The organism is Pseudomonas sp. SCPG-7, assembly GCF_002156405.1.
GTDB lineage: Bacteria > Pseudomonadota > Gammaproteobacteria > Pseudomonadales > Pseudomonadaceae > Aquipseudomonas > Aquipseudomonas parakoreensis.
Genome location: NZ_MVOO01000002.1, coordinates 1 through 229,231, shown reverse-complemented (window position 1 = coordinate 229,231; position 229,231 = coordinate 1). Strand labels below are relative to the sequence as shown.

At 59.5% G+C, this 229,231-nt stretch carries 212 protein-coding genes, 3 tRNA genes, 1 other RNA gene, 6 pseudogenes and 1 riboswitch (1 of these 223 cut by a window edge); of the genes and pseudogenes, 96 read left to right on the top strand and 126 right to left on the bottom strand.

Translation table 11 applies throughout. From position 1 onward, the window contains the following. On the bottom strand, nt 1-1,210 hold the 5' portion of the coding sequence (locus tag B1722_RS05440) for a multicopper oxidase family protein (RefSeq protein WP_047296321.1). Its footprint begins 167 nt before the window's first position; 1,210 of the gene's 1,377 nt are visible here — the first part of the coding sequence; it begins with the start codon at nt 1,208-1,210; the stop codon falls past the left edge of the window. Between the two features lie 192 nt (nt 1,211-1,402). Between B1722_RS05440 and B1722_RS05435 the strand changes: the two genes are divergently transcribed. Next, nucleotides 1,403-6,124, top strand: coding sequence for a membrane-targeted effector domain-containing toxin (locus B1722_RS05435; RefSeq protein ID WP_086791723.1), 4,722 nt, complete (start codon nt 1,403-1,405; stop codon nt 6,122-6,124). Between the two features lie 82 nt (nt 6,125-6,206). Here the strand turns inward: B1722_RS05435 and guaA are convergent, their stop codons facing one another. The 4 genes from guaA to B1722_RS05415 all read right to left on the bottom strand — a co-directional run bounded on the left by guaA (nt 6,207) and on the right by B1722_RS05415 (nt 10,921). After that, nucleotides 6,207-7,784: a glutamine-hydrolyzing GMP synthase gene (guaA, locus tag B1722_RS05430; protein WP_041071851.1), complete on the bottom strand. Its 1,578-nt coding sequence runs from the start codon at nt 7,782-7,784 to the stop codon at nt 6,207-6,209. Nucleotides 7,785-7,884: 100 nt separating this feature from the next. Beyond that, entirely contained in the window at nt 7,885-9,354 is a 1,470-nt protein-coding gene (guaB, locus tag B1722_RS05425; protein ID WP_041071849.1) for an IMP dehydrogenase, read from the bottom strand. Nucleotides 9,355-9,470: 116 nt separating this feature from the next. Next, nucleotides 9,471-10,019, bottom strand: a complete 549-nt coding sequence (locus B1722_RS05420) for a hypothetical protein (RefSeq protein ID WP_041071848.1) — start codon at nt 10,017-10,019, stop codon at nt 9,471-9,473. A gap of 134 nt (nt 10,020-10,153) precedes the next feature. Next, a complete protein-coding gene (locus tag B1722_RS05415; RefSeq protein WP_041071846.1) occupies nt 10,154-10,921 on the bottom strand; it encodes a sulfite exporter TauE/SafE family protein in 768 nt (255 codons plus the stop codon). A 100-nt stretch (nt 10,922-11,021) separates the two neighbouring features. Between B1722_RS05415 and B1722_RS05410 the strand changes: the two genes are divergently transcribed. From B1722_RS05410 to leuA, 4 genes are all read left to right on the top strand, one after another. Then, the gene (locus tag B1722_RS05410) at nt 11,022-11,909 is read left to right on the top strand and encodes a LysR family transcriptional regulator (protein ID WP_086791721.1); all 888 of its coding nucleotides are present in this window, start codon (nt 11,022-11,024) and stop codon (nt 11,907-11,909) included. A gap of 130 nt (nt 11,910-12,039) precedes the next feature. Further along, complete coding sequence (gene xseA / locus B1722_RS05405) at nt 12,040-13,419, top strand: exodeoxyribonuclease VII large subunit (protein WP_086791719.1); 1,380 nt, start codon at nt 12,040-12,042, stop codon at nt 13,417-13,419. Between the two features lie 3 nt (nt 13,420-13,422). Then, nucleotides 13,423-14,247, top strand: a complete 825-nt coding sequence (locus B1722_RS05400; RefSeq protein ID WP_007964447.1) for a peptidoglycan DD-metalloendopeptidase family protein — start codon at nt 13,423-13,425, stop codon at nt 14,245-14,247. A 478-nt stretch (nt 14,248-14,725) separates the two neighbouring features. Next, nucleotides 14,726-16,405 carry a 2-isopropylmalate synthase gene (gene leuA / locus B1722_RS05390; protein ID WP_086791717.1) on the top strand — a complete coding sequence of 560 codons (1,680 nt, stop codon included), beginning with the start codon at nt 14,726-14,728 and terminating at the stop codon, nt 16,403-16,405. A gap of 144 nt (nt 16,406-16,549) precedes the next feature. On the opposite strand, the gene B1722_RS05385 is transcribed toward leuA, so the two are convergent. The 21 genes from B1722_RS05385 to trmJ form a co-directional block, all read right to left on the bottom strand. Then, nucleotides 16,550-17,341, bottom strand: a complete 792-nt coding sequence (locus tag B1722_RS05385) for an amidohydrolase (protein WP_041071873.1) — start codon at nt 17,339-17,341, stop codon at nt 16,550-16,552. Beyond that, nucleotides 17,329-18,477 carry a pyridoxal phosphate-dependent aminotransferase gene (locus tag B1722_RS05380; protein ID WP_086791715.1) on the bottom strand — a complete coding sequence of 383 codons (1,149 nt, stop codon included), beginning with the start codon at nt 18,475-18,477 and terminating at the stop codon, nt 17,329-17,331. Before B1722_RS05380 ends, B1722_RS05385 begins: the two co-directional genes overlap by 13 nt. 247 nt (nt 18,478-18,724) lie before the next feature. Continuing rightward, nucleotides 18,725-20,197, bottom strand: a complete 1,473-nt coding sequence (gene der, locus B1722_RS05375) for a ribosome biogenesis GTPase Der (RefSeq protein WP_041071834.1) — start codon at nt 20,195-20,197, stop codon at nt 18,725-18,727. 135 nt (nt 20,198-20,332) lie between these two features. Next, a complete protein-coding gene (gene bamB, locus B1722_RS05370) occupies nt 20,333-21,484 on the bottom strand; it encodes an outer membrane protein assembly factor BamB (protein WP_047296334.1) in 1,152 nt (383 codons plus the stop codon). Further along, nucleotides 21,477-22,118: a tetratricopeptide repeat protein gene (locus B1722_RS05365; protein WP_007964436.1), complete on the bottom strand. Its 642-nt coding sequence runs from the start codon at nt 22,116-22,118 to the stop codon at nt 21,477-21,479. Before B1722_RS05365 ends, bamB begins: the two co-directional genes overlap by 8 nt. Before the next feature lie 41 nt (nt 22,119-22,159). Further along, a complete protein-coding gene (hisS, locus tag B1722_RS05360) occupies nt 22,160-23,449 on the bottom strand; it encodes a histidine--tRNA ligase (RefSeq protein ID WP_086791713.1) in 1,290 nt (429 codons plus the stop codon). A gap of 36 nt (nt 23,450-23,485) precedes the next feature. Further along, nucleotides 23,486-24,595: a flavodoxin-dependent (E)-4-hydroxy-3-methylbut-2-enyl-diphosphate synthase gene (ispG, locus tag B1722_RS05355; RefSeq protein WP_025109215.1), complete on the bottom strand. Its 1,110-nt coding sequence runs from the start codon at nt 24,593-24,595 to the stop codon at nt 23,486-23,488. 3 nt (nt 24,596-24,598) lie between these two features. Next, nucleotides 24,599-25,633, bottom strand: coding sequence for a RodZ family helix-turn-helix domain-containing protein (locus B1722_RS05350; protein WP_086791711.1), 1,035 nt, complete (start codon nt 25,631-25,633; stop codon nt 24,599-24,601). Further along, the gene (gene pilW / locus B1722_RS05345) at nt 25,633-26,391 is read right to left on the bottom strand and encodes a type IV pilus biogenesis/stability protein PilW (protein ID WP_086791709.1); all 759 of its coding nucleotides are present in this window, start codon (nt 26,389-26,391) and stop codon (nt 25,633-25,635) included. Before pilW ends, B1722_RS05350 begins: the two co-directional genes overlap by 1 nt. A gap of 12 nt (nt 26,392-26,403) precedes the next feature. After that, nucleotides 26,404-27,552, bottom strand: coding sequence for a 23S rRNA (adenine(2503)-C(2))-methyltransferase RlmN (gene rlmN / locus B1722_RS05340; RefSeq protein ID WP_086791708.1), 1,149 nt, complete (start codon nt 27,550-27,552; stop codon nt 26,404-26,406). Nucleotides 27,553-27,580: 28 nt separating this feature from the next. Beyond that, nucleotides 27,581-28,006, bottom strand: a complete 426-nt coding sequence (gene ndk / locus B1722_RS05335; RefSeq protein ID WP_003227894.1) for a nucleoside-diphosphate kinase — start codon at nt 28,004-28,006, stop codon at nt 27,581-27,583. Between the two features lie 88 nt (nt 28,007-28,094). Then, complete coding sequence (iscX, locus tag B1722_RS05330; protein WP_008084655.1) at nt 28,095-28,295, bottom strand: Fe-S cluster assembly protein IscX; 201 nt, start codon at nt 28,293-28,295, stop codon at nt 28,095-28,097. Nucleotides 28,296-28,309: 14 nt separating this feature from the next. Continuing rightward, nucleotides 28,310-28,651 (bottom strand): ISC system 2Fe-2S type ferredoxin, encoded by a 342-nt coding sequence (fdx, locus tag B1722_RS05325; protein WP_041071821.1) that lies wholly within the window; start codon nt 28,649-28,651, stop codon nt 28,310-28,312. Continuing rightward, complete coding sequence (gene hscA, locus B1722_RS05320) at nt 28,651-30,516, bottom strand: Fe-S protein assembly chaperone HscA (RefSeq protein WP_086791706.1); 1,866 nt, start codon at nt 30,514-30,516, stop codon at nt 28,651-28,653. The genes fdx and hscA overlap by 1 nt, the downstream gene beginning before the upstream one ends. A gap of 51 nt (nt 30,517-30,567) precedes the next feature. Then, entirely contained in the window at nt 30,568-31,089 is a 522-nt protein-coding gene (hscB, locus tag B1722_RS05315; protein ID WP_003227901.1) for a co-chaperone HscB, read from the bottom strand. 8 nt (nt 31,090-31,097) lie between these two features. Continuing rightward, nucleotides 31,098-31,421: an iron-sulfur cluster assembly protein IscA gene (gene iscA / locus B1722_RS05310; RefSeq protein ID WP_003227904.1), complete on the bottom strand. Its 324-nt coding sequence runs from the start codon at nt 31,419-31,421 to the stop codon at nt 31,098-31,100. 28 nt (nt 31,422-31,449) lie between these two features. Then, on the bottom strand, nt 31,450-31,836 hold the full coding sequence (gene iscU, locus B1722_RS05305; RefSeq protein WP_003227907.1) for a Fe-S cluster assembly scaffold IscU: 387 nt from the start codon (nt 31,834-31,836) through the stop codon (nt 31,450-31,452). Between the two features lie 83 nt (nt 31,837-31,919). Next, on the bottom strand, nt 31,920-33,134 hold the full coding sequence (locus B1722_RS05300) for an IscS subfamily cysteine desulfurase (RefSeq protein WP_041071812.1): 1,215 nt from the start codon (nt 33,132-33,134) through the stop codon (nt 31,920-31,922). A 47-nt stretch (nt 33,135-33,181) separates the two neighbouring features. After that, on the bottom strand, nt 33,182-33,673 hold the full coding sequence (gene iscR / locus B1722_RS05295) for a Fe-S cluster assembly transcriptional regulator IscR (RefSeq protein WP_003227911.1): 492 nt from the start codon (nt 33,671-33,673) through the stop codon (nt 33,182-33,184). 249 nt (nt 33,674-33,922) lie between these two features. Further along, a complete protein-coding gene (gene cysE / locus B1722_RS05290; RefSeq protein WP_041071871.1) occupies nt 33,923-34,699 on the bottom strand; it encodes a serine O-acetyltransferase in 777 nt (258 codons plus the stop codon). A gap of 3 nt (nt 34,700-34,702) precedes the next feature. After that, complete coding sequence (gene trmJ / locus B1722_RS05285; RefSeq protein WP_041071810.1) at nt 34,703-35,473, bottom strand: tRNA (cytosine(32)/uridine(32)-2'-O)-methyltransferase TrmJ; 771 nt, start codon at nt 35,471-35,473, stop codon at nt 34,703-34,705. Nucleotides 35,474-35,618: 145 nt separating this feature from the next. Between trmJ and suhB the strand changes: the two genes are divergently transcribed. Beyond that, entirely contained in the window at nt 35,619-36,437 is an 819-nt protein-coding gene (suhB, locus tag B1722_RS05280) for an inositol-phosphate phosphatase (RefSeq protein ID WP_007964419.1), read from the top strand. Between the two features lie 248 nt (nt 36,438-36,685). Here the strand turns inward: suhB and B1722_RS05275 are convergent, their stop codons facing one another. The 6 genes from B1722_RS05275 to queA form a co-directional block, all read right to left on the bottom strand. Further along, the gene (locus tag B1722_RS05275; protein WP_041071808.1) at nt 36,686-37,234 is read right to left on the bottom strand and encodes a glycine zipper 2TM domain-containing protein; all 549 of its coding nucleotides are present in this window, start codon (nt 37,232-37,234) and stop codon (nt 36,686-36,688) included. A gap of 121 nt (nt 37,235-37,355) precedes the next feature. Then, entirely contained in the window at nt 37,356-38,270 is a 915-nt protein-coding gene (secF, locus tag B1722_RS05270) for a protein translocase subunit SecF (RefSeq protein ID WP_086791704.1), read from the bottom strand. A 9-nt stretch (nt 38,271-38,279) separates the two neighbouring features. Beyond that, complete coding sequence (secD, locus tag B1722_RS05265; RefSeq protein ID WP_041071804.1) at nt 38,280-40,148, bottom strand: protein translocase subunit SecD; 1,869 nt, start codon at nt 40,146-40,148, stop codon at nt 38,280-38,282. 64 nt (nt 40,149-40,212) lie between these two features. Continuing rightward, entirely contained in the window at nt 40,213-40,548 is a 336-nt protein-coding gene (yajC, locus tag B1722_RS05260; RefSeq protein ID WP_041071802.1) for a preprotein translocase subunit YajC, read from the bottom strand. Between the two features lie 43 nt (nt 40,549-40,591). Continuing rightward, the gene (gene tgt, locus B1722_RS05255; protein WP_161794909.1) at nt 40,592-41,707 is read right to left on the bottom strand and encodes a tRNA guanosine(34) transglycosylase Tgt; all 1,116 of its coding nucleotides are present in this window, start codon (nt 41,705-41,707) and stop codon (nt 40,592-40,594) included. 14 nt (nt 41,708-41,721) lie between these two features. Continuing rightward, nucleotides 41,722-42,786, bottom strand: a complete 1,065-nt coding sequence (gene queA / locus B1722_RS05250; protein WP_086791702.1) for a tRNA preQ1(34) S-adenosylmethionine ribosyltransferase-isomerase QueA — start codon at nt 42,784-42,786, stop codon at nt 41,722-41,724. A gap of 108 nt (nt 42,787-42,894) precedes the next feature. Here queA and B1722_RS05245 point away from each other — a divergent pair. The 4 genes from B1722_RS05245 (at nt 42,895) to nadS (ending at nt 45,860) form a co-directional block, all read left to right on the top strand. Further along, nucleotides 42,895-42,979: transfer RNA gene (locus B1722_RS05245), tRNA-Leu, on the top strand. Between the two features lie 98 nt (nt 42,980-43,077). Continuing rightward, entirely contained in the window at nt 43,078-44,157 is a 1,080-nt protein-coding gene (locus B1722_RS05240) for a GTP pyrophosphokinase family protein (RefSeq protein WP_086791700.1), read from the top strand. Nucleotides 44,158-45,255: 1,098 nt separating this feature from the next. Beyond that, nucleotides 45,256-45,570, top strand: a complete 315-nt coding sequence (locus B1722_RS05235; RefSeq protein WP_086791699.1) for a type II toxin-antitoxin system RelE/ParE family toxin — start codon at nt 45,256-45,258, stop codon at nt 45,568-45,570. Further along, nucleotides 45,570-45,860 carry a NadS family protein gene (gene nadS / locus B1722_RS05230; RefSeq protein ID WP_086791936.1) on the top strand — a complete coding sequence of 97 codons (291 nt, stop codon included), beginning with the start codon at nt 45,570-45,572 and terminating at the stop codon, nt 45,858-45,860. Before B1722_RS05235 ends, nadS begins: the two co-directional genes overlap by 1 nt. A gap of 405 nt (nt 45,861-46,265) precedes the next feature. Here the strand turns inward: nadS and B1722_RS05220 are convergent, their stop codons facing one another. From B1722_RS05220 to B1722_RS29750, 4 genes and pseudogenes are all read right to left on the bottom strand, one after another. Beyond that, entirely contained in the window at nt 46,266-46,820 is a 555-nt protein-coding gene (locus B1722_RS05220; RefSeq protein WP_140395985.1) for a hypothetical protein, read from the bottom strand. Nucleotides 46,821-47,126: 306 nt separating this feature from the next. Beyond that, nucleotides 47,127-47,789: pseudogene (locus B1722_RS05215) on the bottom strand (hypothetical protein); the annotation flags it as partial. Between the two features lie 169 nt (nt 47,790-47,958). After that, the gene (locus B1722_RS05210) at nt 47,959-48,315 is read right to left on the bottom strand and encodes a hypothetical protein (protein ID WP_086791692.1); all 357 of its coding nucleotides are present in this window, start codon (nt 48,313-48,315) and stop codon (nt 47,959-47,961) included. Next, nucleotides 48,300-48,515, bottom strand: a pseudogene (locus tag B1722_RS29750) (hypothetical protein); the annotation flags it as partial. The pseudogene B1722_RS29750 and the gene B1722_RS05210, both read right to left, overlap by 16 nt. Between B1722_RS29750 and B1722_RS05200 the strand changes: the two are divergent. Continuing rightward, a complete protein-coding gene (locus B1722_RS05200) occupies nt 48,472-48,759 on the top strand; it encodes a hypothetical protein (protein WP_174376916.1) in 288 nt (95 codons plus the stop codon). The pseudogene B1722_RS29750 and the gene B1722_RS05200 sit on opposite strands and share 44 nt — an antisense overlap. Nucleotides 48,760-49,216: 457 nt before the next feature. Here the strand turns inward: B1722_RS05200 and B1722_RS05195 are convergent, their stop codons facing one another. The 3 genes from B1722_RS05195 to B1722_RS05185 all read right to left on the bottom strand — a co-directional run bounded on the left by B1722_RS05195 (nt 49,217) and on the right by B1722_RS05185 (nt 53,861). Beyond that, nucleotides 49,217-53,038 (bottom strand): hypothetical protein, encoded by a 3,822-nt coding sequence (locus tag B1722_RS05195; RefSeq protein ID WP_086791688.1) that lies wholly within the window; start codon nt 53,036-53,038, stop codon nt 49,217-49,219. A gap of 147 nt (nt 53,039-53,185) precedes the next feature. After that, nucleotides 53,186-53,533 (bottom strand): TIR domain-containing protein, encoded by a 348-nt coding sequence (locus B1722_RS05190; protein ID WP_086791686.1) that lies wholly within the window; start codon nt 53,531-53,533, stop codon nt 53,186-53,188. 67 nt (nt 53,534-53,600) lie between these two features. After that, the gene (locus B1722_RS05185) at nt 53,601-53,861 is read right to left on the bottom strand and encodes a DUF6429 family protein (RefSeq protein WP_086791934.1); all 261 of its coding nucleotides are present in this window, start codon (nt 53,859-53,861) and stop codon (nt 53,601-53,603) included. Nucleotides 53,862-54,126: 265 nt separating this feature from the next. Here B1722_RS05185 and B1722_RS05180 point away from each other — a divergent pair, with 265 nt between their 5' ends. Further along, nucleotides 54,127-54,456, top strand: a complete 330-nt coding sequence (locus B1722_RS05180) for a hypothetical protein (protein ID WP_086791684.1) — start codon at nt 54,127-54,129, stop codon at nt 54,454-54,456. Nucleotides 54,457-54,490: 34 nt separating this feature from the next. Here B1722_RS05180 and B1722_RS05175 read toward each other — a convergent pair whose 3' ends face one another. Beyond that, nucleotides 54,491-55,246 (bottom strand): hypothetical protein, encoded by a 756-nt coding sequence (locus B1722_RS05175; RefSeq protein ID WP_086791682.1) that lies wholly within the window; start codon nt 55,244-55,246, stop codon nt 54,491-54,493. A 119-nt stretch (nt 55,247-55,365) separates the two neighbouring features. Here B1722_RS05175 and B1722_RS05170 point away from each other — a divergent pair, with 119 nt between their 5' ends. From B1722_RS05170 to B1722_RS05150, 5 genes are all read left to right on the top strand, one after another. Beyond that, entirely contained in the window at nt 55,366-55,740 is a 375-nt protein-coding gene (locus B1722_RS05170; RefSeq protein ID WP_047296361.1) for a hypothetical protein, read from the top strand. Between the two features lie 110 nt (nt 55,741-55,850). Further along, a complete protein-coding gene (locus B1722_RS05165) occupies nt 55,851-56,582 on the top strand; it encodes a hypothetical protein (protein ID WP_086791680.1) in 732 nt (243 codons plus the stop codon). Nucleotides 56,583-56,654: 72 nt separating this feature from the next. Further along, the gene (locus tag B1722_RS05160) at nt 56,655-58,574 is read left to right on the top strand and encodes an alkaline phosphatase D family protein (protein ID WP_086791678.1); all 1,920 of its coding nucleotides are present in this window, start codon (nt 56,655-56,657) and stop codon (nt 58,572-58,574) included. 231 nt (nt 58,575-58,805) lie between these two features. Then, nucleotides 58,806-59,060 (top strand): type II toxin-antitoxin system prevent-host-death family antitoxin, encoded by a 255-nt coding sequence (locus B1722_RS05155; RefSeq protein ID WP_086791676.1) that lies wholly within the window; start codon nt 58,806-58,808, stop codon nt 59,058-59,060. After that, a complete protein-coding gene (locus tag B1722_RS05150) occupies nt 59,057-59,311 on the top strand; it encodes a Txe/YoeB family addiction module toxin (RefSeq protein ID WP_086791674.1) in 255 nt (84 codons plus the stop codon). Before B1722_RS05155 ends, B1722_RS05150 begins: the two co-directional genes overlap by 4 nt. Here the strand turns inward: B1722_RS05150 and B1722_RS05145 are convergent. Continuing rightward, nucleotides 59,305-60,471 carry an aspartate aminotransferase family protein gene (locus B1722_RS05145; RefSeq protein ID WP_086791672.1) on the bottom strand — a complete coding sequence of 389 codons (1,167 nt, stop codon included), beginning with the start codon at nt 60,469-60,471 and terminating at the stop codon, nt 59,305-59,307. The genes B1722_RS05150 and B1722_RS05145 overlap by 7 nt on opposite strands. Nucleotides 60,472-60,573: 102 nt before the next feature. On the opposite strand from B1722_RS05145, the gene B1722_RS05140 reads away from it, so the two are divergent. Both B1722_RS05140 and B1722_RS05135 read left to right on the top strand, forming a co-directional pair. Continuing rightward, nucleotides 60,574-61,479: a LysR family transcriptional regulator gene (locus B1722_RS05140; protein ID WP_086791670.1), complete on the top strand. Its 906-nt coding sequence runs from the start codon at nt 60,574-60,576 to the stop codon at nt 61,477-61,479. Nucleotides 61,480-61,533: 54 nt separating this feature from the next. Next, a complete protein-coding gene (locus B1722_RS05135; RefSeq protein ID WP_086791669.1) occupies nt 61,534-61,947 on the top strand; it encodes a GNAT family N-acetyltransferase in 414 nt (137 codons plus the stop codon). A gap of 1 nt (nt 61,948) precedes the next feature. Here the strand turns inward: B1722_RS05135 and msrA are convergent, their stop codons facing one another. The 3 genes from msrA to msrB are packed head-to-tail and all read right to left on the bottom strand — an operon-like array spanning nt 61,949 to nt 65,006. Further along, complete coding sequence (gene msrA, locus B1722_RS05130; protein WP_086791667.1) at nt 61,949-62,653, bottom strand: peptide-methionine (S)-S-oxide reductase MsrA; 705 nt, start codon at nt 62,651-62,653, stop codon at nt 61,949-61,951. 15 nt (nt 62,654-62,668) lie between these two features. After that, a complete protein-coding gene (locus tag B1722_RS05125; RefSeq protein ID WP_086791666.1) occupies nt 62,669-64,444 on the bottom strand; it encodes a cytochrome c biogenesis protein DipZ in 1,776 nt (591 codons plus the stop codon). A 43-nt stretch (nt 64,445-64,487) separates the two neighbouring features. Next, complete coding sequence (msrB, locus tag B1722_RS05120) at nt 64,488-65,006, bottom strand: peptide-methionine (R)-S-oxide reductase MsrB (RefSeq protein WP_086791664.1); 519 nt, start codon at nt 65,004-65,006, stop codon at nt 64,488-64,490. A 151-nt stretch (nt 65,007-65,157) separates the two neighbouring features. Between msrB and B1722_RS05115 the strand changes: the two genes are divergently transcribed. From B1722_RS05115 to B1722_RS05105, 3 genes are all read left to right on the top strand, one after another. Then, nucleotides 65,158-65,868: a response regulator transcription factor gene (locus B1722_RS05115; protein ID WP_041071765.1), complete on the top strand. Its 711-nt coding sequence runs from the start codon at nt 65,158-65,160 to the stop codon at nt 65,866-65,868. Continuing rightward, nucleotides 65,865-67,385 carry a HAMP domain-containing sensor histidine kinase gene (locus tag B1722_RS05110; protein ID WP_086791662.1) on the top strand — a complete coding sequence of 507 codons (1,521 nt, stop codon included), beginning with the start codon at nt 65,865-65,867 and terminating at the stop codon, nt 67,383-67,385. The genes B1722_RS05115 and B1722_RS05110 overlap by 4 nt, the downstream gene beginning before the upstream one ends. Nucleotides 67,386-67,504: 119 nt before the next feature. Beyond that, nucleotides 67,505-68,209 carry a hypothetical protein gene (locus tag B1722_RS05105; RefSeq protein ID WP_086791660.1) on the top strand — a complete coding sequence of 235 codons (705 nt, stop codon included), beginning with the start codon at nt 67,505-67,507 and terminating at the stop codon, nt 68,207-68,209. Nucleotides 68,210-68,275: 66 nt separating this feature from the next. On the opposite strand, the gene B1722_RS05100 is transcribed toward B1722_RS05105, so the two are convergent. The 9 genes from B1722_RS05100 to hmpA all read right to left on the bottom strand — a co-directional run bounded on the left by B1722_RS05100 (nt 68,276) and on the right by hmpA (nt 77,268). Then, nucleotides 68,276-68,767, bottom strand: a complete 492-nt coding sequence (locus B1722_RS05100) for a RidA family protein (RefSeq protein WP_041071759.1) — start codon at nt 68,765-68,767, stop codon at nt 68,276-68,278. A gap of 331 nt (nt 68,768-69,098) precedes the next feature. Further along, the gene (gene cyoE, locus B1722_RS05095; protein WP_003227980.1) at nt 69,099-69,986 is read right to left on the bottom strand and encodes a heme o synthase; all 888 of its coding nucleotides are present in this window, start codon (nt 69,984-69,986) and stop codon (nt 69,099-69,101) included. A 10-nt stretch (nt 69,987-69,996) separates the two neighbouring features. After that, nucleotides 69,997-70,332, bottom strand: coding sequence for a cytochrome o ubiquinol oxidase subunit IV (gene cyoD, locus B1722_RS05090; protein ID WP_041071757.1), 336 nt, complete (start codon nt 70,330-70,332; stop codon nt 69,997-69,999). Next, nucleotides 70,332-70,955, bottom strand: a complete 624-nt coding sequence (cyoC, locus tag B1722_RS05085; RefSeq protein WP_003227982.1) for a cytochrome o ubiquinol oxidase subunit III — start codon at nt 70,953-70,955, stop codon at nt 70,332-70,334. Before cyoC ends, cyoD begins: the two co-directional genes overlap by 1 nt. A 3-nt stretch (nt 70,956-70,958) precedes the next feature. Beyond that, a complete protein-coding gene (cyoB, locus tag B1722_RS05080) occupies nt 70,959-72,986 on the bottom strand; it encodes a cytochrome o ubiquinol oxidase subunit I (protein ID WP_003227984.1) in 2,028 nt (675 codons plus the stop codon). 3 nt (nt 72,987-72,989) lie between these two features. Then, nucleotides 72,990-73,931, bottom strand: coding sequence for a ubiquinol oxidase subunit II (cyoA, locus tag B1722_RS05075; protein WP_027612162.1), 942 nt, complete (start codon nt 73,929-73,931; stop codon nt 72,990-72,992). Nucleotides 73,932-74,756: 825 nt separating this feature from the next. Continuing rightward, complete coding sequence (locus B1722_RS05065) at nt 74,757-75,266, bottom strand: disulfide bond formation protein B (protein ID WP_025109264.1); 510 nt, start codon at nt 75,264-75,266, stop codon at nt 74,757-74,759. 25 nt (nt 75,267-75,291) lie between these two features. After that, nucleotides 75,292-75,852, bottom strand: coding sequence for an ester cyclase (locus B1722_RS05060; RefSeq protein WP_086791658.1), 561 nt, complete (start codon nt 75,850-75,852; stop codon nt 75,292-75,294). Nucleotides 75,853-76,086: 234 nt separating this feature from the next. Continuing rightward, on the bottom strand, nt 76,087-77,268 hold the full coding sequence (gene hmpA, locus B1722_RS05055) for an NO-inducible flavohemoprotein (protein ID WP_041071751.1): 1,182 nt from the start codon (nt 77,266-77,268) through the stop codon (nt 76,087-76,089). A 161-nt stretch (nt 77,269-77,429) separates the two neighbouring features. Between hmpA and norR the strand changes: the two genes are divergently transcribed. The 5 genes from norR to B1722_RS05030 all read left to right on the top strand — a co-directional run bounded on the left by norR (nt 77,430) and on the right by B1722_RS05030 (nt 81,950). Continuing rightward, the gene (gene norR / locus B1722_RS05050; RefSeq protein ID WP_086791656.1) at nt 77,430-78,983 is read left to right on the top strand and encodes a nitric oxide reductase transcriptional regulator NorR; all 1,554 of its coding nucleotides are present in this window, start codon (nt 77,430-77,432) and stop codon (nt 78,981-78,983) included. A gap of 261 nt (nt 78,984-79,244) precedes the next feature. After that, entirely contained in the window at nt 79,245-80,147 is a 903-nt protein-coding gene (locus B1722_RS05045; RefSeq protein WP_007968390.1) for a chemotaxis protein CheV, read from the top strand. Nucleotides 80,148-80,174: 27 nt separating this feature from the next. Then, nucleotides 80,175-80,633 (top strand): GNAT family N-acetyltransferase, encoded by a 459-nt coding sequence (locus B1722_RS05040; protein WP_086791654.1) that lies wholly within the window; start codon nt 80,175-80,177, stop codon nt 80,631-80,633. A 157-nt stretch (nt 80,634-80,790) separates the two neighbouring features. Beyond that, a complete protein-coding gene (locus tag B1722_RS05035; RefSeq protein ID WP_041071745.1) occupies nt 80,791-81,114 on the top strand; it encodes a hypothetical protein in 324 nt (107 codons plus the stop codon). A gap of 86 nt (nt 81,115-81,200) precedes the next feature. Beyond that, complete coding sequence (locus B1722_RS05030; RefSeq protein ID WP_086791652.1) at nt 81,201-81,950, top strand: YkgJ family cysteine cluster protein; 750 nt, start codon at nt 81,201-81,203, stop codon at nt 81,948-81,950. A 140-nt stretch (nt 81,951-82,090) separates the two neighbouring features. Here B1722_RS05030 and B1722_RS05025 read toward each other — a convergent pair whose 3' ends face one another. The 4 genes and pseudogenes from B1722_RS05025 to B1722_RS05015 all read right to left on the bottom strand — a co-directional run bounded on the left by B1722_RS05025 (nt 82,091) and on the right by B1722_RS05015 (nt 84,742). After that, nucleotides 82,091-83,197 carry a methyl-accepting chemotaxis protein gene (locus B1722_RS05025; RefSeq protein ID WP_371851366.1) on the bottom strand — a complete coding sequence of 369 codons (1,107 nt, stop codon included), beginning with the start codon at nt 83,195-83,197 and terminating at the stop codon, nt 82,091-82,093. A gap of 201 nt (nt 83,198-83,398) precedes the next feature. After that, nucleotides 83,399-83,680 (bottom strand): annotated as a pseudogene (locus tag B1722_RS30050) (PAS domain-containing protein); the annotation flags it as partial. A 149-nt stretch (nt 83,681-83,829) separates the two neighbouring features. Then, nucleotides 83,830-84,069 carry a hypothetical protein gene (locus B1722_RS05020; protein WP_086791647.1) on the bottom strand — a complete coding sequence of 80 codons (240 nt, stop codon included), beginning with the start codon at nt 84,067-84,069 and terminating at the stop codon, nt 83,830-83,832. Nucleotides 84,070-84,379: 310 nt separating this feature from the next. After that, complete coding sequence (locus tag B1722_RS05015) at nt 84,380-84,742, bottom strand: DUF6124 family protein (protein WP_086791645.1); 363 nt, start codon at nt 84,740-84,742, stop codon at nt 84,380-84,382. Between the two features lie 903 nt (nt 84,743-85,645). Between B1722_RS05015 and B1722_RS05010 the strand changes: the two genes are divergently transcribed. From B1722_RS05010 to B1722_RS04980, 7 genes are all read left to right on the top strand, one after another. Next, complete coding sequence (locus tag B1722_RS05010; RefSeq protein ID WP_041073130.1) at nt 85,646-86,806, top strand: efflux RND transporter periplasmic adaptor subunit; 1,161 nt, start codon at nt 85,646-85,648, stop codon at nt 86,804-86,806. Beyond that, on the top strand, nt 86,803-89,904 hold the full coding sequence (locus B1722_RS05005; RefSeq protein ID WP_086791643.1) for a multidrug efflux RND transporter permease subunit: 3,102 nt from the start codon (nt 86,803-86,805) through the stop codon (nt 89,902-89,904). The genes B1722_RS05010 and B1722_RS05005 overlap by 4 nt, the downstream gene beginning before the upstream one ends. Before the next feature lie 7 nt (nt 89,905-89,911). Beyond that, on the top strand, nt 89,912-90,589 hold the full coding sequence (locus tag B1722_RS05000; protein ID WP_007916978.1) for a heavy metal response regulator transcription factor: 678 nt from the start codon (nt 89,912-89,914) through the stop codon (nt 90,587-90,589). Next, nucleotides 90,579-91,943 carry a heavy metal sensor histidine kinase gene (locus B1722_RS04995; protein WP_086791641.1) on the top strand — a complete coding sequence of 455 codons (1,365 nt, stop codon included), beginning with the start codon at nt 90,579-90,581 and terminating at the stop codon, nt 91,941-91,943. The genes B1722_RS05000 and B1722_RS04995 overlap by 11 nt, the downstream gene beginning before the upstream one ends. Nucleotides 91,944-92,230: 287 nt before the next feature. Continuing rightward, the gene (locus tag B1722_RS04990) at nt 92,231-92,452 is read left to right on the top strand and encodes a hypothetical protein (protein ID WP_027612176.1); all 222 of its coding nucleotides are present in this window, start codon (nt 92,231-92,233) and stop codon (nt 92,450-92,452) included. A 196-nt stretch (nt 92,453-92,648) separates the two neighbouring features. Beyond that, nucleotides 92,649-93,965, top strand: coding sequence for an OprD family porin (locus tag B1722_RS04985; protein WP_086791639.1), 1,317 nt, complete (start codon nt 92,649-92,651; stop codon nt 93,963-93,965). Between the two features lie 195 nt (nt 93,966-94,160). Then, nucleotides 94,161-95,669 carry a sensor domain-containing diguanylate cyclase gene (locus tag B1722_RS04980; protein ID WP_041073141.1) on the top strand — a complete coding sequence of 503 codons (1,509 nt, stop codon included), beginning with the start codon at nt 94,161-94,163 and terminating at the stop codon, nt 95,667-95,669. A gap of 176 nt (nt 95,670-95,845) precedes the next feature. Here B1722_RS04980 and lpxC read toward each other — a convergent pair whose 3' ends face one another. The 18 genes from lpxC to rsmI form a co-directional block, all read right to left on the bottom strand. Then, the gene (gene lpxC / locus B1722_RS04975; protein WP_007961638.1) at nt 95,846-96,757 is read right to left on the bottom strand and encodes a UDP-3-O-acyl-N-acetylglucosamine deacetylase; all 912 of its coding nucleotides are present in this window, start codon (nt 96,755-96,757) and stop codon (nt 95,846-95,848) included. A 112-nt stretch (nt 96,758-96,869) separates the two neighbouring features. After that, the gene (gene ftsZ, locus B1722_RS04970; RefSeq protein ID WP_003228013.1) at nt 96,870-98,066 is read right to left on the bottom strand and encodes a cell division protein FtsZ; all 1,197 of its coding nucleotides are present in this window, start codon (nt 98,064-98,066) and stop codon (nt 96,870-96,872) included. Nucleotides 98,067-98,134: 68 nt separating this feature from the next. Next, nucleotides 98,135-99,394, bottom strand: a complete 1,260-nt coding sequence (gene ftsA, locus B1722_RS04965) for a cell division protein FtsA (RefSeq protein ID WP_003228014.1) — start codon at nt 99,392-99,394, stop codon at nt 98,135-98,137. Between the two features lie 15 nt (nt 99,395-99,409). Next, nucleotides 99,410-100,276 (bottom strand): cell division protein FtsQ/DivIB, encoded by an 867-nt coding sequence (locus B1722_RS04960; protein ID WP_041073143.1) that lies wholly within the window; start codon nt 100,274-100,276, stop codon nt 99,410-99,412. A gap of 4 nt (nt 100,277-100,280) precedes the next feature. Further along, complete coding sequence (locus B1722_RS04955; RefSeq protein ID WP_086791637.1) at nt 100,281-101,255, bottom strand: D-alanine--D-alanine ligase; 975 nt, start codon at nt 101,253-101,255, stop codon at nt 100,281-100,283. Beyond that, the gene (gene murC, locus B1722_RS04950) at nt 101,252-102,712 is read right to left on the bottom strand and encodes a UDP-N-acetylmuramate--L-alanine ligase (protein ID WP_007961634.1); all 1,461 of its coding nucleotides are present in this window, start codon (nt 102,710-102,712) and stop codon (nt 101,252-101,254) included. The genes B1722_RS04955 and murC overlap by 4 nt, the downstream gene beginning before the upstream one ends. Further along, a complete protein-coding gene (murG, locus tag B1722_RS04945; RefSeq protein ID WP_027612180.1) occupies nt 102,705-103,775 on the bottom strand; it encodes an undecaprenyldiphospho-muramoylpentapeptide beta-N-acetylglucosaminyltransferase in 1,071 nt (356 codons plus the stop codon). Before murG ends, murC begins: the two co-directional genes overlap by 8 nt. After that, on the bottom strand, nt 103,765-104,982 hold the full coding sequence (ftsW, locus tag B1722_RS04940; protein WP_003228018.1) for a putative lipid II flippase FtsW: 1,218 nt from the start codon (nt 104,980-104,982) through the stop codon (nt 103,765-103,767). Before ftsW ends, murG begins: the two co-directional genes overlap by 11 nt. Beyond that, complete coding sequence (gene murD / locus B1722_RS04935; protein ID WP_007961632.1) at nt 104,979-106,325, bottom strand: UDP-N-acetylmuramoyl-L-alanine--D-glutamate ligase; 1,347 nt, start codon at nt 106,323-106,325, stop codon at nt 104,979-104,981. Before murD ends, ftsW begins: the two co-directional genes overlap by 4 nt. A gap of 5 nt (nt 106,326-106,330) precedes the next feature. Next, the gene (gene mraY, locus B1722_RS04930) at nt 106,331-107,413 is read right to left on the bottom strand and encodes a phospho-N-acetylmuramoyl-pentapeptide-transferase (protein WP_025109289.1); all 1,083 of its coding nucleotides are present in this window, start codon (nt 107,411-107,413) and stop codon (nt 106,331-106,333) included. Continuing rightward, nucleotides 107,413-108,780 carry a UDP-N-acetylmuramoyl-tripeptide--D-alanyl-D-alanine ligase gene (murF, locus tag B1722_RS04925; protein ID WP_086791635.1) on the bottom strand — a complete coding sequence of 456 codons (1,368 nt, stop codon included), beginning with the start codon at nt 108,778-108,780 and terminating at the stop codon, nt 107,413-107,415. The genes mraY and murF overlap by 1 nt, the downstream gene beginning before the upstream one ends. Next, nucleotides 108,773-110,236, bottom strand: coding sequence for a UDP-N-acetylmuramoyl-L-alanyl-D-glutamate--2,6-diaminopimelate ligase (locus B1722_RS04920; protein ID WP_047296423.1), 1,464 nt, complete (start codon nt 110,234-110,236; stop codon nt 108,773-108,775). Before B1722_RS04920 ends, murF begins: the two co-directional genes overlap by 8 nt. Then, nucleotides 110,236-111,975 (bottom strand): penicillin-binding protein 2, encoded by a 1,740-nt coding sequence (locus tag B1722_RS04915; protein WP_174376919.1) that lies wholly within the window; start codon nt 111,973-111,975, stop codon nt 110,236-110,238. The genes B1722_RS04920 and B1722_RS04915 overlap by 1 nt, the downstream gene beginning before the upstream one ends. Further along, nucleotides 111,975-112,268: a cell division protein FtsL gene (gene ftsL, locus B1722_RS04910; RefSeq protein ID WP_041073157.1), complete on the bottom strand. Its 294-nt coding sequence runs from the start codon at nt 112,266-112,268 to the stop codon at nt 111,975-111,977. Before ftsL ends, B1722_RS04915 begins: the two co-directional genes overlap by 1 nt. Next, nucleotides 112,265-113,212 (bottom strand): 16S rRNA (cytosine(1402)-N(4))-methyltransferase RsmH, encoded by a 948-nt coding sequence (rsmH, locus tag B1722_RS04905; protein ID WP_041073160.1) that lies wholly within the window; start codon nt 113,210-113,212, stop codon nt 112,265-112,267. The genes ftsL and rsmH overlap by 4 nt, the downstream gene beginning before the upstream one ends. Then, nucleotides 113,209-113,664: a division/cell wall cluster transcriptional repressor MraZ gene (gene mraZ / locus B1722_RS04900; RefSeq protein WP_003228026.1), complete on the bottom strand. Its 456-nt coding sequence runs from the start codon at nt 113,662-113,664 to the stop codon at nt 113,209-113,211. Before mraZ ends, rsmH begins: the two co-directional genes overlap by 4 nt. Nucleotides 113,665-114,065: 401 nt before the next feature. After that, nucleotides 114,066-114,419, bottom strand: an RNA gene (gene rnpB, locus B1722_RS04895) — RNase P RNA component class A. Nucleotides 114,420-114,492: 73 nt separating this feature from the next. Further along, complete coding sequence (rsmI, locus tag B1722_RS04890; RefSeq protein WP_086791633.1) at nt 114,493-115,398, bottom strand: 16S rRNA (cytidine(1402)-2'-O)-methyltransferase; 906 nt, start codon at nt 115,396-115,398, stop codon at nt 114,493-114,495. Nucleotides 115,399-115,575: 177 nt separating this feature from the next. Between rsmI and B1722_RS04885 the strand changes: the two genes are divergently transcribed. From B1722_RS04885 to B1722_RS04870, 4 genes are all read left to right on the top strand, one after another. Next, on the top strand, nt 115,576-117,387 hold the full coding sequence (locus B1722_RS04885; RefSeq protein WP_041073162.1) for a penicillin-binding protein activator: 1,812 nt from the start codon (nt 115,576-115,578) through the stop codon (nt 117,385-117,387). Continuing rightward, on the top strand, nt 117,387-117,749 hold the full coding sequence (locus B1722_RS04880; RefSeq protein ID WP_041073170.1) for a YraN family protein: 363 nt from the start codon (nt 117,387-117,389) through the stop codon (nt 117,747-117,749). Before B1722_RS04885 ends, B1722_RS04880 begins: the two co-directional genes overlap by 1 nt. A 104-nt stretch (nt 117,750-117,853) precedes the next feature. Continuing rightward, entirely contained in the window at nt 117,854-118,447 is a 594-nt protein-coding gene (locus B1722_RS04875; protein WP_025109297.1) for a phosphoheptose isomerase, read from the top strand. After that, nucleotides 118,444-119,022: a BON domain-containing protein gene (locus tag B1722_RS04870; RefSeq protein WP_041073173.1), complete on the top strand. Its 579-nt coding sequence runs from the start codon at nt 118,444-118,446 to the stop codon at nt 119,020-119,022. The genes B1722_RS04875 and B1722_RS04870 overlap by 4 nt, the downstream gene beginning before the upstream one ends. Nucleotides 119,023-119,073: 51 nt before the next feature. On the opposite strand, the gene B1722_RS04865 is transcribed toward B1722_RS04870, so the two are convergent. From B1722_RS04865 to rplM, 7 genes are all read right to left on the bottom strand, one after another. Beyond that, on the bottom strand, nt 119,074-119,487 hold the full coding sequence (locus B1722_RS04865; RefSeq protein ID WP_027612189.1) for a ClpXP protease specificity-enhancing factor: 414 nt from the start codon (nt 119,485-119,487) through the stop codon (nt 119,074-119,076). 16 nt (nt 119,488-119,503) lie between these two features. Continuing rightward, nucleotides 119,504-120,121, bottom strand: a complete 618-nt coding sequence (locus B1722_RS04860; RefSeq protein WP_003228048.1) for a glutathione S-transferase N-terminal domain-containing protein — start codon at nt 120,119-120,121, stop codon at nt 119,504-119,506. 146 nt (nt 120,122-120,267) lie between these two features. Next, the gene (locus tag B1722_RS04855; RefSeq protein ID WP_007961619.1) at nt 120,268-121,050 is read right to left on the bottom strand and encodes a cytochrome c1; all 783 of its coding nucleotides are present in this window, start codon (nt 121,048-121,050) and stop codon (nt 120,268-120,270) included. Continuing rightward, nucleotides 121,050-122,261 carry a cytochrome bc complex cytochrome b subunit gene (locus B1722_RS04850; RefSeq protein ID WP_086791631.1) on the bottom strand — a complete coding sequence of 404 codons (1,212 nt, stop codon included), beginning with the start codon at nt 122,259-122,261 and terminating at the stop codon, nt 121,050-121,052. Before B1722_RS04850 ends, B1722_RS04855 begins: the two co-directional genes overlap by 1 nt. After that, nucleotides 122,261-122,854, bottom strand: a complete 594-nt coding sequence (gene petA / locus B1722_RS04845; protein ID WP_003228055.1) for a ubiquinol-cytochrome c reductase iron-sulfur subunit — start codon at nt 122,852-122,854, stop codon at nt 122,261-122,263. The genes B1722_RS04850 and petA overlap by 1 nt, the downstream gene beginning before the upstream one ends. A 269-nt stretch (nt 122,855-123,123) precedes the next feature. Then, entirely contained in the window at nt 123,124-123,516 is a 393-nt protein-coding gene (gene rpsI / locus B1722_RS04840; protein WP_007961615.1) for a 30S ribosomal protein S9, read from the bottom strand. 14 nt (nt 123,517-123,530) lie between these two features. Beyond that, nucleotides 123,531-123,959, bottom strand: a complete 429-nt coding sequence (rplM, locus tag B1722_RS04835) for a 50S ribosomal protein L13 (RefSeq protein ID WP_003228062.1) — start codon at nt 123,957-123,959, stop codon at nt 123,531-123,533. A 244-nt stretch (nt 123,960-124,203) separates the two neighbouring features. Between rplM and B1722_RS04830 the strand changes: the two genes are divergently transcribed. Then, a complete protein-coding gene (locus B1722_RS04830; RefSeq protein WP_086791629.1) occupies nt 124,204-125,244 on the top strand; it encodes an NADP(H)-dependent aldo-keto reductase in 1,041 nt (346 codons plus the stop codon). Nucleotides 125,245-125,348: 104 nt separating this feature from the next. Here the strand turns inward: B1722_RS04830 and B1722_RS04825 are convergent, their stop codons facing one another. Beyond that, the gene (locus tag B1722_RS04825; RefSeq protein WP_007961611.1) at nt 125,349-126,485 is read right to left on the bottom strand and encodes an acyl-CoA dehydrogenase family protein; all 1,137 of its coding nucleotides are present in this window, start codon (nt 126,483-126,485) and stop codon (nt 125,349-125,351) included. 250 nt (nt 126,486-126,735) lie between these two features. Here B1722_RS04825 and B1722_RS04820 point away from each other — a divergent pair, with 250 nt between their 5' ends. Beyond that, nucleotides 126,736-127,632: a GlxA family transcriptional regulator gene (locus B1722_RS04820; protein ID WP_174376918.1), complete on the top strand. Its 897-nt coding sequence runs from the start codon at nt 126,736-126,738 to the stop codon at nt 127,630-127,632. Between the two features lie 192 nt (nt 127,633-127,824). Here the strand turns inward: B1722_RS04820 and zapE are convergent, their stop codons facing one another. The 3 genes from zapE to B1722_RS04800 all read right to left on the bottom strand — a co-directional run bounded on the left by zapE (nt 127,825) and on the right by B1722_RS04800 (nt 131,019). Then, a complete protein-coding gene (gene zapE, locus B1722_RS04810; protein WP_041074841.1) occupies nt 127,825-128,919 on the bottom strand; it encodes a cell division protein ZapE in 1,095 nt (364 codons plus the stop codon). A 90-nt stretch (nt 128,920-129,009) separates the two neighbouring features. Next, nucleotides 129,010-130,365, bottom strand: a complete 1,356-nt coding sequence (locus B1722_RS04805) for a tryptophan--tRNA ligase (RefSeq protein ID WP_041074843.1) — start codon at nt 130,363-130,365, stop codon at nt 129,010-129,012. Nucleotides 130,366-130,389: 24 nt separating this feature from the next. Continuing rightward, entirely contained in the window at nt 130,390-131,019 is a 630-nt protein-coding gene (locus tag B1722_RS04800) for an alpha/beta hydrolase (RefSeq protein WP_041074847.1), read from the bottom strand. Nucleotides 131,020-131,163: 144 nt separating this feature from the next. Here B1722_RS04800 and B1722_RS04795 point away from each other — a divergent pair, with 144 nt between their 5' ends. After that, the gene (locus tag B1722_RS04795; protein ID WP_007961596.1) at nt 131,164-131,598 is read left to right on the top strand and encodes a YhcB family protein; all 435 of its coding nucleotides are present in this window, start codon (nt 131,164-131,166) and stop codon (nt 131,596-131,598) included. Nucleotides 131,599-131,855: 257 nt separating this feature from the next. On the opposite strand, the gene B1722_RS04790 is transcribed toward B1722_RS04795, so the two are convergent. Both B1722_RS04790 and B1722_RS04785 read right to left on the bottom strand, forming a co-directional pair. Next, nucleotides 131,856-132,590 carry an OmpA family protein gene (locus B1722_RS04790; protein ID WP_007961595.1) on the bottom strand — a complete coding sequence of 245 codons (735 nt, stop codon included), beginning with the start codon at nt 132,588-132,590 and terminating at the stop codon, nt 131,856-131,858. Between the two features lie 114 nt (nt 132,591-132,704). After that, nucleotides 132,705-133,349, bottom strand: coding sequence for an MBL fold metallo-hydrolase (locus B1722_RS04785; protein ID WP_041074845.1), 645 nt, complete (start codon nt 133,347-133,349; stop codon nt 132,705-132,707). A 217-nt stretch (nt 133,350-133,566) separates the two neighbouring features. Here B1722_RS04785 and B1722_RS29745 point away from each other — a divergent pair, with 217 nt between their 5' ends. After that, on the top strand, nt 133,567-136,389 hold the full coding sequence (locus tag B1722_RS29745; RefSeq protein ID WP_256578838.1) for a M10 family metallopeptidase: 2,823 nt from the start codon (nt 133,567-133,569) through the stop codon (nt 136,387-136,389). A gap of 31 nt (nt 136,390-136,420) precedes the next feature. Continuing rightward, nucleotides 136,421-138,391 carry a hypothetical protein gene (locus B1722_RS29740; RefSeq protein WP_256578839.1) on the top strand — a complete coding sequence of 657 codons (1,971 nt, stop codon included), beginning with the start codon at nt 136,421-136,423 and terminating at the stop codon, nt 138,389-138,391. 68 nt (nt 138,392-138,459) lie between these two features. Here B1722_RS29740 and B1722_RS04775 read toward each other — a convergent pair whose 3' ends face one another. From B1722_RS04775 to B1722_RS04755, 5 genes are all read right to left on the bottom strand, one after another. After that, nucleotides 138,460-141,192, bottom strand: coding sequence for a LuxR C-terminal-related transcriptional regulator (locus tag B1722_RS04775; protein WP_041072393.1), 2,733 nt, complete (start codon nt 141,190-141,192; stop codon nt 138,460-138,462). Nucleotides 141,193-141,395: 203 nt separating this feature from the next. Continuing rightward, nucleotides 141,396-142,760 carry a DUF1329 domain-containing protein gene (locus B1722_RS04770; RefSeq protein ID WP_041072394.1) on the bottom strand — a complete coding sequence of 455 codons (1,365 nt, stop codon included), beginning with the start codon at nt 142,758-142,760 and terminating at the stop codon, nt 141,396-141,398. Between the two features lie 28 nt (nt 142,761-142,788). Next, entirely contained in the window at nt 142,789-144,678 is a 1,890-nt protein-coding gene (locus B1722_RS04765; protein WP_041072397.1) for a DUF1302 domain-containing protein, read from the bottom strand. Nucleotides 144,679-145,016: 338 nt separating this feature from the next. Further along, a complete protein-coding gene (locus tag B1722_RS04760) occupies nt 145,017-146,699 on the bottom strand; it encodes a fatty acid--CoA ligase (RefSeq protein WP_086791625.1) in 1,683 nt (560 codons plus the stop codon). A 147-nt stretch (nt 146,700-146,846) separates the two neighbouring features. Further along, nucleotides 146,847-148,031, bottom strand: a complete 1,185-nt coding sequence (locus B1722_RS04755) for an MFS transporter (RefSeq protein ID WP_041072401.1) — start codon at nt 148,029-148,031, stop codon at nt 146,847-146,849. A gap of 100 nt (nt 148,032-148,131) precedes the next feature. On the opposite strand from B1722_RS04755, the gene B1722_RS04750 reads away from it, so the two are divergent. Further along, the gene (locus B1722_RS04750; RefSeq protein WP_086791623.1) at nt 148,132-148,896 is read left to right on the top strand and encodes a helix-turn-helix domain-containing protein; all 765 of its coding nucleotides are present in this window, start codon (nt 148,132-148,134) and stop codon (nt 148,894-148,896) included. Between the two features lie 127 nt (nt 148,897-149,023). On the opposite strand, the gene B1722_RS04745 is transcribed toward B1722_RS04750, so the two are convergent. Further along, complete coding sequence (locus tag B1722_RS04745) at nt 149,024-149,653, bottom strand: LysE family translocator (RefSeq protein ID WP_041072405.1); 630 nt, start codon at nt 149,651-149,653, stop codon at nt 149,024-149,026. Between the two features lie 241 nt (nt 149,654-149,894). On the opposite strand from B1722_RS04745, the gene B1722_RS04740 reads away from it, so the two are divergent. From B1722_RS04740 to B1722_RS04730, 3 genes are all read left to right on the top strand, one after another. After that, nucleotides 149,895-150,860, top strand: a complete 966-nt coding sequence (locus B1722_RS04740; RefSeq protein ID WP_086791621.1) for a 2-hydroxyacid dehydrogenase — start codon at nt 149,895-149,897, stop codon at nt 150,858-150,860. A 33-nt stretch (nt 150,861-150,893) separates the two neighbouring features. Then, the gene (locus B1722_RS04735; RefSeq protein WP_003228088.1) at nt 150,894-151,892 is read left to right on the top strand and encodes a class I SAM-dependent methyltransferase; all 999 of its coding nucleotides are present in this window, start codon (nt 150,894-150,896) and stop codon (nt 151,890-151,892) included. 40 nt (nt 151,893-151,932) lie between these two features. Then, nucleotides 151,933-152,055, top strand: a riboswitch (yybP-ykoY riboswitch). Between the two features lie 89 nt (nt 152,056-152,144). Next, complete coding sequence (locus tag B1722_RS04730) at nt 152,145-152,729, top strand: TMEM165/GDT1 family protein (RefSeq protein WP_047296462.1); 585 nt, start codon at nt 152,145-152,147, stop codon at nt 152,727-152,729. 171 nt (nt 152,730-152,900) lie between these two features. On the opposite strand, the gene B1722_RS04725 is transcribed toward B1722_RS04730, so the two are convergent. After that, the gene (locus tag B1722_RS04725; RefSeq protein ID WP_025109318.1) at nt 152,901-153,719 is read right to left on the bottom strand and encodes a M48 family metallopeptidase; all 819 of its coding nucleotides are present in this window, start codon (nt 153,717-153,719) and stop codon (nt 152,901-152,903) included. A gap of 185 nt (nt 153,720-153,904) precedes the next feature. Here B1722_RS04725 and B1722_RS30045 point away from each other — a divergent pair. Further along, nucleotides 153,905-155,269 (top strand): annotated as a pseudogene (locus B1722_RS30045) (HAMP domain-containing protein); the annotation flags it as partial. 12 nt (nt 155,270-155,281) lie between these two features. Further along, nucleotides 155,282-156,124, top strand: coding sequence for a methyl-accepting chemotaxis protein (locus tag B1722_RS30040; RefSeq protein ID WP_371851365.1), 843 nt, complete (start codon nt 155,282-155,284; stop codon nt 156,122-156,124). Between the two features lie 87 nt (nt 156,125-156,211). Here the strand turns inward: B1722_RS30040 and B1722_RS04715 are convergent, their stop codons facing one another. From B1722_RS04715 to B1722_RS04705, 3 genes are read right to left on the bottom strand one after another with little or no spacing between them, the layout of a single operon-like run. Continuing rightward, nucleotides 156,212-156,835, bottom strand: a complete 624-nt coding sequence (locus tag B1722_RS04715; protein WP_086791613.1) for an SOS response-associated peptidase — start codon at nt 156,833-156,835, stop codon at nt 156,212-156,214. A 36-nt stretch (nt 156,836-156,871) separates the two neighbouring features. Continuing rightward, nucleotides 156,872-157,132: a putative signal transducing protein gene (locus B1722_RS04710; RefSeq protein ID WP_003228093.1), complete on the bottom strand. Its 261-nt coding sequence runs from the start codon at nt 157,130-157,132 to the stop codon at nt 156,872-156,874. 9 nt (nt 157,133-157,141) lie between these two features. Beyond that, on the bottom strand, nt 157,142-157,324 hold the full coding sequence (locus B1722_RS04705) for a CPXCG motif-containing cysteine-rich protein (RefSeq protein WP_020799766.1): 183 nt from the start codon (nt 157,322-157,324) through the stop codon (nt 157,142-157,144). 142 nt (nt 157,325-157,466) lie between these two features. On the opposite strand from B1722_RS04705, the gene B1722_RS04700 reads away from it, so the two are divergent. Beyond that, nucleotides 157,467-158,630 (top strand): 1-acyl-sn-glycerol-3-phosphate acyltransferase, encoded by a 1,164-nt coding sequence (locus tag B1722_RS04700; protein WP_174376906.1) that lies wholly within the window; start codon nt 157,467-157,469, stop codon nt 158,628-158,630. An 88-nt stretch (nt 158,631-158,718) separates the two neighbouring features. Here B1722_RS04700 and B1722_RS04695 read toward each other — a convergent pair whose 3' ends face one another. Continuing rightward, on the bottom strand, nt 158,719-158,997 hold the full coding sequence (locus B1722_RS04695) for a hypothetical protein (RefSeq protein ID WP_007967709.1): 279 nt from the start codon (nt 158,995-158,997) through the stop codon (nt 158,719-158,721). A 194-nt stretch (nt 158,998-159,191) separates the two neighbouring features. Between B1722_RS04695 and B1722_RS04690 the strand changes: the two genes are divergently transcribed. Next, nucleotides 159,192-159,398, top strand: coding sequence for a hypothetical protein (locus tag B1722_RS04690; RefSeq protein ID WP_027612213.1), 207 nt, complete (start codon nt 159,192-159,194; stop codon nt 159,396-159,398). Between the two features lie 89 nt (nt 159,399-159,487). On the opposite strand, the gene B1722_RS04685 is transcribed toward B1722_RS04690, so the two are convergent. Beyond that, nucleotides 159,488-160,072, bottom strand: a complete 585-nt coding sequence (locus tag B1722_RS04685) for a YajG family lipoprotein (protein WP_025109324.1) — start codon at nt 160,070-160,072, stop codon at nt 159,488-159,490. A 203-nt stretch (nt 160,073-160,275) separates the two neighbouring features. On the opposite strand from B1722_RS04685, the gene B1722_RS04680 reads away from it, so the two are divergent. Together B1722_RS04680 and mqo are read left to right on the top strand one after the other, a co-directional pair. Beyond that, complete coding sequence (locus B1722_RS04680; RefSeq protein ID WP_041072422.1) at nt 160,276-160,509, top strand: hypothetical protein; 234 nt, start codon at nt 160,276-160,278, stop codon at nt 160,507-160,509. Nucleotides 160,510-161,217: 708 nt separating this feature from the next. Then, a complete protein-coding gene (gene mqo, locus B1722_RS04675) occupies nt 161,218-162,726 on the top strand; it encodes a malate dehydrogenase (quinone) (protein ID WP_041072424.1) in 1,509 nt (502 codons plus the stop codon). A gap of 180 nt (nt 162,727-162,906) precedes the next feature. Here mqo and B1722_RS04670 read toward each other — a convergent pair whose 3' ends face one another. From B1722_RS04670 to B1722_RS04660, 3 genes are all read right to left on the bottom strand, one after another. Next, complete coding sequence (locus tag B1722_RS04670) at nt 162,907-163,194, bottom strand: PA4642 family protein (protein ID WP_041072426.1); 288 nt, start codon at nt 163,192-163,194, stop codon at nt 162,907-162,909. A gap of 63 nt (nt 163,195-163,257) precedes the next feature. Further along, nucleotides 163,258-163,743, bottom strand: coding sequence for a hypothetical protein (locus B1722_RS04665; RefSeq protein ID WP_041072428.1), 486 nt, complete (start codon nt 163,741-163,743; stop codon nt 163,258-163,260). Nucleotides 163,744-163,878: 135 nt separating this feature from the next. Then, the gene (locus B1722_RS04660; RefSeq protein ID WP_041072430.1) at nt 163,879-164,436 is read right to left on the bottom strand and encodes a hypoxanthine-guanine phosphoribosyltransferase; all 558 of its coding nucleotides are present in this window, start codon (nt 164,434-164,436) and stop codon (nt 163,879-163,881) included. Between the two features lie 162 nt (nt 164,437-164,598). Between B1722_RS04660 and upp the strand changes: the two genes are divergently transcribed. Together upp and B1722_RS04650 are read left to right on the top strand one after the other, a co-directional pair. Further along, nucleotides 164,599-165,237 (top strand): uracil phosphoribosyltransferase, encoded by a 639-nt coding sequence (gene upp, locus B1722_RS04655; protein WP_041072432.1) that lies wholly within the window; start codon nt 164,599-164,601, stop codon nt 165,235-165,237. Between the two features lie 2 nt (nt 165,238-165,239). After that, on the top strand, nt 165,240-166,514 hold the full coding sequence (locus B1722_RS04650; protein ID WP_007951684.1) for a uracil-xanthine permease family protein: 1,275 nt from the start codon (nt 165,240-165,242) through the stop codon (nt 166,512-166,514). A gap of 139 nt (nt 166,515-166,653) precedes the next feature. Here B1722_RS04650 and hemH read toward each other — a convergent pair whose 3' ends face one another. Both hemH and B1722_RS04640 read right to left on the bottom strand, forming a co-directional pair. Beyond that, a complete protein-coding gene (gene hemH / locus B1722_RS04645) occupies nt 166,654-167,679 on the bottom strand; it encodes a ferrochelatase (protein ID WP_086791609.1) in 1,026 nt (341 codons plus the stop codon). A 13-nt stretch (nt 167,680-167,692) separates the two neighbouring features. Continuing rightward, a complete protein-coding gene (locus B1722_RS04640; protein ID WP_086791607.1) occupies nt 167,693-168,595 on the bottom strand; it encodes a TIGR01777 family oxidoreductase in 903 nt (300 codons plus the stop codon). A 197-nt stretch (nt 168,596-168,792) separates the two neighbouring features. Between B1722_RS04640 and B1722_RS04635 the strand changes: the two genes are divergently transcribed. The 12 genes from B1722_RS04635 (at nt 168,793) to B1722_RS04580 (ending at nt 178,823) form a co-directional block, all read left to right on the top strand. Next, entirely contained in the window at nt 168,793-169,779 is a 987-nt protein-coding gene (locus B1722_RS04635; RefSeq protein ID WP_047296478.1) for an NAD(P)/FAD-dependent oxidoreductase, read from the top strand. After that, entirely contained in the window at nt 169,776-169,991 is a 216-nt protein-coding gene (locus B1722_RS04630) for a TIGR02450 family Trp-rich protein (RefSeq protein WP_041072442.1), read from the top strand. Before B1722_RS04635 ends, B1722_RS04630 begins: the two co-directional genes overlap by 4 nt. Before the next feature lie 126 nt (nt 169,992-170,117). Then, nucleotides 170,118-171,080 carry a DUF523 and DUF1722 domain-containing protein gene (locus B1722_RS04625; protein WP_041072444.1) on the top strand — a complete coding sequence of 321 codons (963 nt, stop codon included), beginning with the start codon at nt 170,118-170,120 and terminating at the stop codon, nt 171,078-171,080. After that, entirely contained in the window at nt 171,080-172,021 is a 942-nt protein-coding gene (locus B1722_RS04620) for a MerR family transcriptional regulator (RefSeq protein ID WP_041072446.1), read from the top strand. The genes B1722_RS04625 and B1722_RS04620 overlap by 1 nt, the downstream gene beginning before the upstream one ends. Nucleotides 172,022-172,032: 11 nt before the next feature. After that, nucleotides 172,033-173,478: a deoxyribodipyrimidine photo-lyase gene (gene phrB / locus B1722_RS04615; protein ID WP_086791605.1), complete on the top strand. Its 1,446-nt coding sequence runs from the start codon at nt 172,033-172,035 to the stop codon at nt 173,476-173,478. After that, nucleotides 173,471-173,893 (top strand): nuclear transport factor 2 family protein, encoded by a 423-nt coding sequence (locus B1722_RS04610; protein ID WP_041072450.1) that lies wholly within the window; start codon nt 173,471-173,473, stop codon nt 173,891-173,893. The genes phrB and B1722_RS04610 overlap by 8 nt, the downstream gene beginning before the upstream one ends. Next, entirely contained in the window at nt 173,890-174,672 is a 783-nt protein-coding gene (locus B1722_RS04605; RefSeq protein ID WP_041072452.1) for an SDR family oxidoreductase, read from the top strand. The genes B1722_RS04610 and B1722_RS04605 overlap by 4 nt, the downstream gene beginning before the upstream one ends. Further along, complete coding sequence (locus B1722_RS04600; protein ID WP_086791603.1) at nt 174,669-175,916, top strand: NAD(P)/FAD-dependent oxidoreductase; 1,248 nt, start codon at nt 174,669-174,671, stop codon at nt 175,914-175,916. Before B1722_RS04605 ends, B1722_RS04600 begins: the two co-directional genes overlap by 4 nt. Then, entirely contained in the window at nt 175,913-176,728 is an 816-nt protein-coding gene (locus B1722_RS04595) for a DUF1365 domain-containing protein (protein ID WP_041072456.1), read from the top strand. Before B1722_RS04600 ends, B1722_RS04595 begins: the two co-directional genes overlap by 4 nt. Further along, the gene (locus tag B1722_RS04590) at nt 176,715-177,980 is read left to right on the top strand and encodes a cyclopropane-fatty-acyl-phospholipid synthase family protein (RefSeq protein WP_041072458.1); all 1,266 of its coding nucleotides are present in this window, start codon (nt 176,715-176,717) and stop codon (nt 177,978-177,980) included. The genes B1722_RS04595 and B1722_RS04590 overlap by 14 nt, the downstream gene beginning before the upstream one ends. Continuing rightward, nucleotides 177,973-178,464 (top strand): DUF2878 domain-containing protein, encoded by a 492-nt coding sequence (locus B1722_RS04585; protein WP_086791601.1) that lies wholly within the window; start codon nt 177,973-177,975, stop codon nt 178,462-178,464. The genes B1722_RS04590 and B1722_RS04585 overlap by 8 nt, the downstream gene beginning before the upstream one ends. A 53-nt stretch (nt 178,465-178,517) precedes the next feature. Continuing rightward, nucleotides 178,518-178,823 carry a YkgJ family cysteine cluster protein gene (locus tag B1722_RS04580; protein ID WP_041072462.1) on the top strand — a complete coding sequence of 102 codons (306 nt, stop codon included), beginning with the start codon at nt 178,518-178,520 and terminating at the stop codon, nt 178,821-178,823. Nucleotides 178,824-178,916: 93 nt separating this feature from the next. Here the strand turns inward: B1722_RS04580 and B1722_RS04575 are convergent, their stop codons facing one another. From B1722_RS04575 to hemA, 6 genes are all read right to left on the bottom strand, one after another. Continuing rightward, nucleotides 178,917-179,435 (bottom strand): acyloxyacyl hydrolase, encoded by a 519-nt coding sequence (locus B1722_RS04575; protein ID WP_027612230.1) that lies wholly within the window; start codon nt 179,433-179,435, stop codon nt 178,917-178,919. 112 nt (nt 179,436-179,547) lie between these two features. Beyond that, complete coding sequence (gene murI / locus B1722_RS04570) at nt 179,548-180,339, bottom strand: glutamate racemase (RefSeq protein WP_086791599.1); 792 nt, start codon at nt 180,337-180,339, stop codon at nt 179,548-179,550. After that, the gene (locus B1722_RS04565; protein ID WP_086791597.1) at nt 180,332-181,087 is read right to left on the bottom strand and encodes a molybdopterin-synthase adenylyltransferase MoeB; all 756 of its coding nucleotides are present in this window, start codon (nt 181,085-181,087) and stop codon (nt 180,332-180,334) included. Before B1722_RS04565 ends, murI begins: the two co-directional genes overlap by 8 nt. Beyond that, complete coding sequence (gene prmC, locus B1722_RS04560; protein ID WP_041072468.1) at nt 181,081-181,911, bottom strand: peptide chain release factor N(5)-glutamine methyltransferase; 831 nt, start codon at nt 181,909-181,911, stop codon at nt 181,081-181,083. The genes B1722_RS04565 and prmC overlap by 7 nt, the downstream gene beginning before the upstream one ends. Further along, nucleotides 181,912-182,994 (bottom strand): peptide chain release factor 1, encoded by a 1,083-nt coding sequence (gene prfA / locus B1722_RS04555; protein WP_027612234.1) that lies wholly within the window; start codon nt 182,992-182,994, stop codon nt 181,912-181,914. Further along, nucleotides 182,991-184,277 carry a glutamyl-tRNA reductase gene (gene hemA, locus B1722_RS04550; RefSeq protein ID WP_041072472.1) on the bottom strand — a complete coding sequence of 429 codons (1,287 nt, stop codon included), beginning with the start codon at nt 184,275-184,277 and terminating at the stop codon, nt 182,991-182,993. The genes prfA and hemA overlap by 4 nt, the downstream gene beginning before the upstream one ends. A gap of 182 nt (nt 184,278-184,459) precedes the next feature. Here hemA and B1722_RS04545 point away from each other — a divergent pair, with 182 nt between their 5' ends. From B1722_RS04545 to ychF, 8 genes are all read left to right on the top strand, one after another. Further along, the gene (locus B1722_RS04545; RefSeq protein WP_041072474.1) at nt 184,460-186,184 is read left to right on the top strand and encodes a tetratricopeptide repeat protein; all 1,725 of its coding nucleotides are present in this window, start codon (nt 184,460-184,462) and stop codon (nt 186,182-186,184) included. 3 nt (nt 186,185-186,187) lie between these two features. After that, nucleotides 186,188-186,805, top strand: a complete 618-nt coding sequence (gene lolB, locus B1722_RS04540; protein WP_041072477.1) for a lipoprotein insertase outer membrane protein LolB — start codon at nt 186,188-186,190, stop codon at nt 186,803-186,805. A 3-nt stretch (nt 186,806-186,808) separates the two neighbouring features. Continuing rightward, nucleotides 186,809-187,660 (top strand): 4-(cytidine 5'-diphospho)-2-C-methyl-D-erythritol kinase, encoded by an 852-nt coding sequence (gene ispE / locus B1722_RS04535; protein ID WP_041072479.1) that lies wholly within the window; start codon nt 186,809-186,811, stop codon nt 187,658-187,660. A gap of 37 nt (nt 187,661-187,697) precedes the next feature. Further along, a tRNA-Gln gene (locus tag B1722_RS04530) sits at nt 187,698-187,772 on the top strand. A 45-nt stretch (nt 187,773-187,817) separates the two neighbouring features. Continuing rightward, nucleotides 187,818-188,759, top strand: coding sequence for a ribose-phosphate pyrophosphokinase (locus B1722_RS04525; RefSeq protein WP_003171603.1), 942 nt, complete (start codon nt 187,818-187,820; stop codon nt 188,757-188,759). Nucleotides 188,760-188,900: 141 nt separating this feature from the next. Then, nucleotides 188,901-189,503, top strand: coding sequence for a 50S ribosomal protein L25/general stress protein Ctc (locus B1722_RS04520; RefSeq protein ID WP_007967646.1), 603 nt, complete (start codon nt 188,901-188,903; stop codon nt 189,501-189,503). A 169-nt stretch (nt 189,504-189,672) separates the two neighbouring features. After that, the gene (gene pth / locus B1722_RS04515; RefSeq protein WP_003228164.1) at nt 189,673-190,257 is read left to right on the top strand and encodes an aminoacyl-tRNA hydrolase; all 585 of its coding nucleotides are present in this window, start codon (nt 189,673-189,675) and stop codon (nt 190,255-190,257) included. A gap of 22 nt (nt 190,258-190,279) precedes the next feature. Further along, nucleotides 190,280-191,380 carry a redox-regulated ATPase YchF gene (gene ychF, locus B1722_RS04510; protein ID WP_041072487.1) on the top strand — a complete coding sequence of 367 codons (1,101 nt, stop codon included), beginning with the start codon at nt 190,280-190,282 and terminating at the stop codon, nt 191,378-191,380. Nucleotides 191,381-191,563: 183 nt separating this feature from the next. Here the strand turns inward: ychF and B1722_RS04505 are convergent, their stop codons facing one another. Then, nucleotides 191,564-192,781: an MFS transporter gene (locus B1722_RS04505; protein ID WP_086791595.1), complete on the bottom strand. Its 1,218-nt coding sequence runs from the start codon at nt 192,779-192,781 to the stop codon at nt 191,564-191,566. Between the two features lie 434 nt (nt 192,782-193,215). On the opposite strand from B1722_RS04505, the gene B1722_RS04500 reads away from it, so the two are divergent. Further along, a complete protein-coding gene (locus B1722_RS04500) occupies nt 193,216-195,273 on the top strand; it encodes a methyl-accepting chemotaxis protein (protein ID WP_086791593.1) in 2,058 nt (685 codons plus the stop codon). On the opposite strand, the gene B1722_RS04495 is transcribed toward B1722_RS04500, so the two are convergent. Then, nucleotides 195,266-196,168 carry a LysR substrate-binding domain-containing protein gene (locus B1722_RS04495; RefSeq protein WP_041072493.1) on the bottom strand — a complete coding sequence of 301 codons (903 nt, stop codon included), beginning with the start codon at nt 196,166-196,168 and terminating at the stop codon, nt 195,266-195,268. The genes B1722_RS04500 and B1722_RS04495 overlap by 8 nt on opposite strands. 227 nt (nt 196,169-196,395) lie before the next feature. Here B1722_RS04495 and B1722_RS04490 point away from each other — a divergent pair, with 227 nt between their 5' ends. From B1722_RS04490 to B1722_RS04445, 11 genes are all read left to right on the top strand, one after another. After that, a complete protein-coding gene (locus tag B1722_RS04490; protein WP_086791592.1) occupies nt 196,396-197,514 on the top strand; it encodes an ABC transporter ATP-binding protein in 1,119 nt (372 codons plus the stop codon). Between the two features lie 15 nt (nt 197,515-197,529). Beyond that, nucleotides 197,530-198,450: an ABC transporter permease gene (locus B1722_RS04485; protein ID WP_086791590.1), complete on the top strand. Its 921-nt coding sequence runs from the start codon at nt 197,530-197,532 to the stop codon at nt 198,448-198,450. Next, nucleotides 198,450-199,256, top strand: coding sequence for an ABC transporter permease (locus tag B1722_RS04480; protein ID WP_041072499.1), 807 nt, complete (start codon nt 198,450-198,452; stop codon nt 199,254-199,256). Before B1722_RS04485 ends, B1722_RS04480 begins: the two co-directional genes overlap by 1 nt. 27 nt (nt 199,257-199,283) lie before the next feature. Further along, the gene (locus tag B1722_RS04475; protein WP_086791588.1) at nt 199,284-200,330 is read left to right on the top strand and encodes an extracellular solute-binding protein; all 1,047 of its coding nucleotides are present in this window, start codon (nt 199,284-199,286) and stop codon (nt 200,328-200,330) included. A 61-nt stretch (nt 200,331-200,391) separates the two neighbouring features. After that, nucleotides 200,392-201,846 carry an amidase gene (locus B1722_RS04470; protein WP_086791930.1) on the top strand — a complete coding sequence of 485 codons (1,455 nt, stop codon included), beginning with the start codon at nt 200,392-200,394 and terminating at the stop codon, nt 201,844-201,846. A gap of 86 nt (nt 201,847-201,932) precedes the next feature. Then, nucleotides 201,933-202,009: transfer RNA gene (locus B1722_RS04465), tRNA-Met, on the top strand. Nucleotides 202,010-202,341: 332 nt separating this feature from the next. Then, nucleotides 202,342-203,589, top strand: coding sequence for an S-type pyocin domain-containing protein (locus B1722_RS04460; protein ID WP_086791586.1), 1,248 nt, complete (start codon nt 202,342-202,344; stop codon nt 203,587-203,589). Nucleotides 203,590-203,598: 9 nt separating this feature from the next. After that, the gene (locus B1722_RS04455; protein WP_086791584.1) at nt 203,599-203,850 is read left to right on the top strand and encodes a bacteriocin immunity protein; all 252 of its coding nucleotides are present in this window, start codon (nt 203,599-203,601) and stop codon (nt 203,848-203,850) included. 17 nt (nt 203,851-203,867) lie between these two features. Further along, nucleotides 203,868-204,128 carry a bacteriocin immunity protein gene (locus B1722_RS04450; RefSeq protein ID WP_086791583.1) on the top strand — a complete coding sequence of 87 codons (261 nt, stop codon included), beginning with the start codon at nt 203,868-203,870 and terminating at the stop codon, nt 204,126-204,128. Nucleotides 204,129-204,329: 201 nt separating this feature from the next. Beyond that, nucleotides 204,330-204,455 (top strand): HNH endonuclease signature motif containing protein, encoded by a 126-nt coding sequence (locus B1722_RS30035; protein ID WP_368040838.1) that lies wholly within the window; start codon nt 204,330-204,332, stop codon nt 204,453-204,455. Between the two features lie 2 nt (nt 204,456-204,457). Further along, nucleotides 204,458-204,712 (top strand): bacteriocin immunity protein, encoded by a 255-nt coding sequence (locus B1722_RS04445; RefSeq protein WP_086791582.1) that lies wholly within the window; start codon nt 204,458-204,460, stop codon nt 204,710-204,712. A gap of 41 nt (nt 204,713-204,753) precedes the next feature. On the opposite strand, the gene B1722_RS04440 is transcribed toward B1722_RS04445, so the two are convergent. Beyond that, nucleotides 204,754-205,866 carry a M14 family metallopeptidase gene (locus B1722_RS04440; RefSeq protein ID WP_086791580.1) on the bottom strand — a complete coding sequence of 371 codons (1,113 nt, stop codon included), beginning with the start codon at nt 205,864-205,866 and terminating at the stop codon, nt 204,754-204,756. A 264-nt stretch (nt 205,867-206,130) separates the two neighbouring features. Here B1722_RS04440 and ggt point away from each other — a divergent pair, with 264 nt between their 5' ends. Further along, a complete protein-coding gene (gene ggt / locus B1722_RS04435; protein ID WP_086791928.1) occupies nt 206,131-207,963 on the top strand; it encodes a gamma-glutamyltransferase in 1,833 nt (610 codons plus the stop codon). Between the two features lie 91 nt (nt 207,964-208,054). Here ggt and B1722_RS04430 read toward each other — a convergent pair whose 3' ends face one another. From B1722_RS04430 to B1722_RS04420, 4 genes and pseudogenes are all read right to left on the bottom strand, one after another. Next, entirely contained in the window at nt 208,055-208,654 is a 600-nt protein-coding gene (locus B1722_RS04430) for a flavin reductase family protein (protein ID WP_086791577.1), read from the bottom strand. 174 nt (nt 208,655-208,828) lie between these two features. Beyond that, a pseudogene (locus B1722_RS30030) lies at nt 208,829-209,266 on the bottom strand (methyl-accepting chemotaxis protein); the annotation flags it as partial. Between the two features lie 150 nt (nt 209,267-209,416). Then, nucleotides 209,417-210,055: pseudogene (locus B1722_RS30025) on the bottom strand (PAS domain-containing protein); the annotation flags it as partial. 201 nt (nt 210,056-210,256) lie between these two features. Next, complete coding sequence (locus tag B1722_RS04420; protein WP_086791575.1) at nt 210,257-211,570, bottom strand: MFS transporter; 1,314 nt, start codon at nt 211,568-211,570, stop codon at nt 210,257-210,259. Nucleotides 211,571-211,910: 340 nt separating this feature from the next. Between B1722_RS04420 and B1722_RS04415 the strand changes: the two genes are divergently transcribed. Continuing rightward, the gene (locus B1722_RS04415; protein ID WP_086791573.1) at nt 211,911-213,329 is read left to right on the top strand and encodes a short-chain fatty acid transporter; all 1,419 of its coding nucleotides are present in this window, start codon (nt 211,911-211,913) and stop codon (nt 213,327-213,329) included. A gap of 36 nt (nt 213,330-213,365) precedes the next feature. On the opposite strand, the gene B1722_RS04410 is transcribed toward B1722_RS04415, so the two are convergent. Next, nucleotides 213,366-213,710 (bottom strand): DUF86 domain-containing protein, encoded by a 345-nt coding sequence (locus tag B1722_RS04410; protein WP_086791571.1) that lies wholly within the window; start codon nt 213,708-213,710, stop codon nt 213,366-213,368. Then, a complete protein-coding gene (locus B1722_RS04405) occupies nt 213,707-213,997 on the bottom strand; it encodes a nucleotidyltransferase family protein (protein ID WP_041074825.1) in 291 nt (96 codons plus the stop codon). Before B1722_RS04405 ends, B1722_RS04410 begins: the two co-directional genes overlap by 4 nt. Before the next feature lie 148 nt (nt 213,998-214,145). Between B1722_RS04405 and B1722_RS04400 the strand changes: the two genes are divergently transcribed. The 3 genes from B1722_RS04400 to B1722_RS04390 all read left to right on the top strand — a co-directional run bounded on the left by B1722_RS04400 (nt 214,146) and on the right by B1722_RS04390 (nt 217,831). Then, nucleotides 214,146-215,840 carry an acid phosphatase gene (locus B1722_RS04400; protein WP_086791569.1) on the top strand — a complete coding sequence of 565 codons (1,695 nt, stop codon included), beginning with the start codon at nt 214,146-214,148 and terminating at the stop codon, nt 215,838-215,840. 117 nt (nt 215,841-215,957) lie between these two features. Next, nucleotides 215,958-217,139, top strand: coding sequence for a hypothetical protein (locus tag B1722_RS04395; RefSeq protein WP_086791566.1), 1,182 nt, complete (start codon nt 215,958-215,960; stop codon nt 217,137-217,139). 176 nt (nt 217,140-217,315) lie between these two features. Beyond that, nucleotides 217,316-217,831 carry an SET domain-containing protein gene (locus tag B1722_RS04390; RefSeq protein WP_086791564.1) on the top strand — a complete coding sequence of 172 codons (516 nt, stop codon included), beginning with the start codon at nt 217,316-217,318 and terminating at the stop codon, nt 217,829-217,831. 1 nt (nt 217,832) lies between these two features. Here the strand turns inward: B1722_RS04390 and can are convergent, their stop codons facing one another. Next, nucleotides 217,833-218,477, bottom strand: a complete 645-nt coding sequence (gene can / locus B1722_RS04385) for a carbonate dehydratase (protein WP_041074817.1) — start codon at nt 218,475-218,477, stop codon at nt 217,833-217,835. 139 nt (nt 218,478-218,616) lie between these two features. Here can and B1722_RS04380 point away from each other — a divergent pair, with 139 nt between their 5' ends. Further along, nucleotides 218,617-219,021 carry a serine kinase/phosphatase gene (locus B1722_RS04380; protein WP_086791562.1) on the top strand — a complete coding sequence of 135 codons (405 nt, stop codon included), beginning with the start codon at nt 218,617-218,619 and terminating at the stop codon, nt 219,019-219,021. Nucleotides 219,022-219,078: 57 nt separating this feature from the next. Here B1722_RS04380 and rimI read toward each other — a convergent pair whose 3' ends face one another. Next, nucleotides 219,079-219,531, bottom strand: a complete 453-nt coding sequence (gene rimI, locus B1722_RS04375) for a ribosomal protein S18-alanine N-acetyltransferase (protein WP_041074813.1) — start codon at nt 219,529-219,531, stop codon at nt 219,079-219,081. Beyond that, entirely contained in the window at nt 219,524-220,270 is a 747-nt protein-coding gene (locus B1722_RS04370; RefSeq protein ID WP_086791560.1) for an energy transducer TonB, read from the bottom strand. The genes rimI and B1722_RS04370 overlap by 8 nt, the downstream gene beginning before the upstream one ends. A gap of 233 nt (nt 220,271-220,503) precedes the next feature. Here B1722_RS04370 and mksB point away from each other — a divergent pair, with 233 nt between their 5' ends. From mksB to mksF, 3 genes are read left to right on the top strand one after another with little or no spacing between them, the layout of a single operon-like run. Further along, nucleotides 220,504-221,787 (top strand): Mks condensin complex protein MksB, encoded by a 1,284-nt coding sequence (gene mksB / locus B1722_RS04365; RefSeq protein WP_047296550.1) that lies wholly within the window; start codon nt 220,504-220,506, stop codon nt 221,785-221,787. Continuing rightward, the gene (mksE, locus tag B1722_RS04360; RefSeq protein ID WP_047296552.1) at nt 221,777-222,478 is read left to right on the top strand and encodes an Mks condensin complex protein MksE; all 702 of its coding nucleotides are present in this window, start codon (nt 221,777-221,779) and stop codon (nt 222,476-222,478) included. Before mksB ends, mksE begins: the two co-directional genes overlap by 11 nt. Further along, nucleotides 222,475-225,315: an Mks condensin complex protein MksF gene (gene mksF, locus B1722_RS04355; protein ID WP_086791558.1), complete on the top strand. Its 2,841-nt coding sequence runs from the start codon at nt 222,475-222,477 to the stop codon at nt 225,313-225,315. The genes mksE and mksF overlap by 4 nt, the downstream gene beginning before the upstream one ends. Nucleotides 225,316-225,531: 216 nt before the next feature. Here mksF and B1722_RS04350 read toward each other — a convergent pair whose 3' ends face one another. Genes B1722_RS04350 through B1722_RS04340 form a run of 3 tightly spaced genes read right to left on the bottom strand, consistent with a single transcriptional unit; the run spans nt 225,532 to nt 229,097 of the window. After that, nucleotides 225,532-227,835, bottom strand: coding sequence for a PqiB family protein (locus B1722_RS04350; protein WP_086791556.1), 2,304 nt, complete (start codon nt 227,833-227,835; stop codon nt 225,532-225,534). Beyond that, entirely contained in the window at nt 227,828-228,451 is a 624-nt protein-coding gene (locus B1722_RS04345) for a paraquat-inducible protein A (protein ID WP_086791554.1), read from the bottom strand. The genes B1722_RS04350 and B1722_RS04345 overlap by 8 nt, the downstream gene beginning before the upstream one ends. Further along, nucleotides 228,438-229,097, bottom strand: coding sequence for a paraquat-inducible protein A (locus B1722_RS04340; RefSeq protein ID WP_041074803.1), 660 nt, complete (start codon nt 229,095-229,097; stop codon nt 228,438-228,440). Before B1722_RS04340 ends, B1722_RS04345 begins: the two co-directional genes overlap by 14 nt. Between the last annotated feature and the right edge of the window lie 134 nt (nt 229,098-229,231).

Genomic DNA, 229,231 nt, shown 5'->3' with positions numbered 1-229,231 from the left:
ACGCAATCACCTTGAAGCTCATGCCGTGCAGGTGGATCGGGTGCTGATACTGGGTCATGTTCTTCAGTTCGAAGATGTAGCTCTGGCCCAGCTTCAGGCTGGCAATCGGCCGATCGGCGCAGGTCTTGTCGGTGATGTCCCAGGCCTTACCGTTGATCTGCCACAGGCTCGGCGGCTTGCCATTGTCGACATTCACCGACACCGAACCGACCCATTCGAAATTGAAGTTGAGTTTCTCGGCATTCGCCAGATCCGGCTCGGCCACCGGGTTGGCGGGCAAGGCTTTCGGCCACGCGGTCGGCGCATCGTTATTGGCCACCGAGCGCAAGGTTCCCAGACGCACCGGGCCGTTGCGCAGCGACAATTCTTCACCGGCCGGCGGCGCCTTGATCGCCAGGCAGATACGCATGCCCGGCCCCAGCCAGTATTCCTTGCCCAGCGGCCGCGGCTCGATCGGGTTGCCATCCAGCGCATAGATCTGCGCTTCGACGCCGGGAATGTTGATGCGATACGTCAGGGTGTTGTCGAGGTTGAGCAAGCGCACCCGGGTGATCTGCCCGGCCGGCAACTCGATCACCGGCGTTGGCACGCCGTTGATGGTCGACAAGCGTCCCGCCGTACCGCCACGCGCCGCTTCCCGGGGGATGCTGAATTCGACGAAATTGCCTTGCTCGTCGATGTGCCAGTTCTTCAGGCTCAAGGTCTTTTCGTACTTGAAACCGGTCGGCTCGCGCTCTTCGACGATCAACGGTCCGACCAGCCCGCGCCCCAGCTCTTCGCTACTGCTGACATGCGGGTGATACCAGTAGCTGCCGGCATCCGGCACGCGGAATTTGTAATCGAAGTATTCACCGGGCAGCACCGGCAATTGCGAGACGTACGGCACACCGTCCATCTCCAGCGGCAGGCGGATGCCGTGCCAGTGAATGGTGGTCGCCACCGGCAGGTGGTTGATAAACCGTACCCGCAGCCACTCGCCCTGACGCACGCGCAACTCGGTGCCCGGTGCCGACGGGCCGAACGCCCACGCCTCAGTCTTGTGCCCCGGCACCAGCTCAACGTCCAGCGGCGCCGCGATCAGCTCATAGTCATGCCCCGCGTCGGCGTCGGCCATCTTGCCCAGCCAGTAACGCGACGCGCCTCCCGCTCCGACACCAACGACAACAAGACCGGCCAGGCCACCGAGGATTTGGCGACGGGTAAAGGACATGAACTCAACTACCTCACAAGTCAACGACAGGCCAGCGGCCTGGAAAAGGCGAATACGATACACCTGCAACTGCGAAACAGTAAGGGCGACGCAGAGACGCACGCCGGATCGCTCATGCATATAACTATGTAGTGCACCTCCCCCGAGCGAACGGCTCATGCTCAATGCCCGTTTCTCAAGGAGTGAGAGTGTATGAATCCGAACCAACGCCGCCCGCAGCCCAATGCCGCCGACAAGGCTGCCCTCAAAGCCATCGCCACTCGCCTTATCCAGACGTGCCCCAGCCTGCAAGACACCGCTCATGACGTTGCGTCTGACTTGCTGAAAAAATACGGCATCACCGGCCTTGATCCGGACCAAGTGTATTTCCATCGCTTCGATGAGGCCCAAAGCAGTTCGAAAGCCTTTACGGGATGGGAGCATGTCCATGCAACGCCAACGTCCTCCATGACGCTGACCCAGTTGGTCATTCACCGCTTTCGCGTCGCCGATCAGGACAATGCCGATCTGCTCGACGTGTATGCCGGTTTCTATACCGCAGGTCCCAATCCAGGCACGTTCGACGAACGCAACGAAGTACGCCTGCACGGTAACGAGGTGTTGCGGGACTTCTGGAGCATTGACTTCAGCTCGCTGTACAACGAACGGCTGACGACGTTCTGGGACAATTCCGGCACTGACTTCCGTACCCTGGCCAAGTGCAACTTCCTCATCAGCGCCCTTCGGGCAAGGGACAAGCGCCAGTTGAGCGATGAGGATTTCCAGTTCGTCACCGAAGCGGCCATTGGCCCGCTCACCTGGCCGGTCAGTCTGCAATTGTTGCAAACACAGTGCCCGGGCACAGACTGTGTTCGTACCCTGGATGTCGCCGGCTACGTGGCCACCAACGTCCTTCGTTTTATCGCGCCCAAAGGCCGGCAAATCGTCTATCTGCCCGGCGAAACCGATGCCTTCCAGACGTTGGAAACGGCCACCGACATGCACTTCTGGATGTTGCAGCGGATGAACAAGGACGCAACGCGTCAGGTGTTCATGTCGCATTTCTGCCTGGCTGATCGACAACGTATTGCAGAGGACATTACCGATCTGATGAATCGCCTGGTCAGCACCTGGGGCAAATACGACCATCATTTGATCAACCAGGAAAACCGGATCATTCGCGGCGACGTTTTCAGCTGGTTGCGAGACTCGACCCAAAGCGCGATGTTCGCCGAGGCCGCACTGTCACTGACCTCCAATGGCGATCTACGGAAAAAGCTGTGGATCGGTTACCTCAGCGCCGGTGTGAAAGTACTTGGCCCGATGGCAGTCGTCGGCTGGCCCATTGCACTGCCGGTGATCGGCGCCAGCATCGCCAATCTGGGGTTGAACATTGATCAGGCCGTCAACGCCAGGACCGCCGAAGAGCGCAAGGCGGGCATCCTCGGCGCGGTACTGAGCGGTATCGACATGCTGTTCAACTTGCTCGTCCTCAAAGGCCCCGGTTCGCTCGAAGAAGTCGGCCCCGAAATCGATGCCGCCGAAGCGAAAGAAATGTCTGATCTGAAGGAGACGACACATCCGGCCAAAGCTTCCGGGCCGACACTGAGCGAAGTCAGCGTTGAAACGCCGGCCAGTCCCGAATCGACGGTGAAGGTGCCGCAAACCTTCAAAATCGATGTGCCACTGAGCGAAGACACACTGATTCGCGAACCAGGAAAATTTCAGGGTACCTACCGGCTTCCTTCCAACCCTTCATCTGCGATCAAGCTCAACGACAGTGCGTACTACGTGCGTTACGAAGCCAATTTAAATGGCCGAGGTCATTGGGCGATCATCGATCCGGCCAATCCCGATGCGTTTTCCGGCTCCATTCCAGTGCGATTGAGCCCTGCGGGCCAATGGGAAATCGTTCCGCGACTTGGGCTGAAGGGCGGCATGATCCTGCCGTCCGCTGCCGGTGCGGCTGCAACCAGTGAGCCCGCCGTCGAAGAATGGGCACGAATACCGGGTATTCATGTGCCCGGCCTCGAAGACCCGCAAATGAGGTCTTGGGCACTCGGCGGCCCCGATGTGCGCAATCTGTACAGGCGCATGTGGACCCTCGGCGACATCGACGTACGCAGTGTCGTCGGTATCGATGAAAATGCCGTTGGCAACCGCAGTGTGATGATGTCCCCGACCGACGAGCTCACGGAGTCCTTGAGCGAATTCGAACTGGATCAGGAAGAGCCCCGCAACACGCTAATCAGCGATGCGCGAGCCTACTACGAGCTCAATCCACCGACGCCTCGCCTCGCGGCACCGGCACGGGTGATCAATACGACAACCGACCTGCTCGACATTGCCTTTGCGGAAAAACCGGGACTGATCGTTGGCGAGAATCGCGGCAGTATCGGCAGCAAACAGTTCCTGATCGAAAACATGCCCGCCCTGGCTCACCGTGGCGTGAAGACACTGTACTTGCAGGAACTGCTGGCCAACGTCAATCAGCTCGACCTCGACACCTTTGCCAGAACCGGCGAAATGCCCGAAGAGCTGGAAAACTATCTGAGAAAACTCGACATCAAGGCCGGTAACGATCCCGAGGGCAAATTCAATCTGCTGGCCTTGGTCAAGTCTGCCAATGCCCAGCGCATCCGCGTTCAAGCCATCGACATGACAACGACCTACAACATCAATGAAGACCTCCTTACCCGAAATCCAGACAGCTTGATGATGAGGAAGTTTTTTGCCAGCGAAGTCATCCGGTTCAATGAAGAATCAAAAGGGCCGGCCAAATGGATTGCCTTGGTTGATCAGGAACACATGACAAGTTTCAGAGGCTATCAGGGTATCAGCGAACAGACCGACGCCATGAGCGTACGCATCAATGACGTGACACCCGGTCAGGCACAGCCCATCGGCGCCGATCCCGGATTAGCGGTGGAATACGCAGACTATCCGGACTCGCCTGTCGAGGAAGAAGGGTCGGATATCACTGGCTTCGACTCTATCCGAGACAGCATCAAAGGCGACTGGCGTGTACAAATGCAAACCCCGTGGGCCTACCGAACGCCACAAGATCTTCGCGCGCTGTTGCCGGAACCGGGAATGTTCACCTTTCAACGGTACAGAAGCAGCATCCTCGTGGTTTATCGCAACGCCAACCATCAAATGGCGGACAGCGTGATCAGAATGACTCCGGGCGGCAGGATGAATCTGGACACTCCGCTCGGGCCAATCCACGATTCCATGACGGTGGATAACCTCGCTGAACTGAAACAGGCATTGATCGAAAAAGACCTGCAGCCGATGGGCTGGCCTGAAGTCGCTGGCGAAGCACAAGGCGTGACATCGCTGCTGGAGGACCTTGCGCAAGTGCGTCCCGAGATTCAACGACCGACTCCACCCGAACACTGGCAAGCCAATGAACTGCTGGAAGGGAATACGCCCGGCAGCGAACCCGGAAAGTTTCAGGGTATCTATCGCCTCAATGCCAACCCGTCCGCTGCCATCATGCTCAATGACACCGCGTATTACGTACGTTACGAAGCCGATATCAACGGCGGTGGGCATTGGTCGATTATCGACCCGGCGAATCCCGAGCGCTTTTCAAATTCGATCCCGGTGCGTCTGAACGCCGAGGGAGAATGGGAAACGATGCCTCGCGGCGGACTCAGGGGCGGTGGCAAGACATTCCCGACTCAGGGGGCCAGCTCGACCGGCATGGCCGAGCGTGGCATGACGCCGCTACCGGTATCGCAATACGATATGCCGCCGCAACTGAAGTCGGCGTTGAAAAAAGGCGCCGCCGGAACTGACACCGACGCACTGCGTGATGCATACGACAGCCTGAGAGAGTCCGATCCTTACCGGGACTTCAAAGCCGTCAGAAAACGCCTCTATCGAGATGCCTTGCGCTTCTATCGCGAACTCGAGCTTCCCCGACGCCCGCCCACACCCGCACTGAATCACGATGCCAGCGCCGGAGAGATCGTCGAAAAGCTTCTCGAACATGCCCGAGGACTGGTTATCGGTGAGTCTCACAGTGAGATCGGCGCTAAACAATGGCTGATCGAAAACATGGAGGTGCTGGCCAGCCACAACGTGAAGACGCTCTACATGGAACACTTGTTGACCGACTTCCATCAGGCCGCGCTGGACTCCTACCTGCAGACCGGACTCATGCCAAAGTCGCTGGAAAGCTATCTGAAGGTGCTTGATATCGGACAAATGACCGATCCCCTTGAACGTTATACGTTTCTTGAAGTGGTCAAGGCGGCAGCAAAACAGCGAATCCATGTGCAGGCGATCGATTGCATGGCGAGCTATAGGCTCAACGGCATGACGCCCATCGCGGGCGAAGAACACTTCGTTGACGAAAACGCGCGGCAAAAAATGATGAACTACTTTGCCAGGACGATCATTCGTACCGACCAGACCGCGCGAGGTGCACACAAATGGGTGGCACTGATGGGTAATTCTCACTCCAATACCTTCGAAGGCGTGGCCGGGGTGAGCGAGCTGGAGGAAGCCATCGGTATTCGCGTTGAAGATGTCGCCGAAGGCACCTCTGGCGGAATCGAAATCGACCCTGGAAAAATCCTGCTGGCCGGCGATAGCCTGAAGGGCCGTAGCGCACTGGTTCGGGGAGACTTTCGCCTGCAGATGGAAACTCCGTGGTCTGCCCAGACCATGGCAGAGTTCGAAACGCTGTTGCCTCGTTACGGCATGTACTCATTAAAACAACAACCGCGCATGATTTTTCTGGTACATCGCAGCCGCAGCAAAGAACTGGTCCGCACGCTGATCGAGACCGATGGAGACCGTTTTTATATCGAACGCCCGAACTGGCCCTCGGTGAGCGGGAAACGCTACGGCAGTATCAGAGAACTGTTACAGGGACTGAACAATATGGGGCTGAGGTTAGCGGGTTGGTCGAAACCGCTTTAATCGGCAAACAAAAAAGCCGTGTGAAATGATTTCACACGGCTTTTGAAGTGCCAGCGTTCAAGCCATCAGACTTGGTGCGGGATCACTCCCACTCAATGGTCGCCGGCGGCTTGCTCGACACGTCGTAGGTAACGCGCGAAATGCCTTCGATTTCATTGATGATGCGGCCGGAGACGGTTTCCAGCAGTTCGTAAGGCAGGTGTGCCCAACGTGCGGTCATGAAGTCGATGGTTTCCACGGCACGCAGGGCCACGACCCAGGCGTAACGACGGCCATCGCCAACCACGCCAACCGATTTCACTGGCTGGAACACCACGAAAGCCTGGCTGACCTTGTGGTACCAGTCGGCCTTGCGCAGTTCTTCGATGAAGATGTGGTCGGCGCGACGCAGCAGGTCGGCGTATTCCTTCTTCACTTCACCGAGGATGCGTACGCCCAGGCCCGGGCCCGGGAACGGGTGACGGTAGACCATGTCGTACGGCAGGCCCAGTTCCAGACCCAGACGACGGACTTCGTCCTTGAACAGTTCGCGCAGTGGCTCGACCAGTTTCAGGTTCATCTCTTCCGGCAGGCCGCCCACGTTGTGGTGCGACTTGATCACGTGCGCCTTGCCGCTTTTCGCGCCAGCCGACTCGATCACGTCCGGGTAGATGGTGCCCTGCGCCAGGTACTTGATGTTGTCCAGCTTGCAGGATTCGGCATCGAACACGTCGATGAAGGTACGGCCGATGATCTTGCGCTTCTTCTCTGGATCGGCTTCGCCGGCCAGGTTGTTGAGGAACTGCTCTTCGGCGTTGGCGCGGATCACCTTGACGCCCATGTTCTCGGCGAACATGGCCATCACTTGCTCGCCTTCGTGCAGACGCAGCAGGCCGTTGTCGACGAAGACGCAGGTCAACTGGTCGCCGATGGCTTTGTGCAGCAGCGCCGCAACCACCGAGGAGTCAACGCCGCCGGACAGACCCAGCAACACGTTGTCGGTACCGACTTGCGCGCGGATGTTGGCGATGGCGTCTTCAGCGATCTTCGACGGCGTCCACAGGGCTTCACAGCCGCAGATGTCCAGTACGAAGCGCGACAGGATGCGACCGCCCTGCTTGGTGTGGGTCACTTCCGGGTGGAACTGCACGCCGTAGTAAGCGCGCTCGTCGTTGAACATGCCGGCGATCGGGCAGCTCGGGGTGCTGGCCAGGATGTGGAAGTCTTCCGGCATCTTGGTGACCTTGTCACCGTGGCTCATCCATACATCGAGGCCGAACAGGCCGTCGGCGTCGATGTGGTCTTCGATGCCGTCGAGCAGGCGGCTCTTGCCGACCACGTCAACGCGGGCGTAACCGAACTCACGCAGTTCGGAGCCTTCAACCTTGCCGCCCAGTTGCTCGGCCATGGTCTGCATGCCGTAGCAGATACCGAAGACCGGCACGCCCAGGTCAAACACCGCCTGCGGGCAGCGCGGGCTGTTGGCTTCGTGTACGGACTCGGGGCCGCCGGCGAGGATGACGCCTTTAGGTGCGAATTCGCGGATCGCATCTTCGTCCATGTCGAACGGGTGCAGCTCGCAGTACACGCCGATCTCGCGCACGCGGCGGGCGATCAGTTGGGTGTATTGCGAACCGAAGTCGAGGATCAGGATGCGGTGAGCGTGAATGTCGAGGGCCATGATTCAGTCTCGTCTTAAGTAATTCAGAAACAGTCGTGATTCAGAAACAACTCGGGGCTGAATAAAACAGCCCCGGTTGCTTGATGATTTGCTTGAAGCCTCAACCTACGCGGTAGTTTGGCGCTTCTTTGGTGATCTGCACATCGTGAACGTGGGATTCGGCCATACCGGCACCGGTGATCCGCACAAACTCCGGCTTGGTGCGCATCTCTTCGATGTTGGCGCTGCCGGTGTAACCCATCGAGGAACGCAGACCGCCCATCAACTGGTGGATGATCGCCGTCAGGGTGCCTTTGTACGGCACGCGGCCTTCGATCCCTTCCGGAACCAGTTTCTCGGCGCCTGCCGAGGAGTCCTGGAAGTAACGGTCGGAAGAACCTTGCGCCTGGGACATGGCGCCCAGCGAACCCATGCCGCGATAAGCCTTGTACGAACGGCCCTGGAACAGTTCGATCTCGCCCGGGGCTTCTTCAGTACCGGCGAACATCGAACCCATCATCACGCAGGAAGCACCAGCGACGATGGCCTTGGACAGGTCACCGGAGAACCGGATGCCGCCGTCGGCGATCAACGGCACGCCAGTGCCTTCAAGGGCAGCGGCGACGTTGGCGATGGCACTGATTTGCGGCACGCCGACACCGGCGACGATACGGGTGGTGCAGATCGAGCCAGGGCCGATACCGACCTTGACCGCATCGGCGCCCGCTTCGGCCAGGGCCTTGGCAGCGGCGCCGGTGGCGATGTTGCCGCCGATCACCTGCACTTCAGGGAAATTCTCTTTGACCCAGCGAACGCGGTCGATCACGCCCTTGGAGTGACCGTGCGCGGTGTCGACCACCACCACGTCCACACCGGCGTTGACCAGCGCAGCAACGCGGTCACCGGTGTCTTTACCGGTACCGACGGCAGCGCCAACGCGCAGACGACCTTGATCGTCCTTGCTGGCCAGCGGGTAAGCCTTGGCTTTTTCGATGTCTTTGACGGTCATCATGCCTTTGAGGGCAAACTTGTCGTCGACGATCAGGACTTTTTCCAGGCGGTGCTTGTGCAGCAACTCGCGGACTTCGTTCTTGTCGGCGCCTTCACGCACGGTGACCAGACGCTCTTTAGGCGTCATCACTTCGCGGACGGTGGCTTCCAGACGGGTTTCGAAGCGTACATCACGGGAAGTGACGATGCCGACCAGGTCGCCATCGTGCAGCACCGGAACGCCGGAAATGTTGTGCAGACGGGTCAGTTCGAACAGGTCACGCACCGTGGCATCAGCCTCGATGGTGATCGGATCTTTCACGACGCCGGCTTCGAACTTCTTGACCTTGCGCACTTCGGCAGCTTGCTGCTCGATGGTCATGTTCTTGTGGATGATACCGATACCACCTTCCTGAGCCATGGCGATTGCCAGACGGGCTTCAGTGACGGTGTCCATGGCGGCAGAAACCAGAGGAATATTCAGCTCGATGCCACGGGTAAGGCGGGTCTTGAGACTGACTTCGTTAGGAAGCACCTCGGAATAACCGGGCACTAGGAGAATGTCGTCGAATGTCAGAGCTTCTTGGCTGATACGCAGCATCGCGGGGGCTCCCGAGCGGGAAAATGGAAGCGCGCCATTATAGTCAGACACCCCCTGCTGTTCAATGTAAAACTCAGCTTAATATCAATGTTGCTGATATACGGAGACCCCCGCCGCTACAGCTCCACCTTGACCCAAGAGACAGGTTGATCGAGCCAATCGGCGAACTCATCGATAAAGCTCTGCTTGAACCCCGCTTCCAGCCAGTTGTTGAAGATGAACCCCAGGTTGGAAAACGCGCATTCCTGCAAGTACAGAAAGCCGTTGATGTCGTCTTCATGCCCGCATTCCGGGCAGGTGAAGTTGTCGGTACGGCCTGGAAACCAGTCTTCGAGGCTTTCGAACAGCGCTTCGCCGACTTCGCGGCGGCATTCGGCGCAACCGGCTTCTTCGAGAAAGCCCTTGGCCGGCGTGTAGATGCAACGTTTGACGATGATCTCCAGACCATTGATCGGCTCGCCAAAAGGCAATGCCTCGGGGTGCAGCACCACCGCACGTGCGCCGTCGGCAATCGCGTACGCCATGCGATTGCCGGTGCGACCGCAGGTGCTCAGCTCTTCCTTGACAATATTCTTGCGTACCAGCCAGCGCAGAATCGCCCGGGCCCGGGGTTCGTGAACCGGCAGGGTGGAGATTTTCGGGACGATGATGCTTTGCGAATTCATGGAAAGTCCTGCGGTATGGCTTCTGACGCCTTCGCGGGCAGGCCCACACACAGGGATATGCATTCCAATGTGGGAGCGGGCTTGCCCGCGAAGGGGCCCTAAAGGCCGGCAGCTTAATCCCTGACGAAATCCGGTCAAGTACTGAAATAGCGTCCGATCAACGCAATCCCGCTGGCCAGCACCAGCCACGTCACCAATCGCACAAACGCTTCACGCGACAACCGCATGGTCAAGCGCCGCCCGATCCACAGGCCCAGCGCCATGGCCGGCAACAGACAAACCGCCAGCATCAACAAGGGTAGCTCGGCATACACCCCGGCGAGGGCAAACAGGCTCAAACGCACCACGGTGCTGCAGCTGATCAGCGCACTTTGCGTGGCCCGCGCCGCGTCTTTCGGCAGGCGACTGTTGAGATAGATCGCATATAAAAAGCCACCACTGCCAAACAACGCCCCAAACAATCCGCCGACCGTGCCCATCGGCAGTGCCCACGCGGCGGACAACTGCGTCGGCCGGGTTTTCACCCACAGGCTGTAAACCGCATAAGTGCTGATGAACAGCCCCATCAACAGCAGCAACAGGTCGGATTTGAGGTTGAGCAGGAAAATCACCCCCAACGTGCACCCCACCGCCATGCACGGCAGCAGCCGCACAAACTCGGGTTTCGCCACCTCCCGGCGCGAGGGCAGCAGATTGCCGAACGCCGCGACAAAATCCAGCAGCACCAGCAGCGGCACGATTTTCGACAACGGCATGAACAGAATCAGAATCGGCCCCGCGACCAGCGCCGTACCGAACCCGGCAATCCCGAACACGATATAGGCCAGCGCGATTCCCAGTCCGATCACCACCCAGCCGCCCGCGCCCCATGTCCATTCGCTCAACAACCCAACCACACTCATCGATCCACTTCCTTTATAAGCCTGAGATGACTTTAGCCAGCGCCAAGCCTTGCGACTAATATGATCAAAGTCGCTCACCCATCTCGAAAAGGCATACCTGGTGCTTTCAACCCGTCAACTGCGCTACTTCGTGGAAATCGCTGACTGTGGCAGCTTCAGTGCAGCGGCTGAACGCTTGTTCGTCGCGCAATCGGCGCTGAGCCGGCAAATCAAGGACATGGAAAGTCGCCTGCAAACGCCGCTGTTCGAACGCACCGCGCGTCAGCCAAGACTCACCGCGGCGGGCGAGGCGTTTCTGCCACGGGCGAGAAATCTGCTCAATGAGCTGAGCAAAGCCAGCGCAATGGCAACCGAAGTCGGCAACGGGCAAGTGGGCACTGTGCGCCTGAGTCATTCCAGCACCGTGTCGATCAGCGGACATTTATTACGTCGGATCAGCACTTATCTCGATCAGCAGAATGGCGTGTCGCTGGACATCGGCAAGCTGTCCTCCGAGGCGCAGCTTGAGGAACTCGCCGAAGGACGTCTGGACATTGGTTTGTTGCGCTTGCCGGTGTTGCGTCAGCGTGAGGGCATTCACATGCTGCCTTTATTCACCGAACGCCTGCTATTGGCGGTACCGAATGAACATCGATTGGCTGACTCACCCGCTGTCGAACTGGCGCAACTGAAAGACGAGCCGTTTATCTCGATCCCGCATCCGCAACGTGGCGGACTCAGTTATCTATGCGCCGACCTGTGCATGCGTCAGGGCTTTTTTCCCAAAGCGGCGCGGGTGATGTCACGCAAGACGACGCAGTTGCAGTTGATCCAGGCTGGATTCGGCGTCGCTCTGCTGCCCGAATCGATGCAGGACATTGCTCCAGTCGGCGTACGATTTCTGCCGCTGAGCGATCCCGATTGCCAAAGCACCGTCGCCCTCGCCTATCGCCAGAACCCTGCGCCGCTGGTCCAACACTTCATCCAGACCTTCACAAATCCCCTGTAGGAGCTGACGAGTGAAACGAGGCTGCGATCTTTCGATCTTGCCCTCCAAAAAAAGATCAAAAGATCGCAGCCTTCGGCAGCTCCTACAGGGATCGTGCAATGACGGCGACAATGCCTTTAAACTGCGGCCCATGATTAAAGATCCCTTTGCAAGACTTGGCCTGGACCGAGAAGTCCTGACCGTCAGCCAGCTCAACGGCCGCGCGCGGGTGTTGCTCGAAGACGTGTTCAGCAACATCTGGGTCGAAGGCGAAATCTCCAACCTCGCCCGCCCGGCGTCCGGCCACGTGTACTTCACCCTCAAGGACAGCGGTGCGCAGGTGCGTTGCGCGCTGTTTCGCAATAACGCGGCGCGGGTGCGTCAGGCGCTGAAGGACGGTCTGGCCGTGAAGGTGCGCGGCAAGGTCTCGCTGTTCGAAGGGCGTGGCGACTATCAGCTGATTCTCGACACCGTGGAGCCGGCCGGTGACGGCGCGCTGCGCCTGGCCTTCGATGCGCTGAAGGAAAAGCTCAGCGCCGAAGGCCTGTTCAGTGCCGAACGCAAAGTGCCGCTGCCGGCGCATCCGCGACGCATCGGCATCATCAGTTCGCCGACCGGCGCGGTGATTCGCGACATCATCAGCGTGTTCCGCCGCCGGGCGCCGCAGGTGCAACTGACGTTGATCCCCACCGCCGTGCAGGGCCGCGAAGCCACTGCACAAATCGTCCGCGCGCTGAAAATGGCGGATGCCCGGGGTTTCGACGCGCTGATCCTCGCCCGTGGCGGTGGCTCGCTGGAAGACCTCTGGTGTTTCAACGAAGAAGCTGTGGCGCGCGCGGTCGATGCCTGCGTGACGCCGATTGTCAGCGCCGTCGGGCATGAAACCGACGTGTCGATCAGTGACTTCGTAGCCGACGTGCGCGCTCCAACGCCCTCCGCTGCCGCCGAATTGCTGGCACCGGATTCGAGTCACCTGATCCGTCAGGTGGAAAGCCTGCACCGGCGTCTGGTGATGCGCATGCGCGACCGCTTGATGCGCGATCGCCTGCGCCTTGAAGGCATGGCCCGTCGCTTGCGTCATCCCGGCGAACGTCTGCGTCAGCAAGCGCAACGCCTGGATGACCTGGACATGCGCATGCGCCGCGCCTTCGAGCGCCAGCTCAATACTCGCCGCGAACGCCTGATCCGTCTGGAAACCCGCCTCGCCGGGCAACATCCGGGACGCCAACTGGCAATGCTGCGCCAGCGCCTCGACAGCCTCGCCGAACGCCTGCCGCGAGCCATGCGCGAAGGTCTGAAAAACCGTCGCCTGCAACTGCACAGTCAGATGCAGACGCTGCACGTGGTCAGTCCGCTGGCGACTCTGGGCCGTGGCTACAGCATTCTGCTGGATGAACGCGGCCACGCGATTCGCAACGCCGCGCAAACCCACACCGGCCAGCGTCTGAAAGCCAGACTGGGCGAAGGCGAACTGCAAGTGCGCGTCGAGGACAATCACCTGACGCCTGTCACCCTCTCTTTACTGGACTGATCCATGCCGCGCTTTTTCGCTCCGTTATTGCTGCTGTGCCTGACCACCTTCAACGCCCACGCTGACAGCTACATCACCCGCCTGCTGAACAAACCGGTGCCGGGCGGCGTGGCGGTGGTTGATCTGGGCAGCGCCGCGCAGGCACCGAAAGCCACCTATCAAGGCAAACCGGTGCTGGTGGTCAAGGAACAGAACAACTGGCTGGCGATTGTCGGCGTGCCACTGACGGTCAAACCCGGCAGCCAGCAGATCAGCAGTGGCGGGCGCAATCTGCCGTTCACCGTCGGCAACAAGAAATACCCGGAACAGCACATCACCCTGAAGAACACTCAGCAGGTCAATCCGAATCCGGCCAACCTCAAGCGCATCGAGGGTGAGCTGGCCGAGCAGATCAAGGCTTACCGCAGTTTCAGCCCGAACACCCCGAGCAACCTGTTGCTGGACAAACCGGTCAACGGGCCGCTGTCGAGCAAGTTCGGCGTGCGCCGCTTCTTCAATGGCGAAGAACGCAACCCGCATGCAGGCCTCGACTTCGCGGTGCCGGCAGGCACGCCGATCAAGACCCCGGCGGCGGGCAAAGTGATCCTCACCGGCAACTACTTCTTCAACGGCAACACAGTATTTGTCGATCACGGGCAGGGCTTTATCAGCATGTTCTGCCACATGTCGAAAATCGATGTGAAGGTCGGCGATCAACTGGCCCGTGGTGCAGTGGTTGGCAAGGTCGGCTCGACCGGGCGGGCGACCGGGCCGCACATGCACTGGAACATCAGCCTGAACGATGCGCGGGTGGATCCGGCGATTTTCATTGGTGCATTCCAGCCCTGAATTATGTATTGAGGCCAATGGCCTCTTCGCGGGCAAGCCCGCTCCCACAGGTTTCTCGGGTGTACATAATATTCGTGTACGACACGGACACTGTGGGAGCGGGCTTGCCCGCGAATGCGGTCTATCCAATCCGAAAATACTACTGACACCCGCCCAACATCAATTGCGCCCCAATCTGACCTTACGCAAACATCAACAAGAACCACCGAATTACACGCAATAAAATTCTGCAAAATCCAGTATTTCGAGTATTCCTCTCAATTTTTTTCGACTGCTTGCCATCCTCTCCCCTCGCGGTTAGGGTTGAAGGCATGAAAACCTCTCACACCCTTATTCAGCTTCGCCAGCACCGCAGTCTGTGCCTCGTCAGCGCACGACTGCCGGGCTGAATCGCTGCGCCTCGTCCCAAGCGTTTTCCCGAACATTCGTTCCACCGGCAGGCCGCCTCTTTTCGGCCCAGACAATAAGGAATTTCCCGATGAGCATGCTCAAAGACCCGTCTTCGAAATACCGCGCGTTCCCCGTCATCAATCTGCCGGATCGCACCTGGCCGTCGAAAACCATCGACGCCGCGCCGATCTGGTGCAGCTCCGACCTGCGTGACGGCAACCAGTCGCTGATCGAGCCGATGGACGCGGTGAAGAAGCTGCGCTTCTGGAAAACCCTCGTGCAGGTCGGCGTGAAGGAAATCGAAGCCTCGTTCCCGGCCGCTTCGCAGACCGACTTCGACTTCGTGCGTACCTTGATCGAAGAAGGCCACATCCCGGACGACACCACCATTCAGGTGCTGACCCAGGGCCGTGAAGACTTGATCGAGCGCACCTTCGAATCCCTGCGCGGGGCGAAGAAAGCCATCGTTCACCTGTACAACGCCACCTCGCCGTCTTTCCGTCGCATCGTCTTCAACCAGGACAAGGACGGCATCAAGGCCATCGCAGTGAACGCCGCCAAGCTGTTCGTCAAATACGCGGCGATGCAGCCGGACACCGAGTGGACGTTCGAATACTCGCCGGAAACCTTCAGCGCCACCGAGCTGGAGTTTGCCAAGGAAGTCTGTGACGCGGTGATCGAGGTCTGGAACCCGACGCCTGAGCACAAGATGATCCTCAACCTGCCAGCCACTGTTGAATGCGCGACGCCGAACATCTATGCCGACCAGATCGAATGGTTCGGCCGCAACATCAACCGTCGTGACAGCGTGATCATCAGCCTGCACACCCACAACGACCGTGGCACCGGCGTCGCCGCCACCGAGCTGGGCCTGATGGCCGGCGCGGATCGCGTCGAAGGCTGCCTGTTCGGCAACGGCGAGCGCACCGGTAACGTCGACCTCGTTACTGTCGCACTGAACATGTACACCCAGGGCGTTGACCCTGAGCTGGACTTCTCCGACATCGACGGCGTGCGCAAAGTCGTCGAAGAGTGCAACCAGATTCAGGTGCACCCGCGTCACCCATACGTCGGCGACCTGGTTCACACCGCATTCTCCGGCTCGCACCAGGACGCGATCCGCAAGGGCTTCGCCCAGCAGAAACCGGATACCCTGTGGGAAGTGCCGTACCTGCCGATCGACCCGGCCGACATTGGCCGCAGCTACGAGGCGGTGATCCGCGTCAACAGTCAGTCGGGCAAGGGCGGCATCGCCTACTTGCTGGAGCAGGAATACGGCATCAGCCTGCCACGTCGCATGCAGATCGAGTTCAGCCAGGTGGTGCAGCGTGAAACCGACCGCCTCGGCCTGGAGATGACCGCCAAGCAGATCCACTCGCTGTTGATCAGCGAATACCTGCAAGCCAACACGCCTTACGCGCTGGTCAGCCACCGCCTGCAGGAAGAAAACGGCAACAGTGCCGTTGAAGTGGAAGTGGCGAGCAAGGGTCAGGGCGAAACCAACCTGCACTGGCGCGGCAAGGGCAACGGTGCGCTGGAAGCCCTGGTGGCCGGCCTGCCGGTCCCGGTGGAGATCATGGACTACAACGAACACGCCATCGGCGCAGGCACCAACGCCAAGGCAGCGGCTTACATCGAGCTGCGCGTGAACGGTGAACGTGCGGTGCACGGTGTGGGCATTGATGAAAACATCACCACCGCCAGCTTCAAGGCGCTGTTCAGTGCCCTGAACCGCTCGCTGAGCCAGCCTGAGGCGAAAGCAGCTTAAGCCTTCGCTGACATGCAAAAGGCCCCGGAATGCAAACGCCGGGGCCTTTTTGTTGAGGATCAAAAGATCGCAGCCTTCGGCAGCTCCTACATCGGGACAGCGTACATCCTATAGGAGCTGCCGCAGGCTGCGATCTTTGGCTTTTCAGGTGAACTCGAAGGTATCCGCATCCAGATTCGCCGGAAAGCGCTCGCGATACGCCGCCAGTGGTGCCGCTTCCAGTACTGCTTTGAACACGCCGTCGGCCTCCCCCGCCGCCAGCAACGTCTCGCCCTGGAAATCCAGCACCTGACTGTCGCCGGTATAGGCAAAGCCCTTGCCGTCGGTGCCAATCCGGTTCACCGCCGCCACGTAGCACAGGTTTTCAATCGCCCGCGCCGGCAGCAAGCGGTTCCAGTGCAGACGCCGTGCGCCCGGCCAATTGGCGGTGTACAGCAGCAGATCGGTGTCCTGAGCATCGCGACTCCACACCGGGAAACGCAGGTCGTAGCAAATCAGCGGCCGAATCCGCCAGCCCTTGAGTTCGAACTGCACCTGACGCTCGCCGGGCGTGTAGTGATTGTGCTCGCCAGCCATACGGAACAGGTGGCGCTTGTCGTAATGCCAGACTTCACCGTCCGGGCGCGCCCACAGCAGGCGATTGCGATGGCTGCCATCCGCCGCCTGAATGATCACGCTGCCAGTGATCACTGCATTGAGCTTCGCGGCCTGCGCCTTCATCCATTTGCGGGTCGGGCCATGCTCGGCTTCGGCGAGGGTCTCCGATTCCATAGAGAAACCGGTGGTGAACATCTCCGGCAGGATGATCAGGTCGGCGCCTCGGGCCTGTTCCAGCAGCACGTCGAAGTGCTCAAGGTTGGCCTGACGGTCATGCCAGGCGAGGCTGGTCTGGATCAGCGCCAGATTGAGATCGGGCAACGCACTCAGATCACGCATAGTTTTGCCGCTGCCTCGCGCAGCGTCTCCTCGCGTTTGGCGAAGCACAGGCGCACCAGGCGCTGGCCTTGCGGTGGATTCTGATAGAACACCGACACCGGAATGCTCGCCACGCCATGTTCGCGGGTCATCCAGATCGCCATGTCGACGTCGTTCAAATCAGGGCGAATCTGCGAGTAGTCGACCAGCTGGAAATACGTGCCGGTAACGCGGGTGAAGGTGAAACGCGACGGCGCCAGCAGATCGCAAAACAGGTCGCGCTTGGCCTGATAGAAACCCGGCAGCTCTTCAACGTGTTCCGGGTGCTCGGCCATGTAATCGGCCAGGGCGTATTGCAGCGGTGTCACGCCGCAGAAACTCACGTACTGGTGCACCTTGCGCAGCTCGGCGGTCAGCGCCGGGGGCGCAACCACGTAGCCGGTTTTCCAGCCGGTGACGTGGTAGGTCTTGCCGAACGAACTGACCACAAACGCACGCTGATACAGCTCTTCGTGAGCCAGCACGCTGACATGCGGCACGCCGTCAAACACCAGGTGTTCGTAGACTTCATCGCTGATCAGGTAGATGTCGCGCCCACGGATCAACGCTGCCAGTTGATCCAGTTCGGCACGGCTGATCAGCGCTCCGCTCGGGTTGTGCGGAGTATTGATGACGATCATTTTCGTGCGCGGGCTGAGGGCCGCGGCGAGCTTGTCGAAATCGATGGAGAAATCATCCGGGTTCAGTTGCACATGCACGCAGCGACCACCCGCCAACTGCGTCGCCGGTTCGTAGCTGTCGTAGCACGGGTCGAACACGATGACTTCGTCGCCGCTGTGGATAACCGCCTGAATCGCACAGAAGATCGCCTGGGTTGCGCCCGGCGTGACGGTCACTTCGCTGTCGGCATCGACTTTCACGCCGTAACTGCGCGCGATCTTCGCCGCGATCTGCTCGCGCAGCGCCGGCAGGCCGGTCATCGGTGAATACTGGTTGTGGCCGCTGGCGATATGCCGACCGACCGCGTCACGCAGGGATTGCGGGCCGTCGAAGTCAGGGAAACCCTGGGACAGGTTGATCGCTCCGGTCTGCGCCGCGAGCTGAGACATCTGCGTGAAAATAGTGATGCCGACGTTCGGCAACTTACTGGTGATCATCGAGGGGTTCCCTGCTCTACACCCGGCTCTGACGGCGGCGCGGGAGAGCCCGAGAATAGCCCATCCGGCGCCCATAAAAAAAGGGCGCTCAACTGAGCACCCTCTTTATCGCCGGACCTGTAGGAGCTGCCGCAGGCTGCGATCTTTTGATCTTGCCTTCAAAGCAAAGTCAAAAGATCGCAGGCTTCGCCAGCTCCTACACAAGCGGTTGAGCATTCCCACGAAATTGTGGGAACAATCAAATTGATCACTTCTTGTCGCGACGTTTCTTGCTGGCTTTCTTGTTGTGCGACATCAAGCGGCGCTTCTTGTTGACCTGACGGTCGGTCAGCGTGTTCTTGTTGCCTTCGTACGGGTTCTCGCCGCCCTTGAACTCGATGCGGATCGGCGTACCGACCAGCTTCAGCACTCGGCGGTAAGTGTTTTCCAGATAGCGCACATACGACTTCGGCACTTTCTCGATCTGGTTACCGTGGATCACGATGATCGGCGGGTTCGCGCCACCCAGGTGAGCGTAACGCAGCTTGATCCGGCGGCTGTTGACCATCGGCGGCTGGTGCTCGCTGACCGCGTCTTCGAGAATCTGCGTCAGGCGGCTGGTCGGCCAGCGGGTCACCGCGGACTTGAACGAGTTTTGCACCGAGGCGTAGAGGTTGCCCACGCCTGTACCGTGCAATGCCGAAATGAAGTGGATGTCGGCGAAGTCGACGAAGAACAGACGACGTTGCAGCTCGACCTTGACGAAGTCGCGCTCGCTCGGGGTCATGCCGTCCCATTTGTTGATCGCGATCACCAGCGCACGACCGGCTTCAAGGGCAAAGCCCAGCAGGTTGAGGTCGTGATCGACCACACCTTCGCGGGCGTCCATCACGAAGATCACCACGTTGGCGTCTTTGATCGCCTGCAGGGTTTTGACCACGGAGAATTTTTCGACTTCTTCGTGGATCTTGCCGCGCTTGCGCACACCGGCGGTGTCGATCAGCGTGTACTTCTCGTCGTTACGCTCAAACGGAATGTAGATACTGTCGCGGGTGGTGCCGGGCTGGTCATAGACGATGACCCGGTCTTCACCGAGCATGCGGTTGACCAGGGTCGACTTGCCGACGTTCGGACGGCCGATGATGGCGATCTTGATCCCGTCTTTTTCGCTCGGGCCAGGAATGCGCTTGGCTTCCTCACCTTCGGCGACGATCTCTTCTTCTTCGCCTTCCTGCGGCTCGTCTTCGTCACGCGGGAAATCGCTCAGTGCCGCTTCCAGCAGTTGAGTGATACCACGGCCATGAGCACCGGCGATCGGGATCGCGTGGCCCATGCCCAGCGGGGCGAATTCAGCGCGGGCCATTTCCGGGTCGATGTTGTCGACCTTGTTGGCGACCACGTGGGAACGCTTGTTACGCTTGCGCAAGTGTTCGGCGATCATCTGGTCGGCGGCGGTAAAACCGGCCTTGGCATCTACCAGGAACAGCACAACATCCGCTTCTTCAATGGCCAGCAGCGACTGCTCGGCCATTTTTTCGTCCATACCATGTTCGTCACCGGAGATACCGCCGGTGTCGATCAGAATGTAGGAACGCCCTTGCCACTTGGCCTCACCGTACTGGCGATCACGGGTCAGACCGGACAAGTCGCCGACGATGGCGTCGCGAGTCCTGGTCAGGCGGTTGAACAAGGTGGATTTGCCGACGTTCGGTCGGCCCACCAGGGCGATTACGGGAACCATGCGGCTCTCCACTTCGTTATTTCAGAAAATACAAAAGCCGCTGCGAGGCAGCGGCTGGTGCTCGGGGCAACGCCGGTTAGCGCTGCAAGCCCCGGAAATCCGGGGCCGCTTGGGGGTTAACCCCAAGCATAGTTGTTACTTGATGGTCAGGGCTTCCAGTTTGCCGCTGTTGCCATACACATAGATCGTGTTGCCCACCACCAGCGGACGGGCACGAAGGCCGTCACTGTCGATACGCTCACGACCCACAAAACGACCGTCCACCTGGCTCAACAGGTGCAGGTAACCTTCCAGGTCACCGACGGCTACGTAACTGGAGAACACTTCCGGCGCCGACAGCTGGCGGCGAGCCAGCGAGTCGTTGCTCCACAGCGCAGTGGTCGAACGCTCGTCAACGCCTTCAACGGTGCCCGAAGACAGGCTCACGTAAACGTTGCCGAAACCCTGGGCAACACCGGCATAGCTCGACGCATCGCGCTGCCAGAGTTGACGGCCGCTTTGCAGATCGAGTGCCGCGACGCGGCCCTGATAGCTGGCGACGTAAAGGGTTTCACCGGACAGCAGCAGACCGCCGTCAATGTCGACCACGCGCTCCAGTTCGGAACGACCGGTTGGAATCGCAACGCGCTGCTCCCAGACCGGCACGCCGTTGGAAATGTCCAGGGCAACCACTTTACCAGTCGACAGGCCAGCCACCGCGAGGCGGTTGGTCACGACGGGGGCGCTGGTGCCGCGCAGGGTCAGGACCGCAGGGGTACTGTCGTAAGTCCAGCGACGGTCGCCAGTGGCAGCGTCCAGACCGATCAGACGATCGTCCTGAGTCTGCACCACGACAACGTCACCGTTGTTGGCCGGCGGCGCGAGGACTTCGCTGGAAACCCTGGCGCGCCACTTCTCTTCGCCGTTGATGGCGTCGAGGGCAACGATTTCACCCTTGAGGGTACCGATCGTGACCAGACCGTAACCCACGCCAACGGCGCCGGAAACAGGCAGTTCAAGATCCTTTTTCCACTTCACGTCGCCATTGCCGCGATCCATGGCCATAACAATGCCGGTCACATCGGCCGCGTAGATGGTGTCACCATCAATCGCCGGAACCAGCATGTTATAGGTTTCGCCCTGACCGTCACCGATCGAACGGCTCCACTGCTTTTGCAGAACCACTTCTTCTTTGAAGTCGGTCAGCTCGGCCGGTGGCAGTTCTTTTTTGCTGTTGCTGCTGCAACCCGCGGCCAGAATGGCCAGAGCCAGCAATGCTGCATGCTTCCAACGGATCACGTCACGCATCCCCTTTGGCCAGGTCGTCGAGCTTGATTTGAAGGCCACCGACTGCCGCTTCATCCGACAGTGCCGCCTTGGCTTTTTGATACGCGGTGTTCGCCTCGTCGGTACGACCCAACTGAACCAGCAAGTCACCCTTGAGTTCTTCGCGAGTGGCCAGGAACGCCTTATCGGCATCGCCGTCGAGCAGCTTCAGGGCTTCATCAGCCTTGTTCTGCGCACCCAGCACCTGAGCCAGACGCTGACGGGCGATTTCGCCCAGCGCCGGGTTGGCCGGTTTGGCAACGATGGCCTTGAGTTCGGTGGCGGCGTCGTCCAGCTTGCCGCTGTCAACCGCTACCTTGGCCACGAACAAGCTGCCGTACTGCGCGTACGCGGTGCCGCCGAATTCGCTGTTGAGCTTGCCGGCCAGGTCCGCAACGCGGGCAGCGTCAGGCTTGCCATCCGGAGTCAGCGTGGTTTCCAGCAGTTGCTGATAGAGCACCGAGGCGCCTTGCGACTGGTTGCTCTGATACTTGTGAAAAGCCTGCCAGCCGAACACGATGACCAGCGCCAACAGGCCGCCGGTGACCAGAGGTTTGCCGTTGCGTGTCCACCAGTCCTTCAAATCCGCCAACTGTTCGTCTTCGGTACTCGACACCCCAATACTCCTTAATCGCTAAATCGGCTGTTTGGACAGCTTCAACCCTGCACGACGCAGGTGGCCAGGTGAGCGGCAAGCGCATCCCAGGCAATGCTTTGTTGTTCGCCCTGGCCACGCAGGGGTTTGAAACCTACCACTTGCTGGGCCATTTCGTCGTCACCCAGGATCAGTGCATAAAGCGCACCGCTCTTGTCGGCTTTCTTGAACTGGCTTTTGAAGCTGCCGGCGCCGGCATTGACTTGCAGACGCAGGTTTGGAAGCTGGTCACGTACACGCTCGGCCAGGGCCAGACCGGCCAGTTCGGCCTGCTCGCCAAAGGCGCAGAGGTAGACGTCGACCTGACGGGAGATTTCTTCCGGGATCTGCTCCAGGGTTTCGAGCATCAACACCAGACGCTCGATGCCCATGGCGAAACCGACGCCAGCGGTCGGCTTGCCGCCCATCTGCTCGACCAGACCGTCGTAACGACCGCCCGCGCAGACAGTGCCCTGGGCGCCGAGCTTGTCGGTGACCCATTCGAATACGGTTTTGCTGTAGTAATCGAGGCCGCGTACCAGTTTCGGGTTGAGCACGTACGGGATGCCAACCGCGTCCAGACGCGCCTTCAGACCTTCGAAGTGCGCACGGGACTCGTCGTCCAGGTAGTCGGCCATTTTCGGCGCATCGACCAATACCGCCTGAGTGTCGGTATTTTTGGTGTCGAGCACGCGCAGCGGGTTGGTTTTCAGGCGACGCTGGCTGTCCTCGTCGAGCTTGTCGTGGTGCGCCGAGAGGTACTCGACCAGCGCTTCACGATAGCGACCACGGGACTCGCTGGTGCCCAGACTGTTGAGTTCGAGCTTGACCGCATCACGGATACCCAGTTCGCCCCACAGGCGCCAGGTCATGATGATCAGCTCGGCATCGATGTCCGGACCGTCGAGGTTGAACACCTCCAGACCGATCTGGTGGAACTGGCGATAACGGCCTTTCTGCGGACGCTCGTGACGGAACATCGGGCCGATGTACCAAAGCTTCTGCACCTGGCCACCACCGGTGATGCCGTGCTCGAGCACCGCACGCACACACGCTGCAGTGCCTTCCGGACGCAGGGTCAGGGAGTCGCCGTTGCGATCTTCGAAGGTGTACATCTCTTTTTCGACGATGTCGGTCACTTCACCGATCGAGCGCTTGAACAGCTCGGTGAATTCGACAATCGGCATGCGGATCTGCTTGTAACCGTAGTTATCCAGCAAACGCGCGACTGTACCCTCGAAATAACGCCACAGCGGGGTCTGTTCGGGCAGGATGTCGTTCATGCCACGAATGGCTTGCAGAGACTTGCTCACTTTAAATCCTTAAATTCGTTCGGCTTTCAGTCAGGCTCAGCCGCGCGCGATGACCGCTGCGTCAGCTTCGACCTTCTCGGCCGCTTTCTCGCGGATCAGCTTTTCCAGCTCGTCCACCAGATTGTCATTCGTCAGTTTCTGCGACGGCTTGCCGTCGATGTAAATCAGGTTTGGCGTACCGCCGGTCAAGCCGATATGGGCTTCCTTGGCTTCGCCGGGGCCGTTGACCACGCAACCGATCACCGCGACATCCAGCGGCACCAGCAGGTCTTCAAGGCGCCCTTCCAGCTCGTTCATGGTCTTGACCACATCGAAGTTCTGCCGCGAGCAACTCGGGCAGGCGATGAAGTTGATGCCACGGGAACGCAGATGCAAAGACTTGAGAATGTCGTAACCGACCTTCACTTCCTCGACCGGATCGGCCGCCAGCGAGATGCGGATAGTATCGCCAATCCCCTCGGCGAGCAGCATACCTAGGCCCACGGCGGATTTCACTGTGCCCGAACGCAAACCACCGGCTTCAGTGATGCCCAGGTGCAGCGGCTGGACGATTTCCTTGGCCAGCAGACGGTAGGCTTCAACGGCCATGAACACATCGGAGGCTTTCACACTGACCTTGAAGTCCTGGAAATTCAGGCGTTCGAGGTGCTCGACGTGACGCAGCGCGGACTCGACCAGTGCAGCCGGAGTCGGTTCGCCGTATTTCTTCTGCAGGTCTTTTTCCAGGGAGCCGGCGTTGACGCCGATACGGATCGGAATCCCGCGGTCACGGGCGGCATCGACCACCGCGCGCACCCGGTCTTCACGACCGATGTTGCCCGGGTTGATGCGCAAGCAGTCCACACCCAGTTCGGCGACGCGCAGCGCGATCTTGTAGTCGAAGTGGATGTCGGCAACCAGCGGCACCTTGACCAGTTGCTTGATCTTGCCAAACGCCTCGGCGGCGTCCATGTCCGGCACCGAAACGCGGACGATGTCGACGCCGGCCGCTTCCAGACGATTGATCTGGGCAACGGTGGCCGCCACATCATTGGTGTCGCTGTTGGTCATGCTCTGCACAGCGATGGGCGCATCGCCGCCAACAGGCACGTTACCGACCCAGATCTTGCGCGAAACGCGACGTTTGATTGGAGATTCGCCGTGCATGACTTATTGACCCAACTTCAGGCGAGCAGTCTCGCCACTGGTGAACGGAGCGATATCGACCGGTTGGCCGTTGTAGCTGACCTGTGCGGCACGAGCCACACCCAGGCGTACCGCCAGTGGCGGCTTGCCGGAAACCGAGACGCTGTCGCCTTTGTGTTTCAGACCGCTGAACAATACCTTGCCGCGACCGTCGGTGACCTGTGCCCAGCAATCGGCGGTGAACTGCAATTGTACCTGGCCATCGCCGGCCGCCGGAGCAGCCGCTTCTGCGGTTGGCGCTGGAGTGGCCGCAACCACTGGCGCAGTCACGGCCGGCGCCGGAACAGCCGGAACGTTCGGTGCAGGTGTAGCCGGAGTGGCGACCACCGGGGCCGGGACATGAGCCGGGGCGGCTGGCGTTACGGCCGGTGCCGCTGGAGCCGCGGCCGGAGCGGCAGGCTCGGCACCGGTCGACTCAGCGGTGGTTTCCGACTGTGGCAGCGCCAGAGCAGTCGCGCCCTCAGCCTGACCTTCGGCCACGGCCTGGTCTTCCGGCTCGTCGATCGGGTGAATCTGCGTGGTGCCGTCGGCGCCTTCGACTTCAACGTGCTCCGGGGCGAGGCTGGTCAAGTCTTTGGTGCGCAGCGAGGTCTGATCCTGCCACCAGACGAAACCGCCGCCGATGACCGCAATCAGCAACAGCAGGCTGACGATCCGCAAAATGGTGTGGGATACCCGCACCGGCTCTTCAATACGACCCAGTGCATGCACATTGCTGCCCTGTGAGTCGGTGCCGGTGGACTGGTCGAACTGCTGGACCAGAACGGTCTGGTCCATGCCGAGCAATTTGGCATAAGCGCGAATGTAGCCACGAGCGAAAGTATGCCCCGGCAGCTTGTCGAAAGCGCCAGCCTCAAGATTGCTCAGGGAAGTCACGGTGAGGTTGAGCTTGAGGGCCACTTCGGCCAGCGACCAGCCATTGCTTTCGCGTGCCTGGCGCAAGGTCTCACCGGGATTAACGCGAGTCGCTGCTACAACTTCGGGATGCGCCGCTTTCATCATTGCTCCGACAGGTATTGCTGATATTCCGGCGTACCGGGATAGAGTCGTTTTAATTGCAGGCCGTAACTGGCGGCCTTGTCGCGATCTTCAAACACTTTTGCCAGCCGAACGCCGAGCAATAGACTACGTGCATTTTGCTCGGTTAGCAGGCTGAAACGGTCGTAATAGTCACGCGCGGGCACATAATGCCTGTCTTCGAAGGACAACTCAGCCATTTCCAGCAAAGCACGCGGTTGTTGACGGTTCAGCCGCAGGGCTTTTTCCAGTTGCTGCTGCGCCAGATCCCGCTGCCCGAGCTTCGAGGCGGTCATGCCGAGGTTCTCGAACACCCGCGAACGCTCAGGATACAGGGTATCGGCGGCTGCCTGCTCAAAACGCTCGTAGGCTTCCTTGTAACGCTGTTCTTCGTAGAGAAAACTGCCGTAGTTATTGAGGATTCGTGCATCGGCGGGACGCGAGGACAGGGCTTTGCGGAAATGCTCATCGGCCAGTTTCGGCTCCATTTCGGCCTGAAACACCAGCCCGAGGGCAGCATTGGCATCAGGATCGGAGCCGTCCAGCTCCAGCGCCTTCTTCAGCGGCACCTTGGCGCGCTCGGTCATCCCTTGCTGCAAGTATCCCAGTCCCAGCTGCACGTAGGCGGCACGCGCTTCGTCGCGGCCCTTGCTGGTCTTCATCGGGTTGTAGTCACCCGACAGGACACAACCAGCACACAGGCTGGCCATCAGCAACAGCAGCGCAAAGCGCAGGGACATAGAGATCCTCTCTTAGTTAGTGTTCGCGGCGTTCTGTGCCATATCGCTGTCGGCGCTCAACTCGCGCACGGCGATGTAACGTTCGCTGCGACGGGTGCGATCCAGCACCTGCCCTACCAATTGACCACATGCGGCGTCGATGTCTTCACCACGGGTGGTGCGGACAGTGACGTTAAAGCCGGCCTGATGCAACTGATCCTGGAACCGACGAATGGCATTATTGCTCGGCCGCTCATAACCGGAATGCGGGAACGGGTTGAACGGAATCAGGTTGATCTTGCACGGAATGTCTTTGAGCAACTCGATCATTTCCACCGCGTGCTCAAGCTTGTCGTTGACGTCCTTGAGCAAGGTGTACTCGATGGTCAGCACACGTTTCTCGCCCAGGGCGGACATGTAGCGCTGGCACGACTCGAGCAGCATCTTAAGCGGATATTTCTTGTTGATCGGCACCAATTGGTTACGCAATGCGTCATTCGGTGCGTGCAGGGACAACGCCAGGGAGACGTCGATGTGCTTGGCCAGCTCATCGATCATCGGCACCACACCCGAAGTGGACAGGGTCACGCGGCGCTTGGAGATCCCGTAGCCCAGGTCATCCATCATCAGATGCATGGCGGCCACGACGTTGTCGAAGTTCAGCAGCGGTTCGCCCATGCCCATCATCACCACGTTGGTGATGGCGCGGTCGATGGTAGCCGGAACACTGCCGAAGGATTTGTTGGCAATCCACACCTGACCGATGACTTCGGCGGCGGTGAGGTTGCTGTTGAAGCCTTGCTTGCCGGTGGAGCAGAAACTGCAGTCCAGGGCACAGCCTGCCTGGGACGAAACGCACAGAGTGCCGCGTTTGCCCTGGGGAATGTACACGGTCTCGACACAGCTGCCGGACGCCACGCGCACCACCCACTTGCGGGTGCCGTCGCTGGAAATGTCCTCGCTGACCACTTCGGGACCACGGACCTCAGCAACAGCCTTGAGCTTTTCGCGCAAGGCCTTGCTGACGTTCGTCATGGCGTCGAAATCATCGACGCCAAAGTGGTGAATCCATTTCATTACCTGACCGGCACGGAAACGCTTCTCCCCGATTGAGTCGAAGAATTTTTCCATTTCCGGCTGGGTCAGACCCAGCAGGTTTGTTTTAACAGTCGATGTCGTCATGGATTCACCTTCACTCTTTAAGCAATGCTTAGCGAGTGGTTACTTCAGTAGCTGCGAAGAAGTACGAGATTTCGCGAGCAGCAGCGGCTTCGGAGTCCGAACCGTGAACGGCGTTGGCGTCGATCGACTCGGCGAAGTCAGCACGGATGGTGCCGGCAGCAGCTTCTTTAGGGTTGGTAGCGCCCATCAGCTCACGGTTGCGAGCGATAGCGTTTTCGCCTTCCAGAACCTGGACAACCACTGGACCGGAGATCATGAAAGCAACCAGGTCACCGAAGAAACCGCGCTCTTTGTGCTCAGCGTAGAAGCCTTCAGCTTCGGCTTTGGACAGCTGCTTCATTTTCGAAGCAACCACTTTCAGACCAGCCTTTTCGAAACGGGTAACGATTTCGCCGGCAGCGCCTTTAGCAACGGCGTCAGGCTTGATGATGGAGAAAGTACGTTGAACAGCCATGGTGTAACTCCAGAAACAGTAATTTGCGAAAAATTAAACCCGCGAATTATACGCGGGTTCTTGGGTATTGCCTAACCTGCGAGGACGATCAGTCCAATTCTTCAGCCCAGAGCGTCTGAACCGCTTCCAACACTTTCTCGCCGACCCGGCCAGAGGTGTTGTCAAAATCCGGCAGCTCTTTGATCCATTGCTGCAGATCGACGAAATTGACAGAAAACGGGTCTACGCCCGGCTTGGCTTCGGCCAATTCTTCTGCAATACGTTGAACATCATTCCAACCGTAGCTCATGACAGTCTTACCAGTCAGTGCGGCGCTTCGGCCGCATGATTAAGCGAATATTTCGGGATCTCGACGGTGAGGTCTTCTTCACCAACGATAGCCTGACAGGCCAGGCGCGATTGCGCTTCCAGACCCCAGGCGCGATCGAGGAAGTCTTCTTCCAGTTCGTCGGCCTCTTCCAGCGAGTCGAAACCCTCGCGGATGATGCAGTGGCAAGTGGTGCAGGCGCAGACGCCGCCGCAGGCACTTTCCATCTCGATATGGTGTTCATGGGCCAGCTCGAGAATCGAAGTGCCAGGCTCAGCCTCGACGACCATCCCTTCAGGGCAGAACTTCTCGTGGGGCAGAAAAATGACCTGCGGCATCAGATATCCTCGATTTCATTCAGATTGCGCCCCGACAGAGCGGCTTTCACCGTCAGATCCATGCGGCGGGCAGCAAAAGCATCGGTCACTTGCGACAGACGCTTGGTCTGTTGCTCGATGGCGTAACCATCGGTGCCTTTCATCAATTCGGCCAGTTCCTGCATCTGCAACTCGATGACCATGCGCTCTTCGGCGTCGAGCAAGCGCTCGCCATCGGCCTCCAGAGCGCCCTGCACCGCCTCGATCAGACGCTGGGCATCGACTTGCTGCTCGCGCAGGACGCGGGCGACCTTGTCGTCGTTGGCGTGCTGGAACGAGTCCTTGAGCATCTTGGCGATTTCACCGTCGGTCAGACCGTAGGACGGCTTGACCTGAATGCTCGCCTCAACGCCCGAACCCAGTTCACGGGCAGACACGCTAAGCAGACCGTCGGCATCGACCTGGAAGGTCACGCGAATCTTCGCCGCGCCGGCTACCATCGCCGGAATGCCGCGCAGTTCGAAGCGTGCCAGGGAGCGGCAGTCGCTGATCAGCTCGCGCTCACCCTGCAGCACATGGATCGCCATGGCCGACTGGCCGTCTTTATAAGTAGTGAAATCCTGCGCGCGGGCAACCGGGATGGTGGTGTTGCGCGGAATCACCTTTTCCATCAGCCCGCCCATGGTTTCCAGCCCAAGGGACAGTGGAATCACGTCGAGCAGCAGCAGTTCACCGCCATCACGCTTGTTGCCAGCCAGCGTATCCGCCTGGATCGCAGCCCCGATGGCCACCACTTGATCCGGGTCGATTTCCGTCAATGGCTGACGACCGAAGGCTTCGGCGACCGCTTCGCGAACGCGCGGCACACGGGTCGATCCGCCGACCATGACCACAGCATGCACGTCTTCCAGCTCAATACCGGAATCACGCACGGCGCGACGGCAGGCTTTCAGGCTGCGGGCGACCATTGGCTCGATCAGCGCATCGAAGGCTTCGCGGCTCAGCTGCGCTTTCCAGTTACCGTAGGCGACTTCGACGCTGGGCGCATCGGTCAGGGCCTCTTTGGCCGCGCAGGCGGTTTGCAGCAGATTGCGTTGCGCACCCGGGTCGAGATCGGCGGACAAGCCGGCGCTCTCGATGATCCAGCCAGCAATCGCGTGATCGAAGTCATCGCCGCCCAGCGCGCTGTCGCCGCCGGTGGCCAGCACTTCGAATACGCCGCCAGTCAGACGCAGAATCGAAATATCGAAGGTGCCGCCGCCCAGGTCATAGATTGCGACCAGACCTTCGGCGTGTTGATCCAGACCATACGCCACCGCGGCAGCAGTCGGCTCGTTGAGCAAGCGCAGCACGTTCAGACCGGCGAGTTTCGCCGCATCCTTGGTGGCCTGACGCTGAGCATCATCGAAATACGCCGGAACAGTAATCACCGCACCGACCAGTTCGCCACCCAGGGTCGCTTCAGCACGCTGACGCAGCACCTTGAGGATGTCGGCGGAGACTTCGACCGGGCTTTTCGGGCCTTGCACGGTGTCGATGAACGGCATGTGCGATTCGCCACCGACAAAGCGGTACGGCAGTTGCTCGCCCAATTGCTTGACGTCGGACAGACCACGGCCCATCAGGCGCTTGACCGACAGTACAGTGTTCAAGGGATCGGAGGACGCGGCCAGCTTGGCCGACTCGCCAACCTCGACGCGGTCGGCGTGATAACGCACGGCGGACGGCAGGATGACCTGCCCGTCAGCGTCGGCCAGTGGTTCGGAAAGACCACTGCGCAACGCAGCGACCAGCGAATTGGTAGTGCCCAAGTCGATCCCCACAGCCAGACGACGCTGGTGTGGTTGAGGACTTTGGCCGGGTTCGGCGATCTGCAGTAGGGCCATCGTGATCAGGACTTATCTGTATATCAGGCGTGCGACCGGAGCGGCACTGGGTTAATCGTCGAGGCGCTCTTCTAACTGGCGCACTTCGTAGGTGAGCTTGTCGAGGAACTGCATGCGCCGCATCAGGCGTTCGGCCTGCTCGCGTTGCGCCGCATCATCCCAACAGGCTGCGAAGCTTTCGTTCAACTGTTCCTGAGCGACTTTCAAGCGACGCTTGAATACCGCGACACCGTCGAGGTCGGCGCTGTCCTGGAGGTCTTCGAGCTCTTCGCGCCACTGCATCTGCTGCAAGAGAAACTCGGGATCATGCACCGTGACTTCCATCGGCACTTCATGCCCGCTGATGGTCAGCAGGTAGCGTGCGCGCTGGGCAGGACTCTTGAGCGTCTGGTAGGCATCGTTGAGCCGCGCAGACTGCTCGAGCGCCGACCGCTGCTCGCGCTCGGAAGCGTCGGCAAAGCGGTCAGGATGAACACCGCGCGCCAACTCACGATAGCGCGTGGCCAACTGCTCGAGATCCAGGCGGAAGCTCGGTTGCAGCTCGAATAAAGCGAAATGACAAGGAATACCCACGACAAGCCTCAGATGTTGAAGCTTTCGCCGCAGCCACATTCACCGCGTACGTTGGGGTTGTTGAACTTGAAGCCTTCGTTCAACCCTTCCTTGACGAAATCGAGCTCGGTGCCGTCCAGGTAGGCCAGGCTTTTCGGGTCGATGATCACTTTCTCGCCGTGACTTTCGAACACCTGATCCTCGGCAACCACCTCGTCGACAAACTCCAGCACGTAGGCAAGGCCGGAACAGCCTGTGGTGCGAACACCCAGACGAATCCCTTCACCTTTGCCGCGCCCGTCGAGGGAGCGTCGCACGTGTCGAGCAGCCGCTTCTGTCATGCTGATAGCCATCGTTGACTCCTTACTCGTCGCGCAATGCTTAGATCAAGCCTTTCTTCTGCTTGTAGTCGCGAACAGCCGCTTTGATAGCGTCTTCAGCGAGTACCGAGCAGTGGATTTTCACTGGCGGCAGGGCCAGTTCTTCGGCCAGCTGAGTGTTCTTGATGGTCTCGGCTTCGTCCAGCGTCTTGCCCTTCATCCACTCGGTGGCCAGGGAGCTGGAAGCGATTGCCGAACCGCAGCCGTAGGTCTTGAACTTGGCGTCTTCGATAACGCCCTGATCGTTGACCTTGATCTGCAGACGCATCACGTCGCCGCACGCCGGAGCGCCAACCATGCCGGTGCCGACATCCGGATCTTCCGCGTTCATCTTGCCGACGTTGCGCGGGTTTTCGTAGTGGTCGATGACCTTTTCACTGTAAGCCATGGTGCTTAATCCTCACTCATCAGAGAGTCGCTCTTTAAACCCTGCAACCTTGGGTCGCAGGGTCGGTTCGCGGCGACTTGAAATCAGTGTGCCGCCCACTCGATTTTCGAAATGTCGACACCGTCTTTGTACATGTCCCACAGCGGCGACAGGGCGCGCAGCTTGGTAACAGCCTCGCAGACCTTCTGCGCGGCGTAGTCGATTTCTTCTTCGGTGGTAAAACGGCCGAAGGTGAAACGGATCGAGCTGTGTGCCAGTTCGTCGTTGCGGCCCAGGGCGCGCAGTACGTACGAAGGCTCCAGGGACGCCGAGGTGCAGGCCGAACCGGACGATACCGCCAGATCCTTGAGCGCCATGATCAGCGATTCGCCTTCAACGTAGTTGAAGCTCAGGTTCAGGTTGTGCGGAACGCGGGCGGTCAGGCTGCCGTTGACGTACAGCTCTTCCAGATGCTCGACCTGCTTGTAGAAGCGGTCGCTCAGGGCTTTGATGCGCACGTTTTCGGCAGCCATGTCTTCCTTGGCTACACGGAACGCTTCGCCCATGCCGACGATCTGGTGGGTCGCCAGGGTGCCGGAACGCATGCCACGTTCGTGACCACCGCCGTGCATGGTCGCTTCGATGCGCACACGCGGCTTGCGGCTGACGTACAGCGCGCCGATGCCTTTAGGGCCGTAGGTTTTGTGGGCGGAGAACGACATCATGTCGACTTTCAGCTTCTGCAGGTCGATCTCGACCTTGCCGGTGGACTGAGCCGCGTCGACGTGGAACAGGACGCCCTTCGAACGAAGCAGTTCGCCAATGGCAGCGATGTCGTTGATGGTGCCGATTTCGTTGTTCACATGCATCACCGACACCAGAATGGTGTCCTCGCGCAGTGCCGCTTCGATCATCGCCGGAGTGATCAGACCGTCTTCGGTCGGCTCGAGGTAGGTGACTTCGAAACCTTCACGCTCCAGTTGGCGCATGGTGTCGAGGACAGCCTTGTGCTCGATCTTGGAGGTGATCAGGTGCTTGCCTTTGGAAGCGTAGAAATGTGCCGCACCCTTGATAGCCAGGTTGTCGGACTCGGTAGCGCCCGAGGTCCAGACGATTTCACGCGGGTCGGCGTTGACCAGATCGGCCACCTGACGACGGGCGTTTTCGACGGACTCTTCAGCTTTCCAGCCGAACACGTGGGAACGGGACGCCGGGTTACCGAAGTTTCCGTCGACCAGCAGGCATTCACTCATCTTTTGCGCAACGCGCGGATCGACCGGGGTGGTCGCAGAGTAATCAAGGTAAATCGGCAATTTCATGGACTATCTCCTAAATCAGGGCTGGCGTTCCGCTAGCTCTTCGGCTGTCATTCGACGGCGGACGCTTCAATCTTGTCCAGGCGTGGCGCCTTGCTGTTGCAACGGCGCTGGTCCTGACGCTGGGCTACTTCTTGCACCTCACGGCGAGTTACAAGATCAGCCAAGCTGATACCACTTAGAAATTCGTGAATCTGCAGGCTCAGGTCGCACCACAGGTGATGGGTCAGGCAGGTGTCGCCGGAATGGCAATCGCCCTGGCCCTGGCACTTGGTAGCATCAACCGATTCGTTGACCGCATCGATCACCTGCGCCACCTGGATACCCTGCATGTCGCGCGACAGCTGATAACCACCGCCAGGACCGCGAACACTGGAAACCAGGTTACTGCGGCGCAGCTTGGCGAAAAGCTGTTCGAGATAGGACAGGGAGATGCCTTGGCGCTCGGAGATATCGGCCAGGGACACCGGCCCGTGCTGCGCGTGCAACGCCAGGTCAAGCATGGCGGTCACGGCGTATCGGCCTTTTGTAGTCAGTCGCATGGACAATTACCACGGAGTTCGGAATGGGCGGGAGTATGCAATTCCCGAGCATTTAAGTCAACTATAAGACCTAGTGCTTTAGTCGGGTTTACCCGCAAAAGAGCGCGCGCATGATAGCAGGGTCTGCGGCTTAATGGCACACCGGTTGCCGCATGCCTGTGCAGGAGCTGCCGAAGGCTGCGATCTTTTGCTTTTGCTGCCAATCAAGATCAAAAGATCGCAGCCTTCGGCAGCTCCTGCATAGACGTGTCAGCCCGCTTTGGATTCGTCTTTGCCTTTGACGCAGGCGAAGTCTTCTTCGCGCAGCTCAGGCAGATCTTTCGCACAGTAATTACTGCCCAGATCCTTCAGCGCGCCGCACATCCCCTCCAGCCGCCCGTCCACCGCCTGCAGGTGATCGAGCAACTGACCGATGGCACGCGCCACCGGGTCAGGCATGTCTTCGCTGACGCCATAGGCATCGAAACCGATCTTCTCGGCCATGGCTTTGCGCTTGGCGTCCTGTTCTTCATCAGACTTGACGATGATCCGACCCGGAATCCCCACCACTGTGGCGCCCGGCGGCACTTCCTTGGTGACCACTGCGTTGGAGCCGACTTTGGCACCCGCCCCCACCGTGAATGGCCCGAGTACTTTGGCACCAGCCCCCACGACAACCCCATCACCCAGCGTCGGGTGGCGCTTGCCCTTGTTCCAACTGGTGCCGCCGAGGGTGACGCCCTGATAAATGGTCACGTCATCGCCGATCTCGGCGGTTTCACCGATGACGATGCCCATGCCGTGATCAATAAAGAAGCGCCGACCGACCTTGGCCCCCGGATGAATCTCGATCCCGGTCAACCAGCGCCCGAAGTTCGACACCAGCCGCGCCAGCCATTTCAGCTCGTGGCGCCACAGCATCCCGGCCAACCGATGAATCCAGATCGCGTGCATACCGGGGTAGCAGGTCAGGACTTCAAAAGCGTTACGCGCCGCCGGGTCTCGATGGAATACGCTCTGGATATCTTCACGCAAACGCTCAAACATCATTCAGTCCTTCCGCTTAAGAAGCTCACCACGGGCCGCTTTCTGGGTTTCCGTGAGGATGCCACGCAAAATATTCATTTCCGCCCGGCTGACCGAGCTGCGTCCATACAACCGGCGCAGGCGCGCCATCAAGTGCCGTGGCTTTTCCGGATCAAGAAACTCGATGGCGACCAGCGTCTGCTCCAGATGCTCATAAAAGCGCTCCAGCTCATCCATCGTCGCGAGCTCGGCACTTTTCACCGAGGCCACTTCTTCTTTCTCGATCTTGGTCGGCTGCCCTTGAGCGGCCAGCCAGGCCATGCGCACTTCATAGCTCAACACCTGCACCGCCGCCCCGAGGTTCAACGAACTGAACTCAGGATCGGAGGGGATGTGCACGTGAAAGTGACATCGCTGCAACTCCTCATTGGTCAGGCCGGAGTCCTCACGACCGAACACCAGCGCGATCTCCGCGCCCTGCCCGGCCTCCTCGACCACTTTGCTCCCGCATTCGCGGGGATCGAGCAGCGGCCAGGGAATGCGCCGGTCACGGGCGCTGGTGCCGAGCACCAGATTGCAGCCGACCAAAGCGTCTTCCAAGGTGGCGACGACTTGTGCGTTTTCAAGAATGTCCCCGGCACCGGAAGCACGGGCATCGGCTTCGTGGTGCGGAAACAGACGCGGCTCGACCAGCACCAGCCGCGACAGCCCCATGTTTTTCATGGCGCGTGCGGCCCCGCCGATATTGCCGGGGTGGCTGGTATTGACCAGGACGACACGAATGTTCTGCAACAAGGGAGGCGCTCTCGGACACAGGAAAGGGGTGCAAATCTTACAGAACAGCCTACCGTTAAGCTATGAAAGCGAACAGCGACCTTCACCTGAAGAAAAGTTCTGATAGAATGCGCGGCTTTCTTTAACAACCTTAGGTGACACATCCATGCAGCCCATGCTGAATATCGCGCTGCGCGCCGCCCGCAGCGCCAGTGAACTGATCTTCCGCTCCATCGAGCGCCTGGATACCATCAAGGTCGACGAAAAAGACGCCAAGGATTATGTATCCGAGGTCGATCGCGCCGCCGAACAGAAAATCATCGATGCGCTGCGCAAGGCTTACCCGAATCACTCGATCCAGGGTGAAGAGACCGGCATGCACGTCGGTAACGGCATCGAAGGCGAAGAGTACCTGTGGATCATCGATCCGCTGGACGGCACCACCAACTTCCTGCGCGGCATTCCTCACTTTGCGGTCAGCATTGCCTGCAAATACCGTGGCCGCCTGGAACACGCAGTGGTTCTGGATCCGGTTCGCCAGGAAGAATTCACCGCCAGCCGTGGTCGCGGTGCGCAATTGAATGGTCGCCGCCTGCGCGTCAGCGGTCGCACCAGCCTCGAAGGCGCCCTGCTGGGTACCGGCTTCCCGTTCCGTGACGACCAGATGGACAACCTCGACAACTACCTGGGCATGTTCCGCGCCCTGGTTGGCCAGACTGCCGGCATCCGCCGCGCCGGTTCCGCCAGCCTGGACCTGGCCTATGTGGCCGCCGGTCGTTTCGACGCGTTCTGGGAGTCGGGCCTGTCCGAGTGGGACATGGCGGCTGGCGCCCTGTTGATCCAGGAAGCAGGCGGCTTGGTGAGCGACTTCACCGGCGGCCACGATTTCCTTGAAAAAGGCCATATCGTTGCCGGCAACACCAAATGCTTCAAGGCAGTGCTGACGGCGATCCAGCCGCACCTGCCGGCCTCGCTGAAGCGCTAAGCTTCCCGCGAAACGCAAAAAGCACCCTTCGGGGTGCTTTTTTTATGCCTGTAACTTGATCTTCAGATCACCAAAATCTTCATGTGGGAGCGAGCCTGCTCGCGAATGCGGTGTTTCAACCGACATCAACGCTGATTGTCTGAATGCATTCGCGAGCAGGCTCGCTCCCACAAGGGGTCATAGCGCGGCCAAAAATTGCGAGCACAAAAAAGCACCCTGCAGGGTGCTTCTTGTTAAACAGTCAGCGCTTACTGACCCGGCTGATTCTGCGACAGAATCAACTTGCCTTCCTTGTCGACCGGAATCTGGTTGCCCGGATCACGATCCATCCGCACTTTGCCTTCCTTGCCATCCAGCGAATAACGCACGTCGTAACCGACGACCTTGTCGCTGATGTCATTCACCGTGTTACAGCGAGTCTGGGTGGTGGTGTAGGTGTCACGGTTCTGCATGCCTTCCTGCACCTTGTTACCGGCATAACCACCACCGACCGCGCCAGCAACTGTCGCAATCTTCTTGCCGGTACCGCCGCCGATCTGGTTACCCAGCAAACCACCCGCTACCGCACCAATCGCGGTACCGAGGATCTGGTGTTGATCCTTGACCGGTGCCTGGCGGGTTACAGCAACATCCTTGCACACTTCACGTGGAGTCTTGATCTGTGTTTTGACCGGTTCTACGGCCAGTACTTGCGCATACTCAGGGCCGCTTTTAACCAGGCTGTAGGTGGCAACAGCACCCCCGGCAGTCACACCGACAGCACCCAATACCGCACCAACCAGCAACGACTTGTTCACATGAACCTCCTGACCATCACATGCGGGACGCGCCCGCGCTTCTCCCAGCCTTGGAGCATAAAAAAAGGCGCGAGTTCAACTCGCGCCTTTTCTGGGCTGACAACCGGTGAAGCGATGGCCGTTATGGACGGTCGTCGACTTCCTTCTCGGTGTTGGCCGGAGGAATCAGATCCTCGGTGCTCAGGTTCAGCCAGATCAGCACCACGTTCGCGATGTAGATCGACGAGTAGGTACCCGCCAGCACACCGATGAACAGGGCGATGGAGAAGCCGAACAGGTTATCGCCACCGAAGAACAGCAGCGCAGCGATCGCCAGCAAGGTGGAGATCGACGTTGCCATGGTCCGCAGCAGGGTCTGAGTGGTCGAGATGTTGATGTTCTCGATCAGCGAAGCCTTGCGCAGCACACGGAAGTTCTCGCGAACCCGGTCGAATACCACAATGGTGTCGTTCAGCGAGTAGCCGATGATCGCCAGTACCGCCGCCAGCACCGTCAGGTCGAAGGTAATCTGGAAGAACGACAGGATACCGATGGTCACGATCACGTCGTGAATCAGCGAAACGATGGCGCCGACCGCGAATTTCCACTGAAAGCGGAAAGCCAGGTAGATCAGGATGCCGCCGAGCGCCAGCAGCATGCCGAGACCGCCCTGGTCGCGCAGCTCTTCACCGACCTGCGGGCCGACGAACTCGACGCGCTTGACCGTCGCCGGGTTGTCGCCGCCGACTTTCTGCAACGCGTCTGCTACCTGATGGCCCAGCTGCGGGTCTTCACCCGGCATGCGCACCAGCAGGTCGGTGGTCGCACCGAAGTTCTGCACGATGGCTTCGTGGTAACCCGAAGTCGCCAACTGCTCACGCACTTTGGTGACATCAGCCGGACGCTCGTAGGTCAGCTCGATGAGCGTACCGCCGGTGAAGTCCAGGCCCCAGTTCATGCCCTTGTGGACGACGCTGAAAATAGCCAGCAACGTGAGAAACACTGTGACGCCGAACGCGAAGTTGCGAACGCCCATGAAGTTGATTGTACGTAACATGGCAGCCCCTTAAATCCACAACTTCTTGAAGTCACGTCCGCCAAAGATCAGGTTGACCATTGCGCGGGTCACCATGATGGCCGTGAACATCGAGGTAAAGATCCCGAGGGACATGGTCACTGCGAAACCCTTCACCGGGCCGGTGCCCATGGCGAAGAGGATGCCGCCGACCAGCAGAGTGGTCAGGTTGGCGTCGAGAATCGCAGTGAATGCCCGGCCGAAGCCTTCGTTGATTGCACGCTGCACGGTCATGCCGGCGGCGATCTCTTCACGGATCCGCGAGAAGATCAGCACGTTGGCGTCGACCGCCATACCCATGGTCAAGACGATACCGGCGATACCCGGCAGGGTCAGCGTTGCCCCCAGCAGCGACATCAGCGCCAGCAGCAGCACCATGTTCACCGCCAGCGCAACGGTGGCGATCAGGCCGAAGAAGCGGTAGATGGCGATGATGAACAGCGAGACGAACAGCATGCCCCACAGCGACGCATCAATACCTTTGGTGATGTTGTCAGCACCCAGGCTCGGGCCGATTGTGCGCTCTTCAGCGAAGTACATCGGAGCGGCCAGACCACCGGCACGCAGCAGCAGCGCCAGTTCGGACGATTCGCCCTGGCCGTTCAGGCCGGTGATACGGAACTGCGCACCCAGCGGCGACTGAATGGTCGCCAGGCTGATGATCTTCTTCTCTTCCTTGAAGGTCTGCACCGGCACGTCTTTCTCGACGCCGTCGACAACCTGCTTGGTGTAAGTGGTCACCGGACGCTGTTCGATGAAGATCACCGCCATGCTGCGACCGACGTTCGAACGGGTCGCGCGGCTCATCAGCTCGCCACCGTGCCCATCCAGACGGATGTTCACTTCTGGTGTGCCGTGCTCGCCGAAACCAGCCTTGGCGTCAGTCACCTGGTCACCAGTAATGATCAGGCCACGCTCGATCTGCGCAGGTGGACGCTTGCCTTCACGGAACTCGAAGGTTTCGGAAGTGGCTTTCGAAGCCCCCGGCTCTGCAGCCAGACGGAACTCGAGGTTGGCGGTCTTGCCGAGAATACGCTTGGCTTCGGCAGTGTCCTGCACGCCCGGCAGCTCAACCACGATGCGGTTGGCGCCCTGACGCTGAACGATCGGTTCGGCAACACCCAGCTCGTTGACGCGGTTACGTACCGTGGTCAAGTTCTGCTTGATGGAGTATTCACGGATTTCCGCCAGCTTGGCCGGGGTCATCGCCAGACGCAGCACCGGTTGACCGTTGAGGTCGGCCGGAACAATGTCGAAATCGTTGAAGTTCTTGCGGATCAGCGCACGGGCCTGTTCGCGGGAGTCAGCATCGCTGAAGCCCAGCTGAATGGCGCCGCCCAGTTGCGGCAGGCTGCGATAGCGCAGTTTTTCTTTGCGCAGCAGGCTCTTGACGTCGCCTTCGTAGACTTTCAGGCGGGCGTCGAGGGCTTTGTCCATGTCCACTTCCAGCAGGAAGTGCACACCACCGGACAAGTCCAGACCCAGCTTCATCGGGTGCGCGCCGAGGTTGCGCAGCCATTGCGGGGTGGTCTGTGCCAGGTTCAGTGCGACGACGTAGTCATCACCCAATGCCTTGCGCACAACGTCTTTGGCCGGCAGCTGGTCTTCAGCCTTGGTCAGACGGATCAGGCCGCCCTTGCCGTTGGCGGCCAGCGAAGCTGCCTTGACGTTGATCCCGGATTCACGCAGCGCGGTGCTGACGCGATCCAGATCGGCCTGATTGACCTGCAGAGCCGTGCTGGCGCCGCTGATCTGAATGGCCGGGTCATCGGGGTATAGATTGGGAGCGGAATAAATCAGACCGATCGCCAGCACCGCCAGGATCAGAATGTATTTCCACAGAGGATATTTGTTCAGCATCACGCCGCCCGTTATGAACGCGGGGCGCCTTGCGCGCCCCGTCGATTGAGTAGAAGTTGGAACCTTAGATCGCTTTCAGCGTGCCTTTTGGCAGCGTGGCGGCGATGGCGCCCTTCTGGAACTTCATTTCCACGGTGTCGGAAACTTCCAGAACCACGAAGTCATCGGCCACTTTGGTGATCTTGCCGGCGATGCCGCCGGTGGTGACCACTTCGTCGCCCTTCGCAAGGCTGCTCAGCAGGTTCTTCTGCTCTTTGGCGCGCTTGGCCTGTGGACGCCAGATCATCAGGTAGAAGATGACCAGGAAACCGACCAGGAAAATCCACTCGAAGCCGCCGCCCATAGGCGCAGCAGCCGGTGCAGCCGCGTCAGCCATGGCATTAGAGATAAAAAAGCTCATTTAGCACTCCAGTTGCAAATGTTGAATCTTGGGGTCAGAAAACTCAGTCCAAAGGCGGAACGGGGAGCCCGCGTTTGGCGTAGAAGGCATCGACAAAGGCGGCCAATGTACCCTGTTGAATAGCCTCGCGCAAACCAGCCATCAGCACCTGATAATGGCGCAAGTTATGGATGGTATTGAGCATGCTGCCGAGCATTTCGCCGCACTTGTCCAGGTGATGCAGATAAGCGCGGGAGAAGTTCTGGCAGGTATAGCAATCGCAGGTCGGATCCAGCGGCGAATCATCATGGCGATGGAACGCGTTACGGATCTTCAGCACGCCTGTATCAATGAACAGATGCCCATTGCGGGCATTACGGGTTGGCATCACGCAATCGAACATGTCCACACCGCGGCGCACACCCTCAACCAGATCTTCCGGTTTGCCAACGCCCATAAGGTAACGAGGTTTGTCAGCGGGCATCATGCCCGGCAGATAATCCAGCACCTTGATCATCTCGTGCTTGGGCTCGCCCACCGACAGACCGCCGATGGCCAGGCCATCGAAGCCGATCTTGTCCAGACCTTCCAGCGAGCGCATGCGCAGATCCTGGTGCATGCCGCCCTGAACGATACCGAACAGCGCCGCGGTGTTGTCGCCATGCGCGTTTTTCGAGCGCTGGGCCCAACGCAGCGACAGCTCCATCGAAACGCGAGCGACATCTTCGTCAGCCGGGTACGGCGTGCATTCGTCGAAGATCATCACGATGTCGGAACCGAGATCGCGCTGCACCTGCATCGATTCTTCCGGCCCCATGAACACTTTCGAGCCGTCGACCGGGGAAGCGAAGGTCACGCCCTCTTCCTTGATCTTGCGCATCGCGCCCAGGCTGAACACCTGGAAACCACCGGAGTCGGTGAGGATCGGGCCCTTCCACTGCATGAAATCGTGCAGGTCGCCGTGCTCCTTGATCACCTCGGTGCCCGGGCGCAGCCACAGGTGGAAGGTGTTGCCCAGAATGATTTCCGCGCCGGTGGCCACGATGTCACGCGGCAACATGCCCTTGACCGTGCCGTAGGTGCCCACCGGCATGAAGGCCGGGGTCTCGACGGTGCCACGCGGGAAGGTCAGCCGACCACGACGAGCCTTGCCATCGGTGGCAAGCAGTTCAAAGGACATGCGACATTCACGACTCATTCTGTTTCCTCTGGGCCTGTGTGTTCAGGGGCAGTCGGGGCGGGATTACGGGTGATGAACATCGCATCACCGTAGCTGAAAAAGCGGTACCCGTTGTCGACGGCGGCTTTATAAGCGGCCATGGTTTCGGGATAACCGGCGAACGCCGAAACCAGCATCAACAGCGTCGATTCCGGCAAATGGAAGTTGGTGACCAAGGCGTCGACCACATGGAACGGCCGGCCCGGGTAGATAAAGATGTCGGTCTCACCGCTGAACGGCTTGAGCACACCATCGCGCGCGGCGCTTTCCAGCGAACGCACGCTGGTGGTGCCCACGGCAATCACCCGCCCGCCACGCGCGCGGCACGCGGCAACGGCGTCGACCACATCCTGGCCGACTTCCAGCCACTCGCTGTGCATGTGGTGATCTTCGATCTTGTCGACGCGTACCGGCTGGAACGTCCCCGCACCGACGTGCAGCGTGACGAACGCGGTCTCGACGCCCTTGGCGGCAATCGCCTCCATCAGCGGCTGATCGAAATGCAGCCCCGCCGTCGGCGCCGCCACCGCACCGAGACGCTGGGCGTAAACGGTCTGATAGCGCTCGCGATCCGAACCTTCGTCCGGGCGGTCTATATAAGGAGGCAACGGCATGTGCCCGACGCGATCGAGCAACGGCAGCACTTCTTCAGCGAAGCCCAGCTCGAACAGCGCATCGTGACGCGCGAGCATCTCGGCTTCACCACCGCCGTCGATGAGGATCTTCGAACCCGGCTTCGGCGACTTGCTGGAGCGCACATGGGCCAGCACGCGATGCGTATCGAGCACGCGTTCGATGAGAATTTCCAGCTTGCCGCCCGAGGCTTTCTGCCCGAACAACCGCGCCGGAATCACCCGGGTATTGTTGAATACCATCAAATCGCCCGGGCGCAAATGCTCAAGCAAATCAGTGAATTGACGGTGTGCAAGGGCGCCGCTCGGCCCATCAAGGGTCAGCAGGCGACTACCGCGACGCTCGGCCAGAGGGTGGCGGGCGATCAGCGAATCAGGAAGCTCGAAGGTAAAGTCAGCAACGCGCATGATGGGGTTCGTCTAGCAGGGCCGGAAAGTCTAGCGGAATTATCAAAAATTGACCATGAAACGTGATTGACCAACGGTAATCACCTCTCTATACTTCGCCGCCATTGAGCCCTGATGGCGGAATTGGTAGACGCGGCGGATTCAAAATCCGTTTTCGAAAGGAGTGGGAGTTCGAGTCTCCCTCGGGGCACCAAAATTGAGAAAGGTCTTGCTTAGCAAGGCCTTTTTTTTCGTCTGGCGTAAAAGTGGCGTATCCACGCCCATCTGCGTCATTTGTTTAGGAGAAAGGTGATGACAAGGAAGGCCGGCCCTAGCGCCATAGCGGAAAAACCAATTTTGTCAACGATTTCGAACCACACCGACGACATGTGGACAAAAAATCCGGCCCTTATCAAAAATTTTCTGGATGCGAAGCCTGAGTTCGAACAACTCTGCGCGGAAGTTGAATACATCTTGAAAAAGAAGGTGACTCAAGCTTCCATAGAAACTTCGTTTCTAGGATCGAGAGCCAAGACGCTTAACAGCTTTCTTGAAAAGCTGACTCGAAAAAGTTATTCAGATCCTTTCACTCAGATTGATGACTTTGCTGGCGCAAGAGTAGTTTGCCTCTATAATAACGACATCACCAAAGTTATCGACATTATACGAAATGAGTTTGATATAGCCGAAGAAATCAACAAGCGCGATGAACTGGAAACGAACAAGTTTGGTTACATTGGACACCACTTCATAGTACAGCTCAGCGAAAAATATTCCGGCGCAAGGTACGACGACCTGCGCAACTTAAGATGCGAAATCCAAGTCCGCACAGTAGTTCAGGACGCTTGGTCTATCATTCAGCACCACATGGTGTACAAAAAAGAATCACAAGTCCCCTCTAACTTGATTCGAAAACTCAATGGTCTAGCAGGCTTATTTGAAACTGTCGATGATCAGTTCGAATTCATCAGACTGCAGCGAGACATGTATCTAGAAGATGTCCGGGAAAGCAAAAACACTCCAAATAATTTTCTAGAAAACGAGCTGAACTACGACAGCCTAGTTGAATTCATTCAGTGGCGCTACGAGCAGGAACTTAGTAACAATGACAGAGCTAACATCCCTAAGATACTGGATGTGCTGAAAGACATTGGGATCTCCACTCTGAAAGAACTAGAAGCTCTGATCGAAAGCAATGAAAATTTTTGTAAATTAGCGATCGAGAACTATCAGAGACATTCCGCGAAAGATGATCCGAGCGGCCCACCAGCTACAATATTTCCAGTACTAAACGTAGCTATCGCGGCATCTGCAAACCCTGAGTGGCGCGCTATGTTTCCTTGGGGCCCCATCTGGAACATGGCACTAACTGATACCGACGCTCAGCTTTGAAGCTATCTATGTAGCCGCATCTCCGTCGGATGCCAGCTCTGTGAAGAAAGGCCTTGATTTTCAGGGCCCCTTTTGCGCCAACAGTTATGCGTATCGCTCAAGGCACTGTGATAGCGGTTGTCGGATGCTATCGACCAAGAAGAGCAAGCCTCTTTTGAGAGGCCGGATTATCCAAGTTAGCAAGGTGTGGCCGTGCGTGAGACACCCACCCTATGCCACGAAAAATTTTTCCCTACCCTATGCTCAAAATCACGTAAGAAGTGTAAGTGAGAGATGTAAATCCTATGTATCCCTTATAGATAGAGGGATAGAGGTCTCTCTATTACTGTAAGTGGACTGTCGGAAAGCTATTTCCCCTAACAGTCGGCGACTGTAAGTTGAAATTCTCCCAAACCATTGATTTTCATGGCTTTCTCCGCAGTCGAAATACTCCACAAAGTTTCCTACATTCACAGTGTAAGTGGCGACACCCAATGAATCTGGGGTGTTGAACCGCTTTCTGAGACGCCCAACACCACTTACACATTTGGAAGGAACTACCCAAGAAAGTTTTTTCGGCGATCGCTCAAAGCCTAGCCGTGATCGGCTCCTGAACTCCCACACGGTGTGCGAGAGTTTGCAACGCAGCCAATTACCCGAAACCCCTGCCCCGTGCGGGCTACAGCGAGTCTTCGCGTTCCCCGAAGTAAGTCAGGTGTGGCGCGAAAAAGACCCATGCCCGCCGTTAAAACCTCATGAAAACCGAGTTTTCAAAGTCTTTGACCAATCAAACCGGGGACTTCATCTCCCCCCCCGCTACCGCTACTTGCGCCTTTTTGCAACCGCACTGCATTTCTCTTCAAAACTTTGCACATTGTGAAACGCACTCCGTACTGCGAAGCCCCATGGCCTGCCTGGGCTGCCGGATCATTTGCACAACATCCCGATTTGCACAAAAAAAGGACGCAGAGCCCGTCGGAGGGAGGGGGATAAGTGATTTCCGCCTCGTTTTTTTTTGCCCGAGCTATTTTTCCGTGCGCTCGAAACGACTTGATGATGAGCGCGTGCTGGCCTATAGTGGTCATACGCCAATGACGCATATCCAGCGCAAGGGAAGCAATGATTTTCATAGAAACGCCGATCTTCACGGAAGATCTGCACGACCTGTTGGATGACGACGAATACAAGGCTTTCCAGCAGCATTTGGCTAAGCATCCAACTGCCGGTGATGTGATTCAGAATACCGGTGGACTTCGAAAGGTTCGCTGGGCTGCGAACGGGAAAGGAAAGCGTGGCGGTGTTCGGGTGATCTACTACTACATCACTGCAGCGTCACAGATTCGGCTATTGGTGATTTACCAGAAAGGCGTGAAAGACGACCTGACTGAAGATGAGAAGAAAGAACTGCGCAAACTGAATGAAAGGTGGCAATGATGGATAAAGGTCTATTCAACCGTCTGAAAGAGAGCATGGCGCAGATGAATGAAATTGATCAGGGCGAGCGTCAGCCGTCCCGGGAGTTTCATGTCGATGCTGTGCAAGTTAAAAATATTCGCAAAAGTACAGGGCTGTCCCAGACTGCATTCGCCGAAACGATCGACGTAGCTGTCGGCACGTTACGCAATTGGGAGCAAGGACGCCGAGATCCTGAGGGCCCAGCACGCGCGCTGCTGCGAGCGATCCATAACGACCCTGTACACGTTCTGGCTGCACTCAAGCCGTAATAAAAAGCCCGCCAATTGGCGGGCTCGTTATATCTTACGACTGATCCTCTCCGTCTTGTGTAAACGCTCTGAAAGCAGCTATCTCCTCGGAGATCAACATCCCTACTCGGCCTGTCTTTGCATTAAACCCTAAGTATCCCTGATCAATGATATGGTTAACTTCATCATCTACATTGTTCTCCAGCTGATCTATGATGAATGAAATAAACCTCTCAACGGTTTTATGGTCATCATGAATCGATTCGAATCGAATCGAACTGACTTCATTGAAGCACCAATAGATATGTTCCAAAAATCCTCATACTCAACAAAGAGCTGAACTTTTCCTCTGAAAAATATCTCTCCGGTTTAAAGTTTACCTACCTCGACATTGCCGTAGAGCAAGTCATTTCTTTCGCTCATTAGTTAGTGAAAGTCTTTGCATTCTCGAGACAAATAGTCAACTCCTCGAACAAACCCAAAACAATTCAAATGCAAAGATTGGACGCAGATATCTATCGGCTGTCGTATTGTATTTTGAAACAACCTATCGTTATTTTTTATTTCTGGCTTAATCAGCAAAAACAGCAAAAGATTGATAAAGGATTCGGCGAGTACAGGAAGCATAGATCTTAATCCGAACACCAAACCAACGGCCGCACTGTACCTCGTGTTTAGCGCCTGCCAGCGCTCGTTAAAATTCATCATGTCTACTTTGGTTTTAGGATGCAAAACCTGATCGGCTACTGGATTGAGGTTCAGCGCGTTTAGCTGGTTGAAGTTCTCTGCAACTGCCCGTTTTATGCGCTTAAATGGGTTAACAAATTGAGTCCAATTTTCCAGCTCCTTTCTAAATTCGCTAATCTTTTCTCCATAGTTCCCAATATCACCTTTCACCTGATTAATGAACATTTCAAGCGATAGGCCCTTACCTTTGAAATCCCCGATCAAGTGAACCTCTGACCTGAAATTCATACCCATGACAGATATCAATCCGTCATCATTCGCAAAAGTCCACTCCAAATGAATCAAATTGTTAGAGTCGTCCTTCCTGAATAGGTTTTGCAACCCATTAGGCTCGCCGTATTTTGCATAAAGATAACAATAGAGATCCAAAGGTTTTATTTCATTCGAGAATTCCCATCGCATCCCATTTTTCGGCAAGAGGCCGCCTGTTAGTATTTTTTGCGATACACCCCGTATGGATGACTTGCAGATCTAAGAAATAATTCCCTTGCATATGACCATCCATATTTTTGTGCTGAACGTTTAGCTTAGGCAGTATCGCTAAAGCGTGATCGACTTTAGCTTAGCAGCCATCAAGCCGGCAGTTGTGGCTTTGGCTGAGAAATTTGTTACATCTGACGGACTGGGCGTTGGGCCCGATATATGGGTATGCGCTGCCAACTGGAAATTCATTTCTTGTAGCAACGAAAGAGTGTCACAAACGATTTTGAACAGATTTACGTCCGAAGACCCAACCCAGTTCTTCGGCGCCTGCATACGCTGACTAATTCCCGCAACACTTTCACGCAAGCCCTCGATCCGCTCCTGCATATCACCACCTACCGCGGCGTTGTGCTTCTGACCCACAACCAGATTCAGATCTTCCTCGGTCGCCTGGTACAGATCATCCACGGCCGCCAAGCTCGTAGATCCGCCCGACAGCAGCCTGAGCGCTCCCAGCGCTTCGATCTTTTTCATACCACCCACAGTCTCGGTCGAGTGGTCATCGACGGCCCGTGTGTGGCTCTGGAACTGCTCGCGGTTGTCCAGCGCCTCAACCTCACGCTCGATCGCTTTATCCCGGATCTTGCCGTCGGTCTGGCGTAACCAATTGCCGTCCGCGTCGACGCGCTGCTGTACCGTGCCGCTGTGCTGCCACACCTGGTCATCCTTCGGCACCTTCGGCATGCTCAGCCCGTGAGGCAAGATCGATTGAATGTAGGGTTACCGTCGCATTCAGACCGTTGCCCCCTCGGGGCACCAAAATTGAGAAAGGTCTTGCTTAGCAAGGCCTTTTTTTTCGTTTGCAGAAAAGTGAACGCGTGGCGCTGGCCTCGCGCGCCCTGCACCTCCCCGCGATTTGTTTTTGATCAGAAATCCGGTACGTGAACGCTCACAACCTGCGGGCAATTTCCTTCCAGATATAGCCATAGTTGTATTTGAGCCAGAGAACCAGCGCTTTATCGAATTGCCTGCGAAACCAACTGCGCTCTCTCTCCGCCAGCCTTTCGTTGATCATGCTATTGAGCGACTCGGGGTCGAAACCCGTCCAGACAGAGGGCACGGCAGCCGCAATATTGGTGAAACACACCGGTGCGACTTCTGAATAAAGGATCTCGTACAGCACACCCGGATCGATGTTCTTTACCTGACTGGCTATGTAGTCGTAATCCACAGGGAAATCTTTGAACGGATCAGAGAGTGCGACCCTTACATCTTTCAGTTCCGGCTCACTCAGAAAATGTCCCAATGCGAAAACTCCTCCAGTTCTTCATCCAGTGAGTCAGCGACCACTCCACCTGCGACGCCACCGGCAACCGATCCAACCAAAACAACAGCTATTGCACAAATGGGAGCCCCTGGGCCACAGAGTGCGCTAACGCCCATACCCGCAAGAATACCGCCCATGGCACCACCGCCAACGATGGTGCCTTGGCGTGCCGCTCTTCTTTCGATTTGTTTGCAGCTACGTGCAGCATGGTTCATGTGGGCCGACCGCCTAGACAAGGCAGCTCAAGAGTTCGCCGCCATCGCAGCACACCTGCACGCCACGGAAAAGGCGATGGGACGTTCAAGCTCTCTCATTGACCTTTACGTTCCACTGCATGTGCCGTTCGGACCGATGTCCATCAATGAAGATACGGTCGCTGCGAAGGCATGTGCAATTTCCATTGAGCAACTGATCGCCGCTTGATTGCCCGCGTCTCGACTATCAGTCGTGACGTCCCCCCCTAAACCGGAGCATCATTCGCGGAACACCAAACGTGTTCCGCGTAACTGGTGTTCCGGTTGTTCGCATTTGGTGTTCCTCCTCTGAAAGCCTTTAAGTACTTGGCCTATAGCGTTTCTGGAACACATGGAACACATGGAACACCGTGTTTTCGCTACCTATGGATAAGCGTTCCCCTCGCCCCTTTTCACGGCGTGAACCTTCAGCGCAAGCGGACGCGACGGATCGCTCCAGATCCGCCGATCTGCTGTGTCCGATTCTTCCCAGACGAAGGAGTAGCAGCGTCAGATTTTACGGGTCCTCCCTAAGGGGGGCCCCTACACGGGTTATCAGACTCGCAGGCTTCCTCTAGCTGAGACTTTCGTAGAGATGTCCGTCTTTATAAAGGAGTTACTGCCACGCTGGCATGAGGTGTACCAAATCACTCAAAACGCTGCTCGCGTGTTAAATCTTGACTAGCCTCTTTTTCTCGCTGAGCCTTAATTAACTTCCCTGCAAGAATATTTTTCTCTTCCACTACAGCACGCACTTCTACCATTGGAAAATCCAAAAGTGCTGAAAAAGCTTTCGCCCTCAACTCTAAAACATCAGCCAATGAATTCGTCCATGATCCAGGGTAAATCTTTTCAAAAAACACTTCTATAATACCGGCTTTATTAGCAGCTGCTGCCAATACCGCTAGCGCTTGCTCACCAATTAAAAATCCTTTGGGCGAATCAATATTATGGGGACTATCAGCAACTGGCAAATACACAGTTAACGCAGAAGCGATAAACTGAAGTTTTTGTTCATCCTTGTCACACCAATCTATTAGCCGATGGACAGGCACAGAATTTAATGGAGAAGCCTCTCTAGTAATCCTATCTTTAAAAAACACATGAACTGCTTGTTCAACAGGCTTATCTTGCCGAAAAATTCTATCCAGCAACAATTCTGGAAAATTTTTAACAACAGTTTCGATTATATTTAAAATTTCAAAACTATATAAACGATACGACGTCAACCCCTCATATAGCACATCTATGATCTCGACAACTTTAGTAGTTACCACAGAGACTGAAAGACATACAGGCAACACTAAATCAATGTCATGACTGGATAGACCTCTGATATCATTCCGATGCATCGTCAATAAGATATAGAGCGAGTCAGTGCCTATAGCTACCAACTCATCCGTTGGAGAGTAACTATTACCTTTCTCCGCAAAAAACCTCATACCTAAGATATACAACGAAGTCAGAGCGCCAGATTCCAGTCTGTTTATAGATATTAATATGCGACACAAATCAGAATCAGATATATTACTGTGAGCTTGGCCATGTCCAAGCTGTCGAAAGTGCCACGCATCTACTTTTGTGCTGCCGGCCAACAAAATAAGCTTCTGTATACCCCAGTCGTCTATAGGGCTGGCACAAAGCAAAAATATGAAATAAGAAAGGAGTTCAGGTTCCTGAAGGACACATTGCAGAATTAATTGAGCACACTCTGTATCTGTGGAGTACACCTCGTTGATAAAGCCTGCAAACAAACCTAGCTCTATAGGTTCTTGTTTTTGATCTCTCATCAATTGCCAAAGATACTCAAACATTTCAAACGGATCACTACTCCCTCGCGCCAACCCTTTGCCAAACAAACGAAGTGAATCTATTTGCTTACACCACAACTTGTCTCCGATTGATTCGAGCAGCTTGTAGTCCGAGGCGACTCGGAAACCTAATGAAACAACCCTCTCATGAATCGAATCCACTCGCGCGCTATAACTACCTGAGAAACTTTCCGACTGATCCCAAGTATTGGTTAGTGCATAAGCTTCTATTTCAGCCTTGACACCTACAGGAGCCGTCAACTTTTCCAGCGTTCTTAGACGGACTAAAATCTCACCGCCAAAATTTTCACCACAAAACTTAATAGTCCGTTGTATAGACCTCCAAATTTCAGTCCATTTTCCTTTAGCACCATATTTTGCAATCACCTCCTCCAACTCTTCAATACATCCCGCAAAGGACCACAATCCCATAAAATGCCTTGCAATAAGAGTTTTCGCAAGTGACTGTAATTTTTTATCCGCAGCCGCCAAACAAGGATATAGTTGCTTTATAAACCCTCTATACCAGGCCTGACCATCACCATTAGTTACTGGAATCCAACCATATGTTCTAGTCCTCGCACCAAAATCAAAATTAGCTGAAGATGTCCAATTAGAAACTTTAAAAGCAGAGTCAAATAATTTTTCCGCAATTTCCCGATGACGAGGATCACTTGAAACAATTAGCCTCCCGGCAACTCCCTGCCGCAGCGAAGGCGATGCATTAGTTCCTGATAAATAAAGAGAAAACAGCTGCTCGAGCCTACCGACGACACTGTTATTATTCTCGCTTGCCTTCTCAGACTCAGCAAATTTCAATATAACCTGCACAGCCCTATCAAACAGATCTTCATCATAAGCAATTTTACATAACAAACTTACAAACCGACTAAAAGACTTATTATCTCTAGATGCAAAACACTTCTCACACGACGCCAATTCAATGGCATTGAGAACCACAGCAGGGAATACAGGAGCTACATATTCTAAAGCCTGCAACTGTTCATCATTACAAGCTGCTACATCCTGCAAAGGCCCTCCAGGACTAACCCAAGAGACCGCCAAATTATGAGCAAGGTCAATATCATGCAAATAACCAATTCTATGCGCACATGACACAAACAGTCGTAAATTCTCGGACCTGAATAATTCAGAATTTATCTCGCCTACTGAAACATTCTCTAATGCTCGCTTTGCCAATCGATTGGCAAGTGCATGTGGAAGCACGGCACGCCAACCCCCACGCTTTTGTGACAGTTGCCGCCTCAACAACTCTGCGTGAGATTTATAAAGTTCGCGTCGACTCGCCCCACCAATTGCAGCCAAAACTGTCAGCTCGTCATTCAACAACGCCGAATCTACATTAAATGAATACACAAGCGACAAAATCGCAGCATGCTCCATCAAGTATTCATTGCTTTGCTTTCGCTGGGTGAACAAACGATAAAAAAGCTCTTCATCAGTAAAATTTGAAAGTGTTTCACCCGCCTTTACCCGATCAGCCAACGCTAATGCGATGCGGGCGTTACCTCCGGCGAACTCTGATATCTTATGGGCATTAGGCGACCCCAGATTTGGAAATCTTTTTTGCACCAACTTTGAAACATTTTCCTCACTAGACGGCTCTATATGGAACACCATAGTTTCTTCAGGGTGATCATCAGAAATATCATACTCGATAGTTAATAAACTTAATTTAATACCCCGTTTAGAGATCAGCTTCTGCAGCCTTCGATGAACATCAGGAGGACAGTTATCCAACACAACATAGGCGCAAAAGTTATTAGCAATCAGATAGGAAACCAACTCCGAGGCAGAAGGATAGAGTTCATCACCCAAATCTGCATATATGACATCAGTAGATGGAATCACATCTTTTCCAACACCTGACTCAAATAGCGCCTGAGCAAAACGTGTTTTTCCCACTCCTGACAGGCCAGTAATACGCACTACGCTCCCAGCGTCGCGAAGCTTTTTACGCACTAAATTTATGCCATCTAATAAAGACACAGGATCGGCCATACTGGTGCTTTTATCCAGTATGCAGGGATGTTCATCCTGTAGGAATTCATCAGAGTCAACAGGAGCGGATGTCCATCGACCAAATGGAAACCAGCCTGATAATTGCTTACCTAATTTTGATCGCACCCATAATCCAACACCTGGATGTTGCCTTAGCCAAGCTGCTAAGCGATCCCTACCGTAAAAATCGACAACTAGATTATCTTTATCCGCCAAATCAACAAGTGCTGCTTTCATGCCGGCCACACGTTCAGAAAGCATTTTATTGGTGCAGTCATCTTTCCCACTTACAATTATGTAAGCGCCATTCTTGCCTACCAAGCTCTTAATAATATCCTTTTGCTGGCCCTTGTATAGCATTTCCTTCTTACATGCAGCCTTGCTCATGCTGTTTTTCTTTACTTGAAAACCAGTATTACCGCGAACTACAAAACCTGGCTTTGTGAGACTTCCTGCCTCCCTAACGTATACATCCAATCCACCATCCGGAGCCTCTTGAGCACCTCCCCAAAAAACACAGGATGGTTGAATTTCTTGTCGAGACAACTCTGCCTCACACAATCTCGCCACCAACTCTCTTAGATCGCTGTCAGTAAGACTAGATATATCTGCCGGATCAAGTTCAAAAAACTTCATGAAAGCACTCTTTTAAAGATTATTTTCGTACCCGCTACCCATGCGTCCTGCGTGCAGGCCAGATTACGGATGCAGTCAGTTTTTGAGCAAGTCTACAGGTTCAATTAGTAGCCTTAATAAAAGTAGACTAGCAATCGATATCGACCATTATGATTTCATTACCTTGTTCCAATCAATATAGTATCCAGCTTCTTGAAGTTCTCGGCCCAAAGCGTGTTTCCAATTGCCCTCCATCGATTCATAAACCACTCCGGCGTAATCAGTAGGCATTTCCAATGTCCCTCGCTTGAGCGCGCAGACTTTCCCTCGACCAAGTCGACCAATGAAATATCCGAGCTCTAGGATCACATTTTGCCGAGCACGCGGCCGGGTTTCAGGGGTGACGCCTCTTACCTGATTCGCCACATAGTCATATTCGACGGGAGAATCGTTGAATGGCTCAGAAAGAGCAGCTCTCACTTTTGTCAGTTGTGGCTCAGTCAGAAAATGCTCCAACGGAAAAACTCCTCCAGTTGCGTTGCACTGGTGTGGCCCAAATATATTGATTAGCCAAACCAGAACCTCAGATATCCGGGTCAGGTGCACGCTGGGCTTGAACACCTCCCCCAAACAAACGCTCAGCTATCTGACGACCTCGTTCCTGGCCCTCCTCCGTCAACCAGATCGATTTGTTCTTGTTTACCGGATTACTGATGAGACCCTGCTCATGCAATCGGTTCATGACTTCAAAATCGAAGCCTTTCCATGCATTGCCGTCGTCGGAACTGAACGCGGCCAGCAGGGCAAGCACAGCCTCTTCAATCAACTTTTCATCGTATTCCATGATCGTTGCTCCGCTCATGTGTCTGAATCAATGTCGAGTTTGTGTGGCACCTCAAACTCATCGATCATCCTGAGATACTCGTTCTGTTACTTAGGTCATTGAATATCCCGGCGCTGCCCGTGCAACCTGTTTTGCCAAGGGACTGCACCTGTTGCGTCCACTCAGTATAATCACGCCCGCCCGCAGCCGGTCTTCCGCCCCGTTGCGGCTATCGCTGGTCGTACAGAATTTCAAGATTCAAGCTCAAGAACCTCCAAGGCCAACCATGGAAACGTCACTGGAAACCGTCGCCCTGCTCTCCCTCAAACTCGCTTACGAGGAGGAAGGCCTGAGCCCGATTCTGCGGGATGACATGGTCATGGGTGACTATCAGAAAGACGTATTCGAACTGCTGGTGCGTCGCAGGGATGTCGAGACCATCCAGTTCAAGATGAACGAGTGCCTGGGCTTGGCGTTGGATTCGCTGGGCGGTGTCGAGAAACCGCTGGGGCGGGAGTTGCACAAGCTGTCAGCCGATTTCCGTCAGGCGCAGTCGCTGGAGCAGCTTGATCAGCCGCTTCTCGCACTCAAGGGTTATTTGAAGGACATTCTGTAATCAGACGCGCAATCTGTAGAAACAGCCCTTCGGATTAGTGCCGCACTTTTACTACTCGAATGTCGACGGGAAACCCACCTGGCCCTTCCAGCGTCTTCCAGCCCACGTATTGAAAAATCGCGTCCTGATCGATGGTCTCGCCCCTCTCCACCCTCTCTGCGCCAAGCACCGCGACCTCTTTATAGACGGCGCAGTTGCCCTCATCGGGATGGGCGGTGTAGATCACATAGGGTTTGACGTATCTCACGGCGCGGAAATGTCGGCCGCAGCCCCAATCGACCGTGATCATCAACGTCTTCAGATACGCTTCGCCATCCGTTTCCGATTCCTCGGCGAGTTCCTTGAGCTTGCCAATTCCGCCGACGTCGCTAAAGCCCAGATCGAGGGCGCGCTTGTATTCCGGGGACTTCTCGTGCTCGGCCTGAGCCTTGAAGTATTGCTGTTGAAGCTCCGCGACCAGTACCTCCTCTTCCTTGTTCCGGATCACGAACGCTTGAGCAATGACGTTTTCACAACGGGCATATTCGGGAGAGGTAAGGCTTTCCTGGGAGAGGTGATCGCGATGGACATAAACAGTGCGATTCAAACTGTCGACGCGCTCCATCGCTTGCCTGGTAGTCATGACCCCTTTTTGAACGTTGTTCACTACTTGCTGAAAACGCTCGCAATCGGCGAGGTACTCCTTCCAGGCGACCTCTGGGGTTTCATCCCAGTCGGCAAGCGCCGGGGTCATTACGATGGCGAGAAGGAACGCGCTGAGCAGGCGCGGTGTAAAAGAAACATTCGGCATGCGTAGTCCGTTACGTGTTTGAAGAAAGTGGCGCGAAGCTACTATTTTGCTATCTTGCCGTCCACTGTCGGCAAGCTGCCGAGCGTTTGTACCGCGACGGGTTTCGAAGGATGGATACGATGGATGTAGCGTTTTTCTTTATCGCCTGGATAGGCATGTGGGTCTGGGTCGTCAGGCAGCGTGGGGCTTGGAATCTGCTACTCGCCAATGTGTTGGGCGCGGCCAGCGGCATGATTGTCGGCCTGGTGGTTTCGCAGCTTTGTGTCGGTCTGTTCGGCTCTAGCCGGCCACCGGTCCCGGGGGTCATGGGATCGCTTCTGGAAATGCTCGCGACTGCCGCGGCGCTGACCGGCGTATGGATGCTGGTGGCCCGTCGCTCGCAGGTCGAACACCCTGTCGCGCGTCAGCTGCTGGCCGGCCTTTGCGGCGTTGTGGCCGGCATCACGGCGATCATGTTTTTTGTTCAGATCAATCCGCCCAATCTCGGCATGTGAATGTCTTCGTGGCGTCAGACCTCTATTTTGATATCTTGCCGTCCATCTTCAGCACTCACCGCCAGTGAGTGCTGTTTGGCAGGCTATTGAAGGGTTAAGGAAAGGATCGAATGGAGTTTCTGAGTTTTCTGGCATTTGTTGCGGCCTGGGGTTTGATGTGGCGCTGGGTGGTGAAAAACCGCGGCAGCTGGAATCTGTTTTACGGCAACATCGTTGGTGCGGCGGGTGGTTTTATCGTCGGCATGGTGGTGCTGTCGATCTTCCTGTCGTTGTTCCCGTCGGCGCATAAGCCCAAACGGGCACCCACCGAAGAGGTGATTACCCAGAACGAAGTGACCACCAGTCTGCTGCCGGAAGCCGAGTCGGATTCGACGCCCGTGGCATTGGAAAATGCTCCGGGGTTCGCCGCTATCGAGCCAGACAATCAGCCTTCGCCGCCCGACTCCGCACTGCTGCCGAACTACGCCAACCGGGCACCGAAATCGATGGCGGAAAAAACCGTTCTGGATCAGAGCGACGCGCAGGGCCGCAAAGCATTCAGCGCGCTGCGCGACAAACTTGCTCAGAATGGCGACAGCGACAAATCAATGCTCGCGTATGTCATGTGCAGCCCTTACGTGACCGGTGCCTTGCGCTTCCCGGCGTCGGCGCGCTTCGCTGACAGCACCGCCGTGGTCACCCAACGCTTCAAGGGCCAGGTCTACACCCTCAGCAACAAGGTCACCGCGCGCAACATGAATGGCGATGACGTCACTTATCGCTTCGAGTGCTCGGTGCAGGAGCAACCCGCTTCCAGCGAATGGCGACTGCTGGCGCTGAAGCTGCAGAAGGCTGACGCTTAAGCCTCGTTTAAGGGTTCAAGGCGCCGGCTGCGCTATCATCGCCAGCCTGTGCGCCTTGAGCCTTGCCTGCGAATGTCCTCGATACCTGCTGACCTGAATCCGTTGCCTCCTGTCTTGGCCGGCCCGCTGCTGCGTCGGTTGGAACCGACGCGAATCGTTCTGTGGCTGGTCGGCACCCGCGCACTGGCGCTGACCCTGCGCCTGCAAGGTGTAGGAGACATCCCTCTCGATGCCGGGAAATGCACGGTCATCCCCGTCGGCCGTCACGCGTTTGTCCATCTGATCGACGTTGTACTCGACAGCGCCCTGCCCTGCGACACGTGCATCGACTACGACCTGTTGATCGACGGCCACTCGCCCATCGCCGAATGGGCGCCGCACCTGCTGTACGCTAACGCTGGTTGTCCGAACCTTGTCGTGCGCTCACGGATCGATCAGTTGCTGCACGGCTCCTGCCGCAAGCCGCATCATCCGGCGGCAGACGGTCTGCTGTGCGTTGACCAACTGCTGTCCAGCGAAACCGATCCGCAACAACGCCCGACCCTGCTGATGATGAGCGGCGACCAGGTTTACGCCGACGATGTGGCCGGCCCGATGCTGCGGGCGATTCATGCGTTGATCGAGCACCTCGGCCTGTTCGACGAACACCTCGAAGGTGCCGTGGTCAGCGACAGCGCCAGACTCTACGAACACCCGGCCAGCTACTACCACCGCGCGGATTTGTTACCGGCGCTGGAGAGCAACGAGACCTTGCGCGAGCGATTTTTCGGCGGTGCGCGTAAGCCGATTTTCACCAGCAGCAGCGCCGACAATCACCTGGTGACCTTCGCCGAAGTGATGGCGATGTACTTGCTGGTATGGTCACCCGTTGCGTGGACGCTGATCAATCCCGCGACTCCATCGCTGACGCCTGAACGCTTGCAGCGCTACACCCTGGAGCAAACCCGCATCGATGGCTTCAAGGCCGGTTTGGGCAAGGTCGCCCGAGCCTTGGCGCATCTGCCGAGCCTGATGATTTTCGACGATCACGACATTACCGATGACTGGAATCTTTCCGCGCAATGGGAGGAAACCGCCTACGGCCATCCGTTCTCCAAACGCATCATCGGCAACGCCTTGATCGCCTACATGCTGTGTCAGGGCTGGGGCAACAATCCCGATGCGTTCAAGGATGTGCTGGGGAAAACCCTGGGGCTGAGCGCCAGCGGTGATGACCAGTATCTCGACAGCCCGGTGCAGGACGCGCTGATCGATGATTTGCTGCGCTTTCAGCATTGGCATTTCGTGCTGCCGAGCAGCCCGGCGCTGGTGGTGCTCGACACCCGCACCCGCCGCTGGCGCAGCGAGATGGCACTCAAGCAACCCTCGGGGCTTCTGGATTGGGAGGCGCTGTGCGAGCTGCAGCAGGAACTGCTGGATCATCCGTCGGCGATCATCGTGTCCCCCGCACCGATCTTCGGCGTGAAGCTGATCGAAACCGTGCAGAAGGTTTTCAGTTGGTTTGGTTATCCGCTGCTGGTCGACGCGGAAAACTGGATGGCCCACCGTGGCGCCGCGCAGGTGATCCTGAACATTTTCCGACACACCCGCACACCCGGAAACTACGTGGTGCTGTCCGGTGACGTGCATTACTCCTTCGTCTACGAAGTGCTTATCCGACACCGCAAAGCCGGGCCACGGATCTGGCAGATCACCAGCAGCGGGATCAAGAACGAGTTTCCGAAAACCCTGCTGGAATGGTTCGACCGCCTCAACCGCTGGCTCTATTCGCCGCGCTCACCGTTGAACTGGTTTACCAAACGCCGACGCATGCGCATCGTGCCCTATACGCCGGAACATGCCGAAGCGGGGGAGCGGCTGTGGAATTCAGCGGGGATCGGCCAAGTGTTTTTCAATGCGCAGGGACAGCCGAGCGAGATCATTCAGCACAATTCGAACGGGGCGGCGAAGACGCGGATGCTGGCGCCGGAGTTGGGGGATTATCCGGACTAACCAAAAGTGTTTTTCCTACATTGGGAGCACCAGATGACCACGACGCGGCGGTTTCTCACTGCCAGCGACAGTGGATGAGGATTACAACCATCTCAGAAACGTCCCCAGAGTTCTTTAGCCATACTGAATGTGCTCGCAGTAACCCCTTCTGCGAAACAACCACTGGTAGGTATCGCCTTGTCATCATGTACTCATTTCTGTACGTTCTTTGCATCCAGCGAGGACTACGACATGCAAACCATCAACTACACCACCGCCCGTGCGCATTTGGCCGAAACGATGGATCGCGTTAACGAAGACCGGGCTCCCCTTCTGGTCACACGCCAAAAAGGCGAGCCCGTCGTGATGATGTCTCTGGCTGAATACAACGCACTTGAAGAAACGGCCTACTTGCTCCGCTCTCCAGCCAACGCCGAACGGTTGATCAAATCGATTGGCGAAATGCGTGCCGGAAAAGCCAAAGTCAGGCAATTGATCGAAGAATGAAAATCGAGTTCACGCCATCAGGCTGGGAAGACTACTTGTGGTTTCAGCAGAACGATAAGGCCGGACTCAAACGTATCAATCTGTTGATAAAGGCAATCCAGCGCGAACCGTTTGAAGGGATCGGCAAGCCCGAGCCGCTCAAACACAACATGAGCGGCTTTTGGTCCAGACGAATAACGGGTGAGCATCGTTTGGTCTACAGCATCGAAGGCGGTGAGATTTGCGTCATTAGTTGCAAATACCACTACTGAATGATGTGCCCCACACCTCTGACAATCATCCCCACCTCCCGCTCATCAATCGTCAGCGGCGGCAGCAGCCGTATCGTCTTGCCCCGTGTCACGTTGATCAGCAGCCCATGATCCCGCGCCGCAATCAACGTCAGATCGCGGATCGGCTGTTTCAACTCGATGCCGATCATCAAGCCCTGCCCACGAATCGCCATCACGTTGGGGTTGTCTGCCAGTTGGGCGCGCAGGCGGGTCAGCAGGCGCTCGCCCTGTACCCGGACATTTTCCAGCAAGCCTTGCTCTTCGATGATGTCCAGCACCGTGCAGCCGACCCGGCAGGCCAGCGGGTTGCCGCCGAAGGTGCTGCCATGGCTGCCGGGCGTGAACAGGTCCGCCGCTCTGCCCCGTGCCAGACAGGCGCCAATCGGCACGCCGTTGCCGAGGCCTTTGGCCAGGGTCATGACGTCCGGCACGATGCCTTCATGCTGGAACGCAAACCACTGGCCGGTGCGGCCGATGCCGGTCTGGATCTCGTCGAGCATCAGCAGCCAGGCGTGCCGATTGCACATTTCGCGCAGGGCTTTGAGGTAGCCGGGCGGCGCCAGTTGCACACCGCTTTCGCCCTGGATCGGCTCGACCAGAATCGCCACGATGCGCGCGCCGTGCTTTTGCTGCAGCTGATCCAGCGCCGCCAGATCACCAAAGGGCACTTTGGCGAAATCCCCCGGCAGATCATTGAAACCCAACCGCACCGCCGGGCCATCGCTGGCCGACAAAGTGCCTAACGTGCGGCCATGAAACGCGTTGGCCATGACCACCACCAGCGGCTGTTCGATACCTTTGCGCCAGCCGTATAACCGAGCCAGTTTCAGCGCAGTTTCATTGGCCTCGGCGCCGGAGTTGTTGAAGAACGCCCGCTCCATTCCCGACAGCTGCGTGAGTTTGCGCGCCAGTTGTTGCTGCCAGTCGATGCTGTACAGGTTGGAGGTGTGCAGTAGCATTGCGGCCTGTTCGCTGATGGCAGCCACGATGCGCGGATGCGAGTGCCCGACATTAGTCACCGCGACGCCTGCGACGGCATCCAGGTATTCACGACCGGCCTGATCCCACAGGCGAGTGCCCAGGCCTCTGGTGAAACTCAAGGCCAGCGGTTGGTAGGTGTTCATCAGGGCGGCGGTCATGACTTCAAACTCCAGTGAAGGTCGGTGTGTTTGCAGTATGGTTAGCCACCAGAACTGGATAAACTCGGCAAAACTTCAATCATTTAACAGTAGAGCTTGATAATGGACCTGTTGCAGGCGATGAGCGTCTACGTGAAGGTCGTGGAAGCCGGAAGCATGACGGCGGCTGCGTTGCAGTGCGAAATGTCCACGACCATGGTCGGAAATCACCTGCGCGCACTGGAGCAACGGCTCGGCGTGCAACTGCTGCAGCGCACCACCCGCCGCCAGCGGCTGACCGAATTCGGCAGCGTTTACTATCAGCGCTGCCTCGACGTTCTGGGTTTGGTGGCCGACTCCGAACGCCTCGCCGAACAGGCCCTTGATGAACCCCGTGGCCTGCTGCGCATCACCGCGCCGCTGACCTTTGGCGTCGAGCGTCTGGCCCCGGCACTCAGCGAGTTTTCCCTGCAATACCCGCAGGTGAAAATGGATGTGGTGCTGACCAACAGCCGACCGGACCTGCTGGAAAGTGGCCTCGACGTGGCATTTCGACTGGGGCATTTCGAGCAGTCGAACCTGATCGCCCGACCGCTGATCGACTACACCCTCACCGTGTGCGCCTCGCCGGCCTACGTCGCCCGGCGCGGCATGCCGGTCACCCCGCAAGAGCTGCAGCAACACGACTGCCTGTCGTTCGCCTACCCTGCCGGCGACGACTGGCAATCGGTGGAAAAGCGCTGGCGCCTCAGCGGCCCGCACGGCGAGATTCTGGTGGATGTCAGCGGCCCGATGCTGATGAACACCTCTGCCGGCCTGCATCAGGCAGCGCGCACCGGCATGGGCATCGTCATGCTGCCGGATGCGCTGGTGGAACAGGACCTGCGCGACGGCAAACTGGTGACGGTGATCCCCGATTACCAGCCCCCGAGCCGCCCATTGCATTTGCTGTACGCGCCGGATCGTTATCGTTTGCCCAAACTGAGGCGCTTCGTCGAATTCGCGATGAAAACCTGGGGCAGAGCCTGACTTGGTTGCTATCGACTACGCTCCGGTGATTGCCGACAAGGATGCTGCCACGTGATGAAGAACGACCTTACCGTACGCGATCTGTTGCCCGACGAAGTGGAGCCAGTTCGGCTGTTTCTCGGCCTACATGGCTGGGGACACCGGACAGGCTCCAGCGACGACTTCACCCAACTCATCGAAAACTCGCAACGCACTGCCGTCGCGCTGAGCGGCGAGCAGATCATCGGTTTCGCCCGAGGCATCACCGATGGTTTGTCCAACGGCTATCTGTCGATGGTCGTGGTCGATGACCAGCATCGACGCGCCGGCGTCGGCCGCGCGCTGGTCGAGCATGTCATGGGTGACAACCCGGAGATCACTTGGGTACTGCGCGCCGGACGTGAAGGTGCGGAGGCGTTTTTTGCCAGTTTGGGGTTTGAAACATCGGTAATTGCCATGGAGCGACCAAGGCTCAAGCAACACATCTGAATCAGCTCCCGCTTTTCACCAACACCGGCTTCTCCTGATAACGCTGCGCAAACAACTGCTTCAACTGCGCGACCTTGGGCATGTCGTTGATCACGATGTACGGATAGCTTGGGTGTTCGGTGAGGAAATCCTGGTGATAGTCCTCCGCCGGGTAGAAGCCGTTGTAGGTTTCCAGTTTGGTGACGATCGGTTTGTTGTAGGCATGCGCCGCGTCGAGTTGGGCGATGTAGGCCTGGGCCACCCGTTGTTGATCGGCGTTGACCGGAAACAATGCCGAGCGGTATTGCGTGCCGCTGTCCGGCCCTTGGCGGTTGAGTTCGGTCGGGTTGTGGGCCACCGAGAAGTAGATCTGCAGCAGGCTGCCGTAGCTGACTTGCGTCGGATCGAAGGTGACTTGCACTGACTCGGCATGACCGGTGTCGCCTTCGCTGACCCGTTCATATTGCGCCGTATTCGCCGCGCCGCCGGCATAACCGGAGACGGCTTTCTGCACGCCTTTGACGTGCTGGAAAACCCCTTGCACACCCCAGAAACAACCACCGGCGAACACTGCGGTTTCGCTGTGCGCCTGAGTGGTTTCGTCGAGGGCCGGTGGCGGGATGACTACCGCATCCTCGGCGCCGAAAGAGAACGCCGAGCATTGGCCGATCACACCCGCCATGGCGACGGCGAGCAACACACGGCGCCAGTTGTTTTGAGCTTTCATGTTGCGCACTCCCGATCAGCCGAAGGTGAAGGCGTAAGCCGATACGCCCGGGTCAAGAAATTCGATGGTGAAGGTCCGATCCTTCACCGCATCGGTTTGCCGCACCAATTGGTACAGGCGCTGTTCGGTCACGCGACCGCTGCCATCCGCAGCGACATCCACACCATGGGCGGCACCCGGCGCCTGACCGTCAATCGAGACTTTGAAACGCACCGGTTTGCCATCCGTGCCCGGGCCCAGCACCAGATGCAGGTCGCGGGCATGGAAGCGGTAGACGATGCGGCTGGCCGGCGCGCTGGCGGTAGCGCGTTCGGCACCGACGGCCCACTGGCCACCAAGGCTCCAGTCATTCAGCGTCAGGTTGACCGGTGGGTTATAGGTCGCGACCTTGTCCGGCACCAGGCCGGTTTCCGGTACGAAATGTTCCGCACGCTGGTAGCCGACATAGGTTTCCGGTGACAGCACCTGATTCATGTCCGGCGCCTGTTGCACGCCTTGGGCATCGGCGTTGATCAAGCCGTCGGCCACGGTTTTCGCCCCGGCCTCACGCAGCAACTGCTGGATCACGCGTTCCGATTCGGCGTAGTCGCCTTCGCCAAAATGGTGGTAACGAATCCGTCCCTGAGCATCGGCAAAATAATGCGCCGGCCAGTATTCGTTGTTGAAAGCGCGCCAGATCTTGTAGTCGTTATCGATGGCCACCGGGTAGTTGATGCCCAGCTCCTTCATAGCCTTAGTGACATTGCCCACATCGCGCTCGAAAGCGAACTCCGGGGCGTGCACGCCGATCACCACCAGGCCTTGATCGCGGTACTTCTCCGCCCATGCTTTGACGTACGGCAGCGTGCGCAGGCAGTTGATGCAGGAGTAGGTCCAGAAATCCACCAGCACCACTTTGCCCTTTAATGCCTGAGCGTCCAGCGGTGGCGAATTGAGCCATTGCACGGCGCCGTTGAGCGGCGGTAACCGGCCTTCGACTGTCAATGTACCCGGAGCCTTGTCGGCGACTTTCATGGCTGCGCCCGCCGCGGGAATCTGCGCCATCATCGTGCCGTTGCCAGCGGGAGATTTGCCGGAGAGTTGACCCACCAGTGCCTGTTCAATGCCGCCCGTGGACGCCGTCGACAGCCGCGCCAACAGCCCGGTATCGAGGCCCAGCGCAATCGCCGCGACACCCGCGAGCATCGCCGCCCCCACCTCGCGCCGGATCCACTCCCCCGTACCGATCGAGCGCTTCATCAGCGCAAAGACCTTACCGCCCAGCAGCAGCGCCGCCGCCAGTGAAGTCGCGGCGCCCGCCGCGTAGGCGAGCAACAACAGCGTGGTGGCGATGCTTGCCCCTTGCAGCGCGGCGCCGGTCAGAATCAAACCGAGGATGGGCCCGGCGCACGGCGCCCAGAGCAGCCCCGTGGCAACACCGATCAGAAACGAGGCGCCGGGACGCGGACGATTGTCCTGGCCGGCGGCCTCGGACAGCCGACTGCCGGCCGACACCAGCGGCCGCGTCAGGCGCTCGGCGAGGCGCGGCAGCAGCAGCGTCAGCCCGAACAGTGCAACGAACAGCAACGCGAGCCAGCGCCCGTACTGATTGACTTGCACCACCCAACCGCCGCCCACCGCCGCCAGCGTGGCGACGAGGGCGAAGGTCAGCGCCATCCCGGTCAATAGCGGCAAGCCACTCTTGATAAACGGCTGCCCGCTGCGAGCGAAGACAAAAGGCAGAACAGGCAGGATGCACGGACTGACGATCGTCAGCACACCGCCCAGATAAGCGAGAACCAAGAGCCACATGGTGTCGTCCTGTAGAAAGTGATGGTCGAAAAAGTGCCATGGCTCATGCCGCCACGGGTTTGAACGTCATCGCCAGGCCATTCATGCAATAGCGCAGGCCGGTGGGTTTCGGGCCGTCATCAAAGACATGCCCCAAGTGCCCGCCGCAGCGCCGGCAGTGCACTTCATTGCGGACCATGCCGAAGGAACGGTCCTGACGCGTGGCCACCGCCTGTTCCAGCGGTGCCCAGAAACTCGGCCAGCCCGTGTGGCTGTCGAACTTGGTTGCCGATGAAAACAGCGCCAGGTCACAGCCCGCGCAGGCGAATGTGCCGCTGCGATGTTCGTTGTTGAGCGGGCTGGTATAGGCCCGTTCAGTGCCTTCTTCGCGCAGGATCGCGTATTGCTCATCCGAGAGCAGCGAGTGCCATTCGCTGTCGCTATGGGTCACCTCAAACGCCTCATCGGCTTGCGCCTGCTCGACCAGCGCGGTGCCCGGGGACAATTTTGGCAATACACCCGCCACCAGGGCTGCGAGCCCCAGCCCGCCGCTCGCTACGAGAATCTGTCGCCGTGAAAACATGGCCGTCTCCAAAAATTCCAGGTGCCTGTCATGGAACACAGCCTAGGCTTGGGTTGATCGCCAAATCCTCACGGGAAGTTAACGAATTCGTGATAACTCGCCCCGAGGAAAACCCGCACAATGCACTCACTGCGCCGAAGGATTGAAGTTGATGGAACCGACCAGACGCATCCTCGTGGTCGAGGATGATCAACACATCGCTGACCTGATTTGCCTGCACCTGCGCGACGAGCATTACGACGTCGTGCACAGCGCCGACGGCGATGAAGGCATGCGCCTGTTGCAGCAGGGGCAATGGGATGCGCTGATCCTCGACCTGATGCTGCCGGGCGTCGACGGCCTGGAAATCTGCCGCCGCGCCCGGGCGATGGCGCGCTATACGCCGATCATCATCACCAGCGCGCGCTCCAGCGAACTGCACCGCATTCTGGGTCTGGAACTGGGGGCCGACGATTACCTCGCCAAACCGTTTTCCATGCTGGAGCTGGTGGCCCGGGTCAAAGCCTTGCTGCGCCGGGTCGACGCCATGGCGCGCAATCTGAAGATGGACGCCGGCAGCCTCAGCCTCGATGGTCTGAACATCGACCCGATCACCCGCGACGTCACCCTCAATGGCGCGCGTCTGGACCTCACTCCGCGAGAGTTCGACCTGCTGTATTTCTTCGCCCGACAACCGGGCAAGGTCTTCTCACGCATGGACCTGCTGAACGCGGTGTGGGGCTACAGTCATGAAGGTTACGAGCACACGGTCAACACCCACATCAATCGCCTGCGGGCGAAGATCGAAAGCGATCCGGCACAACCGACCCGCATCCTCACCGTGTGGGGTCGCGGCTATAAATTCGGCACGGAACAACCATGAGACTGAACCTGTCGCAGCGCCTGTCGCTGGTGTTCGCCGTTTTGCTGCTGGTGTGCTGCGGCACCTCGGCATGGCTGCAAGTGCGCTCCAGCAAGATGCATGAACTGGAAGTGGTGCAAGGCCTGTCGCGGGACCTGGCGCAGCACATCGCCCATGACACGGTGCTGATGGACAGCAATGGCCTGATGCCCGGTGCCGTGCGCGAACTGTTCAGCAAGCTGATGCTGGTCAACCCGAGTGTCGAGGTGTACCTGCTCGACAGCGAGGGGCGGATTGTCGGCAACGCGGCGCCAGAAGGCCATCTGCGCCGGGAGACTGTCGATCTGGCGCCGATCCGCCGTCTGCTCAATGACCAGCCGCTGCCGATCCTCGGCGATGACCCGCGCAGTGCCGACGGGCGCAAGGTGTTCAGTGCCGCGCCATTGAAGGTCAACGGCAAGTCCGCCGGTTATCTGTACGTGGTGTTGCTCAGCGAAGAACACGATCGCTTCGCTGAACGGGGCGCGACCAGTGCCGCACTCAATACGGCGTTGCTGTCGATCGGGCTGGTGGCGCTGTTGTGCCTGATCGCGGGGCTCACGGCGTTCAACCTGATTACCCGACCCTTGCGCCGGTTGACCGAAACCGTCAGCCGCTTCGACATTGATGGCACGCCGCAACCTCTGCCCGCTCCGTCAGCAGCTGTGGATAAAAGCGCTGACCCGGATGAGATCGCCGTGCTTGATGGCGCCTTCCGCCAAATGCAAAAACGCCTCGGTGAGCAGTGGCGCTCATTGACCCGCCAGGATCAGGAGCGACGCGAACTGGTGGCGAATATCTCCCACGACCTGCGCACGCCACTGGCCTCGCTGCACGGTTATCTGGAAACCCTGTCACTCAAGGACGCTACGCTCACCGCCGAAGAACGCCGCCGCTATCTGGGCATTGCGCTGGATCAGAGCCGCAAGGTCGGCGGGTTGGCGCAATCGCTGCTGGAGCTGGTGCGTCTGGAACACGGTTTCGTGCAACCGGTACTGGAACGCTTTTCACTGATCGATCTGCTGCAGGACATCTTCCAGAAATTCGAACTGGCCGCCGAAGCCCGCCATGTCGAACTCAAGGCCACCTTCGTGCCCAACCTGCCAACGGTCTGCGCCGACCTCGGGTTGATCGAACGGGTGCTGACCAACCTGGTGGATAACGCCTTGCGCTATACGCCTGCGGGCGGTGAAGTCGAGCTGGATGTGAAACCCCAGGGCGCACTGGTGGAAGTAACCGTCAGCGACACCGGCCCCGGCATCGCTCCGGAGCTGCGCGAAGGTCTGTTCCTGCGTCCGTTCAATATTGGTGGGGCGCGACGCGACGGTGGACTGGGTCTGCGCATCGTCCACCGCATCCTGCAACTGCACGGGCGTGAGATTCAGTTGATCGATGTCGCCGGGCGCGGGGCGACTTTCCGCTTCACGCTGCCGACCGATCAGCAAACCGCAGAACAGTGGATGGTGCGCTCGATGAACCTGAACACGCCGGACAAATAATCCGCACCACCGGACTGTTGTTCCGTGACAATGCCGCCCCGCTCCCCTAAATTAACCGGCCTGAAAAAGACCTCGCGCTTTCTCGTTTCCACTCAAGTTAAAAAAGTAGTGAAATTTCAATGTCCGATTTCAACACCGCTGAATCCGTAGTTACCGAATCGTCCAAAGCGGAATACGAAAACTCCATCAATCTTTCACAACACCTTCCACAAGCCAAAATCATCAGCGAGATGGTGCTGGACGCCTTCCAGTCGACCCGCGAAAGCGACCAGATCCGCGAACTGCGCGCCGCGATCCGTCAGGCACACGACAGCTTCGACGACGACAAGGCCTATGAGCTGATGGGCCAGCTCAAGGCGCTGAAAGACGCCGAAGCCGCCGACCTCGCCGCCCTTGAAGACCTGAGCAGCAAGTTCTCGATCGGCCGCATCCTGTCCTGCTTCAAGGACGATCCGGCGTTCCAGGAAATCGTCTACGGCCTGGCCCTCAAGGTGCTGAACCAGACCCACCAGGCGATCAGCAACCCGAGTGGCGGCAAGGGCAAAGCCGCTCGCGCCAAGAAAGAAGTCGAAATCTTCACCATCAGCAAGGACGGCAGCAGCGTGACCCTGCCGCTGCGGACGCCGCGCTCGCGCATGAACGTTGACCGTGAGGCGCTGGAGTTCCTCGGTTTCACTTTTGTTGGTGAAGGCGAAGAAGCCGAGCTGGAAGGCGAAACATTTGTCGACAACGCCGGCACCGAACACGCAATCAACCGCAAGAACATCATCACCGCCCTGCAACAGCAGACGGCGTTCGACGGTTACAGCATCGCCGCGCAGTAATCCCGACGCCGACAAAAAAGCCCCGCTCTGAGATTCAGGCGGGGCTTTTTGTTGGGCGCCAGAGCGTCAGACTTCCGGCTGCACCGCAACGATCATGTCGACTTCAATCGCGGCGTTCTTCGGCAACTGATACACCCCGACCGTGGTGCGGGTGTGCCGGCCAGCATCGCCGAGCACATGGCTGAACACGTCCGATGCGCCGTTGGCCACCTCGCTCAGGTCAACGAAGTCCGGGGTCGACTTCACATACACCGTGACCCGTAATAACGCCCGGATCTTGTCCAGCGAACCCACCGCATCGACGATCAGTGCCAGGCAGCGCATGGCACTGATGCTCGCGGCTGCCTGGGCATCCTTGAGCGTCAACTCCAACCCCACACGACCGGGATACAGAATCCTGCCATTGACCCGCGGCACCATGCCGCTGATGTACAACTCATCGCGATGGCGGATCAGCGGCGCGTAATTGCCGCCAGCGGTGTTCTCGCCATAGATGTCGTAGTTCAGCTCTTGTGCCAGGGCAATGAAGCGTTCGTCGCAGGTCATCCTCTCAGTCATTTCGCCCAGCCTCTCGATTGATGCATGAATAACAGTGTCCCTGCGAAGTGGCATGGCGCTATCACCGTTATGGTTGGATCCAAATCTAGGGGGTTTACGCCGATATCGCAACTAAACCCTGTAGGAGCTGCGGCACGCTGCGATCTTTTGATTTTGATTGTATTTTTAAAGATCAGGATCAAAAGATCGCAGCGTGCCGCAGCTCCTACAAATGTATCGCGTCGAAGTGGCCTCTGCTCGCGATTGCCGACGCCTCGATCACCGAAAGCCAGCCAACAAAAAACCCCGCACATCTCTCAATGTGCGGGGTTTTTCGTGAAGCCATCCAGCCTTACGGCGCGTACGTCAGCAGCAGCTCGGCCGGCACCTTGAAGTCCAGGGACATCATGACGCTCAGGGCGGTGATGGTGAAGATCGAGAACACGAACAGCTTGCGTGCCCAGACCGTGTCATCCACCGCCTTGTAGCCGGTCCAGGCCATGTACAACCAGTACATGCCCATGGCCGCGGCAACGGCGAGGTAGCTCATGCCAGCGTAACCGCTGAAGGTCAGCATCAAGGTCGCCACGAGGAACGCCAGGATGTAGAGCAGGATGTGCTTCTTGGCCACTTCGATTCCGCGTTTGACGGGCAGCACCGGAATCGATGCGGCCAGGTAGTCGTTGAAACGGAAGATCGCGATGGCGTAGGAATGCGGCATCTGCCACAGGCTGAACATCACCAGCAGGGTCAGTGCGGCCATGTCGAAGCTGTTGGTTACGGCAACGTAACCGATCACTGGCGGCATGGCACCCGACAGACTGCCCACCAGCGTGCCGTGCACCGACTTGCGCTTGAGGTACAGGCTGTAGAAGCCGACGTAGATGATGAAGCCGATTACCGCGAACAGGGCGGCCAACGGGTTGGCCACCTTGTACAACAAGGCAACGCCGAGAACACCCAGGATGGTCGCGTAGACCAGGGCCAGTTTCAGGGAGATCAAGCCCTGCACCAGCACACGGTTCTTGGTGCGTTCCATCTTCAGGTCGATGTCGCGGTCGATGCAGTTGTTGAACACGCAACCGGAGGCCACAACCAGGGAAGTGCCGATCATGGCGGCCAGGAACACCGCCAGATCTACATGCCCTTTCGAGGCCAGGAAGAACCCGCCTGCCACAGAAAGCACGTTACCGAAAATGATCCCCGGTTTGGTGATTTGGATAAAGTGCTTGAGCGACATCGGGTCTACCTCACTTCGCCATCATGTACGTGTGGATGCTGAACATGATCCACAGCGACAGGCCAACCAGCAGCAGGATCACGATGGCCGTAAAGACAAACGCGATCACGTTGTTACGTTGTGCAATCGAACGGTCCAGGTGCAGGAAGTAGTACAGGTGAACGATCACCTGGATTACCGCGAACAGCAGGACGATTGCCAGCGTCGTGGACTTCGGCAAGGTCGGGTACATCACCAGGCCGAACGGGATGACGGTCAGGATCACCGACAGGATGAAGCCGATGGCGTACGACTTTACGCTGCCGTGGCCAGCATCATGGCTGTCATGGGAGTGTGCATTAGCCATTACAGGGTCCCCATCAGGTAAACAACGGTGAATACGCAGATCCACACCACGTCCAGGAAGTGCCAGAACAGGCTCAGGCAGCTCAGACGGGTCTTGTTGGTCGCCGTCAGGCCGTGCTTGTTGACCTGGTACATCATGATGCCCATCCAGATCAGACCCGCGGATACGTGCAGACCGTGGGTACCGACCAGGGTGAAGAACGCCGACAGGAAGCCGGAACGGCTAGGACCGAAGCCCTCGGAGATCAGCAGGTGGAACTCGTTGATCTCCATGGCGATGAAGCCTGCGCCGAGCAGGAAGGTCATGAACAACCAGCCCAGAACCTGCTGCTTCTTGCCTTTGTACAACGCCAGCATGGCGAAGCCGTAGGTGATCGAACTGAACAACAGCAGAGCGGTTTCGCCCAGCACGTATGGCAGTTCGAAGATGTCGTGGCCCGACGGGCCACCGGCAACGTTGTTTACCAGTACTGCGTACACCGCGAAGATCGACGCAAACAGAATGCAGTCGGTCATCAGGTAAAGCCAGAAACCGTATACGGTCATCTCGCCCGAGTCGTGGTGATGGTCATCGTGCCCATGGTCACCATGGGCGTGTCCAACATTGGTCACTAAGTTCGACATGGTTTAAGCCTGTTCCAACGAGGTTACACGGGTGGCATTGGCCGGGATTTTCCCTGCCGCGACCAGACGCTTGTGCTGCTCGGCTTCGATGCGCTCGATCGTTTCAACCGGAACCATGTAGCCCTGGTCGTCACGTGCCGCGTGGATCACGAAGTAGATGACAGTGCCGGCCAGGCTGGCGATCGCCAACCACCAGATGTGCCAGATCATCGCGAAACCGAAGACGGTCAGCAGTGCGCCCATCACCACGCCAGTGGCGGTGTTGTTCGGCATGTGGATCGGCTCGTACTTGGCCGGAGCCTGGTACGCAGTACCGTTTTCCTTGGCTTCGGTGAACGGGTCGATGCAGTCAGCCTTAGGCAGCACAGCAAAGTTGTAGAACGGAGGTGGCGACGAGGTCGACCATTCCAGAGTGTGGGCATTCCACGGGTCACCGTGTTCGCACATGTTCTCTGGCTTGTTGCGGTCACGCACACTGACGTACAGCTGGATCAGTTGGCAGGCGATACCGACAGCGATCATCACCGCACCGAACATGGCCACGTACAGGTACGGTACCCACTCAGGGTTGGTGGTGGCGTTCAGACGACGGGTCATGCCCATGAAGCCCAGTGCATAGAGCGGCATGAACGCGACGAAGAAGCCCGAGATCCAGAACCAGAACGCTGCTTTACCCCAACCTTCGTGCAGCTTGAAGCCGAACGCTTTCGGGAAGTAGAAGCCGAAACCTGCGATGTAGCCGAATACCGCGCCGCCGATGATCACGTTGTGGAAGTGCGCAATCACGAACAGGCTGTTGTGCAGAACGAAGTCAGCACCCGGAATGGCCAGCAGTACGCCGGTCATGCCGCCGATGGCGAAGGTCACCATGAAGCCCAGGGTCCACATGACCTGGCTGGTGAAGCGCAGACGGCCCTGGTAGATGGTGAACAGCCAGTTGAACAGTTTCACACCCGTCGGGATGGAAATCAGCATCGTCGCCAGACCGAAGAAGGCGTTGACGCTGGCACCCGAACCCATGGTGAAGAAGTGGTGCAGCCAAACCATGAAGCCCAGTACCGAGATCGCGCCCGAAGCGTAGATCATCGAGTGGTGGCCGAACAGTTTCTTGCCGGTGAACGCCGAGATCACTTCCGAGAAGATGCCGAATGCCGGCAGGATCAGGATGTAAACCTCAGGGTGGCCCCAGGCCCAGAACAGGTTGACGTACATCATTGGATTGCCACCAAGTTCATTGGTGAAAATGTGGAAATCCATGTAACGGTCGAGGGTCAGCAGTGCCAGGGTAGCGGTCAGGATCGGGAACGAAGCCACGATCAGGACGTTAGCCCAGGTGCAGGTCCAGGTGAAGATCGGCATGTCCATCAGTTTCATGCCAGGGGTACGCATTTTCAGCACGGTGGCGAGGAAGTTGACCCCCGTCAGCGTCGTACCCAACCCGGATAGCTGTAGCGCCCAGATGTAGTAGTCCATCCCTACGCCAGGGCTGTATTGCAGACCCGACAGCGGCGGATAGGCAACCCAGCCGGTCTTGGCGAATTCGCCGACGCCCAGGGACAGGTTGATCAGCACAACGCCGGACACCAGCAGCCAGAAGCTCAGGGAGTTCAGGAACGGGAAGGCAACGTCACGCGCGCCGATCTGCAGCGGCACTGCAAGGTTCATCAGGCCGGTGAAGAATGGCATCGCCATGAAGATGATCATGATCACACCGTGAGCGGTGAAGATCTGGTCATAGTGTTCAGGCGGCAGGTAGCCAGGCGAACCCTCGGTGGCCATGGCCAGCTGGGTACGCATCATGATGGCATCGGCAAAGCCACGCAGCAGCATGACCATGGCAACGATGATGTACATCACGCCGATTTTCTTGTGGTCGACCGACGTCAGCCACTCGGTCCACAAGTAGGTCCACTTCTTGAAGTAGGTGATTGCAGCGAACAACGCCAGACCACCGAGCGCGATCATCGAGATGGTGACCATCACGATCGGCTCGTGGAAAGGGATCGCTTCCCAACTTAATTTACCAAACATCGTTTACTCCTCTGCCCCGGCAGCTGAATGCGAATTCGAGTCCATGTCCGTTGCCGCCACTTCTTTCTCTTTCTTCTCGTGCTTCAGCGGCTTGCCCGGTTTCATGCCTTCGTACTTGTCGACGATGGTCTGGAACAGGTTCGGCGTGACCGAGGAGTAGAGCTCGACTGGATTGTTCTGGCTTGGCTTGGCAAGGGCTGCGTATTCAGCTTGTTCAAGCTGTTTAGGTGCCTTTTTGACTTCACTTACCCAGGCGTCGAAATCTTCCTGAGAAGTTGCGATCGCTTTGAATTTCATACCGGTGAAACCAGCGCCGCTGTAGTTGGCGGAGATACCGTCCATTTCAGCGTTGCGGTCAGCGATCAGGTGCAGTTTGGTGGTCATGCCCGCCATCGCGTAGATCTGGCCGCCCAGGCCCGGGATGAAGAACGAGTTCATCACGGCGTCGGAGGTGATCCGGAAGTTGACCGGGGTATGCGCCGGGAACACGATCTTGTTGACCGTGGCAATGCCTTGTTCCGGGTAGATGAACAGCCACTTCCAGTCCAGCGCAACGACTTCGATGGTCACCGGCTTGACGTCGGATTCAATCGGACGGTACGGGTCCAGTTTGTGGGTCGAAATGTAGGTGATGTAACCCAGGGCGATGATGATCAGAACCGGGATGGTCCAGACCGCCACTTCGATTTTGGTCGAGTGCGACCATTTCGGGGTGTAGACGGCATCCTTGTTGGACGCGCGGTACTTCCAGGCGAACAGGAAGGTCATGACGATAACCGGCACAACGACCAACAGCATCAGCAGCGTGGCGGTGATGATCAGGTTGCGCTGTTCCAGGCCGACCTGGCCCGTTGGATTGAGCAGGGTCATGTTGCAGCCTCCCAGCAACAACGTGCCGAGCAGCGGCACTAGGCCTAGTAATCTGGGGTACCTGTTTTTACTCATCTCACGACCTCTAAAGCAGCTTGCGCAATGCAGTTGGGTTTTGATCGCCAACACTTCACCCTGCCAAGGGTTGGCATTTTCTTTGGATTGAATAAGGGCCGCCCGTCGCGCGTCAGACGCTCGACAAAACCTTGGGACAGCGGTCAGTTCTTATTCGAATTCGTGGTCAAAGGCCTTGTTACAGACCAATTCCATTTGGTGCGGAAAGTTGGAAGGCACCGACACCTGGGTGTCTCGAAAGCCTTTCGGCCTGCTCGACACCCGACTTCCTGTCCAGTTCCTTAATAAAGGTTGAACAGTGCCGGGAATTCAGTGCGGGCGATTGTAGATAGGTAGCGCCCTATACACCATGTCTTATCCCGAAATAATTTTTATCGCTCAGAGCAACAATCCATCACCGTTTTTGCAAAGTTCCGCATGTTATCGAAATCGATTCTCAACAAAAACACCAAAAAATGTAGGCCTATACACCTCAGTTCAGACAGCTCCGAAGGCTTTTTCCCGACACCGAATTGGCGCAAAGCCCGATATTCAAAGGCCTCTGGCCATCTGCCAGAGCCTGTTAAAACTGCCTGATCTGGCACCCACGTGCAAAACCAGAAAAATGCCGAAACAGACCAATCCTTTTTTGTAACATTACGCCAATCCGGGTTGCTGAAACGCCCTGCGACACGGCGTGTGTGACAACATGTCGCACACCTGTCGCACGCTCCATTGCCGTTCGTCACGGTGATTTCACAAACTCTCTGAAATGCAAAACGCCCCGAGCGGCTGATCCGCAAATCGGGGCGTTTTCTGTATCGGCCAATCCGTCGGAGAGTTGACTCAGCGCAGTGCTTTTCGGTTACGCGAGGTCAGCAGCGGCACCAGGATCACCACCAGCACGAAGGCCACCAGCGCCCATTGCGCCAGCGACAGGCCGAGGATCGGCGGGTACGGCGTCGAGCAGAAACCGTCGACCTGGAAGCCCAGCGGGAAGATCTTCGCCAGCGGCAGGTCATCGACAATCGGCTGCAGCACATCGATGCCGCAGCTCACCGCCGGATAGAACTGGGTGTACACATGATGCCCGGCGACACCGGCGCCGGCGATCGCGCAGATCACCACCAGTACCTCAAACACCGTGATGCTGCGGCGGGTGCGCATGGCCGCGCCGATAAACGCGAACAGCGCAATCAGCAGCAATGCATAACGCTGCAGGATGCACAGCGGGCATGGCGCCTCGCCCAGCACGATCTGCATGTACAGCGCGCCACCGATCAGTGCCAGGCAGATGATGCCCAGCAGCACCAGAAAGCGCCGCTCACGTCCCAGTCGAATCGTTTCCTCGCTCATCGCGTTTCCCTTGTATGTCCATGGTTCAGCTGGCTGGCGGCTGCGCTTGCAGTTGCGCCATCAGACTGATGTTGTCTTCGATATGCCAATTGGCCGCGATGCGACCGTTGTCGATCTGATAGATATCGGTTGCCCGGAAGTCTACACGCTGGCCCTGCCCTTTGAGAGCCTTGAACGTACCGCTGAAGTGGCCGCGAAAGTGCAGATGCACCACCACGCGGTCACCGGCAATGATCATTTGCTCGATCTCGCAGCTCAGGTCTGGCACCGCCGTGCGAAAGAACTTCGACGCCAGCAACGGTCCGCTCGGGCCCTGCACCCGACCTTCGGGCGGGGTCTTGTCGACAAACTGCGGCGACAAAGCTGCCGTGGCCAGGGCCTCTTCCCCACTGTTCCAGAAACTGCCGTAACGCCGCGCCGCCAACTCCATTGCATCGCGCTGAGCCTTGGGCAGGCTCTGATCGACGACCAGGGTCTGTGGTGCGATCAACGCCGATTCGGCCGAAGCAAACGGACTGGCCAGCAAAGCAGCCGACAGGCCAAGCATTGCCAGGCTCGAACGAGAGAAGAAGATGATGTGCGACATGGGGCGATCCTGATCAGTTAAACGAACGAGCGCCTATCATCAGCATCGGGGAATAAACGATAAACCGGTTAAGAAACGATTAACCTTTAAACACTTTTTAAGAATCAAGGTTGCGTAACGGCCATCGCGGGCAAGCCCACTCCCACAGATTCAGCGTCGTTCACACATTTTGTGCACGTCACAAATCCTGTGGGAGCGGGCTTGCCCGCGATGCAGACGACTCGGTGTTTGCAATTACTCCAAAGCCGCCGCCGGCCCGAAGAACTCATAACGGCTCTGCTGCTCAGGCACACCCAGTGCTTTCAGATGCCGCTTGATCGCGCCCATGAAGCCCTTCGGCCCGAGGAAGTAAGCATCGACGTCACGTTGCGCCGGCAGCCATTCAGCCAATTGCTCTTGACTGAGCATTCCGACCTTGTCCGCCGCCGGGCTCACGCCGTCATCTTCGGCGTAGCAATAGAAGCGCTTGAGCTGCGGATGACGCGCCGCCAGCCCGTCGATCCAGTCGCGGAACGCATGCACGCTGCCGTTGCGCGCGCAGTGGATAAAGTGCACCGGGCGCTCGGTTTGCAACGCCGCTTCGAGCATCGCCAGGGTCGGGGTAATGCCGACACCGCCGCTGATCAGCACCAGCGGCTTGTCGCTGGCAGTCAGGGTGAACTCGCCCGATGGCGGGAACAGTTGAATGCTCGCGCCGACGTGCAGTTGATCGTGCAAATGGTTGGACGCACGACCACCCGGTTCGCGTTTGACGCTGATGCGGTACTGACCTTTATTGGCCAGTGCCGACAGCGAGTAATTACGGCGGATTTCTTCACCATCGAGGATCAGCTTCATGCCGATGTACTGACCCGGCTCGGCGGCAAGGATCGGACCTTTGTCCGCCGGCTCGAAGTAGAACGAAATGATTTCCGCGCTTTCCTCAACCTTGTCCACCACGATGAACTCCCGCGCCCCGCGCCAGCCGCCAAGCGCTTGTTCCTTCTGGTCGTAGATCGCCGCTTCAGCGCCAATCAGGATCTCGGCCAGTTGCCCGTACGCCGCGCCCCACGCGTTCATCACTTCCGGCGTGGCGATCTCGTCGCCGAGCACTTCGGAAATGGCGCGCAGCAGGCAGGTGCCGACAATCGGGTAGTGCTCCGGGAGGATTTGCAGGGCGACGTGTTTGTTGATGATCTTCGCCACCAGATCGCCCAACTGGTCGAGCTGATCGATGTGCCGGGCGTACATCAACACGCCATTGGCCAAGGCACGTGGCTGGTCGCCGCTGGCCTGATGCGCCTGATTGAACAACGGGCGGACTTCAGGGTATTCGGAGAGCATCATGCGGTAGAAGTGGGTGATCAGCGCTTCTCCGCCGCTTTCCAACAGAGGCACAGTGGATTTGACGATGGCACGATCCTGGACGCTAAGCATAAGAATGACTCCTGAGCTTTTTGAGAATTGCCTTAGGCTTATCAGCTTTCATGCCAGATATTTTATCGTTATAAATCAATAGCTTAATTTTTACGTAGTCATTTGGACACGAAGCACTTTATAGTCATATCGACCACATCGAGTCTCTTTGACTACATACCATGACCGCCAAATCCCTGCTCACCGCTTTACTGCCGCTGGTCTCCGACCTGTCCCGCGAACTGCCCGAAGGTGAACGCTATCGACGCCTGCTCGAAGCCCTGCGCGCCCTGCTGCCGTGCGATGCCGCCGCGTTGCTGCGCCTGGACGGCGAATGGCTGGTGCCGCTGGCGGTGGATGGTTTGAGCACCGACACCCTCGGCCGGCGCTTCAAGGTCAGCGAACATCCCCGTTTCGAGATCCTGCTGGACGGCGCCGGGCCGACACGGTTCGCCGCCGACAGCGACTTGCCCGATCCTTACGACGGCTTGGTCGATGGTCTGGGCGATCACCTCGAAGTGCATGACTGTCTCGGCTGTCCGCTGTTCGTCGACGAAAAACTCTGGGGCCTGATCACCCTCGATGCGCTCGATCCAGAGCGTTTCGAGCCGATCGAACTCGACGCCCTGCAAGCCTTCGCCAGCCTCGCCTCGGCCACGGTCAACGCCGCCGAACGCATCGAACGCCTGGCGCTGCGCGCCGAAGACGAGCATCAGCGCGCCGAGGTCTACCGCCAGGCCAGCGGTCAGCAGCAGCGCGAAATGATCGGCCAGAGCAAGGCGCACAAACGGCTGGTGGAGGAAATCAATCTGGTCGGTGGCAGCGACCTGACCGTGCTGATCACCGGCGAAACCGGCGTTGGCAAGGAGCTGGTGGCGCAGGCGATCCACGCCGCCTCGCCGCGATCCGACAAACCGCTCATCAGCCTCAACTGCGCGGCCCTGCCCGACACGCTGGTCGAAAGCGAATTGTTCGGCCACGTGCGCGGCGCCTTCACCGGCGCCACCAGTGACCGTCGCGGCAAGTTCGAACTGGCCAATGGCGGCACGCTGTTTCTCGATGAAGTCGGCGAACTGTCGCTGACCGTGCAGGCCAAGTTGCTGCGCGTGCTGCAAAGCGGGCAGTTGCAGCGGCTCGGTTCGGACAAGGAACATCAGGTCGATGTGCGCCTGATCGCCGCCACCAACCGCGATCTGGCCGAAGAAGTGCGCAGCGGCCATTACCGCGCCGACTTCTATCACCGCTTGAGCGTGTACCCGCTGCGCGTACCGGCACTGCGCGATCGCGGCCGCGATGTGTTGCTGCTCAGCGGCTTCTTTCTGGAACAGAACCGCTCGCGCATGGGCCTCAACAGCCTGCGCCTGAGCAGCGACGCCCAGGACGCGCTGCTCGCCTACACTTGGCCGGGCAACGTGCGCGAGCTGGAACACTTGATCGGGCGCAGTGCGCTGAAGGCGCTGGGCAACTGCAAGGTAAGGCCGAAGATTCTCAGCCTGAGCGCGGCGGATCTGGATTTGCCGCGGGAGGTTGTGGGTAACTCAATTGAGCCGGCTGCCGAGGTGCCCGCGATGCCGTTGATCAACGGCGATCTGCGCAGCGCCACCGAGCAATATCAGCGGCAGTTGATCAGTGCTGCGCTTGAGCGTCATCAGGATAACTGGGCGAGTGCGGCGCGGGAGTTGGGGCTGGACCGGGCGAATCTTGGGCGGATGGCAAAACGCCTTGGGATGAGATAGACCTCCATTGTGGCGAGGGAGCTTGCTCCCGCTCGGCTGCGCAGCAGTCGAAAAAACAGCGGACATGACCAACCTGATACACGGCGGTGGATGGTTATGGGAGCGCTTCGCACTCCAGCGGGAGCAAGCTCCCTCGCCACACCGTTTAACCCGGATTGGGGATTGAGCCTAAAGCCTGCCCCCGACAAGTCGATAACCCGGCATCAATAGTTTCTGGCGATTTGCACCCTCGCCCATCACCTTTTTCCACAGAAGGTTTATATGTCTTCCACCAAAGCCCGCGCAGATTCACTTTCGCTTCTGCTGTTTACCTTGCGCAGCGGCAAGCTGATGGCGATCAACCTGCTGAAAGTCAGTGAAATCATTCCCTGCCCGCCGCTGACCAAAATGCCCGAGTCACATCCGCACATCAAAGGCATTGCCACCCTGCGCGGCGCGTCGCTGTCGGTGATCGACCTCAGCCGCGCCATTGGCGAGCGACCGCTGGAAGACCCGAACGGCGGCTGCCTGATCGTTACCGACGTCAGCCGTTCGAAGCAGGGTCTGCATGTGCAGGCGGTGAGCAAAATCGTCCATTGCCTGACCACCGACATCAAGCCGCCACCGTTCGGCTCCGGCGGTTCGCGCGCCTACATCACCGGCGTGACCTCGGTCGACGGCACGCTGGTGCAAGTGCTCGACATCGAGAAAGTCATCCACAGCATCGCCCCGGCACAAATCGAAATGGCTCCGACCGACCTGAGCATGGAAGACGCCGAAGTGCTGGGCAATGCACGGATTCTGGTGGTCGACGACAGTCAGGTGGCGCTACAACAATCGGTGCACACTCTGCGCAACCTCGGCCTGCAATGCCACACCGCGCGCAGTGCCAAGGAAGCCATCGACTGCCTGCTGGATCTGCAAGGCACCGCGCAACAGATCAACCTGATCGTCTCCGACATCGAAATGTCCGAGATGGACGGCTACGCCTTCACCCGCACCCTGCGCGAGACGCCGGACTTCGCCCACCTCTACGTGCTGCTGCACACCTCGCTCGACAGCGCGATGAACAGCGAAAAGGCCCGCCTGGCCGGGGCCAACGCGGTGCTGACCAAGTTCTCTTCGCCGGAACTGACCCAGCGTTTGATCGAAGCCGCCAAACACGTCGCAGCCAACGGTCATTGAATCTTGAGCCAGACGTACTGCTTTTTGATGCGGCGCGACCTTCGTCAAGACGTGCCGCCGCCCCACTGGCCGGAAGGCATTGAGCTGAGCACCTATCGTCCGGAACTGGCGGTGGCCGTGCATCAGCTGATGCAACTCGGCTACCGCGAGGGCGGCGGTCGCGTGCCAGCGCTGGAGGAGTGGCAACAGCGCTTTGAAAGCGATGCCGAATACGATCCCGAGTTGTGCTGGATTGCCACAGACGCCGAAGGCGTGATCGGGGTGGCGCAGTGCTGGACCAGTTCCTACATCAAGAATCTGGTGGTGCATCCCCGCGCTCAGGGCTGTGGGCTGGGTCGGGCGTTGCTGTCACATGCATTCAAAGTGTTTCAGCAACGCCGTGAAGGGTTTGTCGATCTGAAGGTGCTGGAAGACAATCTGCGGGCGCAGCGGTTGTATGAAAGTGCCGGGATGTTTGTGGTTCGCCGGGAAATCGTGCCGGACTGATTCAAAGTCAAAAGATCGCAGCCTTCGGCAGCTCCTACAATGGAACGCATTCTCTGTAGGAGCTGCCGCAGGCTGCGATCTTTTAGCGATGTCTCGGCAACAAAATTCTTTAGGCATACTCCAACCTCTGGACACTCAAGACCAAGGATGCCGCCCCATGAAACCCCTCACCCTAAGCCTGCTCTGCCTCACCGCCCTCGCCTCACAGGCCCACGCCTCCAGCCCCGACGCCTGGGCCGCTTACGACAAAACCGTGCTCGCCAGTTGCACCAAGGCCAGCGGCCTGAAAGCTGCGAAACCGGTCGGCACACCCGCGCAATTCGATGACCGCGTTGGCTACACCGCCGTGCTGCTGCAAGGCCAATACCCGCAAAAACACATGAAAGGCCAGCAAGGCACTGAGCTGTGCCTGTACAGCAAAAAGTCGAAAACCGCGTTCGTCACCGAATGGGACTCGATTGGTCCGACCGCCAAGCCTTGAGGACTGGCGCACAACTTGCTTCGATCAGCCTCAGCCTGGCGACTTTATGTCGCCGTTTCACACTCTGATTGAAGATTGATCGTGCAATGAAAACGACATTTTCCTGCGTCGGTTGCGGCAAATGCTGCACCGACCACCATGTGCCCCTGACCCTCGCCGAAGCCCGCATGTGGGCGGCGGACGGTGGTCAGGTGATCGTGCTGGTGGAGGCCTTTCTCGGCAACGGCCTGGGCCTGCCGGCGCAGCAGCGTGAACACGCCGAACGGCGTTCGCTGGTGGTACGCAGCGGCACGACCGAGGCCCACGTGGCAATCACCTTTGCCGCGTACAACGTCGGGCGCTGCCGGAATCTTGACGAAGAAAACCTGTGCCGCATTTACGAACGCCGACCGTTGGTGTGCAGGATTTATCCGGCAGAAATCAATCCGCACATTCCGCTCAACCCGGCGGCCAAGGATTGCCCGCCAGAGTCGTGGCAACAGGGGCCGCTGCTGATTGTCGGCGGGGAGCTGGTCGATCAGGAACTGCTGGAGCTGATCCAGCGTTCACGTCAGGCCGATCGCGATGACATCCGCATCAAGGATGCGATCTGCGCCGCACTGGAAATTCGCACCACAGCACTCAAGGGCGACGGGTTTACCGCGTATTTGCCGCAGATGGACGCTTTTGCGGCTGTGATCGATCAGGTGTCTTCACAGCCACTGAACACAGCATCCAGTGAATGGCTGTTTCATTTGTCCGGAGACGACGTGGCCGGGCAATTGCTGGCGGCCGGTGCGCAGGTAGTGACGGAGCCGGCGCAGACGTATGCGTTCATTTCGCTGCGGGCGGCTTGATCCAGATTTTGCAGAGATCGAACTGGCCTCATCGCTGGCAAGCCAGCTCCCACAAGGTTCCATGTCATGCACAAGTCGTGTGAACACTCGAGAAACCTGTGGGAGCTGGCTTGCCAGCGATGGGGCCAGTGGGAACAGCATCAATCCTGGCCTTGCCGCCGCCCCCAGAACTCCCGCGCCAGCAACCGCAAATCCCCCGCCAACCCCGCCACATCCTCAGAGTTGCGCTGACTCAACCGCCCCTCATCCACCGTCAATTCCGACGACGTGCGAATGCTGATGATATTGCGGTTGATGTCTTCGCTCACCGCGCTCTGCTGCTCCACCGCCGCGGCAATCTGCAGGCTCATTTCGGTGATCTGCTCGACCCGCTCGCTGATCCCGTCCAGTGCCCGCGCCGCGCGCTGTGCCTGTTCGACGCTGTTCTCCACATGCTCGCTGCTCTGCTGCATCACCAGCACTGCATCGCGCGCGCCATTTTGCAGGCTGCTGATCATCCGCTGGATCTCGTTGGTCGACTGCTGCGTGCGTTGCGCCAACCCGCGCACCTCATCGGCCACCACTGCAAAACCGCGCCCGGCATCACCAGCGCGCGCCGCTTCGATCGCCGCGTTGAGCGCCAGCAGATTGGTCTGCTCGGCAATGCTGCGGATCACCTCCATCACCCCGGAAATCTCGCTGCTGTGACCTTCGAGCTGATGAATCACCTCGGTCGCCCGCCGCAACTCCTCGGCCAGACGCAACACCGCACTGCGACTTTCACCGACCAGCCAATGCCCTTCACGGGTTTCCGTGCCGGCCATGTCCGCCGCCACCGAGGCCTGCTGCGCATGGCTGGCAACTTGCGCGACGCTGGCGGCCATCTGATGAATCGCCGCCGCCACCTGATCGGTTTCCGCTTGCTGCGCCAACGAACTGCTGTAGCTGCTTTGCAAATGATCAACCAGTTGCGCCGCATGCCCGGCCAACTGCTGCGATGCATCACCGATGCGCCCGACCACCGCGCCGACCTGGGCTTCGAGCATCTGCAGGGCAAACTCGATCTGGCCGAACTCATCGCCGCGCCCGGTGTAAATGCCCTGGCTCAACGGATTGTCCGCGACCTGCCGCGCCCGTTCGCTGAGCCGCTCCAGCGGCCGCAAGATCCAGCGCACGCCCAACGTGCAGAGACTGCTGCCGACAACAAATGCCAGCCCATCGATCCACGCCGACTCCGGACGCAACCAGGCCTCGATCCCCAACACCACACCCAGCAACGCACTGGCCAACGCCGTGATCCTGCCGCGCAAACCTAACCTGAGCAGCGGCCGCCTTCCCTTCAATTCGCCACGCAACTGCGCATAAACCCGCTCCGCCGCGGCCACCCACCGCGCATCAGGCCGGGTGCGCACCGACTGATACTCCACCGCCACGCCGTTCTGCGTGACCGGCGTGACATAGGCGCTGACCCAATAATGGTCGCCATTCTTGCAACGATTCTTCACCAGCCCCATCCACGAACGACCGCTCTTGAGCGTCTGCCACATATGGGCAAACGCCTGCGCCGGCATGTCCGGGTGACGCAACAAGTTATGTGGCGTGCCGAGCAATTCGTCGCGGCTGTAACCGCTGATCTGAATGAAATCGTCGTTGGCGTAAGTGATCGCGCTGGTCAGATCGGTGGTCGAAAGAATGTTCGCATCCAGCGCCACATCGACGTTACGGCCGGTTACCGGGAGATTGATCTTCATGGAAAGCGCGCTCGTTTTATGGGAAGAGTCGGCAGGGCTGCTGACTCTAAGCGCACCAATTGGTCAAATATTGATCTGGCTCAGGATCTGAGCACTTAGCCATCACTGCGACCGAAAATCGCAGTCGATGGCTGAAGGCGGGATAAAACTCAGCGCTTGCCCATCGAACGGCGGGTACCCGGCGGGGCCATGCCCGGGGTCTTGGTGTGACCATTCTTGGCGCCGTTCTTGTACCACGGCTGATTCGAACCCTTGGCGGCCGCCAGTTCACCCGGTTTGAACGGGAACTTGAAAGCCGGGATCTCGGGTTTGGTCTCGCTGGCGTCAGTCAGCTCGGCCGGGACATCGCTCAAAGCGTCGTCAACCGGCGGTTGGGTCGGGGAAGTCATAAAAGCTCCGCAAAGCAAAAAGTCGGGCCCGAACAGTGAGCCGCGAAGGCGCGCAGTATACCTGCGCGCCCGGACTCGGCACCTGAAGATTTGCAGCGTACGCCGAACGGTTTAGAGGTAAGTGATGGTGCCATGTTTCCCAAATCGGGAATGATCGGTCCCTTTTTGGGACCGGCTAACAACAATAGCCGGCAGAAATGTGTCGCCCGCACAGACGTCTTCGCGAGCAAGCTCGCTCCCACAGGTGGAGAGCGTTTCTCTGTGGGAGTGAGCCTGCTCGCGATGAACGATGACGCGGTGCTTGGGCGGATCAAGTGCGTGGATCAACCCGATCCAGCGCCCGGTTCACCGCCAGTTCGGCAAGCATGACGATTTGCTGGATCGCCAGCGCCGTGCTGCGTTGTGGGCCGCCGAGTTCGTTGGCGAAATTGCTGGCCATGGCACTGGCAGAGGCCAACGATTCGTAAGCGTGGGCGAGCAGGGTTTCGGTGTCGATGCCTGGGTTGACCAGAAACATGGTGCTTGGCTGTCGCGGCTGGACGGGTTGCGGACTGAGGTAAAAGTCGAGCGCGCGTTTGATGGCTTCGCGGTTTTTGGCGAGGTCTTCAGCGCGGATGGCTTCGGCGAGCGGGGTTGTGGTTTCTACGGGAGGATCGGGTACGGGTTTCGACATTGAATTGATCTCTAATCATCTGATTAAAGTCATCTCTGTCGTTTCTCACGCGACGAAGAGGTGGCAGCTATGTGCGGAGTGAGAAACCGGTAAGAGATCAACCCGGCCGAACCGAAGTCCGCCCGCACACAGCCGCCATAGAAGATCGTCGGCAGCAAATAAGCTGGCGGCGATTATGGTGCGGCTGGCGCTTGATTAAAACCTCTTAGCGGGTTCTCACACCCGATCACCGATTTGCGGTGACAACCCAAGCCTAGAGACCGTGCTTCCGACGGACAACCTGAAAACCTTGTGGGAAGGTTCTGGTTTGCTCACACATTTTTAAACACAAACCCTCTCACTGTAGGAGCTGCCGAAGGCTGCGATCTTTTGACTTTGGCTTTCACAACTCAAAAGCGAGATCAAAAGATCGCAGCCTGCGGCAGCTCCTACAGGGAAAATAAGTACAACCCGCACGCGGCGCAGCCGCCCCACTCAACAGGATGAGCGCAAGCTCGGCTGCAGCTCTTGATCTTGATCCACGGGCGACATCGGAAGGCTGAGCGGAGGGATTGATCCGGGCGTGGGAGCGCAGCGACCGTTTGGCGCAGCCAAACACAGCGAGAGGAGGTGCAGCGAAGCAAACCGTAGGCGCTGCGCCCGGATCGATCCCGGAGCGAAGGGACCCCGAGCCCCAGCGAGCGGGCCGAACGTAGGAGCAAGCGTTTTTTTGCTTACTTTTTAGGCGTTTGTAAAAAAAGTGAGTCGCCGTAAGGGCGAAACCATAAGCCGCCGTTACCGCAGAAACGGATATACACCCCGGCGAAACTGACAGCGCTGACAGCCAGCCGTCACCCTCCTGACCTGCAGACAGGTTTATAAAGACAACAACCCTGCCCAAACTCCGTCCGGCGCCCACCCCGCATGCGAATCCAAAAAAACAAAGCCCTGCTCGCCATCCTGTTGATCGTCCTTGCAGGCGCAGGTCTGTGGTACGCCCTGAAACCCGCCCCGACCAAACTGGCCACCCCGACCGCCATCCCGGTCCGCGTCGTCACGGTCAGCGAAAAAGACGTCCCCCGCTACACCAGCGGCATCGGCTCGGTCCTCTCATTACACAGCGTCGTAGTGCGCCCACAAGTCGACGGTATCCTCACCAAAATCCTCGTCAAGGAAGGCCAACTGGTCAAAGCAGGCGACCTGCTCGCCACCATCGACGACCGCTCTATCCGCGCCAGCCTTGACCAGGCCCGCGCGCAACTGGGCGAAAGCCAGGCACAACTGCAAGTCGCCCTGGTCAACCTCAAGCGCTACAAACTGCTCAGCGTCGACGACGGCGTCTCCAAGCAGACCTACGACCAGCAACAGGCCCTGGTCAACCAACTCAAAGCCACCGCCCAAGGCAACCAGGCCTCGATTGACGCGGCGCAGGTACAACTTTCCTACACGCAGATCCGCTCCCCGGTCACCGGCCGCGTCGGTATTCGCACCGTTGACGAAGGCAACTTCCTGCGCATGACCGATACCGCCGGCCTGTTCACCGTGACCCAGATCGACCCGATTGCCGTGGAGTTCTCGCTGCCGCAGCAAATGCTGCCGACCCTGCAGGGCCTGATCAACGACCCGCAGCACGCTCAGGTCAAGGCCTACATCGGCGCCGACACCGACGGCGAAACCGGCAACCTGCTCGGCGAAGGTCACCTGACCCTGATCGACAACCAGATCAACGCCAACACCGGCACCATCCGCGCCAAGGCCGAGTTCGACAACGCCAGCCAGAAACTCTGGCCGGGCCTGTTGGTGACGGTAAAAATTCAGACGGCGCTGGACAAGGATGCGCTGGTGGTGCCACCCACCGTCGTCCAGCGCGGTCTCGATCAGCACTTCGTCTATCGCGTGAACGGCGACAAGGTCGAAGCCGTGCAGGTGCAGATGGTTTATCAAGGCAGCGGCCAGGACATCATCAAAGGCGTGAAGGCTGGTGATCAATTGGTCAGCGACGGCCAGTCACGGCTCAAACCCGGCTCTACCGTGCAGGTCATGAGCGAGCCGCCGCAGGTGGTGCAAGCGGAGCCCAAGCCATGAAGCAGCACAAAGGCGTCTCCACCTGGTGCATCGATCACCCGGTCGCGACGATTCTGCTGACCATCGCGCTGGTGCTGGTCGGGGTGATTGCCTTCCCGCGCCTGCCGATTGCCCCACTGCCGGAAGCGGAATTTCCGACAATTCAGGTCTCGGCGCAGTTGCCTGGCGCCAGCCCCGACACCATGGCCTCGTCCGTGGCCACGCCGCTGGAGGTGCAATTCAGCGCCATCCCCGGCATGACACAGATGACTTCCAGCAGCGCGCTCGGCTCCAGTCTGCTGACCCTGCAATTCACCTTAGACAAGAGCATCGACACCGCCGCCCAGGAAGTCCAGGCCGCAATCAACACCGCCGCCGGCAAACTGCCCAAGGACATGCCGACGCTGCCGACGTGGAAGAAGGTCAACCCGGCCGACAGCCCGGTACTGATCCTCAGCGTCAGCTCGACGCAAATGCCCGGCACCGAACTCAGCGACCTGGTGGAAACCCTGCTGGCGCGTCAGATCAGTCAGATCGACGGTGTAGGCCAGATCAACATCACCGGTCAGCAACGTCCGGCGATCCGTGTGCAGGCCTCGGCCGACAAACTGGCGGCCATCGGCCTGACCCTCGCCGACATTCGTCTGGCGATCCAGCAGACCAGCCTCAACCTCGCCAAAGGTGCGTTGTACGGCGAATCGAGCATCTCCACGCTGTCGACCAACGACCAGTTGTTCCACCCCGAGGACTACAGCCAACTCATCGTTTCCTACAAGGACGGCGCACCGGTTCACCTGCGCGATGTCGCCAAAGTCGTCAACGGTTCGGAAGATGCCTACGTGCAGGCCTGGGCCGGTGATCAACCCGGGGTGAACCTGGTGATCTCGCGGCAACCGGGGGCGAACATTGTCGAAACCGTCGACCGCATTCAAGCCGCCCTGCCCGGCCTCGAAGCCATGCTCCCGGCCTCGGTGCAGGTGAAAACCTTGATCGACCGCACCCAGACCATTCGCGCCTCGCTGCATGAAGTCGAGATCACTCTGCTGATCGCGATTCTGCTGGTGGTGGCAGTGATGGCGCTGTTCCTGCGCCAGTTGTCGGCGACCATGATCGTCTCGGCGGTACTCGGCGTGTCGCTGACCGCCAGTTTCGCCCTGATGTACCTGCTGGGATTCAGCCTGAACAACCTCACGCTGGTGGCGATTGTCGTGGCCGTCGGGTTTGTCGTGGACGATGCGATTGTCGTGGTGGAGAACATCCACCGGCATCTGGAGGCCGGCGACAGCATGCGCGAAGCGGCGGTCAAAGGTGCCGGCGAGATCGGCTTCACCGTGGTTTCGATCAGTTTCTCGCTGGTGGCAGCGTTTATTCCGTTGCTGTTCATGGGCGGCGTGGTCGGGCGGTTGTTCAAGGAATTCGCCCTGACCGCGACCTCGACCATTCTGATTTCGGTGGTGGTGTCGCTGACCCTCGCGCCGACGCTGGCAGCGCTGTTCATGCGCAAACCGGTGCACCACGCCCACGACAAACCGGGCTTCAGCGAGCGCTTGCTGGCCTGGTACGAAAAGGGTCTGCGCCGTGCCCTCGCCCACCAGAAACTGATGATCGGCGTGTTCGGCCTGTCCCTGGCGCTGGCGATTGCCGGTTACATCTTTATCCCCAAGGGATTTTTCCCGGTGCAGGACACCGGTTTCGTCCTCGGCACCACCGAAGCTGCTGCGGATATCTCCTACGGCGACATGGTGAAAAAACACCTGGCGATGGCCGAAATCGTCGCCGCCGATCCGGCCGTGCAGGCGTTCTCGCACTCGGTCGGTGTGTCCGGCAGCAACCAGACCATCGCCAACGGCCGCTTCTGGATCGCCCTGAAAAAACGCGGTGACCGCGACGTCTCGGCCAGCCAGTTCATCGACCGCATTCGTCCGCAACTGATGAAAGTCCCGGGCATCGTCCTGTACCTGCGCGCCGGCCAAGACATCAACCTCAGCTCCGGGCCGAGCCGCGCGCAGTACCAATACGTGCTCAAGAGCAACGATGGCGCGACCCTCGCCACCTGGACCCAGCGCCTGACCGAAAAGCTGCGCAGCAACCCGGCGTTCCGCGACATTTCCAACGACCTGCAACTGGGCGGCAGCATCACCCACATCAGCATCGACCGCAGTGCCGCCGCGCGTTTCGGCCTGACCGCCAGTGACGTCGACGAAGCGCTGTACGACGCCTTCGGCCAGCGCCAGATCAACGAGTTCCAGACCCAGGTCAACCAGTACAACGTGATTCTGGAACTGGACACCAAGCAACGCGGCAAGGCCGAAAGCCTCAACTATTTCTATCTGCGCTCGCCGCTGAGTGGTGAGATGGTGCCGCTGTCGGCGCTGGCCAAATTCGATGCACCGACCATCGGCCCGCTGTCGATTGCCCATGACGGCATGTTCCCGGCCGCCAACCTGTCGTTCAACCTGGCGCCCGGCGTGGCGTTGGGTGATGCGGTGATTCTGCTCAATCAGGCCAAGGCCGAAATCGGCATGCCGACCGCCATCAGCGGCAATTTCCAGGGGGCGGCGCAGGCGTTCCAGAGTTCGCTAGCGAGTCAGCCGTGGCTGATTCTCGCGGCGCTGGTGGCGGTGTACATCATTCTCGGCGTGCTTTATGAGAGCTTCGTGCATCCGCTGACCATCATCTCGACCCTGCCGGCGGCCGGTCTCGGTGCGGTGATCATGCTGTGGATCTGCGGCCAGGACTTCTCGATCATGGCGTTGATCGGCTTGGTGTTGCTGATCGGTATCGTCAAAAAGAACGGCATTCTGATGATCGACTTTGCCCTTGAGGCGCAGCGCAATCGCGGCTTGCCGCCGCAGGATGCGATTTACGAGGCGTGCCTGACGCGATTCCGGCCGATCATCATGACCACCCTCGCCGCCCTGCTGGGTGCCCTGCCGCTGATGCTCGGTTATGGCACCGGCGCCGAACTGCGCCAGCCGCTGGGGATTGCGGTGGTGGGCGGTTTGCTGGTCAGCCAGATGCTGACGCTGTTTACCACGCCGGTCATATACTTGTGGCTTGAGCGGCTGTTCCACAGGCCCAAACCTGTGCCCACGACGGCATTGGCGACTACAGACTGAGGCGGTCATGCGCGTTCTGATTATCGAAGACGAGGAAAAAACCGCGGACTATCTGCACCGCGGTCTGACGGAACAGGGTTACACCGTGGACCTGGCCCGCGATGGCGTCGAAGGCCTGCACCTGGCGCTGGAAAGCGACTACGCGGTGATCGTCCTCGACGTGATGTTGCCGGGCCTGGACGGCTTTGGCGTACTGCGTGCGTTACGCGCGCGCAAGCAGACTCCGGTGATCATGCTCACCGCGCGTGAGCGCGTCGAAGACCGCATCAAGGGCCTGCGTGACGGCGCCGATGATTACCTCGGCAAGCCGTTTTCCTTCCTCGAACTGGTGGCTCGCCTGCAGGCGCTGACCCGCCGCAGCGGCGGGCATGAACCGGTGCAAGTGAGCATCGCCGACCTGTGGATCGACCTGATCAGCCGCAAGGCGACCCGTGCCGGCACCCGCCTGGACCTGACCGCGAAAGAATTCTCGCTGCTCAGCGTGCTGGCGCGCCGGCAAGGCGAAATCCTCTCGAAAACCGCGATTGCCGAGATGGTCTGGGACATCAATTTCGACAGCGATGCGAACGTCGTCGAAGTCGCGATCAAACGGCTGCGGGCCAAGCTCGACGGGCCGTTCGACGAGAAACTGCTGCATACCATTCGTGGCATGGGTTATGTGCTGGAGAGCCGTGGTGTCCAGTAATTCGATTGCCCTGCGTTTAAGCGGGATGTTCACTTTGGTGGCGCTGCTGGTGTTTCTGTTGATCGGCGGCGCGCTGTATCAACAAGTCGACAAGGGCCTGGGCCTGCTCCCGGAAGCCGAGCTGGATGCGCGTTACAGTGTGCTTGAATCGGCGCTCAATCGTTATGGCACGCCTGAGCATTGGGTGAAGATCAACGCCAAGCTCAAGCTGCTCGGCGAAGAGGACAAGCGCATTCGTTTCTGGGTGGTCAGCGGTGATCCCGGTTACGAGTATGGCGAGCCTGACGCGCAAATCCGCGCCTTCGCCCAAGGCCCGACCGGCATGCATGATCTGCAGTTGCCTGAACATCCTTATCCGCTGAAAGTGCTGCTCACCGAGTTGCCGGCCAAGGATCAGCGCCCGCCGCTGCGGTTCATGATCGGCATCGACACCGAAACGTTCCACGAGACCCAACACAAGCTGTTGATCGCTCTCGTCAGCCTCGCGATTGTCGGTGTGCTGATGGCCTCGGCGCTGGGGTACTGGGTCGCGCGAATCGGCCTCAAGCCGTTGATCAAACTGTCGGATGAAGCCCAGCGCCTCGCGCCCCCCCTGCGGGCCGGACGTTTGCGGATGTCGCCATTGCCGCCGGAGCTAGAGCAGTTTGTCGATTCGTTCAACTCCACGCTGGAGCGGGTCGAACAGGCCTACTCGCGGCTGGAATCGTTCAACGCCGACGTCGCCCATGAACTGCGCTCGCCGCTGACCAACCTGATTGGCCAGACCCAGGTCGCATTGACGCGCGGACGCTCCGCCGAACATTACTTCGAAGTGCTGCAGTCGAATCTTGAGGAGCTGGAGCGCCTGCGTTCGATCATCAATGACATGTTGTTCCTCGCCAGCGCCGACCAGGGCAGCAAGGCGACCAAACTGACGTCTACGTCGCTGGCCGATGAAGTCGCGACTACGCTCGAGTATCTGGATTTCATCCTTGAAGACGCGCAGGTGCAGGTACACGTCAGTGGCGATGCGCAGGTGCGAATCGAGATCGCACATCTGCGCCGGGCATTGATCAATCTGCTGAGCAACGCCGTGCAGCACACCGAACCCGGCAAGGTGATCGAAGTGCGGATCGAGGTTGAGGAACATCAGGTCAGCATCGGCGTGGCCAACCCGGGATCGCCGATTGCCAGCGAGCACTTGCCGCGACTGTTCGAGCGTTTCTACCGGGTCGATGCCTCGCGCAGCAACAGCGGCAACAACCATGGATTGGGGCTGGCGATCGTCAAGGCGATTGCGCTGATGCATGGTGGGGATGTGTTCGTGCGCAGTGATCGGGGGATGAATACCTTCGGGATTTACCTCCCCGTTTAACTGAAAAGCAAAATCCCTGTGGCGAGGGAGCTTGCTCCCGCTCGGCTGCGCAGCAGTCGTAAATCCTGCACACACAGTTTGTCTGAATGAATGTGATTGACGGGTTTGGGGCCGCTTCGCAGCCCAGCGGGAGCAAGCTCCCTCGCCACAAGGAATGGCGTTCACCCGCGGTTGATCTTTGCTTTTGCTGTAACAGTCATTTATGAAAATCACGCTGTTTCCCAACGCTCGGCAACCTTATCTTTGCCCGCACCAAACAGCACTTGCCAAGCAAGAAGGTTTTCAAGATGTCCAACAGTATGGGTATTGCCAGCGCTTTCGTTTTGTCCTCATTGATCCTGTCGCCGATGGCGATGGCTGAAGAATCGCAAGCGTTCGTCGCGCAGAATGCCGCTCGCGCTCACGCCTTCGAACAGTCTCAGGCAGAAGTGATGGCCAAGTCGCAGGACGCGTCGCAAGCCCCTCAGGCCGCCACTTCCCAGGCTCAAGCAGCCGAGAAAGACAGCTGAGTCGCGCACCGCGAAACATTTCCCTCGACGCGGTTGTTTGGCTCTTCCCGTTCAACCGTCGTCCTTCCAGGCCGCTGCCTTTCAGCGGCCTTTTTTCGTTGTGGTCTGAAAGCCGTTTGGTTCGTCTGTAACAACAAGAAATATCCCGCACCTCAAGACATTGAAGTGTCAGTTGACCCAAGGAGCTCCATCGCAAGTGCGTTACCCAGTCAGCTTCACCCCGTTGTTCATTGCAATTGCCGCAACGATTGCCCCCGCCGCCCATGCCGACGAAGCCGCCAGGGAAGGTTTCGTCGAAGGCTCGAGCCTCAACCTCAACGCTCGCAACTACTACATGAATCGCAACCGCCTGCAGCAGGCGGACGATAACATCGAGTGGGGTCAGGGTTTTCTCGGGATCTTCCAGTCGGGTTACACCGAAGGCACGGTCGGCTTCGGCATCGACGCCCACGCCATGCTCGGGCTGAAGCTCGACGGCGGTGGCGGTACCGATGGTTCGAGCATCCTGCCGATCAGCGATGGCAACGGCAAAGCGCCAGGCTCGTTCTCGACCGCGGGCGGCACGTTGAAAATGCGCGCGTTCGATACCGAGCTGAAGGCCGGTGACCTGTTCCTCACCAACCCGGTGATTGCCGGCGGTGAATCGCGCATGTTGCCGCAGACCTTTCGTGGCGTGAGCCTGACCAACCACAGCTTCGACGGCTGGATGTTCGAAGGTGGCCAGGCCAGTTTCACCAAGCCATACAACCAGAGCGGTCGCCAGCGCATCGGCACTTCGTACGGCAAACTCGCCGAGGGCGACGAAAGCCGCCACCTGAACTGGGCCGGCGTGTCCTGGAGCGGCGTCGAAGGCCTGACCAGCAATCTGTACGCCGCTGAACTGAAGGACATCTGGAACCAGTACTACTACGACCTGGATTACACCTGGCAGTTGAACGATCTGGTCAGCCTCAACCCGGGCCTGCACTTCTATCACACGCAGGACACCGGCGACGCGCTGCTGGGTAACATCGACAACAACACCTACAGCCTGCATTTCACCGTCGGCATCGGCAACCACAGCGTCACCGCTGCGTACCAGCGCGTGAACGGCAACACACCGTTCGACTACATCAGCCAGGGTGATAGCGTTTACCTCGACAACTCGCAGCAGTACTCGGACTTCAATGGCCCCAACGAGCGCTCGTGGAAGCTCAAGTACGCCTACGACTTCGCCGGTCTCGGCCTGCCGGGCCTGACGTCGGCAGTTTCCTATTCGCGTGGCACCGTGGACCTGACCAAGGTCGATCCGGACAGCAAAGGCTATGCCTCGTGGTACAGCGCTGACGGTCGCAACGCCAAGCACTGGGAACGCGACCTCGATCTGAAATACGTGGTGCAGAGCGGCCAGGCGAAAGATCTCGCGGTGCGCCTGCAATGGGCGACCAACCGTGGCGGCAACGGCTACGGTGCGATCGATACCGACACCGATGAATACCGCGTGATTGTCGACTACCCAATCAACGTCTTCTAACATCACCTCAAGTCAGTCGCGACTGGCGCAGAACCTGTGGCGAGGGAGCTTGCTCCCGCTGGACTGCGTAGCAGGCCCCTCCTCGAAAGCAAGGGGGTCGCTGCGCAACCCGGCGGGAGCAAGCTCCCTCGCCACAGACGGTTCCGTGTTTGTGCAACTACTCTTATAAGTCTCAGCCCAATCGAAAGCCCCATCATGATCGCGAGCCGTACCCCACCTCTGGCGGGCAAGCCCGGACGCCCCGAATTGCTGCTGATCTGCGGCAGTTCGCTGACCGTGATCGCGATTCTGTGCATCGTCACTTTTCTGCTGATTCGTGAGCACGCCAACGCTCAGGAAGCGGCCACCCGCAGTGCCACCACCATCGCCCAGTTGATCGACGCCGACGTCCTGCGCACGGTCGAATTGTACGACCTGACCCTGCAAGGCCTGATCGCCGCCGCCCAGCGCGATGACTTGCGCGACGTCACCCCGCAGATTCGCCATCTGGCGCTGTTCGACCGCTCGACCACCGCGCGCTTCAAGGGCGACATTCTCCTGCTGGACAAGCATGGCGATGTGATTGCCGACTCATCGCGGATCGAACCCAAACCGGGCAACTTTGCCGATCGTGATTACTTTCTCGCCCACGCCTTCAACCGCGATACCGGCATGTTCATCAGCCGCCCATTCAAGACTCGCTGCGATTGCGACGACGCCAATCAGTGGCGCATCAGCTTCAGTCGGCGGATCTCCTCGGACACCGGCGAATTCGCCGGAGTGGCGGTGGCGTCGATGAAACTCGACTACTTCGATCAGTTGTTCAACAGCCTCGACATCGGCAAAGACAGCACGCTGAACATCATCAACAGCGACGGCGTGCTGCTGGCGCAGAAGCCGCATCTGCAAAGCGACTCCATCGGCAAGAGCTTCGGCAACCGACCCAACGTGGTACGGATTCTCGGCGACAAGGATGGCAGCGGCAGTTTCACCAGCACTTCGAGCATGGACCATCAGCAACGGCTTTACACCTATTCGCGGGTCGGCAACTTGCCGCTGACGGTGATGGTCGCGCTCTCCAGTGATGAGGTGTTCGGCACTTGGCGGCGCACGGCACTGTTGATCAGTGGCGCCACCGGCGTGCTGTGTGCCGGGCTGCTGTGGCTGACCTGGCTGCTCGCCCGCGAGCTGCGTTTGCGCCAGCGCGCCGAACGCGAGCTGGCGCAACTGGCTGCCACCGATGCGCTGACTGGCGTGGCCAACCGGCGGATGCTCGATCAGTCGCTGCGCCACGAATGGTTCCGCGCCCAGCGTTCGGGCAAGCCGCTGTCGGTGATGATGATCGATGCCGACCACTTCAAGGCGTTCAACGACCGTCACGGGCATCAGGCCGGCGACCAGGCGCTACGCGAACTGGCCAAGGTGATCACGGCGAACGTGCGCCGCCCCGGCGATCTGGTCGCCCGTTACGGCGGCGAAGAGTTCTCGGTGATTCTCGCCGAAACCGACAGCAGCGGTGCCCGGCAAATTGCTGAACACATTCGTCAGGCGGTGGAGCAGATGCCGAGGGTCGAGGGCGCGGACGTGGCAATGACCGTCAGTATCGGTATCAGCACTTGGACATCGGCTGTCGAGATGTCGCTGGAGCAATTGTTGTTTGCGGCGGACAAGGCGCTGTATCAGGCCAAAGAAGGTGGGCGCAATCGCGTGGTGGTGGCTGGCTGATTTTTGCGGCGATTGAACTGGCCTCTTCGCGAGCAAGCTCGCTCCCACAAAGGAACGCATTCCAAATGTGGGAGCGGGCTTGCTCGCGAAGAGGCCAGCCCAGGCAACACAAAAACCGCAGGCATAAAAAAAGGCCATCCGAGGATGGCCTTCAAAAAACTAGAGAGGTTTTTTACTTACACTGCCGCAACCGGGCGCATGTAAGAGATCGGTGCAGTGCTGGCGTCTTCGAACGTCACAACTTCCCAAGCATCTGTCTGCTCAATCAACTTGCGCAGCAGTTGGTTGTTCAGTGCATGACCGGACTTGAAGCCTTTGAACTCACCAATCAGGCTGTTACCCAACAGGTACAGGTCGCCAATCGCATCGAGGATCTTGTGCTTCACGAATTCGTCTTCGTAGCGAAGACCGTCTTCGTTCAGTACACCATCGGAATCCACCACGATCGCGTTTTCAACGCTGCCGCCGAGTGCGAGGTTGTGCTTGCGCAGGTACTCGATGTCACTCATGAAACCGAAAGTACGGGCGCGGCTGACTTCTTTTACGAACGAAGTGCTGGAAAAATCCACGCTTGCACTTTGGGTGCGGTCCCGGAAAACCGGGTGATCGAAATCGATCTCGAAGCTCACCTTGAACCCTTCGAAAGGGACGAAAGTGGCGCGCTTGTCGCCGTCTTCCACTGTCACTTCACGCAGGATGCGGATGAATTTCTTGGCGGCGTCCTGCTCTTCCAGGCCAGCCGATTGAATCAGGAATACGAACGGTCCAGCGCTGCCATCCATGATCGGGACTTCGGACGCGGAGAGCTCGACGTAGGCGTTATCGATGCCCAGGCCAGCCATGGCCGAGAGCAAGTGCTCTACCGTGTCCACTTTGACGTCGCCATTGATCAGCGTCGTCGACATAGTGGTTTCACCGACGTTTTCCGCGCGGGCAGGAATCTGCACCACAGGGTCGAGGTCAGCGCGACAAAACACAATGCCAGTGTCGACAGGCGCAGGCTTGAGGGTCAGGTAGACCTTCTCCCCGGAATGCAGGCCTACACCTGTGGCACGGATAATATTTTTCAGTGTGCGTTGTTTAATCATGGCTTGGGCCGCTTCAGCGCAAATTGCGAACTGGTATCAACAAAGGCTGGCGATAATAGCAGACCGAGCCTTTGCTGAACACCAATCACCGTCATAGCCCTGATACATTCCATCAATCGGCCTGACGACGCAGGAATGCCGGGATGTCCAGGTAATCCAGATCGTCCTGCGGGTTCATCTTCGCGGCAGTCGCAGCACCGGCCTGAGCCTGGTTGCGCATGACGGTCGGACGGTCCAGGTCACGGTAGTTCACCGCCGGAGCTTCCTGACGCGCAGGAGCCGGTTGTTGAACCTGAGCGGAAGCCATGGAGGTGTGAACGGTGTTGTCGATGACCTTCACAGGCTTCTCGATTTTCGCGCCCAGACCGGTGGCAACCACAGTAACGTGCAGTTCGTCGCGCATGTCCGGATCGATCACGGTACCGACCTTGACCATCGCGTGTTCGGACGCGAAGGCTTCGATGATGCTACCCACGTCGGAGTACTCACCCAGGGACAGGTCAGGACCGGCGGTGATGTTCACCAGAATGCCGCGTGCGCCTTGCAGGTTCACGTCTTCCAGCAGCGGGTTGCGGATGGCCGCTTCGGTCGCTTCACGTGCACGGTTCGGACCGCTGGCGCAGCCAGTGCCCATCATCGCCATGCCCATTTCGCTCATCACGGTACGCACGTCGGCGAAGTCGACGTTGATCATGCCCGGACGCTTGATGATGTCGGAGATACCGCGCACGGCACCGGCCAGTACGTCGTCAGCCTTGGCGAACGCCGACAGCAGGCTGGCGTCTTTGCCGAGAATGGTCAGCAGCTTCTCGTTCGGAATGGTGATCAGCGAATCGACGCTTTCGGAGAGCATGCGGATGCCTTCGTCGGCGATCTGCATACGCTTGCGGCCTTCGAACGGGAACGGACGGGTCACGACCGCAACCGTCAGGATGCCCATTTCCTTGGCCACTTCGGCGATGATCGGCGCAGCACCGGTACCGGTACCGCCGCCCATGCCAGTGGTGATGAACACCATGTTGGTGCCGGCCAGCACTTCAGCGATGCGCTCGCGATCTTCCAGCGCAGCCTGACGGCCGACTTCCGGGTTGGCGCCGGCGCCCAGGCCTTTGGTCACACCGGTGCCCAGTTGCAGGATGGTGCGCGCGCCGATGTTTTTCAGCGCTTGAGCATCAGTGTTGGCGCAGATGAATTCAACGCCTTCGATGTTGCTCTTGACCATGTGGTTGACAGCGTTGCCGCCGCCACCGCCAACACCGATAACTTTGATTACCGGGCTTGCGGGGATGTTGTCTACGAGTTCGAACATTTTCCCTCTCCTTACATTCTCTAGTTTTTTCGCCTACTGCATTTTTGTAGCGGTGTTGCGGTAAAGCTTTAGAAGTTGCCTTGAACCCACTTCTTCAATCGGTCCAGCAACGGCGCCTGTGGCTCATCGTTGCTGTAGCTGTCGCGGCTGCCGATGCCCGAGAACGAGATCCCGTCGGACTGCTTCTGCAGGCCGTACATCAGCAAGCCAACGCCAGTGGAATAAATCGGGTTGCGCACCACGTCATCCAGACCTTTCACGCCGTGCGGCACGCCCAGGCGCACCGGCATGTGGAAGATTTCCTCGGCGAGCTCGGTGGCACCTTCCATCTTCGAGGTACCGCCGGTCAGGACGATGCCCGCCGGGATCAGGTCTTCGTAGCCGCTGCGACGCAGTTCGGCCTGGATCAGGGTGAACAGTTCGTCGTAACGCGGCTCGACCACTTCGGCCAGGGCCTGACGCGACAGTTCGCGCGGTGGACGGTCGCCAACGCTTGGCACCTTGATGGTTTCACCGGCACCGGCCAGTTTGGCCAGGGCACAGGCGTAGCGGATCTTGATCTCTTCGGCGTACTGGGTCGGGGTGCGCAACGCCATGGCGATGTCGTTGGTCACCTGATCACCGGCAATCGGGATCACCGCGGTGTGGCGGATCGCGCCTTCGGTGAAGATCGCGATGTCGGTGGTGCCGCCGCCGATGTCGACCAGGCACACGCCCAGCTCTTTTTCGTCGTCGGTCAGTACCGAGTAGGCCGAGGCCAGTTGCTCGAGAATGATGTCGTCGATTTCCAGACCGCAGCGACGCACGCACTTTTCAATGTTCTGTGCGGCGTTGACGGCGCAGGTGACCACGTGAACCTTGGCTTCCAGACGCACGCCGGACATGCCCAGAGGCTCGCGGACGCCTTCCTGGTTATCGATCACGTAATCCTGCGGCAGGGTGTGCAGCACGCGCTGGTCAGCCGGGATCGCCACGGCCTGGGCAGCGTCAAGTACACGCTCCAGGTCAGCCGAGCTCACTTCGCGGTCACGAATCGCCACGATGCCGTGGGAGTTCAGGCTGCGGATGTGATTGCCGGCCACGCCGACGAACGCCGAGTGAATGCGGCAGCCCGCCATCAGTTGGGCTTCTTCGATCGCGCGCTGGATCGATTGCACGGTCGACTCGATGTTCACCACCACGCCCTTCTTCAGGCCGCGGGACGGGTGAGTACCGATACCGACGATTTCCAGCGTGCCGTCGTCCGCGACCTCGCCTACCAGCGCCACCACCTTGGAGGTGCCGATATCCAGACCGACGATCATTTTGCCGCTTTGCACGTTTGCCATGGGTCCTGCCTCTTCTTAATTCTTTGCGACAGCGGGTTGGGCTGTCGTCGGCGCTACTGGTTCCCGCCAGCCAACAGCGAGGCCGTTGGCGTAGCGCAGATCGATGCGCGCAATGTTCGTAATCTGGTCTTTAAGCGTCTTGTCATAGATGGCGATGAAGCGGCGCATCTTTTCCACCAGGTTGCCGCGTCCCAGCAGCAGCTCGATGCCGGGGCCGGAGCTACCGGCACCGGTGGTCAGGAACCAGCTGCCACGTTCACGCAGTTCCAGACGCGCGATCGAGAAACCCAGCGGCCGGAGCATCTGGCTCAGCACCTGATACTGCTGCATCACTTGCTGCTGGGCCCGTTGTGGGCCGAACAGCTGTGGCAGGTGTTCGTAGTTCGCCAGTTCCTTGGGCGTGAACGCCTGGCCCTGGTTGTTGAGCAGCGACTCGTCGCCCCAACGGGCCACGGGCAGTTGCTCTTCGAGGCGGATCACCACCTGGTCCGGCCACACCCGGCGTACTTCGGCGTGGGCGATCCACGGCATCTGTTCAAGCTCGGTGCGCATGCCGGCCAGATCAATGGTGAAAAAGCTCGACGCCACGTACGGGGCGATTCGCTGCTGCACCGCTTGCTGGCTGATGTAGCTCAGGTCGCCCTGCACGGCGATCTTGGTGATCGGCCGGTCGGCATACGGCAGCAAACGCTGCGCGCCTTCGTAGGTACCGAACCCCAACGCCACCAGCAGCACTGGCCAGAACAGGCTTTTCAGAAAGCCGAAATTGGCTTTCGGCAGGCGCGCAGACATCGGCTCTTTGGCCACCATTCGGCTGGCACCCCGCGGCACCGGCTTGCGGCCGGGTGCGGGTGGCTGATGTCTGAGCTGAGCGCCTTGCATGGTCTTAACCTCGCGCCTCTGTATGACCGGAGCCTTCAACACTGGCGGCCAGAATGGCCAGAACCAGTTGCTGGAAGTCCAGACCGGCAGCACGGGCCGCCATCGGCACCAGACTGTGATCGGTCATGCCCGGTGCGGTGTTCACTTCCAGGAACCAGAACTGTCCGTCGGCGTCCTGCATCACGTCCGCCCTGCCCCAACCGGCAATACCCAGCGCCTCACAGGCCTTGGCCGTGAGATCCATGAGTTCCTGCTCCTTGGCGGCATCCAGCCCGCACGGAATGCGGTACTGGGTATCGTTGGCGATGTACTTGGCGTCGTAGTCGTAGAACGTGTGCGGTGTACCCAGGGCGATAGGAGGCAACACCTGGTCACGCAGGGTGGCGATGGTGAACTCCGGACCTTGAATCCATTGTTCAACCAAGACTTGCGAATCGTAGGTACTGGCCGCTTTCCATGCGTCGATCAACTCGGACGCAGAACTCACTTTGGCCATCCCGATACTTGAACCTTCATGCGCCGGTTTGACGATCAAAGGGAAGCCCAGTTCCGTCGCCGCGGAAATACAATCGGCTTCGCTGCACAGCACGGCGTGACGCGGCGTCGGAATCCCGAGGCTGTGCCAGACCTGCTTGGTGCGCAGTTTGTCCATCGCCAGTGCCGAAGCGAGGATGCCGCTGCCGGTGTAAGGAATACCGGCGCATTCGAGCAGGCCCTGCATCGAGCCGTCTTCACCGCCACGACCGTGGAGAATGATGAACGCGCGGTCGATCTTTTCATTCAGCAGACGCTGCAGAAAATCCTCGCCGACGTCGATCCCGAACGCGTCCACGCCCGCGCTTTGCAGCGCGTCGAGCACGGCGTTACCGGATTTCAGCGAAACCTCACGCTCGGCACTCATGCCACCGAACAGCACGGCGACACGCCCGAAATCTTTCGGCGCGATGGTGGAGAACAGGTTGGCGTAGGCAGCAGTCATTTCAACTTCCCCTCGACCGACGCAGCCACGGCGCCGGCGAACAATTCACTTTTCAACAGCTTCGGCGCGAGACCGCCGATATCCCCGGCGCCCTGGCACAGCAGGATGTCGCCGGCACGCAGCAGCGGTTTGACCAGCGGCGCGAGGTCGACACCGCGCTCGATGTAGATCGGGTCGAGCTGACCGCGCTGACGGATGCTGTTGCACAGCTTGCGGCTGTCCGCGCCCGGGATCGGCTCTTCGCCGGCCGGATAGACTTCCATCAGCAACAGCACGTTGGCATCGGCCAGTACATTGACGAAATCGTCGTACAGGTCACGGGTGCGGCTGTAACGGTGCGGCTGGTAGACCATCACCAGACGGCGCTCCGGCCAGCCACCACGCACGGCTTTGATCACGGCCGCGACTTCGGTCGGGTGGTGACCGTAGTCGTCGACCAGCATCACGTTGCCGCCGTCCACCGGCAGTTCGCCATAGACCTGGAAGCGTCGGCCAACGCCCTGGAACCCGGACAGGCCTTGGACGATGGCTTCGTCGCTGACGCCTTCGTCGGTGGCGATGCAGATGGTCGCCAGCGAGTTGAGCACGTTGTGGTTGCCCGGCATGTTCACCGACACATCGAGCGGCTCGCGATCAGGACGCAGCACGGTGAAGAAGGTCTGCATGCCTTGCTGACGCACATTGATCGCGCGCACGTCGGCGTCTTCGCTGAAGCCGTAGGTCACGGTCGGACGCTTGACCAGCGGCAGGATTTCACGCACCACCGGATCGTCCAGGCACATCACCGCCAAACCGTAGAACGGCAGGTTGTGCAGGAACTCGACGAAGGTTTTCTTCAGTTTGTTGAAGTCACCGTCGTAGGTCGCCATGTGATCGGCGTCGATGTTGGTGACCACGGCCACCAGCGGTTGCAGGTGCAGGAAGCTCGCATCGCTTTCGTCGGCTTCAGCGATCAGGTAGCGGCTGGTACCGAGCTGGGCATTGGTGCCCGCGGCATTCAGACGGCCACCGATGACGAAGGTCGGGTCCAGACCACCAGCGGCGAACACCGAAGCGATCAGGCTGGTGGTGGTGGTTTTGCCGTGGGTGCCGGCGACGGCGATGCCGTGGCGATAGCGCATCAGCTCGGCGAGCATCTCGGCACGCGGTACCACCGGGATACGACGCTCAAGGGCGGTCGCCACTTCCGGGTTGGAGGTGTTCACAGCGCTGGAAACCACCAGCACGTCGGCGGTCGCAGCGTTCTCGGCGCGGTGGCCGATATAGATGTGCGCCCCGAACGATTCCAGACGCTCGGTCACCGGCGACGCTTTCAGGTCGGAACCGGACACTTCATAGCCCAGGTTCAGCAACACTTCAGCGATGCCGCACATGCCAACGCCGCCGATACCGACGAAGTGGATGCGACGGATGCGGCGCATTTCCGGTTGTGGCATGGCTTTCTGATTCTCAACCATGGGCCACCTCCAGGCAGGTATCGACCACGCTACGGGTGGCATCGGGTTTGGCCAGACGGCGGGCCGCTTGGGCCATTTCTTCGAGTCGTTGCGGTTGCATCAAGACCTCTGTCAGGCGCGCGGCAAGGTCCGCGGCACCAGTCGTTCTTTGCGGCATCACGAAGGCTGCGCCTTCACGGGCCAAATAATCGGCGTTGCGGGTCTGGTGATCGTCGATCGCGTGGGGCAAAGGCACCAGCATCGAGGGCAGACCAACGGCAGCCAGCTCACTGATGGTCAGCGCGCCAGCGCGGCACACCACCAGGTCAGCCCAGCCATAGGCCTGGGCCATGTCTTTGATAAAGGGCTGCACCTGCGCATCCACGCCGGCGGCGCGGTAGCGCTCTGCAGTCACTTCATCGTGGTTTTTGCCGGCCTGATGAAACACTTCCGGACGCAAATCGGCAGGTACTTGCGCCAGGGCTTCAGGCAGCAACTTGTTCAACGGTTCTGCGCCCAGGCTTCCGCCGAGGATCAGCAAACGCGCTTTGCGCCCCGCCAAGGCTGGTCGCGATGTTTCGAGGAACAGCTCGCTGCGCACCGGGTTTCCGGTGGTACGGCGGGTGTCCGACAGAGTAAAGGTGTCGGGGAACGCTTCACACACCCGGGCGGCGAACGGCACCAGCAACCGATTGGCGGTGCCGGCCACGGCGTTCTGCTCGTGAACGATCACCGGCACACCGGCCAGTTTCGCGGCAATCCCGCCAGGCCCGGTCACATAACCACCGAAGCCGACCACGCAGACTGGACGCAACTTGCGAATCACCGCCCGCGCCTGCCACACCGACTTGAGCAACATGAACGGTGCCTTGAGCAGCGACAGCTTGCCCTTGCCACGCAACCCGGTGGCATTGATGCGGTGCAGTTCCAGACCTGCAGCCGGCACCAGTTCGTTTTCGATTCCGCGTGGCGTGCCGAGCCAGTGCACGGTGTAGCCGCGCGCCTGGAATTCGCGGGCACAGGACAGCGCCGGGAACACGTGGCCGCCGGTGCCGCCGGCCATGATCAATACGTTAGCGCCCATGATTCGGCTCCTCGGCGAAGTCGCTCTCATGGAACTCCATCTCTTCACTGCCCAGGTGGGTTCGACTCTCCCACTCGATCCTCAGCAACAAGCCGAGGCAGGCACAGCAGATCACCAGAGAACTGCCGCCATAACTGAGGAACGGCAGGGTCAGGCCCTTGGTCGGCAGCAGGCCGACGTTCACGCCGATGTTGATCAGGAACTGACCGATCCACAGGAACGACAGACCGTAAGCCACATAAGCGGCGAAGAACTGCTTGGCCTTCTCGGCCCACAAACCGATGTACATGCCGCGAATACAGACGAAGACGAACAGTGCGACAGTGCACAGCGAACCGACGGCGCCCAGCTCTTCGGCCAGCACCGAGAACACGAAGTCGGTATGCGCTTCAGGCAGGTAGAACTGTTTCTGCACGCTGTTGCCCAGGCCAACGCCCAGCCACTCACCGCGACCGAAGGCAATCAACGCCTGCGACAACTGATAACCGGCGCCGAACTGGTCGGCCCACGGGTCGGCGAAGTTGGTCAGACGCGCCATCCGGTACGGCTGCATCTGAATCAGCAAGACCACGGCCCCGACTGCGAGAACCACCATCAGCGAGAAGCGGAACAGCCCGACTCCGCCGAGGAACAGCATCGCCGCCGCAGCCCCCATCATTACCACGGTGGCACCGAAGTCCGGCTCCATCAGCAACAGACCCGCCATCGGCAGCAGCACGATGAACGGCTTGAAGAAGCCCATCCAGCTCTCGCGCACTTCTTTCTGCCGACGCACCAGATAACCGGCGAGATAGATCACCACAAACACCTTGGCAATCTCGGACGGCTGCACGTTGAAGAAGCTGAAACCGATCCAGCGCATCGACCCGTTCACTTCACGGCCGATCCCCGGGACGATCACCATTACCAGCAGACCGAATGCGCCGATCAGCATCATCCAGCCCAGACGCTGCCAGGTGGCAATCGGAATCATCATGGTGATGATGCACGCGCCGAGGCCTAGCGCCACGTAGATCAGGTGGCGAATCATGTAATACAGCGCGCTGCCCGACTGCGCCGCCGCCACTTCGGTGGAAGCCGAGGCGATCATGATCAGGCCCAGGCCCAGCAGCGCCAGGCAACCGGCGAGCATCGGGAAGTCGAGGTCGATGCCACGCCCGGTGATGATCGGCGACGGGTATGGCTTGATGATATTGCGCAGGCTCATGCCAGATCCTCCACGGCGCGGACGAACTGGTGACCACGGTCTTCGTAATTCTTGAACATGTCGAAACTGGCGCAGGCGGGCGACAGCAGCACCACGTCACCCGGCTGGGCGACCGCGCGGCATTGCGCGACGGCGTCGACCAGCGAGGTCGCGCGAATCAGCGGCACGGCATCGCCGATAGCCTCGCCGATCTTGTCGGAGTCGCGGCCCATCAGGATCACGGCGCGGCAGTTGGCCGCCACCGGATCGCGCAGGTCGTTGAACTCGGCGCCTTTGCCGTCGCCACCGGCGATCAGCACGACCTTGCCGTCGATGTCCGCACCCAGGCCTTCGATGGCAGCCAGAGCGGCGCCGACGTTGGTGGCCTTGGAATCGTTGTAGTAACCGACGCCGTCGAGATCACGCAGCCACTGGCAGCGGTGTTCGAGGCCGGTGAAGTTACGCAGGGCATCAAGCATGGCGTCGAACGGCAAGCCGACCGCATGGCCGAGCGCCAGCGCCGCGAGGGCGTTGGCCTGGTTATGCGCGCCGCGCACTTTCAGTTCGCGCACCGGCATCAGGTTCTGGAATTCGAAGGCCAGGTATTTCTCGCCGTCTTCTTCGCGCAGGCCGAAGGCCTTGAAATCCGGTTTGTTCAGGCCGAAGGTCCAGCAAGGCTGGCCTTCGCCGATCAGCGGACGGCTGAGTGCATCCTGACGGTTGACCACGAACTGCTTCGCACCACGGAAGATCCGGTGCTTGGCCAGGTGATACGCCGGCAGGCCGCTGTAGCGGTCCATGTGGTCTTCGCTGATGTTGAGCACGGTGGCCACTTCAGCGTTGAGCTGGTCGGTGGTTTCCAGCTGGAAGCTCGACAGCTCCATCACGTACAGCTCGACGTCATCGCTGAGCAATTCCAGCGCTGGCGTACCGAGGTTGCCGCCGACCGCGACGCGTTTGCCGGCCGCAGCCGCCATCTCGCCGACCAGAGTGGTGACGGTGCTTTTCGCGTTGGAACCGGTGATGGCCACGATCGGCGCCCGCGCGTTACGCGCGAACAGCTCGATATCGCCGGCCATTTTCACGCCACGGGCGGCAGCGGCTTGCAGGGCCGGGGTCGCCAGCGCCAGGCCGGGGCTCACGTAAAGCTCGTCGGCACGGCACAGGAATTCGACGTCCAGCTCGCCACAACGCACTTCCACGTGCGGATAGTCACGCTTGAGCGTGGCCAGTTCCGGTGGATTGTCCCGCGTATCGGCGACGGCAAACGACACGCCCCGGTTCGCCAGGAAGCGAACCAGGGACATGCCGCTCTTGCCGAGGCCGACAACGATGCGGAAGTGGTCAGAAGCGATCAGAGACACTCGTTCTACCTCAGCTTCAGGGTGGCAAGGCCGATCAGCACGAGAATCACGGTGATGATCCAGAAACGGACGATCACGCGTGGCTCGGGCCAGCCCTTGAGTTCAAAGTGGTGGTGAATCGGTGCCATGCGGAACACACGGCGACCGGTCAGCTTGAAAGAGGCAACCTGGATAACCACCGACAGGGTTTCCATCACGAACACTCCGCCCATGATGAACAGGACGATTTCCTGACGGACGATCACTGCGATGGTGCCCAGTGCCGCGCCCAGTGCCAGAGCACCGACATCGCCCATGAACACTTGCGCCGGGTAAGTGTTGAACCAGAGGAATCCGAGGCCGGCACCGATCAGCGCGCCGCAGAACACGATCAGTTCGCCCGCGCCCGGCACGTAAGGGATCAGCAGGTATTCAGCGAATTTCACGTTACCCGACAGGTAGCAGAAGATCCCCAGACCGCCGCCGACCATCACGGTTGGCATGATCGCCAGACCGTCGAGGCCGTCGGTCAGGTTGACCGCGTTGCTCGAACCGACGATCACGAAGTAGGTCAGCACGATGAAGCCGGCGCCCAGCGGAATGCTGTAGTCCTTGAGCATCGGCAGGATCAGCGTGGTCTCCACCGGCGTGGTCGCGGTCATATAAAGGAAGATCGCTGCGCCCAGGCCAAAGACCGACTGCCAGAAATATTTCCAGCGGCTTGGCAAGCCACGGGAGTTCTTCTCGATCACTTTGCGGTAATCGTCGACCCAGCCGATGGCGCCGAACAGCAGAGTCACCAGCAGAACGACCCACACGTAGCGGTTGCTCAGGTCAGCCCACAACAGGGTGCTGACACCGATGGAAGACAGAATCAACGCGCCGCCCATGGTCGGCGTACCCGACTTGGACAGGTGCGATTGCGGGCCGTCGTTACGAACGGACTGGCCGATCTGACGGTTCTGCAGGGTGCGGATCATCCACGGGCCATAGCACAGCGACAAAACCAGCGCGGTCAGCACACCGAGGATCCCGCGCAGGGTCAGGTACTGGAAGACCGCGAAGCCTTTGTAGAACTGTTGCAGATACTCCGCTAGCAGCAGCAGCATTAATGTTTCTCCAGACTGGACCCGCACAGAGCCGCAACGATGTTTTCCATCGCTGCACTGCGCGAACCCTTGATCAAAATGGTGGTGTTTGTGTCCTGCTCGGCGTCGAGGGCCTGGATCAGTTCGGCTTGCGTACCGAAGTGATGCGCCTCTTTACCGAATGCGTTCACGGCGTGGACCATGTTCGGCCCGACCGCGTAAAGCGCGGAAACCTTGCCCCGGGCGTACTCGCCCACGTCGCGGTGCCCCTGCTCCGCCCAGTCGCCCAACTCGCCGATATCTCCGAGCACCAGGACGGTGCGGCCGGAAAAGCCGGCGAGTATATCAACGGCAGCGCACATGGAGGTGGGGTTTGCGTTGTAAGTGTCATCGATCACGCGCATGCCGTTCTTCGCCAGTTGCGCGACGGTGCGGCCCTTGACCGGTTGTACCGCGCCAAGCCCGGTGGCGATGCCGAACAGCGACACGCCCAGGGCGTGAGCGGCAGCGGCGGCAGCCATGGCGTTGGCGACGTTATGGGTGCCGAGCAGGTTCAGTTGAACGTGCTCCACACCTTCAGGTGTATGCAGGTTGAAGGCCGGGCAACCCCGGGCATCGGTGCTCAGGTCGCTGGCGTAGAAATCTGCCTGCGGATTGCTCAGGGAGAAGGTCAGCACCTTGCGTGCGCCGGCGCGGAGTTTCCAGATTCCGAAGGCCTTGTCGTCGAGGTTGAGCACGGCAATACCATCCGCCGCCAGACCGTCGATGATCTCGCCCTTGGCCTCGACGATTTTTTCCGGCCCGCCGAACTCGCCAACATGGGCAGTGCCAGCGTTATTGAGGATCGCCACGTGCGGCTTGGTCAGCCCGACGGTGTAGGCGATTTCGCCCAGACGCGAGGCGCCCAGTTCGATCACGGCGGCGGTGTGCTCCGGCGCCAGTTCAAGCAGGGTCAGCGGTGCGCCGAGATCGTTGTTCAGATTGCCGCGAGTCGCCAGCACCGGACCGCGGGTACGCAGGATGCTCGCGAGCATTTCCTTGACCGTGGTCTTGCCGCTGGAGCCAGTGATGGCCGCAACGGGCTGGGTGAACGCGGCACGGTTCAGTGCACCCAACTGGCCGAGGGCCTGACGGGTGTCCTTGACCAGCAGTTGCGGCAAGGTGCTGTCGGCGACTTCACGCTCGACCAATGCCGCCACCGCGCCTTTGCCGGCGACATCGTTCAAGTAGTCATGACCGTCAAAGCGCGGGCCAGTCAGGGCAATAAACAGTTGGCCAGCGGTGATAGCACGGCTGTCGATACTGACGCCATCGAAACTGGCATCGCTGCTGATCAGACGTGCGTCGAGCACGTTGGTCAGTTCGCTCAATGTCAGGGCCTTAAGCATGGGCCACCTCCCACGCGGTGAGGGCATGATCGGCCTCGACCAGATCGGAGAAAGCGTGCCGCTCGCCGTTGATTTCCTGATAGTCCTCGTGACCTTTGCCGGCCAGCACGATCACGTCATCGGCCGATGCAGCAGCGATCAGCTGGGCAATCGCCTGGCCACGGCCGGCGACGAAGGTGACTTTATCCACAGCAGTGAAACCGGCGCGGATGTCATCGAAAATCTGCGCCGGGTCTTCGGTGCGCGGGTTGTCATCGGTGACCAGTACGCGATCGGCCAGACGCTCGACCACTTCGGCCATCAGCGGACGCTTGCCGCGATCACGGTCACCGCCACAGCCGAACAGGCACAGCAACTGGCCTTTGACGTGTGGGCGCAGCGCGGTCAGAACTTTTTCCAGGGCATCCGGGGTGTGCGCGTAATCGACCACCACCAGTGGCTGAGTGCCGCCACCCAGACGCTGCATGCGCCCGGCCGGGCCTTCAAGTTTCGGCAGCACCTTGAGGATTTCGTCGAGCGCATAATCCAGACCGAGCAAGGCGCCGACCGCCGCCAGCACGTTGCTCAGATTGAAACGACCGAGCAGCGTGCTGCGCAGATGGTGTTCGCCCTGCGGCGTGACCAGCGTGGCGCGTACGCCGTGGTCATCGAACTGCGCTTCGCGGACATACAAATAGGCGCTGCTGTCGAGCAGGCTGTAACTGATCAAACGCGACTCGCGTTTTTCGCCGGCCAACTGCCGACCGAAATCGTCGTCGAGGTTGACCACGCGGCACTTCAGGTCATTCCAGGCGAACAGCTTGGCCTTGGCCTCGGCGTACGCCTGCATGGTGCCGTGATAATCCAGGTGGTCGCGGGACAGGTTGGTCATCACCGCGACGTCGAACGCCAATGCAGTGACCCGGCCCTGATCCAGACCGTGGGACGACACTTCCATGGCCACGGCTTTGGCCCCGGCCTTTTTCAGGTCGGCCAGAGTGGCTTGCATGGCGATCGGATTCGGCGTGGTGTGCAGGCCGCTTTCCAGCGCGCCATGGAAGCCGGAACCCAGCGTACCAACGATGCCGCAATGCTGACCAAGCAGATCGAGTGCCTGCGCGACCAGTTGGGTCACGCTGGTTTTGCCATTGGTGCCGGTAACACCGATCAGGTTCAAGTGATGGCTCGGCTCGCCATAAAAGCGCCCGGCGATGTCGGACAGCTGCGCCGCCAGGCCTTTGACCGGAATCAACGGTACTTCGGTGATCGGCAGCACGGTGGCGCCTTCCACTTCGTAAGCAACTGCCGCCGCGCCGCGCTGCAAGGCATCGGCGATGTGCGCACGGCCATCGAACTTGCCACCGGGCACGGCGAGGAACAGGTCGCCCGCGCGCACGTTGCGGCTGTCCAGCGCCAATTCACGGATCAACAGATCATGGCCGGCGTGGGGGAATATCTTGTTCAGACTCAGAGACATCAGCCGCGCCCTCCATTGGCTTTCAGCGGAACGACCGGGGTAGCGTTGGCCTGTTGGGTAGTCGGCAGGTTGTCCGGGGTCACGTTCATCAGACGCAGGGTGCCGGACATCACACGGCTGAACACCGGCGCCGACACCAGACCACCGAAGTAACCGGCCTTGGACGGTTCATCGATCACCACCACGATGGCGTAACGCGGATCGCTCATCGGGCCGAAACCGGCGAACAGCGAGCGGTAGGAGTTTTCGGCGTAGCCCTTGGTGCCCACCGACGTTTTACGTGCAGTACCCGACTTGCCGGCCACGTGATACGCCGGCACCTGCGCACGGAACACGCCGCGCGGTGCTTCGATCACTTGCTGCAGCATGCCTTGCATGGTTTTCGCGACCGCTTCCGGCAATACCTGAGTGGTCTGCGGCGGCTTGTCGGTTTTGATCAGCGTCAGCGGTGCGAGACGACCGTTGTTGGCCAGCGCCGAGAATGCGTGCACCAGTTGGATCGCGGTCACGGAAATACCGTAGCCATAAGACAGTGTCGCGGTTTCGGCTTTGCGCCAGTCGCGGTAGTTCGGCAGGTTGCCGACGCGCTCGCCCGGAAAGCCCAGGCCGGTGTCCTGGCCGAGTCCGACTTTCTGTGCGAGACGGTAAATGGTCTCACCGCCGATATCGAACGCGACCTTACTCATGCCGACGTTACTGGAATTGATCAGGATGCCGGTCATGTCGAGTACCGGACCTTCGGTCTTCGACACGTCCTTGATCGTGTACTTGCCGATCTGCAGCGAGCCTGGATACACCTCGACTGTGTCGGTCGGTTTCCAGCGCCCGGATTCGATCGCGGCACTCATCGAGATCGCTTTCATGGTCGAACCCGGCTCAAACACGTCGATCATCGCGCGGTTACGCATCATCGCCGGCTGCAGGTTACGACGGTTGTTCGGGTTATAGGTCGGCTGGTTGACCATGGCGAGAATCTCGCCGGTCTTCACGTCCATGATCACCAGGCTGCCAGCCTTGGCGCCGTTCTCGATGATCGCGTTGCGCAGCTCGCGGTTGGCCAGGTATTGCAGACGCAGGTCAATCGACAACGCCAAGGGCTTGCCGGCCTTGGCGTTCTTGGTGACCTGGACATCCTTGATCAGCCGACCGCGCCGATCCTTGATGACTTGCCGCTTGCCCGGCACCCCGGCCAGCCACTCGTCGTAGGCCAGCTCGACGCCTTCGCGCCCGTGATCGTCAATGTCGGTAAAGCCGACCATGTGCGCGGTGACTTCACCGGCCGGGTAGAAGCGGCGGAATTCTTCGATGCCGTAAACGCCCGGCACTTTCAGGTCGAGCACAGCCTGGCCCTGCTCAGGGGTCAGCCCGCGCACCAGGTAAATGAATTCTTTGTTGGCCTGAGCTTCGAGACGTTCGGCCAGGGCTTTCGGATCCTGCCCCAGCGCCGCGGCCAGTGCCGGCCACTTCTCTTTGGCCGTCTGCATTTCCTTGGCGTTGGCCCACAGCGTCGTCACCGGGGTACTCACGGCCAACGGCTCGCCGTTACGGTCGGTGATCAGACCACGGTGAGCAGGAATCGGGATGTGACGGAGACTGCGTGCGTCGCCCTGCCCCTTGAGGAAGTCACGGTCAACCACTTGCAGGTCGATGATGCGCCAGCAGATCGCCGCGACCATCACGCCGAGCAGAGCCACCATCAGGCGGAAGCGCCACGGGAAGAGTGCGCCTTCGAGTTTCATCATGGCGCCACCATCTTCACGTCAGCCGCGCCCGGAATGTGCATTTTCAATTGTTCGGTGGCCAGCACTTCGATGCGGCTGTGCGCAGTCCAGGTGCTTTGCTCGAGAATCAGGCGCCCCCACTCGGCCTGCGCCTTGTCGCGCACGCTGAGTTCGTTGTAAAGGGTGTTAAGCAACTGCCGGTTCCAGTGCGCGCTGTAAGACACGCCGATGGCCGACACGAGCACGCCGACAAACAGCAGCAGCATGATAAAGCTGCCGCCCGGCAGGGGCTTGGCGAAAAGCTTGCTCACCGCAACTTCTCCGCGACACGCATGACAGCGCTACGGGAACGTGGGTTGGCTTTGAGCTCGGCGTCGGAGGCCGTCTGCGCTTTGCCATGGATTTTGATTTTCGGTTCGAACGCCACGTGGCGCACAGGCAGGTTGCGCGGCAGGTTGTCGGCTTCGCCTTTCACCAGTTTGCGCATGAACAGTTTGACGATGCGGTCTTCCAGCGAGTGGAAGCTGATGACCACCAGACGGCCACCGACTTCCAGAGCATCCAGTGCGGCTTCAAGGCCGGCTTCCAGATCGCCCAGTTCGTTGTTGACGTGAATACGCAAACCCTGGAACGCACGGGTCGCCGGGTTCTTGCCCTTCTCCCACGCCGGGTTGGCAACTTTCAGAACTTCCGCCAGATCGGCGGTGCGCTCGAATGGCTTGATGTCGCGGCGCTCGGCCACGGCACGGGCCATGCGCCCGGAGAAACGTTCTTCGCCGTATTCCTTGAACACCCGGGCGATTTCTTCCACGGGCGCGGTGTTGACGAATTCGGCGGCGCTGATGCCACGGGACGGATCCATGCGCATGTCCAGCGGGCCGTCATTGAGGAAACTGAAGCCGCGCTCGGCGTCATCCAGTTGCGGCGACGACACGCCGAGATCGAGCAGGATGCCGCTGACCTTGCCGCTCAGACCCTGCTCGGCAACCACCGAACCCAGTTCGGCAAAGCTGCGCTGCACAACGACAAAGCGGCCGTCTTCGGCCGCTAGCGTTTGCCCGGTGGCAATCGCTTGAGGATCCTTGTCGAATCCGATCAGCCGGCCGTCCGGCCCGAGCTGGCTGAGGATCAGCCGACTGTGCCCGCCGCGCCCGAACGTACCGTCCAGATAGCAGCCATCAGGACGTACGGCGAGAGCCTCGACGGCTTCGTCAAGCAGTACGGTGATGTGGTTAAAGCCGCTATCAATAGTCACAGGATCAAATCACGCAGTTCGTCAGGCATGGCGCCCGGTTGTTGAATAGCAGCAAGGTCAGCGGCAGACACCGCGTTCCATGCATCCTCGTCCCACAATTGGAACTTGTTCAGTTGGCCCACCAGCATCGCTTTCTTATCAAGCTTTGCGTATTCGCGCAGACGCGGTGGAACCAGAAAACGACCACTGCCGTCGAGTTCGAGGTCGACGGCATTACCAATCAATAAACGCTGCAGGCGACGGTTCTCTTCTCGCAGCGAAGGGAGCGCACGCAACTTGGTTTCAATAATTTCCCACTCGTCGAGCGGGTAGACACACAGGCACGGATCAACGGCATCAATGGTCACGATCAACTGGCCGGAACTACGCGAAACGAGCTCGTCACGGTACCGGCTCGGCATGGCGAGACGGCCCTTAGCATCGAGACTGATAGCGTTAGCTCCGCGAAACACGTCAGCGTTTCTCCAATTTTTATCGTTTTGAGCTCAAAAAACCCACTTCATGCCACTTTCCGCCACTTGCGCACACTATAGGAATGCGCCCACCACACCGTCAAGGCGCGGATTAAAGGAAAACCCTTACAGAACGGAGATTTAGGAGCTTAAAAGGAGGGGCAACGACAATTTGGCGGATACTTTTGACCAATAACTTGATGCAGCACTGAAAGCTGCGCTCGGAAGTTAAAGTGATTTGTTAAGAGTAAGATTTTTTCGGTATTACAAAAGCGCTTCTGCTGTTGATTGAAGCAAGGTGGGAAATGGCTATTACTGCATTTGCCGCTGCCGGACTTTAGCGCAGGCCTGCCGATAATAACCAGCCCTGATGCCATTGATTCAAGCAGGGAAAGAAAAAGGTGGAGAGTCGATCTGTAAGCCGGGTTCTGTCTTGAACAGTCATTCGTCTACGATGGCCATCACTGGACATCTTTAGCAACCTACCCGGTCCCAGCGCGGGCCACGCCTTGGGACCCTATTTGGTCTTGCTCCAAGTGGGGTTTACCTAGCCACGAACTGTTGCCAGACGTGCGGTGCGCTCTTACCGCACCTTTTCACCCTTACCGGCGCCGAAGCGCTTAGGCGGTTATTTTCTGTGGCACTTTCCGTAGGCTCACGCCTCCCAGGCATTACCTGGCACTTCGCCCTATGGAGCCCGGACTTTCCTCCCCCCTCTAATTTTCATAGAGGGCAGCGACTGTCCGATCGACTCTCCGCCGCGCAGGTTAACGGCAGAGCGCCCGAAGAACAAGCGCTAATAGCCGTGAAACCCGTCTGCGCGACGGGTTACTCGCCCTTCTGCTGTTCCAGTGCGACCTGATACAGCACGTTTTTGCGCTCACCGGTGATTTGCGCGGCCAGGGCGGCAGCGCGCTTGAGCGGCATCTCTTCGAGCAGCAGGTTGAGGACGCGCATCGCCTCGCTGCTGACCGCGTCCTCGGACTGCGGTGCAGACCAGCCCGCGACCAGCACCACGCACTCGCCGCGCTGCTGATTGCTGTCGGACTCGACAAACGCCCGCAACTCAGCCAGCGGCAAGCCTTTGAGCGTCTCGAAGGTCTTGGTGATTTCCCGGGCCAGCAACGCCTGACGCTCGCCACCGAACACCGCTTCCATGTCCTGCAGGCACTCGAGAATGCGATGCGGGGCCTCGTAGAAAATCAGCGTGCGTGGCTCTTCCTTTACCGATTCCAGGCGCGCCTTGCGCCCTGCCGACTTGGCCGGCAGGAAGCCTTCAAAAATGAACCGGTCGGAGGGCAGCCCCGCCGCCGACAGCGCTGCGATCAACGCACAGGCACCCGGCACCGGCACCACATTGATGCCCGCCGCCCGCGCCTGACGCACGAGGTGATAACCCGGATCTGAAATCAGCGGTGTCCCGGCATCAGATATCAGCGCGACGTTATCGCCTGCCAGCAAACGGGTAATAAAGCGGCTACCTTCATCACGTTCGTTATGTTCATGGCACGCGGCCAGCGGCGTGGCAATGCCGAAGTGCTGCATCAAACGTGCCGAGTGCCGCGTGTCTTCGGCGGCGATCAATGCCACTTCGCGGAGGATTTTCAGAGCCCGGGCGCTGATGTCGTCCAGGTTGCCGATGGGCGTCGCCACCACATAAAGCGAGCCAGCAGCGGAATTCAAAGGACCTGGAGCAGTCAAAGCGCACACCTCATGATCGGTAAAAGCCGGCATTGTAACGCGTCACGAGGCTTGCGATGCGTTCCGGCCGACGCCGGTTTTGCGCGTCTTTGTGCGATGCCGCAACATTTGCTTCAGCTAAATTGACGGTTTCACGCCAGTAACATCGCGCCCCGGCCAGCGCTTGGGTACAATTCCACGCTAATTTGATCGAGTATCAGGAACACTTACATGATCGCTTGCCTGCGGCTGTTCACTGCCCTCTGCCTCGCTGCCTTATTGGCGGCCTGCGCCAGCTCCCCCTCCTCCAGCCTTGGCGAACTTCCACGGACTCCGGATGCCAGCATCGAGCAACTGCTCGAACAGGCTACCCAGGCCAAGACGCCGGAAAAAGCCGCGCTGTTGCGCTTGAGCGCGGCAGACCTCGCTTATCGCCAGGGCAATGCCGGCCAGTCCGCGCAGATCCTGCAACAAGTGCCGATGGAGCAGTTGAAGCCAGGCCAGCAGATCTTCGCCAGCACCTTGTCCGCTGAGCTGGCAATGACGCGTAATCAGCCTAAAGCTGCGCTGACCGCTCTGAGCCATCCGAGCCTGCAGCACCTGAGCGAAATGCCGGAAGATCAGCAAGTTCGCACCGGCACCGTGCACGCCCGCGCACTGGAAGCCGACGGCCAGACCCTGGCAGCCGCTCGTGAGCGCATCTTCATCGCTCCAATGCTCAAAGGCGAAGCCGCGAGCAAGAACCACGAAGCCATCTGGACTTTGATCGCTTCGCTGCCTACCGATCAACTGCAACCCAACACCGCCGACGATCTCGGCGGCTGGATGGGCCTGGCCCTGGCTGTGAAAACCGCCGGCACCCTGGAACAGCAGCAAGCGGCGATCGATGCCTGGCGCGCACAGAATCCAAAGCACCCAGCAGCAATCAACCTGCCGCTGCCACTGACCAAACTCAAGGAACTGGCCAGCCAGCCCCTGAGCAAGATTGCCCTGCTGCTGCCGCAAGACGGCCCACTGGCCTCAGTCGGTAAAGCGCTGCGTGAAGGCTTCATGGCGGCGCACTATCAAGCACAACAGGCCGGTCAGAAGCCACCCGCCATCGAGTTTTACGACAGCTCCAAACTGACCTCGATGGACGAGTTCTACCGCAAGGCCCAGGCCGATGGCGTGCAACTGGTGGTCGGCCCGCTGGAAAAACCGCTGGTCAAGCAATTGAGCACCCGTCCGCAACTGCCAATCACCACCCTCGCGCTGAACTACAGCGAAGGCGATCAAGGTCCGGCGCAACTGTTCCAGTTCGGTCTGGCGGCTGAAGACGAAGCTCGCGAAGTTTCGCGTCGCGCCCGCGCCGACGGCCTGCATCGCGCGGCGATCATGGTGCCGAAAGGCGAATGGGGCGACCGCGTATTGCGTGCGTTCAGCCAGGACTGGCAGGCCAATGGCGGCAGCATCGTTGCCACCGAACGCGTTGATCAGCCAGTGCAACTGGCCCAGCAGATCGCTGACATGTTCCAGCTGCGTCAAAGCGAAGCCCGCGCCAAGAGCCTGCAAAACGCTGCTGGCACCAATGTCGCCGCTCAGCCGTCGCGTCGCCAGGACATCGAGTTCATCTTCCTGGCAGCCACCCCGCAGCAAGCGCAGCAGATCAAGCCGACCCTGAACTTCCAGTACGCGGGTGATGTTCCTGTGTACGCAACCTCCCACGTGTACAGCGCCAGCGGCGATGTGAACCAGTACAACGACATGAACGGCGTGCGCTTCTGCGAAACCCCATGGTTGCTGGAAGCCAATGACCCGCTGCGTCAGCAAGTCACCGCGCAATGGCCGCAAGCGGCCGGCAGCCTGGGTCGCCTTTACGCCATGGGCGTCGACGCCTACCGTCTGGCGCCGCGCCTGGGTCAGTTGAAGGCGCTGCCGGACAGCCGCATCGAAGGTCAGTCGGGTAGCCTGGGCATGACCCAGACCCAACGCGTAGTGCGTCAGTTGCCATGGGCGCAGTTCGTCAATGGTCAGGTTCAACGCCTGCCGGACACCCCGCGCTGATGCCCGACGGCTCGCACCTGCAAAGCGGTAAAGATGCCGAGCGCCAGGCGCTCGAGCATCTGCAACACCAGGGTCTGCGCCTGCTGGCGCAGAACTGGTCATGCAAACGGGGCGAGCTTGATCTGGTCATGCTTGATGGCGATACAGTAGTATTCGTCGAAGTCCGCTACAGAAAAAACACTCAATGGGGTGGCGCGCTCGCTAGCATCGATGAGCGCAAACGGCAGAAGCTGATTTTCGCCGCACAGCATTTCCTTCAGCGCGAGTCACGCTGGGCCGATTCCCCTTGCCGCTTCGACGTGGTGGCCATCGACAGGCACCCGGATCAGTTGAACTGGTTGCAGAATGCGTTCGATGGTTGATTCTCTGCACACCACCCCGGACACTTTCACCGACAATTTTTGCTCTTTGCTTTGCGGGCTGCACATTCACGTGCCGAACAGCCGCGCTACTTAAGGTCACACAGATGGACATGCAATCCCGAATTCGCCAGCTTTTCCAGGCCAGTATCGACACCAAGCAACAGGCGATGGACGTACTTGCACCGCACATCGAGCAAGCCAGCCAGATCATGGTCAACGCCCTGCTCAACGAAGGCAAAATGCTTTCGTGCGGCAACGGCGGCTCTGCCGGCGACGCCCAGCACTTCTCCTCCGAGCTGCTCAACCGCTTCGAGCGTGAACGCCCGAGCCTGCCGGCCATCGCTCTGACCACCGATAGCTCGACCATCACCTCGATCGCCAACGACTACAGCTACAACGAAGTGTTCTCCAAGCAGATCCGCGCATTGGGTCAACCCGGCGATGTATTGCTGGCGATCTCGACCAGCGGCAACTCGGCAAACATTATTCAAGCGATCCAGGCCGCACATGATCGCGAAATGGTTGTCGTAGCTTTGACTGGCCGCGATGGCGGCGGCATGGCTTCACTGCTGCTGCCTGAAGATGTCGAGATTCGCGTACCGGCCCATGTCACTGCACGTATTCAGGAAGTCCATCTGCTGGCGATCCATTGCCTCTGCGATCTGATCGACAGCCAACTGTTCGGGAGTGAAGAATGACCCCTAATCGCCTTGGCCTTCTGGCCTTGACCCTGTGCCTCGGCATCAGCGGCTGCACCTCGGTGGTGAATGCCAGCCGTGAAGCGCCGATTGAAGACGACCGCGGCACCCGAACCTTCGGCAGCAAAATCGACGACTCGCTGATCGAGACCAAAGTCGGCGTCAACGTGGCCAAGGCCGACCCCGGCCTGGACAAGGACTCGCATATCGTCGTCACCAGCTTCAACGGCGTGGTGCTGCTCGCCGGCCAGACTCCGCGCGAAGACCTCAAGGCCAAGGCCGAACAGGCCGCCGCCAACGTGCAGCGCGTGAAGAAAGTGCACAACGAACTGCAAGTGATTGCACCTTCAAGCTTCCTCGCTCGCCAGAACGACGCCTGGCTGACCACCAAGATCAAGACCCAGATGCTGACCGACGCCAGCATTCCCGGCTCGCGCATCAAGGTCGTGACCGAGAACGGTATCGTTTACCTGCTGGGCCTGCTGACCAAACAGGAAGCACAACAGGCAACCAACCTGGTGCAAGGCGTTGCCGGCGTGCAGAAGATCGTGAAGCTGTTCGAATACATCGACTGATACGCGACGAGCAGATACAAAAAAGGCGATCCATCCGGATCGCCTTTTTTATTACTTCACCACTTTCAAGCTTGGCCGGCCGCTTGGTCGCGGCGGCTCGCTGCCCGGTGGCGGCAAGTCGTCATCGGGCTCGATATCGTCTTCGTCATCCATCGGCGACTCGAGATCGAACACCATGCCCTGCCCGTTCTCCCGGGCGTAGATGCCCAGAATCGCGCTGATTGGCACATAGAGACTATGCGGAACGCCACCGAAGCGACCCTCAAAGGTCACCACGTCGTTGTCCATGTGCAAGTGCCGCACGGCACTGGGCGAAATGTTCAGGACAATCTGCCCGTCGCTGGCGAAACCTTGCGGCACCTGCACTGCCGGGTATTCGGAATTGACCAGCATGTGCGGGGTGCAATCGTTATCCACAATCCACTCGTAGAGCGCGCGGACCAGATAAGGTCGACTGGAGTTCATAGCGGCTCCTTAAGCCTTAGCGCATATCGCGTTCGACGCCAGACAGACTCGCCTGGAAAGCCTCACGCGCAAACTGGCGCTCCATATAATCAAGCAGCGGCTTGGCCGGCCGCGGCAGTTCAATCCCCAGAATCGGCAAACGCCAGAGTATTGGCAATAGGCAGCAATCCACCAGACTTTGTTCCTCACTGAGGAAAAACGGCTTGTCGGCAAACAACGGCGACACGCCCGTCAGGCTTTCACGCAATTCCTTGCGTGCCACGACACGCGCGGCTTCCTTGGTTTTCGGATCCAGAATCAGATCCACCAGACCACACCAGTCGCGCTGAATACGGTGAATCAGCAGACGGCTGTTGGCACGCGCCACCGGGTAAACCGGCATCAGTGGCGGATGCGGGTAACGCTCATCCAGATATTCCATCACCACGGTCGACTCCCACAACGCCAGGTCGCGATCGACCAGTGTCGGGAGACTGCCGTAAGGGTTCACCTCAATCAGTTTAGGCGGCTGGCGGCCAGCTTCCACGTAAATGATTTCGGCGCTGACACCCTTCTCTGCAAGCACGATGCGCACTCGGTGGGAATAGTGGTCGGCGGGGTCGGAGTAACAGGCCAACCGATTGGTCACGCCCATGGCGATCCTCCTCGCTTGTTGAAATGATTGGAACCGGAAAAACGCGCGCGCCCAGAGGGCGCCTCCCGCAATGCCTGGCGAACCAGACATTGCGTTATCGGAGGCGCCCTTGGGCGCGCGCGATTAACAGCAATGCTTGAAGCGTATCAGTGCACGTCTTTCCAGTATTCACGCTTGAGCAGGTAGGCGAACACAAAGAAGAACGCCAGATACAGCAAGACGTAAGTACCGATGCGCTGATGTTGCAGCTTAACCGGGTTAGCCGAGTAAGCCAGGAAGGTTACCAGATTCTTGACCTTCTCATCGAACTGCTCTTCGTTCAGAGCACCGGTTTTCGGCACGATGGTCAACTGATCGCACGCTTCATGAGTCAGCGGCGTACCGGTCAGCGGATCGTATTGCTTCTTGCCGTCCTCGACGATCTGCACTTGCTTGCAGCCCACCACCTGACGACCTTGCAGGCCGACCAGCACGTTAGGCATGCCGACGTTTGGGAAGACCTTGTTGTTCACGCCCCAGGGACGCGCCGGATCTTCGTAGAACGAGCGCAGATAACCATAGAGCCAGTCGGTGCCACGCACGCGCGCCACCAGGGTCAGGTCCGGCGGTGCCGCACCGAACCAAGTCTTGGCGTCTGCCGGCTGCATGCCGATGTTCATGTGGTCGCCGATCTTGGCGCCGGTGAACACCAGCTTCTCGAGCATCATGTCGTGGGGAATGCCGAGGTCATCGGCCACCCGTTCGTAACGCTGGAACTTGGCACTGTGGCAACCCATGCAATAGTTGGCAAAGGTGCGCGCACCGTCCTGCAGGGCAGCTTTATCGGACACGTCGATGTCGACTTTTTCCAGCTCCGGACCACCGTGTTCGGCGGCGAAAGACAGCACAGGCAGCGCAGCAAAAATCAGAGCAAAAAATAACTTTTTCATCAGCCAGTCACCCTTTCCGGAACCGGTTTGGTCTTCTCGAGCCTGGTGTAGAACGGCATCAGAATGAAGTAGGCGAAGTACAGGAAGGTGCAAATCTGCGACACCAGCGTGCGCTCGGGCGTCGGGGCCAGTACGCCCAGAATGCCGAGGATCACGAAGGAAATGCAGAACACCAGCAGCCAGATTTTGCTCATCCAGCCTTTGTAGCGCATCGATTTGATCGGACTGCGGTCCAGCCACGGCAGCACGAACAGCATGGCAATCGAGGCCCCCATGGCGATCACGCCCATGAGTTTGTCCGGGATCGCACGCAAGATCGCGTAGAACGGCGTGAAGTACCAGACCGGGGCAATGTGCTCAGGCGTCTTGAACGGGTTGGCTTGCTCAAAGTTTGGCTTTTCGAGGAAGTAGCCGCCCATTTCCGGGAAGAAGAACACGATAAAGCAGAAGATGAACAGGAACAACACCACACCGACGATGTCTTTCACGGTGTAGTACGGGTGGAAGGCAATGCCGTCCAGCGGGACACCGTTTTCGTCTTTGTGCTTCTTGATGTCGACGCCATCCGGGTTGTTCGAACCGACTTCGTGCAGCGCCAGAATGTGCAACACCACCAGACCGAGAATCACGATCGGCAGCGCCACGACGTGCAGTGCGAAGAAGCGGTTCAGAGTGATTCCGGAGATCAGGTAGTCACCCCGAATCCACTGGGTCAGGTCGTTGCCGATCACCGGAATCGCACCGAACAGCGAGATGATCACCTGGGCACCCCAGTAGGACATCTGCCCCCAAGGCAGCAGATAACCCATGAAGGCCTCAGCCATCAGCGCCAGGTAGATCAGCATGCCGAACACCCAGACGAGCTCACGCGGTTTCTGGTACGAACCGTAGAGCAGGCCCCGGAACATGTGCAGATAAACCACGATGAAGAACGCCGAAGCGCCGGTGGAGTGCAGCAGACGCAGGATCGAGCCGTACTCGACGTCGCGCATGATGTACTCGACGGAAGCGAACGCCTCTTCTGCCGACGGGGTGTAGCTCATCGTCAGCCAAACACCGGTGACGATCTGGTTGACCAGCACCAGCAGTGCCAGCGAGCCGAAGAAATAGAAGAAGTTGAAGTTTTTTGGCGCGTAATACTTGCTGAGATGGTCTTCCCACATTTTGGTCGCCGGGAAGCGCGCATCCACCCAATCCATGAACTTGCTCATCACGCTTTCTCCGTATCGACGCCAATGACAATCAGGTCATCGGTCTCATAGGAATGCGGGGGAACTGGCAGGTTCAAAGGCGCGGGTTGCGACTTGTAGACGCGGCCAGCCAGATCGTAGTGGGAACCGTGGCAAGGGCAGAAATAGCCGCCGACCCAGTCTTTACCCAAGTCCGCAGGCGCCACTTCGGGACGGAAGGTGGGAGAGCAACCCAGGTGAGTGCAGATCCCGATCAGCAGCAGGATTTCCGGCTTGATCGAGCGCACTTCAGGATCGACATAAGTAGGTTGCGTGGAGTTTTTGGAAGTCGGATCGGAGAGCTGGCCCTCGATCTTCTTGAGATTCCCCAGGATTTCCGCAGTACGGCGGACAATGAACACCGGCTGACCGCGCCATTCGGCAATCATCTGCTGTCCTGGCTCGATCTTGCTGACATTCACTTTCACCGGTGCACCGGCGGCTTTCGCCTTGGCACTGGGAAACCATGACCCCACGAACGGGACCGCAGCCCCCACCGCTCCTGCAGCACCCACCACGGATGTGGCTGCTACCAAGAAGCGACGCCGGCCTGCATTCACGCCGTCATTGCTCATTCAGTCCTCTCCCATCAGCTTTGTGGCCTGTTAAATCAGGCATCTACTAAATAAATCAATGTTACTTATAAAAATTTTGCCGAGATGGTAATGAAAAGCCCCAATTCTGACAAGGGAATTACCCGGGGCTCCCACCCTCAAGCCTTGTAGTATAGGGGGTCTACGAATGTGGCAAGTTGTCACAGCGCAATTCTTTAATAAATCGCAGGCATAAAAAAACGCCCGGTTCCGTGAGGAATCGGGCGTTCTTTTTTGAACGTGGAAACGAATTAACGCTTCGAGTACTGCGGACGCTTACGCGCTTTACGCAGACCAACTTTCTTACGTTCAACTTCACGAGCGTCGCGAGTAACGAAGCCAGCTTTGCGCAGAGCGCTACGCAGGGTTTCGTCGTAGTCCATCAGAGCGCGAGTGATGCCGTGGCGGATTGCGCCAGCCTGACCACTTACACCACCACCGATGACAGTGACGTAGATGTCGAACTTCTCGACAGTCTCGGTCAGTTCCAGCGGCTGACGAACTACCATGCGGGCAGTTTCGCGGCCGAAGAACGAGTCCAGGGAGCGGTTGTTGATGGAGATGTTACCAGTACCCGGACGCAGGAAAACGCGTGCGGTTGCGGTCTTGCGACGGCCAGTGCCGTAATTTTGAGTCGCCGACATAATGAACTATTCCGTTAAATCTTCAGTTCTTGGGGCTGCTGAGCAGTATGAGGGTGTGCAGCGCCCGCATAGACTTTCAGCTTACGGTACATGTCACGACCCAGCGGGTTCTTAGGCAGCATGCCTTTAACCGCGGTCTCGATCACGCGCTCAGGGGCCTTGGCGATCAGCTTTTCAAAGTTGATCGACTTGATGCCGCCCGGGAAACCGGAGTGGGAGTAGTACATTTTGTCAGTGGTTTTAGCGCCGGTTACACGGATCTGCTCGGCGTTGATTACGACGATGTAGTCGCCGGTGTCAACGTGAGGAGTGTACTCAGGCTTGTGCTTGCCACGCAGACGGCTCGCGATTTCGGTGGCCAGACGACCCAGGGTCTGACCAGCAGCGTCGACGACAAACCAGTCGCGCTTTACTGTTTCCGGTTTAGCAGTAAAAGTTTTCATTCTTTATAGCCTCAGGGGCCGCCTGTAAATAAGACGGCGGATCTTACTGAATAGTGCGTACTTTGACAAGTCAAAGGCAGCCGGATACAGACGCTTTCGGGGGCTCGGGTCGGCGCGTCCGTTCAACGGCAAGATTCTTCGGCGGCGGCGCATCACTTCCACTGCAGAAAGAGGTCGGCAATTATGCAGATTGCGAAAAAAATTTCAACCTGCTTTTATGCTTGTTTTGCCCAAGGAGCACCCGATGGACTATCGCCAGCTAGGCCGTACCGACCTGAACGTGAGTGCAATCTGCCTCGGCACCATGACCTGGGGCGAGCAAAACACTGAAGCTGAAGCCTTCGCCCAGATCGAGCGGGCCAAGGAAGCCGGGATCAATTTCATCGACACCGCCGAGATGTACCCGGTGCCGCCGAAAGCCGAAACCTACGCCACCACCGAGCGCTACATCGGCAATTATTTCAAAAGCCGTGGTGATCGTGCCGACTGGATCCTCGCCAGCAAGATCGCCGGCCCGGGCAACACCATCGACTACATCCGCGACAAAAACCTGCGCCACAACCGCCAGCACATCACTGAAGCGGTGGATGCCAGCCTCAAGCGCCTGCAGACCGATTACATCGACCTCTACCAGTTGCACTGGCCGGAGCGCAGCACCAACTTTTTCGGACAACTGGGCTACAAACACAAGATCGAAGCCAACCTGACGCCGCTCGAGGACACCCTCGAAGCCCTCGATGAGCAAGTGAAGGCCGGCAAGATCCGCCACATCGGCCTGTCCAACGAGACGCCGTGGGGCACCATGCGCTTCCTTGCCCTGGCCGAAGCCCGGGGCTGGCCGCGCGCGGTGTCGATCCAGAATCCGTACAACCTGCTCAACCGCAGCTTTGAAATCGGCCTGGCGGAAATCGCCATCCGCGAACAGTGCGGCCTGCTCGCCTACTCGCCGCTGGCATTCGGTTTCCTGTCCGGCAAGTACGAAGGCGGCGCGCGTCCGCCGAAAGGTCGCCTGAGCCTCTACAGCCGCTTTAGCCGCTATTTCAACGCGCAATCGCAAGCGGCCTGCAGCCGTTACGTGGCCCTGGCCCGTGAACACGGTCTTGATCCGGCGCAGATGGCCCTTGCATTCGTCACCCAGCAACCGTTCGTCACCAGCAACATCATTGGCGCCACGACGCTGGAGCAACTGGACAGCAACATTGCCAGTTTTGATCTGAAGCTTTCCGATGAGGTGCTGGCGGGGATTGAGGCGATCCACAAGGATCATCCGAACCCGGCGCCTTGATCGGCCGTTAAAAGCTTCGCGAGCAGGCTCGCTCCCACAGGTACAGCGTGATCCTTGTGGGAGCGAGCCTGCTCGCGAAGGGGCCCGTCAATTCACTGCAGAACTCACAGCGACCGCGCAATGATCTCCTTCATGATTTCATTGGTACCGGCATAGATCCGCTGCACCCGTGCATCCGCCCACGCCCGGGCCACCGGGTACTCCCACATGAAGCCGTAGCCGCCATGCAACTGCACGCACTCGTCGAGCACCTTGCATTGCAGGTCCGTGCCCCAGTATTTGGCCATCGCAGCTGTCGGCACATCGAGCTTGCCCTGCAGATGCAGTTCCAGGCACTTGTCGACAAATACTCGGCCGATCTGAATCTCGGTAGCCATCTCCGCCAGTTTGAAGCGGGTGTTCTGGAAATCGGCGATCGCCTTGCCGAACGCCTTGCGATCACGGGTGTAATCCAGCGTCCATTTCAGCGCAGCTTCGGCTGAGGCCAGACCACCGATCGCTACCGTCAGTCGCTCCTGTGGCAATTCCTGCATCAAATAAGCGAACCCTGCCCCGGCCTGCCCCAACAGGTTTTCTTTCGGCACGCGTACGTCCTGGAAGAACAATTCCGACGTGTCCTGAGCCTTCATTCCGACCTTCTCCAGGCGTTTGCCCTTCTCGAAGCCCGGCGTATTCGCCTCTACCACAAACAGGCTGGTGCCTTTGGCGCCGGCCTTGGGATCGGTTTTGGCGACCACGATCACCAAATCAGCGAGAAAGCCGTTGGTGATGAAGGTCTTGGAGCCGTTGATCACGTACTCGTCGCCGTCCAGCACGGCGGTGGTCTTGACCCCTTGCAGGTCGGAACCGGCACCCGGCTCGGTCATCGCAATCGCGCTGACCATCTCGCCCGAGACCAGTTTCGGCAGGTATTTTTGCTTCAGCGCTTCACTGCCGTAATGCAGGATGTATGGCGCAACGATGTCCGAATGCAACGAGAAACCGATCCCGGTCAGACCCAGACGACCGACCTCTTCGATTACCACTGCGCTGTACAGAAAGTCCGCGCCCAGGCCGCCGTACTCTTCCGGAAGGTGCGAGCAGAGCATCCCCGCCTCCCCCGCCTTATTCCACAGTTTGCGGTCGATGTGGCCTTGTTTCTCCCATTGCGCATGGAACGGCACGGCCTCTTTTTCGAGGAAGGTTCGTACGCTGTCGCGGAACAATTCGTGCTCGGAGCTGAACAAGGTTCTGGGGATCATGCGGCACCTTTCATTGTTGTTGGAGGAATATGGCCTTCAGAGACTAAGCCTCACCTCCGACACAGGACACTGGACACATCCGACAAAAAATAAGACGATCCAGCCGTCTGGTGACCACTTTCCCTTATAAAAACAAAACAAAAGTTGAATTATGTCCAAGCAAGTCTCCACGCCCTTGCGGCGCGTCAGCATCCTGGCAATCGACCGGGTTTTCGCATCCACTCTCATGCAGGCCAAGGATTTTTTCCATCTGGCCAGCCTGCGTTACGGTAAGCAACTGGGTCACGGCCTGACACCGGCGTTCGAAACCCGGCTGGTCAGCCCCGACGGCAAACCAGTGAACAGTTTCAGTGACGTGATGATGCCGGTGGACGGCGGCCTGGAAAACGCCGACGTCATCATCCTCCCGGCGTTCTGGGACGATTTCGATACGCTGTGCAGCCGTTATCCACAGATCCTGCCGTGGCTGCGCGAGCAGCACGCCCGTGGCGCCGTGCTCTGCGGCGAAGCCACCGGGGTATTCTGGCTGGCCGAGGCCGGGCTGCTCAACGGTAAGGAAGCGACCACTTACTGGCGCTTCTTCAATGCCTTTGCCGAGCGCTTTCCCAAGGTGTACCTCAATCAGGACAAGCACCTGACCGACGCCGATAACCTTTATTGCGCCGGCGGCACCACTTCGGCCTGCGACCTGTATATCTACCTGATCGAACGCTTCTGCGGCGCCAATGTGGCGCAAGCCGTGGCCCGCGACATTCTGTATGAAGTGCAGCGCAGTTATTCGCCGGGACGTATCGGTTTCGGCGGACAGAAGCTGCACCAGGACGTGATCATCCTGCAGATCCAGCACTGGCTTGAAGAGCATTTCGCCGACAAGTTCCGCTTCGAAGACGTGGCCCGCGAGCACGGCATGAGCATCCGCAACTTCATGCGCCGCTTCCAGACCGCGACTGGCGACAAGCCGCTGCACTACCTGCAACGCCTGCGCATCGAGACTGCCAAAGGTCTGTTGTCGGGCAGCCGCAAGAGCATCAAGACCATCAGTTATGAGGTCGGCTACGACGATGCGAGCTTCTTTGCGCGGCTGTTCCGCCAGCACACCGAGTTGTCGCCGAACCAGTATCGGCAGCAGTTTCAGCAGGCTGCGTAGGCCCCTGAGCAAATACAAAACCTGTGGGAGCTGGCTTGCCAGCGATGGCGTCGTGTCAGGTGATATCTATTTCTCTGACATACCGCTATCGCTGGCAAGCCAGCTCCCACAGGGATTGCAGTGCATTAGAGATTTTCTTCAGCACAAAAAAAGGGCCTGCAATCGCAGGCCCCTTTTTTGTGCTGAATCCACTTAAGGCTTGTGCGCCCGCGAAAGGAATTCGTGTGATTGCATCTCCAGCAAACGGCTCAGCGTACGCTGAAATTCGAACGTCAGGCGCCCGCCGGTGTACAGGTCTTTCAGCTCGACTTCGGCAGAAATGATCAGCTTGACGTTACGGTCGTAGAATTCGTCGACCATGTTGATGAAGCGTCGGGCGATGTCGTCGGTGGTGACGCTCATCTGCTCGACGCCACTGAGCAGCACCGCGTGGAAGATCTTGCCCAGCTCGATGTAGTCGTTCTGGCTGCGCGGGCCGTCGCACAGTTCGCGGAAGTCAAACCAGGCCACGTCGTCACAGGTGCGCAGGGCACGGATTTCGCGGTTCTCGATGATCAGCACATCGTTTTCCACCGCCGCCGTGCATTCCGGCGTCAGGGCCTTGAAGCTCTTGCGCAGGCTTTCGTGGGCCGCTTCGTCCAGCGGATAGTGGAACAGTTCCGCTTGCTCGAGGTGACGCAGACGGTAGTCAACACCACTGTCGACGTTGACGATTTCGGTGTTCTGCTTGATCAGCGCAATGGCCGGCAAGAAACGCGCGCGCTGCAGGCCGTCCTTGTACAGGCCGTCCGGAACGATGTTCGAGGTCGCGACCAGGGTCACGCCGTTCTTGAACAGCTCTTCCATCAGCGTGCCGAGGATCATCGCGTCGGTGATGTCCGAGACGAAGAATTCATCGAAGCAGATCACTCGCGACTCGGTCGCAAAGCGCTTGGCGATGATGGTCAGCGGGTTTTTCTCGCCGCCGAGGGTTTTCATCTCTTCGTGCACGCGCTTCATGAAGCGGTGGAAGTGAGTGCGGGTCTTTTCCTTGAACGGCAGCGCTTCAAAGAAAGTGTCGACCAGGTAAGTCTTGCCGCGCCCCACGCCGCCCCAGAAGTACAGGCCCTTGACCGGCGTCTGATCCTTCTTGCCAAACAGCTTGCCCAGCAAACCCGGCTTGTTCTGCTCGGCCGCGATCAGATCGTCGTACAGGCGCTGCAGATGACGCACAGCAGTTTCCTGCGCGGCGTCATGGAAGAAGTCCGGGCGTTTCAGATCAGCTTGGTATCGTTCTAGGGGCGTCATAATTCGTTAGCAAGGCAACAAAAACGGGCCGTCACTGTAGCGACGGCCCGTGGGAATGGCAATCAGCCCTTGGTCGGGCCGCACCGTTGTTTAGTCCTGAACCGGGGTCAGCGCTACGCGCAAAGCTTCGATCGCGGCGTCCCGCGCAGCAGCATCAGCGAACGCCGGGCTGTCGCCAACGCAATCACCTTCCAGCCACACGCTGAAGCTCAGGTCTTGATTGCGGATGTCCAGCGCCTGACCGGTTTGCAGTTGCTTGGTCACCTGGCCGGCTGTTTTGCCGTCGGCAAAGTTGCGCGACAGCAGCAGTTGCTCGCCATCGGCCGCCAGCAGGCGGAAACGGAAGCTGCCGTCGTCTTCACGGAAGCTGACGAAACGTGCAGCTTTCGCGGCTTTCTTCTTGGTGGTCGCCGCGACTTGCACCTGATTGACGAACGAACGCAGGCCGACCGCTTCACGCAGTTCGTTGAGGAACGGCGTCGCCACCGCACGGGCCTTTTTCGCGCCGTGTTGCAGGATGTCTTCCAGATCCGCCGGACGCTCGATCAGTTGGTGATAGCGTTCGCGGGACTCGCCCAGTTCATTGTCGAGCAACTGGAACAGACGATTTTTCGCCTCACCCCAACCCAGACCGCCGAGCAGTTCACTGCGGAATTCGTCAGCCTGCGCCGGTGTGGCGAACGCCTGGAACAGGGTGAACAGGTGCGAGTTGTCCGGATCTTTGGCTTCGCCCGGCGCTTTGGAGTCGGTGACGATCCGCGAGATCGCGTCCTTCATCTCTTTGGCGCTCGAGAACAGCGGGATGGTGTTGTCGTAGCTCTTCGACATCTTGCGACCGTCGAGGCCTGGCAACGTCGCCACGCTTTCCTCGATCAGCGCTTCAGGCATGGTGAAGAACTCTTTGCCCTGGCCGAACAGGTGGTTGAAGCGCTGGCCGATGTCGCGGGCCATTTCCACGTGCTGGATCTGGTCACGACCGACCGGCACCTTGTGCGCGTTGAACATCAGAATGTCCGCCGCCATCAGCACCGGGTAGCTGTAGAGGCCCATGGTGATCCCGGCATCCGGGTCTTCACCGCTCTCGACGTTCTTGTCCACCGAGGCCTTGTAGGCGTGCGCACGGTTGAGCAGGCCCTTGGCGGCGACGCAGGTCAGCAGCCAGGTCAGCTCGGGAATTTCCGGAATGTCGGACTGGCGATAGAAGGTCACACGGTCGACATCCAGGCCACCGGCCAGCCAGGTCGCGGCGATTTCCAGACGCGAGCGCTGGATGCGCAGCGGGTCATCGCATTTGATCAGAGCGTGGTAGTCGGCCAGGAAGTAGAACGAGTCGGCATTGCTGTCGCGGCTGGCGAGGATCGCCGGGCGGATGGCGCCGGCGTAGTTGCCCAGGTGCGGCGTGCCGGTGGTGGTGATGCCGGTGAGGATACGGGTACGGTTCGTCATGGGTAATCGCTTGTCAGACTGCAATCAATTCGAGAGACGCGGCAGGATCAGATCCTTGAGATCGGTCAGCTTGCCATGAAAAAAGTGTCCGCATTCTGCCACTTTCAGCAGCTCATGGGGGCGCTGGAGTTGTTCCGACCAGTCGTAGACCAATTGTGGATCGATCACTTCGTCGGTTTCCGGCTGGATCACGGTCAGCTCGCCGTGCTGTGGCAGTTGATCCTGATCGCCCAGGCGCATCACCGCCGGCGCGACCATGAACAGCTGCTTGAGCTGCACGCCTTGGGCTTCGAGACGACCGCCGAGACTTGCTGCAACAAATCCGCCGAAGGAGAAACCGAACAGGGTCAGCGGCAGATCCGGGTGTTTTTCCCGCAGCCAGGCGGCAGCGGCCTGGGCGTCGTCGACTTCACCGCTGCCCATATCGTGGGAGCCTTCGCTGGCACCGACGCCGCGATAGTTGAAGCGCAAAGTAATCAGGCCGGCGTCGCGCGCAGTGCGCTGCAGGGTCGAGACGACCTTGTTGAGCATGGTGCCGCCCTGCACCGGGTTCGGATGGCAGATCAGCGCGATGCCGATTGGCTGCTCGTTATCGAGGTACAGCGCTTCGATTTGGCCGACTGGGCCATCAATCACTACAGGGGTTTCACGCATCAGCAAGGAAGGAACTCCGTGACCTCGAATCGGGTCGACTCGTCTAGCAAATTGTCTGTGCCAATCTATTGCGAGTGAATCGCGGTATACAGCGCAGGTTCGAGCCGTTAACGTAAAGCAAAGCCGTTTATAGAGGAAGGACTCGTGGAACACTCGCTCTTAGTTTGGTTGTTACCGACTCTTGCCCTGGTTGTGGGTGTCGCCATTGGATTCCTGATCGCTCGCGTCGCACCGAATGCCGCGCCGAGCCGCACGCAGCGTCAACTGGATGATATCCAGGAGCGTTTCGACAGCTATCAAAACGAGGTGGTCACCCACTTCAACAGCACCGCGATGCTGGTCAAGAAGCTGACCCAGAGCTATCAGGAAGTGCAGGATCATCTCGCCGAGGGCGCCAACCGCCTGGCCCTGGACGAGCAGACCCGTCAACGTCTGATCGCCGCTTTGCACGCCGATGCCGCGCAGGCACCGCGCGAACGCCTGACGCCGCCGCGCGATCAGGAGCCGCCACGCGACTACGCACCGAAAGCCCCGAACTCGCCTGGCATGCTCGATGAGCATTATGGCCTGAAGAAGTAATCAGTCTTCGCTGCAAGCAAAAAGCCCCCGGACAATTCGGTTGTCCGGGGGCTTTTTTTGTATCTGATGATTTGAGGGTGATTGGTCCGGCCCCTTCGCGAGCAAGCCCGCTCCCACAGGGTCATGTGGTGAACGCAGATTCTGTGAACAACACCCATCCCTGTGGGAGCGGGCTTGCTCGCGAAAGGGCCAGCACGGGCAACCCGCAAAAAAATGCCCGGTCACAAGACCGGGCATTTCTTCACTCAAGCATTCACTTACGGATACTGCTGAACCGTACCCGGCTGTTGCTGCTGACCACCATACTGCTGACCCGGAATCGCCTTCAGGTTGACCTCGACGCGGCGGTTCTGCGCGCGGCCATTGACGTCACCGTTGCTGGCAATCGGGTTATCCGGGCCGGCGCCACGGGCCGACAGGTTGGCACCGCTGACACCTTGCGAGGTCAGGTAAGTGGCCACGCTCTGCGCACGACGCTGGGACAGGTCCATGTTGTGCTGGCGGCTGCCGGTGCTGTCGGTGTAGCCGACGATTTCGATCTGGTTCTGGTTGAACTCTTTCAACGAGTTCGCCAGGTTGTTCAGCGGCTGGTAAAAGCTCGGTGCGATGTTCGCCGAATCGGTGGCGAAGGTGATGTTGCCCGGCATGATCAGTTTGATCTGATCGCCTTGGCGCTGCACTTCAACCCCGGTATTGGCCATGCTGGCGCGCAGCTTTTTCTCTTGCTGGTCGGCGTAGTAACCGTAACCGGCGGCCGAAGCACCGACCACCGCCGCGCCGATCAAGGCGCCCTTGCCACGGTTGTTGTGGTCGATGGCGGCACCTGCCAATGCACCGGCCAGAGCGCCGAGGCCACCGTATTTGGCAGTTTTGCTCATGCCTTGCGAGCCACCGTCGGCCTGCCCCTGATTGTCATACGGGTTGGGCGAGGCGCAACCGGCCAACATGGCCACAGCGGTAGCAACAATAATCAAACGAGGCGTGGTGAACATGAAGAGCTCCTGGTTTTTGCATTTTGTGTGGCAGCGGCCCTAGGCAATAGACCTGCGCGGGCGTTGGATCATGACAATGCCGAAAAATTCCGCCGCACACTCGTGACAAAATGTTTAGGCGCGCACGAACGGGTTTTCGCGCATTTCATCTCCGAGACGCGTGTCCGGACCATGCCCGGCAACCACGATGGCGTCTTCGTCGAGCGTGTACAGCCGCTGCTTGATCGATCGCACGATGGTCGCCTGATCGCCGCCCCACAAATCCGTGCGCCCTACCCCGCGACGAAACAACGTGTCGCCGGCAATCAACAGCTTAGCCTCGGAAAACCAAAAGCTCATGGAACCGGGCGTATGTCCCGGCGTATGCAGCGCGACACCACAGCCGCAAGCCAGTTCTTCATCGTCGCTCAACCAGCGATCCGGCGACGGCACCGGAGTGTACGGCACACCAAACATCTGGCATTGCATCTCAAGGTTGTCCCACAGGAACTGGTCTTCCTTGTGCAGATGCAAGGTTGCGCCGGTTTTCTCTTTCATCTGCCCGGAAGCGAGGAAGTGATCGAGGTGCGCGTGGGTGTGGATGATGCTGACGACTTGCAGACCATGGGCATCAAGGCGCGCCATGATCAGGTCAGGATTGCCGCCCGGGTCAACGACGATGGCTTTTTTAGTGATCGGGTCGCCGATGATCGTGCAGTTGCACTGGAGCGGGCCGACGGGAAAGGTTTCGCGGATGAGCGCAGGGCTGGGAACAGTCATGAAAGATCCTGAATCGGTTAAGCGAGTGAGTACGCCAGACGAATATGTCGACTCAAAATTCTACTGCACTCGTCGACATAATGACCGAAGGCGAATATTGGACGCCACTCATCAAAAATAATGGCCAAGTGATGTCACTTGTATAATTTCTGATGCAAAATCGCGCATTTGTAGCGGTCGCATTCGGGAAGGGCCGCAGCGCACTCAGGAAAAATGTATGCCTAGTCCATCCGGTATCACTTTAAGTCTCACTTCCAAACTGACTGGCATAAATGCGCTCGACAGTTTGCTTTCAGGTTCTTATTGGGCGGGCGTCAATTGGCCTTTCGACGGCCCGACCAAGCTGACTTACAGCTTTATCGAGCCTAACACTTCGTACTTCCCGACCAACTACAGCGCCGACAACGAATACAAGTCCATCTACTCGCTGTCTGGCTATCAGAAAAACGGCATCATCAGCGCGCTGGCCACCTGGAGCGCTGTGGCAAACATCACCTTCACACAGACCTCCGACGATATCTCCAATGTCGGCGACTTGCGGTTCGGTGGTTATGGGCTGATGGGCAACGAGGCTGCTGCCTGGGCGTATACGCCCTCCAATACTCCCAACGGCGGTGATGTCTGGATCGGCGAACCGACGACTGACTACCCGATCAAGGGTACCTACGACTACATGACCTACATCCACGAGATCGGTCATGCTCTGGGCCTCAAGCACCCGTTTTCTGCCAGTGGCTCGAACCCGACGATTCTCAATCCGGCATTGGACGACGTCCAGTTCACGGTCATGAGCTACAACAATAGCTATTCATATCAACCGATGACTCCGATGGTGCTGGATATCCTCGCCATCCAGGCGCTTTACGGCGCCAATATGAATTGGCAAACCGGTGATAACGTCTACTCCTGGAAAGCTTACGAGCCCGTTTTCGAAACCATCTGGGATGCTGGCGGCAACGATACGATCGATGCGAGCTCGCAGGCGGACCAGGTCGACATCAACCTCAATGAGGGCACCTACAGCAAAATCGGATTGCCCAACGTCATCGGCGGGAGCGTATTCCAAAGCGGACTGGGCATTGCCTATGGCGCCAAGATCGAAAATGCGATTGGCTCGAACTACAACGACATCTTGCGCGGCAACAGCCTGGACAACGTCCTCAATGGCGGCACGGGTGTGGACTGGATGTATGGCGGTGCCGGTAACGATACCTACTACGTCGACAACCGGGATGACCGGGTCTACGAAACAGGAACATCGGCGAGCGAAATCGATTCGGTCTTTGCCACGACCAGCTACAGCCTGTATGGCTATGAAAACGTGGAGAACCTCACGCTTCAGACCAACGCCAACATCAATGGCTACGGCAACGACTCGAACAACGTGATCACCGGTAACGCCGGCAATAACATTCTCGACGGTTACGGCGGTGCTGACACCCTGATCGGTGGAGCAGGTAACGATACCTATGTCGTCGACAACCTCGATGATGTCATCCTCGAAACCAGCACCGTAGCAAGTGAGATCGACACTGTACGGGCCTCGGTGAGCTGGACACTGGGCGCGAACCTGGAAAATCTCGAACTGGCGGGCAGCGGCAATATCAACGCAGTCGGTAACAGCCAGAACAACGTCCTGACCGGCAACGAAAGCAACAACGTACTCGACGGCCAGGGCGGGCTGGATACCATGATCGGTGGCGCAGGCAACGACGCCTACATCATTGATCAAGTGGGTGAGCTTGAACTGGCAAAAGAAAACGCCAATCAGGGTAGCGACACCCTGATTCTTAACTATGGCGTGCAGGTCAACACGCTTATCGATTTGAACAGCAGCACGCTGAACAACTTCGAAAACGTCACGATCAACGGCGCGGGTGCCTTTGATGTGCTGGGTAACAGCCAGGACAACTATCTGGTCGGCAATAGCTTCGCCAACACCCTGCAGGGCGGCGCCGGCAACGACATGCTTGATGGCGGTGCCGGAGCGGACACGCTGATCGGTGGCACAGGCAACGACACCTATGTCATCAACAGTCTGGAAGATACGCTGATCGAATTGGCGAACGAAGGCAATGATGTGGTTCGCTCGTCGGTCAATTACACCCTGGCGGCCAATATCGAGGAAGGATTGCTGCTGGGTAGTGCGGCGCTCAACCTCAACGGCAATGAGCTGAACAACGTTCTGACCGGTAATGACGCCAATAATGTTCTCGATGGTGGCCTGGGCGCCGACAAAATGGTCGGAGGACAAGGCAACGATATTTATATGGTCGACAATGTCGGCGATCTCGTGGTTGAAAACGGCTTCTTCGACTACGACGAGGTGTATACCTCCATCGACTACACCCTGACTGCAAACGTCGAGACGCTGGTGCTCATGGGCTCAGCCAACCTCAACGGCACCGGCAACTACAGTGACAACCGCATCACGGGCAACGCTGGCAATAACGTTCTTGATGGCGGCATGGGCGCAGATACTTTAATCGGGGGTCAGGGCAACGATACCTACATCGTCGACGACGCCAGCGACAAGATCGTTGAGCAGGCCAACGAAGGTTACGATGTCGTGCGGTCCTCAGTGAGTTATGCACTGAGCGCCAACATCGAGGACGCCATCCTGCTGGGTACTGCCGCACTGAACCTGCAGGGCAACGACCTTAACAACGTCCTGAGCGGCAACGATGGCGACAACACCCTCAATGGCGGCCTCGGCGCCGATACCATGATCGGTGGCGCCGGCGTCGATACTTACTACGTCGACAACGTCGGCGATGTGATCATCGAAACCGACAGCTCGCCAACCGCCTACGACCGGGTGTTCTCCTCCATCGATTACACCCTGGGCAACAATNGACGGCGGTCTGGGCGCCGACACCCTGATGGGTGGCCTGGGCAACGACACTTATGTGGTCGACAACGTCGGCGACACCATCAGCGAAACCAGCACCCTGGCCAGCGAAATCGATACCGTCTGGTCATCGGTCAACTGGACGCTGGGCGCCAACCTGGAAAACCTGTACCTGGCGGGTACCGCTAATCTCAATGGCACCGGCAACAGCTTGAATAACATGCTCACCGGCAACAGCGGCAATAACATCCTCGACGGAGGTGCTGGTGACGACACGATCGATGGCGGCCTCGGCGCCGATATCATGATCGGTGGCGCCGGCGTCGATACCTACTACGTCGACAACGTTGGCGACGTGATCATCGAAACCGATGCTTCGCCAACCGCCTACGATCGGGTGTTCTCCTCTATCGATTACACCTTGGGCAACAACGTCGAGAACCTGCTGTTTGTCGGCAATGCCAACCTGCGCGGGATCGGCAGCGACGTCGCCAACCGCATGACCGGCAACGCTGGCGACAACTACCTCGACGGCGGTCTGGGCGCCGATACCCTGATGGGTGGCCTGGGCAACGACACTTATGTGGTCGACAACGTCGGCGACACCATCAGCGAAACCAGCACCCTGGCCGACGAGATCGATACCGTTCGTTCGTCGATCAACTGGACACTGGGTGCCAATCTGGAAAACCTGGTGCTGACCGGCACCGACGATCTCAAAGGTATCGGCAACAGCCTGGACAACATTCTCATAGGCAACAGCGGCAATAACTCCCTCGAAGGAGGCGCTGGCAACGACATCCTCGACGGCGGCCTGGGTAGCGACTTGATGAGAGGGGGGGCCGGCTCCGACACATACTATGTCGACGATATCTTCGACTTCGTCTTCGACATGGGCGCCATGCCAAACGACGTCGATCTGGTGATCTCGTCCATCGACTACACCCTCGATGCCTCCATTGAGAACCTTACCCTTGCAGGTGTCGATAATCTCAATGGCACGGGCAGCGAAAAGAACAACGTTCTGGTCGGCAACACCGGCAACAACATCCTCGATGGTGGTGCCGGCATCGACACCATGATCGGTGGCGCCGGTAATGACATCTACATCGTGGACAACTATCAGGATGTGGTGACCGAGCAGGTGGGCGAAGGCCATGATCTGATCAGAACCAGTATCAGCTACACCCTTTCGGCCAACGTCGAAGACTTGACGATGCTCGGCAATGATTCCTCGACACTGACTGGCAATGCCTTGAACAACGTGATCAGGGGCAACTCCGCAACCAACTACATCGACGGCGGACTCGGTGCGGACACTATGATCGGCGGCGATGGCCACGACGCCTACACCGTGGACAACATCAACGATGTGGTGATTGAACTCGCCAACGAAGGTATCGACACCGTCAACACCAGTATTGACTACACACTGGCGGACAACGTCGAAGACGGCCAGATGATTGGCAATGCCGACCTGAACATGACCGGCAACGCCCTGGATAACGTCTTGCACGGCAACGAGGGCAACAACATCCTGGCGGGCGGCCTCGGCGCTGATCGCATGATTGGCGAGGGCGGCGACGATATCTTTATTGTGGATAACGTCAATGACCTCGTCTTCGAGTTCCAGAATGGCGGCCACGACCTGATCCGTACTTCGGTCGACTACAACCTTTCGGATAACGTCGAGGACGGCACCCTGCTCGGCAGCGCAGACCTGACAATGTGGGGCAACAACCTCGACAACATTCTGACGGGTAACGCCGGCAACAACGTACTCGGCGGCAATGGCGGAACCGATAAACTGTTCGGTGGGGACGGTAACGACACACTATACGGTGGATGGGGACACAGCACATTGACGGGTGGCAGCGGGGCTGACACCTTTGCCATCACTAATATGATCAATCTCGGAATTGAATTCGGCAAAGGCTCTTCGCAAAATGTCATTGCCGATTTCAACGCACTGGAAGGAGACAAGATCGATTTCTCCAAATTCGACATTGACCCGATAACCCTCGGCTACCAACACTTGACGTTCATTGGCTCCAATGAATTTACCGGACTGGGGCAACTGCGGTTTGCAGATAACGTCCTGTCGGGCAACCTGAGCGCAGACGCTGGGGGTCACTTCGAAGTGCAAGTGGTGGGTGTCAGCTCGCTCAGTGCGAACGACGTCATCGTCTGATCCCATTGCTGTCTGAAACAAAGCTGAAAAATGAAAACACCCCGCCAAGGCGGGGTGTTTTTTTTCCGCTAGGCCAGCAAGCCCAGCTCTTTGGCGCGCGCCACTGCCTGAGTCCGCCGCTCAACCCCCAGTTTGCTGTTGATGTGGCTGGCGTGAGTTTTGACGGTGTGCAGCGAAATGAACAACTGTTCGCTGATTTCCTGGTTCGAACACCCCTGAGCGATCAAGCGCAGTACCGCCAGTTCGCGACTGCTGAGCTGTTCGGTGACGGTGGACTCCAGCATCTGCCGGGCAGCCGGCGGGGGCAAAAGCTCAAGCAACTGCCGGCCTGCCAGTCCGGTCGAAGCCACAAGTTGTGCACGCAACCAGTCCGAGTGCTCCTTGGCCAATCCATCGAATGGCTGCAACACGCCACCAGCCGCGAGCTCCAGCGCCTGACTCAATGTCTTGCGTGCTTCCGGCTCGCGCCCGCCCGCCAGCAGCAATGCAATCTTCTGCGTCAACGCCATCACACTGAGTAACTGCCGGCCGGTTTGCTGGCCGTTTTCGTGCAGCACGTCCAGCCGCGCTTCAGCAAGCATTGGCTGGCATCGCGTCATGTCGAGCAACGCCTGTTGCAGCTCCACATGCAATGGCAACTGTGGATGAAACTCCGGCGGCGCCGCTGCACGCTCGCCGGTGTAGGTCTGACCAAGACGCGCCAGCCAGGCCTCGGCCAGATCGGTTCGGCCCTGCGCCAGCCACAGTTCGCATTTGACCAGGGTGATCATTGCCAGATAGTAGATCGGCGGGACGTCCCAGATGTGCATCAGGCGCTCGGCTTCGGCGAGTTCGGCAAAGGCCTTGGCAAACTCACCTGAGCTGCCGTCCAGACGGGCGATCACGCAATGTCCGATCAACACACTGATATCGCGACAGGCCCGCGCTTCCGCCACACCGCTCAGCAACCGCGCCCGGGCCTGCTGGGGTTGCAAGCGCATGGACAACAGAAAACCTTCGTACAGCGTCAGCCGCGCACGTACCGCATACAGACGTTGCGGGGACAGTCCCCGCAACCGTTCCAGGCCCTGATGCACCTCATCCAGCGCGCGCAATATTTCCCCGCGCGACTGCAGTACCCGTGCCCGGTCGTAATGCGCCAAGGCTTCGAACAACGGATTGCCAACCCGCTGCGCCAGCTCGAGGGATTCGCGGTTCAGGCCCCGGGCGCGCCACAGGTCGCCGTCGGCGATCGCCAGATTGGACAAGGTCGACAGGCACATCAGACGTTGCCCGTAACGTTTTACCGGCAGACTTTCCAGCGCTTCGCTGCAATAGCGGTGAGTCAGTTCACGCTGGCCACGGCCCCGGGCGATGATCCCGCTGAGCGCCAGCCATTGTGCAAGCATCGACTTCTGCGCAGAGGCCGAAGGCGCCGGCAGGAAGCGACTCAAATGACTGGCCAGCTCTTCAGCGGCATCCAACTGACAGGCCAGCCCCAGCGCCCAGCTGTACAGCACGATCAAGCGTGGCGTGCTGATCAGCAGGCTGTCGGGCAAGTCCATCTTCCAGCGCAGCAGCATGCCCACGTTCTGCTCGGCCAGCAGTTGTTCCTCGGACAGGTTCTGCACCAGATTCGCCGCCACATCCAGGTGGCCGGCGCGCAAGGCTTGCTCCACCGCTTCGTCGAGCAGCCCTTGAGCATTGAACCAGCGGCAGGCGCGCAGATGCAGGGTCGCCGCCGGCACCAGCGTCTGGGTCACGGGCCGGCTGCGCAGCAGATCGGAAAACAAATGGTGATAGCGATACCAGTGACCGTGCTCGTCCAGTGGTACCAGGAACACCTGATGCGCCAGCAGAAACCGCAGGATTTCGGCGCTGTCGTGGGCTTCACGCACCGCGTCGCACAGCTCGCTGCAGAAGCGTTCCTGAGGCGCGGTGTCGTAGAGAAATGCCTGTACCTCGGCGGGCAGGCAATCGATGACTTCCTCCAGCAGATAGTCGCGAATCAGCCCCTCCCCGCCGTTCAGCGCTTGCGGTAAGGCGGCCTCGCTGCCGGCTTCAGATGCCGCCAGCAACCAGAAACGCAGCCCGGCCACCCAGCCTTCGCTGCGCTGGATCAGATTTTCCAGGGCTTCACCGCGCAATGAACTGCTGTGTCGATCAAGCAGGGTCAGTGCTTCGTCATGGGTCAGACGCAGATCCTGCTCGTGCAGTTCCAGCAGTTGTCGCGACAGGCGCAGGCGCGCCAGATGCCAGTCCGGACGCTGCCGACTGGTGACCATGACCAGCAAGCCATCGGGCAAGTGATTGAGGAAAAACTGCAGGCAGCGGTCGAGCACCGGGCCTTGGGCGAGATGGTAATCATCGAGCACCAGCAGCAGTGGCGCCGTTGGCTGCAGTTGCAGCGCCAGCTCATCGAGCAAGCCGTCGAGCCATTCTTCGAAGGCAAACGGCTGATGGCGCTGGCGCATCTTCAACAGGCCCAGCGCGCGACTGCCCAGATTCGGAAAGTAGTCCTGCAGTCCTTCCAGCAAGCGCTCGAGAAAACGTCCCGGATCGTTATCCCGCGGGCTCAGGCCCAACCAGAGGCTTCGCCAGTGCGCTGGCAGGCTCTGACAGAACTCCACCGCCAGCGAGCTCTTGCCGAAGCCTGCCGGCGCACAGACCAGCAACAGGCGCCCCGCAAGCCCCGCACTCAGGCGCTCACACAGACGCGGTCGCGACACATGGCCGTCGGGCAACGGCGGGCGAAAAAAACGCCCGTCCAGCGTCGCAACGGCAGCGCTTGCAGGATCCGGAAGCGGGGACAGATCAGTCATGGCCGGCTCTTGTTTGAATGGCGGTTGGCGGCGTAGCAGATGTCCGCAGACTAGCGGTAAACGTAGAGGGTTTGAAGGTTATTGCTACAAATGGCTACAAAAAGACTACGAGCCAGCAGACGCTCGTTCACAAAAGCGCGACGCAAAAAAACGCCCCGAACCAGTCGGGGCGTTTTTTCGAGGATGCGGCCTCGGGTCAAAGCTTAGCGGATACCGTCCTGGCCCAGGTTGCCCGGCTGGAATTCGCTCTTGGTGGCAGAGAAGCCGAAGTCATACGCTGATTTCTCTTCGTTCTTCATGCCCAGTGCCAGGTAACGGCCCGATTGCAGGTCGTACAGGGCTTCCAGCGCGTACCACGGCACTTGCTTGTCGTAGTAATCCTCGGCATGCGCCTCGGCCACACGCCACAGCTGACCGCGACCGTCGTAATGGTCGATGACCGCTGCCTGCCAGGTGTCTTCGTCGATGTAGAAGTCACGTTTGGCGTAGATATGGCGCTGACCCGGTTTCAGGGTCGCCACCACGTGCCAGACCCGACGCAGCTCGTAACGGGTCAGATCCTGATTGATGTGGCCAGCCTTGATGATGTCGGCGTACTTGAGGGTCGGCGAGTCGATCTTGTAGCTGTTGGAGGCGATGTACATCTCTTTCTTGCCTTCCAGCGCCCAGTCGTAGCGATCCGGCGCACCGTTGTACATGTCGAGGTTGTCGGAAGTGCGCAGGCCATCCGCGGCAGTACCCGGCCCGTCATAGGACACTTGCGGTGCCTGACGCACACGGCGCTGGCCAGTGGCGTAGACCCACGCCTTGCGCGGTTCCTTCACCTGGTCGAGGGTTTCGTGCACCAGCAGCACGGTACCGGCCAGACGTGCCGGCGCGGTCACTTTCTGCTTGAAGTAGAACAGGATGTTGCCCGGGTTGGCCGGATCGTAATCCTTCATCTTGTCGCGGAACACGAACTGGTCCTGGAAATACACCAGGCTGAACGAGCCGTTGGTTTGCGGCGTGGCCTGGGTGACCAGACGGGTCACGCTGCCACCGCGATAGCGGGTGATGTGGTTCCAGATCACCTCCAGACCGCTTTTCGGAATCGGGAACGGCACGGCGGTGTCGAAGTTTTCCAGACCGTTACCGCCGGCAACCAGATTGGTGGTAGTGGCGTTCTTCCTGATCGCGGCAAACACGTCATCCGGCACGGTCGAACCGCGATGGGACGGGTACACCGGCATCTTGAAGGTATCCGGGTAGCGCTTGAACATCGCGTACTGGCCCGGAGCAAGCTTGGCCTTGTACTGCTCGACGTTCTGCGCGGTGATGGTGAACAGCGGTTTTTCACTGCCGAACGGGTCGGACAGGAAACCCTTGCTGTCGACGGTACCGGCATTTTTCGGCAGCGGTTTCCAGGCCGGGATCGAACCGTCGGCGTTACCGGCCATTTCAGCGCCCATCGGCGTCAGGCTCTTGCCCAGTTTGTCGGCTTCGGCGGCGGGAACGGCCGCCATGACGCTGGTCGCCAGCAGCGACAGCCCCAGAACACCGGCTTGGAACAGACTCTTTGTTATTTTCATATGTGTGTTCGTCCTGAAAAAACTGTGCTTAGAAGTTCACGCCAACACTGAGGGCAACGAAGTCACGATCGTCCACGGTCGTGTAGTCGCCGCCAAAGAAGTTGGTGTAGGCCAGGCTCGCCGTGTAGGTGTTCTGGTATTCGGCATCCAGACCGAGACTGATCGCCTTGCGACCTTCCTCGAAGTTGCCGCCAGGGCCTGGCGAGTAGCCTTTCACGTCATGCGACCAGGCCACGTTCGGCTTGAGGTTCACACCGGCGAACACGTCGCTGTAATCCCAGATCGCACGAGCGCGATAGCCCCACGAGGTCGAGGTGGTGAAACCGTCGTTGTTGCAGTTGCTGGACACGTTATCGCGCGACGCCCCCGGACCGGCACCGTTGATGGTCGAGGTGTTGAGGATCTGCGAGCAGGTGTTCAGACCGCCAGTGGCAGGCAACTCACCCGGGCCGAACACCGGGTCGCGGCCGTAACGGGCTTCGGACTTGCTTTCCAGACCACCGACGTGGGTCACGCCGACTTCACCCACCAGGGTCAGACGGTTGGCGCCCATCACCTGATCGAAGAAGTGCGTCAGGGTGGTTTGCAGTTGGGTGATCTCTTTGCGGTTGTAACCGTGCAGGTCCTGGCCCGGCACACCGTTGAGGACCGACGCATTGGTCAACGCGCCACCCAGCGGACGCACACCGGCGAACAGAATGTCGGTGGAGTTCAATTGCACCGGTGCGTTCGGCCGGTAGCTGACCTCACCGCTCCACGCCGTACCGGTAGGCAGGGTGGTGGAGAAGCTCAGACCGTAGAGGCGAATGTCTTCAGGGTATTCGATGAAGTATTCCGAGTTGCCTGCCACGACCAGCGGGCCCAATGCCTGGAACGGCCCTGGCAATGCCTTGACGCCGTTATAGATCGACTGTGGCGCGCCGGTGGCGCTGAAGATCGGCGCGCGGCTGTGATAGTTCATGAAATAGGCACCGAATTCGGTGGCCAGCGGGTCGAACATGTACTTGGCGGAAACGCCCCACTGTCCGCTGTCACGCGCATTGCGGTTAGGCGCACGGCGTACCAGCACGCCTTCTTCGTTGACGTCGACACCGGCGTTGGCCAACGGCCCGAGCGCAATCCCCGGAATGGTCGAACGCTTGTTCAATACCCGCAGGTTGTCGTCGCAACCGGTGGTGACGATGTCCGGCTGCGAGAAGAACGTGCCGCAGTTGTCGGTGACGGTCTTCTGCCAGTCGATCTGATAGAAACCTTCGGCAGAAAGGTTTTCGGTGAGGCTCTGCGACACGTAGAACATGTTGACCGGGATCAGACCTTCCTTGATCTCGGCACCCGGACGACGGAACGCGGACACGTCGATCGGGTTGATCGAGTTGATGCCACCGCCGATGAAGGTACTTTCGCCCCAGTTCACAACCTGCTTGCCCAGGCGCACCGAACCTGGCTCATCGGCAATCGAGTAGTTGTGGTAAACGAAGGCGTCGAGGATCTGCCCGCCGGAAGAACGCGCCGCCACATCGCGGTTGTGGTTGCTGACGTCCTTGTATTCCAGATCCTGGTTCTGCAGCGCGAAGTCGTACCAGTATTTGCCCCGGACGAAGACCCCGGTGTCGCCGTATTTCAATTCGAGATCATGGATGCCTTTGAAGATCTTCGAGAAGGCTTGCCCGCTCTTGAAGTTCAGGTGGCCGTTGTCGGAGGTCTGGGACAGGCCCTTGCCGCCGTTGTTGACACCAATAAGGTCCTTGTTCGGCTGCTGAGTCGAGATACTCATGCCCAGGGAGAGCGAAGAGTCGAACTGACCTTCGATTTCACCGACGTTGAAACTGACGCCGAATGCGGGCCCGGCGAGCGTAGAGGCAAGACTGACGGCCAGAGGCAGTTTAGCCCGGCGCCAGAACTGGTTTACTGATGTCATCGACGCTACTCCATGTGCATTATTGTTATGGCATTGAGTACTTTTAAAAACGCCTGGAAGACCGGGAGCCAGTAGCCGCCCGACGTCACTCCAAAGTTGCATCGCCCCGTGTCGTGCGTGTGCCCCGTTCTTAAAAATCCTTGAGCGGACTATAGCCAGCAGGCGGGTATCGCTTGATCCCTCTAAAGTGTGATTTGCAGCTGCCGACCACTCTGGAACAGTCCTTTCGCCAGTCCGACAGATGTCGGCTCGGCAAGGATGGCTGATTTTTTCGATTTAACAAGCCAAGCGCTTGCTTGGTGGGTCTGGCGCGCCGTTTTCGGCGCGCCAGCAGACACTCAAAGTGTCGAGAGGAAGGTGCTGTTGTTGGCCTGCCATTCGGTGATGTCGAGGCGGATGCGCTTCTTGTCGAGCTTGCCGACGCTGGTCTTGGGAATTTCCGTAACAAGGGCGATCTGGCTCGGGATCGCCCACTTGCTCAAGTGCCCCAGTTCCACGAACGGCTTGAGGTGTTCCTTGAGCTCGCGCGCACCGATCTCGTGCCCTTCGCGGATCACCAGCAGTGCAAACGGCCGCTCGCCCCATTGCGGATCGGCGATGCCCACCACTGCTACTTCACGTACCGCCACATGACGGCTGATCAGGTCTTCGAGGTCCAGCGAAGAGATCCACTCGCCGCCAGTCTTGATCACATCCTTGATGCGGTCGCGGATGTCGATCACGCCCATGCTGTCGAGCGTTGCCACATCGCCGGTGTGCAGCCACCCACCGGCCCACAGTTCGGCGCCCTTCTGCGGTTCGTTGAAATAGCCTTCGGTGAGCCACGGCGCACGCAGCACCAGTTCGCCCTGGGTTTCGCCGTCGGCGGGGAGGAAGTTGCCCTCGGCGTCGACAATCGCGGCTTCCACCAGCGGCCCCGGCACACCGGCCTTGATCCGGTAAGTGGTGCGCTCATCTTCAGTGCCGGCCATCAATTCATCGTTGAGGTGCGCACACGAGACCAGCGGCCCGGTCTCCGACATGCCGTACGCCGCCGTCAACTGAATGCCCCGGGCCTTGGCGGTTTCATACAGCGTGCGATTGAGCGCACTGCCGCCGATGACGATTTTCCAGCCGCCGAAATCGGTGCCCTGCGCGCCTTTGGCGTTGAGCAGCATTTGCAGGATGGTCGGCACGCAGTGGGAGAACGTGACCTTCTCCTTGCGCCACAGCTCGACCAGGAACTCCGGGTCGTAACGCCCCGGATAAACCTGCTTGAGCCCGAGCATCGTCGCCACGTACGGCAGGCCCCAGGCATGCACATGGAACATCGGCGTGATCGGCATGTACACATCGTTGGTGCCGAGCAGGCGCACGCTGTCGATCGCGCCCATGATCGTCGACACGCCCATGGTGTGCAGCACCAGTTGCCGATGGGTGAAATACACGCCCTTCGGATTGCCGGTGGTGCCGGTGGTGTAGAACGTGGTGGCGACGGAGTTCTCGTCGAAATCCTGAAAGTCGTAGTGCGCACTGGCGGCGGCCAGCAGTTGCTCGTACTCGCCGACCAGGTTCGGCAACTCGGCGGTCTTTTCCGGCAGATCGGTCAGCAGCAGGGTCTTCTCCACCGTGGTCAGGTGCGGCGCGATGGCCTGATACAGTCCGACGAACTCGCTGTTGACCAGCACGAAGCGGTCCTCGGCGTGGTTCATGGTGTAGAGGATCTGCTCCGGCGACAGCCGTACGTTGATGGTGTGAATCACCGCGCCGATCATCGGAATGGCGAACATGCATTCCAGGTAGCGATGGCTGTCCCAGTCCATCACCGCCACGGTGTCACCCGCCTTCACCCCGGCCGCCGTCAACACATTGGCCAGCCGCGCAATCCGCTCGATCAGGGTCGGATAGCTGTAGCGCAACTGGTCTCGGTAGATGATCTCGCGGGTTTTCTCGTAACGGGCGCCGGACATCAGCAACCGCTTGATCAGCAATGGATACTGGTAGGCCCCATCGGCCGGGGGAATGACGCGAGTCTGCAACATATGAATCCCTTTTCTGGCTGCACGGTGTTGGCGTAGAGAGCATTACTCTAGAGCCGTTATACCCCAGCCAAATCAGCCGAAGGAATGATTTGCACAGCCGTACAAATGCTAGCTTTGCGCCAGCATTTGCCGGTATTTCAGCGCCGATCAGGCCGTTTGCCCTACAGCAGCTTCGGAAGGCGTCCGTGGGAAAACCAGCGCAGCAAGGAAGGTCAATGCGCCGAAACCCGCCAGAATCAAGTAAAGCCCTACGAAACCATGACGCGGCTCGACATAGGCAATCAGCGGAATCGCTGTCGCACTGGCGCCGAACGACAGGCAGTAACGCAGGGCGAAGACCCGTGACTGCCACTGCGGCGCGACAAAATTGGCGACCATCGAGTCGTTCACCGTGACCTGACCGAACACCACGAACATGAACGCCGCACCGAGCACGATCACCGCCCAGCCATCGACATGGGCCATGCCGTACAGCAACGGCGCCTGAAACAGCGTCAGCACGAGAAACGGCCATTTCAGACTGATCCGGTGCAGCACTTGACCGATGCTCAGCTGCGCCACCGCACCGAAGGCATACGCCAGGCTGACCACCACGCCGAGGGTTTGCGGCGAGGCGAACAAGTCATGCAGACGTTCCTCAAACAGCTTCGGGTAGGTCATGGTGGTGGCGTTGAACACCACACCGCCGGTGGCCGTCGCCAGTGCCAGCACACCAAACACCATGAGCATCGAAATCCGCTGCCCGGCAGCGCCCTTCAGTGCGGTGTGTGGACGCTGCGGGATCGGCTCTTCGCGCACCTGCACGGCAAAGCCGATTCCCAGCATGATCGCCACCACGCCCGGTAACACAAAGGCCGAACGCCAGCCGAACTGCGCCACCAGCAACCCGGTGACCAGCGCCGAGAACGCCACGCCGAGGTTGCCCCACATGCCATTGATGCCGATCTCCCGCCCGCGATTCTGCGCGTAGGCCACCAGCATCGCGGTGCCCACCGGGTGGTAGATCGCGGCGAAAATTCCGATCAGGGTCAACCCGATCACCAGCATCGTCGGGCTGGTGCTCAGCCCGGTGAAGATCGCCGAGGCGCCGATGCCGAAGAAAAACACCAGCATCATCTGCCGCCGACTCCAGTGATCGCCCAGCCAGCCGGCGGGTAACGAGCAGGCGCCAAAGGCAATGAACCCACCCAGGGACAGACCGATCAGCGCGGCGTAGTCGAGACCAAAGGCCTGGGTCATGCCGAGCACGGCGGCGGGGAAAATCAGCATGAACATGTGATCGATCACATGGGCAGCATTGACGTAGCGGATCACGTTTCGAGATTGATTCATGGCAGCACGCTTGTGTTTGTTATGGGTGGAGGGTTGTCAGCGGCTTTATGCTAAGTTGGCGAAAAAGCGCATACCTGCCAACCAGGTCATCGAATCCGACATGTTAATCAGCCACTTCGAACACGGCCCGGTGAGTGCCTATCCCCGGGATTATCTGGACGGCGCGCACCAGCCGCTGCACCTGCACCGCGAGGCGCAGTTGCTGTATGCCGTCAGAGGGATCATGCGGGTGGTCACCGGCCTCGGTGCCTGGGTGATTCCGCCAAGCCGCGCGGTATGGATTCCACCGCAAGTCGCGCACGAGATATTCATGTCCGGCGATGTGCAGATGCGCTCGCTGTTCATTGCCCCCGAGCTGTCACCGGCCAGCCTGCAACAGTGCTGCGTGCTGGCGGTGACGCCGTTACTGCGCGAGCTGATCCTGCGCGCCGTACAAGGCCCGCCGCACGCGGACAATCCGCTGATCCAGCAGTTGATGCTGGAAGAGCTCGCCAGCCTGGAAAACCTGCCGCTGCACATTCCAATGCCCACCGACCGACGCCTGCAGAACATCTGTCTGGCGTTGCTGCACACCCCGGATCACCCCAACACCCTGGAAGACTGGGCGCAGCAGGTCGGCGCCAGCTCACGCACTCTGGCGCGGCTGTTCCAGCGACAACTGAAGATGAGTTTCAACGCCTGGCGCCAGCAACTGCGCCTGATGGAAGCGCTGCCGCGCCTGCTCGCCGGGGACAGCGTGCAGCGCGTGGCGCGGGACCTAGGGTACGGCAGCGCGCGGGCGTTCAGCGCGATGTTTCGCCGGTTGCTCGGGGAGAATCCCCGGGAGTACCTGAATAATCTGAGCAAACTCAGCCAACTCGTGTAGGAACTCCCCATCTCCCTGTGGGAGCGAGCTTGCTCGCGAAAGCAATCTTCCAGTCACCTGTGATATCGACTGATCCGACGCCTTCGCGAGCAAGCTCGCTCCCACAGTTTTGATCGGGCTTCAGCTCTTAGTGCATCTCGGTAAACGCGATTTTCACGCCGAGAGCGATCAGTACCGCGCCCATGGTGCGGTCGAACCAATGGCCCATGCGGGCAAAACCGGCACGTACACGTTGCTGACTGAACAGCATCGCCACCAGACAGAACCAGGTCGCAGTCGCCACCGCCAGGTAAACCCCGTACCCGGCCTGCACCGCCAGTGGCGTGTGCGGGTTGATCACCACGGTAAACAGCGACAGGAAAAACAGCGTGGCTTTCGGGTTCAGGCCATTGGTGACGAAGCCTGAAGTGAAGGCGCCGCGCGCGGTACGCACGCCAGCTTCCTTGTGCAGGTCATCGGTAACGGTTTTCGCCGGCTGCGCGCGCAAGGCTTTGAAGCCGATGTACAGCAGGTAAGCGGCGGCGGCCCATTTCAAGGCGTTGAACAGCACAATCGACTGCGACACGATCAGGCCGATGCCCAGCAGCGAATAACCCACATGCAGGAAAATCGCCGTGCCCACACCCAGCGCGGTCCAGGTGCCGGCGCGACGACCATGGGTCACGCTCTCGCGCACCACCACGGCAAAGTCCGGGCCGGGGCTGGCCACGGCCAGCAGGTGGATCAGGGCAACGGTCAAGAACTCGGTCCAGTACATGGGGGCTCCTCTGGAAGTAATCAGTCAAATCGGACTCATGGCGCAGATGTTTTCCCTGTGGGAGCGAGCTTGCTCGCGAAAGCGGTGTGTCAGACAACAGCAATTCGCTTGATCCGCCCTCTTCGCGAGCAAGCTCGCTCCCACAGGACTTGTGAGTACCTCTGGCTTTGAGTAACCAATTGTTTCATCTGGTAGGCTCGGCAGATTACGCCTTCCGTTCCAAGCACAAAAGGTACAGTTGATGACGAACCCGCGCCGCGCCGTATTCCTCGATCACCCGTCACTGGATCTCGGCGATCTCGACCTCAGCCCATTGCACGCCTGCTTCAGCGACCTGCAACTGTTCGCCCAGACCGCACCGGAACAAGTCGCCGAACGCCTGCACGGTGCCCGCGTGGCGATCACCAACAAGATCCGCATCGACGCCGCCGCGATGGCCGCCAATCCGGATCTGCAACTGATCCTGATTACCGCCACCGGCACCAACAACGTTGATCTGGACGCGGCTCGCGTCCACGGCATTACCGTGTGCAACTGTCAGGGTTACGGCACGCCGTCGGTGGCGCAGCACACGATCATGTTGCTGCTCAACCTCGCCACCCGCCTGGCCGATTATCAAAAAGCCGTCGGCGATGGTCGCTGGCAGCAAGCCAGACAGTTCTGCCTGCTGGACTACCCGATTGTCGAACTGGAGGGCAAAACCCTTGGCCTGCTCGGTCATGGCGAACTCGGCGGCGCGGTCGCAAGGCTGGCCGAAGCGTTTGGCATGCGTGTGTTGCTCGGGCAGATTCCCGGCCGCCCGGCACGCCCGGATCGTCTGCCCCTGAACGAACTGCTGCCGCAGATCGACGCCCTGACCCTGCACTGCCCGCTTAATGAACACACCCGACACTTCATCGGCGCCCGCGAGCTGGCGGCGATGAAACCCGGCGCCTTTGTGGTCAACACCGCTCGCGGTGGTTTGATCGACGAGCAAGCCTTGGCCGATGCCCTGCGCAACGGTCACCTCGGCGGTGCAGCGACCGATGTGCTCAGTGTCGAACCGCCGGTCAACGGCAATCCGCTGCTGGCGGGCGATATTCCACGGCTGATCGTCACTCCGCACAACGCCTGGGGCAGTCGCGAAGCACGGCAGCGTATCGTTGGCCAATTGACCGAAAACGCCCAGGCGTTCTTCAGCGGTACAGCGCTGCGGGTCGTCAGTTGATAAACTGCGGCACTTTTTTTCCAGGGAGCAGTTATGGATCCGCGCAGTGAAGTACTGCTTCGTCAGGCAGAGTTATTCCAGGGTTCGCTGTTGCTGGCCGGGTTGCCCGCCGACGATTTGCTCGGGCGTTTGCCGAATGCGTTCGGCTGGTGCTGGCACGCCGGCGATCAGGCCGCACTCGATGCACGTTTCGAAGGTCGCAGCCATTTCGGCGTAAACGTGCCGGAGCGCGAGTTCGACAGCGCCGTGGTGTTTTTGCCCAAGTCCAAGGACCTGACCGACTACATCCTCAACGCGGTGGCCGCACGTCTGCCCGGGCGCGAAGTGTTTCTGGTCGGGGAAAAACGCAGCGGAATCGAGGGTGCATCCAAGCAGCTCAACCCGTTCGGCAAGCCGCGCAAACTCGACAGCGCGCGCCATTGCCAACTGTGGCAAGTGACCGTGGCCAATGCGCCGGAAGCCAAATCGCTGGAAAGCCTGGCGCAGACTTACGAGCTGCCGCTGGCCGAAGGCCCGCTTAAAGTCATCAGCCTGCCGGGCGTGTTCAGTCATGGCCGACTGGATCGTGGCAGCGCGCTGCTGCTGGAGCACCTGGACAAACTGCCGAGCGGTCATCTGCTGGATTTCGGTTGTGGCGCCGGGGTTTTGGGCGCGGCGGTCAAACGGCGTTATCCGCACAATCAGGTGACCCTGCTCGACGTCGATGCCTTCGCCGCCGCCAGCAGTCGTCTTACTTTGGCGGCCAACGGTCTGGAAGCCGAAGTGCTGACCGGTGACGGCATCGATGCTGCACCCATGGGTTTGAACGCGATTCTGAGCAACCCGCCGTTCCATGTCGGGGTGCATACGGATTACTTCGCTACCGAGAACTTGCTGCGAAAAGCAGCCAAACATCTGAAAAACGGCGGCGAACTGCGCTTGGTTGCGAACAGCTTCCTGAAGTATCAGCCATTGATCGAAGAGCATCTGGGCGTGTGCGCGATCAAGGCCGAAGGCAATGGTTTCCGGATTTACCGGGCCAAGCGCGGCTGAAAATTAGCACTTGCCGAATGGATTCTGCCTAGGCAGAATCCGCTCCGTCCTAGGGGAGTAGTCTCCCACGAGCGCCAAGCTCGTCCGGCATACGTCAACATACTTGATCCTCAGATCATGGCGTATGCGACCCAAGCGTCCGCACCAGACGGATCGCAGGGTTTGACAAGACCTATGACACGCACACCTTACCCGGGGCGGGAAGGCTGTACGTGTCATAGCCGTGTCGACCCGCCCCTTAGGAAAATCCTGATGCTGGACTCGTTACTCGTTCCCACCGCAATCGTTGCCTTGGCCGAAATCGGCGACAAGACGCAACTGCTCGCGCTGATTCTCGCCGCTCGCTTTCGCAAACCCTGGCCGATCATTGCCGGTATCGTCGCCGCGACCCTGGCCAACCACGCAGCAGCCGGTGCGGTAGGCGCCTGGTTCGGCAGCTTCTTCTCCGACTCGGTGTTGCACTGGATTCTTGCCGCGAGCTTCGCCGCCACTGCCCTGTGGACGCTGGTCCCGGACAAGATGGATGACGATGAAGCCAGCACCGCGCGCAAGTTCGGCCCGTTCCTGACCACGCTGATCGCGTTCTTCCTGGCGGAAATCGGTGACAAGACCCAGATCGCCACCGTGATGCTGGCGGCGCAATACCCTGAGCTGTGGCTGGTGATTATCGGCACCACGGCAGGCATGCTGATTGCCAACGTGCCGGTGGTATTGGCGGGTAACTTTGCTGCGGAGAAATTGCCACTGACGTTGATCCGTCGCCTGGCGGCCTCGGCGTTCTTCATCCTGGCAATCGTCGCGGTGTACAAGGCAATGCAGAGCAGTGGCTGGGTTTAATTCCAGCCTGAAGTAACACTGAACTGTGGCGAGGGAGCTTGCTCCCGCTGGGCTGCGGAGCGGCCCAACCTCTGCAATTGCGGTTTAACAGTTTCACCGCTTTTGCTGCATTTACGACTGCTTCGCAGCCGAACGGGAGCAAGCTCCCTCGCCACAATGGCCCGATCTATCTCAGGACTTCGGGGCTTTTTCGTACAACGGCATCACCTTCGGAATTGCCGCCTGCAACGAAGCGATTCGGCTGGACGAGGCCGGGTGAGTGCTCATGAATTCCGGCGGTGCGCCTTCCGAGGCCTTGCTCATCTTGTTCCACAAGGTGATCGCCGCATTCGGGTTGTACCCGGCGCGGGCGGCCAGTTCGAGGCCAATCAGATCGGCTTCGTTTTCATTGGCGCGGCTGTTGGGCAAGGTCATGCCGTAGTTGGCCACGGTGTCGGCCAGCGCCAGGCTGTCCTGGCCCAGACCGAACAGCGCACCGGCACCCTGCTTGGCCATTTCAATGCCATAAGCCTTGGACATCGCTTCACGACCGTGCTCGCGCAGGGCGTGAGCGATTTCGTGGCCCATGACTGCGGCGATTTCATCGTCGGTCAGCTTCAGGCTGTCGATCAGCCCGGTATAGAAAATGATCTTGCCGCCAGGGCCGCAGTTGGCGTTGAGCTCATCGCTCTTGATCAGGTTGACTTCCCATTGCCACTGCGCGGCATCCGGGCGGAAGTTCGGTGCCTGGGCGATCAGCCGGTTGGCAATCGCCTGAACCCGCTTGGCCTCCGGGCTGGTCTTGTCCAGCACGCCTTTGCTCGACGCCTCGCCGACGGTCTTCTGATAGGACTGGGCATACATCTGGTCGACCTCTTGCGAGGACAGCATGCTGAACATGTACTGCTTGCGCTCCACGCCCACGGCTCCGCCGCTGGTGGTGTTGACCGACTGACAACCGGCCAGCAACAGCGCTGCGCTCAGTGCACTTACAACCAATGTCTTGTTCATTCAAAAGCTCCCTGAAAACCTGCCGCGTATCGTAGGGGGTGAATTGTATCGGCGCCAGATACAACAGACGTGTTGCAGCGTCTTTCGGAAGTTTCCCACCGCTGTTGTCGTAAAAAATTCACAGCAACCGGCAAGCCTGCTGCCGCTGCGTCGTGCACCGATCCATTTGCGACATCATCCGCCGAATGTTCCGCTCGCCACTCATGGCGCAATGCCTGCTGCCGATACAACAGCGCAGACGTCCTCTTGCGTGCGGAGCTCCCATGAAGTTCAAGTCGATCCAGTTTTCCGTCGCCGCCCTGGCCGGCGCCATCGTCCTCAGCGTGGTTGCCGCGCTGGTGCTGTACGCGCTGTTTTCCGGTGCCCGCACTCAAGACATGGTGCAGCAGCGCACTCAGGCGCAGTTCGAACAAGTCATCGAACAACGCCTGACCTCGTTGGCGCAGACCCAGGTCAGCCAGATCCAGCGCGAACTCGAAGCGCCGCTGCTGATTGCCGGCGGACTGGTGCGGGTCAACACGCTGCTCGGCACACCGGGCGCCGACGGCCAGCCGCGCCTGAGCGTCAGCCGCGAGCAACTGATCAGCCTGATCAAGGAAAACGTCGAGCAGAACCCGAAAATTCTCGGCACCTACATCGGCTGGGAAAAGAACGCACTGGATCACAATGACGCAGCCTATGTTGGCAGCGCCGTGATCGGTATCGACCCTGCCAACGGACGCTTCCTGCCGTGGTGGTTCCGCAATACCGACGGCAGTCTGGGCGTGGACAAACTGGCCGATGTCGACGATCAGAAAACCCTGTCCACCGGGGTGCGCGCCAGTGAGTATTACCTCTGTTCCAAGGAAACCAAAAAGCCCTGCGTGATCGATCCGGCGCCTTACAAAGTCGGCGACAAAGTCGTCATGCTCGCCTCGTTCATTGAACCGATCATGCTCAACGGCACTTTTCAAGGCATCGTCGGCGCCGACCTGTCGGTGAACTTCATTCAGGACATGCTCCTCGCCGCCAACCAGAAGCTGTACAGCGGCGCCGGGCAAATGGCCCTGATCGGCGGCAACGGGCGGATCGTGGCCTACACCCAGGACCCGAGCAAATTCGGTGAAAAGGTCAGCGACATTCTCGACGCCGAACAGATTGCCAACATGGCCAATCTCAAACGCGGCGAAGTCACCTACTCGGTCAACAAGGACAAGGGCCGCATCGAGTTGTACCTGCCATTCGGCATCGGCCAGACCGACGCGCGCTGGACCCTGATGCTGCAACTGCCGCTGAACGCGGTAATGGCCGATCTGCAGAAACTTCAGGCCGACCTCGATGCCCAGCGCAAATCCGACACCTTCGGTATGGCCATGGTCGGCCTGATCATCGCCGGCATCGGCCTGCTGGTGATCTGGCTGGTGGGCCACGGCATCGCCCGCCCCCTGAAGCAGATGGTCGCCATGCTCGATGACATTGCCAAAGGTGAAGGTGATCTGACCCGCCGCTTGAGCAGTGATCGCAGCGATGAACTCGGCTCGATTGCCAAAGGCTTCAACACCTTCCTCGCCAAGTTGCAGGCGATGATCACGCAGGTGGTGACGTCGGTGCAGAGCGTCAGCGATTCCTCCGAACACACGGCCGACATCGCGATTCGCACCAACATCGGCATTCAGAAACAAATGGCCGAGATCGATCAGGTCGCCACTGCCGTGCAGGAAATGACCGCCACTGCGCAAGACGTGGCGCGCAACGCCACCCAGGCAGCGCAAGCCGCCAGCCATGCGGATCAGGCCGCTGGCCAGGGCATGCAGATCGTCCGTGATACCTCGAATTCGATTGGTGCGCTGGCGCTGGAAATCGGCAAAGCCGTGGGCGTGGTGCAGACCCTGGCCAAGGACAGTGAAAACATCAACGCGATCCTGACGGCCATTCGCGGGATCGCCGAGCAGACCAACCTGCTGGCGCTGAACGCGGCGATCGAAGCGGCGCGTGCCGGCGAACAAGGGCGCGGCTTTGCCGTGGTGGCGGACGAGGTGCGCAATCTGGCGCAGAAGACCCAGAAGGCCACCGAAGAAATCCAGAGCATGATCCAGCAACTGCAACAGGGCACCCGCGACGTAGTGCGGGTCATGGAGGACAGCCAGAACCGCACCGACGAAAGCGTGCAGCACGCGGCGAAAGCCGCCGAGGCGCTGGAGACGATTACTCAGGCGGTGTCGGTGATCAATGACATGAACACGCAGATCGCCAGTGCCGCTGAAGAGCAAAGCGCCGTGGCGGATGACATCAACCGCAACGTGATCAATATCGGTCAGGTGGCCAATGAAGTGGCGGGCGGTGCGGATGAGTCGAGTTCGGCGAGTGCCGGCCTGACCAAACTGGCGGAGCAGCAGCGGCGGTTGATCAATCAGTTCAAGGTTTAACAGCAAGATCAAAAGATCGCAGCCTGCGGCGGCTCCTACAGAATCGATGCAGGAGCTGCCGCAGGCTGCGATCCTTTCGCTTTCACATCAACCCGGGGTCAGACACTCCGGCCCATTGAGCTTCGGATCATTCACCAGATTCGCCAGCACCCGCTCGCGCAATGCCGCCGGCTCACTGGCGAGCAAACCCTGCAGCACATGCAGCGGCGTCGCGGGATCGAGCCAGGCCGCCTGCCCCGCCTCATCGAGAATCAACGGTCGGCGCTGACTGGCCGCCGGCTGCGTGATGACGGCGGTGCTCAGCCACACCTGCTCCTGCACCGGATACGCCTCCCAGATCGCCGCGAAAAACAGCGATGAACCCTCACCCGGCGTCAGCCAGTACGGGCGCTTGCGCAGATTGCCACGCCATTCGTAGAAACCGTTGGCCGGCAGCAGGCAACGACGCAGGCGCAGCGCTTCACGGAACATCGGTTGCTCGGCGACCGTTTCCGCCCGGGCATGCGCCGGGGTTTTCGACAGATCGGTCAGCCACGGCGGCGTCAGCCCCCAACGGGCGCGGGCCAGCGTGCGTTGGCCGTCGGCCTCGGAGCGCAGCATCAACACCGAATCATTGGGAGAAATATTCCACTGCGCCTGCTGATCGGCGGGAAATCCGGGCAGGGCCGCGAAGTCGCGGTTCCAGCGAAACAGGGCATAACGTCCACACATGGGGCAACACGACTCAGCAATAAAACGAACGTCAGCCTAACAGACCAGCGTCCCGGGGAAGCTCTCCGGTTCATCGCCGGGCAGCGGCAGCGCGGCATTGTACGCGGTGATCAGCTCGCGGGCGTATTCGGCCTGATCGTTTTCGACCGACAACCCCAGCAGACCAAAAATCGGCAACTCCCCCGTGCCGCCGAGCAGATCCCGGCCCACCAGGTGCGCCTCGATGCCTTCGCTGGCGAGCATGCCCTTGAGCATCTCGCCTTCCATCAGGTTTTCCGGCTCGTAGATTCGCTGCATGGGCGCCCCTCACTCGTTTTCGCTAAAGACTTCCAGAAACCAGTCCTCGCCATGCACCTGCAAGACAAACGTAATCGGTCGACAACACACCTGACAGTCCTCGATGTAGGTCTGATCGCCGCCGGACAAGTCCACTGTCGTCTCTACCTCTTCACCACAATACGGACATTCATACAGTGCGCTTTCCAGCATCGCGGTCTCCCAGGTGACTTGTGCGTATAATCGCCGGTCTATTTGCAGGGCTATTTTTGTCTGGCTACTTTTTCAGACCGTGCCCCGTTGGTTTTCGATCAAAACCTTTACTTACCCTAGCCGTTTCCAACAAGAGAGCATGATGGGCGAATTCGATGCCATCCGACCTTACGACGACAGCGAAGTACCTGTGGTACTGGCAAGACTGCTCGGCGACAAGGCGTTTCTAGATATCCTCACCCACTTCCGCTTCCCGCGTTTTGCCGGTGCCTTCGGCTGGATGCTCAAACCACTTATAGCCCATCGGCTGCGTCGTGAGTTCGCCAGCGTGACCTCGGTGGCGACGTTGCAGGACAAGATCGAGTCCTACGTCGACCACACCATCGAGCGCGCCACCGACGGCGTGACCTACACGGGTGTCGAGCAATTCAAGTCCGGCAGCGCTTATCTGTTTATCGCCAACCACCGCGACATTGTGATGGACCCGGCCTTCGTCAACTATGCGGTGTACCACGCCGGCCTGCCGACGCCGCGCATCGCAATCGGCGACAACCTGCTGCAAAAGCCTTTTGTCAGCGATCTGATGCGCCTGAACAAGAGCTTCATCGTGCACCGTTCGATCACCGGGCGCCGCGAGAAGATGGCGGCGTATCAATTGCTGTCAGCGTACATCAACCACTCGATCCGCAACGATTGCGCCTCGATCTGGATCGCGCAGGCCGAAGGCCGGGCCAAGGACGGCGACGACCGTACCGAGTCGGCGATCCTCAAGATGTTCCACATGAGCCGCAAGGACGAGCCGTTCGGCGAAGTGATCCAGTCGCTGAACCTGACCCCGGTGTCGATCAGTTACGAATACGACCCGTGCGACCAGGCCAAGGCCCGCGAGCTGTATATCCGCGCCACCACCGGCACCTACGCCAAGGCACCGGGCGAGGATGACGTGAGCATCGCCAAGGGCATTACGGGCTACAAGGGCCGGGTGCACGTGAACTTCGCCGCGCCAATCACCGAGCTGTTCGAAGACACCAAGCAATTGGCGGTCGAGATGGACAAGCAGATTCTCGGCGGTTATCGCCTGTTCCCGGTGCATTACCTGGCATACGCGCAGTGGGCCGATGCCGATCCGCAACTGAACGTGCCGAAGGCTGCCGAGCTGTTCCCCGCCGACGAACTGGCCAAGGCGCAGGAAGAATGGCAGAGCCGTCTGGACGCCTGCCCTGTAGAGCATCGTCCGTATCTGGTGCTGCAATATGCGACGCCGGTGCGCAATCAGTACCGGGTGAAGGCTGGGTTACCGTTGTAAAACAAAAGCAAGATCAAAAGATCGCAGCCTGCGGCAGCTCCTACACCAATCTCCTGTAGGAGCTGCCGAAGGCTGCGATCTTTTGCTTTCAGAAGCGGGTGCTGATCCAGGAGACGATCAGGGCCAGGCCGAGGCAGGCAAAACCGAAGCGGTAGAAAAAGCGGTTCATGCGCAACGTCGCCCAATCCAGAATCGGTTCGGCGTTGGGTTGGGCCTGGCGCTGAGCGGCGATGCTGGCCATGGCGCGTTGTTCACGACGGCGAGTCGCATGCAGCAGCCAACTGCCGGGGAAGGCCAGTGCCAGCGCCAGCAGATTGATCAATTTGGCGGGATGGGCGGTAAACAGCGTCATCAAGTGCAGCGACATCACAGACCTCGGATCTGAATCAGTGTGGCAGGCGCCCGATCGACGACTGCGGCGCGGATTCTACCGAAACACTCCGCCACCACCCTACCCTTTGCGACAAATAACCTGACAATCGACCGATGGCTGTCCTGTGTCACGGCATCGTCATTTACATCGGCCACCATGCGCGCCTCGAAACACACATGGAACGCGACATGCTGCACGCCGAAAACCAGGATCGCCTGTACCTCATCACCCCGACCGACGAACAACAAAGCCTCGTCGGCAGCCTCGCCTTCAATGTTCAGGATCGCCACTGGCTGGTGTATTGCGCCCTCGGCGGGCATCAGCATGCGGATTTGCCGGAGACTGACCTGCTGACCGGTGTGAGCGTTCTCGACTTCTACTCCCAGGCCGCCTGACCCACATCGTCCTCTGTAGGAGCTGCCGCAGGCATGAAAAAGCCCGGCGCCATCACTGGCACCGGGCTTTTTCACATCAGCCGAACAGCTTACTCGGCGAGGATCTGACCCACGGTCGGGTCCTTGAACAGGCGAGTCAAGGCGTCGCTCAACACGTCGCTGACCAGCTTGGTGTTGGTTTCCTGGTTCGGCGCCATGCCGAACCGCTGGTCCAGCGAAGCACCGTAGCGGCCGCTGTAACGACGGTTGCCGCTCTGCACGTCGGAACGGAAGGTCGCGCCGATGGTGGCCTCGGTCACGTACATGCCTTCTTTCGGCGACTGGTACTTGAGCTCGGTCAGGGTCACGGTCAGCTGCGGCGCATTCATCGCGTTGCTGGTCGGGGTGAAGCCGAGCAGCCGCACGGCGGCTTCAGCCTGGGCCTGCAACTTCGGCAGGATCTGCTCGCGCTGTACGGTGATGGCGCTGGTTTCCGGGTACAGGCCGCCACGGGTGCCGAGGGTTGGCGACGGACGACCGTCAACCACGCGCACCACCACTTGCTGGCCATGGCCGACCGGGGCCAACTGCGTGGTCAGCTTCGGTTCCGGGCTCAGTTGTTGCGGGCTGTGGGCGCAGCCAACCAGGGTCAAACTGGTCACAGTGATCAAACCGAACAACAGGCGTTGCAACATGCTCTTTTCTCCAGAATCAGGCACAAACAGGCCGGCAGTATAGCGGTGGGCCACTGCGGGTAACCAGCACTCGACAGTGAATACTCAAATGTCTGACCCAGCCGAGAGAATGCGGTTCCTGTCACAGATTATTCACCGCCCATACACCTTGGCGTCACGGCCGCCTGGCAAGCTTCAAACCAGTCCCCAACAAGGTACTTGCCATGCGTTATCTGATCTCGTTGTTCGCTCCACGTCCGCTGCACCGCAGCTTCGCCCTGCTGGATCGCAACGGCCACTGCCAGGCCTTCAAACAGTGCAGCCTCAAGCCAATGGGCGACGGCTGGGTGGAAATCGAAGAAATCCGCCTCAACTGGTTGCACCAGCCGCTGCCCGCCAGCGCCCGGGTCATCGAGCAACAACCTCGCGCACGTGCCCAGGCGATGTTGAGCATCTGACCGGATGCCTAATAAAAGTCATTAAACTCGACCAACTGCCCGCATTTCTTCGATACAATCTCCCCCCGATTATAAGGACGTCTCCTGATCGGGCCCCGCAACACCGGCAATGCCCTGCATTCGCCATCAAAATCGCCCACAGAGAGCCGCCCACACAGATCGAGTGAAGTTGGCGCGCTTGCCTGTTCTTCCGGCAAAACCCCCGCTTTTCGCGAATCTGCAGAGCTGTCATACGCTCGGCCACCGCGTTGTTTTGCCTTTGCGGGCACGGTGCCAGGCCTGGACAGCCCTTTTTTGAGGTTCACGTCTTCAAAAGAGCGTGAAAAAAACGGGTTTTCACAACTTCACAAGAGTGTGGCGAGCAAATGAATAGTTTTGCGTCTGAACATGCACCATTAGCGTCTGTAACAGCCCAACGACACAGGACCGGGGATACCTCGAACATCGGAGCCTGAAGCCTGTCCGCTACGGATTTGGTTGCACAAAACGGATGTCTCGACCATAAGTCGAATTGCCAGCCGCGTGCTGAAATGAGTTCATGCAACTCTTGAAGCCAGGCCGCATGCATCCGTCGAAGTTGCGAAAAATTGCGAAGATTCGGACATGACGAACCTGACCATGGGTTATCCGGGGCTTAACTGACCTGCCCCGCCACTCCCTGGCAGCCATGCCGACAATTTGGTGCTGCAGATTTTGGAGACGCGTTAAATGGCGCATAACGAAGCAGTCGACGTAGTTCTGGTTGGGGCCGGCATCATGAGTGCCACCCTGGCAGTACTGCTCAAAGAACTCGACCCGACGATCAAGCTGGAAGTCGTCGAGTTGATGGATTCCGGGGCCGCGGAGAGTTCCAACCCGTGGAACAACGCCGGTACCGGCCACGCCGGCCTGTGCGAGCTGAACTACACGCCGCAGGCCGCCGACGGCAGCGTCGACATCAAGAAAGCCGTGCACATCAATACCCAGTTCGAAGTGTCCAAGCAGTTCTGGTCGTACCTGACCAAAAAAGGCACCTTCGGCTCGTGCAAGTCCTTCATCAGCCCGGTGCCGCACCTGAGCTTCGTCCAGGGTGACAAAGGCGTGTCGTTCCTCAAGGAACGCTTCAACGTGCTGCACAAGCACCACGCCTTCGCCGACATGGAATACACCGAAGACAAGGCCAAGATGGCCGAGTGGATGCCGCTGATGATGCCGGGCCGTTCGCCGGACGAAGTCCTGGCCGCGACCCGCGTGATGAACGGCACCGACGTCAACTTCGGCGCCCTGACCAATCAGTTGCTCAAGCACCTGACCAGCGCACCGGACACCCAGGTCAAATACTGCAAGCGCGTGACCGGCCTCAAGCGTAACGGCGCCGGCTGGACCGTCAGCATCAAGGACGTCAACAGCGGCAACAGCCGTGAAGTCGATGCCAAATTCGTCTTCCTCGGCGCCGGTGGCGCGGCCCTGCCGCTGCTGCAGGCTTCGGGCATCGAGGAAAGCAAAGGCTTCGGCGGCTTCCCGATCAGTGGCCAGTGGCTGCGTTGCGATAACCCGGAAGTGGTCAAGCACCACCAGGCCAAGGTCTACAGCCAGGCCGCGGTGGGTTCGCCGCCCATGTCCGTGCCGCACCTGGACACCCGCGTGGTCGACGGCAAGAAATCCCTGCTGTTCGGGCCATACGCCGGTTTCACCACCAAGTTCCTCAAGCACGGCTCCTTCATGGACCTGCCACTGTCGGTTCGCGCGGGCAACATCGGGCCGATGCTGGCAGTGGCGAAAAACAACATGGACCTGACCAAGTACCTGGTCAGCGAAGTGATGCAATCGATGGAGCAGCGTCTGGACTCCCTGCGCCGCTTCTACCCGGAGGCGAAAGCCGAAGACTGGCGCCTGGAAGTGGCCGGCCAACGGGTACAGATCATCAAGAAGGACCCGAAAAAGGGCGGCATCCTGCAATTCGGTACCGAGCTGGTCGCAGCGAAAGACGGCTCCCTCGCCGCCCTGCTCGGCGCTTCGCCAGGCGCTTCAGTGACCGTTTCGATCATGCTGGAACTGATCGAGAAATGCTTCCCGGCCAAGGCCAAGGGTGAGTGGGCGGCCAAACTGGCGGAGATCTTCCCGGCCCGTGAAAAGGTTCTGGAAACCGATGCTGCGCTGTATCGCAAGATCAACACGCAGAACAACATCGCCCTGGAACTGGTTGAAGAAAGCAGCGAGACCCCAAGCTTCGCTTGATCTTGCGACATGAAAAACGCCCCGTACTCAGTGAGTGCGGGGCGTTTTTTTTGGCCGAAATTTGAAACTCTGACCTCTGTGGCGAGGGAGCTTGCTCCCGCCGGGCTGCGCAGCGGCCCCAAAATCTCGTGAGCGCTGCGCACTCAAGCGGGAGCAAGCTCCCTCGCCACAGGGATGATCTTAACCGCGCGCCTTGTCGATCAGCTCAATGTACTCGGCCGCGTTACGCTGATCCTTGATCAGATCAACAAACGTCTGGCCCTGTTCATCCTTGCCATCAACGTCGTAACCGGCAGCCACGAAGAACGTCAGGAAGCGCTCGAAATCGTCGATGCGCAAACCACGATAGGCCTTGATCAGTTTGTGCAGCGACGGCGAAGTGGCGTCGACCGGCTCAAAATCGAGGAACAGCTTGATCTGCTCATCGCCGATCTCGTCACCAATCACCTGTTTCTTATCTTTACGCATTGCCGACTCCAGCTCGCAGACATTACACGGGGCGGGCAGTTTACCCCTGCCCAGCCACAAGGCTCAACGCGCACGAACGGCCCCGGTGTGCAGATCGGCCCAGATGTGGCCGTTGGCGTAACTGAGGAACTGTACATACACGGTGTCGTTGCGCAGCAGATCGACCACCACCCGGTATTGGGCCAGCGGGTAGAACAGGGTCAGGGTCTTGCTCTTGTCGTCATAAACCGGTTTTTTCAGGCTTTTGCTTTCGCCATCGAAATTGACCAGCACCTGGGTGATGGTTGCGCCCTTGTTCAGCGACTTGCCCTTGAGGCGGATCATCAGCGGTGAGGTCACCGGAATCGGCTGCTGATTGGACTGGCGTTGCGCACCGACCACCACCGAATAATCGGTGACCTGCAGCAGTTGTTGCTGCTCGGGTTCGGCATCACGCAGGGTCAGGTCGTCCGGCGGTAGAAACTGACTGTGCATCGGCGCCGGGGCGGCGGCCAGAGGCAGGCTGAGGGTCAGCAACAGGGCGGCAAAGCTGCGGATCAAGAGGCTCATGGCAGGCTCCGGGGGCAGGGCCGAGCACTCTAGCATGGGATTAAAAGCAAAAGATCGCAGCCTTCGGCAGCTCCTACAGGGTGTACATCAATCCCCCTGTAGGAGCTGCCGAAGGCTGCGATCTTTTGATCTTGCTTACATGCCTTTAACGGCAAAGATCCCGTTGGCGTTGCGCCAGTAGCCTTTGTAGTCCATGCCGTAACCGAAGATGTAGCGGTCAACGCATGGCAGGCCGACGAAGTCTGCCTTCAGGTCAGGACGTGCCTTGCGGTCGTGGTCCTTGTCGATCAGCACGGCGGTGTGCACTTTGCGCGCGCCGGCGTGTTTGCAGAAGTCGATGATCGCGCCCAGGGTGTGACCTTCGTCGAGGATGTCGTCGATGATCAGCACGTCGCGGTCGATGAACGAGACTTCCGGCTTGGCTTTCCAGAACAGGTCGCCGCCGCTGGTTTCGTTGCGATAACGGGTGGCGTGCAGGTAGGAGGCTTCCAGCGGGAACTGCAGATGAGTCAGCAGTTTGCCGGAGAAGATCAGGCCGCCGTTCATCACGCAGAACACCACCGGGTTGCTGTCGGCCAGTTGTTCGTTGATGTGTGCACCGACGCGGGCGATGGCGGCCTCGACTTCAGCTTCGGTGTACAGGCAGTCAGCCTCTCGCATGATTTGACGGATATGCTCGAGATCAGCGGACATGGCGCTCTCCAGGGGTGGCGGAATTGGAAAAGCGGGCAAAGGTACGCATCCCGCGAGGTCGAATCAAGCGTTAATGGACTAACGTATTCAATGTCCTATAGGACATCACCCTCGGATAGATTAATCTAGGCCGGTTTTTTTGCCCGCCGCCGGAGTTTTTCCATGCCCATCCTCGAGATCCGCCATCCGCTGATCCGCCATAAACTCGGCCTGATGCGCCGCGCTGACATCAGCACCAAGAATTTCCGTGAGCTTGCTCAGGAAGTCGGCGCCCTGTTGACCTATGAAGCTACCAAAGACCTGCCCCTGGAAACCTACGATATTCCAGGTTGGTGCGGCACCGTGTCGGTGGAGAAAATCGCCGGCAAGAAGATCACCGTCGTGCCGATCCTGCGCGCCGGCATCGGCATGCTCGAAGGCGTGCTGAGTCTGATCCCGGGCGCCAAGGTTTCCGCAGTGGGCGTCGCCCGCAACGAAGAAACCCTGCAAGCGCACACCTACCTGGAAAAACTGGTTCCGGAAATCGACGAACGGTTGGCGATGATCATCGACCCGATGCTCGCCACCGGCAGCTCCATGGTCGCGACCATCGACCTGCTGAAGAAAGCCGGCTGCAAGGACATCCGCGCAATGGTGCTGGTCGCCGCGCCGGAAGGCATTGCTGCCGTAGAAAAGGCTCACCCGGACGTGACCATCTACACCGCGTCCATCGATGAGCGCTTGAACGAGCACGGTTACATCATCCCTGGGCTTGGCGACGCCGGTGACAAGATCTTCGGCACCAAGCAGAAGGACGCGTAAACATGCAGCAAGAGTTCAACGATCCGCTCTGGCGCACGGTGCTGTCCGGTGCCCAGATGCTGTTCGTGGCTTTCGGCGCCTTGGTGCTGATGCCGCTGATCACGGGTCTTGACCCGAACGTGGCACTGTTTACCGCGGGTTTAGGGACGATCCTGTTCCAGATCGTCACCGGGCGTCAGGTGCCGGTGTTCCTCGCGTCGAGCTTTGCCTTCATCACTCCGATCATTCTCGCCAAGGGCCAGTTCGGCCTCGCCGCGACCATGGGCGGCGTGATGGCGGCCGGTTTCGTCTATACCTTCCTCGGCCTTGCCGTGAAGATCAAAGGCACCGGTTTCATTGACCGTCTGCTGCCACCGGTAGTGATTGGTCCGGTGATCATCTCCATCGGCCTGGCCATGGCACCGATTGCCGCGAACATGGCAATGGGCAAGGCGGGTGATGGTTCTGAACTGATCCACTACCAGACCGCGATGATGATCTCGATGCCGGCGCTGCTGACCACGTTGATCGTGGCGGTGTTCGGCAAAGGCATTTTCCGCCTGGTGCCGATCATTTCCGGGGTGCTGGTCGGTTTTGCCATGTCGTTTTATTTCGGCGTGGTCGATACCGCGAAGATTGCTGCCGCGCCATGGTTCGCCCTGCCGCACTTCACGGCACCCGAGTTCAACTGGCAGGCGATCCTGTTCATCGTTCCAGTGGCGCTGGCGCCGGCCATCGAGCACATCGGCGGCGTAATCGCAGTAGGCAGTGTGACCGGTCGTGACTATCTGAAGAAGCCGGGCCTGCATCGCACCCTGCTGGGTGACGGCATCGCTACCACGGCCGCCGGCCTGTTTGGCGGCCCACCGAACACCACCTATGCCGAAGTGACCGGCGCGGTGATGCTGACCAAGAACTACAACCCGAAAATCATGACCTGGGCGGCGATCTTCGCCATCACCCTGGCGTTCATCGGCAAGTTCGGCGCGCTGCTGCAAAGCATTCCGGTGCCGGTGATGGGCGGGATTCTGTGCCTGCTGTTCGGCTCGATTGCCGCGGTGGGGATGAACACCCTGATCCGTCACAAAATCGATCTGGGCGAAGCGCGCAATCTGGTGATCGTCTCGGTGACCCTGGTGTTCGGCATCGGCGGTGTGCTGGTCGGCACCGGCACTGGCCCGGACGACTTCGGCCTCAAAGGCATCGCGTTGTGCGCGGTGGTGGCGATTGCGCTGAACCTGATCCTGCCGGGCAATGACAGCTGGAAGCACAAGAAGGCGGATGAGCCGCTAATCTAAAATCTGCTCATGACCTTTGGCGAGGGAGCTTGCTCCCGCTTGACTGCGAAGCAGTCATAAACTCGGCGGATGCGGTTTCCTGTGAACCGCGTTCGCAGGGTTTGGGGCTGCTTCGCAACCAGCTCCCTCGCCACAACAGCTACAGCGCCAACGGCGCTCTCTCGCACAGGGTTGCCAACGCCTTCGCCCATTGCGGGTCGTCATTCAGGCACGGCACCAGCACCAGCTCCTCGCCCCCCGCCTCGCGGAACTGTTCCTGGCCGCGATCCCCGATCTCTTCCAGCGTCTCGATGCAATCGGCGACAAACGCCGGGCACATCACCAGAATCTTTTTCACGCCGCTTTTCGCCAGCTCATCCAGCCGCGCCTCGGTGTAGGGTTCGATCCACTTGGCCCGCCCCAGACGCGACTGAAATGACACCGACCATTTGCCATCGGCAATGCCTGCGCGCCTGGCGAACTCAGAGGCGGTGCGTAGGCACTGGGCGCGGTAACAGGTGGCCAGTACTGCCGGCGAGGCATTCTTGCAGCAGTCTTCGTTTTTGAGGCAGTGATTGCCCGTCGGATCGAGCTTGGTCAGGTGCCGCTCTGGCAAGCCATGGAAGCTCAGCAGCAAGTGATCGTAGTCCTGCTGCAAGTGCGGTTGGGCGCTGGCGACCAGTGCATCGAGGTATTCCGGCTGATCGTAGAACGGTTGCAGCACCGACAGTTTCACGTCGAGCTTGTTCTCGCGAATCACCCGCTTGGCTTCTTCGATCACCGTGGTGGTGGTGCTGTCGGCGAACTGTGGATAAAGCGGCGCCAGCGTAATGCGCTTGTGCCCGGCGGCGACCAGTTGCAGCAATTTCGTTTCAATCGACGGCTCGCCGTAACGCATGGCCAGTTCCACCGGGCCATGGGTCCAACGGGTTGTCATCTGCTGCTGCAGACGACGGCTCAGCACCACCAGCGGCGAACCCTCCTCCCACCAGATCGACGCGTAGGCATGGGCCGATTGTTCGGGGCGCTTGATCAGGATCAGCGACACCAACAGCCGCCGCACCGGCCACGGCAGGTCGATCACGTACGGGTCCATCAGAAATTGATTGAGGTAGCTGCGTACATCGGCCACCGAAGTGGAGGCCGGGGAGCCCAGGTTGACCAGAAGCAAGGCGTGATCGGTCATGCATCGTCCTATTTCAAAGGCGGCCGGAGAGATCATCCAGAGCCGCGCGCAAATCCGTGAACTGGAAAGTGAAACCCGCTTCCAGCAAGCGTGCCGGCATGGCGCGTTGGCCACCCAGCAACAGCAAAGACATTTCGCCAAGCCCGACCTTCAGCGCCAGGGCCGGCATCGGCATGAACGCCGGACGATGCAGCACGCTGCCCAGCGTCTTGGCAAACTCGCGATTGCGCACCGGTTTCGGTGCGCAGGCATTATAAGGACCGCTCGCCTGATCGCGGTGCAGAAGAAAATCAATCAGGGCGATTTGATCATCAATATGAATCCATGGCATCCACTGCCGACCATTGCCCAAAGGCCCGCCCAGCCCAAGCTTGAACGGCAGCAACAGTCGCGACAAAAAGCCGCCCTCGGCTGATAGCACCAGCCCGGTTCGTACCAGCACCACGCGCACGCCCAATGCTTCGGCACGCTGCGCGGTTTCCTCCCAGGCGATGCACAACTGGCTGGCAAAATCGTCGATCACCGGCGGTGAGTCCTCGGTCAGCTCGCGCTCACCGCCGTCACCGTACCAACCGACTGCAGAACCGGAAATCAACAACGCCGGTTTCTGTTGTCGTGTTTCCAACCAGGCCAGCAGGGTTTCAGTCAGGGTGATGCGGCTGCTCCACAACAACGCTTTGCGCCGATGGGTCCATGGCCGATCCGCGATCGGTGCTCCAGCCAGATTGACGATTGCGTCCAGTGGCTCGTTGCCGAAGTCTTCGAGACGGGCAATACCGCGCACCTGCGCACCGCAGATCTGCGCGACTTTCTCCGGACGCCGACTCCACACCGTCAGTTGATGGCCTTGCCTGGACCAATACTGACAGAGCTGACGTCCGATCAAACCAGTACCGCCGGTCAGCAATATGCGCATGACATCTTCCTCGCGTGGCGTTTTACCCGGATCACTAGTCTATTTTTATAAGCAGGGATCTTTTCTATCGGGCAGGCTCTATTGTTTAACCATAGGCCAAGCTGTCAGAACGAGAACGCTAGAAGTTATACCAAAAAACAAAATTGTACAGGTTTCATTGACGGCGTAGTCTGTACAGAAAGGTAAACGAGGCCCCTATGACTGTACCTATCGCAATCATCGGCACCGGCATCGCCGGACTCTCCGCCGCGCAAGCGCTGACAGAGGCCGGACACACCGTCCAGCTCTTCGACAAAAGCCGCGGCAGCGGCGGGCGCATGTCGAGCAAACGCAGCGACGCCGGTTCTCTGGACATGGGCGCGCAATATTTCACCGCCCGCGACCGGCGTTTCGTCACCGAGGTGCAGCGCTGGCAGAGCCAGGGCTGGGTCGCCGAATGGCAACCGCAGCTCTACACCTGTCAGGGCGGGCAATTGAATCTGTCGCCGGACGAGCAGACCCGTTGGGTCGGCACGCCGCGCATGAGCGCCATCACCCGCGGCTTGCTCAATGGCCTGGAAGTGCACTTTGCCTGCCGCATCACCGAGGTGTTTCGCGGCGAAGAACATTGGCATTTGCAGGACGCCGAAGGCTTCACCCATGGCCCCTTCAGCCATGTGGTGATCGCCACCCCGGCGCCGCAAGCCACCGCATTGCTGGCCGCCGCACCGAAACTCGCCGGCGCGGCCGCCGGGGTGAAAATGGACCCGACCTGGGCCGTCGCCCTCGCCTTCGATACTCCACTGGACACACCGATCGAAGGTTGCTTTGTGCAGGACAGCCCGCTCGACTGGCTGGCACGCAACCGCAGCAAACCGGGACGTGACACGACGTGCGACACCTGGGTGCTGCACGCCAGCAGCGCCTGGAGCCGGCAACACATCGACCTGCCCAAGGAAGCGGTGATCGAGCAACTGCACGGTGCCTTCGCCGAACTGCTGCACAGCGCCATGCCCGCGCCGACCTTCAGCCTCGCCCACCGCTGGCTCTACGCGCGCCCTGCGACCGGCCACGAATGGGGCACGCTGGCCGACGCCGATCTGGGCCTGTATGCCTGCGGCGACTGGTGCCTGTCGGGGCGCGTCGAGGGGGCCTGGCTCAGCGGCCAGGAAGCTGCACGCCGTTTGCACGAACACCTGCAATGAACCGCATCAATCCGCAAAAGCTGCTGCTCTCGAAGTGGACAGCAGCCCACCCGCAAAACCGTGAAAAGCATTTTCTGGTCACCGAGCTGTTCCGTGATGAGGAAGGTACGGTGCTGGAGGTTGAATTGCAGGCGGTGCTGACCAAGCGCGCCGAACGCCTCGGTTGGCAGACGCTTAAAGACAACACTCACTGGTTATCCGGCTGGAAATGATTTCCCGGTGGGACGTTAAACCTGGAAAAACTTATACAAATGAGTTGACTTGTACACGCATGAATCTATGCTGAGGAAAAGTTGTACAGAAATAAATACCTGTACAGGAATAGATTCGAGGTGTGCATGTCCGATCTTTCTGCTTTGCGGCCCAAAATCGCCATCAGCGCCTGCCTGATGGGCGCCGAAGTGCGCTACAACGGCGGGCATAAGGAATCGCGGCTGTGCAGCCGCACCCTCGCCGAGCATTTCGAATTCGTCCCGGTTTGTCCTGAAGTCGCGATTGGCCTGGGCATTCCTCGCGAGCCGATCCGCCTGGTCGGGGATCCGGACGCTCCTGAAGCGGTCGGCACCGTCAACCCGCAAATCAATGTCACCGAACCACTGGCAGCCTACGGGCAGAAAATGGCCGGCGAGCTCAATGACATCTGCGGCTACATCTTCATGCAGCAGTCGCCTTCGTGCGGTCTGGAGCGGGTCAAGGTCTATCACGCCAACGGCGCGCCGGTGAACGGCGGCGGCCGTGGCATCTACGCTCAGGCGTTCTGTGCGCAGCACCCGGATCTGCCGGTAGAAGAAGCCGGACGCCTGAACGATCCAGTGCTGCGGGAAAACTTCATCACCCGCGTACTCGCCTACAGCGCCTGGCAACAAGTGCTCAAACAAGGCTTGAGCCGCCGCGCACTGACCGAATTCCACTCGCGCTACAAATACCTGTTGATGGCGCACAACCCTGAACAATACAAAGCCTTGGGCAAATTGCTGGGCAACATGGCCCAGACCGATCCGGTCGAACTCGGCCCGCGCTATTTCAGCGAGTTGATGAGCGCGTTGAAGAAATGCGCCACCCGCCGCACTCACAGCAACGTCCTGCAGCACATCAGCGGCTATCTGAAACAGGCGATCAGCCCTGAAGACAAACAGGAAATGCAACATGTCATCGGCCAGTACCGTCACGGCATCGTGCCGCTGGTGGTGCCGCTGACCTTGCTCAAACATCATTTTCGCCAACACCCGGACCCGTACATCGCACAACAGGTGTACCTGCAGCCGCATCCGGAAAACCTCAGCCTGCGAAACGCCATTTGATGAACGACACACTCGACAGCAGCGCCCGGGAAGACCTCGGTGCGGACTTCAAGAAAGCCCTCGACGAGGGCTGGCTGCCCATCCGCGAAGTGGCGCGGCAGACCGGCGTCAACGCCATTACCCTGCGCGCCTGGGAGCGCCGTTACGGGTTGATCGTGCCGCAGCGCACGCCCAAGGGCCATCGCCTGTATTCCAGCGAACATGTGCAACGCATCCTGACCATTCTGACCTGGCTCAACCGAGGCGTGGCGGTCAGTCAGGTCAAACCGTTGCTCGACGCGCCGCAAGCTTTTACCGAGACGGTGGAGAACGACTGGCAACGACAGCGTCAGTCCTTGCTCGGCGCCGTCATCCAGCTCAATGAGCGCAATCTCGACGACAGCATCAACCAGGCCATGGCCCTGTACCCGCCACGCACGCTGTGCGAGCAATTACTCCTGCCGCTGCTGGCCGAACTCGAACAGCGCTGGCAAGGACAGTTCGGTGCGCAGATGGAGCGTGTGTTCTTTTATTCGTGGTTGCGCAGCAAATTTGGCGCGCGCATCTACCATAACAATCGGCAATTGCACGCTGCACCGCTGCTGCTGATCAATCACTCGGACCTGGCGCTGGAACCACACCTGTGGCTCTGCGCGTGGCTGATCAGCAGTGCCGACTGCCCGGTACAAGTGTTCGACTGGCCTCTTCCGGCCGGAGAACTGGCGCTGGCGGTCGATCATCTGCAAGCGCGAGGAGTGCTGCTGTATTCCAGCAAGGCAATGAACCTGGCGCAGTTGCCGAAACTGCTGAACGGCATCAGCGCGGCAAAAATGCTCGTCGGACCAACGGTATGCATCCACCAGACCGAGTTGTCCGTAAGAACCCTTGAGATCGCTGATTTGATCCTGGCCGAAGATTCGCTCTCGGCCCATCAGGTACTCGTTCAGCGTGGGCTGATTTAATGGAAACCGCGATGCAATTGATCTGGCTGCGCAGCGACTTGCGCCAACATGACAACACCGCCCTCGCGGCTGCCGCTGCGCGCGGCCCGACGGTTGCCGTGTATCTGTTGAGCCCGCAGCAGTGGCTGGAACATGACGACGCGGCGTGCAAGATCGACTTCTGGTTGCGCAACCTGCGTGAATTGAGTGCCATCCTTGGTGCGCTGAATATCCCGTTGCTGCTGCGCACTGCCGACCATTGGGATCAGGCCCAGGCGGTGTTGCTTGAGCTTTGCCGGCAACTGAACGTGGAAACCGTGCACGTCAATGAAGAATACGGCGTTCACGAAAGCCAGCGCGACGCCGCAGTCGCCGCGACCCTGAAGACCAGAGGCATTGCTTTTCACAGCTACCTCGACCAACTGCTGTTCAGGCCCGGCACGGTACTGACCAAAACCGAAACTTACTTTCAGGTGTTCAGCCAGTTCCGCAAGGTCTGCTATGAGCGCCTGCATCGCTCGGTACCAGCGTTGGTAAAAGCCCCCGGCAAGCAAGCGAAGCTGAATATCGACAGCGATCCGGTGCCGGCCTCAATCAAAGGTTTTGCACCACCGAGCGAGTCATTGCGCGCCCTGTGGCCGGCAGGCGAGCAGGAAGCCCGGCGCCGTCTCGACACCTTCGCCGACGCGCAAATCGACTACTACCAGAGCGAACGCGACTTCCCGGCCAAACCCGGCACCAGTCAACTCTCGGCCTATTTGGCTGCCGGGGTGATTTCGCCGCGCCAATGCCTGCATGCAGCCCTGCAAAGCAATCAGGGCGAGTTCGACAGCGGCAAGGTCGGCGCGGTGACGTGGATCAACGAGCTGCTGTGGCGTGAGTTCTACAAGCACATTCTGGTGGGTTATCCACGGGTGTCGCGTCACCGCGCGTTTCGCCCGGAAACCGAGGCCCTGGCCTGGCGTGATGCGCCGGACGATCTGGCCGCGTGGCAAGAAGCGCGCACCGGTTTGCCGATCATCGATGCGGCCATGCGCCAACTGCTGGAAACCGGCTGGATGCACAACCGCCTACGGATGGTGGTGGCGATGTTCCTGACCAAAAACCTGTTGATCGACTGGCGTGAGGGCGAGCGTTTTTTCATGCGTCACCTGATCGACGGCGACCTGGCAGCGAACAACGGCGGCTGGCAATGGAGCGCTTCGACCGGCACTGATTCGGCACCGTATTTCCGTATTTTCAATCCGATCAGCCAATCGGAAAAATTCGACAGCGAAGGTGTGTTCATCAAGCACTGGCTGCCTGAACTGGCCGGCCTGAACAAGAAGGAAGTACACAACCCGGCCAGCGCCGGCGGACTGTTCGGCGTGGCGGATTATCCGGCGCCGATCGTCAATCTGGGGGCCTCGCGCGAACGCGCGCTGGCGGCCTTCAAGAACCTGCCGGCGCGTTCGTCCATGGAAGATGCCCATGAGTGAATTCCTGCGCCGCTTCGCCCGTCAGTTCGCCGAGTTGAACAAAGACAACTTGCAACGCCTGAGCGACCTGTACAGCGAGGACATTCACTTCACCGATCCGCTGCATGAAGTGCAGGGGCTCAAGCAACTGCGCAACTACTTCAGCGAGCTCTACGCCAACGTCAGCGAATTGCGCTTCGACTTTCACGGTTTCGACCAGATCGCTGACGGTGAAGGTTACCTGCGCTGGGTCATGAGTTACCGCCACCCGCGCCTGGCGGGTGGTCAGTTGATTCGCGTCTCCGGGTGTTCACACCTGCTGTGGCGCGACAAGGTTTATCGCCACCGGGATTATTTCGATGCCGGGGCCATGCTGTATGAACATTTACCCGTATTGGGCCGGGTGATCGCCTGGCTGAAAAGGAGAATGGGATGAGTCGTACACCTCCACGGCGGTATTGGCTGACCGGTGCCAGCAGCGGCATCGGCGCAGCGCTGGCCGAAGAGATTCTGAAAAGCGGCGCGCATCTGGCCGTCAGCTCGCGTCAGGTGGCACCGCTCAAAGTGCTGTCGCAACGCTATCCGGGGCAAGTGCTGGTGGTGGCGGGCGATCTGACCAACAGTCAGACCGTGCGCGAAATCGGTCAGCAGATCGAACAGGCCTGGGGTTCACTGGACAGCGTGATTCTTAATGCCGGTACCTGCGAATACGTGGACGCCCGACAGTTCGATGCCTCGATCATCGAACACGTGGTGCGCACCAATCTGCTCGCCAGCAGTTACTGCATCGAAGCCGCCTTGCCGTTGCTGCGCAAAGGCACCACGCCGCACTTGGTCGGGATGGCCAGCTCGGTCACCTATCTGCCGCTGCCCCGGGCCGAAGCCTATGGCGCATCGAAGGCAGGGCTACGTTACCTGTTTGAATCGCTGCGTATCGACCTGGCGGTCGAGGGCATCGACGTCACGATCATCAGCCCGGGCTTTGTCGAAACGCCACTCACCGCAAAGAACGACTTCCCGATGCCGTTGAGCTGGCCTGTGGATAAAGCCGCGCGGCATATCTTCAGCCATCTCGATAACCGGCCTCTGGAAATCGCTTTTCCGGCACTGTTCATGGCGGCACTGTGGCCCCTGTCGAAACTGCCAGCGCGTCTGCAACTGGCGATCGGCAAGCGCATGGTGCGCAGCAACCCACCGCTGCGGGACCCGATATGAAGATTGCCATTGTCGGCAGCGGAATCGCCGGCCTGACCTGCGCCCACCTGCTCAATCGCCGACACGACATCACGGTGTTCGAGGCCAGCGACTGGGTCGGCGGTCACACGCATACCGTGCAGGTGACCGTCGATGGCCGCGAATACGCCGTGGACACTGGGTTCATCGTGTTCAACGACTGGACCTATCCGAACTTCATTCGATTGCTCGGCCAGCTCGGCGTGTCGTTCAAACCGACGGAAATGAGCTTCTCGGTCACCGACCCGGACACCGGTCTGGAATATAACGGCAACAACCTCAACAGCCTCTTCGCCCAGCGCAGCAACCTGCTGTCCCCGGGGTTCTGGGGGATGTTGCGCGACATTCTGCGCTTCAATAAAGAAGCCCAGCGCGACCTCGCCGAACAGCGTATTGCCGCCGATACCACGCTCGACGATTACCTCAAGGCTGGCGGTTATGGCGAACGTTTCATCCTGCATTACATCGTGCCGATGGGCTCGGCGATCTGGTCGATGCCGATGGCCGAGATGCTCAATTTCCCGCTGCAATTCTTTGTGCGCTTCTTCAAGAATCATGGCCTGCTGTCAGTCAGTGATCGCCCGCAATGGCAGGTGATCGAGGGCGGCTCCAGTGCCTATGTCGCGCCACTGAGCGCAGCGTTCCAGGACAAGATCCGCCTCAGTTGCCCGGTGACGCGCATCGATCGCGATGAACACGGCGTGGTTATCCACAGCCCGGCCGGCATCGAGCGTTTCGACAAAGTCGTGCTTGCCTGCCACAGCGACCAGGCCCTGCAATTGCTTGGCACGCCAAGCCAGGCGGAACGCTCGATCCTCGGCGCCCTGCCCTATGCCGATAACGAAGTCGTGTTGCATACCGATACCCGTCTGCTGCCGACCCGCAAACTGGCGTGGGCCAGCTGGAACTATCGCTTGAGCGGCGCCGGCCATACCCACGCGGCCGTCACTTACGACATGAACATCCTGCAGGGCATTCAGAGCGACACCACGTTCTGCGTCAGCCTCAACCAGAGCGCCGGGATCAGCCCGTTCAAAGTGCTGGCCAAATACACTTACGCCCACCCGCAATTCAGCCTCGCGGCGGTCGCGGCGCAGAACCGCTGGGCCGAAATCGACGGTCAGCAGCACACCCACTACTGCGGCGCTTACTGGGCCAACGGTTTTCATGAGGACGGCGTGGTCAGCGCGTTGCGCGTGGCCGCCGCGTTCGGGGAAAGCTTATGAACAGCGCTCTGTACAGCGGCTGGATTGGCCATCGGCGCTTTTCGCCCAGACGCCACGAATTCCGTTACCGGATCGGTCTGTTGTACCTCGATCTGGCGGAACAGGACGCCGTGTTCGAACTGTCACCGTTTGCCAGTCGCAGCCGCTTTGCACCGTTTTCGTTTCGCGAAACCGACTACCTGAAAACCTTCACCGGCAGCGGCATGCGCCTGATCGATGCGGTGCGCCAGCAGGTCGCAACCGCCCTTGGCTACCAGCCGCAAGGTTCGGTCTGCCTGCTGACCCAGCCGCGCAGTTGGGGTCTGGCGTTCAATCCGGTGAGTTTCTTTTATTGTCACGAGGCCGACGGGCAACTGGCGGCGATTCTCTGCGAAGTGACCAACACGCCGTGGCGCGAACGTTATCACTACGTATTGCCCGCCCGCACGCCGACCCACTTGCAAGACTTTCATCAGCATTTCGCCGTGGCCAAGGCCTTTCATGTTTCGCCGTTCCTACCGCGCGATCTGGAGTACCGCATGAGTTTCAGCCCGGCCGCGCAAAACCTCGGCGTGCACATGGCCGACTGGCAGGGCGACCTCAAGCTGTTCGACGCCACGTTGAACTTGCAGCGCGAGCCCCTTGATCGCCGCAGCCTGCACCGCTACTTGCGGCGCTTTCCGTGGATGACCGCGAAAACCTGTCTGGCCATTTATTGGCAAGCCCTGCGCCTGTTGCTCAAACGCGCGCCGATTTTTGCTCATCAGGCTGCCGACGGCAGCTTCCAAATCGCCACTGTGCCTCCCAAGGAGCACCGCCATGAAATCCTCTAGCCTGACTGTCAGTCGCTTCAGCACCAACGGCTTGACCGGCTCGCTGCTGCGGCGCGGCGTATTGCGGCAACTGAGCCGACTCAAACACGGGCAGTTGTTGGTGGTCGAGGACGGCGAGCGCCTGATGTTCGGTACGCCGGGCAGCCACCTGCTCGGTGAAATCCATGTGCAAGACGCGGCGGTGTGGGGCATGGTCGCCGGTAACGGCTCGATTGGTGCCGGCGAAGCATTTATCCACGGTTACTGGAATTCGCCGGACCTGACCGCGGTGGTGCGCGTGTTCGTCAGCAACCTCGACGTACTCGACGCCATGGAACGCGGCCTGGCCCGCCTCAGCCGGCCACTGGTGCAAGGCCTGCACTGGCTCAACCGCAACACGCGCAAGGGCTCGCAGAAAAACATCGCGGCGCACTATGACCTGGGCAACGATCTGTTCGAACAGTTTCTCGACCCGACCATGATGTATTCAGCCGCACAGTTCCTCACGCCCGAGGACAGCCTGGAACAGGCCCAGTTGAACAAGCTGGAACGGATCTGCCAGAAGCTCGCGCTCCAACCCGAAGACCACCTGCTGGAGATCGGCACCGGTTGGGGCAGCATGGCGCTCTACGCCGCGCAGCATTACGGTTGCCGCGTCACCACCACGACCCTGTCGAAAGAGCAGTACGCGTTTACTGCCAAGCGCATTGAAGCCCTGGGGTTGCAGGATCGGGTGACGCTGCTGCTCAAGGATTACCGCGACCTCACCGGCGAGTACGACAAACTGGTGTCGATCGAAATGATCGAAGCGGTCGGCCATCGCTTTCTGCCGACCTACTTCAAACAATGCGCGCACCTGCTCAAGAGCAACGGCCTGATGCTGTTGCAGGCAATCACCATTCGCGAGCAGCGCTACGAACAGGCCAAGCGCGGCGTCGACTTCATCCAGCGCTACATCTTCCCCGGCGGCGCCTTGCCCTGCGTACAAAAAATGCTTGAAGTGGTCAGCCGCGAAACCGACATGAACCTGTTGCACATGGAAGACTTCGGCCTGCACTACGCCCGTACCCTGCGCCTGTGGCACGAAAACTTTCGCCGCGCCCACGGCCGCTTGAGTGAATTGGGTTACGACGATTACTTCCTGCGGCTGTGGGAGTTTTACCTGTGCTACTGCGAAGGCGGGTTTCTAGAGCGCACCATCGGCACGGCGCAATTGCTGCTGGCGAAACCGGCGGCCATGCCGGCGCCGTTGCTCGGCCGCTTCGATGCTTGAGCGAGTGGCCAATGCTGTGCTGTTTCAGGTCGGCTGGCTGGCCTGTGTCATCGGCGGCAACAGTCTGTGGCTGCTGCTGGCGCTGGCGGTGCTGGTGATTCATCTGGGCTGGATCAGCAGTTGGGCGGCGGAAGGTCGCCTGATCCTCAGCGTGGTGATTGTCGGCACGGCGGTAGACAGCCTGTTGCGGGCTGCCGGGGTGTTCGAATTCCAGGATCTGTCGCCACTGATTCCGCTGTGGCTGATGCTGCTCTGGGCCTTGCTCGCCACCACGTTGCGTCATTGCCTGCAATGGAGCGCCCGTCCCTGGTGGCTGGCCAGCGCACTCGGTGCAGTGGGCGGCGCCGTATCCTATTACGGCGGCGGACATCTGGCCGGCGTGCGATTCCCCTACGGTGAAGTGCCGACCCTGATCGGCATCGGCCTGCTGTGGGCCCTGCTGTTTCCGTTGTTGCATGCCATGGCGCGGCGCTTGAGCCACTGAGCGTCTGTCAGACCTTTCACACGATACCCGGCGGCTGCCTTACACTGCCCGGCATGAAAACCATTCCCCACCAGCAAATCACCGAGCCAGCGGTCACCTGTTCGACCTGCGCGGCGTGCTGCTGCCAGCTTGAAGTGATGCTGATCACCGACACCGGCGTGCCTGAGCGCTTTATCGATACCGATGAGTGGGGCGGTGAAGTCATGCTGCGTCTGGACGACGGCTGGTGCGCGGCGCTGGATCGCGACAGCATGATGTGCACGATCTACGAACGACGTCCGCTGATCTGTCGCGAGTTCGAGATGGGTGCACCGGAGTGCATTGAAGAACGCAAAGGCATTGCCACGGCCTACCGTTGATTAGATGCAAAAAGATCGCAGCCTGCGGCAGCTCCTACAGGGGATTGGGTTTTCCTTTAGGAGCTGCCGCAGGCTGCGATCTTTTGATCTTGCTTACAGCGGCATCGTGTAATGCAGCGCGTAGCTTTCTACACCGTCGTTACTGCTGGCCAGGCCGGCGTTGGAGTAGTGCGTCGCACGGATCCCGACTTCATGCCCGCCATTGAAGCGCAGGCCAAAACCGATGCGGTCTTCGAACTGGAAAGAGCCGCCGATGTTGTTGCTTTCATATTTGGTGTTGGAGAACGCTGCGACACCAATGCCCGCTTCAACATACGGCTTGACCGACTGACCGGCAAACTCGTAAACGAACACCGGCGAGAACGACAGGCTGTTGTTGCTGGAAGTCTTGTCACCCTCCCAATACGTGTAGGCACCGCTCCAGTAACCGGTCAGGCGACCGACGTCACTTTGCAGCCAGCTCTTGTCCCAATCGAAATTCATGCCCAGGCGATACGTCATTGTCGAATCGCTGGTCGCACCCACTGCAAACTCAACGCCTGCCGCTTGTGCGGTAATACTTTGCCCCATCAGTGCAGCCGCAATCGCGGCCAAGCAGAATAGTCGCTTCACTTTGAAACTTCCTTTTCCGGAACGATCGTTTGGTTTTTTAGTAAACCCAGCGGTATAGAAATCAGCGCTTGAGCAGAAGTTCAGCTGACTTTTTAGATATTTCACATTTTTTTTACAAGGTGAATTTTTCGACGTCGCCGACGGCCTGGCCCAACAGGGGCAGGATTTTGCGAAAGGACGCCGGATCGGCGCTGGTCCAGAATCTGACTGGCTGGTTCGGTCCGTCGGCGAGCAACCCGCGCTCGACCAGCAGCCGCTGCAACTGGCGGGCGACGGCGGCACCGGTGTCGATCAGGCTGATGCTTTCGGGGAGCATCGACTTGAGCATCGGTTTGAGAAACGGATAGTGGGTGCAGCCGAGGATGATCGTGTCGCAACCATTGGCCAGCAGCGGCTCGACATAGTGCTGGAGCAATGCGCGCAGCTCGGCGCTATGCAGATCGCCGCTTTCAATCAGCTCGACCAGACCGGGGCACGGCTGGGTGATGACGCGAACATCGGTGGCGAAACGATCGAGCAACGCGGCGAACTTGGCGCTCTGCAACGTGCCGGTGGTGGCAAGTACGCCAACCACACCGCTACGGGTCGCGGCAGCAGCAGGTTTGACCGCAGGCTCCATGCCGACAATCGGCCACTCGGGGAAATCCCGGCGCAGATCGGCAACAGCGGCCACCGTCGCGGTGTTGCAGGCAATCACCAGGGCCTTGGCGCCCTGCTCGCGGAAAAAACCGGCCATCACCATGCAGCGCTGGCGGATGAACTCAGGGGATTTTTCGCCGTAGGGAATGTGCCCGCAATCGGCGAAGTACAGCAGTGACTCATGGGGCAGCAACCGCTGGATCTCGGCCAGTACCGACAAGCCGCCGACACCGGAATCGAACACCGCGATCGGTGCCTCACGCATCGTGCGATCCGCAGACGCTGCAGCCCGGATCGCGCTTGACCCGCAGCTCACGAAAGCGCGAACCCAAGGCATCGATCAGCAGCAAGCGGCCTACCAGTGGTTCGCCGAAACCGACCAGCACTTTCAAGGCCTCGAGCGCCTGAAGACTGCCGACCAGGCCCACCAGTGGCCCGACCACACCCGCCTCGCTGCACGTCAGTTCGGCTTCGCTGCCATGCCCGTACAGGCAGTGGTAGCACGGACTTTCCGGGCGACGCGGGTCGAACACCGCCAACTGCCCTTCCAGACGAATCGCCGCGCCGCTGACCAGCGGCTTGCGCGCGGCCACGCACGCGGCGTTGACCGCTTCGCGGGTGGAGAAATTGTCGGAACAGTCGAGTACCAGATCCACCGCCGACACGGCAGCGGCAAGGGAGTCCTCGTCCAGCGCCTGACGGTGCGGCACCAGTTGAATCTCGGGATTGATCGCGCCGAGGCGCTTGAGCGCCGAGTCGACCTTGCTCATGCCGACGCTGTCGGTGTCATGAATGATCTGACGCTGCAGGTTGGTCAGGTCGACCGTGTCGAAATCCGCCAGATGCAACTCACCGACACCGGCCGCCGCCAGATACAGCGCGACCGGCGCACCGAGACCGCCGAGGCCGACGATCAGCACGCGGCTGTCTTTGAGCTTCAGTTGCCCATCGATGTCGATGTGTTGCAGCAGAATCTGCCGGCTGTAGCGCAGCAATTCCTGATCATTCAGCACGGCAGGCGCCCCAGGCTGATCCGTTGATGGCCGCCTAGATCGGTGCGGCTGTGGACTTGTTCAAAACCGCGAGTGAGCAGCAGATCACGCACGGCCTCGGCTTGATCATAGCCGTGTTCGAGCATCAGCCAGCCGCCGGCTTCCAGATGATCCGGGGCCTGGGCGACGATCAGGCGCAGATCGTCGAGCCCGTCGACACCGGCCACCAGCGCACTGGCCGGTTCGAAGCGCACGTCGCCCTCGACCAGATGCGGGTCGGCAGCGGCGATGTAGGGCGGGTTGCTGATGATCAGATCGAAGCGCTGGCCTTGGAGGGCGCTGAACCAGTGGCTGCTCAGCACCGTGGCGTTGTTCAGGCTCAGGCGCTGGCGGTTGCGTTCGGCCAGGGCCACGGCTTCCAGCACGCGATCCACCGCCGTGACTTGCCACGCCGGGCGTTCGCTGGCCAGGGCCAAGGCAATCGCGCCGCTGCCGGTGCCAAGATCGAGCACTTTCGCCGGCGTTGCCGCCAGCAGCTCCAGCGCAGCTTCGACCAGCAATTCGGTGTCCGGGCGCGGAATCAGCGTGTGCGGCGCGACTTCCAGATCGAGTTTCCAGAAACCCTGCTGACCGAGGATGTAGGCCACCGGCTCGCCACTTCGACGCCGTTGCAGGTACTCGGTAAAAATCAGCACCGCTTCGCTGGGTACGATGCGCTCGGGCCAGGTGTGGAGGAAGCTGCGCGACTTGCCCAGTGCCGCCGCCAGGAGCAATTCGGCATCCAGGCGCGCCGTTGGCGAATCCGGCAGTTCGGCGGCACGCAGCAGACTGGCAATGATGGTCATTTATTCACCTATCGCTGCAAGCTGGTCGGCCTGGTATTCGGCCAGCAAAGGCTCGATCACCGCTTCAACGCCACCGGCGAGGATTTCATCCAGGGAGTACAGGGTCAGGTTGACGCGATGGTCGGTGACCCGGCCCTGAGCAAAGTTGTAAGTACGAATACGCTCGGAACGGTCGCCGGAACCGACCAGCAGCTTACGCTCGCTGGCAATCGCATTGGCCGCTGCGGCGGTCTGCTGGTCGTTGAGCTTGGCCGACAGCCAGGCCATCGCCCGCGCACGGTTCTTGTGCTGGGAACGTTCTTCCTGGCACTCGACGACGGTGCCGGTCGGTATGTGCGTGATGCGGATCGCCGAGTCGGTGGTGTTGACGTGCTGACCACCGGCCCCGGAGGAGCGGTAAGTGTCGACACGCAGATCCGCCGGGTTGATCTCGATGGCTTCCCGCTCGTCCGGCTCGGGCAACACCGCCACGGTGCAGGCCGAGGTGTGGATACGGCCCTGGGATTCGGTGGCGGGTACACGCTGTACTCGGTGCGCGCCGGACTCGAATTTCAGCTTGCCGTAAACGTTGTCGCCTTCAATGCGGGCGATGACTTCTTTATAGCCACCGTGCTCGCCTTCGTTTTCCGAAAGGATCTCCACGCGCCAGCCACGCCGTTCGGCGTAACGCGAGTACATGCGAAACAGATCGCCGGAGAAGATCGCCGCTTCGTCGCCACCGGTACCGGCGCGGATTTCGAGAAAGACGTTACGCCCGTCATTGGGATCCTTGGGCAGCAACATGCGCTGCAGATCATCTTCCAGTCTGATCAGTAATTCCTTGGCTTCGCGGACTTCTTCCACGGCCATTTCACGCATGTCCGGGTCGCTGTCCTTGAGCAGCGCCTGGGCGCCTTCAAGATCACTTTGTACGCCGAGCAGCTTTTTATAGCCTTGTACCACCGGCTCGAGTTCGGCGTATTCCTTGGAATAAGCGCGGAATTTGGCCTGGTCGGCAATGACTTCGCCGTCGCCGAGCAGCGCGGTCAGTTCCTCGAAACGGTCCTGGAGGGTATCCAGCTTGTTGAGCAGTGACGCTTTCATTGCGGTTTTTTATCCGAAAAACTATCCGGTGAGCCCTCGAGGGCGAAGAGTTCCTGGGCCATGGCCAGCGCATCGAGGCGGCCTTCGGCAGAAAGCTTTTTCAACTGCACGCTGGGCGCATGCAGCAGTTTATTGGTCAGGCCACGGGCCAGTTGCCCGAGCACCTCTTCGGCGTTACCGCCGTTGGCCAGCAGACGCAGGGCCTTTTGCAGCTCCTCGTCGCGCAGGCGCTCGCTTTGTTGCCGATAAGCCTTGAGCACATCGACCGCCGCCAGCTCACGCAGACGCACCATGAAATCGTCGGCGCCGACCGAGACCATCTCTTCCGCCGCCTGGGCTGCGCCCTGCCGACTCTTGAGGTTCTCGGCAACCACTTCGTGCAGATCGTCGACGCTGTACAGGTAAACGTCGTCGAGTTCGCCGACTTCCGGCTCGATGTCGCGGGGTACGGCGATGTCGACCATGAAGATCGGCTTGTGCTTGCGCTGCTTCAGCGCGCTTTCGACGGCGCCTTTACCGAGGATCGGCAACTGACTGGCGGTCGAACTGATCACGATATCGCTGCGCACCAGTTCTGCCGGAATGTCCGATAGCAGCACCGCATGCGCGCCGAACTGCTCGGCCAGCAGGCTGGCACGTTCCAGCGTACGGTTGGCGACCACGATGCGCTTGACCCCCAGCTCGTGCAAATGGCGGGCGACCAGCGTGATGGTCTCGCCGGCGCCGATCAACAGGGCCTGGCTGCGCTGCAAATCACTGAAAATTTGTTTGGCCAGGCTGACGGCGGCAAACGCCACGGACACCGGGTTTTCACCGATGGCGGTGTCGGTACGCACTTGCTTGGCGGCGTTGAACGTCGCTTGAAACAGCCGCCCCAGCAGCGGGCCGATGGTGCCCGCCTCACGCGCCACGGCGTAGGCCGATTTCATCTGGCCGAGGATCTGCGGTTCGCCCAGCACCAGCGAGTCGAGCCCGGAGGCGACGCGCATCATGTGACGAACTGCCGCATCATCTTCGTGCACATAAGCGCTCGCACGCAGCTCATCGAGGCTTAAATGGTGATAATCGGCCAGCCAGCGCAGAACCAGATCAGCGGAAATCTGATCCTGTTCTATATAAAGCTCACTGCGATTGCAGGTGGAGAGGATCGCAGCTTCGCGGCTGTCGGTGAGTCGGCAGAGCTGCTGCAAGGCCTCCACCAGCTGCTCAGGGGTAAAGGCCACGCGCTCGCGGACGTCTACTGAAGCAGTCTTGTGGTTAATACCGAGTGCAAGGAAGGCCATTCAAGGTCGCTGATGGTGACGTGAAGCCGGCAATTGTCCTACTTCGTCAGATTCAGAACAACTACCGCTGACTATTGCCCCAATTGTCGGCCACTATAAAGGCCACATTCGAGACTCGGTTATGTTTGACCGAAGGCTTGTGTCATGATGATCCGACCGCAGGTTAGTCGTCCTTCTCCTATATGAATAGATCTTCCGCGTTGCTCCTTGCTTTTGTCTTCCTCAGCGGCTGCCAGGCCATGGCACCCGTTTCGCCGGACGGTACCCCGCCGGTCGAAGACACCACGCCCGCGCCTGAAAAACCCAAGGTTTACAGCTCGTTCAGCGAGGAAACCGTCTTCAGCCTGTTGAGCGCCGAACTCGCCGGCCAGCGCAATCGTTTCGACATTGCCCTGGACAACTACGTGACCCAGGCGATCAATACCCAGGATCCGGGGGTTTCCGAGCGCGCGTTCCGCATCGCCGAATACCTCGGTGCCGACCAGCCTGCGCTGGATACCGCGCTGATCTGGGCAAAAAACGCCCCGGACGACCTCGAAGCGCAGCGCGCCGCTGCCGTGCAACTGGCACGCGCCGGGCGTTACGACGACTCCATGGTCTACATGGAGAAAGTCCTGCAGGGCAAGGGCGACACTCATTTCGACTTCCTCGCACTGTCGGCGGCCGATACCGATCAGGAAACCCGCAACGGTTTGATGAAAAGTTTCGACCGTCTGCTGCAGCGCCACCCGAAGAACAGTCAGCTGATTTTCGGCAAGGCCCTGTTGCTGCAACAGGACGGCGACAATAAAGCCGCCCTGAGCCTGCTCGAAGACAACCCGCCGGAAGAAGGCGAGATTGCTCCGATCCTGTTGCGCGCGCGCCTGCTGCAAACTCTGAATCGTGGCGACGAAGCATTGCCACTGCTGCGCAAAAGCATCAAGAAATACCCGGACGACAAGCGCCTGCGCCTGACGTATGCGCGCACCCTGGTCGAACAGGACCGGATGGACGACGCCAAAGTCGAGTTCTCCACCCTGGTTCAGCAATACCCGGAAGATGACGAACTACGTTACTCGCTGGCATTGGTCTGCCTGGAAGCCAAGGCCTGGGACGAGGCCAAAGGTTATCTGGAAGACCTGATCGCCCGGGAAAGCCACGTCGATTCGGCACACCTTAACCTCGGCCGCATCGCTGAAGAGCGCAACGATCCACAGGGCGCGCTGATCGAATACGCCCAGGTCGGCCCTGGCAATGACTATCTGCCGGCGCAACTGCGTCAGGCGGACATTCTGATGAACAACGGCAAGACCGCCGAAGCCCAGAGCAAACTGGCGGCCGAGCGCGATGCCCAGCCGGATTACGCGATCCAGCTGTATCTGATCGAATCCGAAACCCTGTCGGCCAACAAACAGGACGACAAGGCCTGGAAAACGCTGGATAAAGCCTTGCAGCAATACCCGGACGATCTGAATCTGCTCTACACCCGGGCCATGCTCGCGGAAAAACGCAATGATCTGGCGCAGATGGAAAAAGACCTGCGCCTGATCATCAAGCGCGATCCGGACAACGCCATGGCACTCAATGCACTGGGCTACACCCTGTCCGATCGCACTACCCGCTATGCCGAAGCCAAAGCCCTGATCGAACAGGCGCACCAGATCAATCCGGAAGACCCGGCGGTACTCGACAGCCTTGGCTGGGTGAATTTCCGCATGGGCAATCTGGACGACGCCGAGAAGTATCTGCGTCAGGCTCTCGAGCGCTTCCCGGACCACGAAGTCGCCGCGCACCTGGGCGAAGTCCTGTGGGTCAAGGGCAATCAGCGCGAAGCCAAACAAGTCTGGGGCAAATTCCTCAAGGATCAGCCCGACAGCACCATCCTGCGCAGCACCATCAAGCGCCTGACCGGATCCGAGACTCTTTAACTCATGTTTTTGCGCCACGTTATTGTTTTCAGTTTCATCGCCCTGCTCGCCGGTTGCGCGGGCTTCGGCGCTCGCGAATCGGTCGAGGGCCACGGCAGTCCGGCTCAGTGGGCCGCAAACAAACAACAGCTGACCGGCCTCGACGGCTGGCAGATCGACGGCAAGATCGGCATCCGCGCACCGAAAGATTCCGGTAGCGGCACGCTGTTCTGGCTGCAACGTCAGGACTACTACGACATTCGTCTGTCCGGCCCGCTGGGTCGTGGCGCGGCGCGTCTGACCGGGCGTCCGGGCAAGGTCTCGCTGGAAGTCGCCAATCAGGGCCGCTATGACGCCGAGTCGCCAGAAGCGCTGCTCGAAGAGCAACTGGGCTGGAAGTTGCCCGTGTCGAATCTGGCCTGGTGGGTCCGTGGCCTGCCGGCACCCAGCAGCAAAAGCCGTCTGACCCTGGATAACGACAGTCGCCTGGCCAATCTGGAACAGGACGGCTGGAAGGTCGAGTACCTCAGCTACGCCGAGCAAAACGGTTACTGGCTGCCCGAGCGAATCAAACTGCATGGCACCGATCTGGACGTGACGCTGGTGATCAAGACCTGGCAACCGCGTAAATTGGGGCAATAACCCATGACCGCTCCACGTCTGACGCTGCCGTCGCCGGCCAAGCTCAATCTGATGCTGCACATTCTCGGGCGCCGTGCAGACGGTTATCACGAACTGCAGACGCTGTTTCAGTTTGTCGATTACGGCGACGAAATCACCTTCGCCGTGCGCGACGACGGCGTGATTCAGCTGCACACCGAATTCGCTGGCGTGCCCCACGACAGCAACCTGATCGTGCGCGCGGCGAAACTGCTCCAGCAACAGTCCGGCTGCACACTGGGCATCGACATCTGGATCGACAAGGTGCTGCCGATGGGTGGCGGCATCGGCGGTGGCAGCTCGAACGCGGCCACTACCCTGCTCGGTCTCAATCACCTGTGGCAACTGGGCTGGGATGAAGATCGCCTCGCGGCACTGGGCCTTTCGCTCGGCGCTGACGTGCCGGTTTTCGTTCGTGGTCACGCGGCATTTGCCGAAGGCGTGGGCGAAAAACTGACCCCGGTCGACCCCGAAGAACCGTGGTATCTGGTGCTCGTGCCGCAAGTCTCTGTAAGTACGGCAGAAATTTTTTCCGATCCTTTGTTGACACGTAACACGCCGCCCATTAAAGTGCGCCCCGTTCCCGAGGGAAACAGTCGAAATGACTGCTTGCCGGTGGTTGCAAGGCGTTATCCAGAGGTACGTAACGCATTGGATTTGTTAGGTAAATTTACCGAAGCAAAACTCACCGGAACTGGAAGTTGTGTGTTTGGGGGCTTCCCAAGCAAAGCTGAAGCTGATAAAGTCTCGGCCCTTCTTACAGAGACCCTTACAGGGTTTGTAGCAAAAGGAAGCAACGTTTCGATGTTGCATCGCAAGCTGCAAAGTCTGCTCTAAAAGGAATCAAGTGCCAGGCACTTGAAGCAACAGATACAGGGGCGTCGCCAAGCGGTAAGGCAGCAGGTTTTGATCCTGCCATGCGTTGGTTCGAATCCAGCCGCCCCTGCCATTTTCTATACTCATCCAGGTTACCCTCAGCCTCTAGGTACTGCGCGTGTCCAAGATGATGGTCTTTACGGGGAACGCTAACCCCGATCTGGCTCGGCGTGTTGTACGTCAGCTGCATATCCCTCTCGGTGACATCTCTGTCGGCAAGTTTTCCGACGGCGAAATTACTGCCGAGATCAATGAAAACGTTCGCGGTAAAGACGTTTTCATTATTCAGCCGACTTGCGCTCCGACCAACGATAACCTGATGGAACTGGTAGTGATGGCTGATGCCTTCCGCCGCTCCTCGGCTACTCGTATCACTGCTGTTATTCCTTATTTTGGTTATGCCCGTCAGGATCGCCGTCCGCGTTCCGCACGTGTGGCTATCAGCGCGAAAGTCGTTGCTGACATGCTTACCGTAGTCGGCATCGACCGTGTGCTCACGGTTGATCTGCATGCTGACCAGATTCAGGGCTTCTTCGATATACCGGTAGATAACATCTACGGCTCCCCGGTTCTGGTGGATGATATTGAAGATCAGCGCTTCGAAAACCTGATGATCGTGTCCCCGGACATTGGTGGCGTCGTGCGTGCACGTGCCGTTGCCAAATCCCTGGGCGTGGATCTCGGGATCATCGACAAACGCCGTGAGAAAGCCAATCACTCTGAAGTGATGCATATCATCGGTGATGTCGAAGGGCGTACCTGCATTCTGGTCGATGACATGGTCGATACCGCCGGCACTCTGTGCCACGCGGCCAAGGCCCTGAAAGAGCATGGCGCAGCCAAGGTCTTTGCCTACTGCACACACCCTGTGCTGTCGGGTCGGGCCATCGAGAATATCGAAAATTCCGTGCTGGACGAGCTGGTGGTGACTAACACCATCCCGCTGTCCGCTGCAGCACAAGCCTGTGCACGTATCCGTCAACTGGATATCGCACCGGTTGTTGCCGAAGCGGTTCGCCGCATCAGCAATGAAGAATCGATCAGCGCGATGTTCCGTTAAGGGCCCTGCCCTTCTCGAAATGTCTCGTTGACGAAAAGCGCCCCGCCCCGGCATACCTGTCGGGGCGGGGCTTTTTTGCCCATACCGTGTTTGGCGCTGGTCGCAAACGCCGCTCGGTCATGGCTATTTTGGAGATACAAAATGAACGATTTTACTCTGAATGCTGAAGTGCGTTCCGACCTGGGGAAAGGTGCGAGCCGCCGCCTGCGTCGTCTCGCCGCTCTGGTTCCAGCTGTTGTTTACGGTGGCGACAAAGCCCCTGAATCGATCAGCATGCTGGCCAAAGAAGTTGCCAAACTGCTCGAAAACGAAGCGGCTTACAGCCACATCATCGAGCTGAACGTTGGTGGCAAGAAACAAAACGTCGTGATCAAGGCACTGCAACGTCACCCGGCCAAAGGCCACGTGATGCACGCTGACTTCGTACGCGTAGTCGCTGGCCAGAAACTGACCGCTATCGTTCCTGTGCACTTCATCAACGAAGCTGCTCCAGTGAAGAAAGGCGGCGAAATCTCGCACGTTGTTGCCGAGATCGAAGTTTCCTGCCTGCCAAAAGACCTGCCTGAGTTCATCGAAGTCGACCTGGCTAACGCTGAAATCGGCACCATCGTTCACCTGTCGGACCTCAAAGCTCCTAAAGGTGTCGAGTTCGTTGCTCTGGCACACGGCGATGACAAGGCAGTAGCCAACGTCCACGCTCCACGTGTTGCTCCAGAAGCTACCGAAGAAGGCGCAGCAGAGTAATTTCACTCTGTTCGTCGGAGTGAGTGAAACATCGCGGACTGGAACGTAGCGAGAAAGCGGGCGGGAACGCGGAGTTTACATTCATGGTAAATGAGCAATTTTCGTCCACTTTCGCCGCCTTCACTGATCGCGGCGATGTCAAACACCACTCCAAGGAAGGGCCCCTATCGTGACTGCCATCAAACTGATCGTTGGCCTGGGAAATCCAGGCGCCGAATACGAACAGACCCGGCATAACGCAGGGGCCCTTTTTGTTGAGCGCATCGCCGCCGCGCAAGGTGTGAACCTTGTGGCCGATCGCAAATATTTCGGCCTGACCGGGCGCTACTCGCATCAGGGTCAGGATGTTCGTCTGCTGATTCCCACCACCTACATGAACCGCAGCGGCCAGGCCGTGGCGGCACTCGCCGGTTTCTTCCGCATCAAGCCTGAAGAAATCCTGGTGGCGCACGACGAACTCGACCTGCCTCCTGGCGTCGCCAAGCTCAAGCAGGGCGGCGGCCATGGCGGTCACAACGGGTTGCGCGACATCATCGCGCAACTGGGCAATCAGAATACGTTCTACCGCCTGCGGCTTGGCATCGGCCACCCGGGCGTCGCCAGTATGGTTTCAAATTTCGTCCTGGGTCGTGCGCCACGCGCCGAACAGGAAAAACTCGATGCCAGCATCGACTTTGCCCTCGGCGTGCTGCCGGATATCCTCGCCGGTGAATGGAACCGCGCGATGAAAAACCTGCACAGCCAGAAGGCCTGACTCTAATCCGAGGGGAAACACCATGGGATTCAATTGCGGCATCGTCGGCCTGCCTAACGTCGGCAAGTCCACCCTGTTCAACGCCCTGACCAAATCCGGTATCGCGGCCGAGAACTTCCCCTTCTGCACCATCGAGCCGAACAGCGGCATCGTGCCGATGCCGGATCCGCGTCTGGACGCTCTGGCGGCCATCGTCAATCCGAAGCGCATCCTGCCGACCACCATGGAATTCGTCGACATCGCAGGCCTGGTAGCCGGCGCCTCGAAAGGTGAAGGTCTGGGCAACAAGTTCCTGGCCAACATCCGTGAAACCGACGCCATCGCTCACGTGGTGCGCTGCTTCGAAGACGACAACGTGATCCACGTGTCCAACAGCGTCAACCCGAAGCGCGACATCGAAATCATCGACCTGGAACTGATCTTCGCCGACCTCGACAGCTGCGAGAAGCAACTGCAGAAAGTCGCGCGCAATGCCAAGGGTGGTGACAAGGACGCAGTGGCTCAGAAAGCCCTGCTGGAGCAATTGATCCCTCACTTCACCGAAGGCAAGCCTGCGCGCAGCCTGATGAAGAACATGAGCGCCGACGAGAAGGCGATCATCAAGGGTTTCCACCTGCTGACCACCAAACCGGTCATGTACATCGCCAACGTCGCTGAAGACGGTTTCGAGAACAACCCGCACCTGGACGTGGTCAAGGCCATCGCCGAAGAAGAAGGCGCCATGGTGGTTCCGGTGTGCAACAAGATCGAAGCGGAAATCGCCGAACTCGAAGACGGCGAAGAGAAGGACATGTTCCTCGAGGCCCTGGGCCTGGAAGAGCCTGGCCTGAACCGCGTAATCCGCGCCGGCTACGAAATGCTGCACCTGCAGACTTACTTCACCGCCGGCGTCGAAGAAGTCCGCGCCTGGACCGTCCGCGTCGGTGCCACCGCCCCCCAAGCTGCCGGCGTGATCCACACCGACTTCGAGAAAGGCTTCATCCGCGCCGAAGTCATCGCCTACAACGACTTCATCCAGTACAAGGGCGAAGCCGGTGCCAAGGAAGCCGGTAAATGGCGCCTGGAAGGCAAGGACTACATCGTCAAGGACGGCGACGTGATGCACTTCCGCTTCAACGTGTAAGCGACACGCCCAAGAAAAAGCCGCGTTTGATACGCGGCTTTTTTGTGCCTGAAATTTACTGCTGAACATATTTCCCCTGTAGGAGCGAGCCTGCTCGCGAAAAGGGAGTGTCAGTCACACCTCTGTGAATACCACACCGCATTCGCGAGCAGGCTCGTTCCCACAGTTGGAAGTGATGTGGGGTCAGGCCTTTTTAGTGCGTGGCAAGAAGATCGCCAGCACGCCAAACAACGGCAAAAACGAGCACAGGAAATACACGTACTCAATCCCGTGCACATCCGCCAGATGCCCGAGCAACGCCGCGCCGATCCCGCCAAAACCGAACATCAAGCCGAAGAACACCCCGGCGATCATCCCGACATTGCCCGGCACCAGTTCCTGCGCGTAAACCACGATCGCCGAGAACGCCGAGGCGAGGATGAAGCCGATCACCACACTGAGGACAGAGGTCCAGAACAGATCGACGTGCGGCATCAGCAAGGTGAACGGTGCCACGCCGAGAATCGAAAACCAGATCACCGCTTTACGCCCGATCTTGTCGCCAATCGGCCCGCCAAAGAACGTCCCCGCCGCCACCGCACCGAGAAACAGGAACAGGTGCAACTGCGAACTGGCCACCGACAGGTTGAACTTCTCGATCAGGTAGAAGGTGAAATAGCTGGTGAGGCTGGCCATGTAGAAATACTTGGAGAACACCAGCAGACCGAGCACCACCAGCGCACTGATCACCCTGCCCTTCGACAACCCGTGAGTCGCCGCCTGCCCGGCCTTGAGCTTGAACAGGTTCAAGTGATGGGCGTACCAGCGGCTGATGCGGTACAGCACGAACAGCGCAAACACCGCGAACAGACCGAACCACGCCACGTTGCCCTGACCGAACGGAATGATGATCGCCGCCGCCAGCAACGGGCCGAATGCAGAGCCAGCGTTACCACCGACCTGAAACGTCGATTGCGCCAGACCAAAGCGTCCACCCGAGGCCAACCGGGCAATTCGCGAGGCTTCGGGGTGGAAGGTCGAGGAACCGATACCGATCAATGCCGCCGCCAGCAGAATCAATGGAAAACTGCCGACCACTGACATCATGACGATGCCAATCAGCGTGCAAATCGAACCTGCCGGCAACAGCCACGGTTTCGGATGGCGGTCAGTGTGATAACCGACCCACGGCTGCAGCAGCGATGCGGTCAACTGGAAGGTCAGCGTGATCAGCCCGACCTGAGTGAAGCTCAAGCCATAGTTGGCTTTGAGCATCGGATAGATCGACGGCAGCACTGACTGAATCAGGTCGTTGATCAAATGCGCCAGCGCCACCGCGCCGATGATACGCATCACCAACGGGCTGCTTTGGGAAGGAGAGGACGCCGAGGCAGCGGCGGTCTGAGCGTTGCTGATAGCCATGGAAGTTTCCGTACAGCAGATGGGTGCACGCGGGCAGGTGCGTCAATGTGCCATTTTTCGGTGCACCAACGCCATCCCCTTAGCCAGCTAACTAACGTCCAGTTCGATGACTCATCAATCCCTGTAGGAGCTGCCGCAGGCTGCGATCTTTTGATTCTGTTTTTAAAAGGGCAAGATCAAAAGATCGCAGCCTGCGGCAGCTCCTACAGGTGGAAAGGGTGATAGCTCAACGCCATGGTCTGAATCTTGCCTTGCTTCTCCCCTCGAACGCGGCGGCCTTACAAAGGTCGCCGAGAATGGGAAGTTTCGCTACAGAGCCGGCCTACCGAGCGGGCGAGAGTGAACTTTCGAGGCCTTTTAGCAGGGCACAACATCGAGGTCGCACGACCGCGATGCACGCCGTTGGTGCGTGGTGTCCAGAGGAGTCATGGGGCATGCAGGCTTTCCTTTCACCGGGGATCAAATTGCTGGGGCGGTTTGGCTTCGCGCGTAAATTTCAGCTGTTGTTTCTGCTGTTCATTCTGCCGTTGGCCGGCAGCCTGTTGATGATTGGTCAGGACTATCGCGACAAGCTCAATCTGATTGCCGGTGAGCGTGCCGGCGTGCGCCAGTTGCTCAGCCTCGATGCCCTGGACAACCTGCTCGCCGCCCAGCGTGACCGCGCCGCCCGTTGGCGCGCCACCGAAACCAATCGCCAGCCGACCCCGGCCACCCTCGCCGCCATGGCTGCATTTGACGCCGTGCAACCGGCCCTCCAGCAAGCCACCAGCGATCTGGGCAACGCGCTGAACAAGGAAGGCGCCGAAGGCGAAACCCTCGCCCGCTATCAAGCCCTGCAAACCGCGCTCGGTGGTCTGGACTCGAAAAGCCTGAGCAGCGTCGGTTGGTGGCCGGACGGTTACGATCGTTTCACCAACGCCCTCAGCGCCCTGCAAGCGTTGCGCGAGCAAATCGTCATGGACAACCGCCTGACGCTGGCGCCATGGCTGGAAACCTATTTGCTGACGCAGATCTCCACGCAGCACGCACCGGATCTGATCGAGCGCGTGGGCCGCCTCGCCGCCGTCGGCCAGGCTTCGGTGGTCTCGGGACAGTTCACTTTGCAGAGTCGCTTGCAACTGCGCGATCTGCGTGGCCGCATCGGCGACGCCCGCGAGCAGCTTGTCAAAACCGCAGGCCTGCTCGAAGCGCGTCTGCCGAGCGATCTGCACATCTGGGCCGGTCAGTATCACGACAGCCTCAAGCGCCTTGATGCCGGGCTGAAGGTGCTGGATGACGGCGTGTTTGGCGGCAGCATTACACTCAAACCGGAAGACTTCGAACGCAACCTTGATGCTCTGCTGGGCGATCTCGCCTCGTTGCGCCAGCAATCACTGCTGTCGCTGGATCAGCGCCTGGACGCCTACCACGCTTCGGCGATTCGCCAGTTCATCGTGGTCGCCGCAGTGTTCGGTTGCCTGCTGCTGGCGGCGCTGTACCTGTTCGTCTGCCTGCAAGCCTCGATCCGCCGCAGCGCCAGCGGCATTACCCTGCTTGCCGAAGCCCTGCGTGACGGCAATCTCAGCCTGCAAGTCCCGGTGGTGGGCCGCGATGAGCTGGCGGCGATCAGCACCGCGCTCAACGTCGCGGTGGTGCAACTGCGCGCCAGCATGCTCGGGGTCGATCACGAAACCTCGCAACTGAGCCACGCGGTGCGCAGCCTCAACGATCACTCCAGCGGCGCGCTGAGCGAAGTCGAAGCGCAGCAGTTACAGATCAGCCAGATCGCCGCCGCTGCGACGCAACTGGCCGCCACTTCGCAAGGTGTGGCGCAGAGTTGCGAACAGGCCTCCGGCAGCGCCCAACAGACCCGGCGCATCGCTGCCGACAGCAGCCGCGACAGCCAGCGCACCACGGCGAGCATTCAGCAGCTCAACCAACGGCTGAACGACACCGCAGCGGCACTCGGTCGTGTCAGCGAGCAAGGGCAGCAGATTCAACTGGTGGTCGACACCATCCGTGGCGTCGCCGAGCAGACCAACTTGCTCGCGCTCAACGCCGCCATTGAGGCCGCGCGCGCTGGCGAACAGGGACGCGGGTTTGCCGTGGTCGCCGATGAAGTGCGCAGCCTGTCGCAGCGCACCCAGTCATCCACCGCGCAGATCGCCGGCACCGTCGACAGCCTGCGCGCCACAGTCAACGAGGCGGTGAGCCTGATGGAAGCCGCCTGCGGCCAAGCGCAATCGGATGCCGACGCCGTGACCGGTCTTGGTGAACGTCTCGGCGAAATCGCCAGCGCGGTACAGAGTGTCACTGACACCCTGGCGCAGATCGCCACCGCCGTGGAAGAACAGGCGAGCACCGCCGATGAAGTCAGCGGCAATATCCAGCAGGTCGATCAGGCCGCGGTGCGTCTGCTTGAAGGTGCCCGCGCAGTGAATCTCGCGGCGGATACCCTGAGTCAGGGCAGCAAGGCTCTGAGCGACAACACCGCACGCTTCCGCCTCAGCTGATCCGCGCTTCGGGGAAGTCCGCTTCCAGCTCGGTCTTCAGCCACTGGATAAACCACGCCACATCCGCCGACAGTTCGGCGGACGGCGTGAGGACCCGGTAGCTTTCCAGCTTCACCTGCGCGTCCACCGCGCGCACCAGTTTGCCGGACTTGAGCTCCTCGCGAACCAGCACTTCATTGGCCAAGGCAATGCCCTGCCCGCTCTCGGCCACCGACAGCGCGTGATCGTTGTTGACATAGAGCATGTCGGAATTGAGGTGAATATCCAGGTTGTGGGCAGCGAACCACAGGTTCCACCACTCGCCGTCATCGACGTGGATCAGTTCATGGCGAACCAGATCTGCCGGGCCGATCACAGGCTCGATGCTGGCGAGGTATTGCGGGGTGCAGATCGGAAACACCCGCGGGCAGATCAATGCTGCACGGGAGTCGGCGTACTGCCCGTCAAGGCCATAAACGATGCCCAGATCGGCACTTTTGCCGTCGACTTCGGTGAAGGTCGAGTTTGGCTCGATCGCCAGTTTCAATCCCGGTCGCAGATGCCGCAGGGTTTCGATCCTTGGCATCAACCAGCGCTTGGCAAACCCTGGCACCACCATGATCCGCAACCAGCGCTCGGCATCTTTCGGCCGCGCCTCCTTGCCGGCTTCAATGATCAACTGCAACGCCGCGCTGATCTTGCGGTGGTACTTCTCACCCGCCGGCGTCAAATTGACCCCGCGCGAGGTGCGTTCGAACAGCTGAATGCCCAGCCAGTCCTCCAGCAACTTCACATGCCGACCAATCGCCGGTTGGGTCACGTGCAGGGCTTTCGAGGCTTCGACGTAGCTGCCCAAGCGCGCGGCGGCATCAAATGCACGCACCGCGTTGAGCGGCGGCAAACGGTGGTCGGGCATGATTCCTGGCACCTTTGGCTGTTAAATTAACTAACAGCTGCCATGTTTAAATTGAAGTGTCGCCTCACGCAAGCACTGGCTGATAATCGAGCCACAGCAGAACAATAAAACAGCTGGTTTCACCCCGTACGCAATCTCGATCCTGCCCAGAAAAATAATATCCATGGCCCGACGACTTCGCTGATTCGCAGCGCAATCGCAGGCGATGGGGGAATCGGAGGTAACGCATGAATGCCCTGCATTCGCTGCAAACGCTGGCGGTGTCGATCCGCTCGGTGCGCAAGGTTTACGGTGATCCGGACACCGGTCCGGTGGCGTTGAAAAACATCGACCTGGACATCCGCGACAACGAATTCTTCACCCTGCTCGGCCCTTCCGGCTGCGGCAAGACCACCCTGCTGCGGATGATCGCCGGCTTCGAGTTTCCTACCGAAGGCGAGATCCTGCTGTACGGCGAAAACATCGCCGACCGACCGCCGTTCCTGCGCCCGGTCAACACGGTGTTCCAGCATTACGCGCTGTTCCCGCACATGACCATCGCCGAGAACCTGGCCTTCGGCCTCGAATCGCAGCCGATGGGCAAGGTGCTGAACAAGGCGCAAATCACCGAACGCGTGCGGGAGATGCTCGCGCTGGTGCAGATGGAGCGCTTCGCCAATCGCAAGCCGGCGCAGTTGTCCGGTGGCCAGCAACAACGCGTCGCCCTCGCCCGCGCCCTGGCACCGCACCCGAAAGTATTGCTGCTCGACGAACCCCTTTCCGCGCTCGATCTGAAGCTGCGCCAGGCCATGCGCGAAGAGCTGAAAACCATTCAGGCCAAGACCGGCATCACCTTCATCTTCGTCACCCACGACCAGGAAGAAGCGCTGACCATGTCCGACCGCATCGCCGTGTTGTCCGAGGGCGAAGTGCAGCAGGTCGGCCGCCCGGAAGATATCTACGAACGCCCGCGCAATCGCTTCGTCGCCGACTTCATCGGCGAAACCAATTTCATCCAGGGCGCGGTGACGAAGATCGAGGACGGCATGGCCTGGTTCGCCGGGCCGGCCGGGCACCCGCTGCCGGCGCAAGCGTGCAGCGACGTGGCGGTCGGCGCCAGCGTGACCTTGTCGGTACGCCCCGAACGCCTGCATCTGGTGCCTGCCGCGACCGAGGCCGCGCTGCCGTGCCGGATCGAAGCGCAGATTTACCTCGGCACCGACCTGCAATATCAGGTCAGCCTCAGCGACGGTTCGCGCCTCACCGTGCGCACGCCCAACTGCGTCGACCAGAGCCTGCGCTTTGCGGTCGGCAGTCAGGCCGGTCTGTTGTTCGACCGCGGAAGCGCCAGCGTCCTGCACGATTGAGCCCGAGGAGTTGCCATGCACGCCTTACCGATTGCCAACACGCTGGAACGCCGCAAGGCTTTCCAGAGTTTTCTCGGAGTCAGCCCGGCGCTGGTCGCCATCGGCCTGTTTCTGCTGGTGCCGATCCTGATCGTCATCGGCTATTCGCTGATGGAAGCCAACCCCTACGGCGGGGTCAATAAAGTTTTCAGCAGCGATGCCTACACCTCGTTGCTGTTCGAACGCCAGATGGACGACAGTCTGGCCTTTGCCGATTCCTACCTGATCATCGCCCTGCGCTCGGTCGGCATTGCCGGGCTGACCACGCTCATCACGCTGTTGATCGGCTTCCCGGTCGCGGTATGGCTGGCGATGCAACCGGCGCATCGGCGTGGTCTGCTGATCTTTCTGATCACCGTGCCGTTCTGGGCCAACCTGCTGATCCGCACTTATGCGTGGATTCTGCTGCTGCGCAACACCGGGGTGATCAACAACAGCCTGATGGGCATGGGCGTCATCCATGAGCCGTTGCAACTGTTGTACACCGACGGCGCAGTGCTGCTGGGGCTGGTTTATACCTACGCGCCGTTCGTGGTGTTGCCGATCTACGCCACGCTGGAAAAGATGGATATTCGCTTGCTCGAAGCCGCTCAGGATCTGTATGCCGGCCGCGTGCGCACTTTGCGCAAAGTCGTCCTGCCAATCGCTAAACCGGGAATTCTCGCCGGCGCCATCCTCACGTTCGTGCCGTGCCTGGGCGCGATGATCGCCCCGGAACTGCTCGGCGGCGGCACGCGGATGATGCTCGGCAACCTGATTTTCCGGCAGTTCAGCGATGCACGTAACTGGCCGTTCGGCGCCGCGCTGTCGCTGGTGCTGATGGCCGCCGTGATGCTGGTCTTGACCGTGTATGCCTTGCGCGCCGAGCGCCAGCGCATCGCCAAAGGAGGTGCGTAATGCTCGCGCTATTCAAACGCAAAGGGCTGGGCGTGCAGGACTTTCCCGGTTTCGGCGGCTTCAGCTTGCTGTTCTATCTGTACCTGTACGCGCCGATCGTGGTGCTGGTGGTGTTCTCGTTCAACGCCAACCAGTCCGCGACGGTGTGGACCGGTTTCAGCCTCGACTGGTATCGCGCCGCGTTCGCCAATCAGGCCTTGCGTCAGGCCGCTGGCAACAGCCTGTTGATCGCGGTCTGCGCGAGCATGATCGCCACGGCGATTGCCACCCTCGCCGCCCTCGGCACCTCACGCGGCGCCAAGTTCAAGGGCCTGCAATTGTCGATGGGCGCAATCATGTTGCCGCTGGTGCTGCCGGAAATTGTCGTCGGTGTGGCCACGCTGGCGCTGTTCTCCACCATCGGCCTGTCGTTGGGCTACGGCAACTTGATCATCGCCCATACGGTGTTCTGCATTCCGTTCGCCTACCTGCCGATTCGCGCGCGCCTCAACGACATGGACCTGTCGCTGGAGCAAGCCTCGGCCGACCTGTATGCCGGCCCGTGGCGGACCTTCCGCAAGGTGACCTTGCCGCTGCTGATGCCGGGAATTTTCTCCGGGCTGATGCTGGCCTTCATCGTCTCGCTGGATAACTTCGTGATCTCGATGATGGTCGCCCAGGCCGGTACGACAACGCTGCCGATCTTCATCTTCGGCCTGTTGCGCATGGGCGTGACACCCGACGTCAACGCCGTGTCGACCCTGATCCTCGGCGTCTCGGTGCTGTTTGTGAGCCTCTCTTACCTGCTGGGCAAAAAGAACGCCTGAACCTTCCAAGAACTGTGGGGAAATAACATGAGCAAGTGGATAAAAAGCGTCGGCACTGCGTTGTTCCTGACTGTGCCGCTGGCGATGACCGGCAGCGTTCAGGCTGCGGAAAAACTCAACGTGGTGAGCTGGAGCGGGTACTTCTCGCCGGAGATTCTCGCCAAGTTCCAGAAGCAGACCGGTATCGAAGTCACCGTCGATTCCTACGACTCCAACGAGACCCTGCTGGCCAAACTGAAACAGGGTGGCGCCGGGTATGACGTGGCGATTCCGTCGCACCAGTTCATCCCGATCCTGATCAAGGAAAACCTGTTGGAGCGCTTCGACCCGGTCAAGGAGCCGTACTACGCCAGCGTTGTGGATAACCTGAAAAAACCGAGTTGGGACCCGGAGGGCGCGTACTCGGTGCCATTCATCTGGGGCACCACCAGCGTGGTCCTCGACACCGCGCGCTACAAAGGCCCGACTGACAGCTACAAGGTTTTATACGAGCCGCCATCCGAGTTGCAGGGACGGATCAACATGTTCGACTCGACCAGCGAGATGGTCGACATGGCCAGCCTCTATCTGAATGTGCCGCTGTGCAGTGAAGACCCGAAACAGATGCAACAAGTGCTGACGCTGCTCAAGGCGCAGAAGCCGTTCGTCAAGACTTACAGCTCCAAGGCCGGCTCGATCCGCGAAAACCTCGCCTCGGGTGAAATCGACATGTCGATGTTCTGGGGCGGCTCATCGATGCGCGCCCGCGAGATGAAACCGAGCCTGAAATACCTGTACCCGAAAGAAGGCGTACTGGCCTGGGTCGACAACATGGTCATCCCCACCGGCAGCAAGAACCCGGCGAATGCCAAGGCGTTCATCGCCTTCCTCAGCCAGCCGGAAAACGCGGCGATGACCCAGAACTTCCTCAAGCACCAGAGCCCGATCAAAGGCGTCGAACCGTTCCTCGATGCGGCGCTCAAGGACGCGCCGGAATTGCACATTCCCGAGGGTACTCACGTGGTGTTCAGCAAGACCTGCGGCGAAGGCGCCATCCGCCTCGCTGACCGTCTCTGGACCAACCTGATGCGTTGATTCCTGCCGCCCCGGCATGACGCCGGGGCGTTTCTTCAGCCGTCTGAAAGGCGCCGTTGTCATGAACTCCAATAACATCAGCGAACTGGTCCTTTTACAGGCCCACGCACTCGCCGACCGCATCCGCCTGCGCCAGGTGTCCTGCCGCGAAGTGATGCAGACTTATCTTGCCCATATCGAACGCTTCAACCCGCAGGTCAACGCGTTGATCAGCCTGCAGGCACCGGATGTTCTGCTGGCCCAGGCCGATGCGCGCGACGCCGAACTGGCGCGTGGCGAATACCGTGGCTGGATGCACGGCCTGCCCCACGCGATCAAGGATCTGTCGCTGACCCAAGGCATCCGCACCACGCTCGGCTCACCGTTGTTCAAGGACTTTATTCCCGAGCGCGACGGCATTATGGTCGAGCGGATCAAGGCTGCCGGCGCGATCATCATCGGCAAGACCAACACCCCGGAATTCGGCCTCGGTTCGCAGAGTTACAACACGCTGTTCGGTGCTACCGGCTGCGCTTATGACCCGAGCAAAACCGCCGGTGGCAGCAGCGGCGGCGCAGCAGCGGCGCTGGCGATGCATCTGGTGCCGGTGGCCGATGGCAGCGACATGATGGGTTCGCTGCGCAACCCGGCGGCGTTCAACAATATCTTTGGTTTCCGCCCTTCTCAGGGCCGCGTGCCGTTTGATGACAGTGCCGATCTGTTTTTCGATCAACTTGGCTATGAAGGACCGATGGCCCGCAGCGTGCGCGACGCGGCGTTGCTGCTGTCGGTGCAGGCCGGGGGCGATGCGCGGGCGCCGCTGTCCATTGCAGAGTCCGGTGAGGTCTTTGCGGCGCCACTGGAGCGAGATTTCAAGGGCACGCGATTGGGCTGGCTGGGAGACTTCAACGGTTATCTGCCGATGGAAAACGGCGTTCTGTCGCTGTGCGAGAAGACCTTTGCCGACTTTGAAAGCCTTGGCTGCCACGTTGAATCCGTTCAGCCGGGGTTCGCGCCTGAGCGGTTGTGGAGCAGTTGGCGGACGTTGCGGCACTGGATGGTCGCGGGGTCGCTGGGCGCAACTTATGCTGATCCACAGAAGCGCGAGCTGCTGAAACCGGAAGCCTGCTGGGAAGTGGAAAACGGTCTGAAGCTTTCGGCGAGCGAAGTGTTCGCCGCGTCGGTGGTGCGCAGCGATTGGTATCGGGCGATTTCCCGGTTGTTCGAACGCTACGATTACCTGCTGCTGCCCAGTGCACAGGTCTTCCCGTTCGATAAAACCCAGCCTTGGCCGACGTCTATCGAGGGCGTGAGCATGGACACGTATCACCGCTGGATGGAGGTAGTCATCCCCGGCACGCTGTCGGGTTGCCCGGTGGCCAGTGTCCAGGCCGGCTTCAATGCACAAGGGTTGCCGATGGGGCTGCAGATCATCGGCAAGCACCAGGCCGACTTCGCGGTTCTGCAACTGGCGCACGCCTATGAACAGGCCAGCCGCTGGTTCGAACGTTGTCCTTCGCCCCTGCTGAGCCAGTAATTTTGATAAACGGTTGAAAGCGTAGAAAAAATTTTTAAATTTACGCTTGACGCTTTTCCATTTCAGGGGAATAATGCGCGCCACTTGGCTACATAGCTCAGTTGGTTAGAGCATAGCATTCATAATGCTGGGGTCCGGGGTTCAAGTCCCTGTGTAGCCACCAAGTACTAAAAACGGCTTACCGAAAGGTAAGCCGTTTTTTTATGCCTCGAGAAAACCACCCTCCCGTGGCGAGGGGATTCATCCCCGATGGCTGCAAAACCGACCTTCGCCATCCAGTTGCCATTCCCTTCCCCATAATTCCTGATTGGCCTTGACCAAGGTTAATGGCACGTCAACAAACCGGGAAAGCACTGCAGGAAAAAGGTGCGCGCGGTGTACGAATTGGATTTTTCGTAAAACCTCGCACTTGAAACCCACCCCATCGGTTTGCCCCGATTCCCCGTTGACCGACAAGCTCCCTTGGCTCGTTTCAAAGCCATACAGGGAGTTGGCATGGCTCGATTCAAATCTCTCTTCAATGAAGATTGGCTTTGGAAACGTCCGAGAAGGAACGGCTCATGGGCCGCTTGGAATCCGCCTCCCCCGCCGGAGCCGGTGTACATCGAAAAGGATGAATGGCCAACGCCCAAGCCCCGCGAAGATCAGGTGTTCGCCAAGTCCTGCACGCCGGATAACTGGTGTCGAACGGACGCCGGCACTACGCCAGAGCCCGCCGCCAATTTCGGCAAGATCATGGTCGCGGGGGCCATGCTCTTTCCCTCAGCCAGCACCGCGGTAGCGACTGCGCTCGGCGCCGACCTGGCTTTGGGGCGCATGGCCGGCGGCGGAATTCTGCAACAACGCCTCAACTGGGCCATTCGTGGTGCAGGCGGCGCGGCCAGCGTATTCATCCTTGGGATGCTGCCGACCCGCATGAGCGACGGCACATTGCACACCGACGAACAGCTGCGCCGCATGAGCCGCGCCAGCACTCGCGTGCGCTTCCAGTTTCGGCGCGATGCCCAAGGCGTCATGCAGGTTTACGGCATTCATTCCGGCGCTTCGGGCGATGACTCGGTCCGTACCGTCAACGTCGAGTGGAACAGCGACAAGACAGCCATGGAGGCCAGGCTCAACGGCATTACGATTTTGTGGACGCCGCAACGCGGGCCACTCGGTTCAATGCCGCCGCTGGTTTATCCGGAACACGGCGAGCAACTGAACACGATCCTTGTCCACCCGATTCCCGAGAACACTGATACCCAGATAGAAGGCCTGCCCGGCGAAGACATTACCGCCGAGGATTGTATTCTGGTGTTTCCGGCGGACACTGGGCTGAAGTCGCTTTATGTGGTGTTTTCGAGGCCGGCCAGGCTGATGCCGGGGACGGTGACGGGGGTGGGTGAGGATGTTTCGGGGGTATGGCTTGCTGGAGCGGGAACGGGGATCGGTGCGCCGATTCCGACACGGATTGCGGATAGGCTCAGGGGGAAGGAGTTTTCAAGCTTCGATGCATTTCGGAAAGCATTCTGGCAGGCCGTGCGGGATGATCCAGCCCTGTTTAATCAGTTCAATGTGGATGCCCAAGATCGTTTAGTGTCAGGCAATGCTCCCGCCGTTCGAGATAGAGAGGCCGTTGGCACACGAGGCGTATTTGAAATACACCACGTCGAGCGGATCGTAGACGGCGGCGCTGTGTACGACATAGACAACCTCCGCATCAACACCCCTAGAAATCACATCAGCCAGCACAAAAAGTAGTGAACGCACATGGTAAAAATATCCGAATACACAGAAACCGAATTTATCCGCTTCATTGAAAAAATACGGGCAACCAACAAATGTGGATCGGATACGGAGCTTGGTGAACTGCTGGCGCAGTTCAGAACGCTAACCGGTCACCCGGATGGAACCGACCTGATTTTTTATCCCGAGCCAGGAGCAAACAGCTCTGCTGAGGGCATTGCGAAGACCGTAAAGGAGTGGCGTGCCACTAATGGACTTCCGGGCTTCAAGCAATAGATGTCGAACCCCAAAATATGATCATCAAACGCAGCTTTTCGGACTACACCGAACAAGACTTCGTTGAATTCGTGGACGAGATCAGAAAAGAAGACAAGGCGCCCACTGATGAGCGTGCAGACGTCTTAGTGCGGCACTTCAACTCGATTGTTGGTCATCCAAGCGGGATGGACCTTATTTACTATCCAGAACCCGGAGCGGACACGTCGTCCGCTGGTATAGCTCGTACAGTTGCAGCATGGCGTGCTGCTAATGGTCTGCCCGGATTTAAGCAATAAGCGTTTTTTATCCCTCGAGACACACCGAACCCGTGGCGAGGGGATTTATCCCCGACAGGGTGCGCAGCGCCCCTTTTCCCCATAAAAACCGAACGGGCCTGCTGCGCAGTCCATCGGGGATAAATCCCCTCACCACACTGCCAAACCTGACCTGTGTAGGTAGCTCTGCCGCCAGGGCCATCACCCCCTTCAACCATATAGATATTCAAGAAAGCCAAGTACGAACTACATCACATCGAGCATATCCAGCATGGAGGTGCGGTTTATGATGTGGATAACCTCGCTGTGATGACTCCGAAACGACATATAGAGATTCACACGGAATAAAAATGTCTACTAAAAACAACTTCTCGGATTACACGGAACAAGAGTTCCTCGGCCTGCTTGAGCGCATCATGGGAAATGATGAGAGCGAGGAGGAAGAAGGCAGACTTGTATTTCACTTCAACTCAATTTGTGGACATCCGAAGGGACCCGACTTGATTTTCTACCCTGAGGACGACGCTGACGATTCAGCAGAAGGCGTGACCGAAACCATTAAAAAGTGGCGCGCTGCCAATGGACTACCCGGCTTCAAGCAATAAGCAACTTCATCCCCGAAGAAAGCCACAATGCCAAACCTGACCTATTCAAGCTGCTCTGCCGACAGGGCCATCAATCCCTTCGCCCAGATCTGCCGAGTGCGCAACCCGACCATCGCCCGCCAATCCGGATCGGCCGGATAGAACTGCTCCAGCAGCTTCAACTTGATCGCCCGCCCCGTCGCATCCAGCGGATCGCCATGCAGGTGCAGCCATTGGTCATCGCGCAAATAACGATGCACCTCCGGCCCCGGATACGTTCCGCACTCAATCACGAACGGCATCAGTTGCACACCCGGTAATGCGTTGAGCAACGCCTGCGAGGTGTAGCCGGTCGCCGTCGCCGCGACACCGGTTTCGCTCAACGTTTGCGCGCCGGTGTGCAAGGTGTAAAGCCAAGGGCCGTAGATCGATTGCGCTTGCGCCAGCGCCGGATAAGGCGCTTGGGTGATGGTCAGCAACATCGGATGGCCGTACTCGCCAGCACCGGTGTGCAGGTCGAAGCACATCACGGTTTCAGCACCGGTCAAATGCGCGTCGATGATCTGATGCAAGGTGCGATTCGACCAGCTCGGTGCGCGGCCGCCATAGAACAGTCCATCGGGATGACTGTGCTGACCGCCCTCGACAATCGACATCACCGCCGGCCAGCCATGTTCGGCAATCTGTGCGTCGAGCAAGGCATCGGCCTGCGCGCGCTGCGGTCCGTGCAAATCGGTGCAGGCGTAGATCTCGTGCAGCGTGGCGTAGGCGCGGTTATCCGGCAACGGTCTAGTGAAATCCAGATGATTGCGGTTGAGGTCGATGTTGTCTTCGTTGACCCGGCGCAGCCACGCGGTGCCCCATGGGTTGATCAAGTGGATCATCACTACCGCAACATCCTTGGGCAGCGAGCCGGGAACGAAAGTTTGCAGCCAGTCGATCTGGCAATCCGAACCGTAATAGCCCTCGACCCCGTGAGTGCCGCTGAGTGCCACCAATCGACGTTTGGCCTGCGGATCACCGAGCACAGCGACGTCGGTGCTCAAGGGTTCACCGAAGGGGCCGCAACGCGGATGGGCGTACGAGGTGAGCGTGGCTCCGGCAGTTTGGGCGGCGGTCAGAAACTGTTCGCGCTGATCACGGTAACTGGACTCGGTGGGAAACTCGCTGTGCATGTCGGCCTCTTGTTGGTTTTGTAGGTGTGGGAGCGAGCTTGCTCGCGAAGGCGATTGCGCATTCAACATTTTGGTTGCCTGACACGCCGTATTCGCGAGCAAGCTCGCTCCCACAGGGGCTTTGTTTCAGTTCGATCAATTTGGCATTGACCCTAGCGAACATCCGCCCCGAAAAGAAAGGCAAAAATGCCCGGCGGTTTGCGTCGCGACCGACCGGTCGATAAAGTCCGTCAGACCTTTCACCCCACGGACGGAGAGCACCACGTGTTTCCAGCCCTGCCCCTGAGCCGCTTTCGCCTGCCTGCCCTGACGCTGATCATCAGCGCCCTGACCCTCACCGCGTGCAACGCCCCGCCCTCCTCGACCTTGCCGCTGGCACCGGAAGCCGCTTCCGGTTACCGCACCGATCTGCAGACTCGCCACGCCAGTCAACACATGGCCGCTGCCGCCAATCCGCTGGCCGCCGAGGCCGGTCGCGAGATGTTGCGCAAGGGTGGTTCGGCGATTGATGCAGCGATTGCCATGCAAGCAGTGCTGACCCTGGTCGAGCCGCAATCCTCCGGGATCGGTGGCGGCGCGATGATCGTGTTGTGGGACGGCAAACAGGTGCGTACTTACGATGGTCGCGAAACCGCGCCGGCGGGTGCCACCGAGAAGCTGTTCCTGCAGGCCGACGGCAAACCGATGCCGTTCCCGCAGGCACAGATCGGCGGCCGCTCGGTGGGCACGCCGGGCGTATTGCGTGCACTGGAGATGGCGCACAAGCAACATGGCCGGCTGCCGTGGGCCACGCTGTTTGAGCCAGCGATCAAACTCGCCGAGCAGGGCTTCGCGATTTCGCCGCGCCTGCATTCGCTCTTGGCGTCCGACCCGGTGATCGGTAAATCGCCGGACATGGCCGCCTACTTCCTCAATCGCGACGGCAGCGTCAAAGCCGTCGGCACGCGCCTGCAGAATCCGGCGCTGGCCGCCGTGCTCAAGCGCATCGCCAACGAAGGCCCGGACGCGCTGTACAAAGGACCGATCGCCGAAGAGATCGTCGCCAAGGTGCAGGGCCACGCCAACCCCGGCAGCTTGTCGCTGAATGATTTGCAAGGCTACGAGGCCAAAGAGCGCGCTCCGCTGTGCACCGACTACAAACGCTGGAAGGTCTGCGGCATGCCGCCACCGTCGTCGGGCGGGATCGCCGTGGCGCAGATTCTCGGCACCCTGCAAGCTCTGGAAAGCCGCGATCCACGCCTGTCGCTGACGCCGCTCAAACCCGTGAAAACCAACAAACCGGCCGGTATCGAACCCGATCCTCAAGCCGTGCACCTGATCGCCGAAGCCGAGCGCCTGGCCTACGCCGACCGCGCGCAATATGTGGCCGACACCGACTTCGTCCCGGTACCGGTCAAAGGTCTGGTAGATCCGGGTTATCTGGCCAGCCGCGCCAGCCTGATCGGCGAACGGAGCATGGGCAGCGCCAAACCCGGCACGCCGCCGGGCGTACAGGTGGCCTACGCGCCGGATCGCTCACCGATGCGTATCTCCACCTCGCAAGTGGTGGCGGTGGATGACCTCGGTGGCGCGGTATCGATGACCACCACCATCGAAGCGGCATTCGGCTCGCACCTGATGGTGCAGGGCTTTTTGCTGAACAACCAGATGACCGACTTCTCGTTCATCCCCGAAGAGAACGGGCAGAAAGTCGCCAACCGCGTCGAACCCGGCAAACGCCCACGCTCGTCGATGGCGCCAACATTGATCTTTGATCGCAACAGCGGCCAGTTCCTCGCCAGCGTCGGCTCGCCGGGCGGTTCGCAGATCATCGAATACGTGGCCAAGACCACTGTCGGCCTGCTCGACTGGAACCTCGACCCGCAAAGCGCCATCAGCCTGCCCAACTTTGGCAGCCGCAATGGCCCGACCGAACTGGAACAGGGCCAGTTCAGCCCGGCACTGATTCAGGCGTTGAAGGACAAGGGACATGTTGTGAATGAAATCGACATGACCAGCGGCACGCAGGCGATCGTGCGGGTCAAGGATGCGCAGGGTAAAGCATCGTTGGCGGGTGGTGCGGATCCGCGGCGTGAAGGGGAAGCGTTGGGGGATTGAAGCTACGCAGGGAAGACAAAAGGCTTACTGCGAGGTAAGCCTTTTTTTATGCCTTGTAAATTGTGCTCATCTGCCGCAAAAGGCTCGCTAATCAAACCGACAGGATTTTGCCGTCCACCGCATCGCCAATCGTCAGAAAATGCCCGCCGGCCACGTGGTGCAGCGTGCGCAAGCCGTCGTGCCCGTCGAAGTGCCAGCGGCCGTCGCTGAACACACGTTCATCGGCCTGAGCGGCGATGACTTCGGCGAGAAACAGGTCATATTGTTCGTGATTGCGCGGTTCGGGCAGCAAGCGGCATTCGAGCCAGGCCACGCAACCTTCGAGTAACGGCGCCTCGACAGTTTCACCGGTAAAGGTTTGCAGGCCGTAAGCGTGAAACTTGTCCTGCCCCTGACTCTGCCGGATCTCCAGCCCCGAGGTATTGCCAACGGTTTGCACGATGTCAGCCTGATTGACGCACGGCACGTTGAGCACAAAAGTGCCGGACGCTTCGAGCAACTGCCGGGTCCAGGTGGACTTGTCGAGGACGACCGCTACTTTCGGCGGTTCGAAATCCAGCGGCATCGCCCAGGCGGCGGCCATGATGTTGCGCTGGCCGTCATGGGCAGCGCTGACCAGCACGGTCGGCCCGGGATTAAGCAGACGGTAGGCTTTGTTCAGGGGAACCGGGCGGCGGTGGGACGCGCTCATGGGGATCTGCTCCGGGGAAAAAGAAACAGATTGTAGCGCCAGACCACAGAAAGAAGACGGATGAAAAACCTGTGGGAGCGAGCTTGCTCGCGAAGGCGATAGGTCAGTTACATCAATGTTGAATGACACACCGCATTCGCGAGCAAGCTCGCTCCCACATGGGATCAATGAAGGTTAGTTAGAGAGTTGATTGGCAAACTGCCCGACCGCATCCACCACTTTCTGCGCGCCGTCCTGAATCTCGACGATCACCGTGCCCGCCTCCGCCGCCAGCGCCAGGCCTTGTTCTGCCTGCAGCTTGCCATCGGTCATCAGGGCCACGGCGTTACGCGCCATCTCCTGGTTCTGCCGCACCACGCCGACGATCTCTTCGGTCGCCTGACTGGTGCGCGAAGCCAGTTGTCGGACTTCGTCGGCCACCACCGCAAAGCCCCGGCCCTGCTCGCCAGCGCGGGCCGCTTCGATGGCCGCGTTGAGCGCCAGCAGGTTGGTTTGCTCGGCAATACCGCTGATGGTTTTGACGATAGTCCCGATCACCTGCGACTGCTCGTTCAGTGCCTCGATGCCCTCACCGGCCGCCTGCATGTGGCGCGACAGATCACGCATCACATTCACCGCCTCGGTGACCACCGTGGTGCCACGTTGCGCGGTGCTGTCGGTTTGCTGCGAAGTGCTGTAGGCAATGCTGGCCGCGTCGGCAACCGCTTGTTCACGGTTGACCTGATCGGTGATCACCGTGGCGAATTTCACTACTTTGTACAGTTTGTTGTTGGCATCGACCACCGGGTTGTAGGACGCCTCCAGCCACACCGTACGACCATGGCTGTCGACGCGCTTGAAGCGGTCGGCGACAAACTCGCCATTGTTCAGGCGACGCCAGAAATTCTGGTACTCGGCGCTGTTGTACTCCTCAGGCGTGCAGAACATGCGGTGATGTTTGCCTTTGATCTGCGCCAGGCTGTAACCCATGCCATGCAGAAAGCGCTCGTTGGCATTGAGCACGTTGCCGTTGAGGTCGAATTCGATCACCGCTGTCGAGCGCACCAAAGCGCCGATCAGGTTTTCGTGTTCGCGCGAGGCTTCGATGGTGCGGGTCAGGTCGCTGGAGAAGATCGAAAAATGCTTGATCCGCCCGTCCGAAGCGCGCACCGGCTGCACGATGGAGCGCAGCCAGGCTTCTTCGCCATTACCGCGCAGCAGGCGCACTGCGCCAGCGAAATGTTCGCCACGGGTCAGGGCGGCCTTGAAACGATGGTGAAAGTCATCGGCCTTCACGTGCGCCGGAACGATGTCTTCAATGGCGCGCCCCACCAGATCCTGGCTCTTGTAGAGCATCTCGCCGAGGAAGTTCTGGTTGACCGACTGAATCCGGCCATCGGGTTCCAGGGTCAGCACCAGCATCTCGCTTTCCAGGCTTTCCTTCACCTGCAGCAGGCTGGAGAGTTCTTCACGAAGAGTGGCCAGCTCTTGCTTGAGGCGTTTGTTGAACATGGGCAGATACCGATGGAAAGAAAGCGGGATGCAGACTAGCCATCGGCCTTGAATTTCTTTTCTGAAGAGCGCTTGAGACCCGTCGGTCAAAAATAGTTCACGGGCGTGCGATCAGACAGTTCCGGCCACCTGGCATTGCCCTGTACGCGGCATTCGCGAGCCGAAATACAGCGCACTCAACAGCCCCACCACGCCCATCACCGCACAGAACATCACGCAGATCCACGGGCTCCACGGCATCAGACCGATCAGCAACAGCGGTGTGATGCTCGCCCACGCGGCGTAGGCAATGTTGTAGGTGAAGGAGATGCCTGACACGCGAATTCGCGCCGGGAACAACCCGACCATCACCGACGGCACCGCCCCCACCACACCGCAGGCCAGGCCGGCGATGGCGTATGCCAGCCCGATCCAGTGACCGCCCATGATCAAGCAGCTGTAAAGCACGCCGATTCCCAAGGGCAGCAGCAGGCTATAGAGCATGACGGTGCGCCAGGCCCCCAGACGGTCGACCAGCAGCCCGGCGATCACACAGCCGATGTTGAGGAAGACAATGCCCAGCGCGCTCAGGGCGAAGGTATGGCTGGCGGTCATGCCGAAGGTTTTCTGCATCATGGTCGGCGTAATGACCACGAACACCACCACGGCCGAGGTCAGCACGCAGGTCAGCAGCATGGCCGGCAACATCGCCAGTCGATGCTCGCGCAGCACCGTACGCAGCGGCAGTTCAACCCGCGCTTCACGCTGCGCCTCCATGGCCATGAACACCGGGGTTTCGCTCAACCAGCGGCGCAGGTAAACACCGATCACGCCGAACACGCCACCGAGCAGGAACGGATAACGCCAGGCGTAATCAAGGATTTCCGCCGGGCTGAACACGTGTGCAAGGAAAGTCGCGGTCAACGCACCAATCAAATAACCGAAGGTCAGCCCGGCCTGCAAAAAGCCCAGCGCGTAACCGCGATGTCCGGCAGGCGCGTGCTCGGCGACGAACACCCAGGCACTCGGCACCTCCCCTCCAACCGCCGCGCCTTGCAGGATGCGCAGCGCCAGCAACAGCAGCGGCGCGAAATAACCGATCTGGGCATAAGTCGGCATGATCCCGATGAGCAGGCACGGCAGCGCCATCATCAGGATGCTCAGGCTGAAGACCTTTTTCCGGCCCAGGCGATCGGCGAAATGCGCCATCAGGATCCCGCCAAGCGGACGCGCCAGATATCCGGTAACAAAGATCCCGAAGCTTTGCAGCAGACGCAGCCATTCGGGCATTTCCGGCGGGAAGAACAACTGGCTGAGGGTCAGGGCGAAGAACACGAAAATGATGAAATCGTAGATCTCCAGCGCCCCGCCGAGGGCCGCAAGACCGAGGGTCTTGTAGTCGGAACGGCTGAACGGCGCCGGTCGGGCTGTGGATTGGGCAGTCATGGCAAAGCACTCTGGCAGGCAAAAAACCAAGGCGCTCATGGTCTACGCAAATCCGCCTGGGGACAACCCGTTAGACCATGGTCACGGTTTGGCAGAAACCTGCTCACAAAATGGCGGCGGTTGATTTACTGTTGAGGCTTGTCTGGCGGGACACATCTGAATCAGGTCTACCTCTGTGGCGAGGGAGCTTGCTCCCGCTGGGTCGCGAAGCGGCCCCCTCTGAACTTTAAAAGCAGGGGACTGCTACGCAGTCCAGCGGGAGCAAGCTCCCTCGCCACAGGGTTGTCGGGTTTGAATGTCCCAAGGACCACAATAACCATAAAAATCCGAGGTACTCCCTGTGGCCGTTGATATCGAAGATAGCCGCTCCGCGCGCTTTGCCTTGCGCTGTTCAAACTTTGCCGAACGCTGGTTCCCCGACTCCTGGGTGTTCGCCGCGTTGGCCGTAATCATTGTCGCGCTGGCCACCTTGGCCATGGGCGCGAAACCCACCGATGCCGCGATGGCGTTCGGTGACGGGTTCTGGAGCCTGATTCCGTTCACCATGCAAATGGCCTTCGTGGTGATTGGCGGCTACGTGGTCGCCAGTTCGCCGCCGGCGGTCAAACTGATCGACAAACTGGCGCGTATCCCGAAAAACGGCCGCTCCGCCGTGGCCTGGGTCGCACTGATCTCGATGGTCGCTTCGCTGTTGAACTGGGGTCTGTCGCTGGTGTTCGGCGGTTTGCTGGTGCGCGCCCTCGCCCGCCGCACCGATCTGAAAATGGATTACCGCGCGGCCGGTGCGGCGGCGTATCTGGGCCTCGGCGCGGTCTGGGCCCTGGGCCTGTCCTCATCGGCGGCGCAGTTGCAGGCCAACCCGGCGAGCCTGCCGCCGGCGATCCTGTCGATCACCGGGGTGATTCCGTTCACCCAAACCATCTTCCTCTGGCAGTCCGGTGCGATGCTGCTGGCGCTGATCGTGATTTCGATCATCGTCGCCTACGCCACCGCGCCCGGCCCGAACTCTGCGCGCGACGCCAAGGATTGCGGCATCGACCCGGCGTTCAATCTGCCACCGCTGCAACCGCGCACCCGGCCCGGCGAATGGCTGGAGCACAGTCCGCTGCTGATCATCTTGCTCGTGCTGCTGGCGGCCGGCTGGCTGTTCCACGAGTTCTCGAGCAAACCGGCAATCACCGCGATTTCCGGGCTCAACACCTATAACTTCCTGTTCATCATGCTCGGCGCGCTGCTGCACTGGCGCCCGCGCAGCTTCCTCGATGCGGTGGCCCGGGCGGTACCGACCACCACTGGCGTGCTGATCCAGTTCCCGCTGTACGGCTCGATTGCTGCGCTGCTGACCACAGTCAAAGGTGCCGATGCGCAGACGCTGGCGCATCACATCTCGACCTTTTTTGTCAGCATCGCGTCCCACGACACCTATGCGCTGTTGATGGGCGTGTACTCGGCGATTCTCGGTTTCTTCATCCCTTCCGGCGGCGGCAAGTGGATCATCGAAGCGCCGTACGTGATGCAAGTGGCCAACGATCTGCAATACCACCTCGGCTGGGCCGTGCAGATCTACAACGCCGCCGAAGCGCTGCCGAACCTGATCAACCCGTTCTACATGCTGCCGCTGCTGGGTGTGCTCGGCTTGAAGGCGCGGGACCTGATCGGCTTCTCGTTCGTGCAATTGCTGGTGCACACGCCGCTGGTGCTGTTCCTGCTGTGGGTGCTGGGGACGACATTGGCGTATACGCCGCCGGTGATGCCATAGATTGACGAGATAGCACCTGCCTCAGGGCAGGTGCTATCAATGTTGCTCGGAGGGCAAAACTCTCAATAGCTCAGGCAAGGCAACCTGAACTGTTTCCCAAACGACATCCAGATTGATGTCGAAATAACCATGAGCGATCCGGTTACGCATCCCGCGCATGCTGCGCCAGGGAGTTTGAGTGTTCTGAGCCGCGAACTCCGGAAACCGGTCCATTATTTTGGTTGCCGCCTCGCCAATAATGACCAGGCTCATGATGACCGCTTGTTGCGTCCGTTTGTCGTCGACGAACTCTTCCTTGCTCAGACCTTCGACGAAGACCCGCGCATCGCTTGCAGCTTGACGCATATGCTCAAGGTAATCGCCGAGCCGGTTCGCGATCATACGGGACGGGCCTGTTCAAGTACCTGCTGACGAAACTTCAGCGGAAGGTCTCCTGGGGTCAACAGGTCGACGGTAACGCCCAGCAAATCTTCGAGCTCAACCTGAAGCCCGCCGAGATCAAACAAGGTGGTACCGGGCAAAGGATCGACCAACAGATCAAGGTCACTGCCCTCCATATCGGTACCTAGCAGCGTCGAGCCAAACACGCGCGGATTGGCCACACGGAATCTGCCGACAACCTCACGAACGGCAGCTCGTTGCAGATCAAGAGCAATGGAAGGCTTCATGGTTCACTCAGGCCAGTTTCGCTATTGCAGCAGTCTAGCAGTGCGAAGGGGTCGTAGACACCGCACGATTTTGTAACCCAACCGTCACATCCACTTGCTAGCGTCCGCCCGAAACAAACTGAAACAATTAAGCAAAACGGGCTGACAGATGAAAGACGAAACAGACAGCACTGACGCACCTGAATCCGACACCCCCACTGACACCAGTCGCCGCCGCTTCCTCGGTGGAGTTGCCGTCCTCGGTGTGGGCGCGACGTTGGCCGGCTGCGGTAACGCCAGCAACGCGCCGGGCAAACCGGCCGAGCGACCGCTGACGCCAGCCGAGCTGGACAAGGCCCTGCGCGATCAAGTGAAAACCGTGGTGGTGATCTATGCCGAAAACCGCAGCTTCAACAATCTGTTCGGTGATTTCCCCGGTGTCGAGAAGCCGCTGTCTGCGCTCAAACCTGCCGATTACCAGCAACGTGATCGCGACGGTAGCCTGTTGCAGACACTGCCTCCCGTCTGGGGCGGCGTGTTGCAGATCGGCCCGCAAACCCTCGATGGCGTGACCTACCCCAGCGCCACGCAGTTTCAGGAAAACCTGTCCAACGCACCGTTCGCCCTCAAAGGCCCGAACGGCGAAGATTTGCCGTTTGGCTTGGTCACCCGTGATTTGTGGCACGTGTTCTATCAGAACCAGATGCAGATCAATGGCGGCAAGAACGATGGCTTTGTTGCCTGGGCCGATTCCGGCGGGCTGACCATGGGCCATTACGCTCAGAGCCGTTATTCCCTGCGTCTGTGGGACGTGGCTCAGGAATTCGTGCTGTGCGATAACTTCTTCCAGGGCGCGTTTGGTGGCTCGTTCCTCAACCACCAATACCTGATCAGTGCCACCGCGCCGTTCTATCCGGACGCGGCCAATTCGGTGGCCAAGTCGCAGATCGCCGCGCTGCAAAGCGCCGACCCGGCCGATCCACGCCTCAAGCCGCTGGAGGCATCGCCGGCCAGCGCCATGAGCGGCCCGCCGCAGTTCGGCCCGAGTGCGCTGACGCCGGACGGTTACGGTGTCAACACCCTTGCCCCGCCGTACTGGCCAACATGGATTCGTGACCCGGAGCGTCCGGCGTACTCCAAACCGGATCTGCCCAACGTGCTGGTGCCGCAGACCCACGAGCACATCGGCGACAAGCTGTCGAAGAAGAATGTCGATTGGGCCTGGTACGCCGGCGCGTGGCAGGCGACGCTGGATCAATACAAGGATTCCGGCGGGATTCCGAAGATCCCCAACTTTCAATATCACCACCAGCCGTTCAACTATTTCCAACAACAAGGCCCGGAAAACCCGCAGGAGCGCAGCAAACGCCTGCGCGATGCCGGGTTGGGGGATGAATCGAGCACCAACAAATTCTTCGCCGACGCCGAGGCCGGCAAGTTGCCAGCGGTCACGTTCTACAAACCACAAGGCAACCTGAATATGCACGCTGGATATGCCGACGTGGCCTCCGGTGACCGGCACATCGTCCGCGCCCTCAAAGTGCTGCGCGAAAGTCCGCAATGGAAAAACATGGTGGTGATCGTCACCGTCGATGAAAACGGCGGCTGGTGGGACCACGTGGCACCGCCCAAGGGCGATCGCTGGGGACCGGGATCGCGGGTGCCGGCGCTGGTGGTGTCGCCATTCGCCCGTAAAGGCACGGTGGATCACACGGTCTACGACACGGCGTCGATCCTGCGCCTGATCACCCGGGTGTTCCAACTGGAAACCCTCGACGGCCTCAAGCAGCGCGATGAGGCAATGATTGCCCGAGGCCAGAAACCCATGGGCGATCTGAGCAACGCCCTGCATTTTCAGGCGTGAGCCGAGTGCGGCGAGCTGACGAAAAAATCCGCGAATGACAGCTTCACTGTGCAACACGGCTGATCCAATATGAAGCGCCCCAAACTCCGGGGAACCCACGCTGAAAAGGATCTGAGCATGTTCAAACTCGCAGGATTTACCCCCGCCGCGCTGACACTCGCCGCGCTCACATTGAGCGCGGCGGCCCACGCCGATGTCGATCTGAAGCTGGGCAGCACCGAGCGCGTCACTCGTCTTTTTGCCTACCCCAACAACTGCAGCGTGATCTGCTATCGCAACTGGTCGCTGGAGCAGACGGTCGCCCACTATTTGAGCCAGAGCGTGCAGCGCGATGGTTACGCCAATGCCAAGGTGCTGGTAAAGAACGATAACGGGCAGATTTACGTTGAGATCAGTGGCGTACCGAAAGGCTACGACAAGCCGCTGTCGGCGCTGCTCGACGCCGGTGATCTGGCCTATACCGGCGCCAGCAAGCTCAATGCCGATGGCAAATGGGCGTACAGCTGGTACCTGTTCCTGCCGTTGGGCATGGCCCTGGAAAACCGCAAGAGCGTCGAGCTGCTGCACTTCCCGCCGGATTACTCGCTGACCCAGGCCCAGGATTACCTGCGCTCGAACACCACGGATCGCTGGGCCACGCTGTTGACCGCCAACGGCATCCCGGCCGACCAGACGCCGGCCTATCAGACTATCATCGACATCGCCCCCATCGCAGCGCCGTCCAATGCCGGCAGTGACCTGGAAGGTGTCTACGACTACTTCAAGGATTATCAGACCACGCTGGTCAAGCAGTTCAGCCAGACCAGCGCCGGCACCACCCTGCCGATGGTCGCGTTCGGCGCACCGGTGCGTAACTGGATCAAGCAGCAGTATGGCCCGACCGTCGCCGTACTGGGTCTGGCGACTATCAGCCCGAGTGCAGGGGTGAACGTGCCGGTGCTGGGTTCGAACCATCCGAGCTACATCTGGTACGCCGCCGATCCGGCCAGCTACGACGGCGATGAAGCGAAAGCCGATGCCGCCGGCTTGAAGGTCATGGGCCAGGACTTGAGCGCGGCCTGCTGGCAGGCCGGGATGGGCAGCAAGCCCGGCACCGATGCGAAAACCCTGCTCAACAGCTGTACGCAAACCTGGCAAGTGACGCAAAAGGGCAAGACCTGCGAGCTGTTCTACACCTCGATCCGCAACCTGACCCCGGCCCAGGCTGCCGCCAAGTGCTCGACCACGCCGATCAAGGCACAACTGCAACAGCTTCAGGGCGAAATGCCGGACACCAGCGTTCCCGCGCCACACCTCTGATGGGCTGAAAGCCTTCCCGTGTCAGTCGATGCTGACACGGGAAGCAGCCGATCACGCCTGTCAGATCTGACAGTAGACGCTTTGGCGTTTACGCGAGAGGATCGGATCCAAACATGTTGCAGCACTGACAGGACGTCAGATCAAGGAAGTCGCAGCATTTGCCGACAGGGATCGTTATGAACAATCAGGCCCATCAGCATCACATCCCCCGCGACGCACCCGGCATTTACCCGTTTGCCGGATTGCCCGTGCGCCTGGGTTTCCCATCCAGCGAGGACTTCGAAATCGTTCAGCACGACGATGGCCGCGCGTCGGTGGTGGCGCGTCGGGCGTTCCTGCGGATCACCCGGATGTGTCGGGTGTCCGGGCAACTGCTGCCCTATCGCTGCCGCCAGACTCGCCAGCTACTGGCCGGCATCCATCTCTACGATCCGCGTTTTTGCGGATTGCTCGAACATGCCTGCGACCCGAATGCGTTCCTCGACATGAGCGAACTGTGGCTATGGGCGCTGCGCGATATTCAGCCGGGAGACCGCCTGACCATCGACTTCGCGGCCACCGAAGACCGTTTGCTGCAACAGTTCGCCTGTACTTGCGGCTCGCCGCGCTGCCGTGGGTGGATCACCGGTTACGATGAACCACCCACGATCGAGGGCCAGCACTTTTTGCAGCGCTGGCGACATCCAGACTGAGTTACAACGCTCCGACCGGGCGCAGACGGTACTGCGGCGGCAGTTGCTCGAAGCCGCTGATGGTAGTGTTCAGGCTTTTCCAGCGACCGTCCTTGATGCCGTAGATGCAACCGTGAATCGACAGGCTCTGGCCGCGATGCCAGGCGTTCTGGATGATGCTGGTGTGGGCGACGTTGGCCACTTGCTGGATAACGTTCAGCTCGCAGAGGCGGTCGACCTGTTCTTCCTCGGTCGGCAGCTTGGCCAGTTCTTCACGTTTTTCGTAATACAGGTCACGGATCGAGCGCAGCCAGCCATCAATCAGGCCGAACTGGCGATCCTGCATCGAGGCACGCACGCCGCCACAGCCATAGTGGCCGGTCACAAGAATGTGTTTGACCTTGAGCACGTCGACCGCGTACTGGATCACCGACAGGCAGTTGAGGTCGGTGTGCAGCACGACGTTGGCGACGTTGCGGTGTACGAACAGATCGCCCGGCAGCATGCCGACGATCTCGTTGGCCGGCACCCGCGCGTCGGAGCAGCCGATCCACAGATATTCCGGGGTCTGCTGGCGTGCCAGTTTGGCGAAGAACTCCGGATCTTCCTTGGTGATCGCGTCAGCCCAGCGCTCGTTGTTATCAATCAGGTCTTGTAAGTCGTGCATGGTTAAGGCCTCAAGAAAGATGCGCTGGTATGACAGACGACCACCCGTCGGGGTCACGCAAGGGACGCAAGTGTTTTCGTTGGAATTCCTGGGTGTGCGGTGAGTCCACTTAGTAAGGCCCACAGTATGAGGATTTGCCATGACTGATTCACGACGTCCGTACGATGCGGTGCAACCGGAACCGATCGATGATAACGAGGACCGCATGGGCTCGGTGCATGAACTGGATTTTGATGAAGAAGAACCCAGCGCCAGGATTGGTGACGAGATTCCGGCGCGAGAACGCGAGCAACTGATGCCCAACGAGCGCGTGCGTGAGGCCGGGTTGACCGGTGCATCGACGGCGGACCACGAGCCGACCGACGATGATCTGAGCCCGGAAACACTGATTCATGAAGACGGTGCGCGCGATGCCGAAGAGGCTGGCGCAGGCAATCAGGCGGATTGGGACCTGAGCATTGTCGACGAGGACGATATCGGCGGCGGCAATGGTCTGGATGAGGCGGAGCTGGCGCGGCGTGATCCGCTGGATGGCAATCGCTGATCTCCTGATGTGACGCGACTCACTGTAGGCGCTGCTGCAGGCTGCGCCTACAGGTATTCAGTCAACCAGGGTGCAGGCCATCACCACGGCGTCTTCACGCCCGCCCACCGCCGGATAATAATCCCGGCGCCGGCCTATTTCGTTGAAGCCATAGCGCTCATACAACTTGAACGCTGCGGTATTGCTGTCACGCACTTCCAGAAAGCATTCCCGAGCGTCAGCCTTGTAGGCAATCGACATCAGATGCTCCAGCAACGTCAGCCCCAGCCCTCGCCCCTGATTCTCCGGTTTGACCGTGATGTTAAGCAGATGCGCCTCATCCAAAATGATCTGCACCACGCCGTGGCCGACTTGCTGCTGGCCTTCGAACATCAGCCAGATCTGGTATTTGCCCAGCCCGTCGAGAAAAATCCCGCGCGTCCAGGGATGGCTGTACGCCGCGTATTCGATCTTCAATACCGCGTCCAGGTCCGCCTCGGTCATCGGGCGGAACGATACAGCTTCACTCATTCGATGGTTTCCAGCGCGCCATCAGCCGACGCATGGCTTGCCACACAGCGGCTTTGCGCTGTGGCTCTTCCATTAACAATTCCAGACCGGGAATGGCCCAGGCCAGGCCCAGGCCTTCGATCTGCAACTCACTGTTGAACGCTTCAGCGTCCGCTTCACCGGCAAAGCGCACCGCCGGCAGGCCAATCAACCACAGGCAGGCGCAAGGTGCCGCTTCCATCTGTACCGAGAGGAAACCCTGAACAAAGTCGCGTGCCGCTTCCGGACCTTGATCCATAGTGCCGCGGTTCAGCCAAGGCCAGCGCACCGGCTCGCCGACAATTTGTGGCGCATCCGGCAGACCGGCGGCGCGAAGCATGTCTTTAAGCAGCAGATAGGCCGGATCGCGGCTCTGGAACGCTTCGCCTGTGGGTAACTCCACCAGCAGCAGGCAAGCCCCGGCGCGCAGCAATTGCAGGGCGAAACGCGGGGGCGGCACCGGCGCGGGTCTGGCGACAACTGGCGCCTCTTCGACCTCTTCCACCGGTTTGGCGCCATTGCGCGTACTGGCCAGCGACGGGCGCGGCACTTCGATCTTCGGTCGTTCGACCGGACGGGCGGCAGGCTGCGCCGGAGCTTCGGCCTGCACAACCGGCATCGCCGCGACCTCTGGCTCAGGCTCGGGCATGTCCAGCAGCTCGGGCCGCGACGGGGCGGCGAAAGGCAATTCGGTGCGCGGCAGCCAGTTGACCACCTGCATGGCGTTCAAATAGGCGCGGCGGCGGGACTCGATTAGCAAAGGGTCGGCCACTTGTGGATAACTGAAGTGGGCTGATTCTACAGCCCTTCGTTCAAGATCGCTTGCTGTTGATCGATAGCCTTTACCTGGGCTCGCTCCCTTAGAAAATGCGACAGCCCGTCCCGAGAGTGAATCGCATCCCTCCTGATGCAGTACAATCGCGGCTTTTAATCGCCAACCAGCCGGCCATTCCGATGATCGAACCCAAGCGCGTCTTGCGCGCCCTCGCTGAACACTGGGCACTTCTTGAGCCACTGTGCGAGCACTTCGACCAAGGCACCCTGAGCCTCAACGAACTGCGCACGCAACTGGCCGCCCAACAACTGGACAGTACGCCGCAGGACATCACCAGCCTGCTCGACGTGTGGATTCGCCTCGACATTCTGGTCCCCGTGGCGAAAAGCCCGAACCGTTTCGAGCTCAACGCGCAAATTCACGACTTCCTTGCCTACCTGCGCCGTGAACACCGGCTGGGCCTGTGCCTGGAAATCGAAGCCTATCTGCGCCACCTCGAACGGCTGGCCGGCTACATTCAGGACGCGTTCGACGTGCGCGACGGCAACGACCTCGCCCGTCAGCTGCGTTTGCTCGACATGCGCGTACGCGATGTGCTGAAGAAACTCGACAACGACGAACAGGCGCTGGTGGCCGTGGCCGAACGGGCCAAGACCAGCGACCGACAGATTCCGCTGCGTCAGCGATACGCCGAAGTGCTGGCGACCTGGGACGAATACGTTGAGCCGATGATCGACCTGGTGAACGCCGACGGTGCCTTCGAGCAAGGCGTGCGCAAGGTCGAAACCGTGCTGCTGAAGATGCTCAGCGAACAGCAGCGCCTCGGCCATCTGGTCGATGACGACATGCTGCTGCGCACCCACGCGCGCATCCTCGAAATGCAGACCAGTGCCCAGTTGACCCTGCGTCATGCCCGCGAACTGTTGCTGCCGCTGCGGGAAGAAGCGCGCCGGCACAACGCCGTGACCCGTGGTGCCGCGCTGGCGCTGGCGGCGATTCGCCGCAAAGGCATCGACGCCGTGCCGCAAGCGGCGATGCCGCTGTTCACCCGGCCGCAAAGCACCTTCCTCGGCAGCGCCAGTCAGGTCGAGGCCTACGTCTACGCCCTGGCGCGTTTCGAGCCGAAACCGGCGCGTTTTCCCAAGGCGCACAAGACCCAGAAGTCCGGCGATGCGCCGCGTGCACCGCGCACCGTGCGCGAGATGGTCGAGCGTTGCGAAGAGTCCCTGCCGATGCCGGATCTGATGACCTGGTTGCTGGAGCAGGAACCGGACGGCGCCACCGACGAATTGCTGTACTGGTTCTCCCGTCTGTCGCGGGAAAAACGCTTCACCCGCGAGCGTCTGGAACGCCGCGAATACCACACTCACGAGCATCAGGTCAGCCTGCGCTCCTTCGCCCTGCTCTCGGCCCGCGACCCTGCCGCCGCCGAGGATTCTGCGAGCATCCCCAATGCATCTTGATCTATCCGAACTGTCCCAACTGGCGCCGATCTTCCGTGAGCTGTTCAAGGGCTACCACGTCAGCCGCCGCGACCCGGAACTGTACGCGCAACTGTCGAACTTCCAGGATCAATACCGCACGCTGTTCAAGGCACTCGGCTTCGAACTGGTCTGCGACACCCGTGGTTTCTACTACTTCGTGCCGGACATGGCCGCTGCGGCGGTGAACAAGACTGCGCAGCGCCTGGCGCTGTTCACCTTCATCCTCGTCGAGCATCTGGCCGATCAGGGCCGTGATCCGATCGCCGTGCTCGACGGTGGCAGCCTCGGCCGTGAAGAGCTGCCGTCGCTGCTGGACAAATACCGCGACCTGTTCATCCAGGCCGAAGTGCAGACCGTTGAAGAGCTCGAAGAAAAAATCATGCGTCGCATGACCCAGCTCGGTTTCGCCAGCGAAGAAAACGGCGTGTACCGTTTCCTGCCGCCGATGCACCGCTTCCTCGATGTGTGCCTGTCGGTGCAGCAAGACCGCGATCTGGCGGCCAGCGTGCACAGCGTACTGCCGCTGCCAGCACCGGTGCTGATCGACGAAGAAGCCGAAGCCAGATTCCTCGAGACCGACGATCCGCTTGATCTGTCCGAATTCGAAGAAGAAAGCGAAGAAGACGCACTGGCCCGCGCCATTGCCGAAGAACAGGAGTCTGACGCATGAGCCAGGAACGCTACGGCATCCGCCGCTTTGCCCTTTTGAACACTGCCGGTTACAGCCTCGGCCTGTTTCCGCTGGAAGAACCGCTGTCGGTCTACGGCGCGAACAACCTCGGCAAATCCGCCTCGATCAACGCCTTGCAGTTCCCGATCCTGGCGCGCATGTCGGACATGAGTTTCGGCAAGTACAGCCTGGAACAATCGCGGCGCTTCTACTTCGCTTCCGACACCAGTTACATCCTCGTCGAAGTCAATCTGCCTCACGGCTCGCACGTGATCGGTGTGGTTGGTCGCGGCCCGGGCGGTGGTTTCGGTCACCAGTTCTTCGCCTACGCTGGCAAGCTCGACCTGGCGCATTACCAGAAAAACGACACCTGCCTGCGGCAGAAAGAGCTGTTCAGCAACCTTGAGAAAGAAGGCCTGAAAGCCTACGAACTCAAGCCTGATGAACTGCGTCGATTGCTGGTGGGCGGTCACACATCGATCCCGCTGGACCTGACGCTGATTCCGCTGCGCTCCACCAGCGAGCAGAGCCTGAAGACCTTCCGCGCGTTGTTCATCAACCTGCTGCACATGCGTGAGATCACCGCGGCCAAGCTCAAGCAGTTGTTCCTCGATGCCTTCGAGCACAGCCTGCGTTCCGGCAGCGTCGACTACATTGCTGCGTGCGAAGAAGCCTTCCGCGATGTGCGCCGGATGGAGCAGGACTACAACTCGCTGGTCGCCGCCGGCCCATTGGTCGAGGCCTTGGCCAACGGCGTGAAACAGCGTGACGTGTTGCGCGGCAAACTGCATCGCCTGTCGCCGCTGCTCGACTCGTTGCTCGGCACCTGGTCGGACTACGCCAATGCACGCAAGGAAGAACTGACGATTCAGGCCGAACACTACCGTCGTGAGCAGGACGACCTGCAAAACGACCAGCGTGGCGGCACCCAGGAGCTGATGCGTCTGGAGCGGGAAATCTCCGGTATCCAGCGCTGGCTCGGTGAGTTGTCGGTGCTGAAGAACCGCTTTGCGCTGGTCGATGACGTCAAAGTGCTGGAGCAACAACTGCTCGCGGCCAAGGATGCCCACGACGAACTGGCTGGTGCGCTGGCACAGTCCCGGCAGTTCAGCGCCGAGGATCTGGAAGAGCGTCTGCGCGATCTGGAAAAACGTCTGAAGTCGGTGAAACAGCAACTCGATCACGCCGACAACAACAGCTACGCGCGCCTGCGTGAAGAATTCTCGCAACAGGACGTCGAGCGCCTGATGCGCCTGTTCAACAGCGCACTGTTCAGCCTGCCGCTCGGCGAACATGGCATCACCCTCGACGAAGACGGCGAGTGGGTCAAATCGGTCGAGCTGATCCTCGATGGCTTCAAGGGCGAGCGTTTCGAAGTACCGGGGCTGTCGATCGACATCTCGCACATCGAGCCGCCGGCTCTGCAAGCGCTGGCCGACCGCGCCGCGCTGCGTGACCAGAAAGAGCGTCTGGAAAAAGAGCTCAAGCAACTCAAGACCCAGCAAGCCGTGGCCGCAGACCGCGCCGCGAGCAAGACCCAGACCGAAGCGCTGTACCAGCAAGTGCTGGATGCGCAGAAAGCCCTGGAAGATTTCCGTCGCACTCAAACGCTGAGCGCCGAAGAAGGCGACAAGCTTGAGCAACTGGCGCAGATGGAAGCCGCGCAGGACGAACTCAAGCGCTCCAGCGATGCGTTCACCGAGCGCGTCCAGCAACTGTCGGCCAAACTGCAACTGGTCGGCCGGCAGATCGCGGACATGGAAGCCAAGCAGCGCACCCTCGACGATGCCCTGCGCCGCCGTCAGCTGCTGCCCGCGGATCTGCCATTCGGTACACCGTTCATGGATCCGGTCGACGATTCGATGGACAACCTGCTGCCGCTGCTCAATGACTATCAGGACAGCTGGCAGGGTCTGCTGCGCGCCGACGGACAGATTGAAGCGCTGTACGCGCAAGTGCGTCTGAAAGGCGTGGCCAAGTTCGACAGCGAAGACGACATGGAGCGCCGCCTGTCGCTGCTGATCAATGCTTATGCGCACCGTACCGATGAAGCGCTGACGCTGGGCAAGGCGCGGCGTGCGGCGGTCACCGACATCGCCCGGACCCTGCGCAACATTCGCAGCGACTACGACAGCCTCGAGCACCAACTGGCGCTGTTCAACCGCGAGATCAACAAGCGTCAGGTGTCCAACCTGCAGAGCTTCCGTATCGTCCTCGCGCCGAACAAGGAAGCACTCAAGCACATCGACCAGATCATCCACAGCGCCGGTCAGTACGAAGAAGGCGAAACCCTGTCGGTGTTCGATCTGAGCCAGAGCGCCGAACAGGACAACAAGAACGAAGAGGCCAAGGAATACCTGGCACGGCTGGTGGCGGCGAACCACAACCAGCTCGGCCTCAAGGACTTGTTCGAACTGGCGTTCGAGATCACCAAGGTCAACGGTCAGCCGGTGATTCACACCGACATCGACGGCGCGGCCTCCAACGGTACGACCATGACCATCAAGGCGCTGACCAACATGTACTTGTTGCTGCACCTGATGGATCGCGACCTGGCCGGTCGCGTGCGCCTGCCGTACTACCTCGACGAAGCGGCGGACATCGATGAGAAGAACCAGGCCGCTCTGCTGGAAACCAGCCTGCAATTGGGCTTTGTGCCGATTCTGGCGAGTGTGAAGCCGCAAGTCTGCGCCAGTGTCGCCATCGACCTGGAAGGCGGCAGCGGCCCGGCGGGGATCTACATCGACGAGGCGGACTGGAAGTACATCCGCCGGCATGATGTGGTGAAGGCCACCGTCAACGTGCAAGCCGATGAGCCAGAGCTGGATGAGGTTTGATCGGCGTTAGCTGAAGGCAAAAAAAGGGCCGCGATCTGTTGGGATCGCGGCCCTTTTTTATGGCTTTGGGTTTGTGCTGAATAGGAGGACCTCATCGCTGGCAAGCCAGCTCCCACAGGTTTTTGCGTTGAACACACATTCTGTATACGACATGAAACCCTGTGGGAGCTGGCTTGCCAGCGATGGCGTCTTTGTAGACGCCACATCAATTCCAGATTACTTACCGAGCGAAATCTTCGGCGCCCAGGTCAACCACTCATCCTCGAACTTGTCGAACAGCGGGAACGTCTGCTCAGCCCGTGCTTGGGTGCCCATGCGCTCACCGTCCGGCGTAGCGAAGGCGATACCACCCTGAATCGCCGTCTCCAGCGACTCCGTTCGTACCGTCAGACCATTGAACAAACCGATGTCGAAACCGACACCGCTGGTGTTCCAGAATCGGCTGCCGCTGCGCACCAACGGCGCGTATTTAGGCTCGATCAGAATGTGCACCAACACCCGGTCGGCCGTCTGGCCCAGTTCATAACCGGTGACCTTGCCCACGGTGATTTCGCGGTAGGTCACGGGCACGCCCGGTTTCAGCGAGCCACGCCGCGCGGCGCTCAACACCAGACTCAAGCCAGCCTCCTGCTTGCTCACTTCCGGCGGACTGGCCAGCGCAACGAAGTTTTTCTGCGGGCCGAGATTTTTCGCCGCCGGCTGCACCTCCACATATTGCCCGGTGACCAGCGTCTCCAGATTCTGGGTCTTGATCAGTCCCAACTCCGGCTTGACCACCCAGAACTGGCTGCCGACCCGGGCAATGCGCTCCGGTACCTCGGTGATCCGCGCAGTAATCATCACGGCTTGCAGATCGTCGGTCAGATCGACGTCTTCAATCTTGCCGACATCCAGCCCTTTGAAACGAATCGGTGTGCCCGGGCGCAAACCATCGGCGCGGTCGACCTTGATCGTCACCAGCGTGCCTTTCTGGTTGGCCTCGTCATGGTTGGCGAACAGACGGAAGCGTGGAATACGCTTCTGCAGCGGCGCCTTGGCTTGCGGGGTTTCGAAAGCGATACCGCCGGCCATCAATGTCTGCAACGACTCGCTCTTCACTTGAATCCCGCCCGTCAGACCACCGGTGAGAGTGATGCCGCTGACATTCCAGAAGCGTGTCGACGCGTTGACCAGATTTTCGTACTCCTTCTCGATATGCACGCCAATGACGATTTGTTTTTTGGTCTTGGAGAACTGATAGCTCTGGACCGAGCCAACCTTGACCTGTTTGTACAGAATCGGACTGCCGACTTCGATCGAACCGAGAACATCGGTGAACAGCACCAGGTGCAGACCCGGGGCGCGCAGATCCAGTGGCGGAGCTTTTGGCCGTGCCTCGAATTCGCGTTTCGGCGCAGCACCTTTGTCGCCCGGGCGCACGGCGATGTAGTTGCCTTTTACCAACGCTTCGAGCCCGGTAATACCGGCCAGGGAAATCGACGGTTTGACCACCCAGAACTGCGTGCCTTCGACCAGATAGTCTTCCGCCAGAGGATCGAGCGTCAGCTCGGCCGTGGCGCTGTTCAGATCCGGATCGATTTTCAACGCTTTCATGTTGCCGACCTGAATGCCCTTGTACATCACCGGCGTACGGCCGGCCTGCAGACCTTCGAAGTCACTGAGTTTGACCTTGACCCGAATGCCGGCAGCGGCGGCGTCGAAGTCCTCATACAAACGGAAAGGCAGGCTTGGATCAGTAGGCGGACTGTCCTTGCGATTCTCTGGTGTGGCGAAGGCGATGCCGCCGGCGACGATGCTCGCCAGGGATTCGCTGCGTACCTTCACCCCGGACAGGTTGGCGTCGATGCTGATGCCGCTTGCATTCCAGAAACGTGTGTGTTTGCGCACCAGTTTGGCGTAGGTCGGCTCGATGAACACTTTGAGCTCAACGGTGCTCTGGTCTTCAGACAGCACGTAGCTTTTGATCTGACCGACCTTGATCTGCTTGTAGAACACCGGACTGCCGCGGTTCAGCGAACCGAGGCGATCGGCCTTGATCGTCAGGTGCAGGCCGGGCTTGGAGTCCGATAGCGGCGGCTCTTCGGCCAGCGCCTTGAACTTGCGGGTCGGCTCGCCTTCACCGGGACTGATGGCCACGTAGTTACCTGAAACCAGGGTTTCCAGACCGGTGATGCCGGCCAGGGTCACGCTCGGCTTCACCAGCCAGAAGCGCGTGCTGGTCTTGAGGTATTGCTCGACGTCCTTGTTCATCTCGACGGTGGCAATCACCCCTTTGGAGTTGCCCTCGTCATCAAGCTTGAGCGTCTTCACCTTACCCACCGGCATGCCCTTGTAGACCACTTCGGTCTTGTTGGCCTGGATGCCTTCACCGCTTTCGAAACGCACCTGAATCTCGATGCCGGTTTCGTTATAGGCACGCCAGCCGAGCCAGCCACCGATGATCAGGGCAATCAGAGGCAGTACCCAAATGGCAGACCAGTTGGAGGCCGGTCGGGTTTTCGCTACAGGCAAATCAGTCATGGTCGTCGTCCGACTCCGTGTTATCCCAAATCAGTCGGGGATCGAAAGTTACTGCGGCAAGCATCGTCAGAATCACCACACTGGCGAAGGCGATGGCGCCAAGGTTGGCTTCGACACTGGCAAGCCGGCCGAAGTTGACGACCGCCACCAGAATGGCGATCACAAAGATGTCGAGCATCGACCAGCGACCGATGAACTCAATGAAGCGGTACATCCAGATGCGCTGCCGTGCAGACAATGGCTGGCGGCGCTGTACAGAAAACAGCAACAGCGCGATACCGACCAGTTTAAACGTCGGCACCAGAATACTGGCGATGAACACCACTGCGGCAATCGGGATCATGCCGTGTTGTACCAACTGGATCACGCCGGACATGATGGTGCTGGGGTCGCCCTGACCCAGCGAGCTGACGGTCATGATCGGCAACACATTGGCCGGAATGTAGAAAATCGCAGCCGTGATTAGCAGGGCCCAAGTTCGGGCCAGACTGTTCGGACGACGAGCGTGAACCAGCGCACCGCAGCGGGTGCAGGTCTGCTCGTCGGTGTCCGCATCCCGTTTGTTCAATTCATGGCATTCGGTACAGATCAGAATGCCCGCATCAATCGCCCGCATGGGCATCCTCTCCTGATAACGCCTGCCAGATCTGATGCGGTGACATCACCACTTCCAGCCAGACCTGAACCAACAACAAACCGATGAAACACGCCAGACCGAGGCCGACGGTGATGGCCGCCATGTCCGCCAGTTTGACGATCGCCACGAGGACGCCCATGAGGTAGACCTCGAGCATTCCCCAGTCTTTGAGGTGGTGATAAATGCGGTAGAGCAATAAGCCGTAACTGCGTCCGACGTTGAATCGAATCGTCAGCAAAACGAATAACTGGCACAGCAACTTCAGCAACGGAATAGCCATACTGCACAGGAATACAACGATCGAAACGCCCTGCATGTCCGTATTGAACAAGCCGAGCACGCCACTCCAGACCGTATCCTGCGAAGATTGTCCGAGGATATTGAGTTGCATGATGGGTAAAAAGTTTGCCGGGATGTACAGCAATAATGCTGCGATCACCAGGGCAAGGCTGCGCTGCACCACGTTATGGCGGTGGGCGTACAACTCGTAACCGCAGCGCGGGCAGAGCGCTTTCTCACCATGGGCAAGCTTGGGCTTGCGCATCAGCAGGTCGCACTCGTGACAGGCCACCAGGTCTTCCAGCGGTAAATCTGACAGCCCTGAGGCGTCAACCGGATCTGACATAAAGGCTCTGGCTCCGAAAAAGATGGGGCTATTCTAGTGTTCTGATTCGAAAATAACTGTGCAAAATTGTTCGCTGCCTAAGTAAAAATACTTTCCTGCGGACAAAACAAAACCCCAACTGCTTTCGCAATTGG

What these genes read in the sequence shown, in the direction of transcription:
- B1722_RS05435 (WP_086791723.1), top strand. Translation starts at nt 1,403, where the DNA reads ATGAATCCGAACCAACGCCGCCCGCAGCCCAATGCCGCCGACAAGGCT.
- guaA (WP_041071851.1), bottom strand. Translation starts at nt 7,784, where the DNA reads ATGGCCCTCGACATTCACGCTCACCGCATCCTGATCCTCGACTTCGGT.
- guaB (WP_041071849.1), bottom strand. Translation starts at nt 9,354, where the DNA reads ATGCTGCGTATCAGCCAAGAAGCTCTGACATTCGACGACATTCTCCTA.
- B1722_RS05420 (WP_041071848.1), bottom strand. Translation starts at nt 10,019, where the DNA reads ATGAATTCGCAAAGCATCATCGTCCCGAAAATCTCCACCCTGCCGGTT.
- B1722_RS05415 (WP_041071846.1), bottom strand. Translation starts at nt 10,921, where the DNA reads ATGAGTGTGGTTGGGTTGTTGAGCGAATGGACATGGGGCGCGGGCGGC.
- xseA (WP_086791719.1), top strand. Translation starts at nt 12,040, where the DNA reads ATGATTAAAGATCCCTTTGCAAGACTTGGCCTGGACCGAGAAGTCCTG.
- B1722_RS05400 (WP_007964447.1), top strand. Translation starts at nt 13,423, where the DNA reads ATGCCGCGCTTTTTCGCTCCGTTATTGCTGCTGTGCCTGACCACCTTC.
- leuA (WP_086791717.1), top strand. Translation starts at nt 14,726, where the DNA reads ATGAGCATGCTCAAAGACCCGTCTTCGAAATACCGCGCGTTCCCCGTC.
- B1722_RS05385 (WP_041071873.1), bottom strand. Translation starts at nt 17,341, where the DNA reads ATGCGTGATCTGAGTGCGTTGCCCGATCTCAATCTGGCGCTGATCCAG.
- B1722_RS05380 (WP_086791715.1), bottom strand. Translation starts at nt 18,477, where the DNA reads ATGATCACCAGTAAGTTGCCGAACGTCGGCATCACTATTTTCACGCAG.
- der (WP_041071834.1), bottom strand. Translation starts at nt 20,197, where the DNA reads ATGGTTCCCGTAATCGCCCTGGTGGGCCGACCGAACGTCGGCAAATCC.
- bamB (WP_047296334.1), bottom strand. Translation starts at nt 21,484, where the DNA reads ATGCGTGACGTGATCCGTTGGAAGCATGCAGCATTGCTGGCTCTGGCC.
- ispG (WP_025109215.1), bottom strand. Translation starts at nt 24,595, where the DNA reads ATGCACGGCGAATCTCCAATCAAACGTCGCGTTTCGCGCAAGATCTGG.
- B1722_RS05350 (WP_086791711.1), bottom strand. Translation starts at nt 25,633, where the DNA reads ATGAAAGCGGCGCATCCCGAAGTTGTAGCAGCGACTCGCGTTAATCCC.
- pilW (WP_086791709.1), bottom strand. Translation starts at nt 26,391, where the DNA reads ATGTCCCTGCGCTTTGCGCTGCTGTTGCTGATGGCCAGCCTGTGTGCT.
- rlmN (WP_086791708.1), bottom strand. Translation starts at nt 27,552, where the DNA reads ATGACGACATCGACTGTTAAAACAAACCTGCTGGGTCTGACCCAGCCG.
- ndk (WP_003227894.1), bottom strand. Translation starts at nt 28,006, where the DNA reads ATGGCTGTTCAACGTACTTTCTCCATCATCAAGCCTGACGCCGTTGCT.
- iscX (WP_008084655.1), bottom strand. Translation starts at nt 28,295, where the DNA reads ATGAGCTACGGTTGGAATGATGTTCAACGTATTGCAGAAGAATTGGCC.
- fdx (WP_041071821.1), bottom strand. Translation starts at nt 28,651, where the DNA reads ATGCCGCAGGTCATTTTTCTGCCCCACGAGAAGTTCTGCCCTGAAGGG.
- hscA (WP_086791706.1), bottom strand. Translation starts at nt 30,516, where the DNA reads ATGGCCCTACTGCAGATCGCCGAACCCGGCCAAAGTCCTCAACCACAC.
- iscA (WP_003227904.1), bottom strand. Translation starts at nt 31,421, where the DNA reads ATGGCTATCAGCATGACAGAAGCGGCTGCTCGACACGTGCGACGCTCC.
- iscU (WP_003227907.1), bottom strand. Translation starts at nt 31,836, where the DNA reads ATGGCTTACAGTGAAAAGGTCATCGACCACTACGAAAACCCGCGCAAC.
- B1722_RS05300 (WP_041071812.1), bottom strand. Translation starts at nt 33,134, where the DNA reads ATGAAATTGCCGATTTACCTTGATTACTCTGCGACCACCCCGGTCGAT.
- iscR (WP_003227911.1), bottom strand. Translation starts at nt 33,673, where the DNA reads ATGCGACTGACTACAAAAGGCCGATACGCCGTGACCGCCATGCTTGAC.
- cysE (WP_041071871.1), bottom strand. Translation starts at nt 34,699, where the DNA reads ATGTTTGAGCGTTTGCGTGAAGATATCCAGAGCGTATTCCATCGAGAC.
- suhB (WP_007964419.1), top strand. Translation starts at nt 35,619, where the DNA reads ATGCAGCCCATGCTGAATATCGCGCTGCGCGCCGCCCGCAGCGCCAGT.
- secF (WP_086791704.1), bottom strand. Translation starts at nt 38,270, where the DNA reads ATGTTACGTACAATCAACTTCATGGGCGTTCGCAACTTCGCGTTCGGC.
- secD (WP_041071804.1), bottom strand. Translation starts at nt 40,148, where the DNA reads ATGCTGAACAAATATCCTCTGTGGAAATACATTCTGATCCTGGCGGTG.
- yajC (WP_041071802.1), bottom strand. Translation starts at nt 40,548, where the DNA reads ATGAGCTTTTTTATCTCTAATGCCATGGCTGACGCGGCTGCACCGGCT.
- tgt (WP_161794909.1), bottom strand. Translation starts at nt 41,707, where the DNA reads ATGTCCTTTGAACTGCTTGCCACCGATGGCAAGGCTCGTCGTGGTCGG.
- queA (WP_086791702.1), bottom strand. Translation starts at nt 42,786, where the DNA reads ATGCGCGTTGCTGACTTTACCTTCGAGCTTCCTGATTCGCTGATCGCC.
- B1722_RS05240 (WP_086791700.1), top strand. Translation starts at nt 43,078, where the DNA reads ATGACAAGGAAGGCCGGCCCTAGCGCCATAGCGGAAAAACCAATTTTG.
- B1722_RS05235 (WP_086791699.1), top strand. Translation starts at nt 45,256, where the DNA reads ATGATTTTCATAGAAACGCCGATCTTCACGGAAGATCTGCACGACCTG.
- nadS (WP_086791936.1), top strand. Translation starts at nt 45,570, where the DNA reads ATGGATAAAGGTCTATTCAACCGTCTGAAAGAGAGCATGGCGCAGATG.
- B1722_RS05220 (WP_140395985.1), bottom strand. Translation starts at nt 46,820, where the DNA reads ATGGGTATGAATTTCAGGTCAGAGGTTCACTTGATCGGGGATTTCAAA.
- B1722_RS05200 (WP_174376916.1), top strand. Translation starts at nt 48,472, where the DNA reads ATGGCACCACCGCCAACGATGGTGCCTTGGCGTGCCGCTCTTCTTTCG.
- B1722_RS05195 (WP_086791688.1), bottom strand. Translation starts at nt 53,038, where the DNA reads ATGAAGTTTTTTGAACTTGATCCGGCAGATATATCTAGTCTTACTGAC.
- B1722_RS05185 (WP_086791934.1), bottom strand. Translation starts at nt 53,861, where the DNA reads ATGGAATACGATGAAAAGTTGATTGAAGAGGCTGTGCTTGCCCTGCTG.
- B1722_RS05180 (WP_086791684.1), top strand. Translation starts at nt 54,127, where the DNA reads ATGGAAACGTCACTGGAAACCGTCGCCCTGCTCTCCCTCAAACTCGCT.
- B1722_RS05175 (WP_086791682.1), bottom strand. Translation starts at nt 55,246, where the DNA reads ATGCCGAATGTTTCTTTTACACCGCGCCTGCTCAGCGCGTTCCTTCTC.
- B1722_RS05170 (WP_047296361.1), top strand. Translation starts at nt 55,366, where the DNA reads ATGGATGTAGCGTTTTTCTTTATCGCCTGGATAGGCATGTGGGTCTGG.
- B1722_RS05165 (WP_086791680.1), top strand. Translation starts at nt 55,851, where the DNA reads ATGGAGTTTCTGAGTTTTCTGGCATTTGTTGCGGCCTGGGGTTTGATG.
- B1722_RS05160 (WP_086791678.1), top strand. Translation starts at nt 56,655, where the DNA reads ATGTCCTCGATACCTGCTGACCTGAATCCGTTGCCTCCTGTCTTGGCC.
- B1722_RS05155 (WP_086791676.1), top strand. Translation starts at nt 58,806, where the DNA reads ATGCAAACCATCAACTACACCACCGCCCGTGCGCATTTGGCCGAAACG.
- B1722_RS05150 (WP_086791674.1), top strand. Translation starts at nt 59,057, where the DNA reads ATGAAAATCGAGTTCACGCCATCAGGCTGGGAAGACTACTTGTGGTTT.
- B1722_RS05145 (WP_086791672.1), bottom strand. Translation starts at nt 60,471, where the DNA reads ATGACCGCCGCCCTGATGAACACCTACCAACCGCTGGCCTTGAGTTTC.
- B1722_RS05140 (WP_086791670.1), top strand. Translation starts at nt 60,574, where the DNA reads ATGGACCTGTTGCAGGCGATGAGCGTCTACGTGAAGGTCGTGGAAGCC.
- B1722_RS05135 (WP_086791669.1), top strand. Translation starts at nt 61,534, where the DNA reads ATGAAGAACGACCTTACCGTACGCGATCTGTTGCCCGACGAAGTGGAG.
- msrA (WP_086791667.1), bottom strand. Translation starts at nt 62,653, where the DNA reads ATGAAAGCTCAAAACAACTGGCGCCGTGTGTTGCTCGCCGTCGCCATG.
- B1722_RS05125 (WP_086791666.1), bottom strand. Translation starts at nt 64,444, where the DNA reads ATGTGGCTCTTGGTTCTCGCTTATCTGGGCGGTGTGCTGACGATCGTC.
- msrB (WP_086791664.1), bottom strand. Translation starts at nt 65,006, where the DNA reads ATGTTTTCACGGCGACAGATTCTCGTAGCGAGCGGCGGGCTGGGGCTC.
- B1722_RS05115 (WP_041071765.1), top strand. Translation starts at nt 65,158, where the DNA reads ATGGAACCGACCAGACGCATCCTCGTGGTCGAGGATGATCAACACATC.
- B1722_RS05110 (WP_086791662.1), top strand. Translation starts at nt 65,865, where the DNA reads ATGAGACTGAACCTGTCGCAGCGCCTGTCGCTGGTGTTCGCCGTTTTG.
- B1722_RS05105 (WP_086791660.1), top strand. Translation starts at nt 67,505, where the DNA reads ATGTCCGATTTCAACACCGCTGAATCCGTAGTTACCGAATCGTCCAAA.
- B1722_RS05100 (WP_041071759.1), bottom strand. Translation starts at nt 68,767, where the DNA reads ATGACTGAGAGGATGACCTGCGACGAACGCTTCATTGCCCTGGCACAA.
- cyoE (WP_003227980.1), bottom strand. Translation starts at nt 69,986, where the DNA reads ATGTCGCTCAAGCACTTTATCCAAATCACCAAACCGGGGATCATTTTC.
- cyoD (WP_041071757.1), bottom strand. Translation starts at nt 70,332, where the DNA reads ATGGCTAATGCACACTCCCATGACAGCCATGATGCTGGCCACGGCAGC.
- cyoC (WP_003227982.1), bottom strand. Translation starts at nt 70,955, where the DNA reads ATGTCGAACTTAGTGACCAATGTTGGACACGCCCATGGTGACCATGGG.
- cyoB (WP_003227984.1), bottom strand. Translation starts at nt 72,986, where the DNA reads ATGTTTGGTAAATTAAGTTGGGAAGCGATCCCTTTCCACGAGCCGATC.
- cyoA (WP_027612162.1), bottom strand. Translation starts at nt 73,931, where the DNA reads ATGAGTAAAAACAGGTACCCCAGATTACTAGGCCTAGTGCCGCTGCTC.
- B1722_RS05065 (WP_025109264.1), bottom strand. Translation starts at nt 75,266, where the DNA reads ATGAGCGAGGAAACGATTCGACTGGGACGTGAGCGGCGCTTTCTGGTG.
- B1722_RS05060 (WP_086791658.1), bottom strand. Translation starts at nt 75,852, where the DNA reads ATGTCGCACATCATCTTCTTCTCTCGTTCGAGCCTGGCAATGCTTGGC.
- hmpA (WP_041071751.1), bottom strand. Translation starts at nt 77,268, where the DNA reads ATGCTTAGCGTCCAGGATCGTGCCATCGTCAAATCCACTGTGCCTCTG.
- norR (WP_086791656.1), top strand. Translation starts at nt 77,430, where the DNA reads ATGACCGCCAAATCCCTGCTCACCGCTTTACTGCCGCTGGTCTCCGAC.
- B1722_RS05045 (WP_007968390.1), top strand. Translation starts at nt 79,245, where the DNA reads ATGTCTTCCACCAAAGCCCGCGCAGATTCACTTTCGCTTCTGCTGTTT.
- B1722_RS05040 (WP_086791654.1), top strand. Translation starts at nt 80,175, where the DNA reads ATGCGGCGCGACCTTCGTCAAGACGTGCCGCCGCCCCACTGGCCGGAA.
- B1722_RS05035 (WP_041071745.1), top strand. Translation starts at nt 80,791, where the DNA reads ATGAAACCCCTCACCCTAAGCCTGCTCTGCCTCACCGCCCTCGCCTCA.
- B1722_RS05030 (WP_086791652.1), top strand. Translation starts at nt 81,201, where the DNA reads ATGAAAACGACATTTTCCTGCGTCGGTTGCGGCAAATGCTGCACCGAC.
- B1722_RS05020 (WP_086791647.1), bottom strand. Translation starts at nt 84,069, where the DNA reads ATGACTTCCCCGACCCAACCGCCGGTTGACGACGCTTTGAGCGATGTC.
- B1722_RS05015 (WP_086791645.1), bottom strand. Translation starts at nt 84,742, where the DNA reads ATGTCGAAACCCGTACCCGATCCTCCCGTAGAAACCACAACCCCGCTC.
- B1722_RS05010 (WP_041073130.1), top strand. Translation starts at nt 85,646, where the DNA reads ATGCGAATCCAAAAAAACAAAGCCCTGCTCGCCATCCTGTTGATCGTC.
- B1722_RS05005 (WP_086791643.1), top strand. Translation starts at nt 86,803, where the DNA reads ATGAAGCAGCACAAAGGCGTCTCCACCTGGTGCATCGATCACCCGGTC.
- B1722_RS05000 (WP_007916978.1), top strand. Translation starts at nt 89,912, where the DNA reads ATGCGCGTTCTGATTATCGAAGACGAGGAAAAAACCGCGGACTATCTG.
- B1722_RS04990 (WP_027612176.1), top strand. Translation starts at nt 92,231, where the DNA reads ATGTCCAACAGTATGGGTATTGCCAGCGCTTTCGTTTTGTCCTCATTG.
- B1722_RS04980 (WP_041073141.1), top strand. Translation starts at nt 94,161, where the DNA reads ATGATCGCGAGCCGTACCCCACCTCTGGCGGGCAAGCCCGGACGCCCC.
- lpxC (WP_007961638.1), bottom strand. Translation starts at nt 96,757, where the DNA reads ATGATTAAACAACGCACACTGAAAAATATTATCCGTGCCACAGGTGTA.
- ftsZ (WP_003228013.1), bottom strand. Translation starts at nt 98,066, where the DNA reads ATGTTCGAACTCGTAGACAACATCCCCGCAAGCCCGGTAATCAAAGTT.
- ftsA (WP_003228014.1), bottom strand. Translation starts at nt 99,394, where the DNA reads ATGGCAAACGTGCAAAGCGGCAAAATGATCGTCGGTCTGGATATCGGC.
- B1722_RS04960 (WP_041073143.1), bottom strand. Translation starts at nt 100,276, where the DNA reads ATGCAAGGCGCTCAGCTCAGACATCAGCCACCCGCACCCGGCCGCAAG.
- B1722_RS04955 (WP_086791637.1), bottom strand. Translation starts at nt 101,255, where the DNA reads ATGACTGCTGCCTACGCCAACCTGTTCTCCACCATCGCGCCGAAAGAT.
- murC (WP_007961634.1), bottom strand. Translation starts at nt 102,712, where the DNA reads ATGGTTGAGAATCAGAAAGCCATGCCACAACCGGAAATGCGCCGCATC.
- murG (WP_027612180.1), bottom strand. Translation starts at nt 103,775, where the DNA reads ATGGGCGCTAACGTATTGATCATGGCCGGCGGCACCGGCGGCCACGTG.
- ftsW (WP_003228018.1), bottom strand. Translation starts at nt 104,982, where the DNA reads ATGAGCCTGCGCAATATCATCAAGCCATACCCGTCGCCGATCATCACC.
- mraY (WP_025109289.1), bottom strand. Translation starts at nt 107,413, where the DNA reads ATGCTGCTGCTGCTAGCGGAGTATCTGCAACAGTTCTACAAAGGCTTC.
- murF (WP_086791635.1), bottom strand. Translation starts at nt 108,780, where the DNA reads ATGCTTAAGGCCCTGACATTGAGCGAACTGACCAACGTGCTCGACGCA.
- B1722_RS04920 (WP_047296423.1), bottom strand. Translation starts at nt 110,236, where the DNA reads ATGTCTCTGAGTCTGAACAAGATATTCCCCCACGCCGGCCATGATCTG.
- B1722_RS04915 (WP_174376919.1), bottom strand. Translation starts at nt 111,975, where the DNA reads ATGAAACTCGAAGGCGCACTCTTCCCGTGGCGCTTCCGCCTGATGGTG.
- rsmI (WP_086791633.1), bottom strand. Translation starts at nt 115,398, where the DNA reads ATGCCGGCTTTTACCGATCATGAGGTGTGCGCTTTGACTGCTCCAGGT.
- B1722_RS04885 (WP_041073162.1), top strand. Translation starts at nt 115,576, where the DNA reads ATGATCGCTTGCCTGCGGCTGTTCACTGCCCTCTGCCTCGCTGCCTTA.
- B1722_RS04880 (WP_041073170.1), top strand. Translation starts at nt 117,387, where the DNA reads ATGCCCGACGGCTCGCACCTGCAAAGCGGTAAAGATGCCGAGCGCCAG.
- B1722_RS04875 (WP_025109297.1), top strand. Translation starts at nt 117,854, where the DNA reads ATGGACATGCAATCCCGAATTCGCCAGCTTTTCCAGGCCAGTATCGAC.
- B1722_RS04870 (WP_041073173.1), top strand. Translation starts at nt 118,444, where the DNA reads ATGACCCCTAATCGCCTTGGCCTTCTGGCCTTGACCCTGTGCCTCGGC.
- B1722_RS04865 (WP_027612189.1), bottom strand. Translation starts at nt 119,487, where the DNA reads ATGAACTCCAGTCGACCTTATCTGGTCCGCGCGCTCTACGAGTGGATT.
- B1722_RS04860 (WP_003228048.1), bottom strand. Translation starts at nt 120,121, where the DNA reads ATGGGCGTGACCAATCGGTTGGCCTGTTACTCCGACCCCGCCGACCAC.
- B1722_RS04855 (WP_007961619.1), bottom strand. Translation starts at nt 121,050, where the DNA reads ATGAAAAAGTTATTTTTTGCTCTGATTTTTGCTGCGCTGCCTGTGCTG.
- B1722_RS04850 (WP_086791631.1), bottom strand. Translation starts at nt 122,261, where the DNA reads ATGAGCAAGTTCATGGATTGGGTGGATGCGCGCTTCCCGGCGACCAAA.
- petA (WP_003228055.1), bottom strand. Translation starts at nt 122,854, where the DNA reads ATGAGCAATGACGGCGTGAATGCAGGCCGGCGTCGCTTCTTGGTAGCA.
- rpsI (WP_007961615.1), bottom strand. Translation starts at nt 123,516, where the DNA reads ATGTCGGCGACTCAAAATTACGGCACTGGCCGTCGCAAGACCGCAACC.
- rplM (WP_003228062.1), bottom strand. Translation starts at nt 123,959, where the DNA reads ATGAAAACTTTTACTGCTAAACCGGAAACAGTAAAGCGCGACTGGTTT.
- B1722_RS04830 (WP_086791629.1), top strand. Translation starts at nt 124,204, where the DNA reads ATGGACTATCGCCAGCTAGGCCGTACCGACCTGAACGTGAGTGCAATC.
- B1722_RS04825 (WP_007961611.1), bottom strand. Translation starts at nt 126,485, where the DNA reads ATGATCCCCAGAACCTTGTTCAGCTCCGAGCACGAATTGTTCCGCGAC.
- zapE (WP_041074841.1), bottom strand. Translation starts at nt 128,919, where the DNA reads ATGACGCCCCTAGAACGATACCAAGCTGATCTGAAACGCCCGGACTTC.
- B1722_RS04805 (WP_041074843.1), bottom strand. Translation starts at nt 130,365, where the DNA reads ATGACGAACCGTACCCGTATCCTCACCGGCATCACCACCACCGGCACG.
- B1722_RS04800 (WP_041074847.1), bottom strand. Translation starts at nt 131,019, where the DNA reads ATGCGTGAAACCCCTGTAGTGATTGATGGCCCAGTCGGCCAAATCGAA.
- B1722_RS04790 (WP_007961595.1), bottom strand. Translation starts at nt 132,590, where the DNA reads ATGTTCACCACGCCTCGTTTGATTATTGTTGCTACCGCTGTGGCCATG.
- B1722_RS04785 (WP_041074845.1), bottom strand. Translation starts at nt 133,349, where the DNA reads ATGACTGTTCCCAGCCCTGCGCTCATCCGCGAAACCTTTCCCGTCGGC.
- B1722_RS29740 (WP_256578839.1), top strand. Translation starts at nt 136,421, where the DNA reads ATGCTCACCGGCAACAGCGGCAATAACATCCTCGACGGAGGTGCTGGT.
- B1722_RS04775 (WP_041072393.1), bottom strand. Translation starts at nt 141,192, where the DNA reads ATGACTGATCTGTCCCCGCTTCCGGATCCTGCAAGCGCTGCCGTTGCG.
- B1722_RS04770 (WP_041072394.1), bottom strand. Translation starts at nt 142,760, where the DNA reads ATGAAAATAACAAAGAGTCTGTTCCAAGCCGGTGTTCTGGGGCTGTCG.
- B1722_RS04765 (WP_041072397.1), bottom strand. Translation starts at nt 144,678, where the DNA reads ATGACATCAGTAAACCAGTTCTGGCGCCGGGCTAAACTGCCTCTGGCC.
- B1722_RS04760 (WP_086791625.1), bottom strand. Translation starts at nt 146,699, where the DNA reads ATGTTGCAGACTCGCGTCATTCCCCCGGCCGATGGGGCCTACCAGTAT.
- B1722_RS04755 (WP_041072401.1), bottom strand. Translation starts at nt 148,031, where the DNA reads ATGAATCAATCTCGAAACGTGATCCGCTACGTCAATGCTGCCCATGTG.
- B1722_RS04750 (WP_086791623.1), top strand. Translation starts at nt 148,132, where the DNA reads ATGTTAATCAGCCACTTCGAACACGGCCCGGTGAGTGCCTATCCCCGG.
- B1722_RS04745 (WP_041072405.1), bottom strand. Translation starts at nt 149,653, where the DNA reads ATGTACTGGACCGAGTTCTTGACCGTTGCCCTGATCCACCTGCTGGCC.
- B1722_RS04740 (WP_086791621.1), top strand. Translation starts at nt 149,895, where the DNA reads ATGACGAACCCGCGCCGCGCCGTATTCCTCGATCACCCGTCACTGGAT.
- B1722_RS04735 (WP_003228088.1), top strand. Translation starts at nt 150,894, where the DNA reads ATGGATCCGCGCAGTGAAGTACTGCTTCGTCAGGCAGAGTTATTCCAG.
- B1722_RS04730 (WP_047296462.1), top strand. Translation starts at nt 152,145, where the DNA reads ATGCTGGACTCGTTACTCGTTCCCACCGCAATCGTTGCCTTGGCCGAA.
- B1722_RS04725 (WP_025109318.1), bottom strand. Translation starts at nt 153,719, where the DNA reads ATGAACAAGACATTGGTTGTAAGTGCACTGAGCGCAGCGCTGTTGCTG.
- B1722_RS30040 (WP_371851365.1), top strand. Translation starts at nt 155,282, where the DNA reads ATGATCACGCAGGTGGTGACGTCGGTGCAGAGCGTCAGCGATTCCTCC.
- B1722_RS04715 (WP_086791613.1), bottom strand. Translation starts at nt 156,835, where the DNA reads ATGTGTGGACGTTATGCCCTGTTTCGCTGGAACCGCGACTTCGCGGCC.
- B1722_RS04710 (WP_003228093.1), bottom strand. Translation starts at nt 157,132, where the DNA reads ATGCAGCGAATCTACGAGCCGGAAAACCTGATGGAAGGCGAGATGCTC.
- B1722_RS04705 (WP_020799766.1), bottom strand. Translation starts at nt 157,324, where the DNA reads ATGCTGGAAAGCGCACTGTATGAATGTCCGTATTGTGGTGAAGAGGTA.
- B1722_RS04700 (WP_174376906.1), top strand. Translation starts at nt 157,467, where the DNA reads ATGGGCGAATTCGATGCCATCCGACCTTACGACGACAGCGAAGTACCT.
- B1722_RS04695 (WP_007967709.1), bottom strand. Translation starts at nt 158,997, where the DNA reads ATGTCGCTGCACTTGATGACGCTGTTTACCGCCCATCCCGCCAAATTG.
- B1722_RS04690 (WP_027612213.1), top strand. Translation starts at nt 159,192, where the DNA reads ATGCTGCACGCCGAAAACCAGGATCGCCTGTACCTCATCACCCCGACC.
- B1722_RS04685 (WP_025109324.1), bottom strand. Translation starts at nt 160,072, where the DNA reads ATGTTGCAACGCCTGTTGTTCGGTTTGATCACTGTGACCAGTTTGACC.
- B1722_RS04680 (WP_041072422.1), top strand. Translation starts at nt 160,276, where the DNA reads ATGCGTTATCTGATCTCGTTGTTCGCTCCACGTCCGCTGCACCGCAGC.
- mqo (WP_041072424.1), top strand. Translation starts at nt 161,218, where the DNA reads ATGGCGCATAACGAAGCAGTCGACGTAGTTCTGGTTGGGGCCGGCATC.
- B1722_RS04670 (WP_041072426.1), bottom strand. Translation starts at nt 163,194, where the DNA reads ATGCGTAAAGATAAGAAACAGGTGATTGGTGACGAGATCGGCGATGAG.
- B1722_RS04665 (WP_041072428.1), bottom strand. Translation starts at nt 163,743, where the DNA reads ATGAGCCTCTTGATCCGCAGCTTTGCCGCCCTGTTGCTGACCCTCAGC.
- B1722_RS04660 (WP_041072430.1), bottom strand. Translation starts at nt 164,436, where the DNA reads ATGTCCGCTGATCTCGAGCATATCCGTCAAATCATGCGAGAGGCTGAC.
- upp (WP_041072432.1), top strand. Translation starts at nt 164,599, where the DNA reads ATGCCCATCCTCGAGATCCGCCATCCGCTGATCCGCCATAAACTCGGC.
- B1722_RS04650 (WP_007951684.1), top strand. Translation starts at nt 165,240, where the DNA reads ATGCAGCAAGAGTTCAACGATCCGCTCTGGCGCACGGTGCTGTCCGGT.
- hemH (WP_086791609.1), bottom strand. Translation starts at nt 167,679, where the DNA reads ATGACCGATCACGCCTTGCTTCTGGTCAACCTGGGCTCCCCGGCCTCC.
- B1722_RS04640 (WP_086791607.1), bottom strand. Translation starts at nt 168,595, where the DNA reads ATGCGCATATTGCTGACCGGCGGTACTGGTTTGATCGGACGTCAGCTC.
- B1722_RS04635 (WP_047296478.1), top strand. Translation starts at nt 168,793, where the DNA reads ATGACTGTACCTATCGCAATCATCGGCACCGGCATCGCCGGACTCTCC.
- B1722_RS04630 (WP_041072442.1), top strand. Translation starts at nt 169,776, where the DNA reads ATGAACCGCATCAATCCGCAAAAGCTGCTGCTCTCGAAGTGGACAGCA.
- B1722_RS04625 (WP_041072444.1), top strand. Translation starts at nt 170,118, where the DNA reads ATGTCCGATCTTTCTGCTTTGCGGCCCAAAATCGCCATCAGCGCCTGC.
- B1722_RS04620 (WP_041072446.1), top strand. Translation starts at nt 171,080, where the DNA reads ATGAACGACACACTCGACAGCAGCGCCCGGGAAGACCTCGGTGCGGAC.
- phrB (WP_086791605.1), top strand. Translation starts at nt 172,033, where the DNA reads ATGCAATTGATCTGGCTGCGCAGCGACTTGCGCCAACATGACAACACC.
- B1722_RS04610 (WP_041072450.1), top strand. Translation starts at nt 173,471, where the DNA reads ATGAGTGAATTCCTGCGCCGCTTCGCCCGTCAGTTCGCCGAGTTGAAC.
- B1722_RS04605 (WP_041072452.1), top strand. Translation starts at nt 173,890, where the DNA reads ATGAGTCGTACACCTCCACGGCGGTATTGGCTGACCGGTGCCAGCAGC.
- B1722_RS04600 (WP_086791603.1), top strand. Translation starts at nt 174,669, where the DNA reads ATGAAGATTGCCATTGTCGGCAGCGGAATCGCCGGCCTGACCTGCGCC.
- B1722_RS04595 (WP_041072456.1), top strand. Translation starts at nt 175,913, where the DNA reads ATGAACAGCGCTCTGTACAGCGGCTGGATTGGCCATCGGCGCTTTTCG.
- B1722_RS04590 (WP_041072458.1), top strand. Translation starts at nt 176,715, where the DNA reads ATGAAATCCTCTAGCCTGACTGTCAGTCGCTTCAGCACCAACGGCTTG.
- B1722_RS04585 (WP_086791601.1), top strand. Translation starts at nt 177,973, where the DNA reads ATGCTTGAGCGAGTGGCCAATGCTGTGCTGTTTCAGGTCGGCTGGCTG.
- B1722_RS04580 (WP_041072462.1), top strand. Translation starts at nt 178,518, where the DNA reads ATGAAAACCATTCCCCACCAGCAAATCACCGAGCCAGCGGTCACCTGT.
- murI (WP_086791599.1), bottom strand. Translation starts at nt 180,339, where the DNA reads ATGCGTGAGGCACCGATCGCGGTGTTCGATTCCGGTGTCGGCGGCTTG.
- prmC (WP_041072468.1), bottom strand. Translation starts at nt 181,911, where the DNA reads ATGACCATCATTGCCAGTCTGCTGCGTGCCGCCGAACTGCCGGATTCG.
- prfA (WP_027612234.1), bottom strand. Translation starts at nt 182,994, where the DNA reads ATGAAAGCGTCACTGCTCAACAAGCTGGATACCCTCCAGGACCGTTTC.
- hemA (WP_041072472.1), bottom strand. Translation starts at nt 184,277, where the DNA reads ATGGCCTTCCTTGCACTCGGTATTAACCACAAGACTGCTTCAGTAGAC.
- B1722_RS04545 (WP_041072474.1), top strand. Translation starts at nt 184,460, where the DNA reads ATGAATAGATCTTCCGCGTTGCTCCTTGCTTTTGTCTTCCTCAGCGGC.
- lolB (WP_041072477.1), top strand. Translation starts at nt 186,188, where the DNA reads ATGTTTTTGCGCCACGTTATTGTTTTCAGTTTCATCGCCCTGCTCGCC.
- ispE (WP_041072479.1), top strand. Translation starts at nt 186,809, where the DNA reads ATGACCGCTCCACGTCTGACGCTGCCGTCGCCGGCCAAGCTCAATCTG.
- B1722_RS04520 (WP_007967646.1), top strand. Translation starts at nt 188,901, where the DNA reads ATGAACGATTTTACTCTGAATGCTGAAGTGCGTTCCGACCTGGGGAAA.
- ychF (WP_041072487.1), top strand. Translation starts at nt 190,280, where the DNA reads ATGGGATTCAATTGCGGCATCGTCGGCCTGCCTAACGTCGGCAAGTCC.
- B1722_RS04505 (WP_086791595.1), bottom strand. Translation starts at nt 192,781, where the DNA reads ATGGCTATCAGCAACGCTCAGACCGCCGCTGCCTCGGCGTCCTCTCCT.
- B1722_RS04500 (WP_086791593.1), top strand. Translation starts at nt 193,216, where the DNA reads ATGCAGGCTTTCCTTTCACCGGGGATCAAATTGCTGGGGCGGTTTGGC.
- B1722_RS04495 (WP_041072493.1), bottom strand. Translation starts at nt 196,168, where the DNA reads ATGCCCGACCACCGTTTGCCGCCGCTCAACGCGGTGCGTGCATTTGAT.
- B1722_RS04490 (WP_086791592.1), top strand. Translation starts at nt 196,396, where the DNA reads ATGAATGCCCTGCATTCGCTGCAAACGCTGGCGGTGTCGATCCGCTCG.
- B1722_RS04485 (WP_086791590.1), top strand. Translation starts at nt 197,530, where the DNA reads ATGCACGCCTTACCGATTGCCAACACGCTGGAACGCCGCAAGGCTTTC.
- B1722_RS04480 (WP_041072499.1), top strand. Translation starts at nt 198,450, where the DNA reads ATGCTCGCGCTATTCAAACGCAAAGGGCTGGGCGTGCAGGACTTTCCC.
- B1722_RS04475 (WP_086791588.1), top strand. Translation starts at nt 199,284, where the DNA reads ATGAGCAAGTGGATAAAAAGCGTCGGCACTGCGTTGTTCCTGACTGTG.
- B1722_RS04470 (WP_086791930.1), top strand. Translation starts at nt 200,392, where the DNA reads ATGAACTCCAATAACATCAGCGAACTGGTCCTTTTACAGGCCCACGCA.
- B1722_RS04460 (WP_086791586.1), top strand. Translation starts at nt 202,342, where the DNA reads ATGGCTCGATTCAAATCTCTCTTCAATGAAGATTGGCTTTGGAAACGT.
- B1722_RS04455 (WP_086791584.1), top strand. Translation starts at nt 203,599, where the DNA reads ATGGTAAAAATATCCGAATACACAGAAACCGAATTTATCCGCTTCATT.
- B1722_RS04450 (WP_086791583.1), top strand. Translation starts at nt 203,868, where the DNA reads ATGATCATCAAACGCAGCTTTTCGGACTACACCGAACAAGACTTCGTT.
- B1722_RS04445 (WP_086791582.1), top strand. Translation starts at nt 204,458, where the DNA reads ATGTCTACTAAAAACAACTTCTCGGATTACACGGAACAAGAGTTCCTC.
- B1722_RS04440 (WP_086791580.1), bottom strand. Translation starts at nt 205,866, where the DNA reads ATGCACAGCGAGTTTCCCACCGAGTCCAGTTACCGTGATCAGCGCGAA.
- B1722_RS04430 (WP_086791577.1), bottom strand. Translation starts at nt 208,654, where the DNA reads ATGAGCGCGTCCCACCGCCGCCCGGTTCCCCTGAACAAAGCCTACCGT.
- B1722_RS04420 (WP_086791575.1), bottom strand. Translation starts at nt 211,570, where the DNA reads ATGACTGCCCAATCCACAGCCCGACCGGCGCCGTTCAGCCGTTCCGAC.
- B1722_RS04410 (WP_086791571.1), bottom strand. Translation starts at nt 213,710, where the DNA reads ATGATCGCGAACCGGCTCGGCGATTACCTTGAGCATATGCGTCAAGCT.
- B1722_RS04405 (WP_041074825.1), bottom strand. Translation starts at nt 213,997, where the DNA reads ATGAAGCCTTCCATTGCTCTTGATCTGCAACGAGCTGCCGTTCGTGAG.
- B1722_RS04400 (WP_086791569.1), top strand. Translation starts at nt 214,146, where the DNA reads ATGAAAGACGAAACAGACAGCACTGACGCACCTGAATCCGACACCCCC.
- B1722_RS04395 (WP_086791566.1), top strand. Translation starts at nt 215,958, where the DNA reads ATGTTCAAACTCGCAGGATTTACCCCCGCCGCGCTGACACTCGCCGCG.
- B1722_RS04390 (WP_086791564.1), top strand. Translation starts at nt 217,316, where the DNA reads ATGAACAATCAGGCCCATCAGCATCACATCCCCCGCGACGCACCCGGC.
- can (WP_041074817.1), bottom strand. Translation starts at nt 218,477, where the DNA reads ATGCACGACTTACAAGACCTGATTGATAACAACGAGCGCTGGGCTGAC.
- B1722_RS04380 (WP_086791562.1), top strand. Translation starts at nt 218,617, where the DNA reads ATGACTGATTCACGACGTCCGTACGATGCGGTGCAACCGGAACCGATC.
- rimI (WP_041074813.1), bottom strand. Translation starts at nt 219,531, where the DNA reads ATGAGTGAAGCTGTATCGTTCCGCCCGATGACCGAGGCGGACCTGGAC.
- B1722_RS04370 (WP_086791560.1), bottom strand. Translation starts at nt 220,270, where the DNA reads ATGCAGGTGGTCAACTGGCTGCCGCGCACCGAATTGCCTTTCGCCGCC.
- mksB (WP_047296550.1), top strand. Translation starts at nt 220,504, where the DNA reads ATGATCGAACCCAAGCGCGTCTTGCGCGCCCTCGCTGAACACTGGGCA.
- mksE (WP_047296552.1), top strand. Translation starts at nt 221,777, where the DNA reads ATGCATCTTGATCTATCCGAACTGTCCCAACTGGCGCCGATCTTCCGT.
- mksF (WP_086791558.1), top strand. Translation starts at nt 222,475, where the DNA reads ATGAGCCAGGAACGCTACGGCATCCGCCGCTTTGCCCTTTTGAACACT.
- B1722_RS04350 (WP_086791556.1), bottom strand. Translation starts at nt 227,835, where the DNA reads ATGACTGATTTGCCTGTAGCGAAAACCCGACCGGCCTCCAACTGGTCT.
- B1722_RS04345 (WP_086791554.1), bottom strand. Translation starts at nt 228,451, where the DNA reads ATGCGGGCGATTGATGCGGGCATTCTGATCTGTACCGAATGCCATGAA.
- B1722_RS04340 (WP_041074803.1), bottom strand. Translation starts at nt 229,097, where the DNA reads ATGTCAGATCCGGTTGACGCCTCAGGGCTGTCAGATTTACCGCTGGAA.